Source organism: Thalassolituus maritimus (assembly GCF_900156675.1).
Lineage (GTDB): Bacteria > Pseudomonadota > Gammaproteobacteria > Pseudomonadales > Oceanobacteraceae > Thalassolituus > Thalassolituus maritimus.
This window is the reverse complement of record NZ_FTOH01000001.1, coordinates 230,687-461,372: the sequence shown is the minus strand read 5'-3', so window position 1 is coordinate 461,372 and position 230,686 is coordinate 230,687. Positions and strand designations below refer to the sequence as shown.

Here is a 230,686-nt window from a genome sequence, read left to right as displayed (position 1 = left end):
GCAATGTCCATCAGGCTATCGAGCAGAGAAGACAGCACACTCGCCGAGTCACTGGCAGACCACGCCGCGGCTTTTGAAAGCAGCAGAACTGTCGCAGTCACCAGAGACGCTACAGCAGCCCGCTTAATTAAATGCCCATGGTCTTGTACTGTCATTATTGGCCCCCTGCCAGATATCTCACTTATCTATTATGCCAGATACACTCAATTTCTGATGCTCTCCGTGCAATTCTCACACTCACACCCTGTGACCTGGTTCAAGTTAGGCGTAATAAATCCTTGATTTCGATATGGAATCGACTAAAGATGGCATTTTTGCATAACAATAATATAGCCATGCTGATAAAAAGTGCCCTCATTGTTGATGACTCGAAATCTGCGCGCCTGGTGCTGCAAAGACTCCTCGCTCGCATTCAGGTAAACGTCGATACCGTCGAGAGCGCCGAAGCTGCATTGGCTTTCCTTGAGCATCGTCAGCCAGACATCATATTCATGGATCATATGATGCCGGGAATGGATGGGCTTGAGGCCACCCAGATGATTCGGGCAAATCCCAAGACCTCTGCCATCCCTACCATCATGTATACATCGAAAGACGGCGAAGACTATTTCCGGATTGCACTGCAGAAAGGCGCCAACGGTGTTCTTTGCAAACCTGCCGATCAAGAGGCCGTCATGGCGGTTATACGCTCCCTCGACAAGCCCGCTGCAAATGACGCGAATAAGGACGTGACTACTTTGCCTACCGCTTCTATTCCTTTAGTAGAGATTGACCGTCTGGTACAGAAGCACCTCAGAAGTGCCTTGACGGAGGCCAAAGGAGAAATTACCGCAGGCATTGATACCACAGCCTCACAGCTCCAGCAGCATCAACGGCACCAGCTTGAAGTTATGCGACGCCAATTACAGCAACAGGTGGGTGAAGTACAGAAAGAACTCGACGCAGAATTTGAATCCGAGCGCCTGTTTAACCGCACTAAAACAGCGAATCAGAAACTGGCCGCTGCCGTCGCAGACCGTATGGTAAAACGTGCCACTGATGAACTGACCAGCAAGCTTCAGGTTCAGAAAATGGCTTTTGATTCCGCACTCGAGGATCACCGTAGAGCCACCGTCAGAATGGTCAGATCCACTGCTTTGCGAGCCGCTATTGCCGGGGCTTCGATCGGTGTTCTTGCCGCGGTCCTGGCCGCATCGGTGATACGCTGATCTGCGCTTTCCCGATGAACTGACTTTCCTTCGCGTTGTCATCAATTTAGACTGACTACAAGCTTGCTCTGATCCAGTGAGCACTATGACAACAACAGGGATATAAATATGCTGATCCGTCTGCTACTTATCGTCACACCATTTCTACTTGCTTCATGTGCCGCCCCGGCACCACTTGCCGTTGCTGGTGCAGGAGCGTACGAAGTCGCTAAATATGAAGAAAACATCCGCCTCCGAGCTGCCGCTGCATTGAGAGACGAGCCTGACCTGCTTACCTTTTCTATTCAGGCAATAGCGCGGGGCCAAACTGAGAAAGCGGTTGATACCTATATGTTGGGTTACAACAATCCGGATTACAGCGACAACATGAAATCGTTAGCTCTGTACCAGATTGGTCTGATTTACATGAACCGCTTTAATGATCAGCGTGATGACGCCAAGGCGCGTGAGTTTTTCGCAAAACACCGCCAGGAATTCCCGTCTTCACGTATTTCCAGCCGCATCCAGTCTCACCTCGCAGAGCTCAACCAACGCGCTGACAACCCAGTTTTTGTGCCAGCAAAAGAGCTTTTGAATAATCTGAATCGTGAGGAATTACTGTCAAGACCGAACATTCCGTATGACGATGAACTGAATCCAATGAGTGAACGTGCGATTACTGAAAACCGCATCGAAGAAGCCGTTACCGTATACACCATTGTTTATGAAAATGAAGCGTCAGGAAAGGAGATCCGATCTAAGGCTCTTTACCAGATGGGGCTGATTTATATGAGCCCATACAACTCTCAAAGCAGCCGCCTCAAGGCATTGGAATACTTCCGTATGATTACTGAAGAGTTCCCTGATGTCAGTATTCGCCCTAACGTTGATCTTCGTATTACAGAGCTTCTGAACGCTCAGTAATACAGAAGGCCGATATGGTAATTATCCGGCGAACAAGACGCCGGATAGTTATTCATCACTCGTTCTAGACAAGCGGCTGATCAACGCCGCAGCGTAAGTTTTTAACATTCTTATCCTCACTGCGGCGGGCTCTCCGGAACAACGCATACTCAACTCATTCAAGGGTAGTTCCATATCAACAGGGCACTGCCAGTGCAGGTTCTGGTAGAGCTGATGCTCACTCTGCAACAAGCGTAAAGCCGCATAATTAACCGGAAACAATTTTTTCATCTGATCAATTTCCTGGTCGGTTGCTGCCGCCATCATGCTCGCATCCTGCATGTCAGCCATCGCCAGTGGCCGCCCAAAGCAAATACGGATATTGCCCTTTTGTCCTTTCATACCCAGGAGAATACTGTGAGTGTCCTCTCCTTCAGACTTTTTGTAGACACCATTCTCCTCGAGCGCCACCAGTTCGCGGGCTTTCAATACGTCACATGGGTCCCACTCGTACTGAACCAATACAGGTACCGGCCGCAGCCGCTGCATCGTTTCAGCAAAGTTAAGCCGGTCATCCCGTCCGCTGAGAGAGAGCATTTTCAGAACTGCAGTATCCGTGTGATCAAGATTATCTTTCGCCCTTCCTTCTCTCTGTGCAAGCCACACAGAATGGCCATCTTCGAGAGAGTGGCGGATATAACCTGACAGTTTCTGGAATTCCTGTAGCCGTGTCCGGCGATCTGCAACTGAACGTTTAACAATAAAACTTTTGTTCAGCCTCATCAGATCCGCCAGCACCGGATTGGCCAGCAGATTATCACCAATCGCAATTCGTGCGGTTGGCCAACCCGACGAGACAAGGGCGTAACCTATCAGCGTGGGGTCCATAGCAATATCACGGTGATTAGACAGCCAAAGATATGACTGATCCTGATTCAGGTGGTCCAGGCCACAAACTTCCACATTTGCCGTGGTCGAGTCTATCAGGTCAGTAATCCAGTCTTTCAGCCATCCCTGGAAAGCATCTACGGTCGTCATCGGAGCAAAATGGCGACGAAGCTGCCAGCCGACTATCCGGGCCAGCAGCCGCTGCGACCATGGCGGATACCGGGCAAAGCGATAGGACACCAGCGCCCGATGTAATTCGAACGACTGCCCTAGCCTTTCCAGAACCTGCCTGACTTCCTCGTCCCTGTATGGCCGTATGTCATGATAACGATCCTCTTCAATGTCACTCATGATGCCCTGCATCCCGACCTGTTTCGCTCTGTGGTAATATCACTACCATATACGACAGAGCCACGGCAGAAAACTGCGGAGTAGAATGTATGATCGGTGAGTGGAACCCGTCAGCGACCACAACAGAGACTGAGGCCGTTCCGACGAGCAACGAGTTGCGACAGCTTGCAGCCGCTGCAGACAATCCCGCCAGCGCAGCGGAACAGCTCAGAAATCGGGCGGCGAACTGGATTCGTAGCAGCCAGAGTGAGTGGGAACAATCTCTCTCAGATCTTGCGGACGCTGAGCTTATTAATATTGCTTTTTTCTATATTCGTGCAGAACAGACGCTGAGTGGTTTTGAATCTGGATCAAATAATCCAGCCATCCGTATCTTCCGATACCTGAAATCGCAAGGGCGGAAACCGGAAAAAGACATCGTACGCAAAATGAAAGCAGAAACGGACAACCGCTTTATACCGCACGGCGATGCTCTGACCTGAAGCTGTCAACCAGTTGCTTCAGGCGCTTTGGGCTCACTGGCTTAAGCAGGTAGTCAATCGCTCCCGCCTGAAGAAACTCGAGCTTTTGCTCCTCCAGAGCATCTCCAGATAAGGCAACTACCGGCAGAGTTTCGTACCCCGGCAATGCGTGGATGCGTCGCATGGTTTCTATGCCGTCTATACCGGGCATATGCCGATCCATAATGACCAGCTCAGTACCAGAGTTGTTGGTCAGGTATTCAATAGCTTCGATACCACTACTGCGTACAATCACCTGACACTGCTGCCGCTTCAGTAGCTGCTCCAGAACCTTCTGATTCACCGGGTTATCTTCAACAAGAAGAACCTGTAACAAGTAGAGGGAGGAGCGAACTACCTGCTTTGATTCCGTGCCCGACGGCCGGATCACCTGATCACCCGCAGGCTCTGATTCAAGGACCCGACCTAAGAGCGAACTCAGATGGCGATGATCCATTGGCCAGGCCCAGGCACCATGAACAAGCTCAGCCGGAGGCTGCCAATTCTCAGAAAAACTTTCATCGCAGCTGACGCACAACTTGACGTCTCCCAGAGAGTCATACTGAAGCTGCATATCAGGTGCCGCAAAAAAACGGCGTGACAGAACAAGTACGTCAGGCTTATCCACCAGCAAGGCTGAAATACAGTCCCTGAGGCGATCGAAGCCACGCACATTCATGCCCATGCGTCCGGCAACCCCCATAACGAAGGAGCGATTTACCGCGTAGGAGTCAGCCACCCACAGTGTCCTGTCGCGGAATTTCAGGTCCGCAGAAGTCGTAACTCCCTCCTGGGTCGCAGCTAACGGGATGTTCATCCAGAAGCAGGAACCGATACCGGGCGTACTGGCCACGCCAATATTTCCGCCCATTGCTTCAACAAGGCGTTTGCAGATGTTCAGGCCTAAGCCCGTACCGCCAAGCGCCCTCGAGCGTTCATCGTGGGCCGCACTGTATTCATCAAAAAGATACGGAGCCCGTGATGGCTCAATTCCAGTGCCTGTGTCCTCTACCGAAAATCGTATCGTGTCTCCATCTTTATCAGAATTCACGAGCCGCAATATGACATGACCTTTGTCGGTGAACTTCAAGGCATTGTTAAGCAGGTTAATAAGAATCTGACTGACCCTGAGAGGATCACCAATAACCCGCCCCGGAACGTCATCGTCGCAGAATAGCTGCAGCGCGATCCTCTTTTCAGAGGCCTTTCCCTGAACAATTCCCAAAACCCTCTGCGCCAGGGCTGGCAGATCAAACTCTTCCCTCACCAACTGCAGGTGACCACTCTCAATCCTGGAGACATCAAGCGCGTCATTAACGATGGCGAGAAGATGATCTGCACCTTGTTGCAGGTTATGAAGGTAGCCTTTCTGATGAGGGCTAAGGGGGGTTCCGCCCAACAGGCTGAGAGCACCAAGCATGCCGTTCAGTGGCGTCCGGATCTCATGGCTCATACTGGCCAGAAAGCGACGCTTGGCCTGGTATCCGGACTCAGCAATCGCTTTCTCCGTCTTCAGCTTTTCTTCGACTTCCTTCAGCTCAGTTATATCACTGCTGATGATTAATAAAGACTTAACCCGACCATCACGTATAACAGGTACAAGTTCATTGCGCAGGTGTACGATCGTGTCATCAGCATCAACACAGAGGTAATAGGACACGGGCTGGCGGGAAACCACAGACTCTCTTAGGCGTTGGCTGAATGTACTGAGAGCCTCACCCGAGAGAAAGCTTTGAACCTGCTCCCCTTTAATCAGGCGGTCTGCCCCGGGGGTGTGGATACCGGTTCCGGCACTCATGATAGTGCCATCAGGGCGAATTTCAGCGACAACGCCAGGAAAATGCCTCCAGAGGATGTCAGCGCGGTCTTTCTCGCGCTGTAGATCGACAAGTGAAATACGCTGCTGAGAAAGCCGGGTCAGGAGAACCATAACAGCAGCAAGAAGCGCAATAATGATCACATACGTCCAGTACATTGACGTTACGCTCCCGGAAATCACGGTCAGGACGGGGCTGAATGCCCGGCTACATCATGCTGCCTGATTACTGGTCAACTGCAGAATGAACTGCTGCTGATCCTGCGGCCAGCGCAGATGAAGCCATCCGTCCTTGAGCCCTTGAGCGCCATCGCCCGAGCCACATATAGAGATACACAACATCTCTTTGTGGTCACCGTCACGCACCACGCGCCTCACCGACTCTTCGAATTCCGGTCGGGTAATCGCAATGGCCGCCGGCTGGTTCTGACTGATCAGAAAGCCAAAGTGGACAGGGTCCTGCGTCACCAGAAGATCCCAGCCAGCCCGCCGGACGCAGGAGGCGATCTCTGTCGAGACCTCATCAACGTCCGCCAGCAGTACGAGTTTATGTCCGCCACTGTCGAGCTCTTCCGGAACCGGCATATTGTTATTGTTGAGGAAATCAACAAAGCTCTCTACCGGTATTCGGTTATCGCCACGGCCGGGCAGTTTGTATGCATCCAGGTGGCCGCGTTCGATCCAACGGATCACTGTACGGAAGTTAACTCCGCAGTATTTGGCGACTTCACCTGTTGTCAGCGCTTGTTTTTCCCTCACAGCAATCTCTCGATAGGTAACTACACTAAATCCAGTATAGATAGCCTTCTGCGTTTGCAAGGATAAATTAACAGGAATTTACAGAGTTCTTGTTCCGAGCCAAAAAGCGTCGAACTACACTTCTACAAAAGGAGAAGCAGCAACTATGCAGATCAATGTACTTTTAGTAGATGACGAGCCCAGTATTATTCAGGCACTTCGCCGCATGCTCAGGTCTCAGGACTGGAACCTGTTCGAAGCAAATGATGGGGAGGAAGCACTCGACGTACTTCGCCGCGAGCACATCCACGTTATGGTTACAGACTTCAAGATGCCACGCCGTGATGGTATTTCTCTGTGCCACGAAGCCAGAAAGATTTCCCCATATACCTATCGCCTGCTTCTGTCAGGGCAGGTCGACTACTCCGCGTTGCGCGAAGCCTGGCATGCGGGTGACGTCCACCGCTTTGTCGCTAAGCCTTGGGACAACACTCTACTCACTATTGATATAGAAGAAGGCGTTCGTCAACAAAGTCTGCTTGGTTACGTACATCAGTTTCAACAAGCTCTGACTACGGATTCAGCGGCGTTTCTGACTGACAGCAACTGGATCATTCGTCTTGCCAGCCCGCAGCTATGCAAGGCACTGGCGATAACGGAAGAAGATCTGCAGGGGCTCAACCTATTCTCGCCGGCCTGTTCGGCAGCAGGAGTAACACTTGAAGCAGAAGTGACACGACAGATTGAGGCTGGAGCGACCTGGCTTGGTCACTTCACACTCCTCGACAACGAACACCAGCAATTGCCGTCTTCGATGGCCATCAGCCCACTTGGGGCTCAATATCGCTTATGCGTCTGTGATCTGAACTCATCCGTCTTCAACAGCCCGGCTGTAGAGAGTACACACGCGGATCATTCTGCTGAAGCATCTCAGGAATCCCTGCCAGCTGCCGCCCTCCATATCCAGTTTGAGGCTGAGCTGGTTGGTGATCTCAGTGCTTCGGCTCGCTTATTCTCTGACCTCAAAAGTATCTGTCGCCAGGGGCAGGACCTCTATCACATGCCTCAGCCTAACGAGTTTCTGATTGCTGCCCGTGATGCGTCGTCGGTGTCAGAGCTTCAGGATTTCGCCGCCGCGATGGAAGCCGATGGACGCCTTCCGGCAGCCAGCATGACCCGCCACGAAGCCCCATCCGACTCTGACTATGAATCCTGGCTACGTGAAAAACTGGGTCTGAATACCCGTCAGGTAAGCTCCACAGAAGAAGAGCAAACAGTGCTTCCGGTATTTGGACTTCATGGCGAGATCCTCGGCGTTGAGAGTCAGCAGCTGGGTAACTATAAAGAAGCTGACTGGCAGTCCTGGTTAACGACCGTTGTGACGACCTGGCAGTCTCACTTCGGTGGGCCGGTAAGAGTTATCCTCGACAGCCACAATGCATCAGCCGAGTCCGTCCGGGAGTTCTTGCCTGCATTGGAACAGGCACGTGCACTGCACCCCATTGAAGTATCAATGATTCTCAGCGAAGAACAGCTACTCAGTGAGCAGGAAGAAGATATTCTTCTGCATGGAGAATTGGTCCACCACGATATTACACGGATGATACGCCACTTCGGCCGAAGCTTCCTTAACGCCCGGCAAATCCTGAGTCTGCCAATTGGTGGGATCACACTGGCACCGGAATTTCTGACACGGATGCAGGAGCCACGGAATGCTGTACAGGGTGGGCGCCTGCTGCAGAAATTGCATGATGAAGGCATGGTAATTTATGCCGGGCATATTCAACATTCCGAACTGCTGGCCACTTCCCACAAAGCACGAATCGACTGGCTCAGTGGAAGTGTATTGAGTCCTGAAGTCAGTATCAGTGAGCTGCACTGGTTCAGCCCTGACGCCACGCTGGGGTAAAGAAAGTTAAGGAGTTTCACGCAGGCTTATAGCGGTGCGCCGGGTCGTGTATCATGAGGAAAAAGGAGACGCCCGTGAACAAAGACCAGATGTACCACAACATCGCTCTCGCCTGCCTGAAAACCCTCCGCGAAGGAGGCAACGCCGAAGCAGAAGACAAAGTGAAAGTTCTATACAACGCCATTGACCAGGCGTTTGAATCACAATTTGCGCTGATGGTAGCGGAACTGGAAGACGCCCGTGCGCGTCTTACCCACATTGCCGCGCTGGACCCTGCGCATCACTCCCTGGACGATGCTCAGGCAATTGCCAGCGCAGACGGCACAGCCCACTAATTAAAACGACATACATTGCAGCAGGAGTTGGCATGTTCTCGCCTCGCTACTGGACTTTTATTCTTATTGTATTGGCCGCTTTTGGATACTCTATGTTCCGCATTTCGCAATCCCCCGACCTGATCGTAAGCCCTGCGGACGCCTATAGCTACCGCTATATGGAGCTTGAAAATGGTCTGAAAGTGATGCTCGTAAGGACGCCCGAAGCAGACAAGGCGAGTGCAGCCCTGAGTGTAAACGTTGGCAGCATGGATGATCCCAAGGGTCGTGAGGGCCTCGCCCACTTCCTCGAACATATGCTGTTTCTCGGCACTGAGCCATTTCCCGAGCCAGACGAATACCAACAGTTTATAAAGCAGAATGGTGGTAGCCATAATGCCTTTACTTCCTATGCGCAGACGACCTATTTCTTTGATGTCGACAACGAAAAATTAAGCGGCGCGCTGGAACGTTTCGCCCCATTTTTCATTTCACCTACGTTCGATGAAGCGTACGTCGATCGGGAGAAAAACGCTGTACATGCAGAGTACAGCGCGAACCTTAAAGAGGATGGGCGCCGTATTTTTTCAGCACAAAAAATGGCAATGAATCCCGAGTTCACTTTCTCTAGTTTCTCGACCGGGAATCTGGACACGCTCAGCGACCGGGAAGATAGTAAAATTCGCGACGAACTGATTTCTTTTTATCAGACGCACTACTCTTCAGATCGCATGACGCTCGTTATCGCCGGCGACTACGAGCTTGATCAACTGGGTAATAAAGCCCGCCAGCTTTTTTCTGATATTCCTGAAAGGGATGTTCATTTCGAACGGCCTGATGTTCCGGTGTTTGTTCCCGAACAGCTGCCACTTGATATGCACATCAAACCGGTCAAGGAAATACGCGAGCTTCGCTTTACTTTTCCACTGCCAGAAATTCTTTCACAGTATCAGTACAAACCAGTGCAGTTACTTTCGAACCTGATTGGTCACGAAGGCGACGGCAGTATTCTCGCACTACTGAAGAAAAAGGGTTGGGCTGAATCGCTCAGTGCCGGTCGCTCGCTGAGCACCCACCATGCATCCACTATGGTCGTCGGTATTGGTTTAACCAAGTCCGGCCTGCTCCATCAGGAGGAAATCACCTCCATCCTGATGGAATATATTGATCTGATCCGTACTAACGGTATCCCTGACTACATCAAAGAAGAGCAGAGAATGCTCAATGAAATGACATTCCGCTTTCAGGAACATGGGCCAATATCCAACTACACCACCCGCCTGAGCAGCAATATGCTGATCTTCCCCGTAGAAGATACCATCTACGGTGATTACCGTTCAGAACCTGCTCCCGATGAGCTGTTAAAGAAATACTTGTCTGGTCTGAATGCTGACAACATGTTGCGCGTCCTGATAGCACCAGGTGTCGATACAGATACGACCGACCCCTGGTACGGGACCGAGATCAAAATACGCCCTTCAGACTATCAGAAGCCAGAAACATCTGAATGGACTGGGGCACTCCACTTACCGAAGGCCAACCCATTCGTTCCAGAAAACCTTGAAACGGCCCCCGGCGAAGCGTCCGATACCCCCGAACTGGTTACATCAGATAACGGCTACCAGCTTTGGTATTACCCAGAGCATGAGTTTGATGCTCCTCGCGCGCAGGTATTAATCGATCTTAAAGTACCGGCGATTAAAGACAGCGCCGAGCAGCGTGTCCTCGCACGCCTCTATGCCCGGACAGTCACGGAAGCCTTAAACACCTATAGTTATCCTGCTAGCCTTGCAGGGCTGAACTATCGCCTTTCTGCCACCAGCGATGGCCTGGAAATCGCAGTAAGCGGCTATTTCGATAAGTTACCTGTTCTTCTCGATCAGATATTTACCGAAATGAAAAATATGGACATCAGCAACGAGGAATTTGATCGCTATCAGGCCAGCCTCGTCCGTGCACTTGAAAACAACCTCAAAGCTCGCCCCTACCAGCGAACTCTGGCTGACCTGAAAAGCTGGATCATTGAGCCGTCCTTCAGCGATACAGATCTTTTGCCTGTAGTGACGTCAGCGACCGAAGACGCTCTAGAGCAGTTTGCTGCACAACTGGGCAATACAATCTCTGTGACAACTTATGTTCATGGTACTTTGAGTGCCGAGACCGCAAACGCTATTGGTGCCATTACTCAGAAATACTACCCAGCCAATACCATCACTGACACAGCCTCAAAACTACTGAAGGCACCGGCGGAACAATTTCAGCAGCCGGTCAGTCAGGACCATCCTGATAAAGTGATGACACTCTACCTGCAAGGAACAGATACGTCGGACTTGTCTCGTGCCGAGGCAGGTCTCTTAGCTCAGATGATTTCGTCACCCTACTATCAATATATGCGCACGGAGCAACAACTGGGCTACATCGTATTTGCGACCGCTTATCCGCAGAAATCTGTTCCCGGGCTGTTGTTTATCGTTCAATCGCCAACCGCTACCCCAGAAGAGATGATGAATCATAGCCGGATATTTTTCCGCGATTACGAAGGTAAACTGGAGACCATGTCGGATGAAGAGTTCGCGTTATTTCAGGAAGGATTGATCACGCGGCTGACCGAAAACCCTAAAAATATGGGCGAAAAAGCAGCCAATTTCTGGGCTGATCTCTCAACCGGACGATACACCTTTGATACCCGTCAGGCCATCGCAGATCAAGTCGGCAATATTACTAAGACACAGATTCTGAATCTGTATCGTCGTGCCGTACTGAATAACGAATGGAGCTGGTTGTTGTTCGAAAAAGGTGGCGAAGTGAATGATATGACACCGCTGAATACACTGGACCGTACCAGTCTGGAGCAGTTTACTGTTCCTGAGTACCCATTACCGGCAGTGAAAAATCCAGCCGCTGCAACCGACGATAGAAAATAGTCCGGAATTGGTCAGTTAAAAACTCTGAGGGGATAAGATGAACGCGTTTATTACCGGAGCAGCATCCGGTATTGGCAGAGCGACGGCAGAAGCACTGATTAACCGTGGTTGGTCTGTCGCACTTGCGGATCTTTTTACTGATGATCTTGAGGCTATTCGTGCTCAAGCGCCTGAACGCGTGTATATCTATAAACTGGATGTGACAGATGCCGATGCCTTTGAGCATTCAGTCAGTGATTTTGCCGCTAAACACCACGGACAGCTGCGACTTCTGTTTAATTGTGCCGGCATACTGGAGGTCAATCGTTTTACCGACATCAGTCGCGAACGCCACCAGCAGATTCTGGATATTAATATCAAAGGCGTTATTAATGGCTGTCAGGCGGCATACCCCTACCTCAAAGCTGCACCTGAAGGTCAGGTGATCAATATGAGCTCCGCATCAGCCACTTATGGTATTCCTGAATTTGCTGTGTATTCGGCATCAAAGTTTGCCGTTCAAGGGTTAACCGAAGCTCTTAACCTTGAGTGGAGAAAGGATGGTATTCATGTCGGAGACGTAATGCCTCCATTCGTAAAGACGCCTATGCTGACGTCTCAGAAACATGGAGCACACATTATCGACGCTCTGGGGGTCAACCTGACCGCCGAAGATGTCGCCGAAGCGGTACTGAAACAACTGTCGAGAAAACTGACCCACCGCACCGTCAGCTTACAGTTCACACTGTTATACCTTTTAGGCCAGATCAGCCCTCGTCCGGTTACTGGTTGGCTTATTCGTCTGCTTAGCCGGAGCTGACACTACCGGGTCATCAGGCATTTTCTTCCGGGATCTGCGTCCCCGGAGGATTTACGTCCAATAAATAATGACCATGTACAGAGTTGCTGCTCAGATCGACAACGATCACCATAGCAACCCCCTGATACTGACTATTAATCAGTACATGCTCAAACTCATCTCCCATCCGATAGACGTGAGTCACCTGGCCTTCGCGGCAATCAAATATGCCAAAATGCTCAGCGGGTATCGCCTGTACATAGATCCAGAAATCAGGCGTCGGAGTGCTGTCCTCCACCCGGGCTGGGGAAAAATGTGTGGCTTTAAATTCTTCAGGTGTTAGTAATCGCGTCTGCATCAGAATAGGTTCTTTAGTTTGTCTTTCGCTTGATCTTTCAGTTCCTGCTTCCTTGCTTCCGCCTCTTTCCGCGCTTTTTCTTCGGCGGCTGCTTTTTCAGCATCGAGTTTTTCGCGGGCTTCACGCTCTTGCTGTGCTTTAAAATCTTCAAGCTCAGCTGAAGCTAGGTCTTTTAAGGCACCGAGTTTATCATCAAGCGATCCTTCCATCGCGGCTAACTGCTGTAATTCCTCAGCATATTCACCTGCATATTCTGACATCTTCTCATTAAGACGATTTCTCAGCTTCCGCTCGAACTCATCCTGTTTGGCCCGGATGCGATTGCTGATCGCGCTATTGATCTGGCGATCCAGATCAGAGCCGAAAGCGACATCAGGGTTCTTAAGAGTGCCGGTAACACCCGCATCCACGTTAAAGTTATTAATCCCCTGAAGCGCCGCGTTCAGTTCACGGGCAAACAGTGTCTGTCCTTCACCCGTAAAGTTCGCCTGGGTCACGTTTGCGTCGAGATCAGCATCCAGCTCTCCCCGAACCACTTCTGCAGTTGCATCCAGTTGCACACGGGACGAAGCCAGCCTGGCACCAGCAACGCCAAGATTAAGAGGAGCCATTTTCCAGTCGCTGATTGCAAGAGTCAGCGTATCTGTTGCGTTGCCCACGGTATGATTCAGCACCAGGCGACCATCCAGATCTCCAATTTTCTGCAACCCTTCTCCCGTCACAGTAAATACAGTCGGTCGACCCGTCACTGTTTGCTGGTGAGTAATATCCTTACCCGAAATGACCAACTGACCACCATCAAATGGACCTGTCAGTCGCGCAGTACGGATCATGAAATCAGGCCAAGGATCGTCACTCGGAAAGTGTATGAAACGTCCAGCCAGGCGTGGTGCTTTTTCATCTTTCTCACTATCAGCCTCTGCACTGTCACCTGACTCCAGGTAAGGTTTGACTTTTTCATACCAATACAGAGCCTCACGCGCCCAATTAGCGGCGTCATCACCAAAGAGCAATCCTGTGATATTAGAAACTCCAGAACCACTCAGCTGATACTTATCCTTGAGATAGGCAAGGTCTTCAGACGGGGCCTGACGAAGCTCGGTGAGTTTAGCCGACACTTCTGTTTTCGCAGAGCGAACGACTTCTCTGGCATCCCTCACCGCATCTCGGTCCTGTTTAAACTGCTCCTTCAGCTCATCAAGCTGTCGCTTGCGTTCGCGAAAATCCTCGATAGACTCCAGACGCCCAGACGTTATCGCCTGAATCTGCTCTTCATACTGAGCTATAGAGCTGTCGTCCGGCACTTTATCGAAGGCGTCATCGATCAGTTGGCTATTTTCGTTCCAGGCGGCTTTCAAAGCCTCGCCCGCACCAGGCGTGCTTAGCGTTTCTTTTGCCAACACTTCATCGACAGAAGGCAGAGCTTCAGACGCTTTTTCTTTCAGTGATGGAGACTTTTCTTCTTCCGTCTCCTCAATGACAACCTCCAGGGCACCGCTCGTTTCACGCTCGGTATGAAACCTGAGATTCGATACAGACAGTTCATTACTGATCGCTTTACCAATAATCAGAGGCGCCAGTTCTAGGTCAGCGACAGCTTCATCAAACTCCATGAGGTTCATCATAGGAGCACGGGCGTCTGCCACCTGCAGCCCTTCGAGGCGGACACCCAGCGGAGATAGTGTCACATCGGCATCATCCAGAGTGACTTTGGCACCCGCTAGTTTGGTGCCCGCAAATTCAACACCTGACTTGATCAGAAAAGGCAGCAGGAAAATAAACAACGCGGCAATCAGCCCGACTACCGCAAGAAAACCAGCCAGACCTGACCAGCGAATCCATTTAGTCATGAGTACTCCGCAAACTTGGTGTATATAGACCAGAATTTAGTGGCTTTAAGCGCCTGAACAATTTTCAAACGATTAACCCAGTTCAGAACACGCTTACGGTATTGCAGGATAAGAATACGGCTGATCAGAGTCACTGGAACCAGTAGCAAAACTGAAATAACCAGCCCACCCATCGCGACCGTGTTATTAAAGGAGGAAATCCTCATCCAGTCATTCTGGTAAAACTGTGTCCAGGTGTCAGTAAGCGATGGCAGAGTTAACAGGTACTCCCCTACATCAGCTGAGAGAGGGTCAAGAAAATAGCCGATGGCGGAGAACACTACAATGCCGAGTAAAAAGGCACTGAAGTTAATTCTCAGAATGCACGCGATGAGTAATACAACGAGATTAATCAGGGAAAATAGTGGGGTAAACCCCGGGATCATAGCCAGCGCAAAGCCGAAAGCTACCTGTCCTGGAGCTGCCTCAGAATTGAGGGCTTTAAGTAATCTTGCAAGTAACGACAGCATGTCTGCACTCCGTTGGTCGCCAGTCAGGGTATCCACCAAGCCACTATAAAAGCGCAGGAGCGATAAATCCAGACGCAGATCTCAGCGCTCAGGCAAGGCTATCCGAACCCGGGTGCCACGCCCCTCTTTGCTGACAACACTGAGTGTCCCTGCATGAGCTTCGACGATCGAGTGCGCGACTGACAACCCAAGGCCGATCCCTTCTCCAACTTCCCGCGTGGTGTAGAAAGGGTCCAGCACCTGACTCACCTGATCCGGTGTCATACCACACCCAGTGTCCTGAAAATCAATAATCAGCACTGAATCCTGACGACAGGCTTTAATTCGCAGGCTGCCCTTGTCGGCACACGCCCTGATGGCATTATCTATTACTGCGGAGAACACTCTCCGCATCTGCTCGGGTTTGACCCGGACTTTGCTGTCCAGTTCAATATCGTAAGTAATCTCTACCTGACGCGTTTGTGATGGCGCCACATCACTGACTACCTGCTCCAGGGTTTCTTTCAGGTCAATGTCTTCCTCTTCCGATTTATCCAGCTCAGAAAAAAGTTTCAGGCTGCTGACAATATGCTGAACCCTCGACAAGCCTAACTGTGAGTCCTGCAACAGCGCTTTCATATCCTGATGAACAAAGCCAATATCCTCTTCTTTCTCAAACGACTGCAGTTCATCAAGAATACCCTGTCGTTCAGAGGCATCCTCATTCGCTGATTCAAGATAACGGGAGAAGAGATCGGCCAGCTTTACGTAAGTCGCAGCGTACTCTTTCATAGTTGTCATATTGGCGGTGACAACACTCATAGGGTTATTTATCTCGTGCGCCACGCCCGCAGCCAGATGTCCGATCGAGGCCATTTTCTCCGTCTGTACTAATTGCGCCTGAGTATCCCTCAGGGAGACTGCCATCTGATTAAACTGCTGAGCCAGCTTTCCTAATTCGTCTTTCCTGTTTACATCGACGGAGACCTCCCTATCGCCCTCAGATATCCGCTCAATGCTCTCTGTTAATGTAAAAACAGGGGCGGCTAGGTTATGGGACAGACGCCGGGACAGCACAAATGTCATAAGCAATACAACCAGCGTTATTCCCCATCCTGCATACCTGAGTTCCCGGACGGACTGAAGCACAATATCTTTATCGCGACGCTGTACCAGAACTGACTGAAGAACAGGGACCGAACGTATACTGACTAACCAGTCGCCCTCCCAGAAATCTATTTCTCCGTCAAAGTCTGTTCCCAGCATGGCGCCTGATAAGCGTTTTCCCAAAGACGATGTACGATCTATGATATCGTCGCCAAACAAGGGCCTATAACCAACCCCTGTTCTTTCTGAATACAGGTTAACAACCTGACCACTGTGACTATGAATTGAAAGGAGACGTTCTAACTCAGCAGGCTCAGGAATCAGAATAATTGCACCCAGTAAGGTCTCTTCAACCACAGGAGCGGCAAGGAATGCGAACGTAGTTTCGTCTGTCTCTCTTGATGAAAATGCAATCGCCGAATCCATTTGCCAAAGGGCTTTTTTATAGGCTGCCTGCATTCCAGTACCGATGTAGTCGACATGTTTAATGTCTGCACCGTAAGCCTCACTCTGAACAGCCGAAAATATAACTTCTCCTTTTTTATTCAGAATGAGCAGATCACGAAGACGATTTTTTTCTGCATAGAGAGAAAAATACGCCCAGTATTTATCCTGCATATCCTGATAGTCCATCGAATAGAGTTCATCTTTGTCAAAAACCAGGGCAAAATCTTTTAAGGCCTGACGCAAATAAGGAGAGCGGGAAAACACCCTGACGGTCTCAAGCGGAGAGTTTACGATAAGGCTTATGTCGTGATGCAGCCTCTTTGACGAGGAGCTCAAGTCGGCGAGTGCACGCTTCTCCAACTGCTGTTCCGCGTACATCAGGCCGATAAGCACCAGGAAGAAAGCGGGCAGCAAAGCAGTGATCATCATCCACGTCAGAAGGCGACCACGCATACTGCGGAATTCGTAGCGCTGCAATGCATTAAAGCTCTTTCTGATTGAAATGCGGGGGAGCTTCACAGCCATTCTTTTCCCCCTATACTGCCAGTGCGATAGCGGCCGCGATTGTTCCTCCAATAAATAGTGACATTGTGAAGCCAGTCAGATGGACCTTCACTTCCCGGAAACATTTCAGGACGCAGCTTCGTATCCGACATCCAGAGCAGTCTTGTTTCTCCCTGATTGTTTTGCCCAATGAATAGCGTATGCCAGGTGCCTTCCTCATTCACATCAACCGCCATTGAGCCGGCAGCACTCAGAAGATTCCTACCCCGCAGAGCATAGCTGATCTCTGCCGCAGTCATTTCCCTGTCACGAAGCAGCGAAATAACCAGATCTGCAGCGCCAATTGCCATCGCATTCAGAGCATCAGGTTCGGTTACCTGCTCTGCGACAAATTGCTTAAACTCAACATTTGCCTGATTGTGCGGATGATCGAAATAGTGGCTGACGAAATAGTAGTTGCTGGCCACCCGCTGGTCAGAGTCGGTACAGAGTGAAAAAATCCGGATATCCACCCGGCTGAGTTCAGATGAAAAGCCGGGATGATTCAGCCAGTCACAGGCATCAAACAACAGCACGTCAGGTTGATAGTCTCTGATTTTTTCCAGAATGGAGGGGACCTGCTCATACGCCCCCAGATATTCTTCCGACACCATATCTATGCCAGAAACGGGTAACAGATGCTGACGAAGCATACGCCCGAGCATGCGAGAGCGAATATCCTCTCCGCCCAGGTACATCACACTCTTCCCGAGATGCTGCTTTACCCAGCTCAACGATGGAAAAAGAAACTGGTTAGGCACAGGGCCCAGGTGTACGAGAGAAGCACTGTCAAACAGCCCTTCAGATGCGCCCGGATAGAGAAACGTCAGATTATTTTTCTCAACCACAGGGAGCACCTGTCTGAGACAGAAAGAATCACCGCAACCAATCACCAGATCGGCAGGTGCCTCAGTTGAGATACGCTTGAACTCAGCGACTAGCTGGTCCGGGGACAGATTCCCATCGAGTACTGAGAATCTGAAGGTAATGCCGAGCTCCGATTCATACGCTTTAAATCTCGACTCAATCAGTGACAACATTTCCTGATCACGGGTAGCCATCGTCCCTGTCGAATTTCCGACCAGTAGAATATGCATGTGGTTACCGGGGGTCATAAGAAAATACAGACCCCCACTGATCAGAATCGCTGCGAGAATCAGCAGAACAGACTTCATCACCACAACCTCAGTAAGACACACAGTCACTCTGAGATTAGCAATCAGAAAGGCAGATAAGAGAGCCCGGTAGTAAAACGTATGAAAAGTCAGGCAAAACAAAGCTTTGCCGGAAACCCGTAACATCTTTTCACTGTCACAAGACACATGCAGTTACAGGAAAGACATCTGGCCGTTAAGTTTCAGTAGCAGAAAGCCTTAATACGGTCATTTATGGCATCAATCCGACGTCGGGCTTTCTTAAGATCGTTCAGCCCCGGTCGAGCGTTATAGCGCCCCTCACCAGAGCGGTAGTCCTGACGAGCTTTCCGACATTTCTTTTGTCGATCTGCCTGCAGAAGTCTGGCTTTCTCATCCGCCAGGCGCTGGCTCTTCTTACTCTCCAGTCTCGACTGATTGCGAGCCTTCCGGGCTGCAGATTCATCTTTGATATCAGGAATGATGGGCGTGTAGGTACTGACTGGTATTAAATCCTTTTTTACGTGAGCTGCGTTCTCTGGAGCGCGGTCTGAAAAGTGCAATTGCCCATGTTGGTCGCGCCATTGATATATTTCAGCACTGGTCGGCAGTGCAAGAAAAACTAACACTATGATTGGTAACTTCATACCTTCCTCCCTGAAGGCGTTAATGAATCATTCCATGTGAACAACCCGTAATTGCAGATTCCGCTCGCCACGAAATTCATTAATGTCGAGCTGATAAACACAGGTCACCTTTTCGCGCGAGTGATCCGGCCACACAGAAGGGTCTATTCCAAACCAGATAGCATCAATCGCCTGATCGGTTCCCTCAGGCTGGAGCACAAGCTTCAGATGATTACCACCAACAAGACGCTGCTGAACAAGACGGAAAGTTCCGGAAAACTGAGGCTCAGGAAATGCTTGTCCCCACGGCCCTCCCAGACGCAGTGCTTCCGCGAGTGCCATATTGAAATCTGCAGATGCAAGCGTGCCGTCCGTTTCCAGTATTTGCTGCAAAGCGTCCTCGCTGAGCATCGCTTTGCACACGTCATCAAACAGCGTAGAGAAGCGTTCAAAGGTGCCTTCTGCCAGCGTCAGTCCAGCGGCCATGGCATGCCCACCAAACTTTACGATGATCCCCGGAGCCATCCGGTCCACCCGATCGAGTGCATCACGGATATGTAAACCGGTGATGGAGCGGGCTGAGCCCTTTATCTCACCCGCTTCTCCACGAGCAAACGCAATCACTGGGCGGTGCAGGCGCTCCTTAATTCTCGACGCCAGAATCCCGATTACGCCCTGATGCCACTCAGGGTGATACAGACAAACACCGTAACCGTCAGCCGGGTTGGCATCCATCCGCTCGAGTAAGGCGAGTGCTTCTCCCTGCATTGCTTGCTCAATCTGTCGACGATCCCGATTAAAAGCGTCCAGCTCAGTCGCAATGTCCATTGCCCGGTTAAAATCGTCCGTCAGCAGGCATTCAATGCCTAATGACATATCATCAAGACGACCCGCCGCATTAATTCTCGGGCCAACAGCAAAACCAAGATCAGTAGAGACCAGCTGTCTATGGTCCCGCTTTGCGGTCTGTAGCAGAGCAAGGATGCCTGGCTGGCACTTTCCGGCGCGTATACGTCGCAGCCCCTGCTCGACCAGAATGCGGTTATTTTTATCCAGAGGAACTACGTCGGCCACCGTCGCAAGAGCAACCAGGTCAATCAACGACGCCAGGTTCGGGGGTTGGCCTGCTCCTGAACGATCAAACCAACCTTCCTCAGCTAAACGCGCTCGCAAAGCGAGCATCAGATAGAAGACAACGGTACAACCACATGCAGCCTTCGAAGGGAAAGCACACCCCTTCTGGTTAGGATTCACGATCGCTAATGCCTCAGGCAGCTCATCTCCGGGCAAGTGGTGATCTGTCACAACCACAGGGATACCCGCCGCGTTAGCCGCAGCGACACCACTGACCGATGCAATGCCGTTGTCTACGGTCATGATCAGATCCGGGCGGCGCTCGATTGCAAGCTCTACCAGCTCGGGAGACAAGCCATAACCAAAATCAAACCGGTTAGGCACAAGATAATCTAAATTCTGAGCACCCATCATGCTGAGCGCTCTCAGAGCCACTGCCGTGCTGGTCGCTCCGTCCGCATCAAAATCCCCCACTACCAGCAGGCGTTTTCCTTCGGTGACAACGGGTTTGAGGGCAGAGACCGCCTCATCAATACCCAACATTTCATGGTAAGGAATAAGGCCTGCCAGCTGCAGATTCAGATCATCAGGGTTTGCGATCCCGCGACTCTGGTAGACACGGGATAACACGGGGTGGAGGTCAGGAAGAGTCTGTTCAGTATCTGCTTGCCGGACTCGAATTTGCGGCGCCTGGCGCGACATCAAAATCTCCGAAATGAAAGAAAGCGGTTAGTTTACTCGGGCGGACGCACCCGATCAAAGCTCGCAAACCGAGGTAGCCCATCAGCAGTCAGCCCCCGAAAAGTAAAACGTACGCGCGCCCCCAAAGCCGGAGGCGCCTGCCGCTCCGCATCTGAAAAACCGCTTCCCAGCAACATTTCACGCCCGTTCTGAAGGCGTACTCTGAGTGCACCCATCATGCCCTTCAGGCGTCCCTGGCCAGGCTCATATCCTGTCACTATCGCCTCGGCATCCTCAAGCGGAGTCACTTTTAACAGGTCACTGCTACGCCCGGCAAAATAAAAACTATCCCAACGGTGAAGCATCAACCCTTCTCCACCTCGCTGAAGGACCTCTTGTAAAAGATCATCCAGCTCTTTCTCAGAAGAAATCCGCAATTGCTCAACCGGCTGAAGATTGTCATTGGCCGCGATGTCTGAGGGATCACCAATCAGTTCAAGAAGCGCCTGATAGCGCTCATCGAATGTACCTGCGACTTCTGGCAGATCGAATACTCTATACTGGACGTCCTGCCAAAGCTCACTACTGTCACTGTCGTTGCGACGGATGAGGCCACTGACTTCCGAAAAACGGCCGTACCCCAGCCATAATTCCCCGTCCAGCGGTTCGTCAGGCAGTTGCGCGAGAAACCAATCAGGCGCATTTATAATTCGCCCGCTGCGGGTCACCAGAGAAATACCGTCCCAGAACGCACGGATACCATCGTATTTTTCGCTCACGCCGAACAAGCTCAGAGTTTCCTCTCCCTGAAAACGTTTTGCCAGCATCAACTGCGGAGGCATCTCGCTACGCTGCGTCGCCGCCCATACCGGTAACATCCCGCCCAGAATAATAAGCACTGCTATGAGATATGGCATCCAGCCAGACATAACTATGTCCTTCCATGTTGTTATTATGTTTGCCATATTGATAACGCGTTTGCACGCGCAGTGAAAGTGACTGACGCAACAACTACGACATTTTTATTAGGACTCGTGAACTGTATGGCATATTTTCTGTTGGGCCTGGGCAGTAATATTGATCCCAGAGAGAACCTCTCCAGAGCGATCGACGCCCTCCACAGTCTTGGAGAAATCCTTGATCGGTCACCAGCAGTGTTCACTGAACCCGTTGGCGAAAGTTTCACACATACATTTGGTAACCAACTCATCATTATCGAATGCAGCCTGCCCGCGCCTATGCTGAAACAACGCTTGCAGAGAATTGAAGAGCAACTCGGTCGGGAGCCCAAGTCGCCGGCCAGAAAAACGCGGGATCGCACCATAGACATTGATATCCTGCAGGAAGCAGAAGACAGCATTACGTCACTGAAGCAGACACCGCCCGAAGAGAGCTATTATCGTGAGGTCTACGAAAACTGGGATCAGTCAGAAAACGTCTGATCGTAGCGGTTAGCAACGAAGCGGCCACCATCAACACGGGTCACTGACCCGGTCACCGCCTGCGCATTAATCAGATAATCGCAGGCATCGACAATCGCCCCATAGCCCAGCTCTTCGCCGATCAAAGACTGCGACAGCACCCGCTGTCGGTACGCTTCATCGTGTTCTGGCAGAAACTGAACCGGCCCGGGCTGAATAACGTTCACCCGCACACGCCCCGCCAGACGTTGAGCCATACTCAATGACCAGTTCTGTAAACCGGCTTTTGCTGCGCAATACACCGAAAATCTTTGATTCGGAATTTCGGCATAAATATCACTGATACTGATCATGCAGGCGCTGTCAGCCCAACTGTCACCGATTGCCTCGGTAATCATCACTGGGGCGGTGACGTGAACATTCTGATGCTGCGCAACATGGCTTGCCAGATCAGAGGCCGCACTATCCGGGACAAAACAGGAAGCATTGTGAATAACAGCATCGAACGGCCCATGCTCTGGCAGCTGCTGACACAAAAGGGCTATGTCGCTGGGGTTGGATAAATCAGCTCGCAGAAGGGTCAGACCGGGATGTTCATCAAGCTCACTGCGGGTATTGTAATGAGCAACGACCGACCAGCCTTCGCTCAGATAATGTTCGGTTAACGTTTTACCTAAACGACGGGCACCACCGGTAATAAAGATACGTTTCGCCATGAAGAATCGCCAATCAACACCAAGGCAAACCATGGTAACGCGGAATATCATGGGTGTCAGTGAGAAGAAACAGATGAAACAAGGAAATGCTTGTGGGGTCGGCGTCCGCACTAAACTTCAGGCACAAAAAAACCAGCTCGCTGGCTGGCTTAATTGTTGGTTGCGGGGGCCGGATTCGATACGGGAGCGCCTAGCTCGACGACCGCAAGGTCGGCGTCCGCACTATATTTCAGGCACAAAAAAACCAGCTCACTGGCTGGCTTGATTGTTGGTTGCGGGGGCCGGATTCGATACGGGGGCGCCTAGCTCGACGGCCGCAAGGTCGGCATCCACACTAAATTTCGGGCACAAAAAAACCAGCTCACTGGCTGGCTTAATTGTTGGTTGCGGGGGCCGGATTCGAATGGGGGCGCCTAGCTCGACGACCGCAAGGTCGGCATCCGCACTAGATTTCAGGCACAAAAAAACCAGCTCACTGGCTGGCTTAATTGTTGGTTGCGGGGGCCGGATTCGAACCGACGACCTTCGGGTTATGAGCCCGACGAGCTACCAGGCTGCTCCACCCCGCGACAAACTCTGACAAATACGCAACTCTTGAGCAGTAAGGTTTGAGTTGCTGTAACCAACAATCTGAACATGTCCTGATGACAGTATTAAGTCTGTTGGTTGCGGGGGCCGGATTCGAACCGACGACCTTCGGGTTATGAGCCCGACGAGCTACCAGGCTGCTCCACCCCGCGACAGAGGCTGCGCATATTACGCCCGGTACCATCATGTGTCAACACCGATGACACAAATGGTGCCAGAGACAGGAAAATTATGACAAATCGGTGATTTTTTGTTCAACGGCTATTGGTGCAATCGCAGGTTGGTGATAACTTACACTTTCAAAGTCGGGTCAGATGCGCCACTTCAGGTAGGTTGTATCGGCACCGACAAAAATAAGAAAAATAAAAAGACATTCTGAACCCTATGAGCACTAGTCCAGCCAATACTATGACGACGGCGGCATTACAGCCCCTGTTGCGCCTACTGGAGAGCAAAGGCATCTCCAGCAGAGAATTGCTGGGTTCCCTGGGTCTGGACGCACCATCAGTCACCAGTGCAACACAGCGTATTTCGATCAACCATTTTGATCAGTTACTCGAGCAGGCATCCCGCCTCCTCGACGATCCAGCGATTGGACTGTCCGCAGGCCAACGCCTGGAGATGCCGAGTTTTTATCTGCTTGGGTTCCTGATCAGTAGCTGCCAGACCGGCAGAGAAGCTTTAGCGGTATTACGCCGTTATTACGCCCTAATCAGTGATAGCCGGGCACCGGACTTCTTTATCGGTCAGGACTCCATCAAGATCGTGTTCTACGTCACCGAGGGTACGCCTTTTGGTAGCCAGACGCGCTCTGAATTTATCGCATCTGGCATCCATACGGCTGGTCAGGCGATCGGTGGAAGCTACTACCAGATACAGGGCCTAGGATTCCGGCACCCACCACCTCAGCATAAAGATCGTCTGCAGCGGTTCTTTGATGTGCCTGTGCAGTACAATCAGGCGCAGAACTGGGTAAGCTTTTCCAGTAAGCATCTCGACAGCCCGCTCGCGTATGCGAATCCACAGCTGTTTTCAATGCTACGGAGTGAGGCTGAGCAAGCACTCGCGAGGTTCAGTAACCTCAAGACTTTCAGCCAGAGAGTGATGCACATTCTGTATCAGTGGCCTGAAACTGTGCCTATGACAAAAGATGCCGTGGCTGAACTACTGAGCACCAGTAGCCGTACTCTGACTCGTCGTTTACAGGAAGAAGACTGTCAGTTCTCGACCCTGGTTCGCGAGGTTCGCCTCGAAAAAGCGAAAGTGGCATTAAAGTCCGCACGCACGGATGTACAGCAGCTGGCACTGGACCTGGGCTTTTCTGACCGCCGAGGTTTTGAACGAGCGTTCAAACAGTGGACTGGAGTTACCCCTGCCGCATACCGCCGTCAACAATTGGCAGGTACTGCTCAGGCGCTTGAAGAAGAGAATGCCGACTGATTACCAGTCATCAACGGACAGCGCCGCTCGCACGGCGCTGATCTTTTCTGCCTGCTCCAGATTGGCAAGATCCTCGAACAGTGCTCTGACTTCTGCCGATGAAGCTTCGGCCGCGAGTTGTTGATACGCCGAAATCAGATAATCGTCCACTTTTAACGCCAGCTGAACCAGTTCAGTGACGCTGATATCCATGTGCAACTCTTTAGCATCCATCACGATATCAGCGACGTCCGCCGCTTCAAACTGGTGCCATTCGTTGAGTATCGCTGCTTTGTTCCCGTCGCGGTAACGTTCAAGTGCGGTTGCCAGACGTTGCTCGTGATCAGCCAACAACTTAAGCATCATATCCACGCGCTCGCGCTGGGTGTCGTCACGCAACTGCTCGTATAAAGCAGAAGCGTGTCGATGCAGCCCTTCGCTGAACTCAAGAATGTCACCTACGGTCCGATAGCTCATCAGCAGCCCCTTATCTGATCGAAATATCTCCGGTCAGTATCCACGCCCCGTCCTTCAGTGCGCGTGACCAAATTGTTGTTCAATCTTTTTAATATAGGGCTGAATCAGTGCTTTGTCGCCTGCGGGTACATTTTCAACTTCGCTGATCATCGACAAGGTGCCTTCAAGCATGTTGCGCATCATGTTTTTCTGCGCGGCAGGCAGCGGGCTGGCATCGACCTGACTCAGCTGCTTTTCAATCGCTGCGCGGCTTGGAATCTTCCCTTCCATAGTGGTTGCCAGGTACGCCAGCGTAATCTCACCTGAGTCGTCCGCCCAGGCTTCTGAGGAATCATAGCCCTGCTTCTTCACAACAGACTCAAAGTCATCCGCAATACCGGCCTTCTCCAGCTCAGTCAGGGCGTTGTCGAACATATCTGACATTCCGCCTTTACCGGGCTTCATAAGATCCTGTTTGTTGACCTTATCCTGATTTTCCTCAATCCAGTGCTGCACGGGTTCAAGGCTTGCCACCCAGCGCTCTACCTGACTTTTAGTAAGTTCAGCATACGCCGGCACAGTAAGTGTTAACGCCGCCAGAAGAGTAAAAAATCGCATTCTTTTTATCCTTAGTATCAATTAAGTGTTACCTGGTGATTCCGGCAATAAATGCCAATCTGAACCTCTTCATCGAAATCACCAATCATAGGTAACGTCGATGTTACTATTGAGTCCAGACACTGAAGGTCGACAAAATCCGGAGCTACTTTTTCCGACTCTGCCAACAACCATTCCGGAACAGATAAAGTCAGCGCACGAAGATCGTCGCTGCTCGAAATATCGTACAGAACATCCGCCGCCAGCACGACATCGACCTCAGGCCAGTCCTCTCCGTTTGAGACCACGTGCACATCAATTCCGTTCAATGCGGCATTCACCCGGGTCGCCATCAAGGCATTAGGGTCCAAATCGGCAACCCAGACTTCACTGGCTCCGGCCATGCCCGCGGCTATTCCGGCGATGCCGGAGCCGCAACCAAAGTCGAGAACGCGCTTCCCTTCAACAAGATGGTGATTGTTGGCGATGTAGCTGGCCAGTGCTCGCCCACCTGCCCATGCGAAGGCCCAGAAGGGCAAACGCTGCCAGAAACGGCCAATCGCCTGAGTATCAAGACGGAGATGATCATCAACCTCTAACAGCCACAGCGCCAGCAGTTCGTTATCCAACCAACGCCGGGACAAACGTGCGCCCGGCAAGGCCAGAGACGCAGTCAGCTGCTCCAGCTCACGCGCAAAAGGGGTGTTTTCAGAGGGAGGCATATTTGCGTTTTCTCTCAGTGACTTTTTTCAGGTAGTTGCGGGTTTCTGCCTTTGGATGGCGTCTGACAATATGCTGATAAACCTTCGCAGCAGATAGGCGATTAATACGCCGCATCGCTTCTTTACGGTCTCGGTGAAAACTTTTCAGCAGCTGCCCGGCACCGCCGTTATAAGCTGCGATCATACAGTACTCGCGCGCTACCGGATCCTCAATACCACGCAGATAGTTATCCCGCAGAATGGAGAGATAGGCCGTACCGAAATCAATATTGTTGTTGGTATCCATCAGAAAGGAGCGCCCCGGCACCGAGTCGCGACGATAGATTTTCTGCATAACATCCCGGCCAGCCGTTCTTGGCATGACCTGCATCAAACCAAACGCGCCAGCATGTGAAACCGCGAATGGGTTAAAGCTGCTTTCTGTTTCAATGACAGCGTATATCAACGCTGAAGACACTCCGTATCGTTGCCCTGCCAGCCTTACCTGCTCGGCGACACTTCTGGCTGCCACCACCTCATGCTGGCGCACCATGGAGATCTGCACTCGATAGCCTCGTCCTGTCTTATTCAGTTTCTGGCGAATCAGATAATCGGCAAACCGTTGCGCTCGCCACTGTGTGCCGACCTCTTTGCCTTCCTGATCTAAGACCTGACCCAATAGAAAAGGAGTGCCAGTGAGACCAAAATCAGCCGCGGTATAGAGGTCCACCAGCCGAGGGTCGGCTGGGGTAAGAAGGATACTGACAATCGCCTGGCGCAACTGCTGCAGCGGTTCGTCCCCGCCCCGGGTTTCTACACGTACCTGACCACCGGCAAAATCGACCTCGACCTGAGTGTGGTAGTCATCCAGATAACGGACGAGCGTATGTGTGCCCGACTGGCGTGCATCCTCACCCCAGATTTCAGCCTGATCCGGTGACAGAAAATCCAGCAGAACCGTCTGCAGATCCGCTGGCATTTCATCAAAATCAGAAGGAAGCTCATTGGCCAGAACAGGCGCTGCAACCACCAGCACACTGCAAAAAATACAGGCGAAAAAACGCACGTCACACTGCCACTAATCAAAACATCAGCAGGCAGTGTAACCGCTTTCAGACGAAAGCGATAAACGGATAAGTCAGCGGCAGGAACTCAGCTCAGAATATACTGAGGGCTCATTCCCAGCCCCCACAGGATGACAGTGATCGCCATACCTCCAACCAACATACACATGCCTGCCGTCATAACCATGAAAGAGAACATAGCGCCCTTACTTTCGGGGATGTCCATGAACACAGGAACACCGGTAAACAGCAGATGGAGGCTATACATTGCGGCAATACCGACAACGATGGCGTCGAACCAGAACACAGGAAAGAATCCAGCCGCGCCGGCAAGAAACATCGGCGTTGCGGTATAAACCGTCAGTAGCAGGCATCGCTCGTAGCTGGTGGTTGTGCCAAAGGCATGCTCAAGAGAGTGGATAATAAATGACATGAGTGCCAGCCCCAGCAAGAGGCTGATATAGAATGCCACTGCAATCGCTGCAGCACTGCCGATACTGAGGAATACCAGATCCTGCCCTGCGAAGCTCCAGCCCATCTGGGTCGTTCCTGTGAACAGAGCAAAAGGCGGGATCATTGCTAGCAGTAGCGCGTGTTTAACGTAGACCTGAGTAATGGTTTCTTCGGGTTCACGGCTGATTTCGCGCCACTCGCGGCGCGCATCGTACAACAGACCGAACATGTGATTGGAGAACATAACAACCCTCCCTGACGGGTTCGCGGCGTTGGTTAAGGCCTCTTTGCTTAAGTCTGGTCCGGGGACTAATCCGGGCGTCTTTCAGAGACCGGGCGAACCAAGCTACGCCTCTGCAACATGCCCAGCAAGGGATCTTTTCAGCCCCTTTCATTCGGTCGGATTGTCAGTCCTTAAGACTATTAAAAGAAGAGTTTTCAGACGAATTTGCCGCAAGCACAGGAAAAATCCGGTACAGATTCTGCTGCTGAATCTGGGCAATTTCAGACAAGGAGTCCATGTTGCGCAGCCTCGCTAAGATGGCCCCGTAAAGCGGAATCATCGCCGGAACATTGACCGGACCATCCAGAAACGCAGGAAGCATATCTGGCGAATCAGTCTCAAGTAGCAGAGCCTCAGAGGGCAAGGCCTTAAGCGTGCGTCTCAGGCGCTGCGCACGAGGGTGCGTCATGGCCCCTCCCACTCCGAGAGCGAAGCCCAGCTCATGCCAACGGTGTCCTTGCTGCTCACTACCAGAAAACGCATGCACCAGGCCGCCGAACGAGAAGCTCCGGCGACGCAGAAATGACCATAGCTCGTCGTGCATTCCCCGGACATGCAATACCAGTGGCAACCGCAAGTGTTCCGCCAGCTCGACTTGCGGTTGCAGCCATTGCCATTGAGTTTCCACAGACACCTGACCTGACTTGGCTAGATGAACATCCAGCCCTGCCTCACCAACCGCTGCTGACTTCAATTGCTTTAGCGCCTGCTCAAGAACGTCGAGATCAGAGGAGTGGTGTTCATGACACCAGTATGGGTGCAGACCTGCGAGACAATGGTGATTCCAGCCTTGCGACGGTCTTTTCATCAAAGCTTCTGTCAGAGCGCGACTGACGCCGGGAATCATGACCCCCGCAACGCCTGCAGCATTCGCCTGCGCCCAGTCGCCTTCCCGGCGGCCTTCATACACCTCGAAGTCGAAATGGCAGTGAGCATCAAACCATTGCAGTGAAGCTTCTCCGGCTGAGTTCATGCGCTGATATTCACGCCTCTGGAAAACCGACAGAACAGCCCGCTAAGCCGCAATAGCCGTTCGGATTCTTCGCCAGATACTGCTGATGATACGTTTCTGCGAGAAAATAGCGTACGTTCGAGCGCAGCTCAGTCGTGATCTCAGGGTAGCTCGCAGCGCTCAGTGATTGCTGGTACTTATCACGGCTTGCTTTCGCAATTTCAAGATCATCATCACTGTCTGTGTAAAGTGCTGAGCGGTACTGCGTACCTATATCATTACCCTGTCTCATGCCCTGGGTAGGATCGTGATTTTCCCAGAAGACTTTAAGAATGGCTTCCAGAGTTATTACCGCCGGATCAAACCAGATTCTTACCAGCTCGGTATGCCCTGTATGGCCAGAGCACACTTCGTCATACGTCGGGTTGCGGGTATGACCTCCGCCATAACCAACAGAGGTGACTTCCACTCCCGGCAACTGCCAGAAAAGTCGCTCAGCGCCCCAGAAACAGCCCATTCCGACGATAATTTCTTTCAGGCCCGGTGGACAAGGCCCGGTAATATTACGACCATTAACAAAATGTTCAGGCTCGACGGGTATGGCTTCTTTCCGCCCCGGCAAGGCCTCCAGAGCTGTTGGTATCTGCATTAACTTCGGACGCCACATCAGCGATAACCTCCTGAAAAACTGGCTGAGTATCATGACCCGGAACTCCGTATCATATTCACTATTCTTCACCGGTACAGGCAGCGGTGGCAACCTGTCGGTGGGCTCATCGGCTGCCGTACTGGAAAAAAACGGCAGTCCACTGCTGTTAATTGACTGCGGCCCCGGCACTCTGAATACCTATGCCGAACACTATAGCGGGCAGTTACCATCAGCAATATTTCTGACGCATTGCCACCTCGACCATATTGCTGATCTTGAGATTCTCACGGTACGGGCGCGCCTCAGGAATGCGCCCCCCATTCCACTGTTTGTTCCAGTATCACTGATTACTCTGCTGCATCAGCGACTGGCCACTTACCCGGGGCAGATGGCCGAAGGAGACCACGACTTCTGGCAGTCATTTCAGTTACGTCCGGTCTCTGATGCTTTCCGCTATGGCGAGGAAGACTTCCGTATTTATCCGACACGCCATCACGGTCCCGGTTCCAGCTTTGCACTGCAGTTGCCCGGCGTCTTTTTCTACAGCGGCGATACCCGCCCTATTCCGGAACTACTTCATCACGTGGTCAGCACTGAAGAAAAGCTGTTCCACGACTGTGGTGTTGATCCCAACCCCTCTCATACCGGGCTTACTGATCTCGCCCGGGAATACCGCCCGGATATCTGCCAACGCCTGACGCTATACCATTACGCTGATGAATCTGCTGGGGCCGAATTGAGCAAAGCCGGGTATCAGATAGCCTGCCCCGGGCAAACGATCAACCTGCGCCCGGAGCTATCTGGCCATGAGTGATCTGCTCAACAAACTTATCCAGAAAATGCATCCAGAGGCACAGGTCACTACCCAACAGTTACCCCAATGCCCGGAGATATCCCTGTGGTTGGTTGAACCCGAATCCATGAGACGAGCCTTTACTCAGGAAGAAATTTTACAGATTCAGGCTTACCCAGCCTACTGGGCTTTCTGCTGGGCCAGTGGCCAGGTTCTCGCCCGGGCCATTCTCGATAACCCAGAGTGGGTGCGAAATAAAACCGTCATCGATTTTGGCGCAGGTTCGGGCGTGGTTGCCATTGCCTGCGCCATGGTCGGTGCTGAACGGGTTCTCGCCTGCGACATTGACCCGGACGCCCTAGAATCCTGCGCGATTAACGCAGAACTCAATCAGGTAGCGATTGAACTGCATGACGACATTTTCACGTTGGAAGAAGATGCTGATCTGCTGATCGCTGCTGATGTACTTTATGATCGCGCAAATCTGGCGTTTCTGGATGTCTTCAGAGAAAAGGCACCGTCCGTGTTGGTCGCCGATTCCCGGATCAGAAACTTCGACTTTCCACCCTACCGCTCTGTTTCGGCCTTCGACTCATTTACCGTTCCTGATCTGGATGAATTAGACGAATTCCGCCGCGTCACACTCTATCGTGCATAAGTGAAACTCTGAGATCCGGGTCAGAAGGCGACGAGTACTCGAAGCCCGGACACAATTCCAGTAAACTTGCCGCTTTTTGAGACCAGAGTCCCTCCGGATGCTTGATAAGAACGCACTTACGCAGCTGAAACAACTGAAGCAGGAAATCCACGATAACACCCCTCGCTATAAAGGCCTGGTGCGTGGAAGCCACGGTCGGTTCGGCTTTGTCGGCACCGATGAAGGGAAGAGCTATTTCCTTTCCCCCGACGAAATGGAAAAAGTCTTACCGGGCGATACCATCGACTTCCGGGTCGAACCGGCTGGCGATGATAAAGAGCAGGCGATCATTGAAAAGCTGCTCGAGTCCGAACTGAAGACCTTTTGTGGTCGCTATATTGTCCGCGGCAAAGGTCACTTTATTGACCCGGACCACGACAAACTGAACCGCTGGATCTTCGTTCCCCCACAGGATCGACTGAACGCTGAAGACGGTGACTTCGTTTCAGCGACACTGACCCGCCATCCCTTCCCTAAGGGAAAAGCCCAGGCACGCATCGATACGATCATAGGGAAAGAGACAACGCCTAATATCGAACGTCTCTTTATGCAGGCTCGCTTTGGTCTCGATAACGAATTCAGTGAAGAAGTAGTGAAGGCCGTCAATGAGATTGATGCCAGCCAGATTGAAACTCAGGCCGCTGAACGCACCGATCTCACTCACCTGCCTTTCGTCACGATCGATTCCGCGGGTACACGCGATATCGATGATGCTCTGTTCGCAGAAGCTCACAGCGATGGCTGGACATTATGGGTGGCGATTGCCGACCCTGATGCGCTGATTCAGGCCGGTTCGCCTCTGGAAGACGCAGCAGCGGCGCGCGCGACATCAGCATATTTTGCTGACAGCGTCGTGCCTATGCTTCCAACCGAGCTGTCTGAAAACTTCAGCTCACTGCAGGCCGGAGAAAAACGTCTGGCGATGGTTGCAGAGCTTCGCCTCGATGCTGACGCGGGAGTAAAAGAAACCAAGCTTCATAGCGCGATCATCGAGAGCAAAGCCAAACTTACTTACTCTCAGGTTGCTCAGCTGATCGACAGCGGCTGTGATGACATTCCAGCCGAACTGCACGGTCCGGTGCTGCATCTCGCAGATTGCGCCCGCGCACTGAACCAGTGGCGCCAGGCTAATTGTCTGGTGATGGAAGACCGCCCTGACTACAAGCTTGTGCTCAACGAGCAGGGTAAAGTCGATGAAATTGTACGCATCGAGCGCAATGCTGCGCATAAGCTGGTCGAGGAGTGCATGCTGGTCTGTAACCGCAGCGTTGCTGAGTGGCTCCGTAGCCAGAATGCCGGTATGTTTATTCAGCAGAGCGGTATCCGTACAGAACGTCTCGGCGAAGCCGCTGCTTTGTTAAAAGAACAACTGGGCCTCGAGCAAAAGCCAGACCTCACAACACTCGAAAGCTACGTTAAGTTACTGCAGCAAGCCACCACAGCAGAAACTGACCTGCCTCTGCGTACAATTCTGAGCCGCCAGATGGACCGCAGTGTTTTTGGCCGCGAAGGCTCCCCTCACATGGGGCTCGGCTTCAGCTGCTACACCACCTTCACTTCACCGCTGCGCAAGTACAATGACCTGCTGATTCACCGTACTGTCCGTGCACTTCTGAATGATGATACGCCGCCTGCGTTTACTGATGAACAGCTCATTAACATCCAGGACCGTCAGAATCGCGCACGCATGGCTTCTAACCTGTCGGAGCAATGGCTGAAACTTGAATGGTTGAGCCGTCAGGAAGAAGGCACACTCTACGACGCGACCATTGTGCATATGAACAGCAGCTCAATTACAGTACGCCTGAACGATTCTGGTATCGACGGTGTCATCGACCGCCGCAAAACCAAAGGTGGCTGGAAGTTCGACAGCAAAACCATTGTTCACAGCAACGACAAAGCGCGCTTTGTTCTTGGCCAGGCAATGAAAGTCGAAGTGCAGGAAATTGATATCAGCAAACGTGCACTGCGTTTACGGATAGCATAAGACTATAAATACAGCGCCTCTCAATAAAGCGCCTCTCAATAACACGCCAATAAAAAAGGGCACCTTGAATAAGGTGCCCTTTTTTTATTTAACGACGGTGCTCAGTCGATTTTCCAGGTGCGGACAATCTGAATACCGTGCTCGTCAATCCACTGGTCAAGCTGACGAGGGTTACGCTTAATCTTTTCGACTTTTTCCTGAGTCGCTGGATTGCGATATGTACCTACAGCCAGTTTAGGCTTAGGCAGTGAAGACGCTTTCTTGTCGCCTTTCTTCGCTTCGCGATTCAGCGTCTTCTCGAAGTGACGCTTCAGGTTGTTATAAATAGACGATGGCGATTCGCTTTTTGCCATACCCACCAACCAGGCTTCAATCTGCTCAGAGCGGGAAACATACAGCTCGTCTTCAGTCAGAGCGTTCTGGTTGCACAAACGCTTGATCGCTACATCAAACTCTTTCAGTCCTTCGATCTTTTTTTCCTGATCTTTCTTCAACTGCTCCAGTTCAGCAATCTGCTGTTGGTGCTGACGAATTTTTTTATCAATGTCCTGATCAAATACAGACACGCGGTAACCTCTGATTAAAAGATATTATAGGGGTGCTCTATCGTTTGCAGACATATTGGATATATGCCCGCTGATATATAGGGTGCGCCATATTACCGAATAAATGGTTTAAGGCAAATATATTAAAATATTCGCGAAGTAGTATTTCTATATTCCGCTCTGTAAAGTCTTGTCTGCTTTAAGGACATCAGGCTCCGGCTTGCTTACACTAATGATAAGAATTATCATTAAGCACCATTTCCCGAGATCAGAATTCATGACCCGTACCACACTGGATCAGGCAAGCGTCGGCGCCAAAGCCACGATCACAGGTTTCTCGGCCGTTGAAACCAATTTTCGGCGAAAACTCCTCGCGCTGGGTGTCATGCCCGGTGCCGAAGTCCAGGTTATGCGCCTGGCGCCACTCGGCGATCCTATTCAGATTCAGTTACGTGGTGCATCTGTCAGCCTGCGGAAACAAGAAGCAGCCATCATTGAGGTAGATCTACTTTGACTCAACGCGCGACCATCGGTGTTATCGGCAACCCGAACTGCGGTAAGACCACTCTTTTTAACGCACTGACAGGCTCACGTCAGAAAGTGGGTAACTGGCCCGGCGTAACCGTCGACCGAAAAGAAGGTGTACTCACCCTTCGCAACGGCCAGCATATGCTCGTCGACCTGCCCGGCACTTACGCTCTCGACAGCCACGATGAAGAGCTCTCGACGGATGAAAAAATTGCCCGGGAATTTGCTCTGAGCGGCGAAGCTGATCTTATTATCAATATTCTTGATGCCAGTAACCTGCACCGCAATCTGTTTCTGACGTCACAATTGCTCGACATGGGCGTGCCAGTGGTTTGCGCAGTGAACATGATCGACGTTGCCGAGCGCGAAGGTATTCACGTCGACTGTCAGGTCCTGTCGCAACGCTTAGGTGTCCCTGTTGTGCCAATCGTTGCCTCAGACAACGTAGGGGTTCCGGAGCTCTGCCGCACCATCGCCCATAAGCTTGAGCATCCGACGGTCGCGACTCCGATGGTACGACCGGATAAAGATCTGGATGTCGCCATTGATAAACTTCAGGCGCAATTGCAAGGGCACGTGACGAACCCATTCTGGACTGCGCTTCGAGCGCTTGAGTGTGATGTCTATTCATTACAGCCTCTCGACAGCGAGATCCGCCAAAAAACGGCACAGCTGGCTTCCGAACTCAGAGCTAAGCTCGAAGAAGCTCACGGACAGCCTATCGACGTGCTGATTGCCAACTGCCGTTACAGAAGCATTGAAGTACTTCTCAGAGATGCCCTCACGATACGTAGCCAGGGTAGATCAATCACTGAAAAGATTGATACCTGGGTTCTCAACCGCTGGCTTGGCATCCCCTTCTTCTTTTTCATGATGTATCTGATGTTCCTGTTCGCTATTAACGTGGGCGGAGCCTTTATCGACTTTTTTGATATCGCCTTTGCGACTGTGTTCGTTGATGGTACTCACGAAATCATGGACAGCATCGGCGCGCCGCAGTGGTTATCGACCCTGATCGCCGACGGCCTCGGCGGTGGTATCCAGCTAGTAGCTACCTTTATTCCCGTGATTGCCGGGCTCTATCTCTTCCTTTCTGTCATCGAAGACTCCGGTTACATGGCGCGCGCCGCTTTTGTTATGGACCGGCTCATGCGCAGCGTAGGCCTACCCGGAAAATCCTTTGTTCCTCTGATCGTGGGTTTCGGCTGCAACGTACCGGCGGTGATGGCTGCGCGCACTATGGATACCGAGAAAGACCGCCTGCTGACGATTGCGATGGCGCCCTTTATGTCCTGTGGTGCCCGCCTGAGCGTTTACGCCCTCTTCGCTGCGGCCTTCTTCAGCGACAATGGCGCCCTGATGGTCTTCGGCCTCTATATTCTGGGAATTGTGATGGCGATGCTGACCGGTGTTGCACTGAAAAATACCCTGTTTAAACCAGAGCTGACGCCGTTTGTCATGGAGCTCCCGGCGTACCATATCCCAACGGTGAAGGGCGTTCTGCTGAAAACCTGGGAGCGCCTGCGCTCCTTTACGCTGCGCGCGGGTAAAACGATCGTCACTGTGGTTGTCATCCTCAGCTTCCTGAATTCTTTCGGTACTGACGGTAGCTTCGGTAATGAAGACAGTGACAAATCAGTACTGTCCAGCATCGCCCGCACAGTCACACCAGCCTTTACGCCGCTCGGTGTACAGGAAGATAACTGGCCTGCAACCGTCGGTATTATCACAGGCATTTTCGCTAAGGAAGCCGTCGTCGGTACGCTGGATGCGCTCTATTCACCGGCTGAAGAAGAAGCAGGCGAATACGACCTCATGGGCGGCCTGACCGAAGCCGTACTTACCATTCCTGATAATCTTGCGGGCCTTGCTGACGCGCTGCTCGACCCTCTGGGCCTTTCTCTTATCGGCGCAGATCAGGGTGAAGAGCAAGGCGTTCAGGATGCGACCTTCAATACCATGGAAGTGCTGTTTGTCAGCCAGTGGGCCGCCTTTTCATATCTGGTGTTCGTACTGCTGTATACGCCATGCGTAGCCACCCTGGGTGCGATGGCACGCGAATCAGGCATGCGCTGGATGCTGTTTGTGACGGGCTGGAGCACGGGTCTGGCATATACAACGGCCGTCATCGTTTACCAACTGGGCCAGCTTGGCAGTACCCCAGCAACTGCGGTGAGCTGGATTGCCGGATGCGTAGCTTTCATTGCCCTCTGCTTGTGGCGGATGCGAGCCTACGGTAAGGCACGGGATGCTCGGATGATTCCTCTGACTCAGGTCGATTAAACAAAAAACGCCGGATTATTAATCCGGCGTTTTTGTTTGTATCCACAAATTATCTGACTACAGCTTCACTCCGGGCGCGGTCGAACCATTCGCTCACCAAGGGCAGCGTAATCAGCCCCGCCCAACCGCGCCAGAGGATTCAGCAACTCAGAATCCAGTTTGAGACGCCCATCGACGTCGGCAGCCACACCTTCATCAATAAACATTCTCTCAATCTCAAGAAAGACGACATGCTGAGGCCCGGCGCCAAGATCAACTTGCTGCTGGTAGCGACAGAGAAAAGCAACAGGAGCCGCGGCCACCCGTGGAAGCGGCCAATTTTCCTGCGGCTCGACAGGGATATCAAAACTGCTGGTTTCGCTGACACCGGCAGCCAGTGTCGCTGAACTCATATTTAACGAATCCACCTGGCTGGCATCGGCGATATTGACGACGCACCAACCCGAGCGTTTGAGATTACGGTAACTGTCTTTCTCAGTCCCTGCGGACTTCTGACCAATGGAGACGACAAGAGTCGGTGGCGCCGAGCATACAGGCGCGAAAAAAGAATACGGAGCGAGATTCAGACCGCCGTCTTCCTCGGCAGTCAATATCCAGGCAATCGGACGTGGGATCACTGACTGCACCAGTAAATGGTACCGCTCTACCGGGGTTTTATCGCTGAACTGAATATCCAAAATAGCTCCTTAGGAACACCGAAAGTTTAACTGAATTCTCTGCCACCGCGTTCAGGTTAACTGCTGCATAGCGCTCTTGCACCTGTACTCAATTACCGATATAACCGCCCACCTGATACCGGAGACCCTTATATGCTTACTGCCGAACGCGCCTTCCCATTTCTGGCTGTTATCGTCAGTCTTCTGGCCTGGCAGAGCCCTGAACCTCTGCTCGGACTGACAGGCGCCATTGTACCGCTTCTGACCATCATTATGTTTTCTATGGGGCTGACGTTGCGCTTCAGCGACTTCAGACGTATCTGGCAAAAGCCTCAGCCTGTCGCCCTTGGGATCATTCTACAGTTTGGACTAATGCCTCTCATCGCCTGGGGGCTCGCACTTCTCTTTGCATTGCCCGCGGAAGTCGCTGTTGGGCTTATCATCGTTGGCGCATGCGCCGGTGGCACAGCATCAAATGTTATGACGTTTCTCGCCAAGGGCGATGTCGCACTTTCTGTCACCATGACCACGGCATCCACCCTATGGGGCGTATTCCTGACACCGTTTCTGATTGCATTTTACGGGCGTGGTTATACAGAAGAGCTTACTCACAGCGGTATCATTGATATCGACACCGTCGGTATGCTGCTGATGATCGCTAAGGTCGTTGTTCTCCCCGTCGGTGCAGGTATTCTGGTTAATCGCTGGCTGCCTGCCATTCAGAAAAGCGTCAGCCAATATCTGCCGGCACTCGCGACCGGAGCCATTCTGTTGATCATTGCAGTGATCGTTGCCAGCAATGCTGATGAACTGGCGGTACTGAGTCACTCTCTGATTCTGGCCGTAGTCCTCCACAACTTAATCGGCTTGCTCGCGGGTTACGGGATTGCACGCTGGAACGGCAACACCGAAGTCGAAGCGCGAACTATTGCACTGGAAGTGGGGATGCAGAATTCTGGCCTCGGAGTGGCACTTGCCAATAGCTTCTTCAGCCCTCTGACTGCCCTACCCGGCGCCCTTTTCAGCGTCTGGCAGAATATCGCTGGTGCGGTTCTGGCCGCCTTCTGGAAATGGCGGACCGAACGTCAGATCCGACGCGCTTTGAGCAAAGACGACAATTAATACAAAACTTATACAAAGAGGCCCCTTTACCACGGGATATTTCCTCAGTAAGCGCTTGGTATGCACGGAATCTTGGGATACTATGATCGCGTCTCTCGTTTTGGGGAGGCCGATTGACGAGTGCTGCATATGAATTTATGAAGCATCTTGGTCGATAAGGGCATTATAGAAAGACCTTCCGGAAGCCCCGGCCAGTGATTGACTAATGCCGTAACATAGCAAGTCCGCTGATAGAGTCAGCACAATATCTCAGGAAAAAAGTATGGCAAATTTAGTTCAAGGCACAGTCAAATGGTTCAATGACGAGAAAGGCTTCGGCTTTATCGCTCAGGATTCCGGAAAAGACGTTTTCGTTCACTACAGTGCAATCAACGGCAATGGCCGTCGTTCACTGGAAGAAGGCCAGGCCGTAACCATGGAAGTGGTTCAGGGTCAGAAAGGTCCTCAGGCAGAAAACGTAACTCCTGCCGAATAATTGCTGTGGCCCGGTCTGACTCCGGGCCCGCATTTCTCTCTCCAGAGCTTCCCGCTCGACACCAGCCCAAATGCTGGTACTCTGTGACAAAACAAAGACAAGTCTGTTTATGTTAGATCAGGGTGAACTCTTCACAATTCCTAACCCGTGTCGGGGTGTCTGTACTTCTAATAACAAGGGGTATTGCAAAGGCTGCCTGCGCTCACGCAAAGAGCGGTTCCACTGGAATGAATTCACTCCGTTTCAACAGCAGCTCATTATTAATCTTTGCGAGAAACGTCGCCTGAAAATATTGGCGGGCCCGGGCGAAGAAGTTACCGAAGAAGAAACAGATATTTCCCAGCTCGACCTATTTCTGGCAGATACGCTGTCAGAGAAGATCGCGCAGGAGAAGCCCCAGAAGGTACAGAAAGCCGCTGAAGTTATCGCCAGCGAAAGCGAAGAACCACCAGCAGAATCAAGGGCACTAGTGGCTGAACCACCTCCAGAGCCTGACCCGGCCCCCCCACGCATTAGCAAAGACGATCAGTTCGACCTGTTCTGATACTTTGTCATCCAGCCAAGTCCTGCGGAGGTAGCACCTTCCGGTCTGTATTCAGCGCCATACCAGCCCTGATAACCAGATTGCTCCGCTGCAGCAAACAGGCGTTCAAAGTTCAACTCGCCAGAACCAGGCTCGTGCCGACCTGGCACATCCGCAAACTGGATATGCCCCAACTGAGCGCCATAGTTCGTCAGCAGGGATTCCACCGGTTCCCCCATCCGCGCCATGTGATAGATATCAAATTGCATTCGGATATCCGCGGCACTACTTTCAGTAAAACGCCTCATGTCATCAAAAGTAGAGATGAGAAAGCCCGGCATATCAAAGGTATTAATTGCTTCAAGTGTCACCTGAACTCCCAATGGCGCCAGCTGTGTTACCGCCTTCTGAACATTGCTACTCAATACTTTCAGAGCAGAGGATCTCTCTTCGTCTTCGGCTCGACCAGCCAGTACATTAACGCAATGAGGACGCAGCACCCGCACGTATTCAACGCATTCGGCCAAGGCCGCTTCGAAATCAGTTTCCCGACCAGCAACACAAGCCAGCCCCTTTCCGCCTGACATCAGGTCTCCGGCGGGAATATTAATCAGTACGCACTCAAGGCCTGTGTCATCGAGCGCCCTGCGGAGTTCATCCGCCGGCGTGTCGTAAGGAAACTGGATTTCTACCGCCGCAAAGCCATCCGTAGCCGCTGCGGCAAAGCGCTCCAGCATGGGTAGCTCGGTGTAGAGCAGTGAGAGATTCGCCGTCAGCTTCATGCCTCTTCGCCCTTGCTGCTGTACATTTCAATCAGAGTACAAGGGTCGCGCTCAGCACTGCCCTGCGTAGCATGCAGACGCATCAGCTCAGCCGCCTGCCCCGCCATAGGTACGGCGCTGGCGGAATCTTTCGCTAATGCATTTGCCATATCCAGATCTTTCAGCAGTGTTTTCACATGCCACTTTACCGGATCAAAATCACGCTCTGCCATGCGTGGGCCGGTCAACTGGAGGGGGATAGAGTCAGCGAAGCCGCCCTTCAATGCTTCGGGTATCTGCTTCGCATCAACGCCGGACTTTTCAGCCAGTGCCATGACTTCAGCCATAACCAGCACATTACAGCTGACGATCATCTGGTTGCAGATTTTAGTGACTTGTCCGGAACCCGTTGGCCCCATATGCGTGACGCGCTGTGATAAAGGTTTGAGCACGGTGCGCATACTATCGATCAACGCGGCGTCACCGCCTGCCATAATCGCCAGTGTGCCCTGCTCGGCACCCGCAACTCCGCCGGAGACAGGTGCGTCAATCCAGCGTATTCCTGTCTTTATTTTCAGGGCTTCTGCCATTTCTCGTGTTGCCTGCGGATCAATGCTGGAGAAATCAATCAAAACCTGACTATCACGACCATGCTCTGCTATTCCGCCGGGCCCTTCGACAATGGCGCGCACCGCACCTGTGTCTGTTACACAAGTCATCAGGATGTCGGAGTCTGAAATCAGCTCATGTAAGTGTTCACATACCCGTACGCCATGCTCTTTCAGAGGCTCGGACTTATCCGGACTGCGGTTCCAGACAGAAACACTGAGGCCCGCCCGATGTAGCCGGAGGCTCATAGGTACTCCCATCAGGCCCATACCAATAAATCCAATACGCAATGGCTGCATGTCGACTCCCTAGATCAGGTGCTTATTTTGAGGTCCCGAGTTTACCATTAACGAAAGTTAACGTTTGAATCACAAGCATATTCCAGAGCCTCGCCTATGCTTATCAGCAGTTACTTGAGAAGGAAGTATAACTATGAACATGGCCTCAATTTTCGCTGAACCAAAACAGCTCCCACATATCCCTCGCGTCGTTCAGGAACTGATGGAAAGTTTCCGGGGAGACGAGCATTCTCTGGACATTGATGACATCAGCGGCAAAGTAGCTAAAGACCAGTCGCTGACTGCCAAAGTACTTCGCCTTGCGAACTCAGCGCACTTCGGCGTTCCTCGCACCGTTGCGACACCACAGGATGCAGTCATGTTGTTGGGGTTCGGTACTCTTCGTACTATGGTGCTGGCGTCTGGTGTCACCAGCGCTTTCTCGAAAATCGAAGGTTTCGATCAGAATGCTTTCTGGAAAGACGCATTCAGCATCGCCGAGCTGTCAAAGTGGATCGCAGGCTTTACCCCGGATGCCGACAAGGACACCGCCTTTACCTGCGGCATGATGCACTCGGTTGGCAATCTTCTTATCCGCATGTTTTATCCGAAAGAGGCCGCCAGTATCGACCAGTCTGAAGCCATGAGCTCGTCAAAGCGCCATTTGCTGGAAAATGGTCATTTTGGTTACAACTCCGCGGATGTAGGTGCCGAGCTGGCCAAGCGCTGGAAATTCCCAGAAGTTATTCAGAATGCCATTGCGCAGCAGTACCTGCCTGAGACATCAGAAGATTACAGTATAGAAGCCGGTATCATTTATATCGCCCGCTACCTGAAATATGCCCATGATCGCAATCTTTCTGAAGATGAGATTGTTGCCAGCTTCCCTCTTCAGGTGGCAGACAAAATCGGTATGAATGTGAATAAGGCCTACAGCGACCTGGCGTCACTCGGCGAGCTTCACTCCGGGCTGGACAGTCTTATCGAAGACTGATTCATCAGCAAACCACTCACGGCTGCGTCGCACACGCTCTTCCGGTGGAAGGCGCGTATCCGCAGCCGTCAGTTTATCCAGACGCCGTAAACGCGGTAACAGACCGGCATTATTTGCTAACTGAATGGCCAACCCTGGCCGTGCATTCAGCTCCAGTAACAATGGACCATGATCGCGGTCTACGACGATATCAATCCCCAGATAACCAAGCCCGGTTACGTCATAACAGCGGGAAGCCATCACCAGCAAAGCCTCCCAGTCAGGGATAACCAATTCTCCCAGATGCTTACCCGTGTCCGGATGATTCTCTAGCAGCTGACCGTGCTGAACCGCTGCCAGGGCTTCACCGGTAGCGATATCAATACCAACACCTACAGCGCCCTGATGCAGGTTCGCCTTGCCATCCGACGCATGAGTCGACAGTCTGACCATGGCCATGACCGGATATCCTCGGCACACGATAACCCGTATGTCTGGTACTCCTTCGACGGTGTAATCGTCAAAGTGGTGGGCCTGATGGATCAGAGACTCGATGAGTGCCACATCCGCTGCTCCGCCAAGGCTGTACAAGCCCGAGAGAATATTTGAAATATGGCGTTTCAGATCTTCGACCGTCAGACGCCCACCACTGGCTTTAACCCACTCATCACCGTCTTTGTGAGTAACGATCAGAATACCTTTGCCACCACTGCCCTTCGACGGCTTAATCGCAAACCCCTGATGCCCTTCAACCAGGCTGGCAATTTTTTTCACCTGAGACTGCTGATCGACCACCCCAATAAGAGCAGCCATGGGAATATCCGCCGAACTCAGTGTGGTACGGGTCAGACGTTTGTTATCCACCAGTGGGAACAGGCTACGTGGGTTATAACGACCAATGTAGCGTCGGTTGCGCTCGTTCATCCCCAGCATACCAAAGCGGGACAGTGCCCACGGGGCAATAAGTGACGGTAAAAACTTCAACGCTTGAGTACCGCAAAGCGATGTAGCTCAAACAGCCGGTAACCGGTGTATGAACCCAGAAGAAGTATTAATGCCAGCACAATGAACTGAACGCCCATAAAATTAAACGTCAGGTGCTGGATCAATGGATGCTGCATCGCCCCGTAGGCCAGCACGGCAGTGATCAGGCTACCACCGCCCTGAATCATCACCTCACGGCCGCCCTCTTCTTCCCAGAGGATCGACATACGTTCTATCGTCCAGGCCAGAATCACCATAGGGAAAAACATCACCTTCAGTCCTTCGGTCAACCCTAGCTTGTATGACAGCACGCTGAAGAGACTGATGATCGCGATGACCGATATGATCACCGCGGATATTCGCGCCACCAGTAGCAGGTTCAGGCGGGACAGATATCCCCTTACCACCAGCCCTGCGGCAACAACAAGGATAAAGCCGACGATGCCGGTGCCGAGCGAGGTCTGCATAAAGGCAATAGCAATCAAAACAGGCATAAAAGTTCCGGAGGTTCGGATGCCCACAAGAATTCTTAGTAAGCACACTACAAGAGCGCCCACCGGTAACAGAAGGATGGTTTTGAACATAGCCTGCTCAGCCACCGGCAGGCTATGTATCGAGAAGTTGAGCAGAGAAGACTGCAGCGGCAGGCTATCGTTCAGCGCCGAGTAGGTCGACTCTTCGCGACGCAGCATCGAGAAACGAATTCGCGAATTTTCACCACCGATCACATCGAGCACAGGCGCGCCGCGCTGCTCCCAGAGTAAGAGCGGCTTTTCTTCGTCATCCGCCAGAGGCCGTTCGTCTTTGATCTCGTAGAGGCGGAATACTTTACTGCTGTCACCGTCCCAGACGCGCAATAACGGCGTCAGCATCTGGCGACGACGGCGGTCTTCCAGCTCCAGACCATAGACGACACTGGCGTGCACAGACGAGTTATTCAGTACTTCTGCCAGAAGATTCGGCAAGCGACCGTTGTATGCACGCTTCAGCAACTGAATATGTTGCGGTGACTCTTCTTCCGTCAGACGCTTAATCAGCTCGCGGGCGAAGCTGAAGTTATCCGACGATGCGTCCCAGGCGTCTTTAGAGAGCCGATAAATGGCGCTACGGTATGGCTCCTGCCAGTCAGGTTCCATCAATACAGGCGGTGTAATAATTTCAGACTGAGACATGTCCGACTCAAGCACATCCACCTGAAAGTAGAGCTGCTGAATTCCACTGGCGCGACGTATAGTCCATTCTGCACGGGGGTCAGGGCCGTCGACGAAGTTAAGGCCATAACCCGGCGAAGCACCGGATTGTCGCAGCAAGGTAAAGCCCGGCTGATCAGCGGGCCGCGCCATCGACACCTTCACCGACTGATCACCGGCTTCAAACTCGACCAGGGCTTCAACCGACCAGACCGTCTGCGTTTCACCGTGAATTAAAGGAACTTCGTACACCCAATGACGCTGTAGAATCAGAGAGACCCCAGCCAGAACCAATAATACGATCAGTGTATAAAAGCTCAGAGTAGAGGCGGGTTTCATAAATTAGCGACCTGAGTATTTCAGCGTTTTTTAGAACGGGGATGAATAAATTCCTGACCAACATCGACCACTGCAACGTCTTTCAGGAAGGAGCGACCCAGCAGCACCGGATAAGACATCCGTGAACGGTCAGCAAGCGTGAATTCAGTCGGCTGATGCAGGTTATCACCCAGTTTCACATCGAACACAACCACCGGGCGACGGTCGACGTCATCAAAGGATGCCTGACGGATAAGCACGTTTCGCTCCAACGGTACTTCAAGATGAATGTCGTTATCGGCATTGCCCGTATCCAGATCGAATGATACCCAGCGCTTACCGTCCCGCTCGAAACGCACGATATTGCGGGCACTGATAGAGGATGTCTCCGCTCCGGTATCAACCCGGGCCGACAAGTATCGCCCGGGAGGCGACAGGAATACCCACTCAGTAGCACCGACTACGACTTTGTTATCAGCATCCGTTGTCGCTTTCATCAGTGCGGGTTGGCACTGCGGAGCAGGGGCTGGGCGAGGCACCTGAGAGACAGGACGCTGAGCCAGGCGATCGATCGAGTGTGTAAGGGTCTCGAGGCGCTGCTGCTGCTCCTTTAGCGATTGCTGCATGTCATCAAAATCTGAATCACTACTCTGCGCGGGTTGGCAGTATTGCTCTAACAACACCTCAACGCCATCAAGGGTAACATTACGGTGCTCAGCACTGGGCCAGTGAGCGCACCCGGTTAAAGAAGTTAAGAAAGCAACAATGACTACCGCATAAAAGCGCATACGTATTCCCGGTAAAACAGAAGCGAGCATTTAATCACAGAAGTTATTCACGACGGAATGACCGGAATCACTCACCGAACACCCGTTTCCGTTCATCGAACACCTGTTTCCGTTCATCGAACACCAATTTCGAAGGTGCCATCAGAGTGGAAGCGCGCTACCTGCATGCGGCGGCGGCCAAGCAGCAGAGGTTCGTCGTCGTAGAACAGAAAGTTCTTCCAGCATTGCCTGAACGTGCCCCAGGTCGTCTGAATGACATTGTGGCAGTCGTAGCAGAAAAACACCGTGGTGTTATTTTCCCAGTCACCGAAATCGAGTTCTTCTGGAAGCGAGTTATCATCAGACTCCCAGCGAGGCTGCCACTCGGCTTTCTCATGCCAGATTCCATTGCGGTTTGGCCAGTCATCATTCATAAAGTGCGCGGCATGCGTCGCTTCTTTACTGATTTGCTGACGCCAGAATGCCAGTGCTGATGATTCACTTAGAGGGCGGATGTCACCCAGTAGTTCCTGTGGCACAGGCAACTCCCGGTGACGAAAAATCCAACTCTGTGGGTACTCACTGAGTGACTGATATTCCATAAGCCTTCCTGTGTAATTCGTAGACAACTGACACAAAAACGCCGCCGCTGGCCGATACCCAAACGACGGCGCTCAATACGGATATTTCTGATCAGTCGCGGAACGTGTTGTCGGCGATGAACTGCTGTACCGTTTCAAGATCTGCAGGCAGTACTGACAAACGCTCTTCACGCTCCATCAGATCCGTCAGGTGATGTGGCAGCGCTGGCATATCGTACCCTGCACGGCCGACGGCATCCTCAAACTTCACCGGATGCGCAGTACCGAGCGTGATCATCGGGATATTCGGGTTACGGCGACACTCACGCGCGGCCTTAACACCAATCGCGGTGTGCGGATCAAGCAGATAGCCTGTCTCGTTAAAGACCAGCTGCATTGTTTCAACCGTGGTCTTTTCATCGACCGCAAGACTGTCAAACAGTTCACGAGCCTTAGCCAATTTGTCTTCGTCGAGAGAGACAACATCATCACGGGCATTCATTTTCGCCATCAGACCAGCAAGCTTGGCACCGTCACGGTCGTACAGGTCGAACAACAGACGTTCAAAGTTACTGGACACCGCGATATCCATAGAAGGTGTGATCGTATGCTTCAGAGGACGAACTTCGTATTGGTTCTTGCTCATCAGGCGGTGCAGTACATCATTGTTATTTGTAGCAATGATCAGCTGCTCGATCGGCAGACCCATCTTACGCGCCATGTAACCCGCAAAAATATCACCGAAGTTACCGGTAGGCACAGAGTACGCCATCGGACGCAGAGGACCGCCCAGATTGAGGCTTGAATAGAAGTAGTAAACGATCTGGGCCATGATGCGTGCCCAGTTAATGCTGTTGACCGCAACCAGTTTGCGCTCACCACGCAGGAAGCTCTGATCGCCAAAACTGGCTTTGACCATGTCCTGAGCCTGGTCGAAGTTACCTTCGATGGCGATGTTGTAAATGTTATCACCTTCAACGGTCGTCATCTGGCGACGCTGAACTTCCGATACCTTGCCATATGGGTGAAGGATGAAGATATCGACATTGTCGCAGGCTTTGGTGCCTTCGATGGCCGCTGAACCGGTATCCCCCGACGTCGCACCCATAATCACGACTTTTTCCTGACGACGCGTTACCACGTAATCAAGCAAGCGGCCAAGCAACTGCAGTGCGAAATCCTTGAACGCCAGCGTCGGGCCGTGAAACAGCTCAAGAACATACTCGTTATGATCCAACTGCTGCAGCGGAGCAATCGCCTTGTGACCGAAGTTAGTGTTGTTGTATACGTCTTCGAGCATGCCTTTCAGGGCATCTGAATCAACACAACCTTCAACAAACGGATAGACAATCTTATGCGCCAGCTCGGTGTATGGCAGGTCACGCCATGATTCGATCTCTTCAAGCGTGTAGTGCGGTGCTTCCTTTGGTACGTAAAGGCCGCCATCAGACGCCAGCCCTGTCAGCAGGACATCCTCAAAAGTAAGTTCCGGCGCATTACCGCGCGTGGAGATATATTTCATCATGGTTGTAGAACCTAAACTGGTGCTCAGAAAATTGCGCGTAGTTTACATGCTTTGACGGCGTTACGCACCCGCGCGGCGGTCACGACAGCCGCTCTAACAGTTCGGGCCGGTAGTCGTCATGGGTAACCCCCGGCGCCTCCTTTTCAATGCGGGATTTCAACTCATCCAACTGTTTAACAAGCTCAGACATCGTCAGAGTGTTGTCATCAAGGTCGTAGACCTGACGCGAGCCCTCAAGGCTGTACAACTTGATGATCAGCGCGTCGCGACTGCCCGCTTCCAGCGCCTGATCCAATGATTTCGTCTTACGATAAATCCGATTCAGCTCCTGCTTAAGCTTCCAGACATAATTAACCTCATCGAAATACGGCGTATCGCGAAGCCTGAACAACACGAAAGTAACGATGGCTACGCCGGTTGCTACCCCCGCAGCATTGAGCGCCAGACTGGATTCTCCGCCGACAAAAAGATAACGGTATAATTCTGCAAACCCCAGACTCGTTGCGAACAAGCCTGCGATCATTGCCCACTGAATGCGTGAACGACGCTCCTGATATCGTGCCTTATCGATTTTTTTCAGTTTCATATTTTCTCAGTTTCACACTTGTCCGGTTAACTCTCTGTTTAACGCCGGCATCGTAACCGCCCCGAACGCATTCGCAACAGTGTTTTCAGATCACCTCACTCTTATATGGCACAAATAGCTCGATACCGGGCGGGAATGCAGTGTTAGAGTCCCATGTCAGAGTGCCATCACTCACTACCGATAACAGCAAAAAACGGAGCCCTCATGAGTACCACAGATGCACTGTTTCAACCGATAACGCTTGGCAAGCTAGAACTCAGCAACCGTATCGTCATGGCGCCCATGACCCGCACCTACTCGCCGGGAAACGTACCTAACGACCTGAACGTCGCCTATTACGAACGACGCGCAGCAAACGGAGTCGGTCTGATCATTACCGAGGGCACCTGTGTCGGACATAAAGGCGCAAACGGCTATGCGCGCGTTCCATTTATCTACGGTGAAGAAGCCTTAGCCGGCTGGAAGAAAGTGGTAGACGCTGTCCACGCTAAAGGCGGCAAAATCGCTCCTCAGCTCTGGCACGTGGGCGCTGTCCGCAAAGAAGGTACAGAGCCTGATCCTTCCGTGCCCGGCTACAGTCCATCCGGCCTGTTCAAGCCCGGCCGCGAAACCGGCGTCGCAATGACTAAAGACGATATCAACGACGTCATCGAAGCCTTTGCTCAGGCCGCTGAGGATTCACAGCGCATTGGTTTTGATGCAGTTGAGATTCACGGCGCTCATGGTTACCTGATTGATCAATTCTTCTGGGAAGGAACAAATCAGCGCGATGATGAGTACGGTGGTGACCAGGTCGCACGTACCCGTTTTGCCTGTGAGATCGTTCAGGCGATCCGGGATCGTGTCGGACCTGATTTCCCGATTATTTTCCGCTTCTCTCAATGGAAGCAACAAGACTACAGCGCTCGCATGTGCAATACGCCAGAAGAGCTTGATGCGTTCCTGAAGCCGCTGGTAAATGCAGGCGTTGATATCTTCCACTGCTCCACTCGTCGCTTCTGGGAAAAAGAATTTGAAGGTTCAGATATGAACCTTGCTGGCTGGACCAGAAAGCTGACCGGAAAGCCTGCGATTACTGTCGGCAGTGTGGGTCTGAATGCCGGCTTTATCGATGAAGATAAGCGCGACATGATTGATGCATCGGGCGTTGCCCATGGCAACATTAATGAACTGGCCGAGCGCTTAGGCAATGATGAGTTTGAACTCGTCGCTGTGGGTCGTGCTCTGCTGCAAGACCCTGAATGGGTTATAAAAGTTCGTGAAGGGCGCTTTGACGAACTGACGGATTACAGTAAGAAATCCTTAATGGAACTGGTTTAACTACCGCAGTAAACCGGATCTGTTTCCAGCGTACGGCGACTTACAGAATACGTAGGTCGCTGGCGGTGCTGCCCTGCAAGACAGCATCGCCAGGCTCAGAGCCTTCAGGCTTCTTCTTTGAAGTACCGCTTCAGCCATTGCTTAGGTGTCACACCAAAACGGCGCTTAAATACCCTTGTTAACGACGACGCATCGTCGTACCCAACCTCATTAGCCACCAGGTTTACCGGTCTTTGCTTTCTCAACAATCCCTGCGCCATCGCCAGCCGTAAATCTGTCAGGTAGTCCATTGGTGACTGACCGACCGTATCTTTAAATAACGCTGCAAACTTTGACCGTGACATAAATACTTCAGAGGCCATGATATCAACCGTCCAGTCGCGTTCCGGATTATTCTGCAACTGCACCATTAAGGGCGCCAACTCTGAATGAGAGCTGGCACTGAGCAGCCCCAGCTCAACGGTCCCTTGCTCGACGACAAAGCGTAGCAGTTGCACCAGAAAGACATCGCAAAGGCGGTTGGTTAAGAGGTGGCGTCCTTCACGATCAGAAAAAGCTTCTTCAAAGATCGACTGCGCGGTATTCAACACCTTTGGATCATCCGTCATATCCAGGCAGACAAACTTAGGTAACTGAGAGGCCAGACGGCTTTTCTGTTGACCCTGAAGCTCCACCGTCGCGCATACTAATTGAGCCTCGTCAGAATCATCGACCTGAATGCGATGCAAGCTCCCCGACGGGATAAACAGAACCGCCGGCCCTGTAACAACCTGCTTATGCCCTTGATCGGTAAAGAGCGTCATCCGGCCATAACTCAGTAAGTGCAGGTGACCTGAGCTATCCTCTTTGCGAAAGCTCTGCAGACCACATAAACCTCCGCTAAAAAAGACCTCCGCACTGAAGTCCAGATCATCAAGTAACTTACTTAAAGTATCCATCAGTCATCCCTCTCTTCTGTAAACCGAGCACTTCTGGACGATCGACCAGTTTTGCTGGAGCTACGGTCAACTTCTCATCTGCCCGTTCCGTATTCTGAACATCAAGGACAGCGGCACATGCCAAGGTCTGAAATTAAACCAAAACTCCATGTAATAACACAGGACTCTAAGATGAACCTTTTCAAATCTTCACGCCTTTCCGGCGCATTCAAAATTGCAGCAACCACCAGTGCACTTCTGTTCAGCAGCCTGACCTTTGCGTCTGCGGTAAACAGCGGCGAGAACGATGTCGCTATCCACGGCTACGATCCGGTCGCTTACTTCACCCAAGACAAAGCAGTCGAGGGTTCAGCTGAATACACCGCGACGCACGATGGTGCTATCTACCGCTTTTCGAGCAAAAAGAACCGCGACCTGTTTCAGGCCAACTCCGACAAGTATGCACCTCAGTTCGGTGGCTACTGCGCAATGGGCGTTGCGCTGAATAAGAAGCTGGACATCGACCCTCAGGCTTTCTACGTGGACGGCGGCAAGCTGTACCTCAACCTGAATAAAGACGTCCAGAAAAAATGGCTGACCGATGTTCCGGGTCACCTGAAAACGGCCTATCGCGTATGGGACGGCATCGAAGAGCTGAGCGTTGCTGAGGCCAACGCCGACGACTGAAGCGTGACCTCTGATGAGATATCCGGAGCCACTGCTCCGGGTTACTCATCGGGTCTCCCCCCCCAGTACGACCTGAAAAAAGGTACGGCCTGAAAAAAGTACAGAACTGACAGCAACCCCAAAACAGAAATGAGGAACACCTTATGAACTCCAAACAAAGAATTGCATCCGCCGCACTGGCTCTCGCCATTTCAACACTGGTCGCCACCCCTGCTCAGGCAGCGGGTAAAGAAAAATGCTACGGCATCGCTGAAGCCGGACAGAACGATTGCGGCAACCTCGCGGGAACGCATTCCTGCGCAGGTCAGGCAAAAGTCGATAACGACCCTGGCGAATGGAAGCTGGTTGCTAAAGGCACCTGCATCGATCTCGGCGGCATGCTTAAAGATGAAGCCAAACGTCGTTGGGCAGAAACCAACGGCAAGTCATAACCACACACCGGGAGAAAGCTATGTTTCGCTCAGAGCATCATCAGGCATTAAGTGCTGCCGTCGGCGTAGGGCTACGACATCCGCATTATCAGGATGCTCTCAGCGAAACCGCCGGAGTAGATTTTGTCGAAGTCCACAGTGAAAACTTTTTTGCTCCTGCCGGAGCCACGCGGGACTTTATCCGCGCCGTCAGTGAGCGCTACCCGATCAGTCTTCACGGAACGTCACTTGGGTTGGGGTCGGCAGAGCCTATCAACACCGATTATATCCAGCGTTTGAAAAACCTGACCGATGACATCAGGCCCTTCGCGATATCAGATCATGCCAGTTTTAGCTGGAGCAGATTAAATGGCAGAAGACTTCATGCTGGAGATCTCCTACCACTGCCATTTATAGAGGAGGCCGTAAATATCATGGCTGAAAACATTGACCGTGTTCAGCAGATATTGGGCCAGCAGCTACTGCTCGAAAACCTGGTCAGCTATATCCAGTTTAAGCAGAGCCCGATGAGCGAGATGGAATTTCTGACAAAAGTCGCTGAGCAAAGCGGCTGCGCACTGTTACTGGACATCAACAACCTATTGGTCAATGCCCACAACCAGAAAGCAGACGATCCACTCCAAACGGCAAAGCAATGGATCGATGAGTTACCCATTGACCTGGTAAAAGAATTTCATCTTGCCGGTTACACACCTGTTGCGCCTGGACAACTCATCATAGACGACCACAGCCAGGCCGTTAACGAAGAGTGCTGGGCACTCTTTGATTACGCGCTTGATCACTTTTCACCACAAACAACGCTGATCGAGTGGGATAACCAACTACCCGATTGGCAACGACTTCAGCAGGAAGCAGAGCGCGCACGTCGACATATTTTACAGCACGTGCAACGCCAGAATATTTCAGGAGGAGGCTCCCATGGGTTGCCAACATCTGTCACTGCGTGAGTGGCAACATAATCTCACGACCGATATTTTTCAGAAATACGACGTCGATGACGCTAACCCGCTGGCGATTTATCAAAATAACTTACTGATGACAGCAACACGGTCACTCAGCATAAGTTATCCCGTCATGGCCAAAATGATTGGCCACGACGTCATGATTCCGCTGGCTTCTCGTCTGCTGAAGCAGGAGCTACCAGAGACGGGCGACTGGGCTGACTGGGGCGAAGAGCTGGCATTACTGATACACGAAAGTGAATTAAATGAACAACTTCCTATGCTTGCGGACATGGCCAGATTTGAATGGTTGATTCATCTTGCCGGTCGTCGAGCAGAGGTTCCCTTCTGTTCTGCCAGCCTTGAGTTACTGAGCCTTTATGAGTTGGACGAACTGACGGTAACGCTGTCACCGTCCGTCGAGGTGTTCAGAAGTCATTACCCAATATCAAAGCTTTGGGCTCTGCATCAACCTGATGTCCCGGATTACAGCCCGGCACCTGAACAGATCATTAAGGAATTAGAAAACGGGACACCTCAGTATTTAGCCATTGCTCAGTTTCGTGGACGCCCGGCGCAAGAACCACTGGATCAATCAGAACACGAGGCCATGACAGAGCTTATCTTCGGTAAATCCATTGGCCACCTGATTGATGATCAGACAACAAAATTCAATTTTATTCAGTGGCTACCGAAAGCGATTCAGAACGGCTGGATCACAGAAATTACCCACACCCACTCAACCTCAATACAAAACGGAGAATGACGATGAACATTCAAAGCAAGATAGCACCTCTCACTCAATACTATCCACTGTATCAGCAGCTGATTGAACGCATGGGGATACTGCACACAATAGTGTCTCTTATTGCCCGAGGGTACTTAGCAAACGTATTCCTTAGCGCAGGCCTGACGAAAATTCAGGACTGGGATACCACTCTATTCCTGTTTCAGGAGGAGTATCAGGTGCCATTCCTTCCTGCAGAAATAGCAGCCTTTTTAGGGACTGCTGGAGAGCTGATTTTCCCTGTGCTCCTGATTATAGGTTTTACGTCGCGCTTTTCCGCACTGGCACTGAGTGTCGTTAATATAGTTGCCGTGATCAGTTTGCCTGAGATAGCTGCTGCCGCGCTTTACCTCCATGTGATCTGGGGAGTTCTGCTCGCCTACATTGTATTGCACGGTGCCGGCGTCATAAGTATCGATGCCTGGCTGAAGCAGGCGGTACAGAAATACAGCCAAGAAGAGACAGATAAACAGTAAAATCTCCGACTCGATTAAAGCTGAGGTTGTAGCAGAGCCAGTAGAGGCGGCTCCTGCTACAACTTCAATCAGTCAGCCAATTGCCAGCCGTTTTCAGTATCACGAAAACGAAATTCGGCTCGCTCAGTTACTTTCTGCCCTTTCTCGAATTTTCCGTACTGCATTGATAGTGCAAGCAACCCGAAACCGCTAAAGAAACTGCCCACCAGAGAATCTGGCGTTTCGTCTTTTAAAGACTCACTGAAGGTTTTATAGTCGGTCAGAAATTCAAGTTCATAGCGAACATCCGCCACATAGAATTCCTGATCTTTCCAGCCATTTAACTTTTCTGCACTCACAACACGAATCATGTTGCTGACTGTCTTCTGCTGCGCAACAGACTCTTCAATCAAGGTGTCTGAGGGTGTGCCGCTGCAGGCTGTGAGTACAATACACACACATAGCATCAATAGAGTTCTGAACATTGTTGTCCTCATTATTTCTGGAAATAATTATTCTGCTAAAACAGGTTTAATGATAAGGAGTCGGGTGTCATCGGCTTTGGCCATAAATTCACCTTCATCTGGATAGAAAAGACTGCCGCGGAGAATGGCATGATTTCCCGCTTCCAGTTCACCTTGAAACAAGTAGCAAAGCCAGCTGTCCTGAAGCGACAACACTTCCTTTTCTGCCAGGCAAGAGATACTTAGTTCGGTATCTATACCCTGATACACAGTTGTCAGGCCACGACCAACATCGATGACAGTCTGGCTCGCCCTCTCGGAAACGCTACCTGCCGGTTGAAGCCAAAGCTGTACCATACCCACAATATCAGCATCTGGGTTGATTTCATTGTGCATAAAACCGGATCTTCCCGAGCGTTGCACCATAACCTGCCCGGCTTTAATTTCGGCTAAGCCTTGAGTACTGTCTGCAACTGCGCTATCCGGTTGTACCTCTGCCGAGCCTTCATGATGAAGACGCCCGCGGGTAACGATACTGACAATATCGATGTCGCTGTGTTGATGACGCCCAGTGCTGCCACCCGGCTTAAAGTACGCGTGCGCAAGATACATTAACTGACCGGAACCTTCCCAGGTATCCTCGCGTTTCTGATATCCAAACTGACGGGAATCCATCACCAGAATACGTTCTCTCACACCGGCAAAGCCGACGATATCCAGAGTGTCGTAATTTAACAGTCTCATATGAAGTTGCTCAGCAAAAACGTCCAACGAATCCTGAGAGTGTGTTGTTTGGGGCCAAACAGACTGATAATCTTACACACCAATAGGACAGCAAAGCTGACAGGGAGCCTCAATAGTGTCAATGATCGTACATCACCGCCGTAAACTCGCCTACACTCTGGGCAGCAAAGCCGATACGCGCCAGTTTATCCCATTTTCAAAGAACACCAATACTGACCGAGGCCGCAAAGTCTTTATTGATGCCGCTTTAGCCCCTTTGTTTGCTCATGCCTTTCAATCGGATGAAGCCAGCGCATTACAAATGACCTCCAAAATTGAGCAGCTGGGCGCTTTAGGTGGCAATGTCACCGCCAACCAGAATACAGGTACGCCATTCGAATATATGGAGAATATTGGCAAGCTGGCGATTTACTATCAGATTCATCAAGGCTCTGAAGACAATCAAACTCCTACTGGGGTGTATATCACAGGTGTTCAACGGGCTTCTGAAGAAGGTAAAGACCAAGCTGGGCTATATCAAAGCTTTGAAGGTAGATCATCTGAAGTACACACGAGAATCGCCGAGCGCGAGCAAGGCTTTATAAAGTCTCACACAAACGCAATAGAAGCGGCAGATATGCTTCAAACTCTTGCCGGGGATGACGGCTGGGGTATGCCCAACAGTTTCAATTTCTTCTATATTCCAGCTGCGATTGAGAATGAGATGGGGCTATGGATGACACCGGATTCAAGAGCCATGCGCCCGGCCGTGGTTGCGAAAGAGCTTGCTAGCGTATTAAGCGAAACACAGAAGCACCGTAGTAATGGTAAACCGATAAAATGGCAGATCGAGGGTGACACGGTTAAGTTACTGCAATTAGCTGTAGAACACTTACCCAATTTATTGGATAAACACCACTTCATGCTGATGGATCCCGTCGCTGACACTGCTCAGATCGTTAATGCATTAGAGCGCCGTGGAGCCAAAACAGAGGGTGACTTTACCGATAACAGAAGAGCGCTGGCAGCGGCAAAAGTATCATCAGAAAGAAGTTCGTCTAATTCCGGGCTGAAAAAAGCCTTGGCTAACGCAGGAGCTGACTCAAATACAGCCCTCTCAAATTACAACACCAGTACCGGAAGTATAAAATCCAGCTTTATTGAATACGTTAAGAATTTAACTGGGACACTGGCATGGTAAAGCTTCTGACAGGGCCAGATTTTTCTGATCAGGTGATATTTTCGTTTAATACAGACGCTGCCAGCATATACATCCCTGTTCCGACTGCGAGCATAGAAAAAACCAAGTCCTGTGACACAGAAATTGGCTCACTGTCGGACCATGCAACGTACGATGTACCGTCAGAAGACTGGATGTCTTATAAGCGTGTTATGAGAAGTTCTTTTCAATACTACCGGAAGAGCTCCGGTTTAGAACTTTGTTCAACAAAAGTGATGATACAAATCGTTCAGGTGAATAAAACGAGCTCTACCACAAAGTTATTGCCCTTGGATGATACAAAGCGCTATTTACTAAAGATACAGGATCACCTGAAGGAAAAACTGATCGAAAATAATTTCAATCCAGACTTTTTTGTACTTCCTAGTTCAATTAGTGCTGCTCAGGAACTTATATCGAACGGAATACATTGGGCATATATGAGAACAGGATATGCTGAGCTTTGTCCACCAGATCTGTGTTTAGCCACTCCCCTTAATTCAAATAACCTGTTATTGATTGAAGCAAACACGGGAAGCTACAACTTCGTACTACCAGAAGGTCAACAGGAGGCAATGATTAAAGAAGCCGAAGCCGACTTGTTCGAATTTATCAAATCTATCCGCATTGACTTCTCTCCAGAGATTCAGGCTCAGATCGACGAAGCCAGAGCCACTGAAAGCGTCTGACGATTTAGTTCAGGCACTACTCTCCCTGCAGAGTAAGTACTAACCGACGACTACCACCGTAATCACGGTGCTCGCACAGGTATATTCCCTGCCAGGTCCCCAGAGCGAGCCTGCCATTCGTCACTGGAATGGTAAGAGATGGTCCAAGTAAGCTGGATTTAATATGGGCGGGCAGATCGTCAGGGCCTTCGTCATTGTGTTTATAGTATGGCTGATTTTCAGGCACCAACCGACTGAACACTTCTTCGAAATCCACTCTCACTGTGGGGTCAGCGTTTTCGTTAATTGTCAGTGACGCTGAGGTATGTTGAATAAACACATGAAGCAGACCAACGGAAAGATCGGCAAGCTCAGGCAATGCCTGTTCAACCTCACGGGTAATTAAATGAAAGCCCCGGGGTCGGGCTTTTAACTGAATGGTTTTCTGGGTCCACATAGGCGACACCTTGTGTCAGAAAATAAGTGATACTCGGAGCAGGATATATCTATGAAATGAAGAAGCGTCAGCGAGGCCGCAACAACACGGCGCAGAGTTTTATGGAAGCGGAGCGTATTGTATTACGTGAGCATTCCGAAAAACTCTGCAACACAGTTGTTGCAACGCAGCTAGCTTCGGGCCAGCTGCTTAGCGCATCATAGGAGGCATCCCACCCGGCGGCATACCACCACCCGGACCACCTGGTCCTCCCATGCCGCCCATAGCGCGCATCATTTTCTTCATGCCACCTTTGGCCGTGACCTTTTTCATCATTTTCTGCATTTGCTTGTGCTGCTTCAGAACGCGATTCACATCCTGAATCTGCGTACCAGAACCCGCTGCAATACGCTTTTTACGTGAGCCGTTGATTTTGTCCGGGAAGCGGCGCTCATCAAGGGTCATAGAAAAAATGATGGATTCCATCTGCTTAAACTGACCTTCTGCAGCGGTCGTCTGCTTGGCCATTGCACCCAGGTTACCCATACCCGGCAGCTTATCCAGCATACCTGTCAGGCCGCCCATGTTTTTCATCTGCTGAATCTGATCAAGGAAGTCTTCCAGATCGAAGCCTTTGCCTGTTTTCAGTTTCTTGGCGAGCTTGTCGGCTTTCGACTTATCGATCTTACGTTCTGCTTCTTCGATCAAGGTGAGAACGTCGCCCATATCGAGAATACGTGAAGCAACACGATCAGGGTGGAAAGGCTCGAGCGCGTCGGTCTTTTCGCCCATACCCATAAACTTGATCGGTTTGCCCGTAATATGGCGTACTGACAGAGCAGCACCACCGCGCGCATCACCATCTGCCTTGGTCAGTACAACACCGGTCAGAGGCAGGGCATCATTAAATGCTTTGGCTGTATTCGCAGCGTCCTGACCTGTCATCGCGTCGACGACAAAGAGAGTCTCAATCGGCGTAATAGCAGCGTGGAGATCTTTGATCTCACCCATCATCTGCTCATCGACTGTCAGACGACCCGCGGTATCCACCAACAGAACATCGTACGCACCACGGCGGGCAGCATCGATCGCGCCTTTAGCGATATGGATCGGTTTTTCATCTGCCGTCGATGGGTGAAAGCCAGCACCGACTTCATTCGCCAGAGTTTCAAGCTGTTTGATCGCCGCAGGACGATACACGTCTGCAGAAACCACCATCACTTTCTTTTTCTCGCGCTCAGCAAGAAACTTCGCAAGCTTACCAACGGTCGTTGTTTTACCTGCGCCCTGCAGACCCGCCATCATCACGATGGCTGGAGGCTGTGTCGCCAGGTTCAGTTTCTCGTTGGCTTCGCCCATGACACTTTGCAGTTCTTCATGGACGATTTTCAGGAATACCTGACCAGGGTTGAGGCTCTTCAGTACATCGGTACCGACGGCACGCTCTTTGACCTGCGCGGTAAAATCTTTTACGACCGGCAGGGCCACGTCTGCTTCCAACAGCGCCATGCGCACTTCACGCATAGTGCCTTTGATATTCTCTTCGGTCAGCTTCGCCTGGCCAGTAATGCCTTTTAAGGCACTGCCCAAGCGGTCGGTAAGGCTTTCAAACATCTTGATGACTCTGTCTGACGATAAATAAATAAGTAGGTAAGTATACCGCGTTGCCCCTCAGGTTCCCAATGCTGCAACGCTGCAGCTTTACAAGTAGCCTGGGCTGGCATGATTGCACTTCCTTGAGGTGGCCCCTTATGCGACACTGGCGCTATTCGTGTTGGGGAAGTTTCATGACAGCATTAGCGTTGGCAGTACCGGCTGCCGGTTTTTATCTGTTTGCCGCTTTGCGCCAGCTACTTGTCATCAAGGGCAGCAAAGCACCACAGCGAGGCCTGTTGCTGGGCTTTGCATCGATTGGCGCACTTCTGCACCTGGCATCACTGTCTGTCACGCTGATCAGTGAACATGCTCTCAATATGGCCATGTTTCAGGTCGGTTCGCTGATCGCACTGATTATTACCCTGCTTCTTCTGTTTTCAGCCTGGCGTAAACCCGTCGATAATCTGTTCACTGGCCTGCTGCCAATGGGCGCGGTTGTCGCAATTCTGGCGGCGGTGATCCAACATCAGGTGCTGTTAACGGACCTGAGTTACGCGTTGATCTGGCACATACTGCTGTCGATTGTTGCCTTCAGCCTGTTCACCATCGCGTCGGTGCAGGCAATTCTGGTCATTCTTCAGGACAGAAACCTACGGAAGCATCAGACCCGGGGCCTGATACGCTCCCTACCGCCGCTGCAGACCATGGATGCTCTGTTATTCGAAATTCTGTGGTTGGCAATGCTACTGCTGACCGCCTCTTTCATTGTCGGCTTGCCAGCCGTTGAGAGCCTTAGCAATCAGCACCTGATCCATAAAGTGGCATTCTCACTGGTCGGCTGGATTGTCTTTGCGACTCTGCTCTTCGGTCGATACCGCTTTGGCTGGCGCGGTCCCGTCGCCAGCAAATGGACTCTGACCGGCACCGGCTTTCTGATTCTCGCCTACTTTGGCACTCAGTTTGTACTGGAGTATGTGCTCGACCGGGCCTGAGACTTCAACCCGGTCAGCACCTGCTTGACACCCTAACGTCAGTGCCTATGATGGCGGAATCGTATCAGTTATAGGACACCGTCTTGAACGACGTTCCCTTGAGTGTGCTCTTCGGCATACTTGCTCTTTTAATCGTGTTGTCAGGTTTCTTCTCAAGCTCTGAAACCGGCATGATGTCTCTCAACCGCTACCGTCTGCGCCACCTCGCCAAGAGTAAGCACAAAGGAGCCGTGCGCTCAGTTAAGCTTCTTGAGAAGCCAGACCGGATGATCGGCACCATTCTCACCGGCAACAATCTGGTGAACTTTGCTGCGGCTGCCTTAGCAACCATCATCAGCCAGCGGTTATGGCCGGACAACCCGGACCTGGCGGTGTTCGTAAACACCATTCTGTTCACCCTGATTGTGTTGATCTTCGCAGAACTGACACCGAAGACTCTGGCAGCGATTGCGCCGGAGAAAATCGCCTTCCCGGCCTCATCGATCCTTTTGTGGCTGCAATGGGCTCTTCATCCAGCGGTGTGGTTTGTTAATACTATTGCCAACTGGCTGCTTAAACTGGTTCGTGTTGATGTCGCCAATGCGACACCAGACAACCTGAGTACCGAAGAACTGCGTACCGTAGTCCGCGAAGCGGGCTCTATGATCCCGAAACGTCACCAGCACATGCTGATCTCCATTCTTGACCTGGAGAAGATGACTGTTAATGACATTATGGTGCCGCGAAACGAAGTGGTGGGTATCGACCTCGATGACCCGCTGAGCGACATCATTCAGCAGCTGCGTACCACGCAACATACGCGCCTGCCTGTCTTCCGAGGAGACATCAACAATGTCGTCGGCGTTCTGCATACCCGGAATATCAGCCGCTTTCTTTCTTCCGGTGAATATCTGAAAGAAGACATCGAAAAGCTGTCGCGCGAGCCTTACTTCATCCCTGAGAGCACACCACTACATACACAGTTGTTTAACTTTCAGAAGTATCAGCGTCGCATTGCACTTGTGGTCGATGAATACGGTGATGTTCATGGCATCTGCACTCTCGAGGACATTCTCGAAGAGATCGTCGGCGAGTTTACGACCGATGTTGCCGCAGCAAGCTCGCCGGATGTTCATCCGCAGGAAGACGGCAGCTTCATCATTGATGGCACCGCTTTCGTCCGCGATGTAAACAAGTCGATGCACTGGGAATTACCGATTGATGGGCCGAAATCCGTGAGTGGCCTTATTGTCGAATACCTGGAGCATATTCCTGAATCGCCCGTCTGCCTTCGCATTGGCCGCTACCGTATAGAAATCATGCAGATCAAAGACAATACGATACGCAGTGCCAAAGTAACGATTGACCCGAATATCCGCGACGACGACTGACAGGTTTTTCTGACCTGCAACTGTCCGCCGATGCCGCTGGGGTATAACTGCCCCAGCGGAGCCGCTACAATATGACCCCACTTTTTCAGAGCCACCGAAACGAATTGTCATGACCGATCTGAACGCTCGCAAAATATTAGTTACCAGTGCCCTGCCCTACGCAAACGGCTCCATTCACCTTGGCCACCTGCTGGAATACATTCAGACAGACATCTGGGTCCGCTTTCAGAAAGCGCGCGGACACATGTGTACCTATGTCTGTGCGGATGACGCCCACGGCACAGCTATCATGCTGCGTGCTGAGAAAGAAGGGATCACACCAGAAGAGCAGATTGCACGCGTAAAAGCAGAACACGAAACCGATTTTGCCGACTTCCAGATCGCGTTCGATAATTTTCACAGCACTCATAGTGAAGAAAACCGGGAACTGTCTGCGACTATCTACAAAGCATGCCGCGACAAAGGCCATATCGCTACCCGCAACATCAAACAGCTTTATGATCCCGTTAAAGAGTTGTTTCTGGCAGATCGCTACATCAAGGGTAACTGCCCTAAGTGCGATGCCGAAGATCAATATGGCGACAACTGTGAGGTGTGCGGCGCGACTTACACCCCAGCCGAACTGAAGAAGCCATACTCTGTTATCTCAGGTGCTACCCCAGTAGAAAAAGAGTCCGAGCACTTCTTCTTTAAACTGCCGGATTTTCAGGACTTTCTGAAAGAATGGACACGTTCTGGCACCTTACAGGACGAAGTCGCTAACAAGCTGTCAGAGTGGCTGGACTCGGGTCTGCAGGAATGGGATATCTCCCGTGATGCACCTTACTTTGGTTTTGAGATTCCGGACGCACCCGGCAAGTACTTCTACGTCTGGCTCGATGCTCCTATCGGCTACATGGCAAGTTTCAAAAACCTGTGTGATCGCCGCGATGATCTGAGCTTCGATGATTACTGGAAGCCAGACTCCGATGCCGAGGTTTATCACTTTATCGGTAAAGACATCATTAACTTCCACGCGCTGTTCTGGCCATCCATGCTGTCAGCTGCAAACTTCCGCACGCCAACCGCAGTCAACGCCCACGGGTTTGTAACTGTCAATGGCGCCAAGATGTCTAAATCACGTGGTACCTTCATTAAGGCCCGTACTTACCTGAACCACCTGAACCCAACGTATCTCCGCTACTACTTTGCGGCTAAGCTGGGTAGCAGTGTCGATGACTTCGATCTCAACCTCGAAGACTTCGTACAACGTGTCAACTCGGATCTGGTGAACAAGCTGATTAACATTGCCAGCCGCACTGCGAACTTCATCAAGAAGTCCGGTGGCGTACTCAGTGAGAACTGTGCTGAGGAAGCCATGGTGAATGACTTCATTAACGCCGGCGACCAGATCGCAGAATTGTATGAGAAGCGCGAATTCAGCCGCGCCATGAAAGAAATCATGACACTCGCTGATCGTGCCAACGAATACATTCAGGCAAAAGCGCCATGGGCCATGTCGAAAGAAGAAGGCCGCGAACAGGAAGTACTGGAAGTCTGCTCTGTTGCGGTGAACCTTTTCCGTCAGCTGATGACCTACCTTTCACCAGTGCTACCTGAACTTGCTGATAAAACCGCAGCCTTCCTCAACCTTGAATCACTGGGTTGGGAAGATCGCCGCAGCATCCTGACTGGCCATGCGATTAATAAGTTCAAGCCTATGCTGGCTCGAGCTGAAATGGACAAGGTCACCGCCATTCTGGAAGAAACCAAAACCGAACTCGAAAAAGAGAACGGTGGCGCAGCGGCTGCAAAAAATCAGAAAGCCGACAAAAAAGCAGATAACAAGTCTGAGAAAAAGGCAAAAAGCAAAGGACCTGAGCTCAGAGAAGACGGCAATGAAGTAATCGCTGACACTATCGGATTTCCGGACTTTGCTAAGGTCGATCTGCGAATCGCCCGTATTATCAAAGCCGACCATGTTGAAGGCGCAGACAAGCTGCTGCAGCTGACTCTGGATATTGGCAATGGCGAAACTCGGAACGTATTCTCAGGTATTAAAGCGGCCTATAAGCCAGAAGACCTGGAAGGCAAACTGACTGTAATGGTCGCTAACCTGGCTCCGCGCAAAATGAAGTTTGGTCTGTCAGAAGGTATGGTGCTTGCCGCCGGCCCTGGCGGCAGCGAAATCTACCTACTTGAACCGCACGACGGCGCCCAACCGGGCATGAGGGTAATGTAATGAAAACACTAATCACGGTATTGTCGGCCATGCTGCTGACCTTAGGTGTAGTGAGTGAAGCGCACGCGAAACGGTTTGGTAGCGGCGGCTTTGGTAAAAGCTTCCCTACACAGCAGCGCAGCGCACCGGCAAAGCAATCAGACAAGACCTCAGGTAACACTCAGGCTGCCCCTTCCAAAGGCGGTATGATGGGTGGAATGATGGGCGGCCTGCTGGCCGGTGGCCTGTTCGCTTACCTGCTGGGCAGTGGCGCATTCGAAGGCATTCAGATTATGGACATCCTTCTGCTGGGCCTTGCTGCGTTCGTCATCATTCGCCTCCTGCGTGGAGCTGGACAGACACAGCAGCGCCAGGCAGCAGCCGCAGCGCACGGTCATGCATCTCATCAGAGCTTTCAGTCAGCGAACGAGACTGCGAGTGCAACCGTGGCTACCGATCAACCTATGTCGTTGCCTGCTGACTTTGATGCTGAAGCCTTCACACAAGGTGCACTGGAGCACTATCACCTTGTTCAACAAGCCTGGAACGACGGCAACCTCGACCTGATTCGTGAGTACGTTAGCCCTGAGCTGTACGATGCACTGGCCGCTCAACGCAACCGTCTGATGGTTCCGCCAAAGACGGAAATTCTGGACCTTCATGCAGAAATTGTTCGTGCTGATGAGACGCCAACCCACCGCGAAATCAGTGTTCTGTTCCGTGGTCGCTGCAAAGATGACCTGGAAAAATCTGAAGATGGTATCTTCGATGTATGGCATCTTGAACGCGACCTCCGTGACGACAATGCGCCCTGGCTGGTTGTCGGTATCGAAGCTGAGTAATAGTCAGCTGCCCGCTTAAAAACGCCGGTTTATCCGGCGTTTTTTTATGCCATCAGAAAAGTCATAGCACGTAAGAACGTGGGCCTGGAAGCGCAGGAGATGACATTGCGTAGGACGATAAATAGAGAGAAAAGGAATGAGGAAGAAAAAAATAAGCCCGGTGAACCCCGGGCTTAAAAGTGGAGATAAAGATCCCTATGTCAGAACCTTTAAAGAGATACTAGACTGTAATACAAATGTTATACAGGTGTAATATAGCCAGATCAGTAACAATTCGCGCCAGTTCTTGAAAATGGCGGAATCAAATTCTTAATCTATTACGGCTTTCAAATCGCTGGCTTGCTCTGTCTAAGAATCCACCAACCACACAGACGGAATGTGAAATAACAGACGTACCCAGCAAAGAGTGTATCACTCAGAAAGTGTCCCCCCTGAATGATGCGTGTCGCACTGAGAACGACACCGGTAGCCAGCCCCGCCCAGAACCACTTGCGACTGCTGAACAGCCAACCCAGCGTCATAAACCAGAAGCCCATGGCAGCGTGACCACTGACAAATGAATTACACCCTTTACTGCAGGTCTCATTAATAACAAAGGCCGGTGTGAAAGTTTTGCGCCCATCAAACTGCTCGACGTTCTTGGGGCGAGCACGATCAAAACCTTCCTTAAAGACACTATGAACCAGGATACCTGGCCCCGCGAGCAAGGTGACCAGCAAAAAAGTAAGCAATTTGCGGTTCGCCTTATCTGGACCAAAGGAAAAGAATCCGGCAATCACAGAAAACAGCAGCACAGGTACCAGGAAATAAGGAATATAGCGGAAAATGCCATAAATCGAGTCTGCCACGGCGCTATCACTGCCCCACCACTCGCCAGAAGCCGGGTCATAGAACCAGCTACTGACCGCCAGATCGATCTGCGGAAACACAACAAACAGGATGGCGAGAAGAACGAAGCTGATCCAGTCAGCATGTACTTTTAAAATATTCAGCATGGTATTAACTCTTTTCGCTTGAAGCTTCTGGCGCTATTTTCAGCGTTGGCAGACGCAGAATGTAAACCGTGACCCCCAACCCTATGGCCGGAAGAAGATAGTGCAACATAGGGCGCTGCAGAATAACAAAGGCGGTAAGCAGGAGCATGGTCCACATCAGCAACAAAGTGTATACCTTGGCTTTCAGTGGCATCCCCTGCCCATCCAGATAGTAAATGAGGTAACGCCCGAGTCTTGGGTGCTCAACCAGCCACTGATAAAACCGTGGAGAGGTACGCACAAAGCACGCAGCAGATAATAAGAGAAAGGGCGTTGTCGGAAGCACTGGCAGAAATATTCCGGCAAACCCGAGAGCGACACTCAGCCAGCCCACAGCCATCACCAGATGCCTGACGACAGGGTTGCGGATCACTTTTCTACGAGGTGTATGATCACTGCTCATCAATGGTTACAACCTACGGCTGAAACGGCGTCGGTATTCGGTTGGCGTAAGGCCCGTTTTAGAACGGAAAAGGCGCCTGAATGAGCTGCCATCTTCGTAGCCCACTTCGTTCATTACGACATCAACCGTTCGCTCGGTTTCTTCCAATAGTTTCCGTGCAGCCTCAATACGCACAGTCTGGATGTACGCGTTAGGTGACATCGCCAAAGCGCTGTTGAAGCGTCGGATAAGTGTTCGCTTGGACATACCAAACTGGGCCGCCAGCTCTTCGACAAGTACCTTTTCGGCGTAGTGGGTATCCAACCATTCCTGGATTTCGCTGATCCGATCATCTTTATGAGGCTTAGCAAGGCGCATCAGCGAATAAGAAAGCTGACTGTCGCGGCGATAATCAAACACAAAGGCTTTTGCAGTCTGCATTGCCACTTCGTGATTTACGAAACGCTCAATCAGGTGCAACGTGAGGTCGAACCAGGCAAGCCCGCCCCCCGCACAATAAATATCGCCATCACGGGTAATTAACTGATCTGCCGCCAGTTCAACACTGGGGTAGCGTTCTGCAAAAGTATCCCGATACCCCCAGTGCGTGGTTGCTTTGCGACCATTGAGCACACCAGATTCGGCCAGCAGAAAGTTTCCGGTGCAGTTACCGCAGATCGTCCAACCCTTCGTATCTGCTTTGCGCAGAAGCTCGGTCAGTGCCTGCTCTTTCTTAAGTACGTCATTAATGTGAACGGCAATGGTAGGAACAATCAGAATATCTGTGTGATCGATTTCAGCAAAACTCATATGCGCCGAGATCTCGATGCCATTCACACAACGGACTGGCTGACCGTCCTCGGAGGCAATTCTTACGCTGAAATAACGCTCATGGGGTTCGCCCTGAATAACATTCCACAGCACGCCACTGGATACCAGAAGGTCTGCAACACCTGCGATAGCAGACGACATGGCACCCGGAAAGGCTGTTATAACAACGTTATGCATATGACACGTTCCACACTGAGAGAGCTTATATTGCCTCCCTCAGCACGGATTAACAAGTGTCAGCCGCCGGGCTTACGGTAGGACTTTTTGAGTTGCTTGCGTGCTTTATCACGCTTAATCCGACGTTTATTGTCAGTACGCTCTACGGCCTGAGCACGACGCTTACTTGAGTGTCGTACTTCTTTCTTCTTCTCCGAGAATGGGTTATCACCCTGGCGGAATTCGAAGCGAATCGGCGTACCTGAAATATTAAGGACACGACGGAAGGTATTGGCGAGGTAACGTCGGTAGTCTTCAGGAAGCTCATTCACCATAGTGCCATGCACAATGATACGCGGCGGATTTGAGCCCCCCTGGTGAGCATATCTCAGTTTAGGACGACGCCCTCTCAGGATTGGTGGCTGGTGCCCGGCCACCGCGTCTTCGAGAATCCGTGTCAGCATATTGGTCTGCCATTTCGCCATTGCAGACTCATAGGCCTGATCAACAGACTCATACAAATGGCCCACGCCAGTTCCATGCAAGGCTGAAATAAAGTGCATATCGGCAAAGGTCAGGAAGTCGAAACGACGATCAATCTCGTCTTTCACACGTTGCTTGTCGTCTGCATCCATGCCATCCCATTTATTGATGGCGATGACCAGAGCACGACCTGAGTTCAGTACAAAACTCAGCATATGCAGGTCTTGCTCGACAATACCCGTGCGCGCGTCCAGAACGAGGATACAGACATTACAATCCTGAATGGCCTGTAGGGTTTTAATAATCGAGAATTTTTCAGCGGCTTCGGAGATATTCTTACGACGACGAACACCCGCGGTATCAATCAGGGTATATTCCTGCCCATGGCGCTCGTAGGGGATATAAATACTGTCCCGGGTCGTGCCGGCTTCGTCATAAACGACCACCCGCTCCTCGCCCAGGAAGCGATTCACCAGTGTGGATTTACCAACATTCGGACGCCCGACTACGGCGATCTTGATACCTTTAATATCAAGCTCTTCGTGATGAACTTCTTCCTCACCTTCTTCGTAGTAGTAACCGGTCTCTTCCTGCTCGACTTTCTCTTCTTCGATTAATTCGTCCATGACGTAATCAATCAGCGCAGAAATGCCACGGTTATGTGCCGCAGCGATAGGCAGGGGTTCACCCATACCCAGTTCGAAGAATTCACCAAGAACGATGTCGGGGTTTTTACCGTCGATTTTATTAGCAATCAGATAGGCTGCTTTGCCATTGCGACGCAGGTGATCTGCAATCATGCGATCGCCAGCAGTGATACCTGCGCCGACGTCGACCAGAAAGAATACGATGTCCGCTTCCTGAATAGCCTGAAAACTCTGGCCCGCCATTGCGGAATCGATCCCTTCTTCCTGTCCACTGATACCGCCGGTATCAATCACAATAAAAGGATGATCACCCACTTTCCCTTCACCGTATTTACGGTCACGGGTAAGACCTGCGATTTCAGCCACCAGCGCGTCACGGCTTTTGGTCAATCGGTTGAAGAGCGTCGATTTACCAACATTCGGGCGTCCGACGAGAGCGATAACAGGTACCATGTCAGGAAACCTCAGATAAGAAAGTGGATGGCATTAACGCAGTTCGATCAGTGCCAGATCGCCGGCATTGGTATACACCAGCAGGCCTTCGTCTGTGTCCAGCATATTGCTGCGGATACCAAAATCGCGACCACGTGAAAGGCGCCAGTTAGTTGCCTCTGGCTGGTGCGGATAATTTATATGCAGAGGTCGTGGACGGAGCATGATGCGCCCCTCGATACCGCCATCAACCTGGCTGATGAAGTGCACGTAGCCTTCTTCATCACCAACGGCCAGGTAGGTGCCTGTGGCGGTCACTTGTCCAAGGCCACGACCCATCAGCTCTGTCTGTAGCCAGGCCTTAGCGCCCGTCATCATGTCATACGCCTGAATACTGTCATCGTCGAGCGTCAGATAGACGCTACCAAGTGCCAGTTCAGGGCTGGTGTAAGTCGAGCCTTCTTCCTGCCAGATGGTCTCACCCATCTCGCTGACCGCTGCCACTTTGCCATGGTAGGCAGCTGCAAAAATAATACGGCCATCAGACACAGGAGAACCATCAACATCAACCAGACGTTCAAGCTCAGAGCGACCATCAGGTACGCCGAGACGGATATCCCAGCGCGGAATACCAAGTACTTTATCGAGCGCGACCAACTTGCCCGTCGCATATCCGGTAATCACCAGACGATCTGTAATTAACGGCGTGCCTGTGCCTCGTACAGAAAGAACGGGCATACCCGCCTCATAGGACCATGCCTGAGCGCCGGTGTCGCGTTCAAGTGCCGTAACACGCCCGTCAACCGTCTGGATAAATACCCGCTGTTCATCGGCAGCCGCTTGCGCCACAGCCTCACTTGGTAGCATGGCTCGCCATTGCTCTGATCCATCATCCGTAGACAGAGCAACCAAAGTGCCCTCACGCAAGCTAACGAATAGTTGATCGTCTTTGAAAGAGACACCACCGAGAATTGGCTGCTCCAGGTCTTTCGTCCAGAGTCGGTCACCCGACGCCAGCTCAACCGCCGTTACCGTGCCACCGGTGTCCACTGCGTATACGGTATCACCATCAACCGCTGCTTTGAGACGGGTGTAGGTAACCCCCGGCCCTTCACCAAGATTGATACGCCAGACAACATCCGGCTTTGCTTCGCCAGACGCATCAGGCAATACCCGATCATTGGTGGATGCGCAGGCCGCCAGAGCCGCCGCACATGCAGTGATTAAAAGAGACTTAAACCAATGGCGCGAATGCATCAGGCGTCCTCAGAGGAAGTAGTATCCGGTGTATTCAGGCTATCTATTTTGCGCTGCAGAATGCTGTTGTTCTGTCCCAACGCCTGTGCAGCATCCATAGCTCGCAGATAGGCATCACGCGCATTGGCCAGCTCGCCCTTACGGAACAGAGCGTCACCGCGCGCTTCTTCAATTTGTGGAGCAAAGGCTGGATCAGCTTTCTCAGGCAATGCTGCCAGAGCTTCATCCGCTTTACCCTGCTGTGTCAGCACAGCCGCCAGACGCGCTTGCGCGGCCAGCTTAACCGGCTCTGCATCGGCGTCGTTTACCAGCGCCTGAAGCTCAGCAGCCGCCGCTTCATAGTCACCATTTTCTGCGGCAATGCGCGCAATAAAGAGACTGCCGAAATCAGAGTATGCAGTATCACTGAAGTCTGTTTTCAGTTGTTCAGCAAGACGCTGCATATCGGCAGTTGCGTCGGTGTTTTCCTGAGCTGCCAGTTCAACCAGCTGAGTGTATACCGCAGAGGCCGCTTCACCGGTCGCCTGCTTGCTGTCCTGCCAGTAGTTCCAACCAACCACACCAGCGATAGCAACAGCAACCGTTGATACCAGACTGGTGCCATTTTCTGACCACCACTTTTTGATGATCTCTGCCTGTTCTTCATCCGTTCTTAAATCGGTCATTATCTCGTCTCCGACAAGCTATTTTTATTGTCTGTTAATCAGCTCAGGTTATCTGTCAGCCACTGCGCCAGTTCACTCTGGGCAATGGTTTGTTGTCCTGCTTCACCGCGAAGGTCTTTCACCGCCACCTGCTTTTCAGCGATCTCGGTTTCACCCAACAGCAGCGCAAACAATGCACCGCTCTTGTCTGCTTTCTTCATCTGACTCTTGAAGCTGCCACCGCCGCAGTGGGTCTGTACCCGCAACCATGGCTGCTCAGCACGCAGGCTGTCTGCCAGCATCAGTGACGCAAGACTCGCACCTTCACCTACACCGCACACGTACAGATCCACAGTCTGCATCACTTCAGCAGGAATCACTTCGAGCGTTTCCAGCATCAATATCAGACGTTCAACACCCATGGCAAAACCCACCGCAGGTGTTGGCTTACCGCCCAACTGCTCGACCAGCCCGTCGTAACGACCACCGGCACAGACAGTTCCCTGTGCACCCAGCTTATCCGTTACCCATTCAAAGACGGTTTTGCAGTAGTAATCCAGACCACGAACCAGACGCTGGTTGATCTCGTACTTTACACCAGCGGCGTCGAGTACCGCACGCAGGGCTTCAAAGTCTGAGCGACTCTCGTCGTCCAGATAGTCATGTAATTCTGGTGCATCAGCCAGCAGGGCCTGGGTCTCAGGGTTTTTACTGTCGAGCACACGCAGAGGGTTAGTCTCAAGACGACGCTGGCTGTCTTCATCCAGCTGGTCTTTACGTGCGCTGAGGTAATCAACCAGTGCATCGCGATAACGCGCGCGCGCATCATTACTGCCAAGCGTGTTCAGTTGCAGCGTTACCGAGTCTGCAAGACCCAGTTGCTCCCACAGGCGCGCAGTCATCAGAATCAGTTCGGCGTCAATATCCGGCGTCGCAATCCCAAAGGTCTCAACACCAATCTGATAAAACTGGCGATAGCGGCCTTTTTGTGGACGCTCATGACGGAACATAGGGCCCGTGTACCACAAGCGCTGCGTCTGATTGTACAGAAGACCGTGTTCTTCACACGCGCGCACACAGCTGGCCGTGCCTTCCGGACGCAGCGTCAGGCTGTCGCCGTTGCGGTCTTCAAAGGTGTACATTTCTTTTTCAACGATATCGGTCACTTCACCGATAGAACGTTTGAACAGCGCCGTCTGCTCCAGTACCGGCATACGAATTTCGTCGTATCCATAACCAGCCAATACATCTTTTACCGTACCTTCAAGATACTGCCAGACCGGGCTCTGTGTTGGCAGTATGTCGTTCATACCGCGGATTGCCTGAATTTTCTTTGCCATGTTTAACTCTTTTTTGCCTGTTCCAGTTATTTAACGCTGGTAATCAGGTCTTTGCGTTCTTCGTCGAGGGTCGCCGCACGTTCCCGGATCATTCTCTCCAGATCATCAACGAGACCATCGTTTGTCAATTTGCCAGCTGGTTTGCCATCGATGTATACAAGATTCGGCTGACCACCAGTCAAACCCAGATCGACTTCTTTGGCTTCGCCCGGTCCGTTCACAACACAGCCAATGACAGCAACGTCCATATCGGTACGGATATCTTCGACGCGCATTTCCAGCTCGTTCATGGTTTTGATCACATCAAAGTTCTGACGTGAACAGCTTGGGCACGCAATAAAGTTAATACCACGGGAGCGCAGCTTCAGTGACTTGAGCATATCCCAGCCCACCTTCACTTCTTCTACCGGATCAGCAGCAAGAGACACGCGAATAGTGTCACCAATACCATCCCACAGAAGTAAGCCAAGACCGATAGAGGACTTCACCGTACCGCCGCGTAAACCACCCGCTTCGGTAATACCGAGATGCAGAGGTTGCTCAATCTGATCGGCAATTTTGCGATACGCCGCCACCGTCATAAAGATATCTGACGCTTTCAGACTCAGTTTGAAATCCGGGTAGTTAAGACGATCCAGAATATCGATATGACGCATAGCCGATTCGACCAGAGCGTCTGGAGTCGGTTCGCCGTATTTCTTCTGGAGGTCTTTTTCGAGAGAGCCCGCGTTAACGCCAATGCGGATCGGAATGCCTTTGTCTTTCGCCGCATCAATCACCGCGCGCACACGATCTTCACGACCGATATTACCCGGGTTAATGCGCAGACAGTCGACGCCCAGCTCTGCAACACGCAGTGCAATGCGATAATCAAAATGAATGTCCGAGACGAGTGGAATATCCACCTGTTTGCGGATTTCACCAAACGCCTCAGCGGCATCCATCGTAGGAACGGATACACGAACAATATCTGCGCCGGCATCCTGCGCACGGCGAATCTGAGCTACGGTTGCAGCAACATCCGTCGTTTCTGTATTCGTCATGGTCTGAATCGCAATAGGCGCATCACCACCTACCGGGACATCGCCCACCCAGATTTTGCGACTTTTTCTGCGCTTAATCGGGTTTTCCATGTTTTTATTCATGACTGAGCACCGTTCAGAGATTCCTGATACATCCGATATTCTTCAGATTGCGGAAAACGTTGTTTCAATTGAGCCGCCAGCGCAACGCCTCGTGAGGTCTGCTGATGGATCGTCAGTAACTTAATACCCAGCCACAGGCTGTGCGCTGTATGCTCGGTCTGATCACGTTCGACCAGACGATCAAAGCGATCAAAATATTTGAGAGACTCGTCATACCGCTGAGCCTCAAATAACAGAGTTGAGATATTGACCAGCGCATCAACGTTGTAAGGCGCCAGACGCAGCGACTGACTATAAGCCTCGATGGCTCCCTGAGAATTCCCCATTCGATAGAAATTCAGGGCCATATCGTTATATGCACCAACGCGGTTATTGTAGTAACGGTCGTTAGCGACTTCTGTCAGTAATTCACGCGCTTCTTTATGACGTTTCATGCGTGCATAGAGGCGACCAAGGTGGTGACGGGCCAAAGTGAACTCAGGATCTTCACGAAGCGCCTTTTTAAATGAGTCCTCGGCCAGATCAAGCTCGCCTTCGGTTTGCCAGACCAGCCCCATAGCATCGTTTGCCTGTGGGTCATCCGGATTAATTTCGAGCGCCCGCTGTAAACGATCACGCGCCCAGTCAGGCCGGCCTTTCTGCAAATAACCAAGGCCAAGCTGAGTGTAATTATCAACCGCCTTCTCCGGAGATGCTTTTTTACTGAAACGACTTTCTTCGACGGTGACACACGCCTGTAAACCAATTACCAGTGTGATAGCTGTCAATAGTCTGAATACTGGCATCACGAAGCTCGACCTCCCTGTTCGCTGTCAATCTGAACGGCATCAATATAACGCTGACTACGACGCGTGCGATCCTCTACTTTACCGACCAGCTGACCACAGGCCGCATCGATATCATCCCCCCGCGTGGAGCGGATGGTGACCACATGTCCCTGACTGATAAGGTAATCACGGAAGCGATATACGCGGTTATTACTTGGGCGACGATAGCCTGAATTAGGAAAAGGATTAAACGGAATCAGGTTAATTTTGCACGGCACCAGCTTCATCAACTCAGCCAGTTCTTCTGCATGCGCCATCTCGTCATTCACACCATCAATCAGCGTGTATTCAATCGTGGCTTTGCGCTTGTCTGGCAACTTGCCAAGGTAACGATTAGTCGCAGAAATCAGTTCGCTGAGCGGGTACTTCTTGTTGAGAGGCACCAGCGTGTTGCGCAGCTCATCGTTTGGCGCGTGCAGAGAAATCGCCAGAGAGACATCCGTGACATCACCGAGCTTATCAATCATAGGAACAACGCCCGACGTGCTCAGTGTGACGCGACGCTTGGATAAGCCATAAGCGTTGTCGTCCATCATCAGATTCATGGCGTCGACAACGTTATCGAAGTTGAGCAGAGGCTCGCCCATTCCCATCATCACGACGTTGGTGATGCGGCGTTCACGGCGCTCACCTGGCTCATGAAAACTCATAGCAGCAACATAAAGCTGACCAATGATTTCTGCCACAGTCAGGTCACGGTTAAAGCCCTGTTTGCCCGTGGAGCAGAAGCTGCAGTCCAGTGCGCAGCCAATCTGCGAACTGACACACAGGGTGCCACGATCTTTCTCAGGGATATAAACAGTTTCGACGGCACTGCCTCCCGGCATACGCATCACCCATTTGCGGGTGCCATCTTTTGAGAAATCTTCATATACGACTTCAGGCAGGACAATTTCACTGACTTCTGCCAGCTTTGCGCGCAGCGCCTTGCCCATGTTCGTCATCTTTTCGAAGTCCGATTCGCCATACTGGTGAATCCACTTCAGCATCTGTTGCGCACGGAATTTCTTTTCACCAATGCTCAGGAAGAACTCTTCCATCTTCGCAGGTGACAGGCCCAGCAGGTTGGTTTTTTCTGAAGTGTCGGACATGTTGGAATACCTGAAGTACAGCACCGGGCTAGCCGGCAGGGTGAACGGGGCAGCAAGCGTTGCTACTGCCCCACTGCATCACTTAGCGTGCGCAGATTTCTTCAGCATTGAAGAAATAATCGATTTCACGTGCTGCAGACTCAGCAGAGTCAGAACCGTGAACGGCGTTAGCGTCGATGCTTTCAGCGAAGTCAGCGCGGATAGTGCCAGCGTCAGCTTCTTTAGGGTTAGTCGCACCCATCAGTTCGCGGTTCTTAGCGATCGCGTTTTCACCTTCCAGAACCTGTACAACAACTGGGCCAGAAGTCATGAAACCAACCAGATCACCGAAGAAAGGACGCTCTTTGTGCTCAGCGTAGAAACCGCCAGCTTTTTCGTCGTCCAGCTTCAGCATTTTAGCAGCAACAACCTGCAGGCCAGCTTTTTCAAAGCGAGTCAGGATTTCGCCGATTACGTTTTTAGCAACAGCATCTGGTTTGATGATGGACAGAGTGCGTTCTACAGCCATTTTTTAGCTCCAAAGTAGGTGTTTGTGTGTGTTTAGGGTTCAAAACCCGCGGATTATACGCACCTTTCTATGAAAGTTGTATAAAGGATGCCGCAACTCACTCACTGTTTACGAAGGAGGCTCACAACACGCGAAACTTCAGCAATCGCGAAGTCGATCTCTTCTTCCGTTGTGTAACGGCCAACACTCATTCGCAAACCCGCGTGGGCCAGCTGATCACTTCGCCCGATCGCTTTCAGAACGTAGGATGGCTCCACACTCGCCGAGGTACAGGCAGAGCCGGAAGACACGGCCACTTTCGCCAGGCTGGCAAGCAGGATTTCACCATCCACGCCTGCAAAACTCACATTGAGATGGTTAGCGACGCGCGCATCAAGGTCACCGTTCACCCAGACATCACCCAGTGATGAGATTCCTGCCCAGAGACGATCACGCAGCCCGCGGATACGTTCTTCGTCGGTCGCCAGCTGCTCACTGACCAGGCGTGCAGCCTCGCCGAAGCCTACCAACTGATGGGTTGGTAACGTGCCAGAACGCATTCCACGCTCATGCCCGCCACCATGGATCTGACTGACTAGAGGCACCTGAGGGGCGCGACGTACATACAAAGCGCCAATGCCCTTAGGGCCGTAAAACTTGTGCGCCGACAAGGACATCATATCAACGCCCCAGTCACTGACATTGACTGCCATCTTACCAACCGCCTGGGCCGCATCGACGTGCAACAGTGCCCTGTGATCTTTGAGCATCTTCGCGATCGCGGGGATGTCAGTCACTGTGCCCAGTTCATTATTAACCGCCATCAGCGTGACGAGACACGTATTGTCGGTCAGAGCATCCGCCACCTGCGACGGCTGAATAAGGCCATCCGCATCCGGCGTAAGGTAACTGACGTGAACCTGGTGCCAACGCTCAAGGTAGGCCACCGTATCCAGAACTGCCTTATGTTCAATCGCGGAGGTAACGATGTGAAGTGGAGTATGCGGCTGTTCGCGTCGAAGCGCTTCGACGTAGCCTTTGATTGCCAGATTGTTACTTTCAGTCGCGCCCGACGTCCAGACAATTTCGCGAGTATCAGCGCCGATCAGACGGGCCAGTTGGCCACGGGCATTCTCTACCGCCTGCTCAGCCTGCCAGCCGTAGCGATGCGAACGTGACGCAGGATTCGCAAAGTTGCCGTCCAGAGTCAGGCAAGCAGTCATCGCTTCCGCGACCTCAGGTGCACAGGGCGTCGTCGCTGCGTAGTCGAGATAAATTGATTTCATTACGGTATCCGCATCACTGGGTTTTAAGGCGCATTGTCCTCAGCGGATCTCTTTCGTCAAGCCGAGCGACTGGTGTCCATGCTGTCGGTAATCAACAGACTATCGATACGATCACGGACTCCACGTTCCTGACGACTGGCAATGTCTTTGATTTCACGACGCTCGATAAGCTGAAACAGGGATATGTTCTTCAGGAAACTGTGGATCTGATCGCTCAGATCCATCCACAAATGATGAGTCAGGCACTCTTCGCCATCCTGACAGTCACCCTTGCGGTTGCAGCGTGTGGCGTCCATGGATTCGTTGACCGCATCCACAATCTCAGCAACGTTAATCTCAGCATCAGCACGGCTAAGTTGATAACCACCACCCGGCCCACGCACACTGGATACCAGACCATTACGCCGCAACTTGGCGAACAGCTGCTCGAGGTATGACAGAGATATTCCCTGACGACCGGAAATATCGTTCAGGCTGACTGGCCCCTGACGTGCATGAATAGCCAGATCCAGCATTGCTGTCACGGCATAACGGCCTTTAGTCGTTAAACGCATAATCTCACCTCGTTAGTACTGGATTGATTATGCGTATTTCCGACTAAAACAGTCAACTATCTTGCGAAAGCTTTTGTCAGTCTCCGGAGGACTTCTCTCTTTCTGCCTCGAGGCGCTCATGCAGGCTGACGAAGGTTTCTTCTTCCAGCTCAGGAAGTGCATCTTCGCAGCTGTGATCCCCAAGGTTACTCAGCGCCCGGCACATATTGTCGATTTTCTTATCGACGTGATGCATGTGATCCATAAGGTTGTGGATCGAGCGCGCGATAGGATCGGGCATATCATCGGTCATACCGTAAGCATCAAACCCTATCTTCGCAGCCATTTCCCGCCGGCGGTTCTCAGCATCCGTACTCGCCTTACGGATAATACGCCCTGGAATGCCCACCACAGTGACAGATTCAGGCACATCCTTGGTCACCACAGCGTTAGAACCAATACGAGCGTCAGCGCCTACAGTAATCGGGCCTAGCACCTTGGCGCCTGCACCAACCACAACACCATCGTGCAAGGTTGGGTGACGCTTACCTTTATTCCAGCTTGTGCCACCAAGAGTCACTCCATGGTAAAGGGTCACATCGTCGCCAATCTCAGCGGTTTCACCAATCACCACGCCCATGCCGTGATCAATGAAGAAGCGGTTACCAATGGTTGCGCCCGGGTGAATCTCGATTCCCGTCATCCAGCGACTGAACGTAGAAAGCACACGCGCGAACCATTTCAGGCCGCGGCGCCATAACCAGTTGGCCAGGCGGTAGTGCATGATCGCATGGACGCCCGGATAGGTTGTGAGTACCTCAAAGGTATTCCGTGCCGCCGGATCCCTGTCGAACACACATGCGATATCTTCGCGCAATTGACGGATACTCAAGCCTTATCCCCTCTTTCATCAGACTCTGAGGCATCTGTACGCCGCTGAACGGCCGCCAGCATACCCCTGAGAATATTAATTTCCATGCGATCCGGTGCCGCCCGCTGAAAAAGCCGGCGCACACGCGTCATCAGTTGCTTGGGAGTATTGGGGTCAAGGAAGCCAATCTCAACCAGAGTCTGCTCCATGTGCTGCAACATACCGTTCAACTGATCGTGCGTTGCCATGGGGTAATCCCAATCCACGCCCCAACGCTGCTCACTTTCAGCGTTTTCGACATCGGTCAGCGCAAGGCGCATTTCGTACGCCATGACCTGAATCGCCTGGGCTACATTGAGCGAAGAGAAGTTCTCATCCGTTGGAATATGCACATGTGCATTACACAGATGGAGCTCTTCATTCGTAAGGCCACGGCTTTCGCGACCAAAAACCAGCGCGATATCATTCCCCGCTGCTGCCGCCTGAGCCGCCCGGTCGCCGCACTGCCGTGGCGTCATCAGTGGCCAGGGGACGCTGCGACTGCGAGCACTGGTGCCCACCACCAGACCACAACCCGCGATCGCACTTTCCAGTGTCGGATGAATTTCAGCATTGTGAAGGATATCTTCAGCGCGGGAAGAGCGCTGAATCGCTTCTTCATCGATGCTCGCTATCGGATCTACTAACAGCAGGCGACTCAGCCCCATGTTTTTCATCGCCCGTGCCGCTGCACCTATATTTCCGGAGTGTGTGGTGTTGACCATCACGACACAGATTCTGTTCAGCATGTAAGACCCGACATGGTAGGAATGTAAAGGCCGAAAGTGTAGCGCAAAAGGGACTTCGCCAACCAGTTCTACGCTGTTATACTTCGCGGCCGTTTTTTAAAGGCTGGGTCTGTCACCCTGCCTTACGTTCTTTAAAGCAACAGGAATACCTTATGCAACCCATGGTGAATCTGGCGCTGCGCGCTGCGCGCAACGCCGGTCAGGATCTGGTTCGTCGTCTTGACCGTTTTGATGCTGCTCAGAGTACTGATCAGGAAAAAGCTAAGTTTATTGCTGACTGCACCATTGGTCTCGAAAAGAGCATTATTTTCGAGCTGAAGAAGTCACTCGCCGACGATAACTTTGAAGGCCGCGAAACCGGTTTCAACGCCGGCAAAGAAGGTCAGCCAGTGTGGCAGATCTGTGTGATCGATGATCTCGCTAACTTCCGCGTAGGTATTCCGGCGTTTGCTATCATCATCAACTGCCTGCACAAAGACCGCACTGAGCATTGCGTTGTCCTCAACCCAATGAATGGTGATGAGTTCAGCGCTTCACGTGGTCGCGGCACCCAACTTAATGGTCGCCGTATCCGTTGTGGTGGCGTGACTACCCTAACCGACGCAATTACTGCGTTCACTCAGCCTATGGGCCTGAGTGACAACGCGGCTGACCAGCGCGCGAAAGTAATGCGCCTGATGGAATCAAACTACGACGTACGCTCCATTGGTTCTGGCATCCTGACCATGGCTTACGTTGCTGCCGACCGCTTCCAGGCGGCCCTGGTGTCTGACCTTGATGCCATCGCACTGAATGCCGGCACTCTTCTGACCTCAGAAGCAGGCTGCCTGCTTGCAGCCATTGATGGCGCTCCACGGGTATCTGCTCCAGCGAACATCGCTGTGGCTAACCCTCGTTTGCTGAAATCTCTGCTGAAGCTCTGAGACTGATCATCACAGTCGCCTGACTTTCAGGTCAGTGCAGAGCACGATACAACCTCCTGTCTATACTGCAGTTATAGAAAGGAGGTAAGCCTATGCTCTGGTCTCATCTGAAAATTACGCTTTGCTGGCTATGCGAGTCGCAGAGCTGCGACGAGCTCTCTTTACATAAAGAGAAGATATAAAAGCCCCATCAGGGCAGTTATCAGACACAAAAAAAAGCGGCTCAAAGCCGCTTTTTTATACCCGTCAGACTTAGCGTATCGCTGAGACATCTTCCGCCTGAGGGCCTTTCTCACCGCGAACAACGCTGAACTTAACGCGTTGACCTTCGGTCAGTGAGCGATGTCCCTGACCACGGATAGAGCGGAAGTGAACAAACACATCCTCACCTTCGTCCCAGGTAATAAAGCCAAAGCCTTTCTTCACGTTGAACCACTTAACGACGCCACGCTCACGGCCATCTTCTACGTCACTCTCAACCATAGTGCCACTGCTGCGCTGACGACGACGACGCGCCGGAACCAGTTGAGCAGACACAAAGCTGATGATAAATGCCAGAATTGCCATAACAATCAGTGCGACCGCCATGCCTTCTGAGTTCAGCAGAGTAGAGAAGCTAGCGGCAGCACCACCGACCAGTTGAATATCTTTAGCCAGACCTGCAATCAGCGCGACGACAACAAACGGCGCTATTACTGCAAATACGACTGCTACGATTAATTTACGAACCATTAACTTACCCATGTGTTATCCCGAATCACTCGTTGTTATTATGCCGGCCAGAGACGGGATGCCCGATATACGTAAAAATACCGTCGCAGACCATTGACAAGTGGGCTATGAAAGCCCAATTAACCAAAAAAATCAACACGATAGCGCATGGAGACTGCAATCATGGAAAATAAATTGCCGCCTGCGGCCGAAAGAGTCACTCAACTTGAAACGCGGATTACATATCTCGAGGATACGGTGGAGACTCTAAATAAAGAACTTGCGACCATATCAGCAGAGTTCCGGTTAGCAAAAGAAGCACTGCAGCATATGTATCGGCGCATGGAGCAAATCCAGACAACCGACAGCGGGATTGCAAATCCAGCGGACGAACCGCCACCACCGCACTATTAATTGGCGGTACAGCACCAGTAATTGTCACGTGGATAACATATAATCCGCCGCCTGAAGTGGTTCTTTTTTACAGGTTCATCTATGAGCGTCATCCGAAAATTACGTATCCGAATCAATCAGTGGCAACAGAAGCTGCTTTATAAGCTGGTCAAGACAAAGATTATTGGTGCTGATAAAGACAAGATCGAACTGGACCCAGTGCAGCCCGTTATTTACGCCATGCTCTATCCCTCATATGCCGAGCAGATTGTTATTAACAAAGAAGTCTCCGAGCGTGGTTGGCAGGCACCATTTCAGCAACGGCTGAATGGTACCTTACCTGGCAATCCTTATTTCGGCATTTATCGCCGCCCCGGAAATCCATTCCGCAAAGATGGGCTCGCTACAATTCCCCGTCATCTGAAGAGACAAGCTGAATGGATGCTTGCGGATGACAGTCGTGACATTCAGGTGATGCCCGTGCGGGTTATGTGGGGACGTTCACCGGAGCGCGAACGTTCTTTCCTTCGTATCTGGCTGCAGAATGCAGGTAGCCTAGGCGGCCGCGTGATGACTTTTTTTGCGATTCTGTTTAACGGACGTAATACCTTTGTTCATTTCTCCGAGCCCCTGTCGTTACGCGAACTGGCGGGAGGCGAAACCTCCCCGGAGCTGGTCGCCCGTAAACTCGCCCGTGTTTTGCGTGTTCACAATCGCAAGGTAACAAAATCGGTACTGGGCCCAGAACTGTCTCACCGACGCACACTGGTTCATCAGATCCCGAATCGCCCAATGGTCCGTCACGCCATTGAAAGTGAAATGAAAGAGAACGGCTTAAAACGCGAGAAGCTGAGAAAGCGGGCTCTTAAATACGCGGATGAAATTGCCTCAAACATTTCGTATACCAACGTTCGTTTCCTGGATATTTTGTTGACTTGGGTGTGGAACAAAATCTACAACGGCACGGCTATCCACAATATCGAACAGGTAAAAGAAGTCGGCAAAGACAACACTGTCGTCTATGTTCCTTGCCACCGAAGCCACATCGATTATCTATTACTGTCGTACGTTCTTTACCACCATGGCCTACAGCTTCCACAAATTGCTGCGGGTATTAACCTCAATATGCCAGTGGTTGGCTCGATACTCCGCCGCGGCGGTGCATTTTTTATGCGCAGAACGTTCCGTGGTAATCCGCTGTATGCAGCCGTCTTTGATGAATATCTGCACTCGGTATTTACTCATGGATATTCGTCAGAATATTTCGTCGAAGGTGGCCGCTCCCGTACCGGCCGTACCCTCAGCCCGAAAGCCGGGATGCTTGCAATGACGGTTCGCTCATACCTGCGCGACTCAAAAAAGCCAATGGTGTTCGTGCCTGTGTATACGGGTTATGAAAAAGTATTCGAAGAAAAGAGCTATCTTGGTGAGTTGCGCGGAAAAGCGAAAAAGAAGGAAAGTCTTCTCGACGTACTGGGCACATTGCGTTCTTTCAAGAAGTCGTTTGGTAAGGTCAACGTTACCTTTGGCGAACCGATACATCTCTCACCATACCTTGAAGAGCGTCACCCAGGCTGGAGTAATCAGGACTACGAAGCATGTAACTATCGCCCTGATTGGGCACCGGAACTGGTTGATGAGCTCGCGACCACCGTTGTCACCGAAATTAACCGTGCCGCATCAGTTAATCCAATTAACCTGATCGCACTCGCTATTCTTGCGTCGCCCCGCCAGGCCATGGATGAAAATCAGCTGATGCGTCATATGGAAGCCTATCGTGACCTGCTGGCCATGGTTCCGTATTCCGATATGACGGTTTTACCTGACGGACATGCGAGCGACTGGCTGGCCCACGCCGAAGAGCTTGGATCGGTTTCCCGCAGCAAGCACGACATGGGCGACCTGATTCAGACCAATGAGCGCCAGGCGGTTACCCTGACGTACTACCGCAACAATGTTCTCCACATCATTGCACTACCATCTTTGATTGCATGTCTGCTGCTCAATAATCGTCGCTGCACTCAGGCGGATATCCTCGAAAGTTGTCAGGCCCTGTATCCATTCCTGAAAGCAGAACTCTTCCTTCACTGGACAGAAGACACTCTCGAACAAGCTATTAACAGCTGGCTGGATGTACTGGAGCAGCGCGGCTATCTGGAAGTGAGTGACGGTTGTTATCATTGCCGCATTGATGGCGACAATCTACCGATGTTGCAGAGCCTCGCTGATCCGATCTCTCAGACACTCCAGCGTTACTTCCTGTCGATTTCCCGCCTGAAGCATCAAGGCAGTGGAAACCTGACCGCTCAACAGCTGGAAGAGCAATCGACACTGCTGGCTCAGCGCCTGAGCTTACTTTATGGAATTAATGCACCCGAATTCTTCGACAAAGCATTGTTCCGGGCACTTATACGTCAATTGATTGATAGTGGAATGATCAGCTGCGGTGAAGATGACATGTTGTCTTTCGACGAAGACCTGAACCCTCTCATGAGCATCCTTGAAAATCTGTTGGATGCCAACCTGAGACAAACCATTCTGATCAGCCTGTAAGGCTGATACCTCTCAGGCCGGAGCTTCTACTCTGGCCAGAGCGTACACATCAAACCGATTCGACTTGCCCGTAATGCTGTAAGAAGGCGCACGCCCTGCAAGGGGCTGCGCTTTTCGGGCACGCTTCACTACGACCCGACACCGCGCCGCACTTAATGCCGGCCCCAACAGATCATCAGAATCGGTGTCCTGACCGACAACCTCACGAAATGCCTGCATGTCTTTTTTGACAGCCGCCTTCTGCTTGGGATCATGATCAAACATAGGGTCCAGATAGACGACATCAACTGAGTTCTCGGCCTGGGCAGCAAGCCACTGATGTGCAGACGTGTGAACTAAGCGGATACGACTAACAATCTCTGCGACTTCAGTATCCAGGCTGGCACGACCCAGACCATCCTGAAGCAGCGCTGTAACGACAGGCTGACGCTCAATGGCCGTGACGTCACAGCCCAATGTCGCAAGCACAAAAGAATCGCGCCCGAGGCCCGCAGTGGCATCGACCACGGTAGGAATATAGGCCGCACTGACACCGACCGCCTTTGCTATATCCTGCCCTTTTCCGCCGCCGAACTTGCGCCTGTGCGCGGTAGCGCCAGCGCAGAAATCAACCACGACTCTGGTCTTCGGGGAATCTCCACGAACCAGGGCCAGAGCATGCCCATCATGATGAAGGTGATACTCCGCATTCTGAGGCATCTTCGCTGTTGAGACACCTAATCCAAACGCATCGGCGAACTCACGCAGGTGAGGAGCAAAATCAGGAGCGCAGTATAATTCGGTCATATCTATACGAAAAACAGAAGCAGAACAGCGCCAAGAATTAATCGATAAACTACAAATGGCATCATGCCAATGCGGTTAATGAAGGCGAGGAAGTAATAGATACAAATCCACGCACTGACCGCAGAAATAACAATACCTAATATCAGCGACTGCCAGTCAACAGCGGTCGACTGCTCTGCCAACTCCAACGTCTTTAAACCACCCGCTGCAAGAATTAATGGAATCGACAGAAGGAATGAAAACTTCGCGGCATCGACACGCTGCATGCCAATCAGAAGCGCCGCAGTAATGGTAATACCCGACCGGGATGTGCCTGGTATCAATGCAAACATCTGAGCTACGCCGATCACCATCGCCATCAGGAGTGTCATCTCCCCTAAGCCTGCTCGGCCATGCCGGACCCGGTCCGCAACCCCCAAAAGAATGCCAAAGCCTATGGTAGTCGCTGCTATTACCGCCGTGGAGCGAAGATTCACCTCAATCCAGTCATTCAGCAATAAACCTGCAAGCCCTGCCGGAATAGTTGCCAACGCGACGTACCACGCCAGCCGCCCATCGGCATTGGGGTGTCGGGTAAAGCCGGTCGTTAACCAGCCCTGTAACAGACGTATAATCTCTGCCCGGAAATAGACAATAACAGCCGCGAGTGTTCCAACATGAACAGCCACATCAAATGCGAGCCCCTGATCTTCCCAACCGAACAAACGCGAAGGAAGAATGAGATGTGCCGAACTGCTGATAGGAAGAAATTCGGTCAGGCCCTGTAATACTGCAAGGACGATAATTTCGAGTAGATCCACGGGTAATAACTTCCTATGTTAATTTCGCTTCAGAAGGCTTGGCTGTTCATCCAGCTTTTTCCATGCAACAGAGTTACGCAGATATACCGGTAATTGATTATCGGGTGAGCCAAAATTGCCATTATTCCATTCACGATTCGCCAGCGCCGCCATGATACGAGCTTCCGGCTGAATCGTTGCGTATGCAGAATTCAATTCACTAAAAGGCGCTAAGCGGAGGCCATCACCAGCAAGCAGTCCTCCGAATTCACTTGCCTGCGTCAGGCATAATTCCGGTGACCCCACCTGCTCAACACCACCGGCCTGAGTCATTCCATCTAAAACGTCGAACTCACCCCAGAACACTTCTCCCATGTGTGCATCCATGATCGCAAGCACTCTGTCTCCAGCCTCGCTATTTGAAGCCGCAGCGAGTGCCACAGCCTCCAGAGAAGATATACCACAGACAGGGAGATTTAATCCCAACGCGAGCCCCTGCGCCACAGACACAGCGATTCGTATTCCGGTAAATGACCCTGGGCCACGACCAAACGCCAGACCATCAAGCTGATGCCTGGAAATACCTGAGTCAGCCAGAATATCGTCTATCATCGGGAGCAGACGCTGAGCGTGACGTCTTGGCTGTTCTTCTGTATTCCAGACCAGTTCGCCGTTGATATTCAGCGCAACAGAGCAGAGTGAGGAAGATGCGTCGATTGTGAGAATTACAGACATTTGAATACCACCGATCAATGATGCGGGGAGTATATCAGGATTCAGCGGGAGAATGCCGCAGCTCACTGTCGGACAGCGAGGAACGTCAGGCATAAAAAAACCCGGGCGAGCCGGGTTCTTTCACAAAGCGGAGAATTAAGATTCTGAAGAATCTTTCTTCTCTTCAGCAGCTGGGGCTGGTGCTGGCGCTACTGGTTTCGAAACTGCTGCCTTAGGTGGACGACCACGCTTCTTAGGCGCTGCCTTTGGTGCCGCTGGCTTAGCAGGTGCTTTCGCTGCTGTCGTCGCTGCCTTAGCTGGACGACCACGTTTCTTAGCAGCTGCTGCCGGCTTAGCGGCTGCTGTTTTCTTAGCAGCTGCTTTTTTAGGTGCCGCTTTGGCTGTAGTCGCTTTAGCTGGACGACCGCGCTTCTTCGGCGCAGCGGTGGTAGCTGCCTTAGTCGCTGCAGCCGCTTTAGCTGGGCGGCCGCGCTTTTTCGGTGCTGCAGTAGTCCCAGCCTTGGTTGCTGTAGCCGCTTTAGCTGGACGACCACGTTTTTTTGGTGCGGCTGTCGCTTTTGCAGGCGCAGACACTTTGGCAGGACGACCACGTTTCGCAGCCGGCTTAGCTTCGAGTGCTTTAATTGAAGATTCTACTTTCTTAGAAGCAGTAGTTACTTTTTTGTTCTCTGCAGTGGTGCGAGCTTTAACTTTACGTGCGTCTTGCTTGTCACGCTTGCTACGCCATTGAGTAGCAAATTTAGTCAGAGCTTTCTCGAGATCAGCCTCTGCTTTATCAGCCAGAGTCTTAGCATAACTTTTAACAGTTTCTTCAGCCTTCGCAGCAGTCGCTTCGATACGGGCCTTCAGTTCTGCAATTTTGAGGTCTTTCTTGGCTTCAGCAACCTTTTGCGTCAATTCAGAGAGTTTCTCTTTCTGAGTTTTAACTGCATTGCTAGCAGTCGCTACTGAACGCTTGGTCGCGGCAGTGGCCTTTGGACCAGCAGCTTTCACTTTTGCTTGCTTCAGCTTGGTTTCAGCGGCAGTGACACGTTCTTTCTGCTTGGACTGAGCTGCCACCGCTTTTTCAACGGCGTTCGTTGCCTTTGCAACAGCAGCAGGTACCGCAGACTCAACCGGCTTTTTCGCCGCAGGCTTCCGGCCGCGTTTGGCAGGTGCTTTAGTTTTAGCCATAGGTATTTCCTCTTTTACTTACCTGTTTATAAAAGCGGTGGGGCTGATAATCAGTGAATCCCCGATTCGTTGTGGACTTACTTAGTAGTGATAATTCACATAAGTAAATCTTCATACTTCAATACAGTATATAAAGTAACCGACGGAATAATAGTATTTTTCATAAAAAAAACAAAAAAATCCTCGATTTTTTAAATTCAGAATGCATATCTGGCCCAAATGAGTGAAATTTCAGGGCCTATACTGTTAATTAGAGAACAAAATCCGGCTGAGTTCCCGACGCCATCTACCGGGTGTCAGTTTCAATGAATCATCGGCTAATCGGGATTTATCCCGGAGGCTATGAATCATTAACACATGGTTGATGGATCAATAATGGCCATATGAATTGAAAGTTCCAGAAGGATGTCTGGTAAGAGGAAGAGTGAATTAAGCGCAACAGGAACACCGGCTGAACTTTATTTCTTATTCGGGTATTAACTCATAGAAACAAAAAAGGAGCCTTGCGGCTCCTTTCATTAAAGCTATCTGAGAACTTAACTTAAAGCGCTCATAACTTTTTCTGTAATGTCAGACAGCGAACCTACACCAGGAACGTGTACATATTGTGGCGCTGACTCACCTTTTTCTTCACGAAGTTTCTTATAGAAACTCACCAGAGGTGCCGTCTGATCGTGATAGATAGAAAGACGCTTACGCACAGTGTCTTCCTGATCGTCATCACGCTGAATCAACTCTTCACCTGTTTCGTCATCTTTACCTTCAGCCACTGGCGGATTGTAGATAACGTGATATACGCGGCCTGAACCCGGGTGCACACGACGACCGCTCAGACGTTTAACGATTTCTTCGTCATCTACGTCGATTTCAACGACATAATCGATATCCACTCCGGCTTCGATCATTGCTTCAGCCTGTGGAATAGTGCGTGGGAAACCATCAAACAGGAAACCATTAGCGCAATCATCAGATTGGATACGTTCCTTAACCAGATCAATAATAATCTCGTCGGATACCAGACCACCTGTTTCCATAATTTCTTTCACTTTAAGGCCAAGTTCACTCCCGGCCTTTACTGCAGCTCGCAGCATATCCCCTGTTGAAATCTGGGGGATTGAGAATTTTTCACAGATGAACTGGGCCTGGGTACCTTTACCCGCACCCGGAGCCCCTAGAAGAATGACGCGCATGAGCCTGCTCCTCGATAAACAAAATCGGTACTGGACTGTTCATTATTGTTTAATATTTGATCAGCCAGAGAGAAAAATAGGCCTAACCTTACTCTTTAGCCAGCTATTGCTCAAGTGATTCTAGATGAAATCACCTGTACAACCAGCACGACCTTGGTCGGGGCCTCCTGAGAGCCAGAGAACACGGGCAATCAACCAGTGTTACGCATCCCAGCAGCAATGCCCGCCATAGTAACCATGAGCGCTTTCTCGACTTCTGTACTGACCACATCGGCAGACTGGCGCTCGCGATACAGCAGCTCAGCCTGTAGATAGTGAAGCGGGTCAGTGTAGGGATCACGAACCTGCATCGACTGCTGAAGACTCTGATTATGCTCCAGCAATTCGCTCTGCTCTTTCACCTGTAATACCAGTGTGGTCACATCACCAAGGCGCTGTCGCAGCAGACTGCCGAGGGGCTGCATATCGGGTTCAACCAGTAGCGCTTCGTAATATCCCGCAATCGCCGTATCTGCTTTCGAGAGCACCATTTCCAACATATCTATGTAGGTTCTGAAAAATGGCCACTCACAATACATCTGCCTTAAAGTCGTGAGTTTGCCACGCTGTATCTGATCTTCCAGTGCACTGTCTGCTCCTAACCAGGCTGGCAACATTAAACGGATCTGAGTCCAGGCAAAAATCCATGGGATCGCACGCAGGGTTTCAATTCCACCACCGGAACGTCTTCTTGCAGGGCGACTTCCAAGCGATAATTTCCCCAGTTCCTGCTCGGGAGTAGCCGCACGGAAATAGCTCACGAAATCCGGATTATCCCGTACCATAGCTCGGTAGGATCCCACACCAACCTCTGCTAACTCGCTCATGGTATCCCGCCATTCTTTGACAGGTGCCTGAGGGGGTAAAAGGTTAGCCTCAAGCACAGCAGAGATATAAATTTTAAGATTTCTCTCGGCAATTTCGGGCAAACCGAATTTAAAACGTATCATTTCACCCTGTTCCGTTACCCGCAGCCCTCCGCGCACAGATCCGGGAGGCTGAGCCAGAATTGCCCGGTGAGCAGGGCCACCTCCACGACCGACCGTACCACCCCGACCATGAAATAATCGCAGTGAATATCCTTGTTCGTCGGCGACGCGGGAAAGAATCTCCTGTGCCTGATACTGAGCCCACACCGCCGCTAGCTGACCTGCATCTTTGGAAGAATCTGAGTACCCAATCATGACTTGCTGACGGCATTCGCTGTATTCCCTATACCAGGGAACCTGCCACAGCTTTTCCATTCTCGGGCCTGACTGCTCAAGATCAGACAAGGTTTCAAATAAAGGCACTACAGGTAATTTGTGACGGACACCAGAGGCCTGTAACAACAGTGCGACGGATAAAATATCAGACGGTTCACTGGCCATCGAAATGATATAGCAGGACACCCCGCGACCAATCGGTTGCGCCAGAATGCGTGTCGTCGCCAATACTTCCGCAACCTCATCAGATGGCTCCCAGAACTCGGGGATCAGTGGGCGCCGGGAAGTCAGCTCTTTTAATAAAAACTCCTGCTTTTTTTCTTCAGACCACTCAAGGTAATCACCCCAACCATAAAAATCACAGATTTCTGCGAGTACGGCACTGTGGCGGGTTGATTCCTGGCGGACATCAAGACGAACAAGTGCAAGCCCAAAACAGGCACAACGGCGCAAAGTATCGAGCAGGTCACCATCGGCGATGGATTTCAGCCCGCTCCCTACAAGGCTGTCGTAGCAGGCCTGTAGCGGTTCGACCAATTCAGCGTCGTCAAGCAGAGGTTTAAGCTCGCAGACTTCACCATCAACATTTGCCTGCGCCCATTCCCGGGTATTTTCCAGGCGAGTTCTCAAACCATGCAGACATTCACGATACGGCTCATGACTCGGATACTTTGCTTTAAATTCAGGAGTACCAGCATACATAGAGAGCTGACTACCCAAGTGCTCGATATCTCTCAGATAAAGGTCAGCAGCCATCCAGCGGGCCAGGTACAGAACCTCTTCAGTGACGGTCGAAGTAACGTTCGGGTTCCCGTCCCTGTCTCCCCCCATCCATGACGAAAAGCGCACGGGCACAGCGTCCAACGGTAGGGCGGGAGCGCCTCTTTCCATCAAATCTATATTCATGCTGCGTAACATTTCGGGAATGGCATACCAGAGAGAGTTTTCTATAACCGCGAAGCCCCATTTGGCTTCATCAACCGCCGTCGGGCGAACTTTTCGAATTTCATCGGTGTGCCAGATTTCGTTAATCAATCGGGAGATACGTTCTTCAATCGAGGCCAGTGATGGATGTTCGTCATGAAGATCATCACGCTGCTGCAGGAGGTGCGACAGCTCATCGTATTTCTGGATCAGGGTACGACGAGTGACTTCCGTCGGGTGCGCGGTGAGTACCAGCTCGACATTAGCCGCTGCCACTTTCGAGGTAAGGTCTTCGCCTTCGATTCCGGCCTCGACAAGGCGTTTAATCAGGTCAGGGAACATGGTATCGGTGCTCTCTTCACCGACATCCTCCCGCCGCCAGCTAATCCCGTGCTGCTGCTCAGCAAGGTTGGCCAGGTTAAGAAACTGATTAAAGCCCCGAACCACCGGCACCAGAGAATCATCGGCCAATCCTTTAAGCAGATCGAGCAGTTTATCGCGCTCGTTTTCATCACCAGTGCGGGCGCGTTTGGCCTGCTTACGGATCGTCTCGATCTGCGCCAGCGTATCTTCACCAAGATCGTTACGAATGGTGTTGCCCAGCGCGTTTCCCAGCATTCTTACTTTATCGCGAAGCAGCGCGTCGAGTTCTTTCATTATCATCTCCCTATGGCCTGCATATCGTGCTGACCGGTTCTGATTTGCCCTGACGGCGTAAGTAGATTGTAAAAAGTGGATACTTCAGTGTGCGCTAAATCCACCGAAACTCAAGGCCACTGCAGTCGCCTGCCCCAGCTCAGATTTATTTCTCTGCCAAAGTTTCCAGAAGAGGATGAAAAAAGCAGAAACTTTTGCCATAACTTTATTGCCTTAACAGTATAGGCAACAGCGTGAGGAGTACGACGTGAAAGTTAATGAACTGATGCAACACTGGGCCTCTGAGTTCGGGGCCGAACTCACTGAAGAAAGCTATTCATTACCATTGAGTGTTAATGACGCTGCCCGTATTGAGGCGCTGGCCGAAATGTTTCCTTCAATGTCGAAAGAGCAGATCCTGAGAGATCTGATAAGCGCCGCTCTGGACGATATGGCTTCTGGCTTTCCTTACATCGCGGGAGACAAAGTGGTTGCTGAAGACGAGGATGGCTTTCCTCTGTATGAAGATATTGGGCTGACCCCTCGCTTTCTTGAGTTAGCACGCAAGTACCGGGAAGTGCTGTCAGAGGACAGGCACTAAGCAAGACTTGCCGGTAGCAGCTCTTCGCTGCTACCCGATCACTCAAGCCGATTACTCAGTAAGTTGTTTCGCACGCTGCCAGGCAGATTCCATGTCATCAGCTGACATTTGCTCCCAACCTCCGGCAGTTTCAGAGACCTGTTCAACGTGGTTAAAGCGTTTCTGAAAACGCTCATTCGTACCGCGCAGTGCAACTTCGGGATTGATTTTGTGATGGCGGGCAAGATTCACTACGGCAAACAGTAAATCGCCAATCTCTTTCTCAAGTAGTGTCCTATTTCCTGCCTCCAGCTCGACCATGACCTCATCAAGCTCTTCGCGGATTTTCTCAACCACACCCGGGTCTTTTTTCGGCCAATCGAACCCCACCGATGATGCTTTATTCTGGAGTTTTACCGCCCGACTGATCGCTGGCAGAGTCACCGGAACATCCGCCAGCAGAGTTTCAGGCTCGGCCTTGGGAGCCAGTGCCTTTTCTTCGGCTTTAATTTCTTCCCAGCGCTGATTAATCCATTCTTCATCAGGGGCTTCACCCGGTGTCCTGCGACTATCAATGGTACCTTCAGGAAAGACGTGCGGATGACGCCGTATTAATTTAGCAACGAGCCGGTCAACAATACTGTCGAGATTAAAGAGTCGTTTCTCGCCGCCCATCTGGCCGTAGAAAATCACCTGAAATAACAAGTCGCCCAGCTCTTCTTCGAGATGTGGCCAGTCCTGACGCTCAATGGCATCAGCGACTTCATACGCTTCTTCCAGTGTATGCGGAAGAATGGAAGCAAAGTCCTGTTTAATATCCCACGGGCATCCGGTTTCCGGGTCCCGCAGGCGGCTCATGACGTAGGTCAGATCCTGTACGGAGAATGTCATTTCAACTCCCTGCCCGCACGCGACGTGTTTTGACAACGTTAGGCAGCTGTTCAATCTTGTTCATAACCCGCGCAAGCCTCTCCAGACTGTCTACTTCGACCGTCAGACTCATGGAGGCCGTGTTATCGCCCTGATCTGAGCGCGTGTTGACCGCCACCACGTTCACTTTTTCATTAGCAAGCAACGCACTGACATCACTGAGGAGGCCAGTCCGGTCATAGGCACTGATCACCATCTCAACCGGATACAACTTGCCAGGACGACGCCCCCAACTCACCTGCAGTACGCGACGCGATTCTACTGCCGCCAGGTGCAACAGATTTTCACAGTCACTGCGGTGAACCGTGACTCCACGACCGATAGTCACATAGCCACGGATATCATCACCTGGCACCGGATGGCAGCACTGCGCCATCTGTGTCATCAGGTTGCCAACACCCTCAATGAATACATCGTCTGCGGCATCTGACTTTGAGGCTTCGTGACGACGTAGCAGTGGTAACTCCTGCTGACGATGAGTATTCGTGTCCGCTTGCTTGAGTAACTGATGAATAATCTGACCGAGGCGAAGGTCGCCCGCACCAACCGCGGCAAACATATCTTCAACAGCTTTCATATTCAGCTGACGTGCGACGTCATGAAGTGGCTCATCAACGAGATCCAGACGATCCATTTCATGCAGTACCAGCTGACGCCCTTCTTCAATATTTTTGTCACGGTCCTGTAGCTTGAACCAATGCGCGACTTTTGCCCGGGCTCTCGCCGTGTGAATATATCCGGAATCTGGGTACAGCCAGTCACGGCTCGGATGCGCTGCCGGGTGTGTCAGAATTTCTACCTGCTCACCGGTATTAAGACGATAAGTCAGAGGGACGATCCGTCCATCGACTTTCGCACCGCGACATTTGTTACCGACTTCGGTATGAACGCGATACGCGAAATCAACCGGAGTGGCCTCAGTAGGAAGATCAACCACATGCCCTTCCGGAGTAAAAACATAAATCCGGTCGGGGTTAATGTCGCTGCGTAGCTCGCCAAAGAAACGCGGCAAGTCATCAAGGTCTTCCTGCCACTCAAGCACCTGCCTCAGCCAGGCAATTTTCTGTTCGTACCCCTGATCTTTGGCATTAATATCTGTGCCTTTATAAAGCCAGTGCGCACAAACACCCAGTTCTGCGTCCTCGTGCATCGCGTGAGTACGAATCTGTACTTCGAGCACTTTGCCATCGGGCCCGATCACGGCGGTATGCAAGGATCGGTAACCGTTTTCTTTGGGGTTAGCAATGTAGTCGTCAAATTCGTTTGGAATATGACGCCAGAGTGAATGAACAATCCCCAGTGTCGCATAGCAATCCCTGAGCTCTGGAACCAGAATCCGGACGGCACGGATATCGTAGATCTTGGAAAAATCGAGATTCTTACGGCTCATTTTCCGCCAGATACTGTAGATATGCTTCGCTCTGCCATAAACATCGCAATGTATGTCTGCAGCATTTAATTCATCGCGTAACGTTTTAACAACGCTATCAATGTAGTCCTGACGCGCGAGTCGTTTTTCATCGATTAACGAGGCAATTTTTTTATAGGCGTCCGGCTGTAAGTAACGAAAAGAAAGATCTTCGAGCTCCCACTTTAAATGACCAATACCAAGACGATGTGCAAGGGGTGCATATATATTGAAAACTTCTTCTGCAACTTTGCGTCGCTTCTCTTCGGGCGCATCTTTTACAGCACGAATGGCTGATGTTCTTTCTGCCAGTTTAATCAGTGCGACACGGACATCATCAATCATAGCCACCAGCATCTTACGCAGATTGTCTACCTGTGCCTGACGCTGACCGAGTACCACTTCATCGCTGGAATTCTGGATAGCGCTGATAGCAGCCATCCGTAGCACACCCTCAATTAATTTCGCGACCTCCTGGCCAAACTGTCGCTCTACTTTCTGAAGTGCAAGACGTCCTTCACGCACAGCACGATAGAGAATCGCCGCAATGATCGACGCATTATCGAGGCGCAGATCGATTAATGTCTGCGCCATTTCGATCCCCATCTGGACGCTGTCAATCGACCAGTATGTGCGGTTTGCAATCGCTTCGTCTGACAATTTCTTTGCCAGCTCCAGCGCTTCACGCAATTCCTCGGGATTGTGCAGATCAGAGGTATGAGAAATTTCCTCCAACCAGCGATCTATGTCCAGTGAACCGTCATGCAACAGTGGATGATCTTCGCGTACCTTAACCATTATTTTCCCCGATACTTCAGTAGCACCATGGTTTCGACATGATGCGTCTGCGGGAACATATCCATAATTCCTGCCTTAATAACCTCATAACCCGCGGGCACCAGTTGTGCGAGGTCCCGCGCCAGAGTCGCCGGGTCACAGGAGACATAAAGAATCCTGCCAACTTTCCTGCGAATCAGCTCCGTCATGACCGTGTCTGCACCAGCGCGTGGCGGATCGAGCAACACAGCATCAGGCTCAGGTAGTGATTCAAGGGTGCCCGATGCCGATAAATCAGCACACTTAGTCTGCAAAGAAAGGGCCAATTTCTCTGCCTGCGCCTGAAGGCTGTCCGTCATAGCCTGCTGGCCCTCGACGGCAATAACCTGTTTGCAGCGCTTTGCCAGGGGCATAGAGAAGTTTCCGTGCCCGGCAAATAAGTCCCAGATCTGCTCATTTTCTGCCGGTTCCAACCACTCCAGAGCCTGAGTCACCATGCTTTGATTGATACTGCGGTTAACCTGAATAAAGTCATCGGCCTGAATACGCAGTTTAAGACCATCGACTTCGTGCCATATTTCGTCGGGGCTATCCGGCCACAAAGCCACAGGTAAAGCATGTTTCTCTGTGCGTACCCATAATTGCAGAGGCAAATCAGAGCCTGCCTGCCAACGCTCAAAGGTCTGAATCAAAACCTGATGATCATTTCCAGAGAGCGGCTTCAGCGCACGAAGGATAAATACCAATGCACTGTCTGCCCAGAGCGGCTCAATCTGCGTAATCAGAGAGGCAGCCTCAAGTGAACTGATCACCTGACGCCACTCGGACCAGTCCAGTGCAAGGTGGTCAGGCAGCACAATGCAGCGGTCTATGTCGGTAAGGTGGGAACTGGCAGCCTCGCGGAAACCAATAAAGTTCTTTTGCTGCTCTTTACTGAAGCGTACGCCCAGACGCGCTTTACGCCGGTAGTGCCACTCCTCACTGGTAAGGGGAGCTGCCCAGCTATCGACCAGAACCTTCTGGCGTCCGAACTCGCGCTCAACCCGGCTCTGTTTGAAAAGAACCTGAGCGTCATACTGCATATGCTGAAGATCACAACCACCACAGCGCTGATAGTGTGGGCAGTCTGGAGTGCGACGGGCTTCAGACTCATTGTCCTCAATCCCCAGTAGTTGGGTATGCCAGATTTTCTTACTGCGCTCGAGCATACGCACCCGGACTTTTTCACCGACCAGTGCGCCCGGCACAAAATAGACATCGCGCCCAGAGCGGGCAACTCCCTGCCCTTCAGAATTCAGATTGTCGATGACCAAGCTGAGTTCACGGCCTTTTCCTGACTGCTTCACGCGTCTTCCATCCGTTATTATTTATTCAGTAAAACCGCATCAATGCCTGAGGCAGATAATCTCGTGAAGCACTAAATTGGGGCATTTTTCTTCGATTCAAGATGTCGCAAAGACACCGGATGACAGATAGCGGTCACCGCGATCACAGACAATCGCTACCACGGTTGCCCCTGGGTTTGAACGCGCAATATCTATCGCGGCAGCTACGGCCCCTCCTGATGAAACGCCACAGAAGATACCTTCGCGACGCGCCAGCTCACGCATCGTATTTTCAGCGAGATCCTGACTGATGTCTTTCACGGTATCGACGCGCTGACTGTCAAAAATCGTCGGCAGATATTCCTGAGGCCAGCGACGTATTCCCGGAATCGCCGCACCATCCGATGGTTGCAGGCCGATGATCTGGATATCAGGATTCTGTTCCTTGAGGTAACGTGATGTCCCCATGATTGTTCCGGTTGTACCCATGGAGCTGACGAAGTGGGTGACACGCCCATGCGTCTGCTGCCAGATTTCAGGGCCGGTACCCTGATAGTGCGCCTCAGGGTTATCCAGATTACCAAATTGGTTCAACACCACGCCTTTACCGTCGCTCTCCATCCTGAGAGCGAGATCCCGGGCACCTTCCATACCCTCCTCTTTCGACACCAGTATCAGCTCAGCGCCATACGCCTCCATCGACCAGCGACGTTCCATGGTGGCGTTATCGGGCATGATAAGAATCATCCGGTACCCCATGATGGCGGCAGCCATGGCCAGCGCAATACCTGTGTTGCCGCTTGTTGCTTCAATCAGGGTATCGCCCGGACTAATGTCCCCGCGCGCCTGCGCCTGCTGGATCATCGACAGCGCCGGTCGGTCTTTGACTGAGCCCGCGGGGTTGTTCCCTTCGAGTTTCAGCAAAACCTGACTGCCGTTATCGATTTCGAGCATCCGCTGCAAACGTACCAGCGGAGTCTGACCAACACAGTCTGCGATGGTAGGATAAACAGGATCAGTCATAGGTACTCCGGAAATCAGGCGTATGCATATGGCGCGCTATTCTAACGAAGAGCCGGAGGTAGTGCATGTCAGATTTGCACCATGACAGTCTGCCCTATATTCTGGGATTTTTATCAGACACGCCCGTATGAATAACTGGAGCATCCGCAATCGCATCCTTCTGATGGCACTCCTGCCCGGTGTCATGGTATCGCTGGTACTCGGGATGTTCTTTATCGTTGGTCGGGCCTCCGACCTTAGTGACCTTCTCGAGGCGCGCGCCCTGGCCATGGGCAAACAACTGGCGCCCACCTGTGAGTACGGCGTTATGACCGGAAACACGGGTATTCTTCAGAACATTGCTAACAATATGCTCGAAGAGCGGGACGTACGTGCCGTCAATCTGTTTGATCAGGAGATGAACCTGCTGGCTCATTCTGGCCCGCGCATGATTGCCGACCGGATAAGTGCTACAGAGCTGAAGGAAAATCAGCTACAGCTTGCCAGAACAACAGGCTCTGTCAGGGTAAAAGCTCCCATATTTGCCCAGAATCTGGTGATCTCAGATCAGCTCACAGAGCAATTTTATGCTCAGGCTCAGGATACCGAATTGCGTCTTCTGGGCTGGGCAGAAATAGAACTGTCGAACAGCAATACCCGGTTGATGCAATATCAGCTCCTTGCATCCTCGTTTTCAATTATCGCGGTTGTTCTGCTGTTAGGATCGTTTTTCGCCATACGGATCAGCCGTAATATCTCAGGCCCGGTACAGGACATCCTGAATGCCCTGAACGAAATTCGCGGCGGTAAACTCGATACCCGAATTCACGTTAACTCTACCGGTGAACTGCAGGACCTCGCCGCTGGCGTTAACGCAATGGCTGCGGCTATACAGCGTGCAAATATCGAGCACCAGCACTCAATGGAACAGTCTGCACGCGAAAGTCAGGAAACTATTGATGAGCTGGAAATCCGCAACCACGAACTGATGATTGAGCACCGCAATGCTCTGGAATCAAGTCGCACAAAATCCGAGTTTCTGGCCAACGTATCCCATGAAATCAGAACACCACTTAACGGCATAATTGGCTTCTCCGATCTGCTTGCCCGGACTCAGGTAAATGAGCGCCAGGGCGAGTACGTTGATACGATTCGTCGATCCTCAGAAGACCTGCTCAACATCATTAACGATATTCTCGACCTCTCCAAAATTGATGCCGGAAAATTGATTCTGGAAGCCGAAAACTTTGACCTCCGCGATCTCGTTGAAGAGGTACTGCAGGTATTAACACCGAATGCTTATTCGAAAGGCATTGAGGTTTACCAGTATATTTCGCCGGATATGCCTGACCTGATCGTTTCTGACCGGTTACGTCTCAAGCAGGTACTCACCAACCTTTGCAGTAACGCCGTGAAATTTACTCACGAAGGCGGCGTGTCGATCAGTGTCGTTCCGATTCAACAGAAAAACGGTCATATCAGTATCCAGTTCGATGTTGCAGATACAGGCATTGGTATCAGCTCAGAACAACAGGCGCGTCTGTTTCAGGCATTTTCTCAGGCAGACCCTGGCATTGCCCGTCAGTATGGCGGAACAGGTCTTGGGCTGATTATCTCACGCGCTCTGGTCGAAGCTATGGGCGGCGATATACGGGTACACAGTGACGAAGGTGCAGGCTCGACCTTCTCATTTACTATCGAAGCCGAAATTGATGAAGAAAATGCCCAACTTCCTCAATCGCTGGCCGATTGCAAAATTGCCCTGATCAACCCGAACGGCGCACCATCACGAGATACGATTGAGCTGCTGGAAAAACGCGGTGCAACCCTGAAGGAATATCATAGTCCTGCCGAAGTTCCGACGACCTGTGGTGAGAAGAAAACCGATGTCGCGATTATTTTTTGTGATCGCCATATGATCAGTCAGGGAGGAATGGACGAGTGGATGACAATTTGTTCCGGTAAGGGAATTCCCGTTCTGAATATCAGCAGAAACGCTCTGCCTGAACGTATGCGCGCCACATTAACAACCCCTCTGCTCACAGCACCCTACACCCAGACACAACTGGTCAGACAGGTATTGCAGTTATGCGGGCATAATGTCGAGCCACTGGCGGCGCCCGATACACCAGCACCTCAAGAAGTTCCGACAGTGCTGGCCGTCGATGACAACGAAGCCAACCTCAAACTAGCAGTGACATTACTGAATGAGCTCGGCGTAAATACTCTTCAGGCACCCTCCGGTTTTGATGCAGTTGCCATGGCGACCCGTGACTGTCCGGATTTGATTCTGATGGACATTCAGATGCCTGGGATGTCAGGCAATGAAGCAACCGCCCGCATCCGGAAGCTGCCGGGTAAACGCAATCTACCTATCGTTGCGCTCACCGCCCACGCGATGTCCGACGAACGTCAGGCATTAATTGCGAACGGCTTCAGCGATTACCAGACGAAACCAGTATCCATGGAACAACTGGCACGGATTATTGAGCGCTGGACCGGTTTCAAAGCAGACAGCGAAGAGAGCCCGCCACTTCGACATGAAGCTCCGGCAGCAACCGGCATTTTTAATACAGAACTTGCCTTGCATCAGGCTAACGGAAACCCCGGATTAGCAACCGATATGTTCAGTATGCTGATCGACATGCTGCGTAAAGAAAAAGACGTAATTCTGGAGCTATGGGAAGAAGAAAAAATGCCCGAGCTTCTGGAGGCAACTCACAAGCTACACGGTGCAGCACGTTACTGTGGCGTCCCCGCATTGAGATCAGCACTGGAAGCATTTGAAACCTGTCTGAAAGAACAGAACTCTGAAGCGTATCCAGAACTTCTCAGGGAGCTGATGACCGAAACGGAACGCTTATTAAAATGGGCCGGAGACAATGACTGGCAAGCTCAGTTTGAAGATGCGTCTGGTACCAAAGCCAATACTGAAAATGCCTGAATCCAGCCATCGTCGTCACTCAGACTCAATAATAATTGGGCCCGTTCATCGACTGATCGCATAATTTCTTCAGCACGGCCGCTGACGTGTACCAGTGGTTTGCCAACGCGATCACGCTGAATAGAAAAATCCTGAAAACTGACACCAGACGCAATACCTGTTCCTAGTGCCTTGGCCAATGCTTCCTTTGCAGAAAACGCTTTAGCCAGATAATTGATGGGATCAGGATGTTGTGAAAATGCCTGCTGTTCGGCAGGTGTCAATAACCGTTTTACAAGCCGCTCAGAGTGTCGTTCATAGGCCTCTTTAATTCGGCCCACAGCGAGTAAATCAGTACCTACGCCAGCGGCTGTAAGCAGAGTTTCTCCCCCTGCTACAGAAAATCCGGGCGCAGTACAACCGGGTACAGGGCGATCAACCACTCAGGCACGCGCCTCAATGAGCAGTTGCTTCATGTCGCGCACCGCACCTTCCAGACCACTGAAAAGCGCCTGAGCGATGATCGCGTGGCCAATATTCAGCTCATTCATCTGCGGGATCTGCGCGATGGCTTCGACATTGTGATAATGCAATCCATGCCCGGCATTAACGATCAGCCCTTTACCTGCAGCGTACGCCGCTGCATCGCGGATACGTTCAAGCTCCCGGGCCTGCTCCGCAGGAGTCTCAGCATCAGCATAACCGCCGGTATGTAACTCGATCACCGGAGCACCGGTACGAACCGTCGCATCAATCTGTTCGTAATCAGCATCAATAAAGAGCGAAACTTCAGCACCCACCGCGGCGAGGCGCGCGACCGCATCCTTGATCGTGTCCTCCTGGGCAAGAACGTCCAGCCCACCCTCGGTGGTCAGTTCTTCCCGCTTCTCTGGCACCAGACAACAGGCTTCGGGCATTACTTCTTCTGCCAGCTGAATCATGGCTTCGGTAACCGCCATCTCAAGATTCATCCGGGTCTGAAGCGTGCCCGCGAGCATCCTGACATCACGAACCTGAATATGACGGGCATCTTCTCGAGGATGAATCGTAATACCATCCGCGCCCGCCTGCTCAGCTATAAAAGCGGCCTGAACCGGGTCTGGGTAGCGGGTTCCCCTAGCCTGTCTGAGTGTCGCAACGTGATCGATATTAACGCCAAGCAAAACGCGTGTATTGGTCATATTTCTATCCTGTTTCAGGAACGATGTATTAAAAGTTCACGGCTGATAAGCGGTCTGGAGACTGCGCAATCAATGGCAATACGCAATACCTGACGAGCGACGGCCAGAGCGCCCTGCTGACGGAACTCACCCTCAGCAATGGCAAGCAGGATTTCACCATTCCAACCATCGGGGTCTTCAATCAGCCCCTCTCCGGCACGGAAAAGATAACGAGTTCCGGCGATGACGGGGGCACCATGAGTCGTCTGCGTCCAGTGTATACCCTGTCCGCAATGACTGAGAAGACACTGTTCGAACATACGTAACCAGATGTCGATCCTCTCGTTGTTACTTAAATTCGAAAGTATGGTTGAGTATAAATCGAATAACTCATTGGAAGGGTCATTTAAAGGGAGAATGGTCGTCAGCAGCTCATCCATGTAGAGAGCACAGACAAGTGCCTCACCGGACAACTCAAGCGCAGGATCTGCTTCGCAGGTCTTCAGTTTAGGAAGATCACCACTGGCAGGCCACTCACCATGGCATGGCTGGTGTATTTCCGGTAACTGCGCATCACGGCAAACGACCTTGACCAGCCCACTATGTCTCGTGAATAAGGTACAAAGCCAGTCCGAGCCACCACCGAGCGGCTCGCGTCTCAGTAGCCACCAGTGCCTCATATTTCCCTGTCGTCGTACCCCAGACTTCGCAAGGCCCGCTCATCGTCAGACCAGTTTGATTTCACTTTTACCCAAAGATTCAGCATGACCTTACAGTCAAACAGTGATTCCATATCTTTACGTGCTTCGATGCCAATCTGTTTTATGCGGTAACCTGCATCACCAATCACGATGCGCTTCTGCGACTGACGCTCGACCATGATCAGTGCACTGATTTCGATCAGCGTTCCTGTGTGCGCAAATTCTTCAATCTCGACCGTCATTTCGTACGGTAACTCATCACCCAGTTGTCGCATGATTTTCTCGCGAACCAATTCGGCGGCAAGAAAACGTGAACTGCGGTCAGTAATCTGATCTTCAGGATAAAAATATGGATTTTCAGGCAGATAGCTGCGAATAAGGTGTTCAATACGTTCGACGTTATGGCCTGTCTTCGCGCTCAGAGGAATGATCTGATCAAACGGGTGCCTGCCAGCAAGCTCTTCGAGGTAAGGAAGCAGCTCGTCTTTATCTCGTACAAAGTCGATTTTATTCACGACCAGAATCACCGGCGCGCGCTGCTGCTTAATGGTCTGGAGCACCATTTCATCTTCATCCGTCCAGCGCATCCGGTCGACAACCATCACCACTAAATCAACGTCTTTTACCGCCGTTGTAGCCGCACGGTTCATGTAGCGGTTAATCGCTTTATCGTGCGCTTTATGAATCCCGGGAGTATCAACAAAAACGATCTGAGTATCTTCTTCTGTGAGAATACCCAGAATCTGGTGACGAGTCGTTTGCGGCTTACGGGATGTAATAGAGAGCTTCTGGCCAAGAATACGGTTCATCAGCGTTGATTTGCCAACATTCGGACGACCAACAATCGCCACAAAACCAGTGCGTGTACTCATGATGCAGACTCCTCAAGCCCAAGACGTTTCAGAAATACCTGAGCAGCAGCCTGCTCAGCAGCCCGGCGACTTGAGCCTTCTGCCGTGACAACATCTTCCTGCTGTGGAATGCGACAGCTGACCGTGAATACCTGTTCATTACCGGGCCCACCGACACTGACTACAGTGTACTTCGGCAAACTCAGACGGTTGGCCTGCTGATGCTCCTGAAGGCGAGTCTTAGGGTCTTTAATCGGGTCTTCGAGAGTCAGTGCATTCAGCCGCGACTCATACCACGCCAGAATACGTTCTGATGCAGACGTCTGCCCTGAGTCCAGATAAATAGCGCCAATAATTGCCTCCACTGCATCGGCCAGAATCGAATCACGGCGGTGACCACCACTTTTCATTTCGCCAGAACCCAGAAGTAAAAATTCACCAAGGTCGAATTCTTTCGCGATCTCCGCCAGCGTGTCACCTTTTACCAGTCTCGCGCGCAGGCGGCTCAACTTGCCCTCTTTCGCATGAGGAAATTTACGGAACAGTGCTTCGGCAATAACAAAATTCAGGATGGAATCACCGAGGAATTCCAGACGTTCGTTGTTGGTTCCCGACAGGCTTCTGTGGGTTAACGCTAAATTAATCAGCGCCTCGTCACTGAAGGTATAGCCGAGGCGCTGAGAGAGTTTTAACAGGGGATTATTCACTGGTGATAACTTTCTGGTGCTGGAAGGTCAGTACGAAATCGATATTCGCCAGGAAGTGGCCTCGGTTTTCGTAAGTCCAGTCGATGGTCAGAGTATTCCGGTCACGTTTAACGATCAGTTTGTCCGTCGTAACCTGAATATTATTATTACGGAGGCGTCGCTCAAGTTCATCTTTCACTGAGCGCTCAGAGCTGCGCGCGTTCACTTTGCCGCTCTCTTCCATATTGTCCAGAACGATACCGACTTCGGTATCATCAAAATAGATAGGAACGATGACCATCACGGCACGTAGCAATACGATGCCAATCAGAATTAATAACAGCGCAGTCGCTGTTGTCATACCGTGCTGGTTTCGTTTCATATTTAATCGTCCACTTTGAGGACAGCAAGAAACGCCGATTGCGGAATTTCCACACTGCCGATCTGTTTCATCCGTTTTTTACCTTCTTTCTGCTTCTGCAGCAGTTTCTTCTTACGACTGACGTCACCACCGTAACACTTGGCCGTCACGTTCTTTCGCAGTGCTTTTACAGTCGTACGTGCAACCACCTGGTTGCCTACAGCAGCCTGAATCGCTACGTCGAACATCTGACGAGGAATCAGTTCTTTCATTTTCTCAGTCAGGAGGTTACCACGGCGACGCACGCTTTCTTTGTGCATAATCACTGCCAGTGCATCCACACGATCACCGTTTACCAGAACGTCCAGACGAACCAGTGGTGCTTCCTGAAAACGCAGGAAACTGTAATCCAGAGAGGCGAAACCACGGCTCGCGGACTTCAGACGATCGAAGAAATCCATGACCACTTCAGCCATAGGAATTTCGTAACGTAATGACACCTGACTTCCGGTGTACTGCATATCGACCTGTACGCCGCGCTTGTCGACACACAGAGAAATAACATTACCCAGGTATTCCTGAGGCACAAGAATATTACACTCGGCGATCGGCTCACGCATTTCATCGATGGAGCCAATATCCGGCAATTTCGATGGGTTATCCACATTGACGACGTCGCCCTTACGGGTAACGACTTCGTAGATTACCGTCGGCGCAGTAGTGATCAGGTCAAGATCGTACTCACGTTCGAGGCGCTCCTGAATAATTTCCATGTGCAGCATACCCAGGAAGCCACAGCGGAAACCGAAGCCCAGCGCATCAGAATTTTCAGGCTCAAAGAACAGCGAAGCGTCATTCAGTGAGAGCTTATCAAGCGCAACACGGAAAGCTTCATAGTCGTCCGACGACACAGGGAATAGACCCGCATATACCTGCGGCTTAACCTTCTGGAAACCCGGAAGGGCATCAACGTCCGGATTTTTGGTAGACACAATCGTGTCACCGACGGGCGCCCCATGAATATCTTTAATGCTGGCGCAGAGATAACCCACCTCACCGGTATTCAGCTCGGGGCGCTTGGTCATCTTCGGCGTAAAGTAACCTACATCATCAACAATATGGTCTTTACCGGTCGACTTCAGGCGAATTTTGTCACCTTTCTTGATTGAGCCATTCTTGACACGGATAAGCGACACGACGCCCAGGTATGGGTCAAACCATGAGTCGATGATCAATGCCTGCAGCGGTGCATCCGGGTCCCCTTCGGGAGCAGGGATGTTGGCGACCAGGTCTTCGAGCACGTCTTCGACGTTAAGACCACTCTTAGCGGAACAACGCACTGCGTCGGTCGCATCAATACCGATAATGTCTTCGATTTCCTGAGCCACGGCATCCGGGTCGGCCTGCGGGAGATCCATCTTGTTCAGTACTGGACGAACTTCCAGCCCCTGCTCAATCGCGGTATAACAGTTGGCAACGGACTGAGCCTCAACACCCTGTGCTGCATCAACCACCAGAAGAGCACCTTCACAGGCAGACAGTGAGCGGCTCACTTCATAACTGAAGTCGACGTGTCCTGGGGTATCGATAAAGTTGAGCTGATACGTCTCACCGTTCCGTGCGGTGTAGTTCAGGGTGACGCTCTGTGCCTTAATAGTGATGCCACGTTCGCGCTCAATATCCATGGAGTCCAGAACCTGCTCCTGCATTTCGCGATCGGAGAGGCCGCCGCATACCTGAATAAAGCGGTCAGACAGAGTAGATTTGCCGTGGTCGATGTGGGCAATGATGGAGAAGTTGCGAATGTGGTCCAGCTGGCTCACAGAATAATCATCCGGTTGTGAATTCAATCGGATGATTTTACCTGAAGGACCGGGTTAAGGCTATGAATGACGGGGGCCTGTCAGCCCCTGCCCTGTCTATCATGCGCGGGTCAGTTCACCCGAAGCGGTATGAAGGAGGCCTGCCCCCGGCGAACAATACGCATCGGCACGCTGCGATTGCCTGGCAGGTCGTTAACGACACGCTCAAAATCCGCCACCGAACTGATGCGCTGGCCATTGATCATGGTAATAACATCACCGCGGACCACGCCCGACATGGACGCCGGACCACGATTCACATCAGTGACGACAACGCCCTGCTCGTTACTCTTACCGGCAGGAATGTCACTGACGACGAGCCCTAACCGGTTGCTCTTGCGCTCTGCAGGTGGGGTATTCGATGACAATTGAATATCATCAGACTCCGGTAGCGCACCAATTTCAACATCAATGGTCTTTCTCTTTCCTGCTCGAACCACCGAGAGTTTCGCAGTATCACCAGCCCGTAAACGACCAATAAGATGTGGCAGATCGGATGAAAGCTGAACGTCCTTACCGTTCACCTTCACGATAATATCGCCACTGACCAGGCCCGAACTCTCAGCCGGACTACCGTCTACTACCTGAACGACAAGTGCACCAGCGGCACGATCAAGCCCGAACGATTCCGCGAGATCCTTATTGACCTCCTGAATGACCACACCGAGCCAACCGCGACTGACCTTACCTTTGCTCTTGAGCTGCTCTGCGACATCCATTGCAACATTAATCGGGATCGCAAATGACACGCCCATAAAGCCGCCCGAGCGCGTGTATATCTGGGAGTTAATGCCTACGACCTGCCCCTCAAGATTAAAGAGAGGACCTCCAGAGTTGCCCGGATTAATGGCAACGTCAGTTTGAATAAAGGGCACGTAGTTTTCGTTCGGCAGGCTCCGCCCTTTGGCACTGACAATGCCGGCAGTCACAGAATAATCAAACCCAAAAGGTGAACCAATGGCGACAACCCACTCACCGACATCAAGCTTATCGGAATCACCAAGCTCTACCGTCGGCAGGTCATCGGCATCTACTTTCAGCACAGCGAGATCAGAGCTTGGGTCAGCACCAATTAGTACGGCCTCAAGTTCTCGACGGTCATTCAGGCGTACGATGATTTCATCGGCACCCTGGACAACATGGTTGTTCGTGAGGATATAACCGTCCTCAGAGACGATAAAGCCAGACCCCAGGGAGTTGCTGTCACGGCGCGGCACAGGCCCCTGAGGGAACTGACGTCCGAAAAAATGCCTGAATATTTCTGGCATATCGTCTGGCATACCATATTGCCCGGATAACGCACTTTTCTGTTGGGCATGTTGGACGGTACTGATGTTGACCACCGCGGGCGAGGTCTCTTTCACCAGATCACGGAAATCCGGAAGGTCTGCATGTGCCGAAGTCCACGACACCGCTAAAAAGAAAGTCAGAAGGCTCAGCGAATGTTTAATCGCCAATGTCATTTTCATCGAGGGCTATCTCCGCTATTCAGAAACTCCGTTTATATTTATTGCGGTAGAGTGTGTTTTTTTCAATACGGTTGGCTGCCACTCAGATTGCATTTTCCTGCCAAGCTGGCGTGCGGCGAGCAACCCAAGGATCAGTCCCAGCCCCCCGGCGAGAAGCGACTGCGGCTCAGAACCACCCTGAAATCCGATAACGGCCCCCAGAATAAGTCCCAATAGTGGTAATCCGTACATAGCCAGAGCGCTGATGGCGAGAGACCCGGAGGGAAGCTCAACCGTGACCTGATCTCCGACCTTGAAAGAGTCGTTCGTACGGACCCACAAGCGAACAGGCTTGCCCATTTTACTGAGCGTATGCTGTCCGCATCCAGCGCGCGCACTGCACGCACCACAGGCGCTCTGCTGAACACCTTCTACCCAGATACCATCGTCACCTGTTCCGACGACCTGAACAACTTCCTGACTCACATTTATGACCTTACTTTACAGCTTTCTACAATCGGGAGGACGCCGGACGAGACAGCGTTCGCGTATTCACTTCATACTGAGAGAATACGAAGGAATCGCAGAATCCAATACTTTGTCGAGCGTCACAGGAGGGAGCTCCCCAACGACGCTCAGACGAACGTGCTGACCATCCTGCGTAAGAATATCTTCTACGGTAGCGGAAACTGGCCCCCACTGTCGACTGACACGGGATGAGGACGACCTGCCTTGCCCGACACGATCAACGAACAGAGAGAATGAAGCCAGTCCATCAGAGAAGGTCATGCGAATATTATCATCAGACTTGATCGCCTGTTGAATGTGAAACCCCTGAGGCAACCAGGATGGGAACCAATCCGACTCCGGACTGACATCAACGCTATTTTTCTTACTGAATTGGAGGGTGTGCCCAACATCAGCAGCCCTCGACTCGTTGTCTGGCATGGTAAATTCGGTATCCAGACTCACAAACTGATAGCGTCGCAGCACTCTACCCTGTTCATTCGTCATTTCAGCTTTTAACGGCAGCTTAGAGGCCTTGTCCAACCAGATCTGGTGGGCATAACGGTCAGGATGCTCAGGGGTGATCCAGATAGAGATAGTCTGACGACCCGCGACACGCTCTGATTGAAGATCGGCAAGGGCAAAATCGTAGCTCTGATCGAGCGCTGAAAGAGATGAAGGGAAATTATGACCGAACGGCTTCATGACGTCGGGCGTCATGCCCGATTGATGCTGGCCCTCGTGAATACATACGATTTCATCGTGGGCACGAATCTGAGAACGCTCAAGGCCAGTCAGATAGTCTGTCCTTTGCACCAATCCCTGGTTCCGGTAGGTTTGCTGGATTCGGGCCGACTCCCAGCGAGCGGGAGACCCAAACATCACGGTGCCTGAATAACTCTTAGAGCGAACAGCTTCACTCATGTCTGACATTAAGCTTAACGCTTTCTGGTCGCCTGCGCTCGCAGACACCCCGAACGTCAGTCCCACCGCCAAAAGCGCGGTGAAACATCGGGTGCTTAACGATTCGAGCATAAATTACTCTGGCGCAGGCCCAGCGCTGACTTCAGCCCGGACGCGCTCGCGGATGCCGCTGTCCTGGCCAAAGTTTGCGACACGTGCATATGGCACAGCCTGATGCGTTTCCATACCAAAGGCCTGGTCTTCGTGCTCGAGCACATATTGCTTCAGGCGTTCCTGAGCTTCTGCCAGTTCTGCAGCAGACATCTGAGTGTCAGCAGCCACTGAAGCGACCGCAACAGAAGACTGAGGCATTACCGCAGGCGCTGACTGAACAGCTTCCGCCTTGGCAAGCGTCATATCAGCAGAACCAACCGTAACGTCAGGCACGGAAAGCACTCGCGCACCCAACAGAACCGCCATGGTCACCGAAGCAGCAACCGCACCTGATACCATCCAACCCGGCAAAACAGACGCTTTGGGCTGCGTGGCGTCATAGGTTTCAACGTCAGGCGCCGCTGCACTTATTGACGCACTCGCCTCATCAGCCCCCGGAACTTCGTCCATTGGCTCACCTTCTATGGCCTGCATAATCCCTTTTGAGAGATCAACGGTATCAACGGATTCCCCGCGCATAGCTGCCCCGATCAGGTGGAAGTTTGCCCACTGCTCTCGGAATTCAGCATCATTTTCGACGTGATTCAATACACGTCTCAGTTCAAGCTCGTCACACTCGCCATCACAGAGAGCTGACAGAGACTCCCTTATCCGGTTCTTCATAAACTACACCCATCCAGCATTTATGCAGTCGCGCTGAGCAACGGCCGCATTTTCTTTTCAATTGCTTCCCGCGCTCGGAAAATTCGGGATCTTACTGTCCCTATCGGGCAATTCATTGCCTCTGCAATCTCTTCGTAACTGAGCCCTTCGAGCTCACGTAGGGTCACTGCACGACGTAATTCGTCTGGCAGATCTTCGATCGCATCAAATACGACCTTGCGCAGCTGGTCTCTCTGAAGGAGACCATCCGGCGTCTCTACGTCTTTCATATTGGCCTCGTCTGCGAAATAAGCAGCGTCGTCGAGGTCAATGTCCTGAGTCGGCGTCTTACGACCACGACTGATCAGGTGATTCTTAGCGGTATTCACCGCAATCCGGTACATCCAGGTATAGAACTGGCTATCTCCGCGGAAAGAGGGTAGCGCACGATACGCTTTGATAAATGCTTCCTGCGTCACATCCTGAGCTTCAGCATGATCGGAAACAAACCGACCTACCAAAGAAAGGATACGATGCTGGTACTTCACCACCAGCAGGTCGAATGCCCGCCGGTCACCCTTCTGAACCCGCGCGACCAATTGTTGGTCTGAAGCTGGTTGGTCGGTCATCTGGTTACCTGCATCTGTAGGTTGCTTCTCTGCAACATTAGTTGAACGAGTCACACCTTGCCCTCCGTTAGTGGCTGTATAAGTTCGGTGTGTCTCAGAGCAGATAGTTCATTATCTTGACACTTCGTGACATACACACCGATAGACCACCCAGAATTCGACGAGTTCCGTGACGAGCGAGTTTCTTTGTCAACGGGCCTCCGGCGATTTATAGTGCGGCCTGTTTGCCAGCGCCTGAGAGAAGGCTTAGCTGAGATTACCACCACTGGAGCCTGTGTGCATGAGCCAGACACTGACTTTTGATGTTTTGATTATAGGTAGCGGCGCCGCGGGCCTGACACTGGGCTTGTCGCTGCCCGAGCACCTGAAAGTCGCGATCATCAGTAAAGACTCCATGGATGCCGGTTCAACACGTTGGGCGCAGGGCGGCGTCGCTGCCGTACTCGACGAAGAGGACAGTGTCGACGCGCACGTTGCTGACACGCTCACAGCTGGTGCAGGATTGTGTAACGAAGCCGCCGTGCGCTTCACCGTCGGTAATTCTACAGAAGCTATACAATGGTTAATCGACCTCGGGGTTCCGTTTACCAAGGATGGCGAGGATCAGTTTCATCTGACCCGGGAAGGTGGGCACAGTGCGCGCCGGATTATCCACGCTGCCGATGCTACCGGCCATGCAATCTCTGATACGCTTCTGCAGAAGGCAGAAGAGAGAAAGAACCTTACTCTGTTGCATGATTACATCGCGGTTGATCTGATAACCGGGGACAAACTAGGGCTTGAACATCACGCCTGTATCGGCGGCTACTTTCTGAATAAGAAAACCGGCGAAGTCGATGCAGTCACCGCCAAAGCAACCGCGCTGGCTACGGGCGGTGCCAGCAAAGTCTATCTCTACACCAGCAACCCCGACGGTGCCTCAGGCGACGGCATTGCCATGGCATGGCGAGCGGGCTGCCGTGTTGCCAATATGGAGTTCAATCAGTTCCATCCCACCTGCCTCTATCACCCCCAGGCAGGTTCATTCCTGATCACCGAAGCCGTGCGCGGCGAAGGCGGCAAACTACTGCTGCCAAACGGTAAGCGTTTTATGGATAAATTCGATGAACGGGCCGAGCTGGCTCCCCGGGATATCGTCGCACGCGCTATCGACCATGAAATGAAACGCCTGGGCGCCGATTGCCTGTTTCTGGATATCTCGCATAAGCCCGCTGAGTTTATCCGCGAGCACTTCCCGACTATCTATGATCGCTGCCTGCAACTGGGTATTGATATCACGAAAGACCCTATTCCGGTTGTTCCCGCAGCTCACTATACCTGTGGCGGCGTAGTTTCTGACAATGCTGGGCGGACTGACATTGATCGCCTTTACGCCATCGGTGAAACCGCTTGTACCGGTCTGCATGGTGCAAACCGTCTGGCCAGCAACTCTTTGCTGGAATGTCTCGTGTACGCCCGGGCTGCTGCGGCAGATATTGAAGCTCAGATTGCTCAGATCCCTGCCCCCGACCCTGTTCCTCACTGGGATTCAAGCCAGGTCACAGATTCTGACGAAGACGTTGTGATCTCGCACAACTGGGATGAGCTGCGCCGCTTTATGTGGGACTACGTAGGCATTGTCCGTACGACCAAACGGCTGGTCAGAGCCAAGCACCGCGTAAAACTTCTGCGTCAGGAAATTCAGGAGTTTTACTCCAACCACAAAGTGACCAACGATCTGTTGGAGCTGCGTAACCTGGTTGACGTGGCCGACGTAATTATCCGCTCAGCACTGATGCGTAAAGAAAGCCGTGGACTGCATTACAGCCGGGACTACCCTGAGGCACTGCCGAGAGCATTTGATACCGTACTGATGTCCAAATACATCAGCGAACTGGGTAGCCTGTAATCTGAACCCTGGGCGTTCAGATACTGCCATACAACTCGTATTTAAGGTGGTTGAATGGCTCGCGACTCAGAAAACAGTCCGGCCTTATGATAAGCACCTGCCAGGGCCAGAACCCCCAAACCAGTACAATCAATTTTCGTCGACGAATACTGCCTGAATGAAAACTGACAGGGACTTTCGTATTGTCCCGTAACAGCCACCAGCCGTCGGTGTTTTTACCAATCAGGACAGGCTCACGCTTCGCCAGCAACGCCCGGACCGCGAGCGCCAGGGGAACAACGGCCAGCAACCCCAAGGTATAGATTGTCGAGCCCCAGAAAGCCGTTCCCAAAAGAGCAAAGACCAGCAATAACGTTGCTGACAGCCAGGTCAGGACTTCAACACGCTGCTGAAGCCCGGACGGCCGTATGATCCACTCAGCGCGGTTGGCGTGCAAACGCCAGCACCAGATCAACGATACGTTTCATGTCGGGATCTTCAGGTTCGGCATGTTCCATAAACCAGGTGAAGAGATCCGGATCTTCCTTGTCGAGAAGGTTGCGGTATCGTAACTGATCATCATCACTCAGCTGCGCATATTGTTGCTGAGCAAAAGGTAAGAGCAATACATCAAGCTCCAGCATGCCACGGCGACTATGCCAGATAGCCCGCTTTGCCTGAATTTCTTTTTCTTCAGTCATCTTCTGATTCACCTCTGTCAGGGGGACGCATTATAACAAAGGTCAGTACGAAGTCTCACACCAGCCCTTGAAATCACATACACTCTGCCTCCATATGCAGTAGTCCCTACCCCACCCGCAAGGAGTCATCATGTCTCAGACCATCGCCACATTCGGCCAGATCACCGATCAGGGATTTATTCCTGCTAATGGAAGCCCATCCCCAAGTGATCAGGGCGAGGCGAGAACCGTGCTCAGCCAGTTTACGCTGCTACAGATAGACGGGCCAGACAGTGAAAAATTCCTACAGGGGCAACTCACCTGCGACATGCAAAGTGTCACCAGCGAGCAGTGGCAGGCGGGCGCCTGTTGCGACGCAAAAGGGCGCATGATCGCTAACTTCATCGCTGCGCGATCCGACACCGGATTTATTTTACGGCTTCCTTCGTTTCAGGCAGAGGTTCTGGTGAATCACCTGAAAAAGTACGCCGTCTTTTTCAAAGCAACTATGAGTGTCACAGAGAATCTCAGAATCATTGGCGAATTGAACACTGCTTCAGGCGACAAATCGGTGCGTCAGGGGGATGTACGCCAACTGAACTGGCCAGACGGTCGTTGCGAATATTGGCTGCCCGATGCACTGACCGACGATTACCTCAGCAATTATCCGCTTGTCTCTGAATCGGCCTGGCACGCGGCAGACGTAAGCTCAGGCTGGCTCTGGGTACAACCTTTATCATCCGCAGCCTGGATACCACAGTATTGCGACTGGCAGGCCCATGACGGCATCAGCTTCAGTAAGGGGTGCTATACCGGGCAGGAAGTGGTCGCTCGCCTGCAATACTTAGGGAAGAGTAAGCGTCACCTGTATCGGGTGGAACCAGCCACTGATCTTCCTGACATCATGGCGGATGTTCTCATCAATGGTAAAGCCAAAGGTGAGCTGGCCACCCGCGTATGCCGTGATGGCAAATTCATCGGTTTGGCCGTGGTAAGCAGTGACGAGGAAACACTCGAGGGCGAATGTGGGGACCGGAAAATCACTCTGCGCAGAGTCTTCTATACTGAAGACGAACGCGGATAAGCGAGCCCCAGACAAACAGGTGCACCGGCGTCCTCTGCGTTTCACCATTTAACATACGCAGAGGTACCCGCATGACTGGCCAACTGATCCAGCAGACCCGAGAAGATATCGAGGGAATGATTGCCAGAGACGAGCTGATTCTCCCAACACTGCCAGAAATTGCTCTGAAGGTGCGGGACATCGCTGAAGATGAAAATGCCAGCATTCAGGACATGGCCCGAGCCCTGACAAAAGACCCTGCATTAAGTGCAAGACTGCTGCGGGTTACCAACAGCCCCATGGTGAGAACTATGGTGCCCATCACGGATGTTACAACGGCGATCTCACGCCTGGGGATCGACTTTACCAGCAACCTGGTCGTCGGTATCGCCATGGAGCAGATGTTCCAGGCAACCAATGATGCCATCGACCGCCGCATGCGCGCATGCTGGTCACACGCAACAGAAATTGCTGCTTCGGCTCAGGTATTGGCGCGCCACTTCACTAAATTGCCTCCCGATCAGGCGCTCCTCGCAGGACTGGTTCATCAGATTGGTACACTGCCTTTACTATCCTACGCAGAACAATCTGGCTCCCTGATTCATGGTGGTCCTTCACTGGATCATGCCATTGCCGAGCTGCATCAGGAGCTGGGTCAGAAAGTACTTCAATCCTGGGACTTTCCACCCGAACTGATCGCAGTGACTACCGACTACCTCAACTTCGAACGCGAACGTGACGAGCCTGACCTGATTGACCTGATTCAGGTCGCTACCCTGCAAAGCTACGCGGGCACCAATCACCCTCTGGCCAATACAGATACCAGCCAGGTGGGCGCTTTTGTGCGACTTGGTCTTGCAGCAGACACTGAAACTCTCGAGCTGGACGACATCGCGACTGAACAGTCAGAGACGCAGGCAGCCCTATCCTCCGGTTTTTGATCACGAACTCAGGCTGACATTGGGGTACACTGCCCCCATGACTACGATATTTGCTGCGCTCGTTCTTCTGCTTTCATTTGCCGGCATTCTGATCTGGCTGTTCAGTCTCGCCAAGCCCGGTCGACGGGCCGAACTCGCAGGAGCCGCAGACCGACTGAATATGAGCTTCGAGCCCTGGCGCATGCTGAGCACAGGCATTCGGCAAGCCGGATTTCAGATTCTGTCTACCGGAGACCCCCGCTACGTCCCCAACTATATCGAAGACGAAACTGTCCTACTGTTTGATTTCACTCGTCTGACCGGACGAGCACCCACCGTCCAAACACTGATCATTATGCCCTGCCCTATCAGTACAGACGCCCGACTCATGGTCAGCCCCTTGGCCCGGGAAAGCACCCACTGCTTTGACAAGGGTAAGCCCATTAGCCGGCTTGAGCATGAGGACCTACCCAACACTCTTGCCGAGCAGCCAATCTACGGACTTCCTGTTCACAAAATACGGCCGCTTCTGACCGAAAATGTCCAAAACTGGCTTTTGGCCCATCCGCACCTTCACATCGAATGGGCAGCTGGCATGCTCCTTGTCTGCCAGCCTGGCTATCAGATCGCTGGCGACGAACTGGAGGACGTCATCGACGACGTTCGTTCACTGGCAAACGCTTTAGCATCACACTGACCGGAGTACTCCTTTGTTCAATATTCTTCGAGCAGCAACGCTTGTTGCTGCCGCTTACGTATTAATCGCGTGTACCGCAACACAGCAGGACTCGCTCTATCAGAAAGCTATGGACCTGGGCGAATGGAAAGCCGGGCTGGATGAGCAAAAGTCTGACATTGCAGACATCGAGATGAATTATCTGATCCGCAAGGGCGATGGCCCTATCCTGATGCTGGTGCATGGCTTTTCTGCCAACAACAGTACCTGGTTACAATTTGCGGATAAGTTACCGGATAACTATTACCTGATCGCACCAGACCTCGCAGGTCATGGCAAATCGAGCGAGGCAGACAGCTATGACCTGGAACGTCAGGCCGAGCGCCTGAAGGCACTGGCCGAACACCTCAACCTCGGGCCATTCCATATCATCGGCAACTCCATGGGTGGTGCTATCAGTGCTATTTACTCAGCACGTTTTCCAGAAGATATTGCCAGTCTCATCCTGATAGATTCTGCTGGTCTGGACGGTGAAAACCAGAGCCAGTTTTTTGCTGAACTCGAAGCTGGTGATAATCCGCTAATTGCTACCGATGAAGCATCGTTCGAGTACCGTATGGACCTTATTCTGGAAAAGCAGCCGCCCCTGCCCTGGCCTATCCGCCCGGCACTTATACGTGAAACCGTAGAGCGAGCGCCTCTGAACAGAGAAATCTTCGACGATATGCTGGCAACCCGTGAGCGCATGGACCAGAACGAAATGAAGCGAATGATCTCATCCAACGTAAATATGCCAGCATTAATTATGTGGGGAGAGAAAGACCGCGTTCTGGATGTATCAGCAGTGGCGGAATTCAAAAAGGTAATTCCACAGGCAGAAGTGAAAATCTATCCGGACCTAGGCCATGTGCCTATGCTTGAAGATCCATCTGCCAGTGCAGAGACCATCAGTTCATTTATCAGCAAGCTTGACTGACTTCAGACAGGCCACTGTCGCGGAAGCCAATGCTTTGTACAAGGCGGCGCAATACAGTGGCCGGGCAAGCCCAGATGACACTTTGTATGCCAGCTTCAGAGCCGGTCGATGCTACTGTGTGACCCGGCTTCAGGACCATTCAGAGGTCTGGCTTCTCCGCAATCTGTGCACGCTGCCTGCTTATCGCCATCAAGGAATGGCGTCAGAGCTCTGCTGCTACATACTGCGTACCACAGAGAAGCCGGTCTGGTTGTTCCCTTTACCCGAATTAATTCCGTTTTATGAAAACGCTGGCTTTAATAGAGTGAGCGAAGATGAACTGCCCGATTGCCTGGATCAGATATGGCGATCGAGTAAAAAAAAGCATCCGCAGTCATACCCAATGATGGCTGTGCCCGACAGGAGATAACTATGAACCGTCTGAACCGAGTGATGAATAAACTTGATAGCCTGCCCGCTGGCTGGAGAACCGGCGCACGCTCTTTTATCATCGGAAAAATCATTCCGTTCGCAGGAACAGCATCGTGTCGCGTAGAAAAACTGACTAATAATGAATGTGTCGTTAAGATCAAAAAGCGTCGTAAGGTAGGCAACCACATCGGCACTCTGCATGCCGCTGCGATGGCGCTTGCTGCCGAATCAGCGACAGGTTTTGTAACAGCCATGAACGTGCCAGACAGCCGCGTACTGGTGATTCGCAATATGAATCTCACCTACCTTAAGCGCACTAAGGGTGATCTTACAGCCACTGCCACGCTCAGTGATGCAGACCTGGAACGTTTAAAAACGGAAGAGAAAGGAGATATCAGCGTTCCGGTTGTGATCAAAGACAGCGAGGGCACTGAAAGCGTTACAGCAGAAATGATCTGGGCGTGGACACCCAAGCGTTAAAAGCAATTGACGCTTATCGCGCATTAAAAAGGGGAGCCAAGCGGCTCCCCTTTTTTAAGCTCGTTATTCAGTATTAACCAGCGTTGGCAATGTACTCCCGACGCTGCTGCTCGCTCTCAATATATTCCTGCCACTGATGAGCGACTTTCTCTGCCGCTGGATATGATGCAGCTTTAAAGAAAGTAATAGATGCAGACTCCAGTTCATCCAGATTGTACTGAGCAAGCCCTTTGATAATTAATGCCTGATAAGGTGCCTTCAGATCACCCGCGTTCAGCGCTTTATTACTGAATTCAAGTGACTTACTCCATTCCTGACGCTCAGTATAGATCTGCGCGAGCTTGAAATAATCGCGTCCTTCACCAGATTCATCCGCTGCCTGTGTCATCACGACAATCGCATTGTCGTATTCTTTGGCCAACATCCAGGCATCCCCCAACAATGACAGATTGCGAGCGCTTTTCTCGACAACGTCAGCTTCCATTCCGTCTTCTAATACATGCGCAGCTTTATAAGGAATTTCTCTGCTCAGCAGCGCCTGAGCGAAATTGAGATATTCAGACTCTTTAGTAAAAAGCTTCTGATCGTAAGCCGTTTCCAACGTCGCCAGCTCCTGATCTTCACGACCCAGTTCATTATAAACTGCGGCCAGCTGCATCCAGTATTCAGACTTTGAGTACGTCGCTACAAGCTTCTCAAGAGTGACAGCCAGACCTTCATAGTCTTTCAGCTGAAACATCACGGCACGTTGCAGTAGCAACCAGCTTTCGGTAACGCGAGAACCTGCTTCTTCACGCATTGAAATTGCGGTAGCAATATCCTCACCGGCAAGTTCATACTTTTCCTGCTGGTACTGAACCTGTGCCCGGAACATGTAAGCGTCTGCATTCACTTTGTCTGAATGTGACATCCACTCATCAATGGTAGCCAGAGATTCTGCATAGCGCTCCTGCAACATATACAGTTTTGCCAGCGTGTAACGGGTCGTCTGCTTCAGGCTGTCTGGTGCGTTGTCAATCTCAATCACTTTTGCGTACTCAGGGATGGCCGCGGCGTAATTTTCCTGAGTCGAGTAAACGTAGGCATACATATTGTGCGTCATCGCACGCTCGTATGAATTACGCTTCCGCTTTTCTAATCGTTCGAGTGTCTGCAGGGCTTCGTCAAAGTTACCGGCATCAGCAGCCTGCTGTGCTTCTTCGAGCTTCTCAAATACGATCTCACGCAGCGTCATAGTTCTGCGCACGCGAGGGCCTGCTGAGGCTTCTTCTTGCGAATTCTCAGCCGTTTCCTCAGCAGCAGAGACAGACTGTACAGCCACAAAAGGCAGGCTGCCCAACAATGCACTCATTACTAATGCTAATGGTAACTTTTTCATAAAACACTCACTCCAGTTTTATACGTTACTTATCCAGCTCGAAGCGGATAATGTTACGAACCCCGGGTACATCTACTGCACTTCCCTCAACTACCTGGGGTTTATATTTAAATTTCTTAACTGCATCCAAAGCAGCCTTGTCGAATACGCCCGGAGGTTCTGCTTCCAGTACTACAGGTTCTGTCACAGTGCCCAATGAGGTTACGGTGAACTCGACAACGACATAGCCCTCTATACCGCGCTGTGCTGCACGGCGTGGGTAGGTCGGCGCAACTTTAACGATCGGCATGAACTCACCGTCACTGCCTGCGCCACTCAAGCCTGCATCCAGAGCAAGGTCTGCAGAGATATCCAGTGCACCGAGTGCTAAATCAGCCGCATTCTGAGAGTTAAACTCAGGCTTCACCATGTCTGGCTGTGGCGGCTCCTGCGGCGGTGCAGGTGGCTTTTCAGGCTGACGATCTTTCGTCTGTACTTCATCGTCTGGCTCATTCATCACAAAGCTCTGAATACGGCCATAATCAGTCGGCATGGTGACTGAGCCACCAGTACTGATGAGGCTCTGCATCATCCAGAAGACAGCGATGGTAGCGACGAATGCGACAGCAAGGGCGCCACCAAAACGGACAACAACCGGCATCTTACATCGCCTCTGTAGCCAGTGAGACGTCGTAGACTCCGGCCTGACGTGCAGCATCCATCACTGCCACCAGCTTACGGGTCTTCGCTTCTTCATCCGCCTGGATCACAACGGTTCCCTGCGGATTTTCAGCATGCAGACGCTCGATATTTGCGCGAACCTGACTCTCATCAACGCGGCGTTTATTAATCCAGATCTCGTCATTTTCATTAATGGCGATCAGAATGTTTGCGCGTGGCTTCGCCTGCGCGGTGCTCGCATCAGGACGATTAACTTCAATACCTGATTCTTTAACGAACGACGCGGTCACGATAAAGAAGATCAGCATAATAAATACAACGTCCAGCATCGGGGTGATATCAATCTCGCCCTCGGCTTCTACTTGCTGACTGGCAGAAAAACTGCGTCTCATAATCTTTTTCCCGAATTAATGATCGAAGGTCAGACGATCTTCGATACGGATTTTTTCTCGTTTGATGTATCGCTCAAGCATCGACTGAGCGAACACTCCCGTCAGGGCACCTACCATTCCAGCCATGGTTGGAATCGTGGCTTTGGAAATACCGGAAGCCATTGCTTTGGGGCTGCCGTTGCCAAAAAATGCCATAACGTCAAATACTTCAATCATGCCGGTTACCGTACCGAGCAGACCAAACAGAGGCGCCATGCCGATCAGCATTTTGATCGTGGTCATGTTGGCTTCCAGGTCTGAGCGTAGGGAGGCAATCAGGTCTTCACGAATCTGATGTGCTGCCCAGGATTTACGCTCGGTACGAGCTTCCCATTCATTCACCGCACGCTGCATAGCGTTGCGGTGAGAAAATGCGAAGTACCCGGCACGCTCCAGTACAAACAACCAGAGCAGCAGAATCAGTCCGAAGATGGCGTAGAGGACATCGCCTCCACGCTCCATGAACAGATATACCGGTTCGTATACTTCACCAAACATCATGATCAGGCTGCTTTCGCTTGTTGCTGTTCAGACTGGCGAGCCAGAATACCGGTGGCGCGCTCTTCCAGAATCATGATCAGTGCACGGCTACGGTTGTTGGTCAGGGTGTGCAGGAAGACACATGGAATTGCTGCAACGAGACCCAGTACAGTAGTCACCAGCGCCTGAGAAATACCACCGGCCATCAGTTTCGGGTCACCCGTACCGAACAGCGACATGGTTTCGAACACATCGATCATGCCGGTCACCGTACCCAGAAGACCGAGCAGCGGAGCAACCACTGAGATGATTTTGATCCAGCCGATACCGCGTGTCAGACGTGGAATTTCTGCGGCAATGGCTTCACCCAGGTGCAACTCGAGGGTTTCGGTGTCGCTTTTCTTATTCGCATTAAATACAGCCATCACACGACCAAGCGCATTCTTTTCATCAACCGTCTCGGTCTTCATCTGTTTGCTGATACGACCTGCTTCGATGTTCAGAACAATCATGCGCCAGATAGCCAGCAGAATACCTACGGCACCCAGTGCGAGAATGATGTAACCAACAACACCACCCTGGTCTACGCGATCACCCAGTTCTGGCGACTGGCCCATAATTTTCAGTAACTGGCCACGAGAAGGATCAATCCAGAAACCGGTCAATTCACTTCCGCTCGCAGATTCGAGAGCTGTAATTCCATCGGTGTAACGTGCACCCGGCTGCTTATCCATCTCGATCAGTCGCGCTGATTCAATGTCCCAGTTCAGGTACTTACCGTCAGAAACCGCGTTGAACCCACCAATACGAACAACCTGCTGCTGAGTGGTTTCACCACTAGGAGTAACGACGTCCGCTCTGTAGCTTGCAATGCGGCCGCTGTAAGTTGCTTCACGCTGCATCTCAAACCAGAGACGCTCAAGCTGCTCAATGGATGGCAGTTCAGAGGTGGCGCCTGCAACACGGATAAGGTCAGTCAGGAATGCTTCACGACCTGGCAGTTCCGAGCTGATAACAGAGCCTTCAAAAACACTCTTGGTATCGCCAGCAACCTGCTGCAGCACACCGAAGAGTTCTTTCAGGCTACCTAAACGATCATTTAACTGCGCTTGTTTTTCAGCAACGATCAGTTCGTTATCACGGAACTGCGCTTCTTTATCAGCACTCAATGCTTCAAGACGATCGCGCTCAGCCGTCGCTTCACGCACCAACTGTTCCTGCTTCGCTTTTGAGCCCTGGAATTCAGCAATGCGCTGTTCGAAAGCTGCGTTGTCGCGCGCCTGACCTTCTTTCACCAGGTTCAGAAGCTGATCAAGGTTTGCTGTCTCAGCAACAGATACCATCGGCATCGCCAGTGCAAACACACCGCTTAAAAATACATTACGGAGTTTCATCAGTTCGCCTCCTGTTGAGCCATCATAGGAGCAGCAACCGGAACTTTAATCAGATCTGGCGCAGCCTGTTCACGAGCAATACGGATGCCCGCCATCACTTTGCTCTTATACTCTGGCGCCAGAGGCTGCCAGCTGTTGGAATTCGTATTCCAGATACCCAGCTCCTGTCCGTCCAGAGACTGGTACACCAGAGCGATACGGCCAATACGCAGGAAGTCGACTTCACGCGGCGTTTCGCCTTCCAGCTCACCACGATATGACTCGATGGTACGGCCGTATTCGATCTCTGCCTGATAGGCCTCCATCACCTTGCGATACTTCTCAGCCGCGGTAACGTCAGAACGCCCCATCAGGTCATTCAGTTTGGAAACACGCGCCATACGCTCTTCTTTCAGGAAAGGTACATCTGCTGCTACAAACTGATTAACAGCATCAATCATACGCAGCATCAGAGGAGTGATCTGGCGTTCAACCAGCGCTGCCTGACTCATGCTTTTATCGATGCTCGCCAGGTCTTTTGCCTGAGCGTCGAGCTGACGATCCAGCTGCGAGATATAGACATTCAGGCCTTCGATTTCTTTCATCAGTGCACGGTAATCACGCTCGGTAGCACGAATGTCTTTGTCGATAGAATCGATGGTCTGCTGAGAAGCCTGTGCCTTCTCTACACGCTCGACACCCTGCTCAACTGCATCATCCAGCGTTGCAGCAGAGGCGACGCCTGTAAAACTCATACCAGCAATAGCGATAGCGCTCAGAAGGCGCGACGTCTGGCGTTTGGTTGTTGCCATGTTAAATACCCAATTAAAAAGAATGGCCGGAAACCGGCGTTTCTGAATTCGCGAGAAGAATACGAAGAAAAGATGACAATTCTGTGACATTGCAGAATTACTACGAACAAATGACATACAAATGTCGCAAAACGAAAAACGGCACCCGAAGGTGCCGTTTGTCTCGCAAGAATAAGTGACTTATTCTTCAGTTTCGAAGGCTGCTGGGATTACGTCAGCTGCCCATGCCCACCAAGCGCTTTCTGCAGCAGTAACAGTCGGGTCAACCGCACCGATGTAGTCAGTTTCTTCAAAGAAGCCTGTAGAAGCATTTGCGCTAGTCGCTGTGCTTGCAGTTACTGAACCATTGCCACCGGTTACTTCAAAAGCATTACCCAGAGCAACGTTGTCGGAAGTTGAGCTTGCTCCCCAACCAGTGATCTGACCTTCTGTAGCGCTATTTTCCAGACGCAGAGTATCTTCTGCATCCATACCTGTATATTCAACCAGAGAGTCGGTCAATACAACAGTTGTCTCTGTATCAGCGATACGGAATGCTTTGGCATAGTTATCTGCAGCAATCTTAGTCAGAGTGCCGTAGGTACCTACCTTCGCACGCATCAGGTATGCAGAACCTTCAGAAGCAGTCTGGAAAGTGATGTTTGAAAGAGTAGGATTAGAAACTGGCTCAGCTGTGTTGCTCAGGCCAGCGTTATCCGCTTCGATACCATTGTCACCCGCATTGGTTACGCCCTGTCGAACAAGAGAGAACTGAATGTTACCGCGATAGCCGTCATCCCAGTCGATTGACTCATCACCATTGTCGACCAGAATCAGGTGTTTAACATTTACTGAACCACCGAAGAACTCGATGCCATCATCGTAATTGTTATAAACCATAACGTTTTCTACAGTTGTGCCGTAGCCCACTGAGTGCATAGTGATACCGTTAATTTCACTATCAGCAACAACTTCGTAACCGCCTTCAGCAACGATCAGGTAAGAAATAGAACCGCTGTTGTCAGCATCGTCGTTACCGCCATGGAAACCGGTATCAGCTTCGTCAGCTGTGTTACAGATTTCTTCTGGAGTCGCTGCATATTCATTCGCACACTGGTTATTCTTAGCGAAACCCTGAACTACCAGACCGCCCCACTCTTTATTGCCTTCGTAGTTGTCATCAATAGAAGACATAACGATTGGCGCCTCTGCAGTACCGTTGGCATTGATCTTAGAGCCACGAGAGATGATCAGAGTACCCTTAGAGGTCGAGCGGAAAGCAACACCTGGGTCAATAGTCAGAGTTACTTCACTTGGAGCATCGTAGGAAGTCAGTTCGCCTGCACCATCACCAACAGTAACGTAGTCAGTCATGCTGTACACATAGTCGGTAGTCAGTGTTGCGTCAGTCAGAATGCTGCCACTGAGCAGACATACTGGCATATCCACACCATCAACGGAGTAAGTAGTATCCAGTTCTTTACCAACACCAACGCTACAAGTGTTATCAGTAACAGTAGGCGTAGTTGGTGTAGTTGTATTATTTGATGAAGAGCTGTCGCCGCCACACGCTGTCAGCATAGCTGCAGAAACAGCAGTCATAGCAACAAGAAGTTTTTTAAGTTCCATGGTAATTCCTTGGTTAGTTAATCTGGTTAAGAACTTGACGAGACACATGCTATGGCCACTGTGTGACACTTTTATGAAAGATAAAAAAAATCCCGCCGAATGCGGGATTTTTTATAAAACGCTTTATCAGAAAACCAACGAAATACCGGCAGAGACCTCACGCCCTTTACGATAGGAGCGATAGTTTTCACCTTTTTGTGTGAGACTGACGGGCTCATCTGTAATGTTCTTCAAAGCCACTTTAAACGTAAGATCCGGTACAATTTCTGTTGAATAGTTCGCACTTAACTCGCCTCTCGGATCTTCCATAATATCCGGTGAATTACTATTGGCCTGAGTTGCTGAGTACAGTAGCTCACCATGATAGTTATACACCAGTGTGAATTTCTGTTGACTGTCGTAATCATCAAGCCCTATCTGAACATTCGCCAGACTATCGGGCTGCCCTTGCATAGCTCGTGAGCGAAATGCAATATCTACTTCAGAATCAATTAAAGATAGATTTCCCGAAACAAACATTAAGTAACTGCTGAGATCAAATTCCGACCTGAAGTCGATTTCGACACCATTGATGGTACCAGTATCCCCATTACGGTATGAGAATACCGATCCACCGGTCAGTAATGTCTTTTCGATTGGCTTGTCAAAGTTCTTGGTAAAATAAGCGAGGCTAATGCTTTCATTTTCACTCATGTACCATTCAGCACGAACATCGATATTGGTAATCTCCGCACTTTCAAGCAGAGGGTAGCCTCGTATATTGTCGCCAGTATCGGGGTCGACGTACTGCGCATTAGCGAGTTCACGAAAATCTGGACGGTTAATAGTCTGATACCAGGCACCTCTAAGCTGAACACTCTCGCCAAGAAAAACTGTTAAACCAGCTGATGGATACACATTAGAGTCAGAGATTTCTGCATAAATGGGGTTACTTTGATCCTGAGCACTAGACTCGTACGTTTGTACTGAAATATCAGAGGACTCGCTACGAAGTCCCGCATTGACCCGGAAGACTTCAAGGCGTTCATACTCGATACCACCAAACAGAGCCGTCATATCCCATGAGGCATTATAGTCTGCCGAACCTGCGGTCTGATTGAGAAGGCTAAGCTCATCGGCGGCGATGGTTTCGGTTACGATCTGATCGATATCGAAATTGTTAATATAGTCACCCGCCAGACCACTGTTTGCATCGTAGCCAAGCGTCGTGCCATCAGCTTCACGCTCACGGGTAAAAGCTGAGAAGCCATAGTCTGCTGTCAGGTAATTTGTGGACGACTCGAAAAGAGAAGAGTCGAAACTGACACTATAATCTGTGATCGAATCAGAAAGCGTATTGTACTCTCGCTTTACCTCACTCCAATAAAGGTAATAGTCATCCAGCCCCTCATCAAAAGCAGGAATTTCATAGGTATACCGACGCCGATCCGGGTTATCCAATTCAGCCTCAGAAAAACTTATCTGCCATTGCGCTGTCGTTTTTAGGAAACGATCAAAATAGTGTTCGCCTGTGAACTGCTGCATGAATAGCTGGCGCTCCAACCAGTCCATATTGTATAGAATTCCCTCACGATCCTGGTCTCCACCTGTACCACGTTTAACACTGGTTTCCGAGTGGGTCTGACGAAGCAATAAGGTATTACTGGTGACTTCATGTATGCCCGAGAGCATTCCTAAACTCAGTCCAAACCCAAGATTCACGTCGTTAGTTGTCCGTGTTTCATCGTATGAGTCATCAACGTTGAGCTCGCCATCCTCTCCAAGCAGGTTGGTATCGGACTCTCTTTCCTGAACTTGCCATTCGTTAGAGAATTTGACAGATGCCTGGTAACCGTATGCAGTATTACCGTTGTCGTAAAATGTATCCCCCATAGATAGCTCTGCAGAAATATCAGGTAGGACGTTTCGTTCTTCTGTATTCAGATTGTCAGGCAACTCTGCAACCAGGTTCTTACCAAGTTCAGGATTAAAAAGCAGGCTCTCACTACTGAACTCTTTAGCATCCTGATTCAGCGCTCTATCGCCATCTGCACCGAAGCCGAAAAAGTCTCCACCTTCTTCCTGCATAAATTCCTGCTCAGTAAAGGTAGCACTATCGTTATACCCCAAAGACAGAGACAGCTTCCCTTCAAATTCCAGAGGGAACTTTTTAGTACTCAAAGAGACTGTGCTACCCGTTGAATCTGCATATACATCCGGAGTGGCCGTTTTCTGAACGTCGATTCCATCAATCACACTGGACGGAAATAGATCGAGAGGTACGACCCGACGGGATGGGTCAGGACTCGGCAATGAGGCACCATTCAGTAGAATCGATGTATGACGTTCATTCAGGCCACGAGCGACGACGTATTTACCATCTGCAATGGTCACGCCCGCCACACGCTTCAACGCAGAAGCCGCGTTAGAATCACCAAAGCGAGACATCTGTTCGCCGCCAATCGAATCCAGGACCGCGCTGGCATCACGTTCCTGACTGGTTGCAGAGTCTGCGACATAAGTACCAACCGCAACAACCTCTTCGATGACGCCATTCCCGGACATTCCGACCTCAACATTCAGGTCAACCGGTACGCCAGGCATGCTATTAACGTTAAGTTCAGCTCTCTGATAGCTTGGATGAGCAACAGTCAGGGTGTAGTTACCGCGCGGTAATTCGAGTGAGAAATTGCCATCGTCGTCAGTAATCACACCAAGTTCTGTACCTGCCGCAGATACCCGTGCACCTGAAACGGGGCCACCTGTTTCGTTGGATATCAACTGACCTTTGATTACACCGCCAGCGGCGTCAGACGAGCTGGTTTCAGCAATGGCTTCGCCACCTAAAATCTCGACAAATACATCTTTTGAAGAGTCGTCATTTTCAAGGGTGAAATCAGCCTCTCCTACCCAGGCACCGTATTGCGACAATTCAGCGGTGTAACTGTCAGCAGGCAGTTCAAAGGTAACAAAGCCCTGAGGATTGACTATCCGCCGCTGGCCATTAACAGAAACGGATACGGCGTCAGCCGCGCCACCGTCTTCGGTGATGTAAAATACAACTTCTGCTGCATGCGCTGTCGCGAGGCAGAAACTACTGGTGATCGCGGCCGTACTGATGAGGCGCTTAAAACTCATGATTCCCCCGGTAATTACTGGGGGCGCACGCCCCCGAGAATGAAACGGAGGCGAATTTACTACAGCTTCATGACGGATTTGTTACATATCAGTCATTGTAGGATGGATGCTCAATAACCATGAACTGGTTAACCGGAACATCACTCAGAATGGTAACTTCCCCGTCTGGCCACTCGACTCGCAGTTCGCTGACAGCGTCATCGCCTGCTAAGCCGAAGTGTAGCTCTGGTGCATTATTGGACATGTAATTATTCTCAAAACGCATTTCCCGGTACTGGTTGAGTGTTTCACTGGTCGCATATACCTTGGCACCGTAAGCGAATTGATTACCACCTACCCCACGCAGTCTTACATTCAGGAAGTTGTCGTCCGCAGTAATTAAACGACGGAAATGATTTTCATAATACGATGGAAATCCATTGTGGTTCATAATTACGATGTCGATATCGCCATCTCGATCAAAGTCATTACAGGCAATTCCCCGGCCTTCACCAGTATCATCAATATGACGCAATGCAGCTTCCTCACGGAAGGTGCCATCCTTATTGTTCATATACAATCTTGCAGGAGTTCCATGAAAGTCCGCAAGGACACCAGTGTCACGCCCATGACTGCGCGCTAAGACCTTAGCTGCAGTATGGATCGCTATTAGCTCCGCTGTGAAATCTGACTCGCTGCTATACCTGTTACCTAAAGTGCTATTAAGTGCCTCAAAGCCCGAGAAATACTCTAACGCACTTTCGATAAGGCTACTTACATCTTCGCTTGCCAAGGCATAGATATCAGTAACCCCGACCCATCCGATCACGTCAAATATTGGATGTCCAAAGGTACTGTTATCATAACCAAAGCCATTTACCTGAAAAATATCCAGCCAGCCATCATTATCGAAGTCCTTCATGCAAGCCCCCCACCCCCAGTCTCCTTCAGAGACCCCAGCTTGGACAGCTATCTCAGAAAAGATAATACCCTCTTGAGAAGACGAGTCATTGCGATAAAATCGATTAATCAATTCATCATCATATTCATTGAAGTGAATATTGGTTACAAACCAGTCTAAATCACCATCATTATCGTAGTCGCCAAGGGCGCTACCCATTGCATTCCTATCAGTAATGACGTCGCTATCGGTGATATTCTCAAACACTCCATCTCCAAGCCCTGAAAAAACTTGGGTGGTTCGGAAGTCAGCTGCGACCAATAAATCTGTAATTCCGTCTTTGTCTATATCAGTGAAGCTAGGAGTAAAAGTGTAGTCCCTGGAGCCAAAGTCACCGTAGGTTCCATCATCAATTCTGGGAGTAAAGAATCCACGGCCATCATTTTCCCATAAGTGAACTTCATCCAGCATGCTTAACGTATCCCAGTTACTACTGAACAAATCGAGATCACCATCTGAGTCGACATCGGCGAAGGCAGCATTATGCGTCGTCCGGATAGTGTTGTGGCCAAATTCCGTTACACGAATAAAACCACTTCCGCCATTATTAAGCCATAATTTTGAATCGGTCTCGTAGAGGTGACCGACAAAAATATCAGGCCAGCCATCACCATTAATATCAGTAATAGAGAAAGCAGCAATATCTCCACGCGTATCTAATCCGAAGTTATCGACAGCTTTTTGAAATTGACCATTTTGATTAATATATATTTTTATCCCTTTTTTATCACCGAGTCCGATAGCCAAATCAAAATCACAATCTCCATCCAGATCTGCTGCTGCTATAGAGCCAATGACAAGAGCAGTTTCTGCAAGAGATCGAACATCGGAAAGTACTTGATATCCAATTTCATGAGAATCGAGAAAGCTAAGCAGATTCGCACGCTTAAACCCTGGGGTTATCTCTACCTGAAGAGGGCTTGTTACATCAGCCAATGAGCACTGAGAAAGATCAAGAGCTAAAACACCGGATAGATCCGGAAACGCTGGTTGCACTGGATCTTCCGGTGAGGGTTCTGAAATACTAAAAATCTCACTATTGTCAAAGAAAGAAAAAACAGGCTCTAACCTCATACCATCGGGCGAAGGCTCGGTATAGTCGGGCATCCATTTTGCTGTGCAGCTGTGGTCAGTAAGACACGCTGAGCTTAGTGATCTTAGTAAGGCAACATAATCTTCCAGTCCTGTATCATCAATAGTTCCGAGCTTTACCTTAGAGCGTTGGCTATTCGTGGCTTTCCAGGACGTGAATTGACTGGCTATAGAATCAACCTGCCTCTGATGTTCACTAGTATCCAGGCCTAATCCGCTGAACTGCGCTAGATGATCCAATGAAAAATCGTAATTATATAGCTCACTGACCGGATCGAAATGCCACTTCACGGCTGTCTTCAGATCGGCAATCGAACCTGCGTGCATATAAGGCTCGGTTAAAGCCACATTGAGCAGGCTTGGGGTTCTAAAGCTGTATTTCGTTTTTGAATCTGCAACAACGTTATATCTTCCAAAGTCTTGCGAGAAGACGTTCTTTCCCCTGCCTATCTGAGGGGTTGCTAATGGGTAGTAATTTTCATCTGAAAAGTGCGGTCCACTATGACATCCGGAGCAACTGGCCCGGTCTCTACGGAAGAAAGCAATAGCTCCTCTCTTTGCACTGCTGTTTATCGCGCCAAGATTACCACTTAAATACTCAAAAAAAGGATTATCGAGAGCCACCTGCGACCTCTGATACTCACCTAACGCAAAGGCGATACGATCATAAGTTATCAATCCTTCATCAGAGCTAATATAGTCACCAAAGGCTTCTCTAAAATAGCTCTCCCAACCTCTGGCGAGTAGCTTAGAAGCCAGCAACTCTCGAGTATCATATGAAGAACTGCCCGCCGCCGGCGAGAAGCCTCGCATTTCATCCACTGAGGTTACCGGAAAGCGCGCTTGAGCTACCGTTAGGTTCTCTCCTGCGTTCGTGTCTGGTCCTCCAAAGTGACTATCTGGAGTGCGTATTAACTCTCCTTTCCCGTTCTCTGATTTTCTATCCGTGCCGACATAATATGAGCGCACAGCATCATACTCGATGGTTTCAATACGCCCATCCCAGAACATAGCCCTGTCGTAGAAGGCAATATTGAACGTTGTAGGGCTATTGCGCGGAACGTTAGGCCCGAAGTCAGCTTTAGGGTCGATGTAGTAGTTCCCATCATGTCGGCGCCCAGGTCCGACAATCAGCGGATTATGAGCGCCAACACCGACGGGCAAACTGAGATTATCGGTTCCAGCAAGTCTTGGGTCGTGGCAACTCGCACAGGCCACATCATCACCAAAGCTGAGAGATCTGGAGAAAAACAGCTCTTTGCCGAGTTCGACCAGAGCATCTCCGGGCTGAGGGACGACACGACCTGTCAGTTCAGATGGATCAAACCCAATGTCAGCGATAAGCGCCAGAAGTTCAGTGTCCAGTTCGGTAGGCTCAGTAACAACATCAGGCTCACTCCTTTCTGGATCGTATGGGTAAGCGTCTGCACCATTCAGAACGCCATCGCCATCTATATCGTCATCAAGAACATCTGGAATAAAGTCGCCATCAAGGTCTGCCGGCTTATCGTTCACATCCAGTGGGTCAGAATCAGCTTCGACTTCGTCACTGTCGGAATAGCCATCGTTGTCGTCATCAGTATCCGTGTTATTACCAATCAGATCGCCATCGGTATCCAGCCATTCATTGGGATCAAGAGGCAGATCATCATCACCATTCAGATAACCGTCGCCATCAATGTCCGAATCTGTAGCGTCAGGAATACCATCCCCATCGAGATCATCAGGATGGCTTGAGGCATCAAGAGGGTCGGTACCTGCCACAACTTCGACAGTATCTGGGTAGCCGTCATTGTCATCATCAGGATCTGCGACATCTCCGATGCCATCCAGATCAGAATCGCTTTGTTCGAGAGGGTCGAGAGGAAACGCGTCGGCAGCGTTCGGCGTACCATCGTTATCAATATCATCGTCGAGGACGTCAGGGATTCCGTCACCATCCAGATCAGCGGGAAAAGACTCTTCATCGAGAGGGTCTGTGCCCAACTCAATCTCAACCGTATCCAGAAAACCATCGTTGTCGTCATCGGTATCAGCATTATCACCGGTGCCATCACGATCGGTATCCAGCCATTCGGAGGCATCAAAAACAAAGGCATCATTTATATTGCGTACGCCATCGCCGTCGATGTCGTCATCCTGGGAATCAGGAATACCGTCATCGTCAGTATCTACGGCTTCTTCTGGTGTAGCAGGTGCAGTATCAGGAGGCGCTGGCGTATCGTCGGATGATCCAGTACCACCACCGCAGGCAACCAGTAAACACGCGCTCGTAATTATTGTTATGAGTGCTTTCAATGTTGAAGGTCCAAGTCCGGGACAATAGTGATCCCTTCACTGCAAAGGCAGAAAGGGCCATATACACCATAGTTATGCACAAACAGGCCAACAAAACCAGACAACAAAACGTAAATGCGTCATCAGTCTGATTAAATTGTAGATGAAGTCTTATTTCTGAGAGGGGAACTGCAGATGCCGCAGGTGACGCGGCATCTGGGTGAGCAGGTAATTAACCCTGAGCAAGCAGCTCACGAAGGTCAAGAATCGCCGCATTAGCTCGGGAGATATAAGACGCGAGTACCAGCGAGTGGTTAGCGAAAACACCGAACCCACTGCCATTCAGTACCACTGGAGACCAGAGTGCTTCCTGAGTAGCCTCCAGTTCGCGGATGGTCTGCCGTAGACCAACCAACGCGTTCTTCTTCTCCAGAACCTCCTGGAAATCTACCTCGATAGCACGCATAAGGTGCAGAAGCGCCCACGAAGTGCCGCGCGCTTCGTAGAACACATCGTCAACCTCAGTCCACGGAGTTCTTACCTCTTCCTCTGAAGGGAGAGGAGTCGCGCCTGTATCTTCATTGAGACGACGCTGACCTACCGATGCGCTCAGACGCTGAGAGAGGCTACCCAGGCGGGTTTCAACATCCAGCAACCACTGACGCAGATTGTCCGCGCGTGCGTAGAACTGCGCCGTCGGCTCATTTGGATCAGACAAGCGGGTCAGGTAAGACTGCAGAGCTTCGAGGCCACGCTTGTATTCACCCTCGGAATCAGGGACCAACCAGCTGTTACCGTCAAAATGCAGCTGCGGCTCAGCAATTTCCAGATCTTTATCTTCCGTCGACTGACTCTGCGAGCGGCTGAAGTCTTTGCGCAGTGCACGGGAGAAGTCACGTACCTGAACCAGTACACCAAACTCCCAGCTAGGAATGTTATCCAGCCACACCCCCGGAGGGAAAATATCGTTCGAAAGATAGCCACCCGGCTTGTAAAGCATAGTTTCAGTGATCTTCATCAGGGTAGCGGTAGTGGTGAAGCCACGAACTGGCTGAACACCCATTTCTTCTGCCCGCGTATTCGCTGACGCCTGGACGTTAAATGTCTCCGGCTCCTGCGACCAGAACATACCTACTACCAGCGCAACCAGAAGATATAACACCACCAGCCAGACGATCAGACGTCCGGAACCACCTTTGGCGTCCTTTCGATCTGCCATCCAGTCCTGAAAGCGTTCTTTCGTATCCTGTACTCGATCCTGCAAACCACTCATAGGTTCTGATCCTTAACTATTCAATCAACAAAAATTTCAGAGGGACAAACTACTGTCCGGGCTTGATGATAACGCAATTCACCGATTAAAGGAGTATCCACAAGAGCCAGCTACCGGGGGAAGTCCCGTCACTCACGCCAAAGCGGTATACTGCCAGTCGCCAACGGAGACCTGTATGCCCACTTTAGACATTCTGGCGTTAGCCCGATCCCCCTACAAAGAGAAGTTTGCCATCCCTCGTCAACCCGGCCTGGCACCTTCGGTTTTCACCCGGATAGAGTTACAGGCACCGTTTGACGACCCCGGAGCACTACAGGGGCTGGAACGGGTGTCGCACATCTGGCTGATATTCTGTTTTCATGGTGTTGGAAGCCGCCCGGAATCACTGCGTGTCCGTCCGCCACGGTTAGGTGGTAATCAGCGCATTGGTGTATTTGCAACACGCAGTACGCACCGCCCCAACGGACTGGGCCAGTCACTGGTCAAAATTGAGAAAATAGAAGGCACCACGTTGTTGATTTCGGGCGCAGACCTTCTCGACGGCACCCCCATTGTCGATATAAAACCTTACGTGCCCTACACCGACTCTGTACCTGATGCGACAAATACGATAGCTCCCTCAGAACCGGAATCACTCGATGTGAGCTGGTCTGACCGAGCCCGCCGACAGGCGACTGCAGAAGCCGCCCGACTCAACGAGAATGTTATTGCTGTTATTGAGGAGTGCCTGGCTCAGGACCCACGCCCAGCCTACCAGGCGCATGATCCTGAACGGGAATACGGCGTGCGTCTATGGGATCTGAACATCCGCTGGCGCTATCCCTCCGACCAAAGCATTGTAATTACCGAGGTCAGCCCTTTGGCGTGAGGCGAAGCACTTTTTCACGCAACGCAGAGAGGCCACGCTCGCGAAACTTGGGCTCATCAACCAGGCAGTCTTTGTCGGCCATCACATCAATGTTCATCGTATCTGCGTAAAACGACTCAACCTGTGCCTGATCCACAGCAAAAGGGGGTCCCGACATCTCGTTCTGGTCGTACTCAAAAGTAACCAGCAACTGAGGTGCATTTTCTGACACCTTCAGCAGCTGACTGGCATAGTCGGCCCTCATCTCTTCAGGCATTGCGACCAGTGCTGCACGATCATAAACCGCATCGATTGGCCCAGTATCAAAAGAAGTCAGACTGAACCAATCACCGCAAATCAGCAGAATACCTGCAGCCCGGTAGAGAATGAGGTTACCCACCTGCTGCTTATCGACCGCCAGACTGAAGGTCTCTTCGATCGACTCAGCCAGTACATCCAGCGCAATTTCACTCAGCTCTACGCCTACGACCTGATAACCTTCACGCAATAGCCATAGGATATCTACCGACTTTCCACAGAGTGGTACCAGAACACGCTCGCCAAGATCGACAGGAATGGTATGCCAGTGACTGGTAAGAGCGGGATTGGTATCGTTCAAGTGAAAACCAATCTCCTGTTTTTCCCAACGTTCGTGCCAGAAATCGTGCTTCATAAGCGCTCCACAGAATTAAATCTGGCGGCATTATGCCTGAGCTATTCACAGACGAAAACGCCCGGCAATGCCGGGCGTCGTCAAACAATATCGCTCTAAAGATTAATTGACCTGCAGTGCAGCAATATCGGGGTATCTCTCTTCCCAGTTCTCAATCAGGTAGTTCTGATCAATATCCCATGGATGGAAACCGGTTTTGAAGAACTTCGCTAATCCTTTCATGTTATCGCGAAGGACGCCCTTCTTACCCCAGAAAAATACTGCGGCTTCTTTCCACTCTCTCCAGCTTGGAAAGTGACGCTGAGAACGCAGTAGCCAGACCTGATACATAGCCAAACGAGAAAACAGACTGATCATAGAAATCACCATCACCCGCTTGCGCATAAACTCGTCATTCACGTGTTCACGGTACACATCAAATGCGACGGCTTTGTGTTCAATCTCTTCCACGGCATGCCAAAGCAGCATTTTACGAACCGTTGGATCTGCATCTTCAAGTATCTCGGGATTCTTGAGCAGGAACTCAGCCAGCGAAGCGGTGAAGTGCTCCATAGCAACGGTGAGGGCGAGCTGGCGTTCGCGGCTGAATTTCTTCAGAAAATCAACGCGCTTGTGCAAACGACCGACGATACGATCCATCGGAAACCCCATATCAGTAATCGCCTGGTTTAGCGCTTCATGCGACACCCCATGGTGAGCTTCCTGACCAATAAAACCACGAATCTGCTCTTTCAGAGTCTCGTCTTTGATGTCGTCGCGGTAATTGCGTACAGAGTGAATAAAGAAACGTTCACCATCTGGGAAAAGCGCCGAAAGAGCATAAAAAAATGTACTGATAAGCGAGTTGTTTTTAAATGCGTATTTGTTCATTGGCGATTCGGTATCGAATGCCATGCGACGCGGTTTAATCTCAACCTGCGCAGATTTATTTTTAATATTAGTCATACGATTCCCCTCTTAGAGAAGCCTGTCCACGAATTGTTAATTTATGTATCGTTGGCCAGAATTCACATACCTGACATGTAATCACTATGACATACTGATCCGAATATTTTGGGGTGCTATGCTTTCACCCTGTGGTTCAAAACTGGCATCTGGTATTTATGACGACTAAAACCATCGGATCGGGTGAGCACAGACTCTCGTCTGATTACCTAATACTGCTTGGCGAAATGGCCTTCGAACGCGGCATTCCTATGTCTGCGCTGCTTGAGGGCACCGGACTACCTGAAAACCTGATGTTCATGCCCAGCGTGCAGATCGGACATGAGTCCGCTTTGCTACTGATCGACAACTTCCTCGAACACGTTGACCTGTCCGCTGCGTTGGAATTCGGCAAGCGTATGACCCTATCCAAGCATGGCGCTCTTGGCTACGCTGCCCAATACAGTGCGACCATGGAAGATGCCGCGGGCAAAGTTGAACAGTTTATCGAAACTCGGGTGCAACTATTTGAGCTGCGCCGCGAGACGGATAAAAGCAGCCGTCACCTTTACATCACCACACGCATTCCTGACAGCCGGGCCGGACTTTTCATGGTTCTGGCTTTTCTGGCCAGCGTCGAGACCATCTGCCGTACTCTTGTACCTGCAGAGTCGCGTAACGCCCGCAGCATGATTCAGATTGCCTGCCGTGGTGACCTATCCACCCAGGATATCTTACCCAATTGCGCTGTATACACTGGTGCCCCTATTAACTGCCTGACCTGGCCCCGCAAGGCACTCGACGGCATGCTTCCCTTCTTTGATCCTAAACTGGCCGATCTTGCCCAGCAGGAACTGACCCAGGCGATGACACAGGTGACCGAGACCAATACCATGGCGGGTAAAGTCAGAGAGATACTTAACGATCACCTGGCAGAGATGCCAACCGTGGAGGATGTCGCGAATATGCTGTTTATGTCGGCCGCGACCCTGAACCGCAAACTCAAAGCCGAAGAACGCAGTTTTCAGCAGATCAAAGACGAGCTGCGCTATAGCAAAGCACAACGCCTGCTGAAGGATACTACGCTGTCGGTGGATCAGATTGCAGACCAGCTAGGCTACAGCGACGCAAGTAACTTCGCCAAAGCATTTAAAAACTGGTCCGGCGCCAGCCCGAGCCAATACAGACAAGGCAGTACGGGCTGATCACTTTCGGGTATACTGCGCCGCCATTCTCACCGGCCGGAGACACCTATGATCGACAAGCCCTTACTGATCAACTACAACCAGCTTCATACGCTCTGGCTGAAATGGTTAAGCCAACCCGCTAACGCGCACTTTGATCGCTGGCTCAAGCATGAAGCAGCCAGCTGGCGTAAGCGCTTCCGCGAAACCATGCCTCTGGAACTCGGCAGTGCCATGCAGCATGCACTGCGTTTCCGGCAACTCGCCTGCGCCCTCGAGTTAATCCATGAGAGAGGTCTGGATCAGGACTGGCATGCATGGACTGAACAATGGAACCCTGAGCAGGCCGAGAGTCTCAGTCGCAATAACTTCTGGTTCTGGATTCAGCGCCGCAGCTACTCGCAATGGTACATCCCAAAAGATTGGCAAGCCGGCAGTCGCAAGACCACCGTCGACGATACCGCAGCCTGGGTTCGTAAGAATCCGGACTCACCTCTGGCCTACATCTGGTTTGGTATCGACGCCTCACTCGCCGATGCAATAGAGCGCCGCGCAGAACTGGCTGGCTGGAATGACAAACAGCGCCAGGAATTCATGCGCATGCAGCAGAGCCGCCCACCACTCTGGTTGCGCCCGGCAGCTGAGCAGGATGCGAAAACCCTACGCGATGAACTCAAAGCAGCAGGCGTAGAAGTTAACCTCAACAAACACGGGCTGTGTGCCACCGGCGGTTTCGGTGTGCAACAGACCGATGCTTATAAAGAAGGTCGTGTTGAAGTGCAGGACTTTGCCAGTCAACAGATCGCTGCCGCCGTTGATGCACAAGCCGGCGAGAAGATCTGGGATGCTTGCGCAGGCGCCGGTGGAAAGACTCTGGCTATCGCCGACGGCATGAGTGGTAAAGGCGCCGTGGTCGCAACCGACCTGAAAGAATTTAAACTCACTGAACTGAAGAAACGCGCGAAGCGCGCTGGCATTGCCAATATCCGTACCTTTGTCTGGGATGGCGAAGCGCCGTTACGCCTGCCCAAAGAAATTGCCCGCCAGAAGGGCTTCGATAAAGTCCTGATTGATGCGCCCTGTACGGCAACCGGTACCTGGCGCCGTAACCCGGATGCGCGCAATCGTCTGAGCGAAGCCTACCTCAAGGAATTGACTGGCTTACAGCAACAGCTATTGGACAGTGCGAGTGAGGCCGTTCGACATGGCGGTAAGCTGATTTATGCGACGTGCAGTTGGCTGACCGAAGAAAACGAGGAGGCGATCGAAGCCTTTCTGAAAAATCACGCTGACTTCGCTCTGGAAAGTTCGCGACTGCTCGGTGCACCGGATGTCGATTCCGATACCATGTTTGTTGCTGTAATGAGTCGTCAAAACTGATTTATAGCCCAGCTGACTCTCATATCCGTTTCTGCATAAGAGCTTCGTTTGCTGGGCTCAGCAGACATCCAGGCGGCGCCAGACAATAAAGGCGCCGCGCGACCGTCAGAGCAAAATCGAGCCCTGAAATCTACCTACCGTCACGTAACTGATATGTTTTCAGGGCGGTTTATTTTGCGTGTCGCCGCGGTAACTGAGATTGACTGGAAATAAGCCGGCTGTGCTGCGGAGCGCAGTCAACGAAGATCAACTCTCTGCGAATCCCTGAAGTACAACGGAATATGGGTCAGCGGAGTGATAAAAAAAGCCAGGCGGTCAACGCCTGGCTTCTTTTTTTACAGGAGAGATCAGATGCAGATCGTTTTTAACGGAGGGAAACCGTTAAATTCAATCGCACTGTAGGTGGTGGTGTACGCGCCGGTGGAGAACCAGTACATACGATCACCGGCTTCGAGAGAGAGTGGCAGTTCATACTTGTACTGTTCGTACAGGATGTCAGCCGAATCACAGGTCGGACCTGCAATAATCACCTCTTCAGTGTCACCGTCTTTTTCCACATAAAGCGGATACTTAATCGCCTCGTCCATCGTTTCAACGAAGCCACCAAATTTGCCGATATCGGTATAAACCCAGCGGTCCAGACCGGTACGGTTCTTACGGCTGACCAGCACCACTTCGCTGACCAGAATGCCTGCGTTCGCAGCCAGTGATCGACCCGGCTCGAGAATAACGTCAGGCAGCTCGTCGCCGAAATCCTCTTTCAGGAATCGGGTAATCTCTTCTGCGTAGGTCTCCAGAGGGTTGGTGCGGCTGATGTAGTTCGCCGGGAACCCGCCCCCAAGGTTGACCATTTTCATCTCAATGTTCTCTTCTTCCTTCAGGCGCTCGAAGATCCACTTCACTTTAGCGATCGCAGAGTCCCAGGCGCCAATGTCGCGTTGCTGAGAGCCAACATGGAACGAAATACCATACGGTTTCAGCCCCAGGTCACGTGCCATAATGCAAAGCTCAATGGCCATATCTACATGGCAGCCAAACTTACGCGACAGTGGCCAGTCTGCGGTCTGAGAGCCTTCGGTCAGAATGCGCACAAACACTTTCGACCCCGGAGCAGCTTCTGCAATATTGCGCAGATCGGCTTCGGAGTCCGAAGCAAACAGACGCACTCCCTTCTCATAGGCATAGCGAATGTCTTTTATCTTCTTGATGGTGTTACCAAAACTGACACGGTCACCACCCACACCCAGCGACAGAACCTTATCGAGTTCGTAACGGCTGGCAATGTCAAAGTTACAGCCACGGTCACGAAGAATCTCAAGTACCGCCACCTCAGGATTCGCTTTCACCGCGTAGTAAGTGTTCGCGTAGGGAAAGCAAGCCATCAGGTGATCCAGTTGCTCGCCGAAGGTTTTGGTATCCACAATCAGTACAGGCGTTTCCTGCTGATCAGCGGCCGCTTTGATGCGGGCAAAAGTATCGGCGTCGTAATAGGCTTCCGGTTGGGTCAACATCAGGCTCGCTACCTCCTTAGGGTCAGACTGCTGTGCGTTTGAAGTCGCGCAAAGATAGAGGATTTATAATAACAGTACAGTGAAATTTTCTTACCCTTACGATGAGAAAATCACGTAGGGCGGATTGTCCGTTCCAGTGCAACAGACTCTGCCAGAGCCTGCAAGCACAATTCAGGTTAAAATGACTCCCAGAAACCGTTAAGGTTCCTGTTTCGCACTACTCTTCCACTCCGGCTCTGGACATCTATGCTCAGCTTTTTTGAAAAACGCATCAATCCCTTTCCTCCCGAACATCCGGAGCAACCTCCTCAGGGACTCTATGCATTCTGCCGCCATTACACCCGAGGACTGGAAGGCTCATTGCTGGCCATGTCGTGTCTGACCGCCATGCTCGCCATACTTGAAGTCACCCTGTTCAGCTTTATGGGAGACCTGGTTGACTGGCTATCCACGCAAAGCCCAGACACTTTATTTGCCAGCGAAGGCACCAAACTGCTGCTCATGAGCCTGGTGGTACTGGTCGCTATGCCCGTCGTCGTATTACTGCATGCACTGATCACGTATCAGTCATTGCTGGGCAATTATCCGATGCGCATACGCTGGCAGGCGCACCGCTATCTACTCAAGCAAAGCCTGAACTTCTACGAGAACGACTTCGCGGGCCGCCTGGCTACTAAGGTGATGCAGACGGCACTTGGGGTCCGGGAAACTGTGATGAAGTTGCTGGATGTGCTGGTCTATATCCTCGTCTACTTTATTTCGGCTCTGGTGATGATAGGCACAGCTGACTGGCGACTGATGCTGCCGATGGTCGTCTGGCTGGCTGCCTACATAGGCATTCAGTTTTATTTTGTGCCGCGCATGAAGAAAATTGCGACCGAGCAGGCGGATGCCCGAAGTGTTATGACAGGGCGTGTTGTCGATAGCTATACCAATATCCAAACGGTAAAACTGTTCTCGCACACAGAGCGGGAGACGTCTTACGCCCGCGACAGCATGGATGGCTTCCTGGGTACGGTATATCACCAGATGCGCCTGGCCACCGGTCTGAACTTTTCAGTGAATATGATCAACTACCTGCTGGCCTTTACCGTCGCAGCCCTGTCTATCTGGCTGTGGATGGACAGCGCCATCACCGTAGGCGCTATTGCGATTGCAGTCAGTCTGGCCCTGCGCGTAAATGGTATGGCGCAATGGATCATGTGGGAGATCAGTTCACTCTTTGAAAATCTGGGCACAGTGGCTGACGGTATGAACACGCTGGCGAAACCACAGACCATTACAGATCCCGTGAATGCGCCAAAACTAAAGGCGACACATGGGGAGATCGCTCTGGATGATGTGCACTTTTCATACGAAGGCGCTGACGACAAGAGCTACCCAGTATTTGAAGCTCTGAACCTGACCATCAAACCAGGTGAAAAGATCGGACTGGTTGGACGCTCGGGTGCCGGTAAATCCACACTCGTTAATCTGCTTCTACGCTTCTACGACATTGACAGTGGACAGATTAAGATCGACGGACAGGACATCAGTCAGGTGTCGCAGGAGAGTCTACGGTCAAAAATTGGCATGGTAACGCAGGATACTTCCCTGCTGCACCGGAGCGTACGCGACAACATTCTCTACGGTCGGCCCGATGCCAGTGATGAGGAAGTCCTCGACGCTGCGCGCAAAGCTGAAGCGGATGCCTTCATCCGTGATCTACACGATCCGGAAGGTAACCTCGGCTATGATGCTCAGGTCGGCGAACGCGGGGTAAAACTCTCCGGCGGTCAGCGCCAGCGCATCGCTATCGCCCGGGTGCTATTAAAAGACGCGCCGATTCTGATTCTGGACGAAGCAACATCAGCACTCGATTCAGAAGTAGAGGCGGCTATTCAGCAAAGTCTTTACCGCCTGATGGAAAATAAAACTGTAATCGCCATTGCGCATCGGCTTTCGACCATCGCGGCAATGGACCGGCTGATCGTACTGGATGACGGCAAAATCGTCGAACAGGGAACCCATGAAGAACTGCTCGCTCAGGGCGGCATCTATGCGCAACTGTGGGCCCACCAGACCGGTGGGTTCTTAGGCGAAGATTAAGATAAAAAGCAGCGTAATAATCCCTTAACAAAAATAAGGTTTTATAACGCAGCCCCGGAGACGCGATGGCCTGATGATGAGGCGTTCAGGAAGGAACCTGATCCGCTCCGGGGAACCAACTCTGTCTATCTATCTGAAGGACTTACTTAAAGCTGCTGCGATCTCTGAATGGCTTCGGCTCTGCGCCCTTACCCGCCAGACCATTCTTCATTGCGATCTGCTGATTCTTGCGACCCAACAGACGGGTCTGAACCCAGCGTTCCCAACGCAGTGCTTTCCAGGTATCCGCTTTCCAGGTTTTCTTAAACAGATATTTAGTCGCCGCAATTGCATCCGGAGATTTCGTCGCAATGGTCTGCGCCAGCGCCAGGGCTTCTGCCTGAGGGTCATCCGCCAGCTTAGAAATCAGACCGTAACTGAAGCCTTCTTCGGCGCTGAACTGACGGCCTGTCATGGTCAGTTCCTGAGCGATATCGACACGGGTCAGGCGCGATAGCGTCACCATGCCGCTCATATCAGGAATCAGGCCCCATTTCATTTCCATAATGCAGAGGTTGGCGTCCGGCGTCGCAATGCGGTAATCCGCGGCGAGCGCAATCTGCATTCCACCGCCAAAGCAATTGCCATGAATCGCGCAGATAACCGGCACTGGCAGGTCTCGCCAGATATGCGCAATGCGCTGCGCCAGATTCATTTTGGTCCAGGGGAGTTTCAGGAACAGTTTAGGGATCATCGACGGATTCTTACTCACCGCCTTAAAGTCGAGCCCTGCAGAAAACGACTCACCTTTCGCCGTAAGAATCACCGCACGAACGCTACGATCCTTGCGTATTTTTTTCGCTGCTGCGACCAGACCATGGAACATATCCAGATCCAGACCATTCAGTTTTTCCGGGCGGTTCAGGTACACCCAGGCAATGTGGTCCTGTACTTCAACTAAGACTTTATTGTGATCACTCATCGCTGTTTACCTTTTATGCTTGCCGCATCTTTGCATAAAGAAGCAAGGACAACCATGATCAAAACACACGATCGGCTTACCGAAAGAGACAGCTCTGAACAGAATTCAGGACCAGCCATCCGCATTTTCTTTGACCAGAGAGACCATCATACCGATATGATCCGGACGATCATTCAGGCAGGGAATATAGTGATAGTCTTTGCCACCAGCTTCGATAAAGGTTTCGCGGTTTTCCATATCCAGTTCTTCAAGTGTCTCAAGACAGTCTGCCGCAAACGCCGGGCTGATAACATCGACACGCCCTACGCCGGCCTTTCCCCAGTCCTCTAACGTGTGATCGGTATACGGCTTAACCCACTCTTCACGACCGAAGCGCGACTGAAAGCTGCATATCCATTGTTCGTCGTTCAGACCCAATTCGCTGGCAAGTGCCGCAGCCGTCGCCCGACACTGGCTTGGGTACGGATCACCACGATCTTCATATCGCTGCGGAATGCCGTGAAACGACATCATGAGTCGGTCACCCTCGCCGTGCTCAGCCCAATACTCACGCACGGAATTTGCCAGAGCACCTATATAGCCCGGGTGAACGTGGTAGTCGGTGATCCAGCGAGCAGCGGGCACATGCGGACAAGGCGCCATCGCATTGGAGTACCGATCATGTACCGCCGCCGTGGTCGACGAGGAATTCTGCGGATACAAGGGCAATATAATCAGACGCTCGGCACCGGCCTTACGCAGTTCCCGGCCAGCCTCTTCCATGGTGGGCTTACCGTACGTCATGGCCAACGACACAGGAATGTCCTGACCGTACTCTTCTTTTAAGGCCGCTGCTAATGCACGCTGTTGCGCACGCGAAATCGTCATCAGGGGTGAACCTTCAGGGCCCCAAACTTTGGCATACGCTTTCGCTACCCGCGGTGGACGGATAACAAGAATGACTAAATTAAGAATCAACCACCACAGCACACGCGGTACATCGACAACACGTCGGTCGCTGAGAAACTCTCTGAGGTAAGAACGCACGGCTTTTGCAGTCGGTGCTTCCGGGGTGCCGAGGTTGGCAATAAGAACGCCGAATGGGGGCTTATCCAAAATGATTCTCCACAAAGACAGGTCGTAACGATGGTTGTCTGTATCAGTTTTGTATAGTTTAGCGGAAGCCGGAGATCGGGTCACCAATCAGGCACAACCGACAAGGCTCAACCGATCAATTCATCAGAGATGAGACTGGCCCGTAGCCTGTCCATCAGTAACTCCGCTGCTTCACGCCCTTCAATCATTTCTGCAATACGGACCTTACGCTGACCATCACGAATCCGGATATGGAAATACTCTTTTGTGCTGTTGCCTGTGCTCGAACTACCCGCAGCTTTAAGTTCGAGTTGCTGAGCACTTCTGAATTCGGTACTACGTCGCCAGAGCGCCCTTCCCATCCAGTAGCGAACGGTTTCAATCTTGCCATCCTCACACCGGCTCTCCAGTGACCGGCCGAGTCCAAACAAACCACCGAGGGCCATGGGAGCGCCCACAAGAAAGAAGATGCCGCCCATAAAGTACAGGGTAACGCCCTCGGTAGCCGCCTGTTTAAACATAAAGACCCCTGCCCCTGCAAAGGCGATTCCGGCAAACATAAAAACGAGGAAAAAAGACAGATGGCGCCCTGCGGCACTATGAATAACAAAGTCATCACCGCTTAGCGTCATATCAAGGTTCTGACTGAGCGAGGCCTCGGCGGCGGCGACCTGGCTGCGCGATGCTTTACTCTGATGCTCGGTGGAAATGTCGAGAGTACTATTGGCGGCGCCCTCCACAACGGGCACCACAAACTGGCGCTGGAATTTCACCGGTTCAGTGGGGCCTTCGACTTCTACCCGCCAGATAACGGCTTTACGACCTTTACGATAACTCTGAGGAAGTTCCGGGTCAGGGTTAAACACAAAATTAAGGCATGTTTCATCATTGCTCTCTGTGACTTCAGGCAGCGTACTGGATTGCCATAACAAGGTTTCACGCGTTGAACTTTTTTTACCGCTGGAGCGTGTCTGACTAACGCATTTCAACCTGACATTCCAACTCTCCCCCAACCCGGTTTTGTTGATTTTCAGAGTCCCTCCGACTTGTCCCTGTACCTGCCCGGGTACAGGGTTCAGATACAAAGGCGTGCGTCCGTAAAACAACCAGTTTTTCCGCGATCTGTACGCAGCCAGGCCCAGCCCTGCAGCGACCAAAGGAAACAAGAGGACGAGAAGAATGGCATGATTTCCGGCGCTGAATTCAGAAGGCACACTCAGAACGGCAGGCAAAGAGATCAATAGGAAAACCATCGACATAAATCCAAGTACCCAGTGCATCAGGTTCTGCCCTGAATAAACCACACCCGACGCGACATCTGCCTGACGCGCAGAATAGCGCCCGAATAACATGATCCCCGCCCCTGCGCCGCCAAAGACAAGTACAAAAATCATCATAAAGCCGATTTTTTCCCATCGGATATCCCTGACCAGATAACTTTCCGATGGATTATCCGGATTCACCCAGGCGGTAAGGGCCTGACTGGCAGAGGCTCTGCGAATTTTACTCTCGGTCGTTGCATGCCAGTCACCAATATTGTCTGGAGATTCGTCATAGCTGATACGGCTGCTTGAGTAATCAAGGCCATTGACGCGATAACTGTAGAGCCCCTCCAATGAATACGTCGTTGTATCACCGTGATGGTATTCGATATCAATACGTTGAAGCGTGGCTGGAATCTGTGTCCAGCCGGAAGTCATAACGTGAAGACGGAGTGTATCCAGAGGACCAAAGAGGAATAGTCCGAGTGCCGGCCCGAGAAACATCAGACCAAAAATGAATGTACCGATACTACGCTTAGACGTAGTACCGGCCTCGCCTGTTTTAGATATGGACATCCCTGGCTCCCTGACTTTCGGTTAAATGATGACTGACGAATGTTATTTGTAGTCTAGCCAATCCACCTCGTCAGTTCATCCGCACAACCAACTATGCACTCATATCACTGCTGTTGAATTTCCGGAACGCTTCCTGCACCTCTTTCTCGCTCGGTATGAACTCAGTTTTTACCAGAATGATAAGACTTTGTCCGAATACCCGTTCATCTGCCGCTGGATGAATATTCACTTCACCTCCCTTACCGATACAGGCCAGTGGCGTTCCTATGTTAGACATCATCATCGCTGCCACGACATCTCGCCAACAGTCACCTTCTAACCAAAGTGGATAACGGACGAAATGGTCTTTATCGTGAGTAAACATGTCTTCGATGATCAATTCTGACCCGGGAGATTCCATAGCGCGAACCAGAATCTCTGGGTATGAACGGATTGGACGAATCACCGACTTCACACCCAACTTTTTCATACGTATCCGGTTTTCATCCTCTACGCATTCAACGATCACGCGATAAGCAAGCTCATGTTCTTTCATGCGGTAGCAGAGATCAAAACAAAGACTGTCTGAGTCTTCCATGTATTCATCTTTGGCCAGAATCAGAATATTTTCAGCCCCTTCCAGATTGGCACGGCGGAAGTCATCTTCGTGATTACCGTGTCCCTGCACCAGATGTATACCGAGCCCCGTTAACGACGATGGCAGACCATCGGGGTAGTCGGTATTCAACAGCACAACCGGCGTTTTTCGATGCATTTTGTTCTGGCGTATCTGCTCAACAAAGCGTCGGAAATAGATATCCCGGTTATATTTCGGAGAGTTTATTACAACAATATGATTATTCATGATTCTGCTCCACTTTTCGGCGACCCTGAAGAAAGTATAAGAGACAGAATAAAAGCGCTAAGACCATTTTATTATGAAAGGAAATTTAAGAGATGATCCGGAAGTATCAACCCTTTAAGTGAGGTTTTTTAGTATCTCGACAGGTGTATTATGTATACGACTATTACAGACATTAATATTCAGATACACGTTGACCGATTTTTCCGGTCACTTAAAAAAACATACATAAGAACAGTCTCGCAAAAGAGCCCTGCTAACATTAAAGATCGTGTCAGGAAAAGTTAAGTCTGAGAATTTCTGAGGAAATTTCTTTCCATTTCACCTCTTCAACAAAGTGCCCGACGTTCGGGTATTTAAGCGTTGCCATCTTCATCCGTGGCAACACGTCGTGCCACTGGGCAATGACTTCATCTTTACCGCATGGGTCCCATTGACCAAACACGCCTGCTGCCGGGCAGTTTTTCCAATACCGGGGGACACGTTCCTGCATATTCCGATAGTACTCGGTGTTGTCCTGGAGTCCGTAACTTTCGTCCATGTAGCGATAACCATAACCCCAGCGTGGTGTCTGCTTCACGTTACGCATTGAGCTACGTGCATTGGCAATGCTTCTCAGCGATTGAGACCAGACATACTCAGGCGATGTTTTCGACATACTGTTGCACAGATGAGCCAACGTATTACCGGTAGCTCGGCGAATCAGACTCAGAGCAGTTTGAGGCTCAGCGCTCGAGACCGCGGTTGCTGCAACACCTCCCCATGCAAAGGCAGGATATAGCCGTGGAAACAGCGCCCAGGTAAGTACCGGATGAGGGTAATTTTTATAGGTGTAGCCCTGCTTAGGCATCGGGAAAATAGTGGTATTCATTACCATCAGGTTTTTTACCCGATACGGGTCTTCAATGAATGCTCCAACACCAATAGGACCACCCCAGTCATGAATACAGAGTGTTACTTCACTCAAGTCCAGGTATCGGACTAACTGAATCAGGTTTTCGGAGTGGTGCATATCCACCATCTCAAAGTCTGCCTGATCAGAGAGACCAAAGCCGATGTGATCCATGGCAATGATTCTCAAGGGTCGCTCGCTTCGGATCAGCTCATCCCGGATATAGCGATAGGTATAACTGGTTTCAGGGTTCCCGTGCACCAGAACGATGGTTGCTTCAGGCTCGTCACCTCCTACCGAGATATCATAGTAAAACATTGTTTTACCTGTATCTTTCCCTCCTGGGATAGTGAACCAGCGTTCTGCACCTTTTGGGCAGTAATCCGCCGGTGGTTTTTTCAACGGCGTATTGGTAGGAATCTGGAGCGACATATCGTCCCTGTAATTGATAATTTTATCAGGTGTTCTCCAATCCTATGTGGGGTGCCGGTTTGTTGACAGGTCTTAATGTGCCATAATGGCGAGGTAAAACCCTCTCAAGGTGACATCAAAGTACATCCAGAAGTAGCCAAAGGCCTTAGTGGAATGCTTTCAGCCCAGGCAGCGCCAAGACTCCGTCCAATGTACGACTGACCTGATCCGACAACGGATATCCGATTCGTAACAGCCCCTGATCTGGGAAAGCACGCGTCCAGATCCCTTGATTCGCCAGGCAATCCTGCCAAACCAGCGGACATTCTGAACGTAACGTCAGGAATAAAGGCGTACAACCAACGAAGGCATCGCTGCGACTGAGCGGCCGGGATATCTGCGCCTGTAAACCATTTAAACGATCAGACTGTATGGACTGCCAGGCTCTGTCGGTCAAAGCTTGCTCTGCTAGCCGAAGTGTTAACGACGATAGCCCCCAGGGCCCAAGGTAAGATGAGAGCGTGGCCAACAGGCCAGGTTCTGCGAATACTGTACCGAACCGGATACCCGCCAGTCCGAAGAACTTACCCAAGGAACGCAGAACGATAGTATTATCTGGCCGTTGCTCTCCGAGCAAGCTGAGGTGTCGAGTTGCGTCCATAAATGCTTCATCGCAGATCAATACGCCTCCCCGCTTTTCAAGAACGGAAGCCCATTCAAGTAGCTCAGGCTGGGAGAAGTAATAGCCGGTGGGATTGTCCGGATTCACCACTATAAGTACATCAGGCGCATCACCCGCTTGTAACGAGTGGCGGATATCCTCAATACTTTTCTGCTGAACATGATGGCCATGCATAGCCCAGCTCAATGCATACTCCCCATAACTGCCACGAACAACCCACACAGCACATTCATCGAAGCATAAAGGCAAGCTGCGAATAGCCGCCTGACTTCCCGCAGTCGGAAGACCCGCCTCACCATAGTAAGCTACGATTGCTTCGCGGAGGCTCTCCTTTACCTCAGGCAGTGCCTGGCTCTCTACAGCCGACACCAGTGCATCGTCCGGGTTGTCAGTCCACCAGCTATAAGGACTGACCGCGGACGAAAGATCGAGCCAGTCTTTGTCACCATACCGCGCTATTGCACGCGTAAGGTCAGATCCGTGGGCAGCCGGTTTGATCGCTGTTTTCAGCTTCTTCACATTACACCAGTGACGTAATGCAATGACAGGCAGCAGAACACCATCAACGACAGCTGAATGAGCAGAGCCTGTTTGACCAGGCGAATCGCACGTGGAATATCATCCACGCCAGCAGGCATACCACTGCCCATCACGGGCTTCTGTTTTATGGTGCCCTGATAGTCTGCGCGCTGACTTAATTTTCGGTTGAGCGCCCCTGCGCCGGCGGTCATCACCACGCCGCCGTTTGGACTGTCACAATATTTGGCCTGAGTTTTCCAGCAATCCAGTGCCTTCTGACGATGTTCGCCTGCGGCAAAGACAAATGACAATGCCGTCAGCCGAGCAGGTAACCACGCCATGGCATCATCCAGCCTGGCCGCAGCCCAGCCGAAATAAAAGTGGCGCTCTGTCCGGTAACCCCACATGGCATCCAGCGTATTAACCCAGCGGTGCAGTAAGGCGGCTTCGGCGCCACCAATAAGAAACCAGAATAAAGTCGCAAATAACGCATCCGAGGAGTTTTCCAGCGTGCTCTCGATACTGGCTTGAGCCACTTCATCGGCATCCAGTACCTGCGTATTACGGCTGACGATTTTGCCCAACTCTTCGCGGGCTGCTGGCAGATCGTCCGTCGCCAGACTGCGCCAGACATCAGACACATGCTCCTGCAAACTGTGCCAGCCAATACACAAGTAAAGAATCACCAGCTGCAACAAACAAGCGCTCATCAGCGACAGCGACGCAGAGGCCTGCAACAAACCAATAATCAGAACCAAAGGCGAAAGCGCAACGACGACTGCGATTGCACCAAGGATATAACCCGGTGCTCCCGGGAGCCTGTTTAACGCTCGCTCCAGCACTCCACTCCAGCGACCGAAACCCACGAGCGGGTGAAACTTCGATGGCTCTCCCAGCCGGGCGTCAAGGTACACACCGCTAACCAGAATGGCGGCGAGCAAGAGTGCCCCCCAGTGCAGTGAAAGTGCGTCCTGTTGAAACCAGAAAAACAGCATAAGCGGCCTGTGTCTTCAAAAAGTGGGCATACTGTAAAAGAAAAACCCCGCTTGCGTGAACAAGCGGGGTCTTTTAAAGAGTGGAGTCGGTCTATAAGCCGGGTTCTGTGTTAAACAGTCATTCGTCTAGGCCTGCAATCACTCGCAGGCTCAAGCGACCTACCCGTTCCCAGCGTGGGCCACGCCTTGTACCTCAAGGGTAACAGGGAACCTATTTGGTCTTGCTTCGGGTGGAGTTTACCGTGCCACGAACTGTTACCAGTCGCGCGGTGCGCTCTTACCGCACCCTTTCACCCTTACCTGATCCGCAAAAGCGGCCATCGGCGGTTTACTCTCTGCTGCACTGGTCGTGGGCTCACGCCCCCCAGGCGTTACCTGGCACCTTGCCCTATGAAGCCCGGACTTTCCTCCCCCTGCTTGCGCAGGCAGCGACTGTCTGGCCGACTCCGGCGCGGAGTTTAACGGAAAGCGATTGCTGTCGCACTCTTATTTCTGCTGTTTGCTCCTATCTCAGTTGTTCAGCAAAGGGGCAAACACTTTGTCCCAGAGAGCCTGGTACTTCTGCTTATGCCAGCCGATATGGCCAATACGTTTCTGACCAATCTCTTCTGGGCTGACCACCACCTTGGTAATGTCAGCACCGGTGAAGAAACTGTGCAGCTTATCGACGTTCGCCATCGACATCATATCGTCATCGGTAAAGGCGACGCAGCTGATCGGACAGGTAACCCTGGCAAATCGCTGTCGTAACCAGTCGCCTTCGACGCCAACACAATAATCGCCATTCAGGCACCAACGTCGCCATTGCATAATGACGCCCTTCGGAAGGTCACACATCACCTTCAGTCGGTTGCCGGGGAAGTAACCCAATAGCGGCACCGTCGCTGGCACCAGCCCATACCAGAGAAACCAGGCAACACGCTTAGTAGGCGCTGCATTCATCCACCAGGTGCCTGTACCCGCGCCCACAGAGATCGCTCGATCAATGCCTTTCACTGACGGCATCATACCCAGCATATGTGTGCCAACACTGTGACCTATCCAGGTCAGTGGCAGCTCCGGAAATCTTGCCTTAACAAACTCCAGTAAAGCGACACTGTCATTGTTTGCCCAGCTCAATTTGTCACTGCGGCTGTGCTTCACATGAGACTGGATTGAGAGCCCGATTCCATCGTAATCGTAGGTCACGACCTCAAATCCCTGAAGAGTCAGCCAATGAGCAAAGTCATCGTAGAGGTACTGCGCCACCCCTGTTGCAGGAGCAATAACACATACGCCTTTCACATCACTCGCAGCCGCCCTGAAAACACGGGCGGTAATGCTGTGACCTGCGGAAGTCGGTACGTTCACGATTTCTGGATCGCTGCTAGCCTGCTTTTCCGCGCTTTTTTCTTTCACCGGATCAATCACTGTTGCCTCCATCAGAACCTGCCCATAATAAAATTTAAGAAACGAAGGATGGTCAGCATCTCTTCGTCACTGAACTCATCCGAAAAAATATCGTTCATCGTCGCGATCATCGGCTGGAGCCGCTTTAACTTGTCCTGGCCATCAGGGGTGACTCTGAGCACCACGGCACGCGCATCCTCTGTCGACGATGCACGCGCCAGAAGACCGTTTTTTTCCATACGGGAAACCAGACCCGTAATCGCAGATTTATTCAGTTCCAGTGTTTGCGCGACGTCTTTCTGCTGACAGTCATGCTTGCTGGCAATCACCATCAGCGCCGCCATCTGTGTCATAGACGCCTCAAGTTCTTTCTCGCACGCCTGATCCATAAAGCGGAACAACTTCTTCTGCGCCATATTCATCAGGAAAAAGAGTCGTTTATCCATGATCATTTATCTCAAACCAACAAACTAGTTCATATATAAACATTATTTTGTTTATATGTAAACAATCACACAAAGGCAAAGTACAGCCGTAAAAAAAGGGCCCGCAGGCCCTTTGACTAAATGATGAGAACAGAATCTCTGCTACTGATACTCAACGAGACACCGTCGTCGTAAAGTTAACGACCGGACAACTGGCTTCCTCTTTCAGCAGGGGCGAGCGCGAGCAGATTTCCACAGAATGATCACCCGCAAGCAGTCTCTTGAGCGTGATCGTTTCACGTTGTTTCCAGATTGACCAGGCACCACCATCAACACGATATCTTTGTTCAAGATCGCCCAGGTTCGCGTCTGGATTCAGACCACCCACATCGATGGTCACTTCGCCATTGTTCACCAGAAGAACATCTGAAGTGGTCTGGCCAGTACTGTTGATACCCGTTACCTGAACCGCAACATCTTCACTATCGACACGAGCAATATCGGTACTTGGCGCTGCCGCAGCGGCCGTCACCGCAACTGGAATCAGATCCCCCGCCAGTGCCAGCGAATTGTTGTTTTCCCCACCAACCCAGAAGTCGCGCATCAGTAATGTGTGCTCATAAATGCGTGGCAACGGCACAACCTTCAGATGGCCCGCAATTTCTGGCATTACCAGTGGCATAAAGTAATCCAGGGTCGCATTAATAAACTCTGGAGTCAGGCGGATCATGCCGCTTTCATCCGTATCCTTAATAAACAGCGTCGGCAACTGCTCCAGACCAATGCTCAGGTAGCCATCTTCGGTAGAGCTGACTTCAAAAGGAATTTCGAGGTTAAAGGTCGTACCAAACAGGGTACGGAACTCACCCCAGCGTGACTTGTACAATTCGAACGTGAGTGTCACGTCGTACCAGGCCAGCGCCCCCGCAGCGCCATCGGCAGGCATCAGAGTGACGTATGGGGCAGAAGACGGCGCCAGTGTCATACGAATCTCATCCGCTTCCTGAATATCCGTGTCGTCTGAACGATAAACAGAGATTGCTGACGCGGTTGCCTGAGGGTAATACTCTTCGCTGATTACGGTGCTGAGCATGCCCGCTTCATAAGTTGCCATCAGCGCTTGATTGATGACATTCGCAGAAATTGCAGCACCAAAATGAAAGTCTTTTCCATTCGGTGTCACTGGCCCCATGGTCAGTGTGTCACCTTCCACATAAAGAGAACCCAGCGCACGGCGAATATCCTGTGACGGCTGTGGCGCCCAGATCCGGGTGCCCAGATCGACACTGACGCCCTGATTTTTCGAGTCAAGGAAAGTTGGTAACGCGTAGATGTTAACGGCCTCGGCATTGTCCGGGTTAACAACCTCCAGCGTGATCGGGATGTCCTTAATAAAATCCGACATAACCGGAACGATGACCTGCTCCAGTATGCTGATAAATACATTCTCAAAAATTGGAGCAAGAACACCAACGATGGCACTGGTAAGTGCATCAAGAATATTCAGAATCCCACTCGTATTATCAAAGTTGATCGATGGAAAACTGTGATTGATCGAAGTATTAGAGAGATCAATATCAAGGTCAGAATTGCGTACATCCAGCAGCAGATCAGTACCTGCCTGAAGAGAACTGAAACGCATAGTGCCTGAGCTGTTATACGGCAGGATAAAGCCAATAGTACCGGACAAGCGGAACCCCAGAACCACATCGCGCGCCTGAATATCGGTATCAAGTCGCTCATTTTCCAGAACCGTAAGATCGACGCCGACATCGTTGAAACTCAGGCTGGTCACGGTCATATCCAGATTAAACAGGCCTAACGTATTAAGCAGAGTGACCTTTTCCATTTCCGACACGATGTCGCTCAGGTCCATGGTGTTCAGTTCCTGCTCAAGAGCGTGCGTCAGAAAATCAAATCCACCTTGGTTCAGACGAGCTGAAATACCATTAAACTCGTTGTCATCACGGGCAAAAACAGAAGTTGAGGTGCGCCCCAGCGAATCGGTTGCTGTAAAGGTATTAAAAGGTTGATCGGCATAAGACACCGAAAAATTATTCGTCAGATCGAGATCAACGCCAACGCCATCGAGTACCAGGCTTTCAACCAGGGAGTCGTCCGATACATAGCCGGTCACAGTGCGGCTATCATGATCCGCTTCCAGAATATGAACAACAGGGCCGGCATTGTCGTAATAAAAGGTCGCGCGGTCGGTTTTATTGAATGCTCTTACCCAGAGTACGTTGCGACCGCCAAAAACGCTCCCTTCGAGGTCGCTGCCATAGGCATAAGCTTCGGCTTTACTGACAACAAACTGGTCAGTCACGTCAACGTTGTTTAACTGAATTTTCAGGTCATCGGGCGCTGAGTTACCACTGAAGACGATCCGGAAATCTCCCGGCTTCTCCGCATGTACGGAACTGTGTTCTGGAGCAGTAATTTCTACGTTATTACAGGCAGCGAGCACTGCCGCGGTCAGCAGCAGAATACAGCGTTTGATCAGAGTCATGGCGAGCCTATCGTACTTTTTATTTTTGTTTTTCTATTTTTGACCACTCGACTGCCGAGGTAAACACAGCCGATAGGTCATCGCGGGCCACGCGAACAATTCATGACCCTGTTTGTGATGATACCCACAACCCCTGAACAATCGTTATCCTGATTGTGTAAAGACCGTTGATCAAAAGATACCCCAGCAGCAGATAACCCCAGTATCGGCAGGCTCAGGCCTTGCCCTGAATTTCCAGAGCCCGCTGGTAAAGCGCCTTCTTGTTCTCGCCCGTCAGCTCTGCGATAACAGCAGCGGCTTTTTTAGGTGGTAGCTCAGCAAGAAGAAGACGGAATAGTTTATCGGTGTCGAACGCCGTTGCCGTCGCAGGCTCTGGGTTTCCTGCCACCATGACAACAAACTCTCCCTTGGTCTGATCGTCATCGGCCAGCAGTTGCTCACGAACGGTTTGTAGGGTGCCGTGATAAAAACTCTCGTAGGTTTTGGTGAGTTCGCGTGCGACACAGGCCGCACGGTCTTCGCCAAACGCTTCAGCCATCAGGGTCAGAGTTTCGAGAATGCGGTGCTTGGACTCGTAAAACACCAGAGTGGCCGTCTCATTCACCAGAGGTTCCAGACGTTCACGACGACCGCCTGCCTTGTGCGGCAGAAAGCCCTCGAAAAGAAAACGGTCGGTTGGTAGCCCCGCTGCACTCAAGGCGGTAATCAGAGCACTGGGGCCAGGGACAGGCGTCACGCTGAAGCCCTGTTCGCGCAGTGCCTGAACAAGAGGGTAACCGGGATCTGAGATAAGTGGTGTTCCCGCATCCGATACCAATGCCATCGAACGACCATCAGTAAGGTGTTGGGCTATCTGAGAAATACGGTCCCGCTCATTGTGATCATGCACCGACATCATCACTTTGCGCAGCCCCAGGTGTTGCAGTAATTTCTGTGTATGTCTGGTATCCTCGCAGGCTACTACATCGACATCAGTCAGCACGCTGACCGCGCGCTCGCTGAGGTCTGCCAGATTACCAATCGGGGTGGCGACGACGTACAGAACGCCACTCTGAGCTTTGGTCGGATGAGAAATCATGCGGGACACCGTATCTGAAAAACGCTTGCTGAAAACCTGGTCGCAGTTACTGCTTCCAGCTTTGACTGTTGCCACTCTGGCAGCGGGCCTGTCGGGGTGTGCAACGACCCCGGATGAAACGACTACTACCGGTGCAGAAATCCGCCCGGAGGTAGAGCAACAACTGCGGGCTGTGCGCCAGATGGCCGAGTCGGGCGAGTTTGGCAACGCCAGCCAGCAATTGCAACAACTGGATGTCAGCAGCTTGTCGCCAGCGGCTCGCGCAGAGTGGCACCTGCTGATGGCAGAAAGCCAGATCGGCGCCATGAACATCGAGGCCGCGGCCTATCAATTGCAGCAGTTCGAAATGCTGCAGAATTACGCCAGCCAACAACAGGAATACCGCGCGACTCTGATATCTGCGCAGATCCTTGAGGCCGACGGCGAGTTCCTCGCTGCCGCCCGCGAACGCGACTTCATATCTGCTGTGCTCGAAGGTGAAAAGCAGTCAGAGAATTACAACCAGCTCTGGGACGACCTCCAGCGCCTGGCGCCTGAAGAACTTCAGCAGCGTGCTGAAAATGCCCCGGATACACGCTTCGGAGCCTGGTTGACTCTGGCAGCGATCAGTCGCGACCACCAGCTGACTCTTGATGAGCAACTTGCTGGTGTAAAAGAGTGGCAATTCATGAACCCGGATCATCCGGCCTCATTCCAGCTTCCCGGCGCTCTGGCACTTCTCGAAGATATGGCGGCATCACGTCCACAGCGTGTTGCCCTGTTATTACCCTTGAGTGGCGCACTCGCCAGCTCGGGCAAAGCCATCCGCGACGGCTTTATGGCCGCATACTACGAAACCCTGGGTAAAGGTTACCCTGCACCTGCGGTCACTATCATCGACGCAACCAGTATGGAGTCTGTCGATCAGGCCTACGCGCAGGCGATTCAATCAGGTAGCCAATGGTTGGTTGGCCCGCTTGATAAGCAGGATGTGCAGCAGCTTGAAGAACGCGCAACCCTACCCCTGCCAACACTGGCTCTGAACTACGGCAGCAAACAGGCAACACCATTCTCGACTCTGCCACCTGAGCTGTTTCAGTTTGGTCTTGCTGCCGAAGATGAGGCTATTCAGATTGCTGAAAAAGCCTGGCAGGACGGTCATCGCCGCGCTCTGGTGATGATTCCTGAGGGCGGTTGGGGCGAACGTATTTATGCCGCGTTTGAAGCGCGCTGGTTGGAGCTCGGTGGAGAAATCGAAGAGACACTCCACTACCCTCGCCGCGCGCAGGACTACAACCCAGCGATCAGTCGCCTGTTGAATGTCGACAGCAGTAAGAATCGTTACCGTACGGTGCGCAGCCTGATGCGTGAACCGGTAGAGTTTGAACCCCGCCGCCGCCAGGACGCCGACTGGCTGTTCCTGGTCGCGTTGCCAGAACAGGCGCGTCAGATTAAACCGACACTTGCCTTTAATTTCGCCGGTGACCTGCCTGTCTACGCAACGTCCCACGTGTTCTCAGGTGAAGTAGATGTACGTAAGGACCGCGACCTTAATGGCATCTATTTTTGCGATGTTCCCTGGTTACTGCACGACACCTCACTGAAAGCTGAAGTCGACGATGTTACAGGTGGTCAAGGCGGATTCACCCGACTGTATGCGATGGGTGCCGATGCTTTCCGTCTGGTCGCCCGTGTTAAACAGCTTGAGGCGTTCCCTGAAAGCCGTATTTATGGCAATACCGGTGCTCTGACGCTGGATAATGCTCGACGCATTCATCGTAGTACTGACTGCACACGTTTCCGTAGCGGTAAACCGGTAAAACTGTCTGAGAGCAGAGGTCCGGAAACCACCGACGACTGATTCTGACCATACGCCATGGAGGGCTTATGTGGTTTAACTCAGAAACGCGTTCCACAACGCGGGGCAAAGGCACTGCGGTGGAACTCGAAGCAGAGAAATTTCTGCAAAAGAAAGGACTTAGGAAGGTCACCCGTAACTACCTGATCAAAGGTGGCGAAATCGACCTGATCATGCGGGATGGTGAGGTTCTGGTTTTTATTGAAGTGCGCTATCGCCAGTCCGAAGAGCATGGCTCAGGTGCTGAGACAGTCACCTACCAGAAACAACGGCGCCTACGCCGGGCTGCCTTGCATTACCTCCAGAAGCATTACGGAAACCACGAGCCTGACTGCCGCTTTGATGTTATCTCCGCCAGCGGTAACCCCGTAATATTTGAGTGGATATCTGACGCTTTCTGAAATGCGTCTTTTTCTTTATGATGGCGACAGGTTTATTCGGGAGTTAGTCTGTGCAAGATCGTATTATCGGCCACTTCGGCGCCAGCATCGAAACCAAAACACTCGCCGCTGAAGAGCTGCCACCCTATATAGAGCATGCATCACAGATGATGGTTAATGCTCTGATCAGTGGTGGAAAGATTCTGACTTGTGGTAACGGTGGCTCTGCCGGTGACGCACAGCATTTCTCTTCTGAACTTCTGAACCGGTTCGAGCGTGAACGTCCCAGCCTTCCGGCCATTGCGCTGACGACTGATCCATCCACGATTACCTCAATCGCTAACGACTACAGCTACAACGAAGTATTCAGCAAGCAGATCCGCGCGCTGGGTAACCCGGGTGATGTGCTTCTGGCTATTTCAACCAGTGGTAACTCAAGCAACGTAGTGCAGGCGATTCAGGCAGCGCATGAACGCGATATGGTGGTTGTTGCTCTGTCCGGGAAAGATGGCGGCCATATGACGTCGCTGCTGACCGCTGAAGATGTAGAGATCCGGGTACCGAGTGATGTCACAGCCCGCATTCAGGAAGTTCACCTGGTCGTTATTCACTGTCTCTGCGATCTGATTGACTGCGCACTCTTTGGTGAAGAATAACTGGGTGAAGAATAGTCCTCGTTATTTTCAACGCTGAGCGGTGGCAACCTGCCGCTCAACGCCTCCCTTGCTTCACTCGGTAATATCCCCGTCCAGCGACGAAAACTCCGGCGGAAATTGGCACCATCTCCCAGCCGCAGCGCATCAGCAATATCTTCGTTATTGCCGCCCTCAAAGTGCATCAGCTCGAGGCTGTATCTCAGACGGATCTGATCCCCGACTTGCTGATATCGCATCCCATCGACCGCCAGATAACGCTTAAGAGTCGCGCTGCTGACTCCGAAGTAACTGGCCGTGTCCGACAATGATGGAAGCTCAGGGAACCTTCCGGAGAGATAACTGGCAACCTGCTCCGCAAACGACTCTGCCGGAATACCCGTCATCAGTGTTTTCGCCTGGGCGATCGCCATATCACGAATCCGTGGAGATCCAGCGGCCCAGGGGCGCGATAAGAAAGCCTCCGGGATCGCCATAAAGCAGCCCCCTGCTCCTACAGTGGTCTCCTCCCCACAGTAGACACGCATACGTCGCAGTTGTGCTGCATCACACTGCCCGGGGCAACAGATCCACCCAGAATTGTTTTCCTGACACTGCTCGCGGGTCACTGAAACCAAAGCTGTCATATAAGCTTCGCTTAGCAACTTCTCTGCGCGTGGACTCAACCCAAAAACATTCTGCCAATGAAGTATCCGATAACCATGATATTGACTCATGCATGGTACCAGTCCCGGGGCCAGCCAGTGTCTGAACTCACAAAGCATCTGCAGAAAATCGCCCAGATCAGTAGCCGTCGCCAGCGCCTGACTGAAAGGCCCCGCGTAGCCCGGCCAAAGACGAGCTCCCCAGCGCGATGCTATTTCATCCTGAGGCAGGTAGTGGGCAATGTTGTCCGCAAGAACCGCCAGTTGCCGTATATTGAAGCGGACACCGCCATTCATATGCGCTTGTGGGGCAAGGTCTTCAACGAAGATGCCTGTACCACGAAGGAGCTTGTGCTGAGGCACATCCGACGCCAGCGCCAGATCCAGAAGCTGAGCCATGGGGTAACAGGCCTGAAGATACTTATCTTCTGCCGTAAGCCAACCGCCTCTGCGTGTATGAGCGCCAGACTCTTTGTGCTGATGAATGATGGTCGGCCTCATGACACCAGACTCATGCCATTTCCTTCAGCCGCACTCTGCAATGCATCCGTTGCGCGTTTAACCAAGGCCTGCGGATCATCCATTGGCTGTCGGACACCGATACCGACATCTAACACCTGCTCGACCCTTTGGTCTGAACCGGATAAGTGAAAACAGAAATGCTCCACGGCTGTGCGCAGGTTAACCGCCAGATCGCGGGCTTCAGAGGGGCGGGTATGGGGCATCAGAATAACGAGGCGATCTCTTGCAACCCGGCAGATAAGATCCCTCTGTCGCAGGTTCAGGATCAGATACTCGCCGGTCTCACGCAACAGGCGGTCCGCCTCACGATAACCATAACGTCGCTCGAACTGGTTAAAGTCATGCAACTCGACGATCAGAGCGACCTGATGTGCCTGCTCATCTGCCCAGTCGGATGCCAGTGTCGCTTCAATCTGCTCGAAACGAGCAACCTGGCTAAGACCATCTAACCAGAGATGATCCCGGAAGACCTGCTCACGTTTCAGTAACTGTGTACGAATGCTTAATTGCTCTTTATGCCAGTGCCACAAACCGTACGTCAGCAGCCCTAATCCTATTGGCATGAGTACGGATTCCACGACACTCTCCCATGCCTGAGTGCCAGCCAGTGCGTAGAACTCATCCAACGTATCCTGCCACATCGCCAGAAACATAAATCCCAGCCCCAGTGTCAGAAGATTCGTCACGCGCCCAGCCGGACGACTGCGCAGTACCATAAGTAACCAGACAACCAATGCCAGCGCGGTGGATCCCTCACCCACGACATCCACCCAGTCAATCGCAGCCATGCCTTTGGGCGCACCCAAGCCAGCCGATAAACCGGTCAGAAGCAATGCCATAGAACCGACAAGAAATAATTTTTGGGTATGTAGTCGCAGCAGTGAATTCATTAATAGCTCCCGGAATAGCCCGCCACTAAAGGCGCTGGAAGGATTTTTAAAAGACGCTAAAAAAGACGAGCCAGCTTGCCAGAACAATATGACAGAACGTCGGGGGTCAGATCAGCTCACTCAGAATGCGCCTGAACCGAAAAATAGTAGTTCTGAGCAGCAGGTAATAGCGACATACCCACATAAATCCAGCCATTGCAGCTCACTGGATCTTTATTCGCGCTGGTCAGAACAGCTCAATCGCGTACTAAAACAGTCCATTTCCGAGGCATACATCAAGCGCGGGACGTATTCCGTCACGTCACTGTCACATTTCATTTTTAGGGTCTGCCCAACTCATGCACAACTCAAAAAATCATGAACGGAGCAATCTCATGACATTTCGCACGGTGCCGCTGGTAGCAGCAATCGCACTTCTCAGTTCTGGCGAGGCATTGGCTGACCAGAATCCATCAACGACAGAAAAAAATGCTGATGACGAAATTGTCGTTGTTGGTCAGGCAGCACGTATGCAGCGTGCGCTGGAGCGCGAGCGCTTAGCCGATAACACCATCAGTGCTGTCGATTCCGACGCCATTGGTGAACTCCCTGACGCCAACGCCGCTGAAGCATTGCAACGTATTCCTGGTCTTTCTATTGAACGTGACCAGGGCGAAGGCCGCTTCGTCCGCATCCGCGGTGTCGGCGCTGAACTGAATGCAGTGACAGTCAACGGTGTTCAGGTACCTGCACCAGAAGCTGGCAGCCGTGCAGTTGCACTCGATGTTATTCCGTCGACTTTGCTCAGCTCGCTCACTGTGACTAAGACGCTTACCCCAGATATGGACGCCAATGCCATTGGCGGTACCGTCGACATTAAAAGTATTTCTGCCCTCGATAAAGAAGGCGCCTTTGCCACAGCAAAAGCGGAAGCGGCTTACGATGAGCAAAGCGAAAATACCAACCCGTCTCTGGCTGTCTCGGCAGGTAATGCTTTTGAGCTGGACGGTGAAAAGCGCTTGGGCGTTGCCCTGGCACTTAGCTGGGATGACCGCGACTTTGGCTCGGATAACGTTGAAACCGGTGGCGGCTGGGATCTTGAAGAAGACCCAGCGGTACTGGATGAAATCGAAATGCGTGAGTACAGCATTAATCGCGAACGTGTCGGTGCCGCGCTGAACCTTGAGCTGGAACTGAACAAAGATCACCGCTTTTATATGAACAATCTCTACAGCCGTTTTTCCGATGAAGAACAACGTCTGGCAATTGTCAGTGAGTTCTCCGAAGGCGTAACTGCAGGTACAGAAATTGATGGTGCGGTGGCCCGTGAGCTTAAAGACCGGGAAGAAACACAGACCATTATGTCTTCCGTTGTAGGCGGTGAGCATTTCCTCGGTGACTGGATTGTTGAATACAAGCTGGGGGCCAGTAAGGCCTCAGAAGATGAGCCAGACGGCATCGCGGGTGCCGTGTTTGAGAGCAGCGCTGACATTACCGGCCTGTCATTCGGTAACAGTCGACGTCCTGTCGTCAGTGGCCCGGCTGCTTTCTATGACCCTGCGCAGTTCGAGCTCACTGAAATTGAATCTGAAAGTAACCTGACTGAAGACATTCAGCGTCAGGCTCAACTCGACATCAGCCGCGACCTGCTGATCAACGAACGTTTCGCCACCATCAAAGGCGGTGCGAAAGCAGTCAAACGTCGTAAAACTCAGGACGGTGACGTCTGGGTTTACGAAGACTTCGGCGCTGCATCCACCAGCATGGCCGATTATGCAGAAGGCGATCGGGGTTACTCTTTGGGGCAGTTTGGACCGGGTATCAACAAAGACTCTGTTCGTAACCTGATGTCAGGCCTTGATCGCGATGCAGCCTACGACGAAGAAGAGTCCACCCTCGCCGATTACAGCATCAACGAAAACATCACAGCCGCCTACCTGATGGGCAGCATGGATGTGACCAATGACCTGCATGTGATCGCAGGTGTCCGCCATGAGATGACCGACACCGAGCTGAAAGGCAACGCTCTGACCGCAGACGATGAGCTGATCCGCACCGAAACCGACAACGACTACAGCCACACGCTGCCGGCACTCCTGACGCGCTGGAACATCAACCGTTCAACCCAGATGCGTGCCGCATGGACCAATTCCGTCGTGCGCCCGACCTTTGAACAGATGAGTCCTAATTTCACGGACGACGGCGAAGAAGCTGAAATGGGTAACCCAGAACTGGATGCGCTTGAATCAGCCAACTTTGATCTGGGTATTTCGCACTACATGGGCTCGACCAGCGTTGTATCTGCAGCCCTGTTCTATAAAGACATCAGCAATTTTATCTATGAATCCGATATTGCAGGTTCTACGGGGTATGAAGACTACGATGAAGTCATCACTTTCCAGAACGGTGACGACGCTGCACTGAAAGGTCTCGAGCTGGCATTTTCTCATCAGTTCAGCAGCCTGCCTGCGCCGTTTAACGGCCTACTGATGAGCGCGAACGCAACCTTCACCTCCAGCGATGCCACCGTCAGTGGCTTTGTTGATGGCGAACTGACCGAGCGTGATATTCAACTGCCGAACCAGTCTGACGTTACCGGTAACTTCATTGTGGGTTATGAGAACGATGTTTATAGCGTACGCCTGGCGACCAACTACAAGTCAGAATATCTGGCCGAGGTGAATAGCTTGGAGAACGACCTGTCAGACGTTTATCAGAGCAGTCAGACCCAGATGGATCTGAACGCAGCATACAACGCGACGGAGAACCTCAAAGTGACCTTTGAGATCGCCAACCTGACTGACGAGCCTTACTACAGCTATCAGAACAAAGAGCGCTACAACGCTCAGTACGAAGACTATGGCCCGACCTATCGTCTGGGCGTTCGCTTCACTAATTTCTGATTCTTGATCACCGATCGTTTGTAACTGCGTCAGCAATGACGCAAAAGCAGGTGCCGGCCCAAGCTGATGCAGGCCGGTACCTGTCTCCCGAATACCTGATACGGATACACCATGAAAGCACATCAAACTAAGCTGAAAATGCTTTTTACAGCCACCGCAATAAGCTCTGCGTTTATAAGCGGATGTGCGAGTTACTCAGAGTCACCCGATAATATTTCAGCTTCTAATCCCGCTAGCCTGGACGTTCACGCGACAGGCATCACATCGGAAACCGGTTGGCAGTTACACTCGCCGAGCTGGATTCTCACCACCAACAACAACGGCCTGACGCTCGATAATAAAAGCCTCACAGGTAACTTTCGCGCAGAGTATGGCGACCAGCGTGGCGACCTGGTAGTCACTGTCAATGACAGTGCTAAAACCCTGGTCGCTCATCATCTCGGTAAACAGCAGACCGTTTCATCCCAGCCATTATCTTTTGCGGTTGAGGGACTGTGTCTTTACCAGCCCGATAATCAGAACACTCAGCTTTTTATTCTTGGCGATGACCATCTCGCACGTCAGTACGTATTGGATATCGACAGTAAAAATGTGCTGACAGAAATCCGCACGCTACCACTGCCGCCAGAAACAGAAAATTGCGTCGTCAGTGATGATCTTAATACGCTTTACGTCAGTGAAGAGAGCATGGGTGTCTGGGCCTATGCCGCTTCTGCCGAAGCACCGTATTCGCGTACAGCCGTCGACCTGGTCGCGCCCTATGGAAACCTTCCGGAAAATGCAGGCTCGTTATCCATCGTTGGAAATCAGTTGATCGTTGCCAGCACGGGCGAACGCTATATCAGTAGCTACGCAATCGGGCCCACCAGCGCCGCAGAACCACAACAGTGGGTGCTGAAAAATGGTTTTGAAATTGAAACTTTCCGCGCCTGGACTTCCGGTGAAGAGGTGCATTTTTCAGCGTTTGACGATGCATCAGGTGAGCTTTATGAGGGCAGGCTTCCACTGACTGACATTTCTCCTATTAACGTCCCGGTAACGCACTCGGTCACACCAACCGCTGAAACATCGCGCGTTATTTCTGCCGGTGACGCCGCAGATGATCCGGCTATCTGGGTAAACAGCAATAGTGCAGAAGGCAGCCTGATTCTAGGCACCGATAAACAGTATGGTCTGGATGTATACGACTTAACCGGTAAGCTGAAACAGAGGCTGGATAATGGACGTCTGAACAACATTGATGTCCGCTACAATCAGGAACTTGCCGGCAAGGTCGTTGATATCGCCGCCGCCAGTCACCGGGACCTGAGTGCCATCAGCCTGTTTGCCATAGATCAGACTTCAGGGCACGTTTCCTGGGTGAGTGATATAAAAACCCAACTGGATGATGTCTACGGCCTGTGCATGGCTCAGACCAATCAGGGCACTTACGTCTTTATTAATGATCAGGACGGCCGCTACGAGCAGTATAAAATCATTACTGAAAACGACATCTGGTCAGCGGAGCGGGTACGGGAGTTCGCCCTTCCTTCTAAACCAGAAGGCTGCGTTGCCGATGATAAAAACAATCGCCTTTTTGTCGGCGAAGAGGCAGTCGGCGTCTGGCTGACATCCATCTCTGCAGATAACGCACCGGACCCGGAGTTGATCATTAAAGTCGATGACAACCTCGTTGCCGATGTCGAAGGCATGTCCATTTATCACGGTACCGAAACAAGTTATCTGGTGGTCAGTAGTCAGGGCGACGACAGCTACGTGCTTTATTCAAGTGAAGCGCCTTATGAGTATGTCGGCCGGTTTAACATTGCAATGAACGCCGCCGCAGGTATTGATGGAGCATCGGAAACCGACGGACTCGACGTAACCTCTGCAGCGCTGGGCAGTGCCTATCCTGATGGTTTGCTGGTCGTTCAGGATGGCCGGAATGTGATGCCCGCGGAAAACCAGAACTACAAGCTGGTGAGCTGGTCAGACATCGCGCGCGAACTCAAACTCTGATGGTCATAGCCGCTACTAAGTAGTAGCGGCCCCGTCAGCTCAGCCGGAGCAATAATCGCTCTGGCACGAACAGGTCTGACGAGCCGGTACTTTCCAGCGCTGCCAGTCTCCTGTGCCGGCATCGTATGTTCGGAGATAACCGTGCTGCGGCGCACCGAACCCAACGATTAAGCGCAACGCTTCCACCACCTGAGTCGTGCCAATAATGCCGACTACCGGCGATAGAATACCGTTTTCTGAGCACGTCAAAGCGCCATCCTGCAACGCCGGATAGAGACACCGATAACAAGGCGCTCCTTCCTCACGAGGGTCGAACACAGCAACCTGGCCATTCAGAGCAACGGCGGCACCGGATACCCAGGGCATGCACTTCTGCAGGCAGACTTCGTTGATCGCGTAACGGATCGCGGCGTTATCTGAGCAATCGACGATGACCGTCAGGCCGTCATCTGAGCTAACTTGTCCGTTTAACGCGTCCTCTGAGCTCAACCAGTCCTGTTGGCTCAACCACTCAGAGTCAGCACGCTGAGCATAGCAGGATATCTTTACATCCGGATTAACCGCCTGACAGCGCTGAGCGGCGGATTCTACCTTGCTCAGGCCCACTGAAGCTGAATCGTGAACCACCTGCCGCTGCAGGTTTGAAACCTCAACCTGATCGTCGTCTACCAGAATCAGATGCCCGACTCCCGATGCCGCCAGATACAGCGCCACCGGTGATCCGAGACCACCCAGTCCTATGACTACAACCGTCGCTCTGGAAATGGCTTCCTGCCCCTCGATATCTACCTCAGGGAGCAGAATATGGCGGCTATAACGAAGCAGTTGATCATCCTTCATTCATGCACTCCCGGCAGTTGTCCACCACTGATACGCGGGTTGCCGCCCAGGTCGCGACGGTTCTGCACGCTCACGAAGCCCCTTTGACGTAAGTAGTCACATACCGCCTCAGCCTGATCGTACCCATGTTCCAGCAACAACCAGCCGTCAGGCTTCAGATAATCAGGCGCGTGATCAATAATATGAAACAGATCCGCCAGCCCTGACTGCTCAGCCACCAGTGCCGAGGCAGGCTCAAAACGCACGTCGCCCTCAGCGAGATGGTTATCGTGAGGATCAATATAAGGCGGGTTTGAGACAATCAGATCGAAGTGGCCGTTGACGCGCTCAAACCAGCTGCCATGAATCAGATGGATATCAAGCTCCAGACGCGAGGCGTTGCTCTGCGCCAGCGCATAGGCATCGACATCGAACTCCACGGCTTCAACAGACCAGGCGGGATATTCACTTTTAATGGCCAGCGCAATCGCGCCTGTGCCGGTGCCAAGATCAATAGCCCTTGCGGCGTCTGGCAGATCAAGATCCAGCACCCATTCAATCAGAGTTTCAGTATCCGGCCTTGGGATAAGTGTCGAAGGCGCAACCCGGAGTGGCAAAGACCAGAACTCTCTTACACCCGTCAGATGCGCTATGGGATGCCCCTCCATACGTCGGGCCAACAAGGTATCGAGCGAGTCTTGTTGAGATTCTGTCAGCGGTTTTTCTGGCCAGGTGTATAGCCAGGCGCGATTCACATCCAACACATGCATCAACAGGAGTTCTGCATCCGCACGAGAGGACTCACTGTCGGTCAGTGACGCCTGCGCCCGAGCCAGCCAGTCGCCAACAGTAATCACTGCCCCGCCATTTCAGCCAACAGGTTGGCCTGATGCTCGTGAATCAGAGGTTCAATCACAGGTGACAGATCGCCTTGGACGATTTCATCAAGCTTGTAGAGGGTCAGATTAATGCGGTGGTCGGTCACCCGGCCCTGAGGATAGTTGTAGGTACGGATACGCTCCGAGCGATCGCCCGAGCCGACCAGGGATTTACGGGTGGCGGCCTGCTCTGCCTGAGCGGCAATGCGCTGGGCGTCACGCAGACGCGTCGCCAGCATAGCCATGGCTTTGGCCTTGTTCTTGTGTTGCGAACGCTCGTCCTGACATTCAACCACAACGCCAGTTGGCAAGTGCGTAATACGGATAGCGGAGTCGGTTTTGTTGACGTGCTGACCGCCCGCGCCAGAGGCCCGGAAAGTATCAATCCTCAGATCGTTCTTATTGATATCTACTTCGTCTTCACTCTCGACTTCGGGCATCACAGCGACGGTACAGGCTGAAGTGTGAATTCGCCCCTGACTTTCGGTTTCTGGAACACGCTGGACACGATGAGCGCCGGATTCGAACTTCAGACGTGAGTACACATCTGTGCCACTGATACGCACGATCACCTCTTTGAATCCGCCATGCTCACCGTCATTTGCGCTCATCATTTCTGTGCGCCAGCCCTGCGTTTCTGCAAAGCGGGTGTACATGCGATACAAGTCACCGGAGAAAATAGCCGCTTCATCACCGCCAGTTCCGGCACGGATTTCGACAATCACATTGCGACCATCGTCCGGGTCTTTCGGCAACAGAAGAATCTCAATGCGTGCTTCAAGCGCTGCGATCACCTCTTTCGCATTCTCAAGCTCTTCTTGTCCCATAGCTCGCATATCTGGATCATCATCGGACGCTAGGAGCTCGGCCTCTTCGCGGTCAGACACCGCCTGCTCATAATCTGAATACGCTTTGGCGACCTCTTCCAGCTCTGCATATTCCTTGGAAAGATTACGGAATTTATCCTGATCGCCAATGACATCTGGGTCAGACAGCAGGTGCCCAACCTCTTCGTAGCGGTCTCTGAGACTTTCCAGTTTTTGCAGTATCGAAGGTTTCATTCGTTTGAGTTATCCAGATCGAACAGTTCGCGACTCCAGTCGAGAACTTCACGACGCCCTTCGGCGCCAGCACGGCGCAGGGCCGTCATGGGTTTATGCAGCATTTTATTGCCGAACGTGTGAGCAAACGTTCGTAGAACTTTTTCGGGGTCTCCGCCGTTCTGAATCTGCTTCAGAGCTTTCTCAAGCTGCTCATCCCGTAATGTTTCAACGTAGCTACGCACGTCAGTGAGAGTGCTGACGGCATCAAGCGCTTTCAGCTCACGCATGTAATGCTCAACGCCAGCTTCAATCAGCTCTTCCGCCTGCTGAGCAGCATCCTCTCTCGAACGGACATTTTCTTCAATGATGTCCCTGAGATCATCAACGCTGTAGAGGTAGACATCGGAGAGCTCACCCACTTCGGCTTCAATATCTCGTGGTACTGCGATATCGACCATGAACATAGGCTTGTGACGGCGCTTTTTCAGCGCCTTCTCAACCATCCCTTTGCCAAGGATCGGTAGTGGACTGGCCGTCGATGAAATCACGATGTCAGCGTCCGGCAACACCACGGGGATATCTTCCAGCAACACCGCTTCTGCATGAAACTCCTGCGCCAGTGTCTGAGCACGCGCCAGCGTACGATTCGCCAGAGTCAGGTGCTCAACACCCGCCTGGCGAAGATGTCGGGCAACTAACTCTATGGTTTCCCCTGCACCAATCAGTAAGGCGCGGCTATTTTTCATATCCGCAAAGATATGCTGCGCCATACGCACAGCCGCAAAAGCGACTGACACAGGGTTCTGGCCGATGGCAGTATCAGTACGGACACGCTTGGCGATTGAGAATGTCTGACGGAAAAGACGGCCTAGCTCAGACCCGACCGTGCCGGCCTCCTGAGCCACTGCAAATGCCGATTTCATCTGGCCCAGAATCTGTGGTTCGCCAAGTACCAGCGAATCCAGACCACTGGCCACGCGCATGGTGTGCGATACCGCGTCGTCGTTTTCGAGAGAATAAAGAGAGGCTTCAAGGTCCGTGCGGCCGATCTCCTGATTCTGTTCCAGCCAGTGGCCGATCAGATCAGGACAGCGATCGTCTGCAGTGCAGTAAATTTCGGTGCGGTTACAGGTCGATAGAACAACGACTTCAGAGACACAATCCAGGGCGCGAAGGTTTTTCAATACATCAGGCATACCGGCAGGATCAAACGCCACCCGTTCGCGTACAGCAACAGGAGCGGTTTTGTGGTTAATGCCCAATGCCCAGATACTCATTCTGCCGCCAGAGTTCCTCGCCTAAAAGCCGCGATTATAAACAGCCATACGGGAATTTTCCCGCTAAATCTTTGACTTACCTGTCCAAGTAACCCTAAATAACGACATAGTTGCATACCGGATCTGCTGATAAACCACACCATGGCCAACGCTGAACAGTTCTGGCGCGTCGGACGGACGCTCCTCACACTGGGCCTGACCGCTGTTACCGCGGCCTGCGCCTCACTGAATTCAAAGTCTCCCGAGGAGCCTGCTACTGCGCCCCCGGAAAAAATTGTCGAGTACAAAGCCATTCCGGCAAATACCATGTATTCACTGCTGGTTGCTGAGATGGCCGGACAACGTCAACGCTACGACGTTGCGCTCTTTCATTATCTCGATCAGGCCCGCAAAACCCGCGACCCTAATGTCGCGGAACGTGCTCTGCGTATCGCTCAATACATTGGCGCCGCAGGGTTTGCCGCTGAAGCTTCTGAGATATGGCTGGAAGTAGAGCCCGATGACCCAGGCGCGGTGCAGGCCGCCGCTCAGGTTGCTCTGGGCCGTAAAGACTTTGATCAAAGCCTCGACCTTTATGCCCGCTTTTACGAGATGACAGGCGTAGCGCAGTTTGATTTCTATGCAGCTGCCTTACTATCCAATGATGAAGTTATACGCAGTGAGCGGCTGGGTGCCCTCGACGCACTGACGCCGACCTATCCCGAAAGCGGTAATCTGGTGTACGGTCAGGCATTGTTACTCCAGTCTCTGGGGCAGGATGATGCTGCAATCCAGCGCATTGATCAGGCCCTGAAACTTGAGCCGGGGCTACTGCCGGCGGCTGTTCAGAAGGCACGTATTCTGGCTCGTAACCAACGCGTTGATGAAGCCATCGACTGGCTGGATAAGCTGCTGGATGATCACCCCGACAACAAGCAGATTGCGGTGTTACGTGCTCGTATGCTCCTGCAGTTAGGTGACGTTCGTGAGGCACGCAATGCCTTTGCTGCCATCAACCGACAATATCCTAACGACGACCAGATCATTCTGTCGCTGGCACTACTGGAAGAAGAACTGGAAAACTACAGTGAAGCAAAACCGCTTTTGCGTGAATTGCTGAACAGCAGTGATAAACAATCAGAAGCCAGTTATTACCTGGGACGCATTGCTGCCAGTGAAAATGATCCAGATCTGGCGATCAGTTACTACCGCCAGATTGGCGACAGTCGCGAGTTCCTGCCTGCACAACTGGCTGCCGCTCAGCTTCTCAATCAGGAGCAGGGACCTGATGCAGCCACCAGCTACCTGCAGGAACGCAGTGCCGAATTCCCTCAATACGCTGGGCAGCTCCGTCGCCTTGAAACGGATATTTTAATCAAAGCCGGACGCCAACAGGAGGCGTTCGAGAGTGTCTCCATCGCCCTGGAAGCCGAGCCTGGAGACACAAACCTGCGCTATACGCGTGCCATGCTGGCCGAGCGTTTGGGGAATATGGAGCTACTTGAAAGTGATCTGCGCCAGATCATTGAACAGAACCCGGAACATGCCGAAGCACTCAATGCACTGGGCTACAGCCTTGCCAATAAAACCGACCGGTTTGAGGAAGCTGAGCCTCTGATTGAACGAGCCATTGCCCTCCAGCCCGACAACCCAGCCATCATAGATAGCCTCGGTTGGCTGTACTTTCGTGAAGGTAAGCTGAACGAGGCTGGCCCTCTTCTACTCGATGCATGGAACCGTATGAATGACCATGAGATCGCGGCGCACCTGGGCGAATGGTACTGGGCTACCGGTGATAAAGAATCTGCTTACGACATCTGGGCAAAGGGGCTTGAACTCGAACCAGAGAGTGAGGTCATTCATGAGACCTTACAACGCCTTGGTGTCGACCCGTCGGATTTATAACATGCTTCGTTTTCTTACCCGGCTGCCTCTTGCGGCCGCAATTCTGCTGATGTCAGCCTGTGCTTCGTTTCTTCCTCAGGGAGGCAGTGATGCTCTCCAAGACAGTCTTAATGACGTTCAGCACTGGCAGGTCCGCGGCAAAATGTCGGTTATCACACCCGATGACAGCGCGACTGGCTACATGGACTGGAAACAGAATCAACGCGAGTTTGATCTGTATATCGCCGGCCCCCTGGGACAGGGAGCAACACGACTGACCGGCGATAAACGCTCCGCTGCACTCACTCTTCCCGGCTGGGACGAACCTCGTCATGCCGAATCACCGGAAGAACTGATGTTGCTCTATCTCGGCTGGAATTTTCCGGTGTCTGATATCCGCTATTGGGTAAAAGGCCAGGCCAGTCCGAACGGCAATGCCAACACTGAGTACGACGAGAGTGGCCTTCTGTCACGCATGGAACAGTACGGCTGGACCATCACCTACAAGCGCTACTCAAATCAGAATGGCTACTGGCTGCCGGGTCTGGTCAAAGTGAGTGGCCACGATTTCCGTTTTACCTTTTCTATCCGTGAGTGGACTCTGCATGACTGAGCGAAACGACGACAAGTGGCTGACTCTCCCCGCGCCTGCCAAGCTCAATCTGTTTCTGCATATCACCGGACGTCGGGCGGACGGCTACCACAATCTGCAGACCCTGTTTCAATTTCTGGACTATGGCGACGAGCTGTCGTTCCGGGTGCGCGACGATAGCGAGTTAACTCTCAGCCCCGCCATCGATGACGTTCCTTTCGAAGACAATCTGATAATCAAAGCGGCAAGACTGCTGCAGTCCCGTGCGACCGGCAAAACACCCGGAGCAGACATTCAGCTTAAGAAAATCCTGCCCATGGGAGGCGGGCTGGGTGGCGGAAGCTCAGACGCTGCGACCACATTGCTCGCGCTCAACCACCTCTGGCAGCTCAACCTGAGCCTTGATGAGCTGGCAGATATGGGGCTGGCGCTTGGCGCCGATGTGCCCGTATTTATCCGCGGCGAAGCGGCCTTTGCCGAAGGCGTTGGTGAAGTCCTGACCCCGGTGCCAGAGCTCGACGAACCCTGGTTTCTGGTGGTCTGTCCGCAAGTACATGTAAATACTGCAAAAATTTTCTCGCACGAGGGCTTGACCCGGGATACAGAGGTCATTAATATTCGCACCGCGTTGAGGCAAGGGGGCAGAAATGACTGCCAGCAAGTTGTCACGATGCTCTACCCAGAAATAGGTAAAGCATTGAATTTGCTAAATAAATTTTCCTTTGCTAAGATGACGGGCACTGGAGCTTGCATATTTTCAAGCTTCGGTTCTGAGACAGAAGCCAGACAGGTTTCTGACCAGTTACCGGCTGAGTATGTGGCCTTTGTTGCGAAAGGAACTAACCTTTCAACGACGCATAAGGTATTATTCAGACCGTCTTAAATGCTGGGGTGTCGCCAAGTGGTAAGGCAACGGGTTTTGATCCCGTCATTCGCAGGTTCGAGTCCTGCCACCTCAGCCAATTCTATCTCCTCCATCTTTGAAATCACTGCATCAAGGGGACGACTGTGTCTAAGTTGATGGTATTTACCGGTAATGCAAATCCGGAACTGGCTAAGCTCGTCGTCGAGCGTCTCGATCTTTCCCTTGGCGAAGCCACCGTGGGCAAATTCAGTGATGGTGAGATAACCGTCGAAATTAATGAAAACGTTCGCGGTAAAGACGTTTTTATCCTGCAGCCTACCTGCGCACCAACCAATGATAACCTGATGGAAATGCTGCTGATGGCCGACGGTCTGCGTCGTGCATCCGCAAGCCGTATCACGGCCGTTGTTCCATATTTTGGCTACGCCCGTCAGGATCGTCGTCCACGCAGTGCTCGTGTGCCTATTTCTGCACGCGCCGTGGCTGACATGATGTCAGGCTCTGGTATTGACCGTGTTCTGACTGTTGACCTGCACGCTGACCAGATTCAGGGTTTTTTCGATATCCCTGTAGATAACGTGTATGGCTCCCCTATCCTGCTGGACGATATTGAACGTCAGAGCTTCGAAGATCTGATCGTAGTATCACCAGACATTGGCGGTGTTGTTCGTGCACGAGCAATCGCTAAGCAGCTTAACGTTGACCTCGCGATCATCGACAAGCGTCGTCCTAAGGCGAATGTATCTGAAGTCATGCACATTATTGGTGATGTGAAAGACCGTACCTGTGTTCTGGTCGATGATATGGTCGATACCGCCGGTACTCTGTGTCAGGCGGCAAAAGCATTGAAAGAATTTGGTGCGAAAAAGGTTGTCGCTTACTGTACGCATCCTGTACTATCCGGGCCCGCGATTGAACGCCTTGCCAGTGCAGAGCTCGACGAGCTGGTAGTGACTGATACTATCCCGCTGTCTGAAGCCGCCCGCGCAACCGGCACGATCCGCCAATTGACCATTGCAGGTCTGCTGGCAGAGTCGATCCGTCGCGTAAACAACGAAGAATCCATCAGTGCGATGTTCCGTTAAGCCACGCGCTTAAGAACAACGAACCGATTACCGGCAACACCATAAGGTGTTGCTATAACGACCGCCGGCGTTGGTCGCAAACTCCGGCGGTTTTTACATCCTGAAATGAGGAAATCACTATGTCAGACTTCACTTTGTCTGCTGTAACTCGCGAAGATGCGGGGAAAGGTGCGAGCCGCCGCCTGCGTCGCGAGAACGGCGTTCCAGCAATCATCTACGGCGGTAAAGCCGGTGGTAACGACCGTAAACCTACGCCTATCACTCTGAAGGCGAATGAACTGAACAAAGCTCTGGAATCAGAAGCCTTCTACAGCTCAATCATCACTCTGTCTGTTGATGGCAAAGACGAAACTGTGATCCTGAAAGATCTGCAGCGTCACCCTGCAAAAGCTATGATCTGGCACGCTGACTTCCAGCGCGTGAGTAAGTCTTCTAAGATCACCACTACCGTTCCACTGCACTTCCTGAACGAAGACACCTGTAAAGGCGTTAAGCTGGGCGGCGGTAAGATCATGCACCAGATGACTACTCTCGAAATCGTATGTGCTGCTGGCGACCTGCCAGAGTTCATCGAAATCGACATGGCTGACGTAGAAGTTGGCGGCGTAATTCACTTGTCTGACCTGAAACTGCCTAAAGGCGTTGAGTCACTGGCACTGTCACACGGTCCAGAGCACGACACTTCTGTTGTTTCTGTTATTGAGCCTAAAGGTTCGAAAGAAGACGACGCTGAAGACGCTGAAGCTGAAGGCGGCGACGAGTAATCGTTGCGCTCAGAGAAAAGCGGGGCTTGTCCCCGCTTTTTTATTGTCTGCTATTTATCACACTGATATCGAATGGACATTGTATGGCTGATCCAATTCGCTTAATCGTAGGCCTGGGCAACCCTGGCGCAGAATACGAAAACACCCGCCACAATGCCGGTTTCTGGCTGGTTGAACGCCTCGCCCGACAGGAAGGCATCACACTTTCGCCAGACAAAAAATTCTTCGGACTCTCTGGCAAAGGTCGCATTGGCGGTCAGGAATGCTATCTGCTGATGCCAACGACCTTTATGAATCGCAGTGGTCAGGCGGTGGCCGCATTGGCGAGCTTCTACAAGATAAAAACCAGTGAAATTCTGGTCGTCCATGATGAGCTGGATATGCCCCCCGGCGTTGCTAAGTTCAAAACCGGTGGCGGTCACGGTGGACAGAACGGTCTTCGCGATATCATCGCTCGTATGAGCAATCAGAAAGATTTCCATCGCCTGCGTGTCGGTATTGGTCACCCGGGTGATAAAAATCTGGTCACCGGTCATGTACTGGGACGCGCCAGCAAAGCAGAGCAACAAGCCATCGATAGTGTCATCGATGAGGCAATACGTGTGCTGCCAGATGCGATCGCCGGTGACTTGCCTAAAGCTATGAATCGACTTCACAGCTTTAAAGGGTAAAATACCCGCCACAAGTAATCAGATACACCAACCAAACATACGATCGGGATACAGAAATGGGCTTTAAATGCGGAATCGTTGGTCTGCCCAACGTCGGTAAATCAACACTCTTCAACGCTCTGACCAAATCAGGCATCGCGGCAGAGAACTTCCCCTTCTGTACCATCGAGCCGAACACCGGCATGGTGAATATGCCCGATCCACGCCTTGATGCACTGGCAGCGATCGTTAACCCTGAGAAAGTCATTCCAACCGCCATGGAATTCGTCGATATCGCGGGCCTGGTCGCTGGCGCATCAAAAGGTGAAGGTCTGGGTAACCAGTTTCTGGCCAACATCCGCGAAACAGACGCGATAGCACACGTTGTACGCTGCTTCGAAGACGACAACGTTATCCACGTAGCGAATCAGGTAGACCCTGCGGCCGATATCGACATCATCAATACTGAGCTGGTGCTGGCTGACCTTGATTCATGTGAGAAACAGCTACAGCGCGTCACCCGTACCGCGAAAGGCGGCGATAAAGACGCTATCGCTCAGAAGGCCCTGCTTGAGAAGCTGATTCCTCATTTTGAAGAAGGCAAAACCGCCCGCATGCTGGATATGGACGACGATGAGAAACGTGTTGCACGTCAATTCCATCTTCTGACCACCAAACCAACCATGTACATCGCCAACGTTTCAGAAGAAGGCTTTGAGGATAATCCTTATCTGGATACAGTACGCGAAGTCGCTGCATCAGAAGGTGCTTCAGTGGTCGTGGTATGCAACAAGATTGAAGCGGAAATTTCAGAACTGGAAGACGACGAAAAGGCCGACTTCCTGGAAATGATGGGCATGGAAGAACCGGGACTGGACCGCGTTATCCGCGCTGGTTATCAACTTCTGGGCCTACAGACCTACTTTACCGCAGGTGTTAAAGAAGTACGCGCCTGGACCATCAAAGTAGGCTCAACGGCACCGCGTGCGGCCGCTGCGATTCACACCGACTTTGAGCGCGGCTTTATCCGTGCCGAAGTCGTTGGCTACGACGACTTCATTGAGTTCAATGGCGAGAACGGTGCAAAGGAAGCCGGTAAGTGGCGCTTAGAAGGCAAAGAATACATCGTTAAAGACGGCGACGTTATCCACTTCCGCTTCAACGTCTGATCAACGCACAACCGGCTCATCCAGACCTGGCTTCAGGGGCTCTCCCTGAAGCCAAAATTTTTGGAACAATCAATTCATTTTTTCACTCTCTTAATTCACCAGCGAAACAACTAGACTAGAGTCTGTAAACTGCCCGGTGATTTATGACGACTCCTGCATTCCGACTACCACTGCCACTCCTGCTGGCCATGCTGACCGCCATTGGTCCTCTCTCCATCGACATGTACCTGCCTGCAATGGCAGCCATGGCCGGATCACTAAGCAGTGATATTCATCATGTCGAACTATCAGTCAGCACCTTTCTGCTCGGGTTTGCGCTCGGTCAGATTTTGGGCGGACCAATGTCTGACCGGGTTGGGCGACGCCCGGTGATCTTTCTTGGGTTAGTTTTGTTTGCCATTGCCAGTTTGGCTCTGACCCACGTAAGTTCTCTCGATGGCCTCCTGTTGTTACGCGGCCTGCAGGCAATCGGCGGCGGGTTGGCCGTTGTGAACTCGACCGCCATTGTCCGTGACCATTTTGATGGCACTGACATTGCGAGAGTCCTGTCTATGGTGGCCATGATCATGATGGCCGCACCACTTGCTGCGCCATTATTAGGCTCCCTGGTGCTGACCTTCAGTGGCTGGAGAAGTATTTTCGGTATTCTCAGTGCCTACGCAGCTCTTCTCATCGCCATTCTGGTCTGGCAGCTTCCTGAGAGTCACCCTCCTCACCGGAGGGTTAAGCGTTCGCCATGGGCAGGGTATGCGACCGTCCTGAAACACCGTGTCGCACGTCGATATATTCTGATGCTGGCAAGCGCATACAGTGGCATGTTTGTATTTATCACCGCATCGCCGTACCTGTATCTCGAGCACTTTGGGCAGAGTGAACAGACGTTCCCATGGTTATTCGGTGCGAATGTCATTGTCATCATGCTGATGAACCGGCTGAACATATTCTGGCTCCGATACTGGTCACCGCAGCGACTGCTGACCGCAGGTATTCTGTTGCAGTTCGCGTCAGCTCTGGCGTTACTGATGCTTACTCTGTCGCCTTACTTCAAGCTCCCTGTGGTTCTGCCGCTACTGATGATCTACGTTGGCTCTCTGGGCCTGATCACAGCCAATACCATGGGCACCGTCATGCAGTATTTCCGCGAGGTTGCGGGGTCAGCCACGGCACTGATGGGCGTCATTCAGTTCAGTGGCGGCGCTCTTGCAGGGCTCCTTTGGGGGAAACTTCACGACCATACCCCTATCCCTATGATGGAGGTGTCCCTGCTGACCGCATCTCTGGCACTGATATTTCTGCTATTCGCGCGCAAAGCCAACCAATCTGAGGCAGGCGAGAACAGTATTCACGCATCCGCAACAGACTGATGCATACAAGCAACAATCAATACTTGAGTAATTTGCTCAGGAGTATCAGAATGAACGTTCATTCCGCCTTATGAATAAAATGGACAAACGCGAACTTATCATCACCGCCACCTGCGATCTGATTGCAGAGAACGGTCTTCAGGCAACGCCTATTTCAATGGTTGCCAAAGAAGCCTGTTGTGGTGCGGGAACTATCTACCGCTACTTCGAAACCAAAGAAGAGCTGATAGAAGATGTTTACCTGACCCTGATGGAGCGTTTTTCAGACGCTTGCCTGAAGGGTCTGGATGAAAACGCAAGCGTAAGGGAACAATTGAACAGCGTGTGGCTCAATCTATATCACTACATGCGTGAAGTTCCCCGGGACGCCCTGCTCCTTGATCAGTTAAGCGTTGCCCCTGCAATACGCGGTGAGCTACAGGAACAAGGAAAACGTCGCCTGAAGGAGAAAATTGATCCTCTTTTTGCGCGCGGTAGGGAAGAGGGACTGATTAAAGATATCCCCGACGATGTGCTGGGGGTATTTGTGTATGGCGGAATTTCGACGCTGTTACGTACCGACCGTAACGCGCCTTGTGCAGTTCCAACGGAAGTGACCGACGAAATGCTTCTCAGCATATGCTGGGGAGCAATAGAGAAACGCGACTGATATTCAGGAGAGTAAGATGGCTACAGCACTGATTGATGCAGAGAAGCAGACACCAGCTAGCACGAGCGCAGCGAATGAGTCTATGCGACGCGCGGCCAAGGCAACCGCGAGTACTGACTATTACGACCTGATTGGCAATATTGCGCTCGAACGTCGGCGCCTCCGCAATAGCGAAGGGGCTGCTGCAGAATAAGCAGCCCTCTCCCGTATTCCATTACCAGTCAATCAATGGAATACGGCGTCTTCTCCTGTGTCGCTCTCGGCAAAGGCCGGTGGCAAAGCGCTGTCCCGGTTAATAACGAAGACGCTATGTTCGGGCACAACCGAAACACCTTCAGCTTCGATGTCTTCAAGTAAGATGCACGTCAGATCAATCGAATCCATACCGACTACAATGGCCATTGGGCAGCCATAGTGAGTGTGAATCGCGACCAGATCACCGATTTCTATGTCCTCACGGACCGTATTAATATCTCCGGCAACCAGATCATCACTCGGCCAAGGCGTCTTAAAGCGTGCCAGGGCAACAAGCTGAACAATCCCCTGAACGACACCATCGTTGATGTCCAACACCATGCCCTCATCGGTTTCATCAGCATGATCATCCGATACGCGCTCAAGAAGATGCATAAACAGATCTGAATCTTCGTCCGTCCAGCGCACATCTACCGCCTGTGTACCAGTGCGTCGGGAACAAAAACTAACTTCGGTGGGTACGAGAGTGGCAGGTTCGCCTTCTCCCGCTGGCATCAGCAGACTGACCGCGTCAAAGCCTGAGTTATCGTTATTCTGAATACGCCAGTAAAGCGGTTGCATTTCTGCGTTCATAAGGTCAACTCCTTATTCACCTGGATCGGGTTTGGCCTGTAACAGGCAGTCTGAGCCGTGTCCCCCTTTCTGCAACACCTGTCTGAATGTATAGCAACCGTTACCTTCCGACACAAGCCCCATATTGTGTAAAGCTGCTGCAGTTCACACAGAGAGGCGTCAAAGCGGTCATAACAGGCCGTCGGGAACTCCCTGCATATTCCTGTTCTGCCGGGGCAGCGCTGATTAAAGCAGAGCCGCTCTGTGCTCCATGATAGACTGCGTCCATTTCTAGCGTAATCAAGGTCTGCCGAAGGAGATTGTTCTTATGACCCGTTATCCGCTCATTGGAGTTCTGTTCGCCACAACGGTTCTGGCGGGTTGTGCCTCAACGCCACAGGGGCTCGATAGAATTCAGGACCGTGCCAGCCGGGAGGCTGTCAGTACGGTGCGCTCCGGGGCGACCTTGATCAAAGAGGCCGAACAGCAGAAAAGCCAGGCCAAAGCTCAGGAAACTTACCGCTTTGCACCGGCCATGACTGACTCTGCCAACGACTATATCAACGATGCGAAGCAGGCCCGTGACAAAGGCAAAGCTGACAACGAAGTCAGAGAACTGGCATTAACGGCCTTGGCTACGTTTGAGAAGGCGCAGGATCACACCTTAGTTGCCAGAGAGACCCTTGCGCCCTCTCTGGCGCATCTCGAGGTTCTGAACAGTATCCGCGCCGATACCTATTACCCAAGTGAGTATCGCGCGGTCAATGAAGATCTCGACGGTATTATCCGGACTTTAGAGACCACTGGCGCACCAGCAAGCGCCAGCCAGACGCAACGCCAGCTTCTGCTGGATATGCACGACCTTGAGGTCCGGACCATTGGCTTCATCCAGCTGCAGCAGATCCGGAACCGGATTGCCGCCATGCGAGAAGCTGGCGCCGAAAAGTTAATTCCGCGCAGTTTCAGCACAGCAACAACAGCGCTGGCTTCCGCAGAAGACCTGATCAGCAAGACCCCCCGGGCTGACGCAGAGATCGCTGCGCAGCGGGAAGCAGCAAAAACCGCTGCCGACCATGCCCAGATCATTCTGGCAATGAGCAATGAGGTTCTGGACGCAGATAAAGACAATGCTGAAGCCTTGGTGTTGCGTATCGAGCGCTGGTTATACAACATCGCTGTCGCTTTGAAATACCCGGATATCCGTCACCTGCCCATGGATGAGCAATCGCGTCAGCTGGCTGAAGAAATTGAAGGTGTAATTCAGCGCTGACCCACGGATTCACAGGGGCGACAACCCGGCTTTCTCAGTCTCAGCACTGGCGAATAAGTGAGCAGAGGCTGTATACTGTCGCCCCTTTTTTTGAACGACCAGACACAGCAGTATGACTGAACAGGCGAAAAAGCTTTACATCAAAACCCACGGTTGCCAGATGAACGAATACGATTCATCACGTATGGCCGACATGCTGGGTGAAAGCCATAAAATGGTGGTCACGGACAACCCTGAAGAGGCTGACGTCATTCTGCTGAATACCTGCTCTATCCGTGAGAAGGCACAGGAGAAAGTCTTTCATGAACTGGGCCGCTGGAAGAACCTGAAAACGACCAATCCGGATCTTAAGATTGGCGTCGGTGGCTGTGTTGCCTCCCAGGAAGGCGACGCCATCATGAAACGCGCGCCTTTTGTGGATATGGTCTTTGGCCCGCAGACGCTGCACCGCCTGCCAGAAATGGTGAACAAGGCCAGTAATGCGATCCAGGTTGTGGACGTCACTTTCCCCGAAATCGAGAAGTTCGATCACCTGCCGGCCCCTAAGTCTGAAGGCAGCTCGGCGTTTGTGTCAGTGATGGAAGGCTGCTCAAAATACTGCACCTTCTGCGTCGTACCCTACACCCGCGGCGAAGAAGTCAGCCGCCCATTGGCTGACGTGCTGAAAGAATGTGAAGTGCTCGCAGCTCAGGGCGTGCGTGAAATTAACCTGCTTGGGCAGAACGTGAACGCCTATCAGGGTGACACGGGCGATGATGACCACACAGGTACAGCAGACTTAGCCGAACTGATTACTCGGGTCGCAGAAATCGAAGGCATTGACCGCATCCGCTTTACGACGTCTCATCCGGTCGAATTCAGCGACAGCCTGATCGATGTTTATGCGGAAGTCCCAGAGCTGGTCAGCCATATTCATCTGCCGGTTCAGAGCGGCTCTAACCGCATTCTTGCAGCCATGAAACGTGGTCACGAAATTGATCTTTATATCGATAAGATCCGCCGTCTGCGCGAACTGCGCCCTGATATCTCAATTTCATCCGACTTTATCATTGGCTTCCCGGGTGAGACGGAAGAAGACTTCCTCGACACCATGAAGCTGATCGACGAGATCGGTTTTGACACCTCATTCAGCTTTGTTTACAGCGCTCGCCCCGGTACTCCAGCAGCGCAGCTGGATGATGACACACCCGAATCACTGAAGAAGCAACGTCTGAAGATACTGCAGGATCGTATCGTGCAGAATGCACAGCAGATCAGCCGCCGCATGGTCGGACGTGAAGAAGTCATTCTGGTGACTGGCGTGTCTAAGAAAGACCCAGGCGAGCTTCAAGGCCGCACCGAAAACAACCGGGTGGTAAACTTTAAGTGTGACGATCAGTCTATGATCGGAAAATTCGTCCGGGTCAGCATTGAAGATGCCTACCCGAACAGCCTGCGTGGCGTCATCATTGACGCGTCGCAAGCGTACTGATCAACCATCATATCGAGGTCAATTTGTCCGACGAGCAGCAAAGCAGCACAAGCCCTGAACCGACCGCTAAACAGCATGCCGTGAGTTTTACTCTGGAGCCGGATGACGCCAGTCGTCTCGCCAACCTGTGCGGCAATCTGGACGGACATATCAAGCAGATTGCTGATCATTACGAGCTGGACATTTTTAATCGCGGCAGCCGCTTTCAGATCGAGGGCAAAGTCGGCCCGGCCAAGCGTGCCGCCGACTTACTGCAACGCCTCTACAAAGAAACCGGCAAAGGCACTGAAATCAGCCCAGACCTGATTCACCTGTTTCTACAGGAAGACAGTGCTCGCCCATCGCAACGCGGCAAGCGCACCTACGACGCCGACAAAGGCATCATCAAGACTCCGCTGGCGGTTATTAAGCCCAGAGGCGAGAACCAGCTTGAATATCTGGATCAGGTACGTAAATACGACATCAACTTCGGCATCGGCCCAGCCGGTACGGGTAAAACCTTCCTTGCCGTTGCCACCGCCGTTGAAGCCCTGATGCGTGATGATGTGAAACGTATTCTGCTGGTGCGCCCTGCGGTTGAGGCCGGTGAAAAGCTCGGCTTCCTGCCCGGTGACCTGGCTCAGAAAATTGATCCGTACCTGCGCCCGTTATACGACGCTCTGTACGAAATGCTGGGTTTTGAAGCCGTGACCAAGATGATTGAACGCAATCAGATTGAGATCGCCCCACTGGCTTACATGCGTGGTCGGACTCTGAGCCATTCGTTTGTGATTCTCGATGAAAGCCAGAACACCACGAAAGAACAGATGAAAATGTTCCTCACCCGGGTTGGCTTTGGCTCTAAGGCCGTGATTACCGGCGACATTACCCAGGTCGACCTGCCGCGAGGTGTGTATTCGGGCCTGAAACACGGTCTGGAAGTGCTCGACGGCGTCGAAGGCATCGGCATCACCCGCTTTAATAACCGTGACGTAGTACGCCACCCACTGGTTCAGCGGATCGTTGATGCGTACGACAAACACGACGAGAAAGAAGACGCGCGCCGCGCTGCTGAAAAAGCGCAGGCCAAGGCCGATGCACTCGCTGCTCAGGCAAGTAATCCCAACGAAGATCACGGCGAATGAACCTACTGTTAGATGTTCAGCTTGCTGAAAGTATCGAGCACCTCAATACCTTGCCGACCGAAGAGCAGCTCACCCTATGGGCAAGCACTGCGCTTAAAGGCCGTACTGATTTTGAGGAACCCGAGCTGACCATTCGCCTGACCGACGAAGAAGAAAGTCAGGCTCTGAACAGTGAGTATCGCGGCAAAGACAAACCCACCAACGTGCTGTCGTTTCCTTTTGAAATGCCTCCGGGCATACCGCTTGAGTTACTGGGTGATCTCGTCATCTGTGTCGGTGTGGTTGAACAGGAAGCGCGGGAGCAGGCAAAGACTACCGAGGCCCACTGGGCACATATGGTAATCCATGGTTGCTTGCATTTACTGGGGTACGACCATATAAAGGACGACGAAGCCGAAGAAATGGAAGCGCTGGAGCGCGACCTGCTGGCTTCGCTCGGCTATCCCGACCCATACGCTGCGGATACTGAGTAAGCAGTTTACACATAGGAAATTACCTCCGGGCTGACGTATCCCATCCGGAGAAAAGAGGCATCATGAGCGAAGACCGATCGGGCCAACCCCGAAGTTGGCTGGAAAAAATAAGCGACCTGTTTACGGACGAACCACGCACCCGTCAGGACCTGAAAGACATCGTACGAGAAGCGGCTGACCGCAGCATCGTCGACACCGAAACGCTCACTATTATTGAAGGCGCGCTGCAAGTCTCAGACATGCAGGTTCGCGACATCATGATTCCTCGCTCGCAGATGACCTCCATTCAGGAAAACGAAAGCCTGAAAGAGTACCTGCCACGTATTATCGATTCAGCGCACTCGCGCTTTCCTGTCATCAGCGAAAACCCGAACGAAGTTAGCGGTATTCTGCTCGCCAAAGACCTGCTGCCGTTGGTGGTTAAAGATAATGCCGATGATTTCCGCGTGCGCGATATTCTGCGCCCTGCCATCTTTGTTCCTGAGAGCAAACGTCTGAACGTGCTGCTGCGCGAATTCCGCTCGAACCGTAACCACATGGCCATTGTGGTCGACGAATTCGGCGGCGTAGCCGGCCTGGTAACCATCGAAGACGTTCTGGAGCAGATCGTTGGCGACATCGAAGACGAGCACGACTTCGACGACGAAGAAAACAACATCAAAGAAGTCGATCCGGGCGTTTACACCGTGAAAGCCCTGACGCCACTGAGCGACTTCAACGAAGCGCTGGATGCGAAGCTCCCTAACGCTGACTTCGATACTATTGGCGGCATCGTCACACATCATTTCGGCCGGGTGCCTGAATGTAATGAAAGCATCCGCATTGATGGTATGAAATTCCGTGTTATCAACGGCACCAGCCGTCAGATTAACCTGCTTGAAGTTCATACCGACGACTGAGCCCAATTATGTTCACACGCGCCGCCCTGCCATCATGGATCGCCCTAGTGGGAGGCGCGCTCTTTCCGTTTGCCCTCGCCCCTTATTTTCTCTGGCCTTTGGGCCTTATCAGCCTTGGTACTCTGTTTTACGCGCTGCAGAAAAGCAACACGGGCAAAACAGCCTTTAAGCGTGCCTGGTTATTCGGCCTTGGACAGTTCGGCTTAGGTGTCTCGTGGATTTACGTCAGCATGCATGACCACGGTGGCACACCCGCCTGGTTAGCTGTACCCGCTGTAGCGCTCTTTGCAGGCTTTCTCGCACTCATCCCCGGGTTCTGGTTTCTGTTACGTCAGAAACTCAGTGGGCACTCGTTGGCGGCTTTCAGTTTCGCGAGCTACTGGCTATTACAGGAATGGTGTCGAAGCTGGTTCTTAACCGGCTTCCCCTGGTTGTATGCCGGCGACGCTCACCTCTTTACCTGGCTGTCCGGCTGGGCGCCAGTGTCAGGTGCATACGTTATTTCGTTTATTCTGGCTCTGACAGCGGCCTCACTGGTCATTGTCGTACAGACCCGCAACTGGGTGTATTTAATGCCCCTTTTACTGTGGCCAGCGGGCGATGCACTGAAGCAGATTAACTGGACCCACGCGACCGGCACTATGTCCGTAGGTGTCGTTCAGGGGAATGTGGAACAGAACCGCAAATGGCTGAACGAAGAAATCTTCCCGACCATCGATCGCTATCAGGCAGATACCCGACCACTGCTGGGTAATGATCTGATCCTGTGGCCGGAGACTGCGATCACTCTGCTCTATCAACGCTATCAGCCTTACATGGAATTATTTGCCGAAGAGCTGCAGGAAAATAACAGCACTGTCATTACTGGTATTCCGTTTCGCTGGCCACGCGGTACCGAGTTAGAAGGCGAATACCACAACAGCATCATCGCTTTTGGTGACGGCGAAGGCGTTTACCACAAGCAACGACTGGTGCCTTTTGGCGAATATATTCCGCTTGAAAGTGCGATCCGCGGCCTGATTCCGTTTTTTGATCTGCCTATGTCCAGCTTCCGCGCCGGTGAAATCGATCAGGACCTGCTGAAAGTCACCGTGCATCAAGGTGACTCAACCGAACTCGCCTTAGTCGCTCCCTATATCTGCTACGAAATTGCTTACCCGGATCTGGTGCTGGAAACTGCAAAAAATGCCGACCTGCTGGTAACCATCAGCAACGATGCCTGGTTTGGGGATTCACTCGGACCTAAGCAACATATGGCGCTGGCACAGATGCGTGCACTTGAAACCGGACGCTGGATTCTGCGCTCGACTAACACAGGTATTTCAGCGCTGGTGAATCACAAAGGTGAAATCACAGACCGTATCCCGGTCAGTGAGCGCACCAGTTTCAGCTCGATTGCAGAGCGTCGCACGGGCGAAACCCTGTATATGAAAATCGGTGTATTGCCACTGCTGTGTTTCGCATTCACCCTGATTGCACTTGCAACCCTTATTCAAAGGAAAGGTCGTGGCGAAACTGCTCTTTAAACTCAACGGCGTTACAGAAGAAGAAGCAAACTTTGTTCGCGAGCGTCTTGATGAAGCCAACGTTGATTACTACGAAACCAATCAAGGCCGCTGGGGTATTTCACTTGCAGCCATCTGGTTAAAAAACAAAGACGACTACACCGACGCCCGCGCTCTTCTCGATAAAATTCAGGAAGACTGGCTGGAAGAAGTACGGCAGCATCCGATACCAACCATGGGTCAGCGCTTCTATGAGCGCCCGACCAGTTTTATCTTAACCCTGATCGCCATTGCGGCGATCATAGGTTTATCTGTGCTGCCATTTCTTGGGGCGTTTACAGAGTAGAGAATCTCGAGCGTTCACTTCGAGTATCAATAACTTCACCGAAGATCTCATTCACTACCCGCTCTGCCCCGTAATAGTTTACGTGGTTTGAGTCCGAAAAAAGCAATCTCTTATTTTCGTCATACTGCCTGCAAGATCCAGCCTCGCAAAACAGATGCTGCACAGGTAGGAGTGTGACCTTATTTTCATATTGCTCAAGCAGCGGTAACACTCTGTGATTCCGAAGGCGATATTCTGCTTGATCAAGCGCAGGCAGCAATGAGACCGCCTGATCGATACTTTCGGCATAGCCGAGAAACATGGCTTTCTCGACAAAGTCGTTTGCGCGTTGCTCAAACTCAGGAACAGGGAAAACGAGGATGATATTCTTACCGGCCGACTCAATACTAGCCATGGTTTCCTCCATTGAGCGTTCAAGGACAGTCGCATTATCAGAAACTAGGGATGCGCGGCCTTCGTTATCTCTTACTTTGCGGGGTGTATCGTTATCCCTGAAACCCTCGGTATAAATCGCCCATTCTGCCAGCATAATAACCGTATCAACGTCTGGATTTTCAAGAATCGACTCAAACGCGGACGACATGATGTCCGCACAGCCTTCCTCTGCCTCAAAGCCATTTAACAACGGAGCACAGTAGCCGCCACTTACAGCAATGGCGGACACACCGGCTTCGGTCAGATAATCATCCGCGTAATCGAAAATAGCACCTGCATGAGAATCGCCAATAATGGCGTATCTGAGCTCTCCCTCACCGACAAGGCAAAATTCACCCGTCGCCATCTCTTCAACTGACCGGCGCCCTTTCTTGTGACAATAACTCTCTCGAACATTAGGAATTTCTTTCAATGCCTCAACGACGTCCAGGCCACTTCTTTCTGGAAAGCCGCGTTGATGGTCAATGGCTCCTCCCACGATCACTATGCTGATTAAACCTGTAGCAGAGAAAGCAAAAATAGCTTTTCGACTGCGGCTGATTTTCAGGTTCTTCCTGAACGGTGTTTCTACGTACTTCCAGGTGAGGGTAGCAAGAGCCAGTGAAGCAACTACAAGTGCCAGCATGATTTCCTCATGCGGCTCATGTAGTGACCGAATTCTTGCAAAAGCAAACAGCGGCTGGTGCCAAAGATAGAGTGAATAACTAATCAAGCCTAAGAAGACGAAACCGCGAAGACTGAGCAACCGGGCGACCCAAGTACCGGAAGCGGCATATAGAATAATCAAGGCAGTGCCGACCACAGGAAGTAAGGCATACATCCCCGGGAAGGGTGTTTCTCCATCATAGATAAACACGGATACAAGGACAGCAATCAGTCCCAGGACAGAAAGCAGGTTACTTCTCTGTGCGCCATTCTGGTGGATATATAAAGCGAGTAATGAACCGGTAAAAAGCTCCCATGCGCGAGTATGAGGTAGATAGAAATTGGCTTCGGGCGCATGTATCAAGCTCCACTCACTCATCGCCAGACTCACCAGAGACGCAACCAGAATGCCCCAGAACAAACGTCGAGCGCCAAACTTCCAGAACGCAGCAAGAATCAGCGGAAACAACAGATAGTATTGTTCTTCCACCGCAAGACTCCACGTATGCAATAAAGGCATCGCCTCAGAAACAGGAGAGAAGTAATCATTCTCCTGCCAGAAAAATACGTTCGAGGAGAAAGTACCAACAGCGACTAAGCTCTTGCCAAAACCGATAAGCTCTTCAGGGACCATCCATAACAAAGCAAAGGGTATGCATGTCAAAGCGACAAAAAACAGCGCGGGAAGTATCCGTTTAGCCCGCCGCTCATAGAAATCTGCAATACTGAAACGTCCAGCTTTCAGATCTTCGATAAGAAGCGTGGTAATGAGATAACCACTGATGACAAAAAACACATCAACCCCGATGTAACCGCCCTGGAACCATTGAAAACCAGCATGAAAAAGTACGACGGGTAAGACAGCGACGGCTCTTAAGCCATCTATCTCTGGACGATATTGCAAATCTAAAACCTTATTCGTGTCTATGACGCGGGAGCGATTGTAACGCAAATGTCATATAAACACTGTAAGGGTCGAAGTGCTTGTAATGAATACCAACTCTTAGGAAACATTCAGAAAAGAAGGAGACGGCATCCTGTAGCCGCCTCTCCTGATAACACCTGATCTAACATCATAAACCAGCTGAGTATTTCATCTGGCTCGAATCAAGACGAGGCCCAGGCTTCCATGCTTTGAGTGAACCTGACAGAACGACAACGCCAAAGGTAAAAAAGAAAAAGAAGATCAGCTTATGATCAGATCATCCGAATTCTTGCTGTAGTCGATCGCCACATCCAGCACGTGTACACCGCCTTTCTTCAGCGCCAGATCCAGGGTCTCTTTGTACTCCATCACCGTAGCTACTCGGTGACCTTTGGCTCCATAACTTTCAGCGTACTTTATAAAATCCGGGTTATTAAATTCGAGTCCGTAATCCTGCAGCCCCTCATTACCCTGTTTCCAGCGAATCATCTGCAAAGACTCGTCATTAAGAATAACCACAACCAAATCAAGGTTCATGCGCACCGCAGTCTCGAGTTCCTGCGAGTTCATCATAAATCCGCCATCGCCAACCACAGTGACGACCTGCTTATCCGGGTAAATTGTTTTCGCACCGATCGCAGATGGTAACCCAGCGCCCATAGTCGCTAGCGCGTTATCAAGCAGCAGAGTGTTTTCCATGTAGGTTTCGTAGTGACGGGCGAACCAGATCTTGTACATGCCATTATCCAGCGTGAGGATGCCGTCGTTATCGATACCCGTGCGGGTCGCATTAACGAGTACCTGAGGCGTGATGGTTTCAGCGGAAGCTACGCTCTTCTCGAACCAATCATCGAGTTTCTGTATTGCTTCTTTATGGAATTGCGTATCCCAGTGACTCAGATCTTTCGTTTTTAAAGCCTGAGTAATCTGCCAGATGGCATTGGCTATATCTCCAATGACTTCACACTGCGGATAGTAAATATCGTTCACTTCCGCCGATTCGAAGTTAATGTGAACCACCGGGCGCTCCCCCGTCATAATAAACGGCGGTTTTTCTACAACATCGTGGCCAATATTAATAACCAGATCAGCTTTCTCGATGGTGCTGTGCACGTAATCATCGCTACTTAATGCTGCCGTGCCGGCGTATTGTGGCAAGGATTCTGAAATAACTCCCTTACCCATCTGCGTCGGTACAAAAGGGATATCGTAGGTCTGAACCAGCTCAGTAAGAATTCGTGAAGTACGTTTTCGATTACTGCCTGCGCCGACAATCAGGATAGGGCGGGTCGCCTTCTCAAGCAAAGACACCACATGCTCAATTGCTTTTTCTTCCGCCACCGGGCGTCGTGGTTTAGAAATTGGAAGGGGGCGGTATTTAATTTTCTCGCTGGCAATGTCTTCTGGCACTTCCAGCATCACAGCACCAGGACGCTCTTCCGTCGCCAGCCTCACGGCCTCTCTGATCGTTGCCGCCGCCATGGAACCTTCAACGAGCTGCTTAGAAAACTTAGTGATCGGCCCCATCAGATCAACCACGTCGATAATCTGAAAAGCGCCCTGTTTACTATGGCGGATGGGCTTCTGACCGGTAAGCAGGATAAACGGCATCGCGCCCAGCTGGGCATAGGCAACACCTGTCACGGCATTGGTTGCGCCCGGGCCAAGTGTCGTGAGGCAAACAGCAGGATTACCGGTCAGGCGCCCAATGGTTGCTGCCGCAAATGCGGCGCCCTGCTCATGTCTGGTTACGATGTATTCAAGGGACGACTCGCGGATCGCCTCAAGAACGGCCAGATTCTCCTCTCCCGGGACACCGAAAACGTATTTAACACCTTCTGCTTCAAGACTCTTGATCAACGCCTGCGCTGTATTCATCTACCCTATCTCCGATGTCACTTGTACTAGTTTTGTATAGGTTAACGAATATAGGAGAGGCTAAGAAGGAAATAGTTTCGTCAGGCTATAGATGAGCACCAGTGCACGAACAACCTTAGGGTTGCTTACCAAACACTTTCACACCCGCGGGGATCTGATACCAGTCTTGTTTTTCACTCACCCAAACATGCATTGTTGGATTGATAATGCTGGTATCAGAAAGATTGCTCGGCTTTAGCTTGAGTCGACCTGGGTCTTTCGGGTCGAAATGATAAATACGGTTTCCACAAGTGGGACAAAACTTCGCACCACTCGTGTTACCACTATCGGCGACGCGACTCCAGCTGCTCATCTCACCAGTAAACTTCACGCTAGCAGTATTGACCATCGCCGTAATACTGAAAGCACTGGTAGACAGCTTCTGACACTCTTTGCAGTGGCAAGCCACGACAAACAGTGGCTCTTCAAGCAACTCGTACTGAACATTGCCACATTGGCAAGATCCCTTAATAGGATATTCAGACTTATTCATAATTTGCTCCCCGGTATGTCGCTACTGATGGTACGCCTGCCATGATATTTGAGAATACTACGGCTCCAACACCCAGCAACGTGGATTACTTTTATAACCCAAATACTCGTAGTAAGTACTCGCTGAAGGAGCGGCAATCAATATAATCTTACAGCCAGGTTGTAACTGCTTTTTAGTCAGCACCTGAAGCTCCTTACCGATTCCTACCGCCTGATAGTCTCTGCTCACCGCAAGATCCGACAAATAGCAGGCATAATAAAAATCCGTCATACTTCGGGCAATACCGACCAACTCATCCCCTGCCCATGCCGTAACCACAAGATTACTATTAGTAATCATGCCTTCGATTCGGGCTCTATCGTGAACAGGGCGGCGCTCCCCGAGCGTAGACGTTTCAAGTACCCTCAGAAACTGCTCTGTGGTAACCGGAGCATTGATTTTATATTCAATAATCATATCCATGGGCGACTCAGGTTAGAACCTATGCATTTTTGCTCGTTTTCTTAAGCTGCTTGCTCCGAAGCAATAGGTAAAGAGCGAAACCCACCGCAACACCGGGAACAATACCAACCAAAAGGCAAACCCATCCATGGCGAATTGAATACGCCTTAGCTTCATAAACAACCCACACGGCAAGGACAAACCAGCACACGAGAACGTCTGTGGAGTACCCACTGGAATACGGATTCACGAAGCCCGCTGCGAATGCACCCCATATATCCGGATTTGCAATCAGTGGGGGCACCACGACAACAGCAAAGAATACCGAAAAGAAGACAGCAGCGGCGATAAGTAATCTTCTGAAGAGCGTTTCAGACACGGTCCTTCTCCGAAACAGTAGTGCGTTAAGAACAGCAATTAAATTCCTGTTTCATACTACACGAGAAAAGTCGCAACTCTATTAAGCTTTCTATACCGTTCTGATCAGGTTAAGCATTCGCTAAAACATGCGTTTTCAGGAAAGCTCACTAAGTTTTGCTGTTACAGCATCAAGAATCGGTCCATTGGCCTCAGGAAATTGGAAATCTGCGAGCTTAGAGTAATGCACCCAGCGGACTTCCTGCCCTTCTGCACCATGGGCAAGCAGTGCATTATTCATAGGCACGTCGACCCATAGCACTTCAAGGAGAACGGATTTATCCGGGTAATTGAAGGGAATTTCCATCAGGGGCGACATATGCTCAGTCGTTACCGGTAACGCGACCTCTTCATCGAGCTCACGCACCAGCGCTTCTGCCGTGGTTTCGCCGGCTTCGACTTTGCCTCCGGGGAATTCCCAGAGGCCGCCCTGATGTTTATCGTCGGGGCGGCGGGCTATGAGGATATCCTCATTCACCACGGCCACCGCGACTGCTACATGTACTTGTTTCATTGCGATAGGTAATTAATTACGAACGGTAGTCCGCATTAATAGAAACATAGTCGTGTGACAGGTCACAGGTCCAGAGACGCTCATTGACGTCGCCGCGCCCGAGTTGAATTCTTATGGTGAATTCAGACTGTGCCAGAACGGCTGCACCTTTTTCTTCGGTGTAGCTGTCGCAACGTCCACCGTCTTCAACGATCTGAACATCATCCAGGTAAATCTGTACTTTATCGAGATCGAAGTTCTGAACACCAGAGCGCCCGACTGCGGCCAGGATGCGTCCCCAGTTTGCGTCAGAGGCATATAACGCGGTTTTTACCAGAGGAGAATGCGCGACAGTGTAAGCGACATCTAAGGCCTCTCTCTGGCTCGCAGCGTTCTCTACGTCGATAGTGACGAACTTGGTCGCGCCCTCGCCATCACGCACAATAGCTTGCGCCAATACGCGGAAGACTTCTTCCAGTGCAGTAAATACGGCTTCACCCGCCTTACTGCCTTCCTCGCTGTCATCTACCACAACACCAGACTGGCCGGTTGCCATCAGCATACAGGAGTCATTAGTGGAGGTATCACCGTCGATAGTAATACGGTTAAAAGACTTATCTGCCAATTTACGTGCCCAGCCTTGCATTACCGCAGCCGGAATTTTTGCGTCCGTTGCAATAAAACCAAGCATGGTCGCCATGTTCGGCATGATCATACCCGCGCCTTTTGACAGGCCAGTAATGGTCACGGTTTTGCCGTCGATTTCAATCTGCTTGCTGTAGCCTTTAGGCAGTGTGTCTGTGGTCATAATGCCACGACCCGCACGTGCCCAATTGGCTTCGGTGAGATTCTCCAGCGCTGCTGGAATACCGCGTTCGAACGCTTCCATATTCAATGGCTCACCGATCACACCAGTCGAAAATGGCAGAACCTGTTCAGGTGAAACGCCTGTGGCTTTCGCCAGCATCTCGCAAGATAGCTCAGCGTTCTTAAAGCCCTTAGGGCCAGTGCCAGCGTTCGCGTTACCGGTATTAATCAACAGGTAACGCGGGCTCGCCTTTTCAAGATTGCGTCGGCAGATATGCACAGGAGCCGCACAGAATGCATTGGTCGTGAATACTCCCGCAACTTCCGTACCTTCTGCCAGTTCGAAAATCACCATGTCGTCGCGGTCTTTCTTACGAACTCCCGCTTGAGCAACGCCCAGACGAACACCTTTTACAACTGCAAAGTCTTCAAAAACAGTGAAATTAACGGCCATTTTCGATCAATCTATCCTCAGGCAATTTTGCCGTGGCAATGTTTGTATTTTTTACCCGAGCCACAAGGGCACGGGTCGTTGCGACCAACCTTGTCGCCTTCGCGAACAAAAGGTTTAGCCTGGTCTTCACCTTCTGCAGCTGGCGCATCATCGTTGCCCAATGCAGAGTCAGCATCTTCGTGCTGGAACTGAGCGCGTGCGAGCTGGGCTTCAGCTTCGAGACGGCGACGTTCTTCTTCTTCTTTGATCTCTTCTTCGCGGCGGATGCGAATATGGCTCAGAACACGAATAGTGTCGTGCTTAATGTTCCGCAGCAGCTCTTCGAATAAACCAAAGGCTTCACGCTTGTATTCCTGTTTCGGATTTTTCTGCCCGTAACTGCGCAGGTGAATCCCCTGACGCAGATGATCCATGGTTGCCAGGTGCTCTTTCCAGAGGTTATCAAGCACCTGAAGCATCATCTGGCGCTCAACCTGACGCATGGTTTCGGCTCCGATAACGGCTTCTTTTTCCTGATACGCTTTATTGATCTCGTCGAGAATACGCTCACGAAGATTTTCTTCGTATAACTTGGTGTCTTCGTCCAGCCACTTCTGAACCGGCAGCTCGATAGCAAACTGAGCCATCAGGTGACGCTCAAGACCTTCGATATCCCACTGCTCTGACAAGCTCTGAGGTGGTATATAGTCGCTGATGGCTTCGTTAACAACATCTTCACGGATATTGCTGATGACATCAGAAATATCGCCCATTTCCATCAGGTCGTTACGCTGACCATAGACAACACGGCGCTGATCATTAGCAACGTCATCGTATTCAAGCAGCTGTTTACGAATATCGAAGTTGCGTCCTTCAACTTTGCGCTGCGCTTTTTCTACCGCATTGGTCACCATACGGTGCTCGATAGACTCACCGTCTTTCATGCCCAGCGCCTGCATCATGTTACGCATGCGGTCAGACATAAAGATGCGCATCAGGCTATCTTCAAGAGACAGGAAGAAACGCGTTGAACCTTTATCACCCTGACGACCAGCACGACCACGCAGCTGGTTATCAATACGACGGGATTCATGACGCTCAGTACCAATGATGTGCAGACCACCGGCTTCAAGCACTGCGTCATGGCGTTCCTGCCATTCCGCTTTAATACGCTCAACCGTTGCAGGGTCAGGGTTATCGAGCGCATCAACCTCAGATTCCCAGTTACCACCAAGCATAATGTCGGTACCACGACCGGCCATGTTGGTTGCGATGGTTACCGCCCCCGGACGACCGGCATCAGCGATGATCTGAGCCTCACGCTCATTTTCTTTCGCGTTAAGAACGTTGTGCTCAACCTTAGCTTTCTTGAGTACACCAGAGATGTATTCTGACGACTCAATCGAAGCGGTACCGACCAGAACAGGTCTGCCCTGAGCAGTAATCTCGCGAATCTCTTCAACCACGGCGTCATGCTTCTCACGCTGAGAAGCATAAATCACATCGTTGTAATCGATACGCTGAACAGGACGGTTGGTTGGAATAACAACAACATCCAGTCCGTAAATCTGATTGAATTCGAAAGCTTCGGTGTCCGCTGTCCCCGTCATACCAGAAAGCTTGTCATACAGACGGAAGAAATTCTGGAACGTCGTTGAAGCCAGCGTCTGGCTTTCTGCCTGAATCTTAAGGCCTTCTTTTGCCTCTACGGCCTGGTGCAGACCTTCACTCCAGCGACGGCCTGGCATGGTACGCCCGGTGTGCTCATCAACGATGACCACTTGCCCGTTCTGAACGATGTAGTCGACGTTTTTCTGGAACACGGCGTGCGCTTTCAGGGCCGAATGCACGTGGTGCAGCAGACTCAGGTTACCCGCAGAATAAAGACTGTCACCTTCCTGCAGAACACCGGCATTCGTCAGCATTTCTTCTACGAATTCATGACCTTCTTCAGTCAGTTCAATAGAACGGCTTTTCTCATCTACAAAGAAATGACCGTCAACTGGCTGGCTGTCGTCTTCGGACGCTTCACCCTGACGTAACTGAGGAATCAGCTCGTTGATCTGGCGATACAGTTCTGAATGGTCATCAGCCGGACCAGAGATAATCAGTGGCGTACGCGCTTCATCGATCAGGATCGAGTCGACCTCATCCACAATGGCAAAGGCGAGGTCACGCTGAACTTTCTGCTCTTTGGAGAACGCCATATTGTCGCGCAGGTAATCGAAACCGAACTCGTTGTTGGTACCGTAAACAACGTCACACTCGTATTGTGGTTTCTTGTCCTGTGGCGCCATGCCCGGAACGACCGTGCCTACGGTCATACCAAGGAATTCAAACAGTGGGCGGTTCCAGTCTCCATCACGGCGGGCCAGATAGTCGTTCACTGTCACAACGTGAACACTCTTACCCGTCAGCGCGTTCAGATAAGAAGGCAGAGTCGCTACCAGGGTCTTACCCTCACCGGTACGCATCTCGGCGATACGGCCTTCATGCAGCGAGATACCACCGATCAACTGGACGTCGAAATGGCGCATCCCCATTACGCGGCGACTGGCTTCGCGACAAACAGCGAATGCTTCGGGCAGGAGATCGTCCAGCGACTTACCTTTCTGGATAGCCTCGCGGAATTCGCCTGTTTTTGCACCCAGTTGCTCATCGCTGAGTGCTTTCATGTCTTCTTCGAGCGCGTTGATGCGGGCGACGATCTTGCCCATACGTTTGAGTTCACGGCTGTTCTTACTGCCGAAAACTTTGCGGAAAATGTTACCAATCATGAGGTTGTGTCTGTCCGTAAAATATTCTGGTACGACGATGCCCGGGCATAGCGTAAAGCAAAGTGCTAAAGGCTACTGAGTTGCCGGGGTGTTGACAAGATGGGAGAGGGTTTTATTCAGCGAGGACGTCGATGAATGTAGGCAGCAGGGTCGACGCTGCGTCCGTTTTTGAAGACTTCGAAGTGTACATGCGGGCCAGTTGAGCGGCCAGTACTGCCCATCAGTGCAATCACATCGCTCTTGCGAACGATATCACCGACACTGACTTTGATCTCTTTACAATGCGCGTAACGGGTTTTGTAGCCGTTACCGTGGTTCACTTCGACCAGATTGCCGTAGCCGTAACGTGGACCTGAATATGTGACAACACCCGCCGCCACTGCGACGATGTCAGAGCCGTCTTTACCGGCAAAGTCGACACCTGCATGCCACGCGGAACGACCTGTAAAAGGGTCCGCACGGTAGCCATAACGCGATGACATCCAGCCTTTAGTGATCGGTCGCCCTGCGACGAAGGTATCTTCGCTCAGTTTCTGAGCTGCGAAGAGATCATCAAGGATATCGAGCTGCTGCTCGCGGCTGGTAATACGATCCGCGAGTTGCTGAATCGCGTTAGAGATTTCAGGAACCTGATAATTGCTCTCTGGTGCAGCAATAGGACCACCCACCGATGGGGCAACACCAAAATCAAATTCGTCGCTTGGCAGGCCAGCAGAATCAACAAGGCGCTCACCTACCGCATCAAGACGCATAACACGGCTCTGAATTTCAGCCAGCCGCACAGTAAGCGCAGCCATTTCCTGCTCTGCAGAATGCCTTAAAGCCTGCAGCTCTTGACGCTGCTCTACGAGATCGCGCTCCCAGGCTTTAGCTGCATCCGGAGCTAGAGCCATATCACCACTCAGGCGCTCAGCAAGCCAATAGCCCGCAGCACCCATTGCCATAGGCAAGGCAAACAAAAGACCCAGCAACAGGTGTTTCACCGTACTGGTCAGTTTGATATTTCTCGATTCACCGTGGCGACGGCCAACAATAATAATGTTCATGGATACAATGACTACTGAATCTGTACCTTACTCTGGCTTTTGCCACCTTCTGGATTTGCAAATCTTAAAGCTGCAAATACAAGTAAGGCCATATCATAAACCATCCTGTTAGCGATGATTACATGAGTATGGCCTCGATAAACAATGAAACAAGCCAGATTTGTGTACTTACGTTAACCAGCAGCAGGTCTCATGTAAGTGATTGGCGAGGTTTCTGTATCTGTGAACTCAACAAATTCCCAGGCATCTTCCTGCTGAAGCAGCTCACGCAGCAGTCGGTTGTTAAGGCCGTGGCCTGACTTATGGCCAACGAACTCACCAATCAGGCTGTGACCGAGAAGATAAAGGTCACCAACCGCGTCCAGGATCTTGTGCTTAACGAACTCGTCGTCGTAGCGCAGACCATCTTCATTGAGTACACGATAATCGTCTACAACGATCGCATTTTTAACGCTACCTCCCAGAGCCAGGTTCTTAGAACGCATGTACTCCAGGTCTTTGGTAAAGCCAAATGTGCGAGCGCGGCTGACTTCTTTGACGTAAGAAGTCGATGAGAAATCAAGACTGGCAGTCTGAACACTCTGGCGGAAAACAGGGTGATCAAAATCAATCTCGAAACTCACTTTGAAACCTTCATAAGGCACAAATGAAGCGATTTTATCGCCTTCACGCACCTCAACTTTGCGCTTGATACGAATGAACTTCTTCGGTGCTTCCTGCTCAGCAATACCCGCAGATTGCAGCAGGAACACGAACGGGCCAGAACTACCATCCATAATAGGTACTTCCTGCGCGCTCAGTTCAACAATCGCATTATCAATACCCAAGCCAGCCATTGCTGAAAGCAAGTGCTCAACTGTATCGACTTTCGCGTTGTCTTTGACCAGCGTTGTAGACAACGTGGTTTCACCCACCTGCAAGGCAGTCGCTGGAATGTCGATGATCGGATCAAGATCAACGCGGCGGAAGATAATGCCACTATCCACCGGGGCAGGCTTCAGCGTCAGGTAAACTTTCTCACCTGAGTGCAGCCCCACGCCGGTCGCGCGGATGGTGTTATTAAGAGTGCGTTGTCTTATCATCGGACATTCCTGACATTATTGAACATTTATCGTACAATTGCCGTGCATTATACCAGCAGATTACTAACACGCCAGTGTGTGTTTGTTAATCAGCCTGGCGACGCAAGAATGCTGGGATGTCGAGGTAGTCCATATCCGGGTTCTCGCCTGAGTCCAGCTTCCGAGCTGCGTTGCCCGCCTGACGGCTAACCGTCGGACGATCAAGCTCACGATAGTCTGAAGAGGTTTCAGGTGCACGGCTCTGAGCCGTGTTATCGACAACCTTTGTCGGCTTTGGTTCCTCAACTACCTGAGATTCCCCCAAACCAGTCGCAACTACAGTCACACGCAGCTCGTCTGTCAGGTCAGGATCGATCACTGTACCGACAACAACAGTCGCGTTTTCAGAGGCAAACTCTTCAACCGTCTCACCCACTTCACTGAACTCACCCAGTGACAGGTCAAAGCCAGCAGTTACGTTTACCAGAATACCTTTGGCGCCACGAAGATCGACATCTTCGAGGAGTGGGCTGCCGATGGCCTTTTCAGCGGCTTCGCGTGCACGGTTCTCACCAGTCGCACTACCGGTGCCCATCATCGCTTGTCCCATTTCAGACATAACAGTGCGTACGTCTGCAAAGTCGACGTTGATCATACCTGGACGGGTAATCAGATCGGCGATGCCCTGAACCGCGCCCTGAAGGACATCGTTCGCCGCTTTAAAGGCATCAAGAAGAGAAGTACCTTTGCCCAGAACGGAAAGGAGTTTCTCATTTGGAATAGTAATCAGGGAGTCTACATGCTCAGAAAGCTGTTCGAGGCCCTGACCAGCGATTGCCATGCGCTTTTTCCCTTCAAACGGGAATGGCTTGGTTACCACCGCTACGGTAAGAATACCGAGTTCTTTTGCAACTTCTGCAACTACTGGAGCACCACCGGTTCCGGTGCCGCCTCCCATACCTGCAGTAATGAATACCATGTCTGCTCCACGCAGAGCTTCTGCGATACGCTCACGGTCTTCCATTGCCGCTTCACGGCCAACGTTCGGATTCGCACCCGCGCCCAGACCTTTGGTCAGGCCGTTACCCAATTGAATTACTGAACGAGAATCAACATTACGCAGCGCCTGAGCATCTGTGTTAGCGCAAATAAAATCGACACCATCAATCTGGCTTTCGACCATATGCTGAACAGCGTTACCGCCGCCACCACCAACACCGATTACTTTTATTACTGCATTCTGCTGCACATCATCTGCAAGCTCGAACATATCACCTTCTCTTGTATGAGACATAGCATTATCTCCTATTTTCCGCGCGAGTATATTTAATATTAAAAATTATCTTTAATCCATTCTTTTATGCGGCCAAATGGATTTTTTTTATCTTCCTGAACCACTTTATTTCGGGATTTTTTATACTCCTGTCCGGCGGCATATAAAAGCAACCCAACCGAGGTGGAATAAATCGGATTATCTATCTCTCCTGACAGGCCGGAAACACCCACAGGACGAGCAAGACGAACTGGCATATGAAAGATTTCTTCGGCCAGTTCTACGACACCTTCCATTTTCGAAGTACCACCTGTAAGGACAATCCCAGCGGCAATAAGATCCTCAAAACCACTGCGTCTTAATTCCGCCTGAATCAGGGTAAAGAGTTCGTCGTAACGAGGCTCAACAACTTCAGCTAAAGCCTGACGGGAAAGATCCCGTGGCGGTCTGTCTCCCACACTGGGCACTTTCACAGTTTCGTCCGCTTTGGCTAATTGTGTAAGCGCACACGCATACTTCATTTTAATTTTTTCGGCATGCTGAGTAGGCGTACGCAATGCCATGGCAATGTCATTCGTTACCTGATCACCGGCGATTGGAATAACAGCAGTGTGACGTATTGCACCTTCAGTAAAAATTGCGATATCCGTTGTGCCACCACCGATGTCGACCATGCAGACACCAAGCTCACGCTCATCGTCAGTCAGTACCGAATAACTCGATGCCAACTGCTCCAGAATGATGTCGTCTGTTTCGAGGTTGCAGCGCTGTACGCAGCGCTCAATATTCTGAATAGCGTTGACTGACCCTGTCACGAGGTGCACCTTGGCCTCAAGGCGGACACCTGCCATACCAACAGGTTCTTTAATTCCTTCCTGGCTGTCGACGACATATTCCTGAGGCAGAACGTGAAGTATCGACTGGTCCTGTGGTATCGCTACAGCTTGCGCGGCATCAATAACACGCTCGATATCCATCGGTGTTACTTCCCGGTCTTTTACCGCAACAATCCCGTTAGAGTTCATTGAGTGAATGTGACTTCCAGCGATGCCTACATAGACAGAATGGATAGTACAACCAGCCATCAGTTCGGCTTCTTCAATCGCACGCTGAATCGAATGAACCGTAGATTCGATGTTCACTACGACGCCTTTTTTCAGACCGCGACTTGGGCAGCTACCAAGGCCAACAACTTCAATATTGCCGTCGACGTCTACCTCACCCACGATCGCGACGACTTTCGAAGTTCCTATGTCCAGCCCGACCAGCATTCGCTTCTGCTGCGTTGTGCTCATCAACCTTTCTCCTGCTCAGTACGCCACTGAATCGCAGCGCCTTTTCCGTATCTCAAATCAACTGCACTGACTTCATCAGCAGGCAGCCCTGTTAGTAATTTCTTCAGCCTCAAGGCTCGTTTCTCAAGGTGAGCGCTGCCAATAAAAACATCCCACTCATTGCTAAGATGAAGACTCATCGATCCTGTATCAGAGATATCAAGACGTTGAATTTTTATATCACTGCCACCCATTACCTGCTGTACCAAACGGAAGCTTTTAATAGATTCGTCGAGATATTCGTTATTTCCATCTATCGCCGCCAGTTTATCGACGTTAAAATGCTCAGGGATCGACATTAAATCGCCATTAACTCCAATTATTTGACTCCCATTCCAAACCGCCATGGGAATATCCTCAGATACATCAATTTCAATGCGATCCGGCCAGCGTTTTCTGACCTGTACATTGTGTATCAAAGGCATATTTAAAATACTGTCATATACCGAATTAAGATCCGCAGAATAAAAGCCATCTCCAAGCACCCAACTGACCTGATTTTTAATATCATCAGGTGACCAGACAACCAGATTCCCCTTTACTTCGATCCTTTCAATCAGCCACTGATCCATCATCTGGCGTCCACCAAAGAACAAACCAAGTAGAACAACGGGTAGCACCGCCCAGCCAAGCGTATTCACCGACATCCAGGCCGGCAACCTGAGCTGAATTTTCCGCTTAGGCTGTTTTTCGACCTTTTTCGTAGCGCCGCGTCGTGCTGCTGCCTTCTTAGTGGCCATGACGCTCCACCGCTTCCGCCAGCAGGCGAGTTACCAACTCAGAAAAGTCCATACCTGATGCCTTTGCTGCCATGGGAACCAGGCTGTGATCTGTCATACCCGGGCTTGTATTGGCCTCAAGTAACCAGAAAGCACCATCAGCATCCTGCATTACGTCAATACGTCCCCACCCGGCTGCGCCAAGCACATCAAACGCTTTGAGTGCGAGGGACTGAAGCGCTTTCTCTTCGCTTTCACTCAAGCCACATGGCAATAAGTATTCAGTATCGTTCGACTGATATTTAGCGTCGTAGTCGTAGAACTCGTGGGAAGTACGCAACTGAATCACGGGCAATGCTTCACCATCGACAATAGCCACTGTGAATTCGCGCCCTTCAACCCAGCGCTCCGCGAGCACCAAGCCATCATATTCACTGGCAAATTCATAACTTGATTTCAGATCTTCTGCATTGTGCACGCGCCGCATGCCAATACTTGAACCTTCGCGGGCGGGCTTAACAATAGCGTTAGCATCAAGAGCTTCATTGATCGCTACCCAGTCTGAGCTCGCATCTAATAAATAGGCATTTGGCGTCGGTAACTGAGCCGCCATCCAGATCATTTTTGTGCGCCACTTATCCATTGCGAGAGCAGACGCCATGACGCCACTGCCTGTGTATGGTTTATCAAGCCACTCAAGCACACCCTGAATAGTTCCGTCTTCTCCGCCACGGCCATGCAAAGCGATAAAGGCAACATCAAAATCCAGTTCAGTCAGCTGACTGATGGCATGCCCTTGAATATCGACACGAACAACGTTGCCCCCCACACTCTCAAGCGCATCAGCAACGGCATTTCCGCTACGTAATGAAACCTTCCGCTCCGCAGAGGTGCCGCCCATTAATACGGCAATTTTTCCCAGAGATTCGATGCTCACGCGTCAACCTCCTTTAACCAGTCACTCAGGTTTTCAGCGATATTTACCGCGATACCGCCAATGTCGCCGGCGCCCTGGGTTAACAAGAGGTCGCCAGGGCGAAGTATTGTCTGCAGAGGTGTTTTGAGCGATTCATCGCGCTCAATAAATACCGGATCAACAGGACCGCGCTGACGGATAGTGCCGCACATTGAGCGGCCATCAGCGCCTGCGATCGGTTTTTCGCCGGCCGGATACACTTCCATCAACAGAAGCGCATCGGCATCACTGAGAACGCGAACGAAATCTTCATAGAGATCACGGGTACGTGAATAACGATGTGGCTGGAAGACCATAACCAGACGGCGATCCGGGAACCCTTTGCGAATAGCATCAAGAGTGACCTCAAGTTCACGCGGATGATGACCGTAATCATCTACCAGCATGACATCGCCATCTCCCAGCGGCACAGTACCGTTTATCTGGAAGCGGCGACCAACGCCTTCGAATTTTTCCAGCGCACGTACAATTGACTGCTCATCAACACCTTCATCTTCGGCAACAGCAATCGCTGCAAGCGCATTCAGAACATTGTGTTTTCCCGGCATCCGCATACGAACTGAAAGAGGTTCTTCTTTACCCGAGCGATGAACATTAAAACTGGTGAATATACCGTCCTGCTTGAGATCTGTAGCACGATAGTCTGCATCATCGGAGAAACCATAGGTTGTTACCTGACGGCTCAGGCCTGGCAGAATACTTCTGACATTGTCGTCATCAATGCAAACAACAGCGAGACCATAGAAAGGTAAGTTGTGCAGAAACTCAACAAAGGTATTTTTTAGTTTCTCAAAGTCACCGCCGTACGTGCTCATGTGGTCGGCATCAATATTAGTGACTATAGAAACCATAGGTTGCAGATGAAGGAAGCTCGCATCACTTTCGTCTGCTTCGGCAACCAGATAACGGCTTAATCCAAGACGTGCATTCGCACCAGCGCTATTCAACTTGCCACCAATAACGAACGTAGGATCAAGTTTTGCTTCAGCGAGTACAGAGGTCACAAGGCTGGTTGTTGTGGTCTTACCGTGTGTTCCGGCAACTGCAATTCCATGACGGAAACGCATCAGCTCAGCCAGCATTTCTGCACGACGAACAATCGGTACCCGGCGCGCAAGTGCAGCGCTTACTTCGGGGTTTGACTCGTCAATCGCGGTAGATACTACGAGTACATCTGCTTCGCTGATATTCTCTTCTTTGTGACCAATAAAAACTTCTGCACCAAGAGTCTGGAGACGCTGAGTTACGACAGAGTCTTTCAGGTCAGACCCTGTAATCCGGTAACCCTGGTTCAGCAGCACTTCAGCAATACCGCACATACCAGCACCGCCAATGCCCACAAAATGGATTACTCGAATCCGGCGCATTTCTGGAATCATATTCACTAAATCTGAGGGGTGTTTATTGCTCACGTGCAAACCTCCTGACCTGCTCAACAACTTTCTCTGTGGCATCGGTCATAGCTAACCCACGAGCTTTAATCGACATATCGCGCAACAAAGCACGATCCTGTTCGAGCTGTAACCATTGCTGCGACAACCAGTCAGGCGTCAATTCGTTCTGTTGACGAATAATCGCAGCACCTTCTTTTTGCAGGTACTGAGCATTAACTGTCTGGTGATCATCAACGGCATACGGAAATGGAACGAAGATGGCAGCGCAACCCGCCGCTGCGACTTCTGAAACAGTGAGTGCGCCAGAACGACACACAACAAGATCAGCCCAGGAATACGCAGCGGCCATATCGTCAATAAAAGCCGTGACTTCCGCTTCAACACCTGACTCGACATACATCGCCTGGACTTCATCGATATTTCTTTTGCCAACCTGGTGTCGTAAATTCGGGCGCTGCTCCGGAGAAAGCATGCTCATGGCTTCGAAAACCGCATTATTCAGGGCAACGGCACCAAGACTGCCACCGACCACTAACACACGTAATCTGCCTTCATGGAATTCACGCACATCGGGCGCAGGAATCTGAGCGACTTCGTTGCGAACAGGATTACCAGTGACGAGTGCTCCATCAAGGGCTCCCGGAAATGCCTGCATAGTAACGGCCGCAAAGCGTTGCAACAGCTTATTAGTCATACCCGCGTATGCATTCTGTTCATGGATCAGAAGAGGAATCCCCTTCAGCCAGGCCGCAATTCCACCAGGCCCTGTCGCATAACCACCCAGTCCGACAACCGCAAGCGGCTTTATTTTACGAATAACCGAAAGCGCCTGAGCGACCGCTTTCACTATCTTCAGTGGAGCACCGATCAAACCGAGCTTCCCTTTACCGCGAAGCCCCGCAATATTAATCGTATGTAAAGGAAATCCATTAGCAGGCACGAGGTCCGCCTCTATACCAGCAGATGTACCTAACCAATGGATTTCATATCCCTGCTCTTTTAGCGCATAGGCAACAGCAAGTGCCGGAAAAACATGACCACCGGTTCCCCCTGCCATCATGAGGACCACTTTACTCATTTCCGTCCTCCTGTTCTGATTGATTCCCCTGACGTGCCAATTCAGTTTCATAGGTAACACGCATGACAATACCCACCATGGCGCAGCACATCATTAAGCTACTACCGCCGTAACTGAAGAAAGGCAGAGTCAGGCCTTTGGTCGGAAGGAGACCTGTATTTACGCCGAGGTTAATAACGATCTGAAGCCCAAGAAGCGCAGCAAGACCGGTAGCCACGTACGAGGCATACATCAGCCCCTGCTTCTGTGCTTCCCAGGCGATATTCCAGATACACGCAACCAGATAGCCCAGTAAACCAAGCGCAACCAGTCCGCCAATCAGACCCGTTTCTTCAGCCCAGATCGCAAAAACAAAATCGGTATGTGCCTCGGGGAGATAAAATAGTTTCTGAACACTTTCACCAAAACCAACCCCAAATAACTCGCCACGACCAAACGCGATCAAGGATTGTGTCAACTGATAGCCCGTACCGTAGACATGTTCAGGCGCCCATGGGTTGAGATACGCAAGCAGACGATTAACCCGATAATCTTCACTTCCCACAACCAGTACACCAATCACAATGGTGGCAAACGTCAGCAGGAAAAATTGCCCGGCCTTAACGCCTCCAAGGAACAGCATGATCATGGCTGCTCCAAGCAAAACTACGACGGCACCGAAGTCAGGCTCCATAAGTAAAAGGCCAACCATCGCACCTAAAATACCCAGTGGTTTCAGGAAGCCCGACCACTGACTTTTCACTTCATCTTCCCGACGCACCAGGTACCCGGCGACATAAAAAACTGCGCCGACCTTCGCCAGTTCTGAGGCCTGAATTTTAATAATGCCCAGATTCAACCAACGCTGACTGCCGTTTACCTCGTGGCCAATGCCCGGCACAAAGACCAGTATCAATCCGAGTATTCCGGCAAGAAGCAGCAAGCCATCGAACTTAGCCCAACGTGCCATAGAAATCTGAGAAGTTGCGAACGCGACTGTGATTCCAGCAGCAAGATAGACAGCATGTCGAATTGCGAAATATGCAGGATTACCCGTGTAGTCCTCGGCAATACCTGTCGATGCCGAGGCGACCATTAGCCAGCCAAGTACCAACAAGGCTAGCCATGGGTAAAATAATGAACTGTTCTGTTGCCAGCGGAGTGCATCCATATTCATGACAATGCCTCCACACAGCTGCGGAAAAATTCACCGCGATGAACGTAATTGCGGAATTGATCAAAGCTTGCGCATGCGGGCGAAAAGAGCACGGTATCCCCTGCAGCGGCATTCTCACTCGCTGCAGCCAATGCCTCGGCCAGAGTATTGAATACACCGTTTACCACTGTCGCTGGCAGCGCAGATTGCATAATCGCCCGGTCGGCACCGTAAAGATAAACACCGGCCACCTGCTTCTCGCAGGCAGCTGCCAATTCCGCAAACGTCTGACCTTTGCTTTCGCCACCGGCTATTAACCAAAGGTCACCCGACGTAACTGGCTCAAGCCCCTGAATCGCAGCAACAGTAGATCCTTCATTAGTACCTTTTGAATCGTTGATGTATTCAACGCCCTTCAGTAAGGTCACATGTTGACAACGGTGGTCGAGGCCTTTGAAATTCTTCAAGCCATCGAGGCATTTTTCCAGATCAATATTCAGATCTGCCTTCAATGCGTCGATAAACGCCAGAGCAGCCAGCGCATTAGCAACGTTGTGCATACCACGAATGGAAAGCTCCGACGCTTTAATCAAACGCTCACTACCATGGGCCAACCACAATTCATCGCCTTCGTAAGTAATACCGAAGTCGTTGCTGGCTGGACTGCGCAGAGAAAACTCTGTGGAAGACTGAGGTACAGACAGCGCCGGCAATGTATGGTCATCATCACCGTTAATCACTGCATGCTTAGCATTCTGAAAAATACGCTGTTTGGCTCTTTCATAATCAGCCATACCAGCATAACGATCCATGTGATCTGGTGAGATATTCAGGATACCCGCGACTTCCGCCCGCAGATTCCGCGTAGTTTCTAACTGAAAGCTCGAAAGCTCTGCGACATAAACATCAATATTGGTGGGTTCCGTCAGCAGATCCAGAACGGGGACGCCAATATTCCCACAGGCTGCCGCTTTTACTCCTGCTGCGTTCAGCATATCCGCTACGAGACTGGTGACTGTGCTTTTGCCATTAGAACCGGTAATCGCAATCACTGGCTGGGTACGATGCTCAGCAAATAACTGAACATCTCCAGAAATAGTGACTCCGCGCTCAGCCGCAGCAATAAAAACCGGAGTATTTACATTAATGCCGGGGCTGACCACCAATTCATCATACTGTGAAAGCGTTTCGACATCCGGGAGCCCCAAAGCAATTCCGACGCCCGGAAACTCGCTACGGATGCTCTCAATGGTTGGCAACTCAGTTCGTGTATCACACAGGCTGAACTTATAGCCACGGGACTGACAGAAACGCGCACACGACAACCCAGTCAGCCCAAGGCCAACGATGAGGTAGTGTTTGTTGTTCACGGTTGCTGTCGTCATTTCAGTTGATACCTTCGCAATCAGCGAATTTTTAACGTTGCCAGGCCGATCAATACCAGAATGATGGTAATGATCCAGAAGCGCACAATGACGCGCGGCTCAGGCCAGCCTTTAAGTTCAAAGTGATGATGCAGTGGCGCCATACGGAAAATACGACGGCCGGTTAGCTTGAAAGAAGCAACCTGCAGAATGACCGAAACTGTTTCTGCCACAAAGATACCGCCCATGATGAACAGAACGATTTCCTGTCGGATAACTACTGCAACTATCCCCAGTGCGGCCCCGAGCGCCAACGAACCTACATCACCCATAAATACCTGAGCGGGATAGGTGTTAAACCAAAGGAAGCCGATACCTGCACCGACAATCGCCGCGCAGAAAACTGCCAACTCACCAGAGTCAGCGATGTAAGGAATATGCAGGTAGTCTGCAAAGTTCACGTTCCCTGCGAGATAGGCACATACACCCAATGCTGCAGCCACCATCACGGTCGGCATAATGGCTAACCCATCAAGACCATCCGTCAGGTTTACCGCGTTACTGGAGCCGACCACCACGAAATAAGTGAGCACAACAAACATCAGGCCCAGCTGCGGCATAACGTCTTTAAAGAATGGAACAACCAGCTGAGTTTCCTGCGGAGACTGCGCACTGTAAAAGAGATATGCGCCGGCAATCAGTGCCAGAACCGACTGCCAGAAATACTTCCAGCGACCAGGTAAACCACGGGAATTCTTTTCCACGACTTTGCGGTAGTCATCCACCCAACCAATTGCACCAAAGGCCAGCGTAACAAGCAGTACTAACCAGACGTAACGGTTCTCGAGATCCCCCCAGAGCAATGTACTCAAGGCAATAGACAACAGAATTAATGCACCGCCCATGGTTGGCGTGCCCGCTTTACTGAGATGAGATTTAGGGCCAACCTCACGAATCGCCTGACCAATCTGATATTCGCGTAATTTTCGAATAACTATCGGCCCTAAAAGCAGCGCAACCGCAAGCGCTGTACCTACTGAAAATATTGCTCTCAGCGTCAGATAAGTTACCACGCCGAATCCGGAGTGGTACTGTGCAAGCCATTCACCCAGCCATAGCAACATAGTCAGTCTTCCTCTTTATCTGCCAGCGAACGAACCACCTGATCCATTCCTGCACTACGGGACCCTTTGACCAACAAGGTGTCGCCGCTTTTAGTAGTTTTTGTTAGAAATTCAGTAACGGCTTCGCGGTTTTCAAACCAGTGTCCGTTATCTCCAAATGCCTCTACCGCCGACTTGCTTAAGGGGCCAGTCGCTACAAGGCATTCAATACTCTGATCCTTCGCATAGTTCCCTACCCGGACGTGCATTGTAGTCGCAGCATCGCCCAGTTCACCCATGTCTCCCATGACCAGTATTCGCCGGCCCTCTGCCAGTTTAAGAACGTCGATAGCAGCACAGAAAGACTCAGGATTTGCGTTATACGCATCATTAAAAATAACCTGACCTCGCTGACCCTTGCAGCGCTCAAGACGCCCGGCAACAGCAGCAGACTGCTCGAGTCCTGCTTTAATTTCGACTGATGAAAAGCCAAGGCTGGATGCTGCGGCAGCAACAGCCAATGCGTTACGAACGTTATGCAAACCAGACAGCGAAAGAGAAACAGAGACCGACTCGTCTGGAAGCACCAGGGTAAACTCACTTCCCGTCAGCGACTCACAGATATCTTTAGCAGTAACATCAGCTCTATCGCTGAAACCAAAAGAGATAACGTTGAGAGCAGTCGCACGACTCAGCCATTGAGTGAAATAATGATCGTCGGCATTAAGCACCATGGTGCCCGACGGCGTCACGGCATCAATCAACTCACCTTTCGTCAACGCAATATTGTCAATCGAGCCAAACCCTTCGAGATGCGCAGGCACCACGTTGGTCAGAATGCCAACTTCAGGGCGGGTAAGGCGTGCGGTATAGGCAATTTCTCCCACAGCACTGGCACCCAGTTCAATCATTGCAGCCTCATGCTCCGGCTGCAGGGACAACAGAGTCAGTGGGGCTCCGATATGATTATTCAGGTTGCCCTGTGTAATCAGGGTCTTATATCGTTGATTTAATACTGACCCCATCAATTGCTTAACGGTTGTCTTGCCAGCGCTTCCGGTTACTGCAACGACTCGCCCATTAAACTGATCACGATGCCACGCTGCGATATCCGCCAATGCAAGCAGAGTGTCTTTTACTTTTATCTGAGGCAGATCAACGGCCAGCTCGCGTTCAGTCAGCATTGCCAGAGCACCGGCTTCACGAGCATTTTCAGCAAAGTTATGGCCGTCGAAACGATCACCCTTCAGAGGAATATACAAGCTGCCTTTCTGGATAGTACGAGTATCAGTAGAGACCGCCAGACATTGTCCGTGAGCACCTTCTGAGAGCAGTTCTCCACCCGTAATTTCTGCAATTTCTGCCAGAGAAGGATTACGAAGCATATCCACCTCCAGCGCGTTGGTAACCTAGTGACAGCAACACTGCTTCATCACTGTAATTATGCTTAACGCCCATGATGTCCTGATAATTCTCATGACCTTTACCCGTAATCAACAGAACACCATCTTCTGGTGTGGCTTCGATAGCAGCAGTAATCGCCGCAGCGCGGTCATGCATATACGTAAAATCCGACGCGTCTGGAGAATCAGAAACGTCGTTAAAAATTTGTTCCGCAGATTCAGTACGGGGATTGTCATCTGTCAGCCAAACGTTATCAGCCAAAGATGCGGCACTAGCCATAGGCGCCCGTTTAGTTCTGTCACGATCACCGCCGCATCCAAAGACAAGGGATAACGTTTTACTCAATGGAGCGAGACTTTTTATCGCAACGCCAATAGCATCCGGCGTATGGGCAAAATCGATAACCGCTTTGCAAGCACCCGGTTTCGTGTAAAGCGCCATTCGACCGGCTACGGGTTGTAGAGTTTCAGCTTTAATCAACAAATTACCGAAATCTTCACCAGTCACAGCCAACGCGGTAACAGCAGCAGCCAGATTCGCAACGTTAAACTCGCCGAGAAGTGGTACGTAAACATCTTCCGTTCCCCAAGGAGTCTGAAGTTCCGCTTTCATGCCATCCGCTGTAGCGACTACCTTATGAAAAACCACATCCGCACTGATGTTTTTCTTAGAAGAAAGTGTCAGATAGTGATCACAGAGAGTCGGCATACTGATCAGACGAGCCCCATACTCATCATCAATATTTATAACGGCCGATCTCGCTTTATCTTTATCAAAAAGTGCTGCCTTTGCGGCAAAATAGTTTGCCATATCACCGTGATAATCGAGATGGTCCTGGGTAATGTTAGTCAACACAGCAACGTCGAAAATTAACCCAGCAACACGTCCCTGATGCAGACCATGCGATGACACTTCAAGCGCTGCTGAATCAGCACCAGATTGTGCAAACTGATCGAGTAAACGGTACACAACACATATATCAGGTGTCGTATTTTTCGTTTCTTCAAAATCAGGGAAAAAGCCATTACCCAGCGTACCTATTACGCCACAGCGTTTACCGCTAGCAGCGGCCAGCTGAGCGATAAACTGAGTAACGGATGATTTTCCATTTGTACCCGTCACGCCGTAAAGAGTCAGTGATTCGTAACCTGGATAACGTTTCTTTAGCCAGCCTGGCAATTGCTTTTCTAACTCAGATACCGGGAAAACCGGTACACTTCCAGCTTCACACCTGAACATTTCTGCATTTTCAGAAAAAACAGCGGCTGCGCCGGCTTCAATTGCAGCAGAAATAAACGCTTTTCCGTGAGACGAGTGCCCCTTACGCGCAATAAACAGGTCGCCGGGTTTGATATCTCGGCTATCGGCATGGATGTGATTAAATTCCCGATCCCACTCAGGTGGCATAAACATGGTGCCAGCGGTTAATTCTGAGAGTTTCATCTCGAACCTCCAGCAACCTGCAGCCATTCATCTTCAACCGGAGCATCCGGTATTACCTGACGTAAGCGTAAAGCCTGCTCCATAACGCGCGAGAAAACCGGCGCTGCGACTTCACCGCCATAGTATTCTTTACCCTGAGGCTCATCGACGATGACGACCAGGACAAGCTCGGGGTCCGAGATCGGGGCAATACCAGCGAATACCGCGGTGTATTCAGAATCTTCATAGCCTCCACGACCCACTTTATGAGCGGTACCAGTCTTTCCGCCAACCAGGTAACCCTCAACAGCAGCACGCTTACCGGTTCCTTTCGGACCAACAACTGTGCCCAGCATATCGAGTATCTGGCGTGCGGTTTTCTCTGACATTACACGCTCACAGGGCTGTTGACCGACTTGCGACATCAACAGCGAGACATGCTCGCGACAGCCGTCGGTAAAACTGGTGTAGGATTCAGCGAGCTGTAGCGGAGATACAGAAAGACCGTATCCATAAGATACGGTCGAAAGACGGAGGTCATCCATTTGCTCTGGATAGGGCATACTCCCGACAGCTTCCCCCGGAAAGCCCAATGTTCCGGGGCGCCCTAACCCAGCGTGATCGAAGAACTGCCACATAGAATCGGCGCCAAGATCCTGAGCTAATTTCGATACACCAACGTTACTTGATTTAGTAATAATTCCTGTCAGATCCAGTTCACCATAATTACGATGATCACGAATCGCTTTTCGCTTAACTCTGATCCAGCCCGGAGAGGTATCTACTATGGTACCTGGTGAATAGCGGCCACTTTCGATGGCGGCGGCCACAGTGAACGGTTTCATCGTTGAACCCGGTTCAACCAGATCGGCCACTGCACGGTTGCGCATATTGCCTGGTTTGAGATCCGCACGATTATTTGGGTTATATGATGGCTGACTGACCAGTGCCAGTATCTCTCCTGTTTTAGCATCCAGCATCACTGCACTGCCAGCTGTCGCTTTATGTGACTGCACCACCGCTTTTAATTCACGATACGCAATGTACTGCAGACGCAGATCGATGGTCAGTTGCAGGTCATGACCTGGCTCAGCAACTGCCTTTACACCAAGCTGTTTAATAACATTGCCATACAGATCTTTTACGACCTGGCGTGATCCTTCTTTCCCTGACAGGTAGTCATCAAAAGCAAGCTCGAGACCTTCCTGACCTTTACCGTCAATATTAACCAGACCCAGCGTATGAGAAGTAACTTCAGCGGCAGGATAGTAACGACGGTAATCAGTATCGCCATATAGTCCGGCAATTTTTTTACCGAGAACACGAGAAGCAACCTCAGGCTCAACCTGACGTTTTACGAAATAAAAACTACGCCCCTGACGTTGTGCACGTTCGACACGACGTTTTAGTTCTGCGGCATTAAGCTCAAGAAGAGGGGCAACCTGAGATAATTCCGAAGTATTTACTTGCTGAGGGTTTACCCACAGCGTAGTAACGGGGGTACTGACCGCCAAAGGCTCACCATGACGATCCACAATCATGCCACGAGATGCTGGCTGGACTTCACTGCGTACGGTTCTTTTTTCGCCTTGCTCAAACAGGAATGGCTGCTCAACGGTGTGCAGCATTACCAGGCGCGCAGCGACAACGAAAAGTAGAAGAGCAAACGCACCCAGCACCAGCGCAAAGCGCCAGCGTTGAATACCTTCTTTCAACTCGTTTTCTTCAAGTGCCATCAGCGGAAAACCCGTGTATTTTCTGGTTCTTTCATTCCGAGACGCTTACGCGCCAGTGTGTCAATCCGTCCGTGTGCTGTCAGCGTACTTTTCTCAAGCACAAGGCGACTATGTTCCTCTGCCAGGGTCTGACGCTCGGCGTCAGCTTTCTGCCAAACCTGCAGTAAATCCCGATTCCAGGTAACAACACTTAATTGCGATATTGCAGATATAAGCACTGCGCTCCAGAGCACTACACTTCCCCATGTCATGCCAGGCGCTCAGCAATTCTCAATACTGCACTGCGAGCGCGAGGATTACGGTCAATTTCGGCTTTGGTTGGCATAATCGCTTTGCCGATCTTTTTCATCGTTTTGCCGAGCTGATCTTCCATCACAGGCAGGCCCGGTGGTAAATCTTTTCCCTTTTCCTGCGCACGGATAAAGCGTTTCACCATGCGATCTTCTAGAGAGTGAAAACTAATGACAGACAAACGCCCTGCCGGCAAAAGAAGATCGACACTATCGGCCAGCACAGTCTCCAGATCACCCAGCTCGTTATTCACCGCAATTCGTATTGCCTGAAAAGCACGAGTCGCTGGATGCTTGTGTTTTTCCCATGCTGGGTTTGCGTGCTTAATAATTTCGGCGAGCTGAAGCGTGCGATTAATTTCTTCGTTTTTACGCTTTTCAACGAGCACTCTTGCCATACGTTTCGCAAAGCGCTCTTCACCGTACTCTTTCAGTACTCGGGCAATCTCAGACTCGGGCATTGTAGCCACCCACGCTGCCGCGCTCATTCCAGCGTCAGGATTCATGCGCATATCGAGTGGGCCGTCTTTCATAAAACTAAAACCGCGTTCAGCATCATCTAACTGTGGGGACGAAACACCCAGGTCCAGAAGGATGCCGCTCACTTTCTCAATACCCAGTTCAGCGAGTGCAGACCTCATATCAGCAAAGCTGGACTGCACGATCTGAAAACGCCCATCTTCAGCCGCCAGTTCGTTACCACTTTCAATAGCGCGAGGATCTTTATCGAAACCGATAAGGCGTCCTTCTGCGCTCAGTTTGCTTAGCAACTGACGACTATGACCTCCCCGGCCAAATGTACCGTCTACGTAAACCCCATCAGGATCAGTAACGCAGCCGTCCACAGTCTCATTCAGTAAAACAGTGGTATGTGCTAACTCAGGAGAAATGGTCACAGGGAAATACTCATTATTTGTTCAGACAGCTGACTCTCGTCGTTCACCTGTTCCAGATATTCATCCCGGGTACCTTCCCAGGAGGCCTTACTCCATAACTCCAGCTTCTTACCCTGACCGATCAGAACCGTTTCTTTTTCAAGGCCCGCGTATTCGCGCAATGCTGCTGGGAGCAGAATCCGGCCACTGCCGTCAATTTCCACATCCGTAGCATGACCTACGAGCAAGCGCTGGATACGACGCGCACGCGGGTCAAACGTAGGCAGTGAGGTGATTTTCGCTTCGATTTCTTCCCATTCATTAACGGGATAGATAAGTAGAGAACGCTCTTCGGTATCGATCGTCACGACCATATGGCCACCACAAAGCACCGCCAGACGTTCCCGGAACTTAGCCGGGATCGCCAGGCGCCCTTTGGCGTCCAGATTGATCGTGTTTAAACCGCGAAACATGCGTCCGTCCTTAATCCATGTGGGTAAGTACTAACATCACTAACTTCCCACAATTACCCACTATTCTCCACAATTAGACACTATAGGAATCAGACTGCCCCTTTGCAAGCGTTTGGAGGGTGTGAAATCACCTATTTTTTTTAATAAACACAAGGACTTAGCCAAGGTGGGGAAAATGGTGGGAAGAAGTGGGGGATAAAACCCAAACGAAGCACCCCATCTGCGATTGATAGTTAAAGTAACTTGTTAAGTTAGTGGCAACTTACACGGTTTTAGACAATTTTATTATATGAGAGTGACCACTAACAAACTTAAGTTCTTAGAGCTGCCATGGCCTGTCGGAAATGTTAGAGATACCAGCATTCATGTTTCTGCTGAAAATTAGCCAGAGTCGCCGGAAACATAGGGACAATGCGGGTCCAGACGTTTTACACTCCTCTCACTCTCCAAGGAATGTGCCGCTGATAATGAAACAACTATTGCTTAAGCCCTTCATCAAAGGCTCCATGGTGCTTTTGCCACTTCTGGTAACCGTCTGGCTGGTATGGTCAGCACTGACCTCACTCAATGACCTCGGTGTCCGTGCGTTAGAATTACTGCACCCCAGCCTGGTCCTTTTCCCTGGTATGGGTGTCCTGGTTATGCTCGTCACTCTGCTTGCGGTGGGTCTGGCTTTCCAGTTGAACCCAATCAACTGGGTCTATCAGTATGTAGAAGACGCGTTCCTGCGATTACCTCTGGTCAAAACTCTGTATGGCGCAGTGAAAGACTTCGCAGCCATGTTTGACGGAGACAAACCAAAGGCACAAAAGGTGGTTCTGGTCGAGATGCCTGGGATTGGTCAGCTTGTAGGCTTCGTGACCGCAGATCACGTACCGGAGCAGGTTGCAGAAAGTGCACACGCGGACAACCTTTTGCCGGTCTATCTGCCGATGAGCTATATGGTAGGTGGATACACCCTGTTCTTACCTCAGGATCGCCTGACCTACGTCGACTGGTCAGTTGAGGATGCAATGCGCTTCGCGGTAACGGCGGGTATTTCACAAAGCCAGGCCCGTCATCGTCATCACGACGACCATACTACTGCAGCTGAAAACGCCCCAGCTGCCGACAATCAAGCTGAACCACAAAAAGAACATCCCCAGACAGGCAATGTCTGAGCCAGGGGCGCCAGGATAATCAAATCTACGACTTCCCTTCTGGCCCTGGTCCAGTTATTCGCCCAAAGTCTGGGCCAGTGCACCGACCATATTGCTGGTCAGGTAAGCAAGATCGCCGTCGCGCATAATGTATGGAGGCATCACATAGAAGTTGTGTGCGAAGGGCCGCACCCAGATTCCCCGATCGACACAGGCAGGCTGGAGTCGCTTCACATCGACCGGATCTTTCAGTTCGATTACGCCGATGGCGCCCAACACCCTCACATCGGCAACCCCCTCGAGCTCAGAGGCCCTGCTCAGGCCATGCTTAAGTCCCTGCTCAATCCCTGACACCTGCTCCTTCCAGTTGTTCTCCATCAGCAGATCAAGACTGGCACAGGCAACGCGGCACGCCAGCGGGTTCGCCATGAAGGTTGGCCCATGCATAAAGCATCCGGCCTCACCACGACTGATGGTCTCTGCGACTTCGGTAGTCGCCAGTGTCGCCGCGAGCGTCATGTACCCACCGGTAATGGCCTTGCCGACGCACATAATGTCAGGGCTGATACCGGCATATTCACAGGCAAACAGCTTACCGGATCGTCCAAAGCCCGTTGCGATCTCATCGGCGATCAGCAAAACACCAAACTCATCACACAGGGCGCGTGCCTGACGCAGATACTCTGGGTGATAGAAACGCATGCCCCCTGCCCCCTGAACAACAGGTTCAAGAATCAGGGCTGCAATGCTCTTATGATTCTTTTCGAGAGATTCTCTCAGAGGCGCAATGTCATCAGGATTCCATTCTTCTTCAAACCGCGTCTGAGGCGCAGGAACGAAAAACTGCTCGGGCAGAATACCGCTGAAGAGGTGATGCATTCCCCGCTTGGGATCACAGACAGACATGGCTCCGAGCGTGTCGCCATGGTAACCGCGCTCCAGTGCCAGTAAGCGGGTTCTTGTCGTTTCACCCCGTGCATGCTGGTACTGAATGGCCATCTTAATCGCGACCTCGACCGACACCGAGCCGGAGTCCGCAATAAACACTTTTTCCAGTCCGTCGGGCGTCAGAGCGACAAGGCGCCGTGCCAGCTCAATCGCCGGTCCATGCGTAAGACCGCCGAACATGACATGACTCATCCGTTCAGCCTGTTCGTTCAGCGCCGCATTTAATACCGGATGATTGTAGCCATGGACCGTGCACCACCAGCTCGACATGCCATCAATCAATTCCCGACCGTCCTGAAGTTTCAGTCGCACCCCTGAAGCACTGACCACCGGCCAGGTATACCCAGGATCAGTCATTGAACTGTACGGGTGCCAGACATGCTCACGGTCATAATTAAGGTCGGGTTGTATGAAATGAGTGGACATGTGTGCTCCTGAGATTCTGGCTGTACTCCCGTCAGGCCTTAGGATGACGCAGTTTTATGTCACCTGTAAACCAGACTACTGATCCGCAGTTGACCACTGATCACGACGGAATAAGATACGGGCACTTACTGGCGGAGTTATCTATGAGTTGGCAAGACCGTTTTGCGTCTGCTCTTCAGCAAAGAAAAGAGAAACACCTGTTGCGCCAACGGCAGACGCTGCAATCTCCGCAAAGCACACACGTGACATGTGGAAGTTCTCAATTGCTGAATTTCTGCAGTAACGACTATCTTGGCCTGGCCAATACCGGCGGCGAAGACCTGGCCCGCGCTGCTCAGGAATGGCAATTCGGCAGTGGCGCGTCCCATCTCGTTTGCGGCCACACGCGCGCTCACCATGATCTCGAAGACGCACTTGCGGAGTTTTCCGGTTACCCAAGAGCCTTACTTTTCTCCACGGGTTATATGGCCAACGTTGGTGTCATCAGTGCGCTGGCCCAGCGGGGTGACCTGATTCTGCAGGACAAACTGAACCACGCTTCCCTGCTCGACGGCGCTCAGCTCAGTCGCGCTAAAATGACCCGTTACCGCCACTGCGACTATCAACAGCTGAATGAATTGCTTGAAGCTGCAGCGGGCGATTGCCTGGTCGTCAGCGACAGTATTTTCAGTATGGATGGCGATCTCGCAGACGTTGCCAGACTCGCGGAACTCAGCCAGCACCACAACGCTTTACTGATGATTGATGATGCGCACGGCATCGGTGTTCTCGGGCAGTATGGTCAGGGAGCCAGAGAGCACTTCAACCTCTCACAGGATGCCCTGCCGGTCTACATAGGCACTCTGGGTAAGGCGCTAGGAGGATACGGAGCCTTTGTCGCCGGTAGTGAAGAGCTCATTGAGTATCTGATTCAGTTCTCGCGCTCCTATATCTACACCACAGCAATGCCACCAGCCGTTGCTCAGGCAATGCTCGGGAATCTTGAGCGGGCGAAAGACAACAAGCTGCGCGAGGCGCTGACCGATCGTATCGAGCAGTTCCGCAGTGGCGCCAAAGCACGAGGGCTGCCATTGATGGCCTCAGAAAGTCCGGTGCAACCGCTGCTGACCGGTGCCAGCGACCGGGCACTACGCATCAGCGACCGACTTAAAAATCAGGGCATCTGGATCTCCGCGATACGGCCACCTACCGTTCCGCAGGGAGAAGCCCGCCTGCGTGTCACCCTCACCGCTGCTCATACAACCGAGGATATCGAGACTCTGCTCACGGCTCTTGAATCAGCATTTGCAGGTGATGAGTCATGACACCGCTCTGGCAAAAGCTCCAGTCAACTCAAGGCAGCGACCTGAACTGGCTGTGGCTCCCCGGCTGGAGCTTCCGCGCCGATGTTTTCGCGCCATTCTTTGACTCACTGCCCGGGCATCACTGGGGAGCCGACTACCTCAGTAATGATTGCAGCTTCGAAGCTGCAGCATCACAACTTGCGGCGACCGCACCCGATACAGACAGCCTCGAAGGCTCATCTGCCATCTGGATTGGCTGGTCATTGGGCGGCGCACTTGCTGCCGCAGCCTGCGCTGGCACAGCAGCTACCAGAAGTCAGTTCCTTGTCACTCTGGCAACAGGCCAGCGCTTTCTTTCCGATAAGACAGGCAGTGGTATGCCGAGAGAGGACTTTGAAGCATTTTCTCAGTCTTTAACATCGAACGCAGAGACAACACTGAAACGCTTCACCGGCTTGTGTGCGCAGGGCAGCTCTGAAGCACGTTCCCTGATCAAGCAGTTAAAGAGCAGCCAACACCTCGCACAGAGCGAGCTTAACCGCACACTTGAATGGCTAAGGTACGAAGTTCTTCCCCCCTCACCCCGCAGCCTGCATTTGTACGGTCACGCAGACGCGCTGAAGCCTTCTCAGATGCCCCCTGTTGAACTCAGCCCGGGAGAGAGCCATGCCTTCTTTCTTACGACAGAAGGTAAGCATCACTTACTGGAAAGGCTGCATCAGCTGGCAGAGCAGCTACAGCATGAATCAGCCAAACCAGAGGAAATGCCATGACGCGCCGCGATAAACGTCAGGTCGCGCAGCATTTCAGTCGTGCCGCTCAGAGTTATGATCACGCCGCCAGCATTCAGCAGCGCGCTGTCACGGCATTGCTCAATCAACTGCCCACACTGTCAGGACACTGGCTCGATATCGGTTGTGGTACCGGCGTCGCCCTGCCGCACCTGCGCTTAAAAGGTGCCAATCTGGTTACTGGAATCGATCTCGCCGAAGGCATGCTAGAAGCCGCCGCCAATCACGCAGATCCTCAGACTGATCTCTTGCTCGCCGATGCAGACGAACTTCCTCTACCCGACTGCTCGGCAGACGGCCTGATCTCCAGCCTGATGCTGCAATGGAGCGAAGCTCCTGAAAAAACACTTAAAGAATGGCGGCGAGTACTGAAACCGGGGAGCCGTATTGCCATAGCGACCTTGCTCCCGGGCACTCAGAAAGAGCTACAGCAGGCCTGGAGAGCAATTGATGATCGCCCTCATGTGAATGAATTCGAAGCACACGAACGTCTGAACCATGCGTTAATGCAAGCTGGTTTCACAGATATTGTGTTTAAGCAGGACTGCCTGACCGAGTACTACGATTCCGTGCCTGACCTGCTACGCAGCCTGAAAGCCATTGGCGCCACCAATGTGAACGCAGGCCGCCGGGCTGGCCTGGGCGGCCGCGCAGCCATTGAGGCACTGAGCAGGCACTATCCGACTACGCAACACATGGGGCAAACCGCCTATCCACTGAGCTACGAAGTGCTCTGGATCTATGCAGTGGCCCACCCAGAACACCCTACAGAGCCGAAACCATGAAGCGCTACTTCCTGACAGGTACCGATACAGACGCAGGTAAAACACTGATCAGCGCAGCACTCCTGCAGCGAGCTGTTCTCGACGGGCACACCAGCTTCGGGCTGAAGCCAATTGCTTCAGGCTCCGACCAGACAGACAGCGGGCTCAGAAATCGGGATGCTCTTCTTCATCAGAAATACTCATCAGGCAACCTTACCTATGAGGTTCACAACCCCATCACGCTGAAGCCAGCCATTGCGCCTCATATTGCCGCCAAAGAAGCAGGCCTGAGCCTGACATGCAGCTCGCTGATCGAAGCGTGTGAGAACGGGTTAACACAGACCGCCGACCTGCAGTTGATCGAAGGCGCCGGAGGTTGGCTCGTTCCTCTCAATGACACCGAGACATTGGCCGACTTTGCTGCCAGCCAGAACCTGCCGGTTATACTGGTCATCGGTCTTAAACTAGGCTGCATCAATCACGCCTGCCTGACCGTTGAGGCGATTCGCCAGTGCGGATTAACGATTGCAGGATGGGTCGCTAATTCCATCGATCCGGATATGGAAGCCCAGCAGGAAAATCTGCGCTATCTGACACAATGGTTCCACCAGCGCGGTATACAACACCTGGGAACCGTGCCCCACATCCGAGGCATTGATCCTTTCGATGAAGAATCACTGAAACAGGTCTCGGACCGTCTGCAGTGGCCGGATTGACCAGTTACAGTGACGAAGTTACGGCAGCTTGCTATAGTTTCAGGATATCAAAGAGACAATCGACAGAGATTTCATGGAAACGCCGCTCAGTAAAAGACTGCAGCATTTCATCCCGTTCGACGAATGGTCCGAAGACATCATCGAAGAACTGACACCTCACTTTCGCGAGCACACGCTTCCCGCGAGAAAAATCCTGTTTAAACGCGGCCAGTCTGACGACGAATGTCACTTCCTGCTCAGCGGTGGTATCGACCTGGCCGACGATGATTTCAATATCAATGGCATAGATGCCGACAGCGATGAAAACTTCATGGCATTGGACAATACACACGTCGTGCATCGCTACACCGGTATTACACGAACACCGTGCCAGCTGGTATCCGTAAAACGCACGTATCTTGAGCTGATCTCAACCTGGTCAGAGTTTCGGCAATCCGAAAGTCTTAGCCAGCACGACGAAGAAAGTGACTGGCTGGAAAGACTGATCACCTCAGATCTTTTTACCCGGATTCCACCGGCGAATATCCAGAAACTGCTATCGCGCTTCGAAGAGTTGCCCGCCTCTCTCGGTGATGTCGTTATTCGCGAAGGTGAAATCGGCGAGCATTGCTACGTAATCAAAACGGGTGGAGCACTGGTCACGCGACAAGCAGAACAGGATGAAGAGACTCTTGCCGCACTGGGCCCCGGCGATCTGTTCGGCGAGGATGCACTGGTCAGTGAATTACCGCGCAACGCCTGCGTGACCATGACGTCGTCTGGAACGCTGGCGCGGCTGTCGAAAGAAGATTTCGATCCACTGCTGAAAAAGCCCGTACTGAGTTATATCCGTGAGAGTGAACTCGAGACCTTAATTGACGAGGCCGACACCGGTGTCGTCATTCTCGATGTCAGACATACACAGGAAGCAACCGCAACTCCCGTGCTACGCGCGCGGAATATCCCTCTCTCTAAACTTCGGGGGACACTGAAGTCCCTGGAGCGTGATTTTATCTACGTAACAACAGGTGGTGGGCGCGCTGAGGCCGCAGCGTACATTCTCTCGGAAGCTGGATTCTACGCCCGCGTACTGACATGAGCAGTCGCCACTCAGCGAAATCACTTTGGGCGCGCCGCCGATTTTGGTTAGCCCTGACCCTGTCGCTGGGCCTGCACCTGATTTTTCTGCCGGACCTGAGCCTCGACACTGACGAAAAAAACACCCGGATTATTCTCGCCACCTTGAGAACGGAAGTCCCTGAACGGGCGAATAAGAATGAGCAACGCGGCGAGCTATCTATACCCAGCCAGCCCGTATCGACGCCACCCAAACCTGAACCTGCCAAAACGCCAGAAGCTGCCAAAGAGCCTCTGGTTACCCAAAAGCCGTTGAAGGCTCAGCCACCCGCGGGGCCAGACACGATCACCACAACGGCCAGCTCTGCAATTACTCAAAAGCCTGATGCTCCGGGACCAATATCCTCGGTAAAGTCTTCGCCAACACCAGATTCAACGAAGCCAGACTCTCAAGCGCGGACCACAGAACAACCTACTGCCAACATCGCCTCATCAACGGCATCTGACGAAGCCCGGTTTGCCGGCGACGATCAACGCTTCAGCGATCCGGTCGAGCAGAAGTACTATGAGCGCCTTATGGCCCACCTGAACCAGAAATTGCCAGCGCATCCGGCGGGTATCCAGGGAGACGTCCGCTTACAGGTCACTATTAAGTACGGAGCCGTTATCACCGCCGTTGATGTCATTGTCAGCAGTGGTGATCCAGCAACCGATGAGTGGGCCCGCCGCGCAATTCTGGCCACCAGCCCGGTTCCCGCCGTGCCTTCAGACCTGCCACAGCCTTACCTGTTCCGGCCCACCCTGCGCCTGACCGACTGAAACACGGCGTATAAGCGTTGTACAGGATTAGAGTGCGCCGCTACAATCAAGCGCTCTCACCGCTTCATATAAAGGAAACACCGTGTTCGATAGTGGCATCATTGCGTTTGCGTTTATTGGTCTGATTTCGTTCGCCAGTCAGTGGTTAGCCTGGCGCGTAAAGTTACCAGCGATTCTGTTTCTCCTGGCCTCCGGTTTACTGATTGGGCCTGTGACCCAGCAGTTCAATCCAGACGCACTCTTTGGGGACCTGCTGTTTCCGCTGATATCCCTGGCAGTCGCAATCATCCTCTTTGAAGGCAGCCTGACCCTCGACCTGAAAGAAATACGCTCACAGAAAGGCGTCGTACAGCGGTTGATTACCGTAGGTGCGGGGATCACCTGGGCGGTCGTCGCCATCGCGACCCATTACCTGTTCGAACTGAGCTGGGAGCTCAGTATCCTCTTTGGTGCCCTCACCGTAGTCACCGGCCCGACCGTCATCGTGCCTATGCTTCGCACCGTTCGCCCAAACGCAGACGTTGGTAACATTCTGCGCTGGGAAGGCATCCTGATCGACCCGCTCGGTGCACTGCTTGTGGTCGTCGTATACGAATTCATCGTGGCTCAGGGTCAAGCTCAGGGCGCTGTGAGCGGCATGCTCGCCTTTGTTGAAATCATCGCGTCCGGCACGGTGCTCGGTCTCGCCGCGGGTTGGATTCTCGGCTTTATCCTGAAGCGCCGCTGGGTTCCTGAATACCTCGAGAACATGGCCACCCTCTCCATGGTTTTTGTGAGTTTCAGCGTCGCCAATATGCTTGCACACGAGTCGGGCCTGCTTGCGGTCACGTTGATGGGGATGTGGCTGGCAAATCAAAAGGATATCCGCATTGGCGAAATTCTTAACTTCAAGGAGCACCTGACAGTCCTGCTTATTTCGGGGCTTTTCATTATTCTGGCCGCACGCCTGACGCTGGATGACCTGATCGCTCTGGGCTGGATGCCATTCGCGCTGCTCGCCATTATGCAGTTCGTCGCGAGGCCGCTATCTGTTTGGGTATCTGCCATCGGCAGCACACTGAGCTGGCAAGAGAAATCTCTGCTGTCCTGGATCGCTCCACGAGGTATTGTGGCCGCGGCTGTTTCTGCTCTTTTTGCGATAAAACTGGAGCAGTCCGGAGAAGCGGAGGCAGCGATACTCGTCCCTCTTACCTTCTCAGTGATTTTTGGCACTGTCGTGCTCCAGAGCGCGACCTCACGCATGATGGCACGCTGGCTGGGTGTCGCGGAGCCGCCTCCCAACGGTTTCCTGATTGTTGGCGCAAACAACATTGCCCGAACCATCGCATTGGAACTTAAGAAGAACAAGGTTGATGTGCTGCTCACTGATTCAAACTGGGACAACATCCGTGCGGCACGTATGGACGGACTTCGTACTTTTTACGGCAACCCTGTCTCAGAGTATGCCGAACAACGGCTCGATTTAGTTGGCCTAGGAAAGCTTCTGGGTTTATCACCAGAGCGCAGCATAAATACCGTTGCAGGAATGCGTTTTGGCAATGAATTTGGGCAACACAATACTTTTGCCCTGCGGACATCCGTCGATGCGAGATTGTCGGAAATGCATATCGACGGTGAAGAGCACCGTGGACAATACCTTTTCAGTAAAGACCTGACGTACAGCAAGTTCTCTAGCATGCTGGCGCAAGGTGCCGAATTGCACTCTACTCGCTTGAGCAGTGAATTTACGTGGAATGATTTTCAACAGCAAAACGGTAAAGATGCCATTCCTTTATTCGCAATCACGCCAGAAGGCAAGGTTTTAACCAGCAAAGTTGATGGTAATTTTGAGCCCAAAAATGACTGGAAAGTCATCAGTCTGTTTACTCCAGCCTTGATTGCTGCCAATGATCAAGGGGTCTCACGCACAAGTTAATCCTTCTTGCCAGAGGGGCCAGATCATGCCCCGACTCAAAATGATACACCTGGACATTTATGATGAATATTTAACATTGGCGCGATTTTACCATTAATTATATATCTAAATGCTTACTGATAAGGATATTGGTAAGCCGCGTCGTTTCTGACCTCACCGGCACAGGAAGTCATATTGCGCCATTTTTTCGCACTTATGTTGCGCAAAATGACATTGTGCCTTGGGACACCTGCGCGCACTCTGGCGCTACTCACCACTAATAACAAAGTAGTAGATAATCTCCAGATGTATTCGTTAAAACCACACGCAGAGACCCTACAGGCCCTGCGCAGGTTGATGCCACAGAAGGAATTGCGTAAGTCAGCCCCAAAACTTTCTGCAGCTGGAGAAGGACTCCAGAGCAGTACGCCCGCTCTTCTTCAGGTTCTTAAAACGCTGAGCGACAGCGAGTTGTCGTCGAAACTGCCCGAAGTTTACCTGGAATACGGTCAGATTATGGCGATGCAGAACCAGGTAACTGCCGGTAACCTGCTTGAGCTATTCCAATCAATGTGTGCCCAGATCAGCACTGCCGAGCGCCCGTTCGACCTGCATATTCTTGATGATGGTCAGGTAAGTCACTGCGAGTTTTTCTGGAAACAAGATCCAACCCGCGTGCCTTCTATCGAGCTTTCTGAACTTCTGCTCGCTTTTGGCTATACAGTCGGCAGCAATCTGCTGCAGGGTCTCACCGATCAGCTGTCTGTATTTTTGCCGTACTCAGAGCCAGAACATGTCGAAGAGTACGCCAAATATGCACCAATGAAGGTTACCTTTGGTGCGCCCTACTTTGCGGTGCGCTTACCTTCGCAGTTTCTGACCCAGGCGTTAATCATCCGCACAGCTAATTTCCAGCCGCAGGGGGTATTGCGCCCAGCGCACCTGATTGCCCAAAAAGCATCCAACCTGTTACGCAACGATCTTGCCAACCCGCCGACGCTGAATGAATTGTCACAGAAACTCGGCCTGACCGAGCGAACCTGCAAACGCCGTCTTCAGGAAGCAGGAACCCATTATCAGCAGCTGCTTGCTGACATGCGCCTGGTTCAGGCCAGTTTCTGGCTCAGTCGCCGTATGTATAACGTCAGTCAGGTCGCCGAATTGCTGGGCTACTCAAGCGTCGCTAACTTCTCTAAAGCCTACAAAAAGTGGTGTGGCTTCTCCCCTACCCACGCCAAGCAAGGCATGCCGGTTCCGGATAACCGAACCAACAGCAACTGATGTCTATCCCCTGATTGCGGCGCTCCTGTGCCGCAATCGCATTTTTGTGTGAACCACGCCTCTGAAAGCGCTATAATTGCCGCCTTTTCGTTGACCTCTGTCGTCAACCGAACTCAGGGCGCAGTGCGTCCATACGTATCAGGATCTGACATGGGTAAGAAAACCCCTTTGTATGATTGCCACCTGGACGCTGGCGGCAAAATCGTAGACTTCGGCGGCTGGGATATGCCCATCCACTACGGCTCCCAGATTCAGGAGCACAACGCAGTGCGCGAAGCCGCTGGCATGTTCGACGTTTCGCACATGACAATCGTCGACGTTCGCGGGCCCGACGCCAAAGCCTATCTGCAGAAGCTGCTCGCCAACGATGTCGACAAGCTGAAAGAAACCGGTAAAGCACTCTATACCGGCATGCTGAATAACGACGGCGGTGTGATCGACGACCTGATCGTATATCGCATGGACGGATGGTTTCGCACCGTCGTCAATTGTGCCACCCGTGAGAAAGATCTCGAGTGGATGACGGCCCATACCAAAGGCTTTGATATCAGCCTCACCGAACGCCCTGAAATGGCGATGATTGCCGTTCAGGGGCCTGAGGCACTGGGGATGGTGCAGAAAGTACGCCCGGAGGCCGCCAACCTTATCGACAGCCTGAAAGTCTTCCAGGGTCTGCCTCAGCAGGGTTGGTTTTATGCCCGTACAGGCTATACCGGCGAAGACGGCCTTGAGATTATGATCCCGAAAGAAGACGCCGCCGATTTCTGGCAGCAGTTGAGTGAAGCTGGCGTCCAGCCTTGTGGCCTGGGTGCCCGCGACACCCTCCGTCTTGAAGCGGGGATGAATCTGTATGGCAACGATATGGATGAATCTGTGAGCCCACTGATTGCCGGTATGGGCTGGACCGTTGCCTGGGAACCTGCCGGTCGCGACTTTATTGGTCGGGCTGCACTGGAAGCTGAAAAAGCAGCCGGTATTGCCATGAAACAGGTGGGTCTGGTTCTGGAAACCCGTGGTGTGATGCGTTCTCACCAGAAAGTCGTCGTGGAAGGCGCCGGTGAAGGTGAAGTTACTTCCGGCACTTTTTCGCCGACCTTACAGTATTCCATTGCAATTGCGCGGGTACCGGCAGCAACCGGCGACACCGCTCAGGTAGACCTGCGTGGCAAATTGACGGACGTTCGTGTGATCAAGCTCCCGTTCGTGCGCAACGGCCAAAAACAATTTTGAGATAAATCGTAAATTTTTAACTGGAGAAACCCCATGAGCAACATCCCTGCAGATCTGAAATACGTTGCCTCCCACGAATGGATCCGCCTTGAAAGCGATGGCACAGTAACTGTTGGTATCACCGACTTTGCTCAGGATCAGCTAGGCGATGTCGTCTTCGTAGAGCTGCCTGAAGTAGACAGCGAAGTTACCGCAGATCAGGACATTGCCGTGGTTGAGTCAGTAAAGGCTGCGTCAGACATCTACGCTCCTCTGGCCGGTAAAATCATCGCTGTGAACGACGATCTTGCTGACGCTCCGGAAAAAGTAAACGAAGACCCATACGGCGACGCCTGGTTCTTCAAAATGGAGCTGGCGGATGCTGCAGATCTGGACAAGCTTCTAGATGCGGACGGTTACGCTGCAGCGTGTGAGTAATACGTTACTCTGACCCCGCTTAAAACAACGCAGAGGCCTCCTCTGCGTTGTCGTTTTACCTTCTTATTTAGCGTGGGCACCAGCCCATATAGCCGATACTTTTACATTCAGGTTCAATCATGAGTACTCCTTCTCTCAGACAACTGGAACAGCGCGATAACTTTGTCAGTCGCCATATTGCCTCGGACGGTGCAGGCTATGACCTGCGTGAAGAAGCAGACATGCTGGCTGCCGTCGGTGCCGACTCTCTCGAGTCACTGACCAGCGAAATTGTCCCCGCTGACATTCTGCGCGATGCATTCCTGTCCTTCGGAGAAGCCACCCCCGAAGCCGAGGCTCTGGCCCGCCTGAAGTCTGTCGCTGCACAGAATAAAGTATTTAAAAGCTATATCGGACTTGGTTATCACGATGTGATCATGCCTCCGGTCATCCTGCGGAATGTCCTGGAAAACCCAGGCTGGTACACCGCTTACACTCCGTATCAGCCAGAAATCGCTCAAGGTCGCCTGGAAGCACTGCTTAACTTCCAGCAGATGATCATCGACTTCACCGGCATGGAACTGGCTAACGCGTCCCTGCTTGATGAGGGCACCGCGGCCGCCGAAGCCATGGCCATGGCGAAACGTTCAGTCCGCAAGAACAAATCGAACACCTTCTACATTGATGAGCTGTGCCTGCCACAAACCATCGACGTTGTCCGTACACGCGCAGAAGCCTTCGGCTGGGACATCATCGTCGGTCCTGCTGAGAAAGCGGCAGACCATGACGTCTTCGGCGCACTGTTCCAGTACCCAGGTCGTCAGGGGGAAATCACTGATTTCACGGATGTCATCAGCGCCCTGCATGAAAAGAACGCTCTGGCCGCGGTTGCCAGCGACCTGATGGCGCTCATCAAGATCAAAGCGCCGGGTGAAATGGGTGCAGACATCGTCCTGGGCAACGCTCAGCACTTTGGTGTTCCTATGGGCTTTGGTGGCCCACATGCGGCTTTCTTTGCAACACGCGATGCCTACAAGCGCTCTATTCCAGGCCGTATTATCGGTGTATCTATCGACGCTCAGGGCAATCAGGCGCTGCGCATGGCGCTGCAAACCCGTGAGCAGCACATCCGCCGTGAAAAGGCGAACTCCAACATCTGTACTGCACAGGTGCTGCTCGCAAACCTCAGCTCATTTTATGCGGTGTATCACGGCCCGACAGGCCTCAAAACCATCGCCAACCGCATCCACCGTCTGACCGATATTCTGGCCGCAGGCCTGAAGAGCAAAAACGTCGAACTTCTCAACACTACCTGGTTCGATACCCTGACGATCAAGGTCGACAACCGAGAAGACGTTCTGAAGCGCGCTGCAGACCGGGAAGTCAATCTCCGTGATGATAGAGCACTCGGTTTGGGTAATGACACCCTGGGTGTGACACTGGGAGAAAAGACCACGGCAAGCGATGTCGCCGAGTTGTTTGATATTTTCCTCGGCGCTGGCCACGGACTTGATGTTTACGACCTCGACGAGGTCGTGGTCAAAGCTGGTTCAGACAGCGTGCCCGCAGGTCTGCAACGCCTGACCAGCTTCCTGGAGCACCCGACGTTCAACAAATACCACACCGAACACGAGATGCTGCGTTACATGAAGCGTCTCGAAAGCAAAGACCTGGCGATGAATCACTCCATGATCACGCTGGGTTCATGCACCATGAAGCTGAATGCCACCACCGAAATGATCCCGGTGACCTGGCCTGAGTTCTCGAATATCCATCCGTTTGCACCGAAGGAACAGACCCCCGGCTACGAGCAACTCGTGAGTGAACTGGATGGCTATCTCCGTGATATCACCGGCTTCGATGCTATCTGTATGCAGCCCAATTCAGGTGCTCAGGGTGAATACGCTGGCCTGCTGGCGATCAAGAAGTACCACGAAAGCCGTGGCGAAGGTCACCGTAATGTGTGTCTGATTCCCCGCTCGGCACACGGTACTAACCCAGCGTCTGCGCAGATGGCGTCGATGCGGGTTGTCGTCACTGAGTGTGATGAGCAGGGTAACGTAGATTTCGACGATCTCAAGAAGAAGGCCGAAGAGCTGTCTGATCAGCTGTCGTGCCTGATGCTGACCTATCCTTCGACACATGGCGTGTACGAGAAAGGCGTGAAAGAAATCTGCGACCTGATCCACCAGCACGGTGGTCAGGTGTACATGGACGGCGCTAACCTGAATGCTCAGGTGGGTGTGACTCAGCCGGCATTTATTGGCGCAGACGTTTCTCACATGAACCTGCACAAGACCTTCGCTATTCCACACGGTGGTGGCGGTCCGGGCATGGGTCCGATTGGTGTCGCTGCGCACCTGGCACCTTTCGTTGCCAACCACACTGTACGCCCTATTGACGACGCATCTAAAGGCAACGGTGCAGTCTCTGCAGCACCGTACGGCTCTGCCAGTATTCTCACCATCAGCTGGATGTATATCACTCTGATGGGCTCTTCAGGTCTGCGTACAGCAACACAGAACGCTCTACTGAAAGCTAACTATCTGGCGAAGCGCCTTTCTGCGCACTACCCGATCCTGTACTCAGGCCTGAACGGTCGTGTTGCCCACGAGTGTATCGTTGATCTGCGTCCGATTAAGGCAGAAACCGGTATCACTGAAGTAGATATCGCCAAGCGTCTGATGGACTACGGCTTCCACGCACCGACCATGTCCTTCCCAGTGGCGGGTACCTTTATGATCGAACCCACGGAGTCTGAGAGCAAAGCTGAAATCGATCGCTTCGCCGACGCCATGATTGCCATTAAAGCTGAGATTGATGCCGTACAGAACGGTGTTCTGGACGCCGAAAACAACCCTTTGAAGAACGCACCGCATACCGCGGCAGTCGTTACCGGAGAGTGGGAGCGCCCATACTCACGCGAGCTCGCTGCTTTCCCTGTGAAGGAGTTGGGTGCTCATAAGTTCTGGCCAACGGTAGGCCGTATCGATGATGTATACGGGGACCGCAATCTGATCTGCTCTTGCCCAGCGATTGAGAACTACGAAGACTGAGTTCCGGTGACCCGTCCTGATATAAGAAAGCCCGCGTACGCGGGCTTTTTTATTAACCGGAGTGATTATCTACAGCAACCGACAGATGGCGCCGCTTCATAGAGAACGGGCGGGAACTGTGTTTCTCCAACCAATCACCCAACTTGCCGGAGTCAATCGGCCGGGCAAAAAAGTAGCCCTGAATCTCTTCCCCCCCTAACGACAGAACTTTATCCAGATCGTGTCGACTCTCTACACCTTCAACGATAACTGACAGTTTCAAACCATGCGCCAGCGAGACAATACTCGAAAAGAGCCCTTCACCACCGTTGCGAAGACCAGCCACGAAGGACTGATCAATCTTCAGAGTATCCAGCGGGAAATCGCGCAGGTAGCTGATGGATGAGTAGCCTGTGCCAAAATCGTCGATTGAGATACGTACACCGAGATCACGCAGGGTGCTCAGAACCTGGCGGATCTGAAGTACGTCCCCGGCAAATACAGATTCCGTCAGTTCGAGTTCCAGTCGACTGGCTGGCATATTGGCCTCTGCCAATGTAGACACAACATCGTCGACAAAATCATGCTGCCTCAGCTGCATCACAGAAATGTTCACCGCAACACGTAAATCAGACTCAGGCACCTCTTTCATAAGAGTCTGGCAGGCCTTACGAAGAATCATACGTCCCATTGCGGGCATCAAACCGGATTCTTCTGCGAGAGGAATAAAGGTTCCGGGGCTGATAGCAACATTGCGAACATTATCGTGCCAACGTGCCAGAGCTTCGAAACCGGTCAGGCTGCCATTTTCTACGGATACGAAGGGCTGCATAGCAATTTCGATCTCATCGTTATCAATGGCGTAGCCAAGGGCCTGCACCAGCTGCAATCGCTCGGATGCTTCATGGCCCCACTTGTCATCGTAAACTGATACGCCCGTTTTGCGTGATTTCGCACGGTAGACAGCAATATCGGCGTGTTCGAGGAGCTGCTCTGCACTGGTTCCGTGCTCAGGGCAAAGCGCAATACCGACACTGGCTCCGAGAGACACCGGGCCACTATCAAGATCTATAGGCTTACGAAGTTCAGCGACCAGCTGAGTAGCGAACTCTTCAACCTGAACTTCAGAGACATCACGACGCTCCAGAATGACGAATTCATCGCCTCCCCAGCGAGCACAGATCACCTGATCGCCACAAGCGTTTGCAATACGTGCTGCGATGACGCGTAGTACATGGTCACCAGCAAGATGCCCCAGACCGTCATTCACCTCTTTAAAGCGGTCGAGATCAAGCAGGTAAACAGCAAAGCCTGCCTGCTCGTCGTTCTGTTCTTTCAGTGCTTCACTGACTTTACGTGAGAAATAGTAACGGTTGCCGAGGCCGGTCAGCATGTCATGAGTGGCCTGATAGTTAAGTTCCTCTGTGCGCTCCTCGATCTGCTTCTCAAGGTTCGCATTAACCTCCGTCAAGCGCTCGCGTGCATCAGTAAGATCATTATTCAGTTCGGCCATTTCACGGGAACGAAATTCGGTCAGACGCTGAAGAAGACGACCTTTCTGCGAATGCAGTGCTGACCGGTGGATATTCTCAACCACGATCAGTAAGGAAACAGAAGCCAGCATTCCCAGAGACACCATCGACCAGACCTCTTCACCTGAGAACAGGATCAGTACCGGCGGCACCAGACACATAG

At 51.7% G+C, this 230,686-nt stretch carries 212 protein-coding genes, 3 tRNA genes and 1 other RNA gene (2 of these 216 cut by a window edge); 80 read left to right on the top strand and 136 right to left on the bottom strand.

Annotated features, from left to right (window positions below):
- Positions 1-155, bottom strand: the start of a protein-coding gene (locus tag BW941_RS02170) for a cation diffusion facilitator family transporter (protein ID WP_076514023.1). 715 nt of this gene lie to the left of the window's left edge; only the first 155 of its 870 coding nucleotides appear in the window; its start codon is at positions 153-155; its stop codon lies off the left edge, out of view.
- A gap of 150 nt (positions 156-305) precedes the next feature.
- Here BW941_RS02170 and BW941_RS02165 point away from each other — a divergent pair, with 150 nt between their 5' ends.
- Both BW941_RS02165 and BW941_RS02160 read left to right on the top strand, forming a co-directional pair.
- On the top strand, positions 306-1,208 hold the full coding sequence (locus BW941_RS02165; protein ID WP_076514020.1) for a response regulator: 903 nt from the start codon (positions 306-308) through the stop codon (positions 1,206-1,208).
- Between the two features lie 108 nt (positions 1,209-1,316).
- Positions 1,317-2,111, top strand: coding sequence for a tetratricopeptide repeat protein (locus BW941_RS02160; protein WP_076514017.1), 795 nt, complete (start codon positions 1,317-1,319; stop codon positions 2,109-2,111).
- Positions 2,112-2,159: 48 nt separating this feature from the next.
- Here the strand turns inward: BW941_RS02160 and BW941_RS02155 are convergent, their stop codons facing one another.
- Positions 2,160-3,329 carry a 1-acyl-sn-glycerol-3-phosphate acyltransferase gene (locus BW941_RS02155; RefSeq protein WP_175607844.1) on the bottom strand — a complete coding sequence of 390 codons (1,170 nt, stop codon included), beginning with the start codon at positions 3,327-3,329 and terminating at the stop codon, positions 2,160-2,162.
- A gap of 89 nt (positions 3,330-3,418) precedes the next feature.
- Between BW941_RS02155 and BW941_RS02150 the strand changes: the two genes are divergently transcribed.
- Positions 3,419-3,811 (top strand): hypothetical protein, encoded by a 393-nt coding sequence (locus tag BW941_RS02150; RefSeq protein ID WP_076514011.1) that lies wholly within the window; start codon positions 3,419-3,421, stop codon positions 3,809-3,811.
- Here BW941_RS02150 and BW941_RS02145 read toward each other — a convergent pair.
- The gene (locus BW941_RS02145; RefSeq protein WP_076514008.1) at positions 3,783-5,804 is read right to left on the bottom strand and encodes an ATP-binding protein; all 2,022 of its coding nucleotides are present in this window, start codon (positions 5,802-5,804) and stop codon (positions 3,783-3,785) included. The genes BW941_RS02150 and BW941_RS02145 overlap by 29 nt on opposite strands.
- 54 nt (positions 5,805-5,858) lie before the next feature.
- Positions 5,859-6,404, bottom strand: a complete 546-nt coding sequence (locus BW941_RS02140; RefSeq protein WP_068442183.1) for a helix-turn-helix domain-containing protein — start codon at positions 6,402-6,404, stop codon at positions 5,859-5,861.
- A 145-nt stretch (positions 6,405-6,549) separates the two neighbouring features.
- On the opposite strand from BW941_RS02140, the gene BW941_RS02135 reads away from it, so the two are divergent.
- The 4 genes from BW941_RS02135 (at position 6,550) to BW941_RS02120 (ending at position 12,329) form a co-directional block, all read left to right on the top strand.
- Positions 6,550-8,292 carry a response regulator gene (locus BW941_RS02135; protein ID WP_076514005.1) on the top strand — a complete coding sequence of 581 codons (1,743 nt, stop codon included), beginning with the start codon at positions 6,550-6,552 and terminating at the stop codon, positions 8,290-8,292.
- 74 nt (positions 8,293-8,366) lie between these two features.
- The gene (locus BW941_RS02130; protein ID WP_068439249.1) at positions 8,367-8,627 is read left to right on the top strand and encodes a hypothetical protein; all 261 of its coding nucleotides are present in this window, start codon (positions 8,367-8,369) and stop codon (positions 8,625-8,627) included.
- Between the two features lie 32 nt (positions 8,628-8,659).
- Positions 8,660-11,530, top strand: a complete 2,871-nt coding sequence (locus tag BW941_RS02125; RefSeq protein ID WP_076514002.1) for an insulinase family protein — start codon at positions 8,660-8,662, stop codon at positions 11,528-11,530.
- Positions 11,531-11,567: 37 nt separating this feature from the next.
- Positions 11,568-12,329, top strand: coding sequence for an SDR family oxidoreductase (locus BW941_RS02120; RefSeq protein ID WP_076513999.1), 762 nt, complete (start codon positions 11,568-11,570; stop codon positions 12,327-12,329).
- 13 nt (positions 12,330-12,342) lie between these two features.
- Here BW941_RS02120 and BW941_RS02115 read toward each other — a convergent pair whose 3' ends face one another.
- The 8 genes from BW941_RS02115 to BW941_RS02080 all read right to left on the bottom strand — a co-directional run bounded on the left by BW941_RS02115 (position 12,343) and on the right by BW941_RS02080 (position 21,544).
- A complete protein-coding gene (locus BW941_RS02115; RefSeq protein WP_076513996.1) occupies positions 12,343-12,666 on the bottom strand; it encodes a hypothetical protein in 324 nt (107 codons plus the stop codon).
- Positions 12,666-14,516: a TIGR03545 family protein gene (locus BW941_RS02110; protein ID WP_076513993.1), complete on the bottom strand. Its 1,851-nt coding sequence runs from the start codon at positions 14,514-14,516 to the stop codon at positions 12,666-12,668. The genes BW941_RS02115 and BW941_RS02110 overlap by 1 nt, the downstream gene beginning before the upstream one ends.
- Positions 14,513-15,025 (bottom strand): TIGR03546 family protein, encoded by a 513-nt coding sequence (locus BW941_RS02105; protein WP_084188509.1) that lies wholly within the window; start codon positions 15,023-15,025, stop codon positions 14,513-14,515. Before BW941_RS02105 ends, BW941_RS02110 begins: the two co-directional genes overlap by 4 nt.
- Positions 15,026-15,106: 81 nt before the next feature.
- Positions 15,107-17,083 (bottom strand): sensor histidine kinase, encoded by a 1,977-nt coding sequence (locus tag BW941_RS02100; protein WP_076513990.1) that lies wholly within the window; start codon positions 17,081-17,083, stop codon positions 15,107-15,109.
- Positions 17,074-18,276 carry a transporter substrate-binding protein gene (locus BW941_RS02095; RefSeq protein ID WP_076513987.1) on the bottom strand — a complete coding sequence of 401 codons (1,203 nt, stop codon included), beginning with the start codon at positions 18,274-18,276 and terminating at the stop codon, positions 17,074-17,076. Before BW941_RS02095 ends, BW941_RS02100 begins: the two co-directional genes overlap by 10 nt.
- Positions 18,277-18,458: 182 nt before the next feature.
- Positions 18,459-18,881: a DUF4124 domain-containing protein gene (locus BW941_RS02090; RefSeq protein ID WP_076513984.1), complete on the bottom strand. Its 423-nt coding sequence runs from the start codon at positions 18,879-18,881 to the stop codon at positions 18,459-18,461.
- 27 nt (positions 18,882-18,908) lie between these two features.
- Positions 18,909-20,636, bottom strand: coding sequence for a single-stranded-DNA-specific exonuclease RecJ (recJ, locus tag BW941_RS02085; RefSeq protein WP_076513981.1), 1,728 nt, complete (start codon positions 20,634-20,636; stop codon positions 18,909-18,911).
- 32 nt (positions 20,637-20,668) lie between these two features.
- Positions 20,669-21,544, bottom strand: coding sequence for a DNA ligase (locus BW941_RS02080; protein ID WP_245820020.1), 876 nt, complete (start codon positions 21,542-21,544; stop codon positions 20,669-20,671).
- Positions 21,545-21,658: 114 nt separating this feature from the next.
- On the opposite strand from BW941_RS02080, the gene folK reads away from it, so the two are divergent.
- Positions 21,659-22,057, top strand: coding sequence for a 2-amino-4-hydroxy-6-hydroxymethyldihydropteridine diphosphokinase (gene folK, locus BW941_RS02075; protein WP_076513979.1), 399 nt, complete (start codon positions 21,659-21,661; stop codon positions 22,055-22,057).
- Here folK and BW941_RS02070 read toward each other — a convergent pair.
- From BW941_RS02070 to BW941_RS02060, 3 genes are all read right to left on the bottom strand, one after another.
- Entirely contained in the window at positions 22,039-22,752 is a 714-nt protein-coding gene (locus tag BW941_RS02070) for an SDR family oxidoreductase (RefSeq protein WP_076513976.1), read from the bottom strand. The two genes, folK and BW941_RS02070, sit on opposite strands and share 19 nt — an antisense overlap.
- Positions 22,753-23,244: 492 nt before the next feature.
- Positions 23,245-23,321: transfer RNA gene (locus BW941_RS02065), tRNA-Met, on the bottom strand.
- Positions 23,322-23,415: 94 nt separating this feature from the next.
- Positions 23,416-23,492 (bottom strand) — tRNA-Met (locus tag BW941_RS02060).
- 232 nt (positions 23,493-23,724) lie between these two features.
- Here BW941_RS02060 and BW941_RS02055 point away from each other — a divergent pair.
- Positions 23,725-24,780: an AraC family transcriptional regulator gene (locus BW941_RS02055; protein ID WP_084188505.1), complete on the top strand. Its 1,056-nt coding sequence runs from the start codon at positions 23,725-23,727 to the stop codon at positions 24,778-24,780.
- On the opposite strand, the gene BW941_RS02050 is transcribed toward BW941_RS02055, so the two are convergent.
- The 7 genes from BW941_RS02050 to msrA form a co-directional block, all read right to left on the bottom strand.
- Positions 24,781-25,236 (bottom strand): ferritin family protein, encoded by a 456-nt coding sequence (locus BW941_RS02050; protein WP_076513971.1) that lies wholly within the window; start codon positions 25,234-25,236, stop codon positions 24,781-24,783.
- A 54-nt stretch (positions 25,237-25,290) separates the two neighbouring features.
- Complete coding sequence (locus BW941_RS02045; protein WP_068442226.1) at positions 25,291-25,833, bottom strand: hypothetical protein; 543 nt, start codon at positions 25,831-25,833, stop codon at positions 25,291-25,293.
- 17 nt (positions 25,834-25,850) lie between these two features.
- Positions 25,851-26,534, bottom strand: coding sequence for a class I SAM-dependent methyltransferase (locus BW941_RS02040; protein ID WP_076513968.1), 684 nt, complete (start codon positions 26,532-26,534; stop codon positions 25,851-25,853).
- A complete protein-coding gene (locus BW941_RS02035; protein WP_076513966.1) occupies positions 26,521-27,579 on the bottom strand; it encodes a murein transglycosylase domain-containing protein in 1,059 nt (352 codons plus the stop codon). Before BW941_RS02035 ends, BW941_RS02040 begins: the two co-directional genes overlap by 14 nt.
- 86 nt (positions 27,580-27,665) lie before the next feature.
- Complete coding sequence (locus BW941_RS02030; RefSeq protein WP_068442231.1) at positions 27,666-28,274, bottom strand: Yip1 family protein; 609 nt, start codon at positions 28,272-28,274, stop codon at positions 27,666-27,668.
- A 163-nt stretch (positions 28,275-28,437) separates the two neighbouring features.
- Positions 28,438-29,286 (bottom strand): TatD family hydrolase, encoded by an 849-nt coding sequence (locus BW941_RS02025; RefSeq protein ID WP_076513963.1) that lies wholly within the window; start codon positions 29,284-29,286, stop codon positions 28,438-28,440.
- 10 nt (positions 29,287-29,296) lie between these two features.
- Entirely contained in the window at positions 29,297-29,932 is a 636-nt protein-coding gene (msrA, locus tag BW941_RS02020; protein WP_076513961.1) for a peptide-methionine (S)-S-oxide reductase MsrA, read from the bottom strand.
- Positions 29,933-29,966: 34 nt separating this feature from the next.
- Between msrA and BW941_RS02015 the strand changes: the two genes are divergently transcribed.
- From BW941_RS02015 to BW941_RS02005, 3 genes are all read left to right on the top strand, one after another.
- Positions 29,967-30,728, top strand: a complete 762-nt coding sequence (locus BW941_RS02015; protein WP_076513958.1) for an MBL fold metallo-hydrolase — start codon at positions 29,967-29,969, stop codon at positions 30,726-30,728.
- On the top strand, positions 30,721-31,365 hold the full coding sequence (locus BW941_RS02010) for a class I SAM-dependent methyltransferase (RefSeq protein ID WP_076513956.1): 645 nt from the start codon (positions 30,721-30,723) through the stop codon (positions 31,363-31,365). The genes BW941_RS02015 and BW941_RS02010 overlap by 8 nt, the downstream gene beginning before the upstream one ends.
- A gap of 97 nt (positions 31,366-31,462) precedes the next feature.
- Positions 31,463-33,391 (top strand): VacB/RNase II family 3'-5' exoribonuclease, encoded by a 1,929-nt coding sequence (locus BW941_RS02005; protein WP_076513953.1) that lies wholly within the window; start codon positions 31,463-31,465, stop codon positions 33,389-33,391.
- Between the two features lie 101 nt (positions 33,392-33,492).
- On the opposite strand, the gene BW941_RS02000 is transcribed toward BW941_RS02005, so the two are convergent.
- Positions 33,493-33,957 (bottom strand): hypothetical protein, encoded by a 465-nt coding sequence (locus tag BW941_RS02000; RefSeq protein WP_068442244.1) that lies wholly within the window; start codon positions 33,955-33,957, stop codon positions 33,493-33,495.
- A 256-nt stretch (positions 33,958-34,213) separates the two neighbouring features.
- Here BW941_RS02000 and BW941_RS01995 point away from each other — a divergent pair, with 256 nt between their 5' ends.
- On the top strand, positions 34,214-34,450 hold the full coding sequence (locus BW941_RS01995; RefSeq protein WP_068442247.1) for a FeoA family protein: 237 nt from the start codon (positions 34,214-34,216) through the stop codon (positions 34,448-34,450).
- A complete protein-coding gene (gene feoB / locus BW941_RS01990; RefSeq protein WP_076513950.1) occupies positions 34,447-36,747 on the top strand; it encodes a Fe(2+) transporter permease subunit FeoB in 2,301 nt (766 codons plus the stop codon). Before BW941_RS01995 ends, feoB begins: the two co-directional genes overlap by 4 nt.
- Positions 36,748-36,812: 65 nt before the next feature.
- Here feoB and BW941_RS01985 read toward each other — a convergent pair whose 3' ends face one another.
- Positions 36,813-37,424 carry a flavin reductase family protein gene (locus tag BW941_RS01985; RefSeq protein WP_076513947.1) on the bottom strand — a complete coding sequence of 204 codons (612 nt, stop codon included), beginning with the start codon at positions 37,422-37,424 and terminating at the stop codon, positions 36,813-36,815.
- A 132-nt stretch (positions 37,425-37,556) separates the two neighbouring features.
- Between BW941_RS01985 and BW941_RS01980 the strand changes: the two genes are divergently transcribed.
- The 3 genes from BW941_RS01980 (at position 37,557) to BW941_RS01970 (ending at position 39,544) form a co-directional block, all read left to right on the top strand.
- Entirely contained in the window at positions 37,557-38,525 is a 969-nt protein-coding gene (locus tag BW941_RS01980) for a bile acid:sodium symporter family protein (RefSeq protein ID WP_076513944.1), read from the top strand.
- Between the two features lie 262 nt (positions 38,526-38,787).
- Complete coding sequence (locus BW941_RS01975; protein ID WP_068435608.1) at positions 38,788-39,000, top strand: cold-shock protein; 213 nt, start codon at positions 38,788-38,790, stop codon at positions 38,998-39,000.
- Between the two features lie 109 nt (positions 39,001-39,109).
- Positions 39,110-39,544, top strand: coding sequence for a DUF1289 domain-containing protein (locus BW941_RS01970; RefSeq protein ID WP_084188556.1), 435 nt, complete (start codon positions 39,110-39,112; stop codon positions 39,542-39,544).
- Here the strand turns inward: BW941_RS01970 and BW941_RS01965 are convergent.
- Positions 39,526-40,305 (bottom strand): hydroxypyruvate isomerase family protein, encoded by a 780-nt coding sequence (locus tag BW941_RS01965; RefSeq protein ID WP_076513938.1) that lies wholly within the window; start codon positions 40,303-40,305, stop codon positions 39,526-39,528. The two genes, BW941_RS01970 and BW941_RS01965, sit on opposite strands and share 19 nt — an antisense overlap.
- Positions 40,302-41,192 carry an NAD(P)-dependent oxidoreductase gene (locus tag BW941_RS01960; protein WP_076513935.1) on the bottom strand — a complete coding sequence of 297 codons (891 nt, stop codon included), beginning with the start codon at positions 41,190-41,192 and terminating at the stop codon, positions 40,302-40,304. The genes BW941_RS01965 and BW941_RS01960 overlap by 4 nt, the downstream gene beginning before the upstream one ends.
- A gap of 133 nt (positions 41,193-41,325) precedes the next feature.
- On the opposite strand from BW941_RS01960, the gene BW941_RS01955 reads away from it, so the two are divergent.
- Positions 41,326-42,165, top strand: a complete 840-nt coding sequence (locus tag BW941_RS01955; RefSeq protein WP_076513932.1) for an HDOD domain-containing protein — start codon at positions 41,326-41,328, stop codon at positions 42,163-42,165.
- Here the strand turns inward: BW941_RS01955 and BW941_RS01950 are convergent.
- From BW941_RS01950 to BW941_RS01925, 6 genes are all read right to left on the bottom strand, one after another.
- The gene (locus tag BW941_RS01950; RefSeq protein ID WP_281251165.1) at positions 42,118-43,128 is read right to left on the bottom strand and encodes an alpha-L-glutamate ligase-like protein; all 1,011 of its coding nucleotides are present in this window, start codon (positions 43,126-43,128) and stop codon (positions 42,118-42,120) included. The two genes, BW941_RS01955 and BW941_RS01950, sit on opposite strands and share 48 nt — an antisense overlap.
- On the bottom strand, positions 43,125-44,657 hold the full coding sequence (locus BW941_RS01945) for an inactive transglutaminase family protein (RefSeq protein WP_076513930.1): 1,533 nt from the start codon (positions 44,655-44,657) through the stop codon (positions 43,125-43,127). The genes BW941_RS01950 and BW941_RS01945 overlap by 4 nt, the downstream gene beginning before the upstream one ends.
- A gap of 20 nt (positions 44,658-44,677) precedes the next feature.
- The gene (locus BW941_RS01940; protein WP_084188499.1) at positions 44,678-45,454 is read right to left on the bottom strand and encodes an ATP-dependent zinc protease family protein; all 777 of its coding nucleotides are present in this window, start codon (positions 45,452-45,454) and stop codon (positions 44,678-44,680) included.
- An 83-nt stretch (positions 45,455-45,537) separates the two neighbouring features.
- Positions 45,538-46,005 carry a DUF2947 domain-containing protein gene (locus BW941_RS01935; RefSeq protein WP_076513928.1) on the bottom strand — a complete coding sequence of 156 codons (468 nt, stop codon included), beginning with the start codon at positions 46,003-46,005 and terminating at the stop codon, positions 45,538-45,540.
- Positions 46,006-46,096: 91 nt separating this feature from the next.
- On the bottom strand, positions 46,097-47,506 hold the full coding sequence (gene thrC, locus BW941_RS01930; protein ID WP_076514181.1) for a threonine synthase: 1,410 nt from the start codon (positions 47,504-47,506) through the stop codon (positions 46,097-46,099).
- 82 nt (positions 47,507-47,588) lie between these two features.
- On the bottom strand, positions 47,589-48,095 hold the full coding sequence (locus tag BW941_RS01925; protein WP_076513926.1) for a DUF3087 family protein: 507 nt from the start codon (positions 48,093-48,095) through the stop codon (positions 47,589-47,591).
- A gap of 204 nt (positions 48,096-48,299) precedes the next feature.
- Between BW941_RS01925 and BW941_RS01920 the strand changes: the two genes are divergently transcribed.
- Positions 48,300-49,415: an NADH:flavin oxidoreductase gene (locus BW941_RS01920; protein WP_076513923.1), complete on the top strand. Its 1,116-nt coding sequence runs from the start codon at positions 48,300-48,302 to the stop codon at positions 49,413-49,415.
- Positions 49,416-49,519: 104 nt separating this feature from the next.
- Here the strand turns inward: BW941_RS01920 and BW941_RS01915 are convergent, their stop codons facing one another.
- The gene (locus BW941_RS01915) at positions 49,520-50,353 is read right to left on the bottom strand and encodes an AraC family transcriptional regulator (protein WP_076513920.1); all 834 of its coding nucleotides are present in this window, start codon (positions 50,351-50,353) and stop codon (positions 49,520-49,522) included.
- A 171-nt stretch (positions 50,354-50,524) separates the two neighbouring features.
- On the opposite strand from BW941_RS01915, the gene BW941_RS01910 reads away from it, so the two are divergent.
- The 5 genes from BW941_RS01910 to BW941_RS01890 all read left to right on the top strand — a co-directional run bounded on the left by BW941_RS01910 (position 50,525) and on the right by BW941_RS01890 (position 53,654).
- A complete protein-coding gene (locus BW941_RS01910; RefSeq protein ID WP_076513918.1) occupies positions 50,525-51,019 on the top strand; it encodes a YHS domain-containing (seleno)protein in 495 nt (164 codons plus the stop codon).
- Positions 51,020-51,162: 143 nt separating this feature from the next.
- Positions 51,163-51,450: a BufA1 family periplasmic bufferin-type metallophore gene (locus BW941_RS01905; RefSeq protein ID WP_076513915.1), complete on the top strand. Its 288-nt coding sequence runs from the start codon at positions 51,163-51,165 to the stop codon at positions 51,448-51,450.
- 20 nt (positions 51,451-51,470) lie between these two features.
- Positions 51,471-52,397, top strand: a complete 927-nt coding sequence (gene bufB, locus BW941_RS01900; RefSeq protein WP_076513912.1) for an MNIO family bufferin maturase — start codon at positions 51,471-51,473, stop codon at positions 52,395-52,397.
- Positions 52,369-53,157, top strand: coding sequence for an HvfC/BufC family peptide modification chaperone (locus BW941_RS01895; RefSeq protein ID WP_076513909.1), 789 nt, complete (start codon positions 52,369-52,371; stop codon positions 53,155-53,157). Before bufB ends, BW941_RS01895 begins: the two co-directional genes overlap by 29 nt.
- Before the next feature lie 2 nt (positions 53,158-53,159).
- The gene (locus BW941_RS01890; RefSeq protein ID WP_076513906.1) at positions 53,160-53,654 is read left to right on the top strand and encodes a DoxX family protein; all 495 of its coding nucleotides are present in this window, start codon (positions 53,160-53,162) and stop codon (positions 53,652-53,654) included.
- 68 nt (positions 53,655-53,722) lie between these two features.
- Here the strand turns inward: BW941_RS01890 and BW941_RS01885 are convergent, their stop codons facing one another.
- Both BW941_RS01885 and BW941_RS01880 read right to left on the bottom strand, forming a co-directional pair.
- Positions 53,723-54,118, bottom strand: coding sequence for a hypothetical protein (locus BW941_RS01885; protein WP_139325711.1), 396 nt, complete (start codon positions 54,116-54,118; stop codon positions 53,723-53,725).
- Positions 54,119-54,145: 27 nt separating this feature from the next.
- A complete protein-coding gene (locus tag BW941_RS01880; RefSeq protein WP_076513900.1) occupies positions 54,146-54,841 on the bottom strand; it encodes a cupin domain-containing protein in 696 nt (231 codons plus the stop codon).
- A 115-nt stretch (positions 54,842-54,956) separates the two neighbouring features.
- Here BW941_RS01880 and BW941_RS01875 point away from each other — a divergent pair, with 115 nt between their 5' ends.
- On the top strand, positions 54,957-56,021 hold the full coding sequence (locus BW941_RS01875; protein ID WP_139325710.1) for a hypothetical protein: 1,065 nt from the start codon (positions 54,957-54,959) through the stop codon (positions 56,019-56,021).
- Positions 56,015-56,728, top strand: a complete 714-nt coding sequence (locus tag BW941_RS01870) for a hypothetical protein (RefSeq protein ID WP_076513894.1) — start codon at positions 56,015-56,017, stop codon at positions 56,726-56,728. Before BW941_RS01875 ends, BW941_RS01870 begins: the two co-directional genes overlap by 7 nt.
- Positions 56,729-56,744: 16 nt before the next feature.
- On the opposite strand, the gene BW941_RS01865 is transcribed toward BW941_RS01870, so the two are convergent.
- Both BW941_RS01865 and ffh read right to left on the bottom strand, forming a co-directional pair.
- Positions 56,745-57,164 (bottom strand): secondary thiamine-phosphate synthase enzyme YjbQ, encoded by a 420-nt coding sequence (locus BW941_RS01865; RefSeq protein ID WP_076513891.1) that lies wholly within the window; start codon positions 57,162-57,164, stop codon positions 56,745-56,747.
- Between the two features lie 189 nt (positions 57,165-57,353).
- Positions 57,354-58,757, bottom strand: a complete 1,404-nt coding sequence (gene ffh, locus BW941_RS01860) for a signal recognition particle protein (protein WP_076513888.1) — start codon at positions 58,755-58,757, stop codon at positions 57,354-57,356.
- A 173-nt stretch (positions 58,758-58,930) separates the two neighbouring features.
- Here ffh and BW941_RS01855 point away from each other — a divergent pair, with 173 nt between their 5' ends.
- From BW941_RS01855 to BW941_RS01840, 4 genes are all read left to right on the top strand, one after another.
- On the top strand, positions 58,931-59,731 hold the full coding sequence (locus tag BW941_RS01855; protein ID WP_076513885.1) for a cytochrome C assembly family protein: 801 nt from the start codon (positions 58,931-58,933) through the stop codon (positions 59,729-59,731).
- An 83-nt stretch (positions 59,732-59,814) separates the two neighbouring features.
- A complete protein-coding gene (locus BW941_RS01850) occupies positions 59,815-61,101 on the top strand; it encodes an HlyC/CorC family transporter (RefSeq protein WP_076513883.1) in 1,287 nt (428 codons plus the stop codon).
- A 109-nt stretch (positions 61,102-61,210) separates the two neighbouring features.
- The gene (gene metG / locus BW941_RS01845; RefSeq protein ID WP_076513881.1) at positions 61,211-63,322 is read left to right on the top strand and encodes a methionine--tRNA ligase; all 2,112 of its coding nucleotides are present in this window, start codon (positions 61,211-61,213) and stop codon (positions 63,320-63,322) included.
- Positions 63,322-64,143: a Tim44 domain-containing protein gene (locus BW941_RS01840; RefSeq protein WP_076513879.1), complete on the top strand. Its 822-nt coding sequence runs from the start codon at positions 63,322-63,324 to the stop codon at positions 64,141-64,143. The genes metG and BW941_RS01840 overlap by 1 nt, the downstream gene beginning before the upstream one ends.
- A gap of 326 nt (positions 64,144-64,469) precedes the next feature.
- Here BW941_RS01840 and BW941_RS01835 read toward each other — a convergent pair whose 3' ends face one another.
- The 15 genes from BW941_RS01835 to BW941_RS01765 all read right to left on the bottom strand — a co-directional run bounded on the left by BW941_RS01835 (position 64,470) and on the right by BW941_RS01765 (position 78,377).
- A complete protein-coding gene (locus BW941_RS01835; protein WP_076513877.1) occupies positions 64,470-65,138 on the bottom strand; it encodes a phosphatase PAP2 family protein in 669 nt (222 codons plus the stop codon).
- Between the two features lie 4 nt (positions 65,139-65,142).
- A complete protein-coding gene (locus BW941_RS01830; protein ID WP_076513874.1) occupies positions 65,143-65,580 on the bottom strand; it encodes a YbaN family protein in 438 nt (145 codons plus the stop codon).
- Between the two features lie 6 nt (positions 65,581-65,586).
- Positions 65,587-66,567 (bottom strand): GlxA family transcriptional regulator, encoded by a 981-nt coding sequence (locus BW941_RS01825; protein WP_068435646.1) that lies wholly within the window; start codon positions 66,565-66,567, stop codon positions 65,587-65,589.
- 59 nt (positions 66,568-66,626) lie between these two features.
- Positions 66,627-68,129, bottom strand: coding sequence for a ribosome biogenesis GTPase Der (gene der, locus BW941_RS01820; protein ID WP_076513871.1), 1,503 nt, complete (start codon positions 68,127-68,129; stop codon positions 66,627-66,629).
- Between the two features lie 33 nt (positions 68,130-68,162).
- Positions 68,163-69,365: an outer membrane protein assembly factor BamB gene (gene bamB, locus BW941_RS01815; protein WP_076513868.1), complete on the bottom strand. Its 1,203-nt coding sequence runs from the start codon at positions 69,363-69,365 to the stop codon at positions 68,163-68,165.
- Positions 69,365-70,030, bottom strand: a complete 666-nt coding sequence (locus BW941_RS01810; protein ID WP_068440660.1) for a YfgM family protein — start codon at positions 70,028-70,030, stop codon at positions 69,365-69,367. Before BW941_RS01810 ends, bamB begins: the two co-directional genes overlap by 1 nt.
- 38 nt (positions 70,031-70,068) lie before the next feature.
- Positions 70,069-71,349 (bottom strand): histidine--tRNA ligase, encoded by a 1,281-nt coding sequence (gene hisS / locus BW941_RS01805; RefSeq protein ID WP_076513866.1) that lies wholly within the window; start codon positions 71,347-71,349, stop codon positions 70,069-70,071.
- A 26-nt stretch (positions 71,350-71,375) separates the two neighbouring features.
- On the bottom strand, positions 71,376-72,494 hold the full coding sequence (gene ispG, locus BW941_RS01800; protein WP_068440665.1) for a flavodoxin-dependent (E)-4-hydroxy-3-methylbut-2-enyl-diphosphate synthase: 1,119 nt from the start codon (positions 72,492-72,494) through the stop codon (positions 71,376-71,378).
- A complete protein-coding gene (locus BW941_RS01795; protein ID WP_076513865.1) occupies positions 72,491-73,279 on the bottom strand; it encodes a tetratricopeptide repeat protein in 789 nt (262 codons plus the stop codon). Before BW941_RS01795 ends, ispG begins: the two co-directional genes overlap by 4 nt.
- On the bottom strand, positions 73,279-74,412 hold the full coding sequence (rlmN, locus tag BW941_RS01790; protein WP_076513862.1) for a dual-specificity RNA methyltransferase RlmN: 1,134 nt from the start codon (positions 74,410-74,412) through the stop codon (positions 73,279-73,281). Before rlmN ends, BW941_RS01795 begins: the two co-directional genes overlap by 1 nt.
- Before the next feature lie 82 nt (positions 74,413-74,494).
- Positions 74,495-74,920 (bottom strand): nucleoside-diphosphate kinase, encoded by a 426-nt coding sequence (gene ndk, locus BW941_RS01785; RefSeq protein WP_068440673.1) that lies wholly within the window; start codon positions 74,918-74,920, stop codon positions 74,495-74,497.
- 101 nt (positions 74,921-75,021) lie between these two features.
- The gene (locus BW941_RS01780) at positions 75,022-76,185 is read right to left on the bottom strand and encodes an aminotransferase class V-fold PLP-dependent enzyme (RefSeq protein ID WP_076513859.1); all 1,164 of its coding nucleotides are present in this window, start codon (positions 76,183-76,185) and stop codon (positions 75,022-75,024) included.
- 56 nt (positions 76,186-76,241) lie between these two features.
- Positions 76,242-76,739, bottom strand: coding sequence for a Fe-S cluster assembly transcriptional regulator IscR (iscR, locus tag BW941_RS01775; RefSeq protein ID WP_068440678.1), 498 nt, complete (start codon positions 76,737-76,739; stop codon positions 76,242-76,244).
- A 76-nt stretch (positions 76,740-76,815) separates the two neighbouring features.
- A complete protein-coding gene (cysE, locus tag BW941_RS01770; RefSeq protein ID WP_084188495.1) occupies positions 76,816-77,610 on the bottom strand; it encodes a serine O-acetyltransferase in 795 nt (264 codons plus the stop codon).
- Positions 77,607-78,377, bottom strand: a complete 771-nt coding sequence (locus BW941_RS01765; RefSeq protein WP_076513856.1) for an RNA methyltransferase — start codon at positions 78,375-78,377, stop codon at positions 77,607-77,609. Before BW941_RS01765 ends, cysE begins: the two co-directional genes overlap by 4 nt.
- Before the next feature lie 152 nt (positions 78,378-78,529).
- Here BW941_RS01765 and BW941_RS01760 point away from each other — a divergent pair, with 152 nt between their 5' ends.
- Positions 78,530-79,300: an inositol monophosphatase family protein gene (locus BW941_RS01760; protein ID WP_068440683.1), complete on the top strand. Its 771-nt coding sequence runs from the start codon at positions 78,530-78,532 to the stop codon at positions 79,298-79,300.
- Positions 79,301-79,552: 252 nt separating this feature from the next.
- Here the strand turns inward: BW941_RS01760 and BW941_RS18015 are convergent, their stop codons facing one another.
- Positions 79,553-80,044, bottom strand: coding sequence for a cold shock domain-containing protein (locus BW941_RS18015; protein ID WP_076513854.1), 492 nt, complete (start codon positions 80,042-80,044; stop codon positions 79,553-79,555).
- A gap of 150 nt (positions 80,045-80,194) precedes the next feature.
- Here BW941_RS18015 and BW941_RS01750 point away from each other — a divergent pair, with 150 nt between their 5' ends.
- Both BW941_RS01750 and plsB read left to right on the top strand, forming a co-directional pair.
- On the top strand, positions 80,195-80,425 hold the full coding sequence (locus BW941_RS01750; protein WP_068439695.1) for a SlyX family protein: 231 nt from the start codon (positions 80,195-80,197) through the stop codon (positions 80,423-80,425).
- Between the two features lie 81 nt (positions 80,426-80,506).
- Positions 80,507-82,957 (top strand): glycerol-3-phosphate 1-O-acyltransferase PlsB, encoded by a 2,451-nt coding sequence (plsB, locus tag BW941_RS01745; RefSeq protein ID WP_076513851.1) that lies wholly within the window; start codon positions 80,507-80,509, stop codon positions 82,955-82,957.
- A gap of 12 nt (positions 82,958-82,969) precedes the next feature.
- Here the strand turns inward: plsB and BW941_RS01740 are convergent, their stop codons facing one another.
- The 6 genes from BW941_RS01740 to ppc all read right to left on the bottom strand — a co-directional run bounded on the left by BW941_RS01740 (position 82,970) and on the right by ppc (position 90,445).
- Positions 82,970-83,743, bottom strand: coding sequence for a class I SAM-dependent methyltransferase (locus BW941_RS01740; RefSeq protein ID WP_076513849.1), 774 nt, complete (start codon positions 83,741-83,743; stop codon positions 82,970-82,972).
- A 2-nt stretch (positions 83,744-83,745) separates the two neighbouring features.
- Positions 83,746-84,543, bottom strand: coding sequence for an undecaprenyl-diphosphate phosphatase (locus BW941_RS01735; protein WP_076513846.1), 798 nt, complete (start codon positions 84,541-84,543; stop codon positions 83,746-83,748).
- A gap of 18 nt (positions 84,544-84,561) precedes the next feature.
- On the bottom strand, positions 84,562-85,257 hold the full coding sequence (gene tsaB / locus BW941_RS01730) for a tRNA (adenosine(37)-N6)-threonylcarbamoyltransferase complex dimerization subunit type 1 TsaB (protein WP_076514180.1): 696 nt from the start codon (positions 85,255-85,257) through the stop codon (positions 84,562-84,564).
- A gap of 135 nt (positions 85,258-85,392) precedes the next feature.
- Positions 85,393-86,430 carry a hypothetical protein gene (locus tag BW941_RS01725; RefSeq protein WP_076513843.1) on the bottom strand — a complete coding sequence of 346 codons (1,038 nt, stop codon included), beginning with the start codon at positions 86,428-86,430 and terminating at the stop codon, positions 85,393-85,395.
- Between the two features lie 536 nt (positions 86,431-86,966).
- Entirely contained in the window at positions 86,967-87,620 is a 654-nt protein-coding gene (gene adk, locus BW941_RS01720; RefSeq protein ID WP_076513840.1) for an adenylate kinase, read from the bottom strand.
- 191 nt (positions 87,621-87,811) lie between these two features.
- Entirely contained in the window at positions 87,812-90,445 is a 2,634-nt protein-coding gene (gene ppc, locus BW941_RS01715) for a phosphoenolpyruvate carboxylase (RefSeq protein WP_076513838.1), read from the bottom strand.
- A 247-nt stretch (positions 90,446-90,692) separates the two neighbouring features.
- Here ppc and BW941_RS01710 point away from each other — a divergent pair, with 247 nt between their 5' ends.
- Positions 90,693-91,025 (top strand): hypothetical protein, encoded by a 333-nt coding sequence (locus tag BW941_RS01710; RefSeq protein WP_068440699.1) that lies wholly within the window; start codon positions 90,693-90,695, stop codon positions 91,023-91,025.
- A gap of 51 nt (positions 91,026-91,076) precedes the next feature.
- Here BW941_RS01710 and mazG read toward each other — a convergent pair whose 3' ends face one another.
- The 4 genes from mazG to cysM all read right to left on the bottom strand — a co-directional run bounded on the left by mazG (position 91,077) and on the right by cysM (position 96,467).
- Entirely contained in the window at positions 91,077-91,895 is an 819-nt protein-coding gene (gene mazG, locus BW941_RS01705) for a nucleoside triphosphate pyrophosphohydrolase (protein ID WP_076513835.1), read from the bottom strand.
- A 1-nt stretch (position 91,896) separates the two neighbouring features.
- Positions 91,897-94,140 (bottom strand): GTP diphosphokinase, encoded by a 2,244-nt coding sequence (relA, locus tag BW941_RS01700; RefSeq protein ID WP_076513833.1) that lies wholly within the window; start codon positions 94,138-94,140, stop codon positions 91,897-91,899.
- Positions 94,140-95,465: an rRNA adenine N-6-methyltransferase family protein gene (locus BW941_RS01695; protein ID WP_076513830.1), complete on the bottom strand. Its 1,326-nt coding sequence runs from the start codon at positions 95,463-95,465 to the stop codon at positions 94,140-94,142. Before BW941_RS01695 ends, relA begins: the two co-directional genes overlap by 1 nt.
- Positions 95,466-95,561: 96 nt before the next feature.
- Positions 95,562-96,467 (bottom strand): cysteine synthase CysM, encoded by a 906-nt coding sequence (gene cysM, locus BW941_RS01690; protein ID WP_076513827.1) that lies wholly within the window; start codon positions 96,465-96,467, stop codon positions 95,562-95,564.
- Positions 96,468-96,594: 127 nt separating this feature from the next.
- Between cysM and BW941_RS01685 the strand changes: the two genes are divergently transcribed.
- Positions 96,595-99,390: an ATP-binding protein gene (locus BW941_RS01685; protein ID WP_076513824.1), complete on the top strand. Its 2,796-nt coding sequence runs from the start codon at positions 96,595-96,597 to the stop codon at positions 99,388-99,390.
- Here BW941_RS01685 and acpS read toward each other — a convergent pair.
- The 12 genes from acpS to rpoE all read right to left on the bottom strand — a co-directional run bounded on the left by acpS (position 99,342) and on the right by rpoE (position 109,293).
- Positions 99,342-99,812, bottom strand: a complete 471-nt coding sequence (gene acpS / locus BW941_RS01680) for a holo-ACP synthase (protein WP_084188489.1) — start codon at positions 99,810-99,812, stop codon at positions 99,342-99,344. The two genes, BW941_RS01685 and acpS, sit on opposite strands and share 49 nt — an antisense overlap.
- Positions 99,813-100,550: a pyridoxine 5'-phosphate synthase gene (gene pdxJ, locus BW941_RS01675; RefSeq protein WP_076513821.1), complete on the bottom strand. Its 738-nt coding sequence runs from the start codon at positions 100,548-100,550 to the stop codon at positions 99,813-99,815.
- Positions 100,551-100,564: 14 nt separating this feature from the next.
- The gene (gene recO, locus BW941_RS01670; RefSeq protein ID WP_076513818.1) at positions 100,565-101,209 is read right to left on the bottom strand and encodes a DNA repair protein RecO; all 645 of its coding nucleotides are present in this window, start codon (positions 101,207-101,209) and stop codon (positions 100,565-100,567) included.
- Positions 101,206-102,102, bottom strand: coding sequence for a GTPase Era (gene era / locus BW941_RS01665; protein WP_068436972.1), 897 nt, complete (start codon positions 102,100-102,102; stop codon positions 101,206-101,208). Before era ends, recO begins: the two co-directional genes overlap by 4 nt.
- Positions 102,099-102,788: a ribonuclease III gene (gene rnc, locus BW941_RS01660; protein WP_068440721.1), complete on the bottom strand. Its 690-nt coding sequence runs from the start codon at positions 102,786-102,788 to the stop codon at positions 102,099-102,101. The genes era and rnc overlap by 4 nt, the downstream gene beginning before the upstream one ends.
- Positions 102,781-103,149, bottom strand: coding sequence for a DUF4845 domain-containing protein (locus BW941_RS01655; RefSeq protein ID WP_076513815.1), 369 nt, complete (start codon positions 103,147-103,149; stop codon positions 102,781-102,783). The genes rnc and BW941_RS01655 overlap by 8 nt, the downstream gene beginning before the upstream one ends.
- A 2-nt stretch (positions 103,150-103,151) precedes the next feature.
- Positions 103,152-104,951, bottom strand: coding sequence for a translation elongation factor 4 (gene lepA / locus BW941_RS01650; RefSeq protein WP_076513812.1), 1,800 nt, complete (start codon positions 104,949-104,951; stop codon positions 103,152-103,154).
- Positions 104,952-105,061: 110 nt separating this feature from the next.
- On the bottom strand, positions 105,062-106,453 hold the full coding sequence (locus BW941_RS01645) for a DegQ family serine endoprotease (RefSeq protein ID WP_217693557.1): 1,392 nt from the start codon (positions 106,451-106,453) through the stop codon (positions 105,062-105,064).
- Between the two features lie 21 nt (positions 106,454-106,474).
- A complete protein-coding gene (locus tag BW941_RS01640) occupies positions 106,475-106,924 on the bottom strand; it encodes a SoxR reducing system RseC family protein (RefSeq protein WP_076513807.1) in 450 nt (149 codons plus the stop codon).
- A 66-nt stretch (positions 106,925-106,990) separates the two neighbouring features.
- Positions 106,991-107,980, bottom strand: a complete 990-nt coding sequence (locus BW941_RS01635) for a MucB/RseB C-terminal domain-containing protein (RefSeq protein ID WP_076513804.1) — start codon at positions 107,978-107,980, stop codon at positions 106,991-106,993.
- Positions 107,981-107,983: 3 nt separating this feature from the next.
- The gene (locus BW941_RS01630; RefSeq protein ID WP_076513801.1) at positions 107,984-108,685 is read right to left on the bottom strand and encodes a sigma-E factor negative regulatory protein; all 702 of its coding nucleotides are present in this window, start codon (positions 108,683-108,685) and stop codon (positions 107,984-107,986) included.
- Positions 108,686-108,705: 20 nt separating this feature from the next.
- The gene (gene rpoE / locus BW941_RS01625) at positions 108,706-109,293 is read right to left on the bottom strand and encodes an RNA polymerase sigma factor RpoE (RefSeq protein WP_068440813.1); all 588 of its coding nucleotides are present in this window, start codon (positions 109,291-109,293) and stop codon (positions 108,706-108,708) included.
- Between the two features lie 280 nt (positions 109,294-109,573).
- Between rpoE and nadB the strand changes: the two genes are divergently transcribed.
- Positions 109,574-111,181, top strand: a complete 1,608-nt coding sequence (gene nadB / locus BW941_RS01620; protein ID WP_068440736.1) for an L-aspartate oxidase — start codon at positions 109,574-109,576, stop codon at positions 111,179-111,181.
- A gap of 16 nt (positions 111,182-111,197) precedes the next feature.
- Here nadB and BW941_RS01615 read toward each other — a convergent pair whose 3' ends face one another.
- On the bottom strand, positions 111,198-111,617 hold the full coding sequence (locus tag BW941_RS01615) for a hypothetical protein (RefSeq protein WP_068440740.1): 420 nt from the start codon (positions 111,615-111,617) through the stop codon (positions 111,198-111,200).
- Positions 111,598-111,861 (bottom strand): FAD assembly factor SdhE, encoded by a 264-nt coding sequence (locus tag BW941_RS01610; protein WP_068440743.1) that lies wholly within the window; start codon positions 111,859-111,861, stop codon positions 111,598-111,600. The genes BW941_RS01615 and BW941_RS01610 overlap by 20 nt, the downstream gene beginning before the upstream one ends.
- Positions 111,862-111,991: 130 nt before the next feature.
- Between BW941_RS01610 and ygfZ the strand changes: the two genes are divergently transcribed.
- The 5 genes from ygfZ to BW941_RS01580 all read left to right on the top strand — a co-directional run bounded on the left by ygfZ (position 111,992) and on the right by BW941_RS01580 (position 116,366).
- Complete coding sequence (gene ygfZ / locus BW941_RS01605) at positions 111,992-112,924, top strand: CAF17-like 4Fe-4S cluster assembly/insertion protein YgfZ (protein ID WP_076513798.1); 933 nt, start codon at positions 111,992-111,994, stop codon at positions 112,922-112,924.
- A gap of 71 nt (positions 112,925-112,995) precedes the next feature.
- Positions 112,996-113,844 (top strand): HDOD domain-containing protein, encoded by an 849-nt coding sequence (locus BW941_RS01600; RefSeq protein WP_068440751.1) that lies wholly within the window; start codon positions 112,996-112,998, stop codon positions 113,842-113,844.
- Between the two features lie 37 nt (positions 113,845-113,881).
- Positions 113,882-114,520: a hypothetical protein gene (locus BW941_RS01595; RefSeq protein ID WP_068440754.1), complete on the top strand. Its 639-nt coding sequence runs from the start codon at positions 113,882-113,884 to the stop codon at positions 114,518-114,520.
- A 13-nt stretch (positions 114,521-114,533) separates the two neighbouring features.
- Positions 114,534-115,475, top strand: coding sequence for an alpha/beta fold hydrolase (locus BW941_RS01590; RefSeq protein ID WP_076513796.1), 942 nt, complete (start codon positions 114,534-114,536; stop codon positions 115,473-115,475).
- A gap of 411 nt (positions 115,476-115,886) precedes the next feature.
- Positions 115,887-116,366: a DUF4442 domain-containing protein gene (locus tag BW941_RS01580; protein WP_076513790.1), complete on the top strand. Its 480-nt coding sequence runs from the start codon at positions 115,887-115,889 to the stop codon at positions 116,364-116,366.
- A gap of 73 nt (positions 116,367-116,439) precedes the next feature.
- On the opposite strand, the gene BW941_RS01575 is transcribed toward BW941_RS01580, so the two are convergent.
- The 10 genes from BW941_RS01575 to BW941_RS01530 form a co-directional block, all read right to left on the bottom strand.
- A complete protein-coding gene (locus BW941_RS01575) occupies positions 116,440-117,744 on the bottom strand; it encodes a tetratricopeptide repeat protein (protein ID WP_076513787.1) in 1,305 nt (434 codons plus the stop codon).
- Between the two features lie 25 nt (positions 117,745-117,769).
- Positions 117,770-118,384 (bottom strand): energy transducer TonB, encoded by a 615-nt coding sequence (locus tag BW941_RS01570; RefSeq protein ID WP_076513784.1) that lies wholly within the window; start codon positions 118,382-118,384, stop codon positions 117,770-117,772.
- Between the two features lies 1 nt (position 118,385).
- On the bottom strand, positions 118,386-118,796 hold the full coding sequence (locus BW941_RS01565) for an ExbD/TolR family protein (RefSeq protein WP_068435124.1): 411 nt from the start codon (positions 118,794-118,796) through the stop codon (positions 118,386-118,388).
- Between the two features lie 15 nt (positions 118,797-118,811).
- Positions 118,812-119,336, bottom strand: coding sequence for a MotA/TolQ/ExbB proton channel family protein (locus BW941_RS01560; protein WP_245820019.1), 525 nt, complete (start codon positions 119,334-119,336; stop codon positions 118,812-118,814).
- Between the two features lie 2 nt (positions 119,337-119,338).
- Positions 119,339-120,709, bottom strand: a complete 1,371-nt coding sequence (locus BW941_RS01555) for a MotA/TolQ/ExbB proton channel family protein (protein ID WP_076513782.1) — start codon at positions 120,707-120,709, stop codon at positions 119,339-119,341.
- On the bottom strand, positions 120,709-121,500 hold the full coding sequence (locus BW941_RS01550; RefSeq protein WP_076513779.1) for a DUF3450 domain-containing protein: 792 nt from the start codon (positions 121,498-121,500) through the stop codon (positions 120,709-120,711). Before BW941_RS01550 ends, BW941_RS01555 begins: the two co-directional genes overlap by 1 nt.
- Before the next feature lie 180 nt (positions 121,501-121,680).
- Entirely contained in the window at positions 121,681-123,108 is a 1,428-nt protein-coding gene (locus tag BW941_RS01545) for a beta-helix domain-containing protein (protein ID WP_076513776.1), read from the bottom strand.
- 126 nt (positions 123,109-123,234) lie between these two features.
- Positions 123,235-126,225 carry a TonB-dependent receptor gene (locus tag BW941_RS01540; RefSeq protein WP_076513774.1) on the bottom strand — a complete coding sequence of 997 codons (2,991 nt, stop codon included), beginning with the start codon at positions 126,223-126,225 and terminating at the stop codon, positions 123,235-123,237.
- 88 nt (positions 126,226-126,313) lie between these two features.
- On the bottom strand, positions 126,314-130,555 hold the full coding sequence (locus BW941_RS01535) for an FG-GAP-like repeat-containing protein (RefSeq protein WP_076513772.1): 4,242 nt from the start codon (positions 130,553-130,555) through the stop codon (positions 126,314-126,316).
- Between the two features lie 211 nt (positions 130,556-130,766).
- Positions 130,767-131,807 carry a DUF2333 family protein gene (locus BW941_RS01530; protein ID WP_068435924.1) on the bottom strand — a complete coding sequence of 347 codons (1,041 nt, stop codon included), beginning with the start codon at positions 131,805-131,807 and terminating at the stop codon, positions 130,767-130,769.
- A gap of 175 nt (positions 131,808-131,982) precedes the next feature.
- Here BW941_RS01530 and tsaA point away from each other — a divergent pair, with 175 nt between their 5' ends.
- Positions 131,983-132,675, top strand: coding sequence for a tRNA (N6-threonylcarbamoyladenosine(37)-N6)-methyltransferase TrmO (gene tsaA, locus BW941_RS01525; RefSeq protein WP_076513769.1), 693 nt, complete (start codon positions 131,983-131,985; stop codon positions 132,673-132,675).
- Here tsaA and tmpT read toward each other — a convergent pair.
- Positions 132,659-133,327 (bottom strand): thiopurine S-methyltransferase, encoded by a 669-nt coding sequence (tmpT, locus tag BW941_RS01520; protein ID WP_076513766.1) that lies wholly within the window; start codon positions 133,325-133,327, stop codon positions 132,659-132,661. The genes tsaA and tmpT overlap by 17 nt on opposite strands.
- Positions 133,328-133,429: 102 nt before the next feature.
- Entirely contained in the window at positions 133,430-134,272 is an 843-nt protein-coding gene (locus BW941_RS01515) for a metal-dependent hydrolase (protein ID WP_068442415.1), read from the bottom strand.
- A 158-nt stretch (positions 134,273-134,430) separates the two neighbouring features.
- On the opposite strand from BW941_RS01515, the gene BW941_RS01510 reads away from it, so the two are divergent.
- Together BW941_RS01510 and BW941_RS01505 are read left to right on the top strand one after the other, a co-directional pair.
- Complete coding sequence (locus tag BW941_RS01510; RefSeq protein ID WP_076513764.1) at positions 134,431-135,456, top strand: AraC family transcriptional regulator; 1,026 nt, start codon at positions 134,431-134,433, stop codon at positions 135,454-135,456.
- 48 nt (positions 135,457-135,504) lie between these two features.
- Positions 135,505-136,815: an RsmB/NOP family class I SAM-dependent RNA methyltransferase gene (locus BW941_RS01505; protein ID WP_076513761.1), complete on the top strand. Its 1,311-nt coding sequence runs from the start codon at positions 135,505-135,507 to the stop codon at positions 136,813-136,815.
- 347 nt (positions 136,816-137,162) lie between these two features.
- Here the strand turns inward: BW941_RS01505 and BW941_RS01500 are convergent, their stop codons facing one another.
- Positions 137,163-138,326 carry a type III PLP-dependent enzyme gene (locus BW941_RS01500; RefSeq protein WP_076513758.1) on the bottom strand — a complete coding sequence of 388 codons (1,164 nt, stop codon included), beginning with the start codon at positions 138,324-138,326 and terminating at the stop codon, positions 137,163-137,165.
- A 246-nt stretch (positions 138,327-138,572) separates the two neighbouring features.
- Between BW941_RS01500 and BW941_RS01495 the strand changes: the two genes are divergently transcribed.
- Entirely contained in the window at positions 138,573-140,414 is a 1,842-nt protein-coding gene (locus tag BW941_RS01495; RefSeq protein ID WP_076513756.1) for an ABC transporter ATP-binding protein, read from the top strand.
- A 142-nt stretch (positions 140,415-140,556) separates the two neighbouring features.
- Here the strand turns inward: BW941_RS01495 and BW941_RS01490 are convergent, their stop codons facing one another.
- From BW941_RS01490 to rsmI, 12 genes are all read right to left on the bottom strand, one after another.
- Positions 140,557-141,375 (bottom strand): crotonase/enoyl-CoA hydratase family protein, encoded by an 819-nt coding sequence (locus BW941_RS01490; RefSeq protein WP_076513753.1) that lies wholly within the window; start codon positions 141,373-141,375, stop codon positions 140,557-140,559.
- Positions 141,376-141,480: 105 nt separating this feature from the next.
- The gene (hemH, locus tag BW941_RS01485; RefSeq protein WP_076513751.1) at positions 141,481-142,470 is read right to left on the bottom strand and encodes a ferrochelatase; all 990 of its coding nucleotides are present in this window, start codon (positions 142,468-142,470) and stop codon (positions 141,481-141,483) included.
- Between the two features lie 107 nt (positions 142,471-142,577).
- Entirely contained in the window at positions 142,578-144,287 is a 1,710-nt protein-coding gene (locus tag BW941_RS01480) for a DUF3592 domain-containing protein (RefSeq protein WP_076513748.1), read from the bottom strand.
- A gap of 91 nt (positions 144,288-144,378) precedes the next feature.
- Positions 144,379-145,131, bottom strand: a complete 753-nt coding sequence (locus tag BW941_RS01475) for a TrkA-related ion transporter (RefSeq protein WP_076513745.1) — start codon at positions 145,129-145,131, stop codon at positions 144,379-144,381.
- 271 nt (positions 145,132-145,402) lie between these two features.
- Positions 145,403-146,452 carry an alpha/beta fold hydrolase gene (locus BW941_RS01470; RefSeq protein ID WP_076513742.1) on the bottom strand — a complete coding sequence of 350 codons (1,050 nt, stop codon included), beginning with the start codon at positions 146,450-146,452 and terminating at the stop codon, positions 145,403-145,405.
- 145 nt (positions 146,453-146,597) lie between these two features.
- Complete coding sequence (locus tag BW941_RS01465; RefSeq protein WP_076513740.1) at positions 146,598-147,632, bottom strand: aminotransferase class I/II-fold pyridoxal phosphate-dependent enzyme; 1,035 nt, start codon at positions 147,630-147,632, stop codon at positions 146,598-146,600.
- Entirely contained in the window at positions 147,629-148,627 is a 999-nt protein-coding gene (cbiB, locus tag BW941_RS01460) for an adenosylcobinamide-phosphate synthase CbiB (RefSeq protein WP_076513737.1), read from the bottom strand. Before cbiB ends, BW941_RS01465 begins: the two co-directional genes overlap by 4 nt.
- Positions 148,628-148,705: 78 nt before the next feature.
- An RNA gene (gene rnpB / locus BW941_RS01455) (RNase P RNA component class A) lies at positions 148,706-149,075 on the bottom strand.
- A 62-nt stretch (positions 149,076-149,137) separates the two neighbouring features.
- Complete coding sequence (locus BW941_RS01450; protein ID WP_245820018.1) at positions 149,138-150,037, bottom strand: alpha/beta hydrolase family protein; 900 nt, start codon at positions 150,035-150,037, stop codon at positions 149,138-149,140.
- Between the two features lie 11 nt (positions 150,038-150,048).
- Positions 150,049-150,462, bottom strand: a complete 414-nt coding sequence (locus BW941_RS01445) for a MarR family winged helix-turn-helix transcriptional regulator (protein WP_076513732.1) — start codon at positions 150,460-150,462, stop codon at positions 150,049-150,051.
- A 151-nt stretch (positions 150,463-150,613) separates the two neighbouring features.
- On the bottom strand, positions 150,614-152,950 hold the full coding sequence (locus BW941_RS01440) for an LBP/BPI/CETP family protein (protein WP_076513730.1): 2,337 nt from the start codon (positions 152,948-152,950) through the stop codon (positions 150,614-150,616).
- A gap of 214 nt (positions 152,951-153,164) precedes the next feature.
- On the bottom strand, positions 153,165-154,028 hold the full coding sequence (gene rsmI, locus BW941_RS01435) for a 16S rRNA (cytidine(1402)-2'-O)-methyltransferase (RefSeq protein WP_076513727.1): 864 nt from the start codon (positions 154,026-154,028) through the stop codon (positions 153,165-153,167).
- Between rsmI and BW941_RS01430 the strand changes: the two genes are divergently transcribed.
- Genes BW941_RS01430 through BW941_RS01420 form a run of 3 tightly spaced genes read left to right on the top strand, consistent with a single transcriptional unit; the run spans position 154,027 to position 156,901 of the window.
- On the top strand, positions 154,027-155,868 hold the full coding sequence (locus tag BW941_RS01430) for a penicillin-binding protein activator (protein ID WP_076513725.1): 1,842 nt from the start codon (positions 154,027-154,029) through the stop codon (positions 155,866-155,868). The two genes, rsmI and BW941_RS01430, sit on opposite strands and share 2 nt — an antisense overlap.
- A 26-nt stretch (positions 155,869-155,894) precedes the next feature.
- Positions 155,895-156,266, top strand: coding sequence for a YraN family protein (locus tag BW941_RS01425; RefSeq protein WP_076513722.1), 372 nt, complete (start codon positions 155,895-155,897; stop codon positions 156,264-156,266).
- 50 nt (positions 156,267-156,316) lie between these two features.
- Positions 156,317-156,901, top strand: a complete 585-nt coding sequence (locus BW941_RS01420; RefSeq protein ID WP_068438731.1) for a phosphoheptose isomerase — start codon at positions 156,317-156,319, stop codon at positions 156,899-156,901.
- On the opposite strand, the gene BW941_RS01415 is transcribed toward BW941_RS01420, so the two are convergent.
- Together BW941_RS01415 and BW941_RS01410 are read right to left on the bottom strand one after the other, a co-directional pair.
- Entirely contained in the window at positions 156,853-158,043 is a 1,191-nt protein-coding gene (locus BW941_RS01415; RefSeq protein ID WP_076513720.1) for a helix-turn-helix domain-containing protein, read from the bottom strand. The two genes, BW941_RS01420 and BW941_RS01415, sit on opposite strands and share 49 nt — an antisense overlap.
- Positions 158,040-158,954 (bottom strand): diguanylate cyclase domain-containing protein, encoded by a 915-nt coding sequence (locus BW941_RS01410; RefSeq protein WP_076513717.1) that lies wholly within the window; start codon positions 158,952-158,954, stop codon positions 158,040-158,042. The genes BW941_RS01415 and BW941_RS01410 overlap by 4 nt, the downstream gene beginning before the upstream one ends.
- A 374-nt stretch (positions 158,955-159,328) precedes the next feature.
- Between BW941_RS01410 and BW941_RS01405 the strand changes: the two genes are divergently transcribed.
- Both BW941_RS01405 and BW941_RS01400 read left to right on the top strand, forming a co-directional pair.
- Positions 159,329-161,836 (top strand): TonB-dependent receptor, encoded by a 2,508-nt coding sequence (locus tag BW941_RS01405; RefSeq protein ID WP_076513714.1) that lies wholly within the window; start codon positions 159,329-159,331, stop codon positions 161,834-161,836.
- Between the two features lie 111 nt (positions 161,837-161,947).
- A complete protein-coding gene (locus BW941_RS01400) occupies positions 161,948-163,834 on the top strand; it encodes a phytase (protein WP_076513711.1) in 1,887 nt (628 codons plus the stop codon).
- A 39-nt stretch (positions 163,835-163,873) separates the two neighbouring features.
- Here the strand turns inward: BW941_RS01400 and BW941_RS01395 are convergent, their stop codons facing one another.
- The 4 genes from BW941_RS01395 to hemA are packed head-to-tail and all read right to left on the bottom strand — an operon-like array spanning position 163,874 to position 167,851.
- Positions 163,874-164,674 carry a HesA/MoeB/ThiF family protein gene (locus BW941_RS01395; RefSeq protein WP_076513709.1) on the bottom strand — a complete coding sequence of 267 codons (801 nt, stop codon included), beginning with the start codon at positions 164,672-164,674 and terminating at the stop codon, positions 163,874-163,876.
- Entirely contained in the window at positions 164,671-165,510 is an 840-nt protein-coding gene (gene prmC / locus BW941_RS01390; protein ID WP_076513707.1) for a peptide chain release factor N(5)-glutamine methyltransferase, read from the bottom strand. The genes BW941_RS01395 and prmC overlap by 4 nt, the downstream gene beginning before the upstream one ends.
- Entirely contained in the window at positions 165,507-166,592 is a 1,086-nt protein-coding gene (prfA, locus tag BW941_RS01385) for a peptide chain release factor 1 (protein ID WP_076513704.1), read from the bottom strand. The genes prmC and prfA overlap by 4 nt, the downstream gene beginning before the upstream one ends.
- Complete coding sequence (gene hemA, locus BW941_RS01380; protein WP_068439434.1) at positions 166,589-167,851, bottom strand: glutamyl-tRNA reductase; 1,263 nt, start codon at positions 167,849-167,851, stop codon at positions 166,589-166,591. Before hemA ends, prfA begins: the two co-directional genes overlap by 4 nt.
- A 141-nt stretch (positions 167,852-167,992) precedes the next feature.
- Between hemA and BW941_RS01375 the strand changes: the two genes are divergently transcribed.
- From BW941_RS01375 to BW941_RS17790, 11 genes are all read left to right on the top strand, one after another.
- Positions 167,993-169,735: a tetratricopeptide repeat protein gene (locus tag BW941_RS01375; RefSeq protein ID WP_084188480.1), complete on the top strand. Its 1,743-nt coding sequence runs from the start codon at positions 167,993-167,995 to the stop codon at positions 169,733-169,735.
- 1 nt (position 169,736) lies between these two features.
- On the top strand, positions 169,737-170,327 hold the full coding sequence (lolB, locus tag BW941_RS01370; RefSeq protein ID WP_076513701.1) for a lipoprotein insertase outer membrane protein LolB: 591 nt from the start codon (positions 169,737-169,739) through the stop codon (positions 170,325-170,327).
- Positions 170,320-171,189, top strand: coding sequence for a 4-(cytidine 5'-diphospho)-2-C-methyl-D-erythritol kinase (gene ispE, locus BW941_RS01365; RefSeq protein ID WP_076513698.1), 870 nt, complete (start codon positions 170,320-170,322; stop codon positions 171,187-171,189). The genes lolB and ispE overlap by 8 nt, the downstream gene beginning before the upstream one ends.
- A 4-nt stretch (positions 171,190-171,193) precedes the next feature.
- Positions 171,194-171,268 (top strand) — tRNA-Gln (locus BW941_RS01360).
- Between the two features lie 46 nt (positions 171,269-171,314).
- Positions 171,315-172,256, top strand: coding sequence for a ribose-phosphate pyrophosphokinase (locus tag BW941_RS01355; RefSeq protein WP_076513695.1), 942 nt, complete (start codon positions 171,315-171,317; stop codon positions 172,254-172,256).
- Between the two features lie 119 nt (positions 172,257-172,375).
- Entirely contained in the window at positions 172,376-173,020 is a 645-nt protein-coding gene (locus BW941_RS01350; RefSeq protein ID WP_175607843.1) for a 50S ribosomal protein L25/general stress protein Ctc, read from the top strand.
- 83 nt (positions 173,021-173,103) lie between these two features.
- Positions 173,104-173,691 (top strand): aminoacyl-tRNA hydrolase, encoded by a 588-nt coding sequence (gene pth, locus BW941_RS01345; protein ID WP_076513690.1) that lies wholly within the window; start codon positions 173,104-173,106, stop codon positions 173,689-173,691.
- 56 nt (positions 173,692-173,747) lie between these two features.
- Complete coding sequence (gene ychF, locus BW941_RS01340; RefSeq protein ID WP_076513687.1) at positions 173,748-174,839, top strand: redox-regulated ATPase YchF; 1,092 nt, start codon at positions 173,748-173,750, stop codon at positions 174,837-174,839.
- Between the two features lie 143 nt (positions 174,840-174,982).
- Positions 174,983-176,203 carry a multidrug effflux MFS transporter gene (locus BW941_RS01335; RefSeq protein ID WP_076513685.1) on the top strand — a complete coding sequence of 407 codons (1,221 nt, stop codon included), beginning with the start codon at positions 174,983-174,985 and terminating at the stop codon, positions 176,201-176,203.
- A gap of 79 nt (positions 176,204-176,282) precedes the next feature.
- Positions 176,283-176,852: a TetR/AcrR family transcriptional regulator gene (locus BW941_RS01330; protein WP_175607842.1), complete on the top strand. Its 570-nt coding sequence runs from the start codon at positions 176,283-176,285 to the stop codon at positions 176,850-176,852.
- A gap of 16 nt (positions 176,853-176,868) precedes the next feature.
- Positions 176,869-177,045, top strand: a complete 177-nt coding sequence (locus BW941_RS17790; RefSeq protein ID WP_175607841.1) for a hypothetical protein — start codon at positions 176,869-176,871, stop codon at positions 177,043-177,045.
- Between the two features lie 32 nt (positions 177,046-177,077).
- Here BW941_RS17790 and BW941_RS01325 read toward each other — a convergent pair whose 3' ends face one another.
- Entirely contained in the window at positions 177,078-177,680 is a 603-nt protein-coding gene (locus tag BW941_RS01325; protein ID WP_076513681.1) for a hypothetical protein, read from the bottom strand.
- A gap of 307 nt (positions 177,681-177,987) precedes the next feature.
- On the opposite strand from BW941_RS01325, the gene BW941_RS01320 reads away from it, so the two are divergent.
- The 7 genes from BW941_RS01320 to BW941_RS01290 all read left to right on the top strand — a co-directional run bounded on the left by BW941_RS01320 (position 177,988) and on the right by BW941_RS01290 (position 184,747).
- Complete coding sequence (locus BW941_RS01320) at positions 177,988-178,929, top strand: hypothetical protein (protein WP_076513678.1); 942 nt, start codon at positions 177,988-177,990, stop codon at positions 178,927-178,929.
- A gap of 112 nt (positions 178,930-179,041) precedes the next feature.
- Entirely contained in the window at positions 179,042-180,400 is a 1,359-nt protein-coding gene (gene miaB, locus BW941_RS01315) for a tRNA (N6-isopentenyl adenosine(37)-C2)-methylthiotransferase MiaB (protein ID WP_076513675.1), read from the top strand.
- Between the two features lie 23 nt (positions 180,401-180,423).
- Positions 180,424-181,524 carry a PhoH family protein gene (locus tag BW941_RS01310; RefSeq protein ID WP_076513672.1) on the top strand — a complete coding sequence of 367 codons (1,101 nt, stop codon included), beginning with the start codon at positions 180,424-180,426 and terminating at the stop codon, positions 181,522-181,524.
- Positions 181,521-181,997 carry an rRNA maturation RNase YbeY gene (ybeY, locus tag BW941_RS01305; protein WP_076513669.1) on the top strand — a complete coding sequence of 159 codons (477 nt, stop codon included), beginning with the start codon at positions 181,521-181,523 and terminating at the stop codon, positions 181,995-181,997. The genes BW941_RS01310 and ybeY overlap by 4 nt, the downstream gene beginning before the upstream one ends.
- Positions 181,998-182,059: 62 nt before the next feature.
- Entirely contained in the window at positions 182,060-182,896 is an 837-nt protein-coding gene (locus BW941_RS01300; RefSeq protein ID WP_076513666.1) for a CorC family transporter, read from the top strand.
- Positions 182,897-182,904: 8 nt separating this feature from the next.
- The gene (gene lnt / locus BW941_RS01295; protein WP_076513663.1) at positions 182,905-184,422 is read left to right on the top strand and encodes an apolipoprotein N-acyltransferase; all 1,518 of its coding nucleotides are present in this window, start codon (positions 182,905-182,907) and stop codon (positions 184,420-184,422) included.
- Positions 184,403-184,747 (top strand): DUF6164 family protein, encoded by a 345-nt coding sequence (locus BW941_RS01290; protein ID WP_076513661.1) that lies wholly within the window; start codon positions 184,403-184,405, stop codon positions 184,745-184,747. The genes lnt and BW941_RS01290 overlap by 20 nt, the downstream gene beginning before the upstream one ends.
- Here BW941_RS01290 and BW941_RS01285 read toward each other — a convergent pair.
- The 25 genes from BW941_RS01285 to mraZ all read right to left on the bottom strand — a co-directional run bounded on the left by BW941_RS01285 (position 184,737) and on the right by mraZ (position 213,213).
- Positions 184,737-186,731, bottom strand: a complete 1,995-nt coding sequence (locus tag BW941_RS01285; RefSeq protein WP_076513658.1) for an acyltransferase family protein — start codon at positions 186,729-186,731, stop codon at positions 184,737-184,739. The genes BW941_RS01290 and BW941_RS01285 overlap by 11 nt on opposite strands.
- Before the next feature lie 282 nt (positions 186,732-187,013).
- Positions 187,014-188,630: an acetolactate synthase large subunit gene (locus tag BW941_RS01280; RefSeq protein WP_076513655.1), complete on the bottom strand. Its 1,617-nt coding sequence runs from the start codon at positions 188,628-188,630 to the stop codon at positions 187,014-187,016.
- A gap of 115 nt (positions 188,631-188,745) precedes the next feature.
- The gene (locus tag BW941_RS01275; protein ID WP_076513652.1) at positions 188,746-189,162 is read right to left on the bottom strand and encodes a GFA family protein; all 417 of its coding nucleotides are present in this window, start codon (positions 189,160-189,162) and stop codon (positions 188,746-188,748) included.
- Between the two features lie 57 nt (positions 189,163-189,219).
- Positions 189,220-189,624 carry a GNAT family N-acetyltransferase gene (locus BW941_RS01270; protein WP_245820017.1) on the bottom strand — a complete coding sequence of 135 codons (405 nt, stop codon included), beginning with the start codon at positions 189,622-189,624 and terminating at the stop codon, positions 189,220-189,222.
- A 19-nt stretch (positions 189,625-189,643) separates the two neighbouring features.
- Positions 189,644-189,982, bottom strand: coding sequence for a DUF2834 domain-containing protein (locus tag BW941_RS01265; RefSeq protein WP_076513649.1), 339 nt, complete (start codon positions 189,980-189,982; stop codon positions 189,644-189,646).
- 135 nt (positions 189,983-190,117) lie between these two features.
- A complete protein-coding gene (gene mutT / locus BW941_RS01260) occupies positions 190,118-190,534 on the bottom strand; it encodes an 8-oxo-dGTP diphosphatase MutT (protein ID WP_076513647.1) in 417 nt (138 codons plus the stop codon).
- Positions 190,535-190,550: 16 nt separating this feature from the next.
- Positions 190,551-191,774 (bottom strand): bifunctional glutamate N-acetyltransferase/amino-acid acetyltransferase ArgJ, encoded by a 1,224-nt coding sequence (gene argJ, locus BW941_RS01255; protein WP_076513645.1) that lies wholly within the window; start codon positions 191,772-191,774, stop codon positions 190,551-190,553.
- 17 nt (positions 191,775-191,791) lie between these two features.
- Positions 191,792-194,530 (bottom strand): preprotein translocase subunit SecA, encoded by a 2,739-nt coding sequence (gene secA / locus BW941_RS01250; protein ID WP_076513644.1) that lies wholly within the window; start codon positions 194,528-194,530, stop codon positions 191,792-191,794.
- A 116-nt stretch (positions 194,531-194,646) separates the two neighbouring features.
- Complete coding sequence (locus BW941_RS01245; RefSeq protein WP_076513641.1) at positions 194,647-195,576, bottom strand: peptidoglycan DD-metalloendopeptidase family protein; 930 nt, start codon at positions 195,574-195,576, stop codon at positions 194,647-194,649.
- A gap of 173 nt (positions 195,577-195,749) precedes the next feature.
- Positions 195,750-196,658: a UDP-3-O-acyl-N-acetylglucosamine deacetylase gene (gene lpxC, locus BW941_RS01240; protein WP_068436112.1), complete on the bottom strand. Its 909-nt coding sequence runs from the start codon at positions 196,656-196,658 to the stop codon at positions 195,750-195,752.
- Positions 196,659-196,743: 85 nt separating this feature from the next.
- On the bottom strand, positions 196,744-197,907 hold the full coding sequence (ftsZ, locus tag BW941_RS01235) for a cell division protein FtsZ (RefSeq protein ID WP_068439466.1): 1,164 nt from the start codon (positions 197,905-197,907) through the stop codon (positions 196,744-196,746).
- 62 nt (positions 197,908-197,969) lie between these two features.
- Positions 197,970-199,205, bottom strand: coding sequence for a cell division protein FtsA (gene ftsA / locus BW941_RS01230; RefSeq protein WP_068439464.1), 1,236 nt, complete (start codon positions 199,203-199,205; stop codon positions 197,970-197,972).
- The gene (locus BW941_RS01225; RefSeq protein WP_076513638.1) at positions 199,205-199,984 is read right to left on the bottom strand and encodes a cell division protein FtsQ/DivIB; all 780 of its coding nucleotides are present in this window, start codon (positions 199,982-199,984) and stop codon (positions 199,205-199,207) included. The genes ftsA and BW941_RS01225 overlap by 1 nt, the downstream gene beginning before the upstream one ends.
- Entirely contained in the window at positions 199,974-200,900 is a 927-nt protein-coding gene (locus BW941_RS01220) for a D-alanine--D-alanine ligase (RefSeq protein WP_076513636.1), read from the bottom strand. The genes BW941_RS01225 and BW941_RS01220 overlap by 11 nt, the downstream gene beginning before the upstream one ends.
- Positions 200,897-202,318, bottom strand: a complete 1,422-nt coding sequence (murC, locus tag BW941_RS01215) for a UDP-N-acetylmuramate--L-alanine ligase (protein ID WP_217693556.1) — start codon at positions 202,316-202,318, stop codon at positions 200,897-200,899. Before murC ends, BW941_RS01220 begins: the two co-directional genes overlap by 4 nt.
- A gap of 22 nt (positions 202,319-202,340) precedes the next feature.
- Positions 202,341-203,411, bottom strand: coding sequence for an undecaprenyldiphospho-muramoylpentapeptide beta-N-acetylglucosaminyltransferase (murG, locus tag BW941_RS01210; RefSeq protein WP_076513633.1), 1,071 nt, complete (start codon positions 203,409-203,411; stop codon positions 202,341-202,343).
- Positions 203,404-204,567 carry a putative lipid II flippase FtsW gene (gene ftsW / locus BW941_RS01205; RefSeq protein ID WP_076513631.1) on the bottom strand — a complete coding sequence of 388 codons (1,164 nt, stop codon included), beginning with the start codon at positions 204,565-204,567 and terminating at the stop codon, positions 203,404-203,406. The genes murG and ftsW overlap by 8 nt, the downstream gene beginning before the upstream one ends.
- Entirely contained in the window at positions 204,564-205,931 is a 1,368-nt protein-coding gene (murD, locus tag BW941_RS01200; protein ID WP_076513628.1) for a UDP-N-acetylmuramoyl-L-alanine--D-glutamate ligase, read from the bottom strand. Before murD ends, ftsW begins: the two co-directional genes overlap by 4 nt.
- Before the next feature lie 20 nt (positions 205,932-205,951).
- On the bottom strand, positions 205,952-207,034 hold the full coding sequence (gene mraY / locus BW941_RS01195) for a phospho-N-acetylmuramoyl-pentapeptide-transferase (protein ID WP_076513625.1): 1,083 nt from the start codon (positions 207,032-207,034) through the stop codon (positions 205,952-205,954).
- Positions 207,035-207,036: 2 nt separating this feature from the next.
- On the bottom strand, positions 207,037-208,398 hold the full coding sequence (locus tag BW941_RS01190) for a UDP-N-acetylmuramoyl-tripeptide--D-alanyl-D-alanine ligase (protein WP_076513622.1): 1,362 nt from the start codon (positions 208,396-208,398) through the stop codon (positions 207,037-207,039).
- Positions 208,388-209,860 carry a UDP-N-acetylmuramoyl-L-alanyl-D-glutamate--2,6-diaminopimelate ligase gene (locus tag BW941_RS01185; RefSeq protein ID WP_076513620.1) on the bottom strand — a complete coding sequence of 491 codons (1,473 nt, stop codon included), beginning with the start codon at positions 209,858-209,860 and terminating at the stop codon, positions 208,388-208,390. The genes BW941_RS01190 and BW941_RS01185 overlap by 11 nt, the downstream gene beginning before the upstream one ends.
- Positions 209,857-211,575 carry a peptidoglycan D,D-transpeptidase FtsI family protein gene (locus tag BW941_RS01180; protein ID WP_076513617.1) on the bottom strand — a complete coding sequence of 573 codons (1,719 nt, stop codon included), beginning with the start codon at positions 211,573-211,575 and terminating at the stop codon, positions 209,857-209,859. Before BW941_RS01180 ends, BW941_RS01185 begins: the two co-directional genes overlap by 4 nt.
- Positions 211,575-211,808 (bottom strand): cell division protein FtsL, encoded by a 234-nt coding sequence (ftsL, locus tag BW941_RS01175; protein ID WP_175607839.1) that lies wholly within the window; start codon positions 211,806-211,808, stop codon positions 211,575-211,577. The genes BW941_RS01180 and ftsL overlap by 1 nt, the downstream gene beginning before the upstream one ends.
- A 14-nt stretch (positions 211,809-211,822) precedes the next feature.
- Positions 211,823-212,755 carry a 16S rRNA (cytosine(1402)-N(4))-methyltransferase RsmH gene (gene rsmH, locus BW941_RS01170; RefSeq protein WP_084188550.1) on the bottom strand — a complete coding sequence of 311 codons (933 nt, stop codon included), beginning with the start codon at positions 212,753-212,755 and terminating at the stop codon, positions 211,823-211,825.
- Between the two features lie 2 nt (positions 212,756-212,757).
- Entirely contained in the window at positions 212,758-213,213 is a 456-nt protein-coding gene (mraZ, locus tag BW941_RS01165) for a division/cell wall cluster transcriptional repressor MraZ (protein WP_076513608.1), read from the bottom strand.
- A gap of 467 nt (positions 213,214-213,680) precedes the next feature.
- On the opposite strand from mraZ, the gene BW941_RS01160 reads away from it, so the two are divergent.
- Positions 213,681-214,373 carry a DUF502 domain-containing protein gene (locus BW941_RS01160; protein ID WP_076513605.1) on the top strand — a complete coding sequence of 231 codons (693 nt, stop codon included), beginning with the start codon at positions 213,681-213,683 and terminating at the stop codon, positions 214,371-214,373.
- A 54-nt stretch (positions 214,374-214,427) separates the two neighbouring features.
- Here the strand turns inward: BW941_RS01160 and bioA are convergent, their stop codons facing one another.
- Positions 214,428-215,726 (bottom strand): adenosylmethionine--8-amino-7-oxononanoate transaminase, encoded by a 1,299-nt coding sequence (gene bioA, locus BW941_RS01155; protein ID WP_076513603.1) that lies wholly within the window; start codon positions 215,724-215,726, stop codon positions 214,428-214,430.
- A gap of 143 nt (positions 215,727-215,869) precedes the next feature.
- On the opposite strand from bioA, the gene bioF reads away from it, so the two are divergent.
- The 11 genes from bioF to gcvP all read left to right on the top strand — a co-directional run bounded on the left by bioF (position 215,870) and on the right by gcvP (position 229,012).
- Positions 215,870-217,030 carry an 8-amino-7-oxononanoate synthase gene (gene bioF / locus BW941_RS01150; RefSeq protein ID WP_076513600.1) on the top strand — a complete coding sequence of 387 codons (1,161 nt, stop codon included), beginning with the start codon at positions 215,870-215,872 and terminating at the stop codon, positions 217,028-217,030.
- Positions 217,027-217,782 (top strand): alpha/beta fold hydrolase, encoded by a 756-nt coding sequence (locus BW941_RS01145; protein ID WP_076513597.1) that lies wholly within the window; start codon positions 217,027-217,029, stop codon positions 217,780-217,782. Before bioF ends, BW941_RS01145 begins: the two co-directional genes overlap by 4 nt.
- Positions 217,779-218,585, top strand: coding sequence for a methyltransferase domain-containing protein (locus tag BW941_RS01140; protein ID WP_076513594.1), 807 nt, complete (start codon positions 217,779-217,781; stop codon positions 218,583-218,585). Before BW941_RS01145 ends, BW941_RS01140 begins: the two co-directional genes overlap by 4 nt.
- Entirely contained in the window at positions 218,582-219,280 is a 699-nt protein-coding gene (gene bioD / locus BW941_RS01135) for a dethiobiotin synthase (protein ID WP_076513591.1), read from the top strand. The genes BW941_RS01140 and bioD overlap by 4 nt, the downstream gene beginning before the upstream one ends.
- 73 nt (positions 219,281-219,353) lie before the next feature.
- The gene (locus BW941_RS01130) at positions 219,354-220,358 is read left to right on the top strand and encodes a cyclic nucleotide-binding domain-containing protein (protein ID WP_076513588.1); all 1,005 of its coding nucleotides are present in this window, start codon (positions 219,354-219,356) and stop codon (positions 220,356-220,358) included.
- On the top strand, positions 220,355-221,155 hold the full coding sequence (locus BW941_RS01125; RefSeq protein WP_076513585.1) for an energy transducer TonB family protein: 801 nt from the start codon (positions 220,355-220,357) through the stop codon (positions 221,153-221,155). Before BW941_RS01130 ends, BW941_RS01125 begins: the two co-directional genes overlap by 4 nt.
- Before the next feature lie 82 nt (positions 221,156-221,237).
- Complete coding sequence (locus BW941_RS01120; protein ID WP_076513582.1) at positions 221,238-223,070, top strand: cation:proton antiporter; 1,833 nt, start codon at positions 221,238-221,240, stop codon at positions 223,068-223,070.
- Positions 223,071-223,244: 174 nt separating this feature from the next.
- The gene (locus BW941_RS01115) at positions 223,245-224,330 is read left to right on the top strand and encodes a helix-turn-helix transcriptional regulator (RefSeq protein ID WP_139325709.1); all 1,086 of its coding nucleotides are present in this window, start codon (positions 223,245-223,247) and stop codon (positions 224,328-224,330) included.
- 150 nt (positions 224,331-224,480) lie between these two features.
- The gene (gene gcvT / locus BW941_RS01110; protein WP_076513577.1) at positions 224,481-225,560 is read left to right on the top strand and encodes a glycine cleavage system aminomethyltransferase GcvT; all 1,080 of its coding nucleotides are present in this window, start codon (positions 224,481-224,483) and stop codon (positions 225,558-225,560) included.
- A 33-nt stretch (positions 225,561-225,593) separates the two neighbouring features.
- On the top strand, positions 225,594-225,977 hold the full coding sequence (gene gcvH / locus BW941_RS01105) for a glycine cleavage system protein GcvH (protein ID WP_068435266.1): 384 nt from the start codon (positions 225,594-225,596) through the stop codon (positions 225,975-225,977).
- 119 nt (positions 225,978-226,096) lie between these two features.
- Entirely contained in the window at positions 226,097-229,012 is a 2,916-nt protein-coding gene (gcvP, locus tag BW941_RS01100) for an aminomethyl-transferring glycine dehydrogenase (protein ID WP_076513574.1), read from the top strand.
- 52 nt (positions 229,013-229,064) lie between these two features.
- Here the strand turns inward: gcvP and BW941_RS01095 are convergent, their stop codons facing one another.
- On the bottom strand, positions 229,065-230,686 hold the 3' portion of the coding sequence (locus BW941_RS01095; RefSeq protein WP_076513571.1) for a putative bifunctional diguanylate cyclase/phosphodiesterase. 1,048 nt of this gene lie beyond the right edge of the window; 1,622 of the gene's 2,670 nt are visible here — the last part of the coding sequence; its start codon lies beyond the right edge, outside the window; the stop codon is at positions 229,065-229,067.

Coding starts and splice junctions, on each gene's coding strand:
- BW941_RS02165 (WP_076514020.1), top strand. CDS start 306: ATGGCATTTTTGCATAACAATAATATAGCCATGCTGATAAAAAGTGCC.
- BW941_RS02160 (WP_076514017.1), top strand. CDS start 1,317: ATGCTGATCCGTCTGCTACTTATCGTCACACCATTTCTACTTGCTTCA.
- BW941_RS02155 (WP_175607844.1), bottom strand. CDS start 3,329: ATGAGTGACATTGAAGAGGATCGTTATCATGACATACGGCCATACAGG.
- BW941_RS02150 (WP_076514011.1), top strand. CDS start 3,419: ATGATCGGTGAGTGGAACCCGTCAGCGACCACAACAGAGACTGAGGCC.
- BW941_RS02145 (WP_076514008.1), bottom strand. CDS start 5,804: ATGTACTGGACGTATGTGATCATTATTGCGCTTCTTGCTGCTGTTATG.
- BW941_RS02135 (WP_076514005.1), top strand. CDS start 6,550: ATGCAGATCAATGTACTTTTAGTAGATGACGAGCCCAGTATTATTCAG.
- BW941_RS02125 (WP_076514002.1), top strand. CDS start 8,660: ATGTTCTCGCCTCGCTACTGGACTTTTATTCTTATTGTATTGGCCGCT.
- BW941_RS02120 (WP_076513999.1), top strand. CDS start 11,568: ATGAACGCGTTTATTACCGGAGCAGCATCCGGTATTGGCAGAGCGACG.
- BW941_RS02115 (WP_076513996.1), bottom strand. CDS start 12,666: ATGCAGACGCGATTACTAACACCTGAAGAATTTAAAGCCACACATTTT.
- BW941_RS02110 (WP_076513993.1), bottom strand. CDS start 14,516: ATGACTAAATGGATTCGCTGGTCAGGTCTGGCTGGTTTTCTTGCGGTA.
- BW941_RS02105 (WP_084188509.1), bottom strand. CDS start 15,025: ATGCTGTCGTTACTTGCAAGATTACTTAAAGCCCTCAATTCTGAGGCA.
- BW941_RS02100 (WP_076513990.1), bottom strand. CDS start 17,083: ATGGCTGTGAAGCTCCCCCGCATTTCAATCAGAAAGAGCTTTAATGCA.
- BW941_RS02095 (WP_076513987.1), bottom strand. CDS start 18,276: ATGAAGTCTGTTCTGCTGATTCTCGCAGCGATTCTGATCAGTGGGGGT.
- BW941_RS02090 (WP_076513984.1), bottom strand. CDS start 18,881: ATGAAGTTACCAATCATAGTGTTAGTTTTTCTTGCACTGCCGACCAGT.
- recJ (WP_076513981.1), bottom strand. CDS start 20,636: ATGTCGCGCCAGGCGCCGCAAATTCGAGTCCGGCAAGCAGATACTGAA.
- BW941_RS02080 (WP_245820020.1), bottom strand. CDS start 21,544: ATGTCTGGCTGGATGCCATATCTCATAGCAGTGCTTATTATTCTGGGC.
- folK (WP_076513979.1), top strand. CDS start 21,659: ATGGCATATTTTCTGTTGGGCCTGGGCAGTAATATTGATCCCAGAGAG.
- BW941_RS02070 (WP_076513976.1), bottom strand. CDS start 22,752: ATGGCGAAACGTATCTTTATTACCGGTGGTGCCCGTCGTTTAGGTAAA.
- BW941_RS02055 (WP_084188505.1), top strand. CDS start 23,725: ATGAGCACTAGTCCAGCCAATACTATGACGACGGCGGCATTACAGCCC.
- BW941_RS02050 (WP_076513971.1), bottom strand. CDS start 25,236: ATGAGCTATCGGACCGTAGGTGACATTCTTGAGTTCAGCGAAGGGCTG.
- BW941_RS02045 (WP_068442226.1), bottom strand. CDS start 25,833: ATGCGATTTTTTACTCTTCTGGCGGCGTTAACACTTACTGTGCCGGCG.
- BW941_RS02040 (WP_076513968.1), bottom strand. CDS start 26,534: ATGCCTCCCTCTGAAAACACCCCTTTTGCGCGTGAGCTGGAGCAGCTG.
- BW941_RS02030 (WP_068442231.1), bottom strand. CDS start 28,274: ATGTTCTCCAATCACATGTTCGGTCTGTTGTACGATGCGCGCCGCGAG.
- BW941_RS02025 (WP_076513963.1), bottom strand. CDS start 29,286: ATGAACTCAGCCGGAGAAGCTTCACTGCAATGGTTTGATGCTCACTGC.
- msrA (WP_076513961.1), bottom strand. CDS start 29,932: ATGTGGCGTCCGAAGTTAATGCAGATACCAACAGCTCTGGAGGCCTTG.
- BW941_RS02015 (WP_076513958.1), top strand. CDS start 29,967: ATGACCCGGAACTCCGTATCATATTCACTATTCTTCACCGGTACAGGC.
- BW941_RS02010 (WP_076513956.1), top strand. CDS start 30,721: ATGAGTGATCTGCTCAACAAACTTATCCAGAAAATGCATCCAGAGGCA.
- BW941_RS02005 (WP_076513953.1), top strand. CDS start 31,463: ATGCTTGATAAGAACGCACTTACGCAGCTGAAACAACTGAAGCAGGAA.
- BW941_RS01995 (WP_068442247.1), top strand. CDS start 34,214: ATGACCCGTACCACACTGGATCAGGCAAGCGTCGGCGCCAAAGCCACG.
- BW941_RS01980 (WP_076513944.1), top strand. CDS start 37,557: ATGCTTACTGCCGAACGCGCCTTCCCATTTCTGGCTGTTATCGTCAGT.
- BW941_RS01975 (WP_068435608.1), top strand. CDS start 38,788: ATGGCAAATTTAGTTCAAGGCACAGTCAAATGGTTCAATGACGAGAAA.
- BW941_RS01970 (WP_084188556.1), top strand. CDS start 39,110: ATGTTAGATCAGGGTGAACTCTTCACAATTCCTAACCCGTGTCGGGGT.
- BW941_RS01965 (WP_076513938.1), bottom strand. CDS start 40,305: ATGAAGCTGACGGCGAATCTCTCACTGCTCTACACCGAGCTACCCATG.
- BW941_RS01960 (WP_076513935.1), bottom strand. CDS start 41,192: ATGCAGCCATTGCGTATTGGATTTATTGGTATGGGCCTGATGGGAGTA.
- BW941_RS01955 (WP_076513932.1), top strand. CDS start 41,326: ATGAACATGGCCTCAATTTTCGCTGAACCAAAACAGCTCCCACATATC.
- BW941_RS01945 (WP_076513930.1), bottom strand. CDS start 44,657: ATGAAACCCGCCTCTACTCTGAGCTTTTATACACTGATCGTATTATTG.
- BW941_RS01940 (WP_084188499.1), bottom strand. CDS start 45,454: ATGCTCGCTTCTGTTTTACCGGGAATACGTATGCGCTTTTATGCGGTA.
- BW941_RS01935 (WP_076513928.1), bottom strand. CDS start 46,005: ATGGAATATCAGTCACTCAGTGAGTACCCACAGAGTTGGATTTTTCGT.
- thrC (WP_076514181.1), bottom strand. CDS start 47,506: ATGAAATATATCTCCACGCGCGGTAATGCGCCGGAACTTACTTTTGAG.
- BW941_RS01925 (WP_076513926.1), bottom strand. CDS start 48,095: ATGAAACTGAAAAAAATCGATAAGGCACGATATCAGGAGCGTCGTTCA.
- BW941_RS01920 (WP_076513923.1), top strand. CDS start 48,300: ATGAGTACCACAGATGCACTGTTTCAACCGATAACGCTTGGCAAGCTA.
- BW941_RS01915 (WP_076513920.1), bottom strand. CDS start 50,353: ATGGATACTTTAAGTAAGTTACTTGATGATCTGGACTTCAGTGCGGAG.
- BW941_RS01910 (WP_076513918.1), top strand. CDS start 50,525: ATGAACCTTTTCAAATCTTCACGCCTTTCCGGCGCATTCAAAATTGCA.
- BW941_RS01905 (WP_076513915.1), top strand. CDS start 51,163: ATGAACTCCAAACAAAGAATTGCATCCGCCGCACTGGCTCTCGCCATT.
- bufB (WP_076513912.1), top strand. CDS start 51,471: ATGTTTCGCTCAGAGCATCATCAGGCATTAAGTGCTGCCGTCGGCGTA.
- BW941_RS01895 (WP_076513909.1), top strand. CDS start 52,369: ATGGGTTGCCAACATCTGTCACTGCGTGAGTGGCAACATAATCTCACG.
- BW941_RS01890 (WP_076513906.1), top strand. CDS start 53,160: ATGAACATTCAAAGCAAGATAGCACCTCTCACTCAATACTATCCACTG.
- BW941_RS01885 (WP_139325711.1), bottom strand. CDS start 54,118: ATGTTCAGAACTCTATTGATGCTATGTGTGTGTATTGTACTCACAGCC.
- BW941_RS01880 (WP_076513900.1), bottom strand. CDS start 54,841: ATGAGACTGTTAAATTACGACACTCTGGATATCGTCGGCTTTGCCGGT.
- BW941_RS01870 (WP_076513894.1), top strand. CDS start 56,015: ATGGTAAAGCTTCTGACAGGGCCAGATTTTTCTGATCAGGTGATATTT.
- BW941_RS01865 (WP_076513891.1), bottom strand. CDS start 57,164: ATGTGGACCCAGAAAACCATTCAGTTAAAAGCCCGACCCCGGGGCTTT.
- ffh (WP_076513888.1), bottom strand. CDS start 58,757: ATGTTTGAAAGCCTTACCGACCGCTTGGGCAGTGCCTTAAAAGGCATT.
- BW941_RS01855 (WP_076513885.1), top strand. CDS start 58,931: ATGACAGCATTAGCGTTGGCAGTACCGGCTGCCGGTTTTTATCTGTTT.
- metG (WP_076513881.1), top strand. CDS start 61,211: ATGACCGATCTGAACGCTCGCAAAATATTAGTTACCAGTGCCCTGCCC.
- BW941_RS01840 (WP_076513879.1), top strand. CDS start 63,322: ATGAAAACACTAATCACGGTATTGTCGGCCATGCTGCTGACCTTAGGT.
- BW941_RS01835 (WP_076513877.1), bottom strand. CDS start 65,138: ATGCTGAATATTTTAAAAGTACATGCTGACTGGATCAGCTTCGTTCTT.
- BW941_RS01830 (WP_076513874.1), bottom strand. CDS start 65,580: ATGAGCAGTGATCATACACCTCGTAGAAAAGTGATCCGCAACCCTGTC.
- BW941_RS01825 (WP_068435646.1), bottom strand. CDS start 66,567: ATGCATAACGTTGTTATAACAGCCTTTCCGGGTGCCATGTCGTCTGCT.
- der (WP_076513871.1), bottom strand. CDS start 68,129: ATGGTACCTGTTATCGCTCTCGTCGGACGCCCGAATGTTGGTAAATCG.
- bamB (WP_076513868.1), bottom strand. CDS start 69,365: ATGCATTCGCGCCATTGGTTTAAGTCTCTTTTAATCACTGCATGTGCG.
- BW941_RS01810 (WP_068440660.1), bottom strand. CDS start 70,030: ATGACCGATTTAAGAACGGATGAAGAACAGGCAGAGATCATCAAAAAG.
- hisS (WP_076513866.1), bottom strand. CDS start 71,349: ATGGCAAAGAAAATTCAGGCAATCCGCGGTATGAACGACATACTGCCA.
- ispG (WP_068440665.1), bottom strand. CDS start 72,494: ATGAATAAAAACATGGAAAACCCGATTAAGCGCAGAAAAAGTCGCAAA.
- BW941_RS01795 (WP_076513865.1), bottom strand. CDS start 73,279: ATGCCAGTATTCAGACTATTGACAGCTATCACACTGGTAATTGGTTTA.
- rlmN (WP_076513862.1), bottom strand. CDS start 74,412: ATGTCCGACACTTCAGAAAAAACCAACCTGCTGGGCCTGTCACCTGCG.
- ndk (WP_068440673.1), bottom strand. CDS start 74,920: ATGGCTGTAGAACGCACTCTGTCCATCATCAAACCAGATGCTGTTGCT.
- BW941_RS01780 (WP_076513859.1), bottom strand. CDS start 76,185: ATGAAATCAATTTATCTCGACTACGCAGCGACGACGCCCTGTGCACCT.
- iscR (WP_068440678.1), bottom strand. CDS start 76,739: ATGCGTTTAACGACTAAAGGCCGTTATGCCGTGACAGCAATGCTGGAT.
- BW941_RS01765 (WP_076513856.1), bottom strand. CDS start 78,377: ATGCTGAACAGAATCTGTGTCGTGATGGTCAACACCACACACTCCGGA.
- BW941_RS01760 (WP_068440683.1), top strand. CDS start 78,530: ATGCAACCCATGGTGAATCTGGCGCTGCGCGCTGCGCGCAACGCCGGT.
- BW941_RS18015 (WP_076513854.1), bottom strand. CDS start 80,044: ATGGGTAAGTTAATGGTTCGTAAATTAATCGTAGCAGTCGTATTTGCA.
- BW941_RS01750 (WP_068439695.1), top strand. CDS start 80,195: ATGGAAAATAAATTGCCGCCTGCGGCCGAAAGAGTCACTCAACTTGAA.
- plsB (WP_076513851.1), top strand. CDS start 80,507: ATGAGCGTCATCCGAAAATTACGTATCCGAATCAATCAGTGGCAACAG.
- BW941_RS01740 (WP_076513849.1), bottom strand. CDS start 83,743: ATGACCGAATTATACTGCGCTCCTGATTTTGCTCCTCACCTGCGTGAG.
- tsaB (WP_076514180.1), bottom strand. CDS start 85,257: ATGTCTGTAATTCTCACAATCGACGCATCTTCCTCACTCTGCTCTGTT.
- BW941_RS01725 (WP_076513843.1), bottom strand. CDS start 86,430: ATGGCTAAAACTAAAGCACCTGCCAAACGCGGCCGGAAGCCTGCGGCG.
- adk (WP_076513840.1), bottom strand. CDS start 87,620: ATGCGCGTCATTCTTCTAGGGGCTCCGGGTGCGGGTAAAGGTACCCAG.
- ppc (WP_076513838.1), bottom strand. CDS start 90,445: ATGAAAGAACTCGACGCGCTGCTTCGCGATAAAGTAAGAATGCTGGGA.
- mazG (WP_076513835.1), bottom strand. CDS start 91,895: ATGACATTCTCCGTACAGGATCTGACCTACGTCATGAGCCGCCTGCGG.
- relA (WP_076513833.1), bottom strand. CDS start 94,140: ATGGTTAAGGTACGCGAAGATCATCCACTGTTGCATGACGGTTCACTG.
- cysM (WP_076513827.1), bottom strand. CDS start 96,467: ATGACTGATCCTGTTTATCCTACCATCGCAGACTGTGTTGGTCAGACT.
- BW941_RS01685 (WP_076513824.1), top strand. CDS start 96,595: ATGAATAACTGGAGCATCCGCAATCGCATCCTTCTGATGGCACTCCTG.
- pdxJ (WP_076513821.1), bottom strand. CDS start 100,550: ATGACCAATACACGCGTTTTGCTTGGCGTTAATATCGATCACGTTGCG.
- recO (WP_076513818.1), bottom strand. CDS start 101,209: ATGAGGCACTGGTGGCTACTGAGACGCGAGCCGCTCGGTGGTGGCTCG.
- era (WP_068436972.1), bottom strand. CDS start 102,102: ATGAGTACACGCACTGGTTTTGTGGCGATTGTTGGTCGTCCGAATGTT.
- BW941_RS01655 (WP_076513815.1), bottom strand. CDS start 103,149: ATGAAACGAAACCAGCACGGTATGACAACAGCGACTGCGCTGTTATTA.
- BW941_RS01645 (WP_217693557.1), bottom strand. CDS start 106,453: ATGACATTGGCGATTAAACATTCGCTGAGCCTTCTGACTTTCTTTTTA.
- BW941_RS01635 (WP_076513804.1), bottom strand. CDS start 107,980: ATGCTCGAATCGTTAAGCACCCGATGTTTCACCGCGCTTTTGGCGGTG.
- BW941_RS01630 (WP_076513801.1), bottom strand. CDS start 108,685: ATGAAGAACCGGATAAGGGAGTCTCTGTCAGCTCTCTGTGATGGCGAG.
- rpoE (WP_068440813.1), bottom strand. CDS start 109,293: ATGACCGACCAACCAGCTTCAGACCAACAATTGGTCGCGCGGGTTCAG.
- nadB (WP_068440736.1), top strand. CDS start 109,574: ATGAGCCAGACACTGACTTTTGATGTTTTGATTATAGGTAGCGGCGCC.
- BW941_RS01610 (WP_068440743.1), bottom strand. CDS start 111,861: ATGACTGAAGAAAAAGAAATTCAGGCAAAGCGGGCTATCTGGCATAGT.
- ygfZ (WP_076513798.1), top strand. CDS start 111,992: ATGTCTCAGACCATCGCCACATTCGGCCAGATCACCGATCAGGGATTT.
- BW941_RS01600 (WP_068440751.1), top strand. CDS start 112,996: ATGACTGGCCAACTGATCCAGCAGACCCGAGAAGATATCGAGGGAATG.
- BW941_RS01595 (WP_068440754.1), top strand. CDS start 113,882: ATGACTACGATATTTGCTGCGCTCGTTCTTCTGCTTTCATTTGCCGGC.
- BW941_RS01580 (WP_076513790.1), top strand. CDS start 115,887: ATGAACCGTCTGAACCGAGTGATGAATAAACTTGATAGCCTGCCCGCT.
- BW941_RS01575 (WP_076513787.1), bottom strand. CDS start 117,744: ATGAAAAAGTTACCATTAGCATTAGTAATGAGTGCATTGTTGGGCAGC.
- BW941_RS01570 (WP_076513784.1), bottom strand. CDS start 118,384: ATGCCGGTTGTTGTCCGTTTTGGTGGCGCCCTTGCTGTCGCATTCGTC.
- BW941_RS01565 (WP_068435124.1), bottom strand. CDS start 118,796: ATGAGACGCAGTTTTTCTGCCAGTCAGCAAGTAGAAGCCGAGGGCGAG.
- BW941_RS01560 (WP_245820019.1), bottom strand. CDS start 119,336: ATGATGTTTGGTGAAGTATACGAACCGGTATATCTGTTCATGGAGCGT.
- BW941_RS01555 (WP_076513782.1), bottom strand. CDS start 120,709: ATGAAACTCCGTAATGTATTTTTAAGCGGTGTGTTTGCACTGGCGATG.
- BW941_RS01550 (WP_076513779.1), bottom strand. CDS start 121,500: ATGGCAACAACCAAACGCCAGACGTCGCGCCTTCTGAGCGCTATCGCT.
- BW941_RS01545 (WP_076513776.1), bottom strand. CDS start 123,108: ATGGAACTTAAAAAACTTCTTGTTGCTATGACTGCTGTTTCTGCAGCT.
- BW941_RS01540 (WP_076513774.1), bottom strand. CDS start 126,225: ATGAGTTTTAAGCGCCTCATCAGTACGGCCGCGATCACCAGTAGTTTC.
- BW941_RS01530 (WP_068435924.1), bottom strand. CDS start 131,807: ATGAGTGGTTTGCAGGATCGAGTACAGGATACGAAAGAACGCTTTCAG.
- tsaA (WP_076513769.1), top strand. CDS start 131,983: ATGCCCACTTTAGACATTCTGGCGTTAGCCCGATCCCCCTACAAAGAG.
- tmpT (WP_076513766.1), bottom strand. CDS start 133,327: ATGAAGCACGATTTCTGGCACGAACGTTGGGAAAAACAGGAGATTGGT.
- BW941_RS01515 (WP_068442415.1), bottom strand. CDS start 134,272: ATGACTAATATTAAAAATAAATCTGCGCAGGTTGAGATTAAACCGCGT.
- BW941_RS01510 (WP_076513764.1), top strand. CDS start 134,431: ATGACGACTAAAACCATCGGATCGGGTGAGCACAGACTCTCGTCTGAT.
- BW941_RS01505 (WP_076513761.1), top strand. CDS start 135,505: ATGATCGACAAGCCCTTACTGATCAACTACAACCAGCTTCATACGCTC.
- BW941_RS01500 (WP_076513758.1), bottom strand. CDS start 138,326: ATGTTGACCCAACCGGAAGCCTATTACGACGCCGATACTTTTGCCCGC.
- BW941_RS01495 (WP_076513756.1), top strand. CDS start 138,573: ATGCTCAGCTTTTTTGAAAAACGCATCAATCCCTTTCCTCCCGAACAT.
- BW941_RS01490 (WP_076513753.1), bottom strand. CDS start 141,375: ATGAGTGATCACAATAAAGTCTTAGTTGAAGTACAGGACCACATTGCC.
- BW941_RS01480 (WP_076513748.1), bottom strand. CDS start 144,287: ATGTCCATATCTAAAACAGGCGAGGCCGGTACTACGTCTAAGCGTAGT.
- BW941_RS01475 (WP_076513745.1), bottom strand. CDS start 145,131: ATGAATAATCATATTGTTGTAATAAACTCTCCGAAATATAACCGGGAT.
- BW941_RS01470 (WP_076513742.1), bottom strand. CDS start 146,452: ATGTCGCTCCAGATTCCTACCAATACGCCGTTGAAAAAACCACCGGCG.
- cbiB (WP_076513737.1), bottom strand. CDS start 148,627: ATGCTGTTTTTCTGGTTTCAACAGGACGCACTTTCACTGCACTGGGGG.
- BW941_RS01445 (WP_076513732.1), bottom strand. CDS start 150,462: ATGGATAAACGACTCTTTTTCCTGATGAATATGGCGCAGAAGAAGTTG.
- BW941_RS01440 (WP_076513730.1), bottom strand. CDS start 152,950: ATGACTCTGATCAAACGCTGTATTCTGCTGCTGACCGCGGCAGTGCTC.
- BW941_RS01430 (WP_076513725.1), top strand. CDS start 154,027: ATGCGGGACACCGTATCTGAAAAACGCTTGCTGAAAACCTGGTCGCAG.
- rsmI (WP_076513727.1), bottom strand. CDS start 154,028: ATGATTTCTCATCCGACCAAAGCTCAGAGTGGCGTTCTGTACGTCGTC.
- BW941_RS01425 (WP_076513722.1), top strand. CDS start 155,895: ATGTGGTTTAACTCAGAAACGCGTTCCACAACGCGGGGCAAAGGCACT.
- BW941_RS01415 (WP_076513720.1), bottom strand. CDS start 158,043: ATGAGGCCGACCATCATTCATCAGCACAAAGAGTCTGGCGCTCATACA.
- BW941_RS01410 (WP_076513717.1), bottom strand. CDS start 158,954: ATGAATTCACTGCTGCGACTACATACCCAAAAATTATTTCTTGTCGGT.
- BW941_RS01405 (WP_076513714.1), top strand. CDS start 159,329: ATGACATTTCGCACGGTGCCGCTGGTAGCAGCAATCGCACTTCTCAGT.
- BW941_RS01400 (WP_076513711.1), top strand. CDS start 161,948: ATGAAAGCACATCAAACTAAGCTGAAAATGCTTTTTACAGCCACCGCA.
- BW941_RS01395 (WP_076513709.1), bottom strand. CDS start 164,674: ATGAAGGATGATCAACTGCTTCGTTATAGCCGCCATATTCTGCTCCCT.
- prfA (WP_076513704.1), bottom strand. CDS start 166,592: ATGAAACCTTCGATACTGCAAAAACTGGAAAGTCTCAGAGACCGCTAC.
- hemA (WP_068439434.1), bottom strand. CDS start 167,851: ATGAGTATCTGGGCATTGGGCATTAACCACAAAACCGCTCCTGTTGCT.
- BW941_RS01375 (WP_084188480.1), top strand. CDS start 167,993: ATGGCCAACGCTGAACAGTTCTGGCGCGTCGGACGGACGCTCCTCACA.
- lolB (WP_076513701.1), top strand. CDS start 169,737: ATGCTTCGTTTTCTTACCCGGCTGCCTCTTGCGGCCGCAATTCTGCTG.
- ispE (WP_076513698.1), top strand. CDS start 170,320: ATGACTGAGCGAAACGACGACAAGTGGCTGACTCTCCCCGCGCCTGCC.
- BW941_RS01350 (WP_175607843.1), top strand. CDS start 172,376: ATGTCAGACTTCACTTTGTCTGCTGTAACTCGCGAAGATGCGGGGAAA.
- pth (WP_076513690.1), top strand. CDS start 173,104: ATGGCTGATCCAATTCGCTTAATCGTAGGCCTGGGCAACCCTGGCGCA.
- ychF (WP_076513687.1), top strand. CDS start 173,748: ATGGGCTTTAAATGCGGAATCGTTGGTCTGCCCAACGTCGGTAAATCA.
- BW941_RS01335 (WP_076513685.1), top strand. CDS start 174,983: ATGACGACTCCTGCATTCCGACTACCACTGCCACTCCTGCTGGCCATG.
- BW941_RS01330 (WP_175607842.1), top strand. CDS start 176,283: ATGGACAAACGCGAACTTATCATCACCGCCACCTGCGATCTGATTGCA.
- BW941_RS17790 (WP_175607841.1), top strand. CDS start 176,869: ATGGCTACAGCACTGATTGATGCAGAGAAGCAGACACCAGCTAGCACG.
- BW941_RS01325 (WP_076513681.1), bottom strand. CDS start 177,680: ATGAACGCAGAAATGCAACCGCTTTACTGGCGTATTCAGAATAACGAT.
- BW941_RS01320 (WP_076513678.1), top strand. CDS start 177,988: ATGACCCGTTATCCGCTCATTGGAGTTCTGTTCGCCACAACGGTTCTG.
- miaB (WP_076513675.1), top strand. CDS start 179,042: ATGACTGAACAGGCGAAAAAGCTTTACATCAAAACCCACGGTTGCCAG.
- ybeY (WP_076513669.1), top strand. CDS start 181,521: ATGAACCTACTGTTAGATGTTCAGCTTGCTGAAAGTATCGAGCACCTC.
- BW941_RS01300 (WP_076513666.1), top strand. CDS start 182,060: ATGAGCGAAGACCGATCGGGCCAACCCCGAAGTTGGCTGGAAAAAATA.
- lnt (WP_076513663.1), top strand. CDS start 182,905: ATGTTCACACGCGCCGCCCTGCCATCATGGATCGCCCTAGTGGGAGGC.
- BW941_RS01280 (WP_076513655.1), bottom strand. CDS start 188,630: ATGAATACAGCGCAGGCGTTGATCAAGAGTCTTGAAGCAGAAGGTGTT.
- BW941_RS01275 (WP_076513652.1), bottom strand. CDS start 189,162: ATGAATAAGTCTGAATATCCTATTAAGGGATCTTGCCAATGTGGCAAT.
- BW941_RS01270 (WP_245820017.1), bottom strand. CDS start 189,624: ATGGATATGATTATTGAATATAAAATCAATGCTCCGGTTACCACAGAG.
- mutT (WP_076513647.1), bottom strand. CDS start 190,534: ATGAAACAAGTACATGTAGCAGTCGCGGTGGCCGTGGTGAATGAGGAT.
- argJ (WP_076513645.1), bottom strand. CDS start 191,774: ATGGCCGTTAATTTCACTGTTTTTGAAGACTTTGCAGTTGTAAAAGGT.
- secA (WP_076513644.1), bottom strand. CDS start 194,530: ATGATTGGTAACATTTTCCGCAAAGTTTTCGGCAGTAAGAACAGCCGT.
- BW941_RS01245 (WP_076513641.1), bottom strand. CDS start 195,576: ATGAACATTATTATTGTTGGCCGTCGCCACGGTGAATCGAGAAATATC.
- lpxC (WP_068436112.1), bottom strand. CDS start 196,658: ATGATAAGACAACGCACTCTTAATAACACCATCCGCGCGACCGGCGTG.
- ftsZ (WP_068439466.1), bottom strand. CDS start 197,907: ATGTTCGAGCTTGCAGATGATGTGCAGCAGAATGCAGTAATAAAAGTA.
- ftsA (WP_068439464.1), bottom strand. CDS start 199,205: ATGAGCACAACGCAGCAGAAGCGAATGCTGGTCGGGCTGGACATAGGA.
- BW941_RS01225 (WP_076513638.1), bottom strand. CDS start 199,984: ATGGCCACTAAGAAGGCAGCAGCACGACGCGGCGCTACGAAAAAGGTC.
- murC (WP_217693556.1), bottom strand. CDS start 202,318: ATGATTCCAGAAATGCGCCGGATTCGAGTAATCCATTTTGTGGGCATT.
- murG (WP_076513633.1), bottom strand. CDS start 203,411: ATGAGTAAAGTGGTCCTCATGATGGCAGGGGGAACCGGTGGTCATGTT.
- ftsW (WP_076513631.1), bottom strand. CDS start 204,567: ATGAATATGGATGCACTCCGCTGGCAACAGAACAGTTCATTATTTTAC.
- murD (WP_076513628.1), bottom strand. CDS start 205,931: ATGACGACAGCAACCGTGAACAACAAACACTACCTCATCGTTGGCCTT.
- mraY (WP_076513625.1), bottom strand. CDS start 207,034: ATGTTGCTATGGCTGGGTGAATGGCTTGCACAGTACCACTCCGGATTC.
- BW941_RS01190 (WP_076513622.1), bottom strand. CDS start 208,398: ATGCTTCGTAATCCTTCTCTGGCAGAAATTGCAGAAATTACGGGTGGA.
- BW941_RS01185 (WP_076513620.1), bottom strand. CDS start 209,860: ATGAAACTCTCAGAATTAACCGCTGGCACCATGTTTATGCCACCTGAG.
- BW941_RS01180 (WP_076513617.1), bottom strand. CDS start 211,575: ATGGCACTTGAAGAAAACGAGTTGAAAGAAGGTATTCAACGCTGGCGC.
- mraZ (WP_076513608.1), bottom strand. CDS start 213,213: ATGTTTCGCGGTTTAAACACGATCAATCTGGACGCCAAAGGGCGCCTG.
- BW941_RS01160 (WP_076513605.1), top strand. CDS start 213,681: ATGAAACAACTATTGCTTAAGCCCTTCATCAAAGGCTCCATGGTGCTT.
- bioA (WP_076513603.1), bottom strand. CDS start 215,726: ATGTCCACTCATTTCATACAACCCGACCTTAATTATGACCGTGAGCAT.
- bioF (WP_076513600.1), top strand. CDS start 215,870: ATGAGTTGGCAAGACCGTTTTGCGTCTGCTCTTCAGCAAAGAAAAGAG.
- BW941_RS01145 (WP_076513597.1), top strand. CDS start 217,027: ATGACACCGCTCTGGCAAAAGCTCCAGTCAACTCAAGGCAGCGACCTG.
- BW941_RS01140 (WP_076513594.1), top strand. CDS start 217,779: ATGACGCGCCGCGATAAACGTCAGGTCGCGCAGCATTTCAGTCGTGCC.
- bioD (WP_076513591.1), top strand. CDS start 218,582: ATGAAGCGCTACTTCCTGACAGGTACCGATACAGACGCAGGTAAAACA.
- BW941_RS01130 (WP_076513588.1), top strand. CDS start 219,354: ATGGAAACGCCGCTCAGTAAAAGACTGCAGCATTTCATCCCGTTCGAC.
- BW941_RS01125 (WP_076513585.1), top strand. CDS start 220,355: ATGAGCAGTCGCCACTCAGCGAAATCACTTTGGGCGCGCCGCCGATTT.
- gcvT (WP_076513577.1), top strand. CDS start 224,481: ATGGGTAAGAAAACCCCTTTGTATGATTGCCACCTGGACGCTGGCGGC.
- gcvH (WP_068435266.1), top strand. CDS start 225,594: ATGAGCAACATCCCTGCAGATCTGAAATACGTTGCCTCCCACGAATGG.
- gcvP (WP_076513574.1), top strand. CDS start 226,097: ATGAGTACTCCTTCTCTCAGACAACTGGAACAGCGCGATAACTTTGTC.